At 29.0% G+C, this 230,686-nt stretch carries 226 protein-coding genes, 5 tRNA genes, 1 rRNA gene, 1 other RNA gene and 1 riboswitch (2 of these 234 cut by a window edge); of the genes, 104 read left to right on the top strand and 129 right to left on the bottom strand.

All coding sequences use genetic code 11. The features are described 5' to 3' along the window. The 3 genes in view from ACTTA4_RS05740 to ACTTA4_RS05730 are tightly spaced (each overlapping or abutting the next) and all read left to right on the top strand, a layout consistent with a single transcriptional unit that may run on beyond the window. Positions 1-504, top strand: partial view of a Gfo/Idh/MocA family protein gene (locus ACTTA4_RS05740; RefSeq protein ID WP_440633911.1) — the end only. The gene continues 507 nt to the left of window position 1, outside the view; 504 of the gene's 1,011 nt are visible here — the last part of the coding sequence; its start codon lies beyond the left edge, outside the window; its stop codon occupies positions 502-504. After that, positions 501-1,580, top strand: a complete 1,080-nt coding sequence (locus tag ACTTA4_RS05735; RefSeq protein ID WP_440633910.1) for a Gfo/Idh/MocA family protein — start codon at positions 501-503, stop codon at positions 1,578-1,580. Before ACTTA4_RS05740 ends, ACTTA4_RS05735 begins: the two co-directional genes overlap by 4 nt. Further along, positions 1,577-2,404 carry a phytanoyl-CoA dioxygenase family protein gene (locus ACTTA4_RS05730; RefSeq protein WP_440633909.1) on the top strand — a complete coding sequence of 276 codons (828 nt, stop codon included), beginning with the start codon at positions 1,577-1,579 and terminating at the stop codon, positions 2,402-2,404. Before ACTTA4_RS05735 ends, ACTTA4_RS05730 begins: the two co-directional genes overlap by 4 nt. Here the strand turns inward: ACTTA4_RS05730 and ACTTA4_RS05725 are convergent. Beyond that, positions 2,397-2,867, bottom strand: a complete 471-nt coding sequence (locus tag ACTTA4_RS05725) for a GFA family protein (protein ID WP_440633908.1) — start codon at positions 2,865-2,867, stop codon at positions 2,397-2,399. The genes ACTTA4_RS05730 and ACTTA4_RS05725 overlap by 8 nt on opposite strands. Positions 2,868-2,964: 97 nt before the next feature. On the opposite strand from ACTTA4_RS05725, the gene ACTTA4_RS05720 reads away from it, so the two are divergent. Beyond that, a complete protein-coding gene (locus ACTTA4_RS05720) occupies positions 2,965-4,074 on the top strand; it encodes an alpha/beta hydrolase family protein (RefSeq protein ID WP_440633907.1) in 1,110 nt (369 codons plus the stop codon). A gap of 33 nt (positions 4,075-4,107) precedes the next feature. Beyond that, positions 4,108-4,335, top strand: coding sequence for a hypothetical protein (locus ACTTA4_RS05715; RefSeq protein ID WP_440633906.1), 228 nt, complete (start codon positions 4,108-4,110; stop codon positions 4,333-4,335). Here ACTTA4_RS05715 and ACTTA4_RS05710 read toward each other — a convergent pair. From ACTTA4_RS05710 to mobA, 6 genes are read right to left on the bottom strand one after another with little or no spacing between them, the layout of a single operon-like run. Continuing rightward, entirely contained in the window at positions 4,328-5,377 is a 1,050-nt protein-coding gene (locus tag ACTTA4_RS05710) for a threonine aldolase family protein (RefSeq protein WP_440633905.1), read from the bottom strand. The genes ACTTA4_RS05715 and ACTTA4_RS05710 overlap by 8 nt on opposite strands. Positions 5,378-5,379: 2 nt before the next feature. Beyond that, the gene (locus ACTTA4_RS05705; protein ID WP_440633904.1) at positions 5,380-6,495 is read right to left on the bottom strand and encodes a serine/threonine protein kinase; all 1,116 of its coding nucleotides are present in this window, start codon (positions 6,493-6,495) and stop codon (positions 5,380-5,382) included. Positions 6,496-6,500: 5 nt separating this feature from the next. After that, positions 6,501-7,718 (bottom strand): aminopeptidase P family protein, encoded by a 1,218-nt coding sequence (locus ACTTA4_RS05700; RefSeq protein ID WP_440633903.1) that lies wholly within the window; start codon positions 7,716-7,718, stop codon positions 6,501-6,503. A gap of 6 nt (positions 7,719-7,724) precedes the next feature. Continuing rightward, complete coding sequence (locus tag ACTTA4_RS05695; protein ID WP_262589588.1) at positions 7,725-8,630, bottom strand: DMT family transporter; 906 nt, start codon at positions 8,628-8,630, stop codon at positions 7,725-7,727. A 49-nt stretch (positions 8,631-8,679) separates the two neighbouring features. Further along, on the bottom strand, positions 8,680-9,933 hold the full coding sequence (locus tag ACTTA4_RS05690) for a molybdopterin molybdotransferase MoeA (RefSeq protein ID WP_440633902.1): 1,254 nt from the start codon (positions 9,931-9,933) through the stop codon (positions 8,680-8,682). Further along, entirely contained in the window at positions 9,930-10,553 is a 624-nt protein-coding gene (mobA, locus tag ACTTA4_RS05685; RefSeq protein ID WP_440633901.1) for a molybdenum cofactor guanylyltransferase, read from the bottom strand. The genes ACTTA4_RS05690 and mobA overlap by 4 nt, the downstream gene beginning before the upstream one ends. A gap of 24 nt (positions 10,554-10,577) precedes the next feature. On the opposite strand from mobA, the gene ACTTA4_RS05680 reads away from it, so the two are divergent. The 6 genes from ACTTA4_RS05680 to ACTTA4_RS05655 are packed head-to-tail and all read left to right on the top strand — an operon-like array spanning position 10,578 to position 18,187. Continuing rightward, positions 10,578-10,976, top strand: coding sequence for an iron-sulfur cluster assembly scaffold protein (locus tag ACTTA4_RS05680; protein WP_440613951.1), 399 nt, complete (start codon positions 10,578-10,580; stop codon positions 10,974-10,976). Beyond that, positions 10,977-11,453, top strand: coding sequence for an HPP family protein (locus ACTTA4_RS05675; protein WP_440633900.1), 477 nt, complete (start codon positions 10,977-10,979; stop codon positions 11,451-11,453). A gap of 3 nt (positions 11,454-11,456) precedes the next feature. After that, positions 11,457-12,296 carry a formate dehydrogenase accessory sulfurtransferase FdhD gene (gene fdhD / locus ACTTA4_RS05670; protein ID WP_440633899.1) on the top strand — a complete coding sequence of 280 codons (840 nt, stop codon included), beginning with the start codon at positions 11,457-11,459 and terminating at the stop codon, positions 12,294-12,296. A 16-nt stretch (positions 12,297-12,312) separates the two neighbouring features. Further along, positions 12,313-13,968: an NADH-ubiquinone oxidoreductase-F iron-sulfur binding region domain-containing protein gene (locus ACTTA4_RS05665; protein ID WP_440633898.1), complete on the top strand. Its 1,656-nt coding sequence runs from the start codon at positions 12,313-12,315 to the stop codon at positions 13,966-13,968. Then, complete coding sequence (gene fdhF / locus ACTTA4_RS05660) at positions 13,968-16,736, top strand: formate dehydrogenase subunit alpha (RefSeq protein WP_440633897.1); 2,769 nt, start codon at positions 13,968-13,970, stop codon at positions 16,734-16,736. The genes ACTTA4_RS05665 and fdhF overlap by 1 nt, the downstream gene beginning before the upstream one ends. A 5-nt stretch (positions 16,737-16,741) precedes the next feature. After that, on the top strand, positions 16,742-18,187 hold the full coding sequence (locus ACTTA4_RS05655) for a protein adenylyltransferase SelO (RefSeq protein ID WP_440633896.1): 1,446 nt from the start codon (positions 16,742-16,744) through the stop codon (positions 18,185-18,187). On the opposite strand, the gene ACTTA4_RS05650 is transcribed toward ACTTA4_RS05655, so the two are convergent. Beyond that, a complete protein-coding gene (locus ACTTA4_RS05650; RefSeq protein WP_440633895.1) occupies positions 18,188-19,291 on the bottom strand; it encodes an NAD(P)/FAD-dependent oxidoreductase in 1,104 nt (367 codons plus the stop codon). A gap of 2 nt (positions 19,292-19,293) precedes the next feature. Then, the gene (locus ACTTA4_RS05645; RefSeq protein WP_440633894.1) at positions 19,294-19,761 is read right to left on the bottom strand and encodes a TspO/MBR family protein; all 468 of its coding nucleotides are present in this window, start codon (positions 19,759-19,761) and stop codon (positions 19,294-19,296) included. A 21-nt stretch (positions 19,762-19,782) separates the two neighbouring features. On the opposite strand from ACTTA4_RS05645, the gene ACTTA4_RS05640 reads away from it, so the two are divergent. Continuing rightward, positions 19,783-20,541, top strand: a complete 759-nt coding sequence (locus tag ACTTA4_RS05640) for an SDR family NAD(P)-dependent oxidoreductase (protein WP_440633893.1) — start codon at positions 19,783-19,785, stop codon at positions 20,539-20,541. Here the strand turns inward: ACTTA4_RS05640 and ACTTA4_RS05635 are convergent, their stop codons facing one another. From ACTTA4_RS05635 to ACTTA4_RS05590, 10 genes are all read right to left on the bottom strand, one after another. Further along, a complete protein-coding gene (locus ACTTA4_RS05635) occupies positions 20,542-21,081 on the bottom strand; it encodes a DUF3833 domain-containing protein (protein WP_440613940.1) in 540 nt (179 codons plus the stop codon). Positions 21,082-21,091: 10 nt separating this feature from the next. Beyond that, positions 21,092-22,270, bottom strand: a complete 1,179-nt coding sequence (locus tag ACTTA4_RS05630; protein WP_440633892.1) for a class I SAM-dependent methyltransferase — start codon at positions 22,268-22,270, stop codon at positions 21,092-21,094. Beyond that, entirely contained in the window at positions 22,270-23,034 is a 765-nt protein-coding gene (locus tag ACTTA4_RS05625; protein ID WP_440633891.1) for a DUF1365 domain-containing protein, read from the bottom strand. The genes ACTTA4_RS05630 and ACTTA4_RS05625 overlap by 1 nt, the downstream gene beginning before the upstream one ends. Continuing rightward, positions 23,027-24,265 carry an NAD(P)/FAD-dependent oxidoreductase gene (locus tag ACTTA4_RS05620; protein WP_440633890.1) on the bottom strand — a complete coding sequence of 413 codons (1,239 nt, stop codon included), beginning with the start codon at positions 24,263-24,265 and terminating at the stop codon, positions 23,027-23,029. The genes ACTTA4_RS05625 and ACTTA4_RS05620 overlap by 8 nt, the downstream gene beginning before the upstream one ends. A 6-nt stretch (positions 24,266-24,271) precedes the next feature. Next, complete coding sequence (gcvP, locus tag ACTTA4_RS05615) at positions 24,272-27,142, bottom strand: aminomethyl-transferring glycine dehydrogenase (protein WP_440618717.1); 2,871 nt, start codon at positions 27,140-27,142, stop codon at positions 24,272-24,274. Further along, on the bottom strand, positions 27,142-27,522 hold the full coding sequence (gcvH, locus tag ACTTA4_RS05610; protein WP_262589607.1) for a glycine cleavage system protein GcvH: 381 nt from the start codon (positions 27,520-27,522) through the stop codon (positions 27,142-27,144). Before gcvH ends, gcvP begins: the two co-directional genes overlap by 1 nt. Further along, the gene (gene gcvT, locus ACTTA4_RS05605) at positions 27,519-28,622 is read right to left on the bottom strand and encodes a glycine cleavage system aminomethyltransferase GcvT (RefSeq protein WP_440633889.1); all 1,104 of its coding nucleotides are present in this window, start codon (positions 28,620-28,622) and stop codon (positions 27,519-27,521) included. Before gcvT ends, gcvH begins: the two co-directional genes overlap by 4 nt. Before the next feature lie 78 nt (positions 28,623-28,700). Beyond that, positions 28,701-28,790, bottom strand: a riboswitch (glycine riboswitch). A 31-nt stretch (positions 28,791-28,821) separates the two neighbouring features. Beyond that, entirely contained in the window at positions 28,822-29,694 is an 873-nt protein-coding gene (locus ACTTA4_RS05600) for a DMT family transporter (RefSeq protein WP_440633888.1), read from the bottom strand. Further along, positions 29,694-30,635: a biotin-dependent carboxyltransferase family protein gene (locus ACTTA4_RS05595; protein WP_440633887.1), complete on the bottom strand. Its 942-nt coding sequence runs from the start codon at positions 30,633-30,635 to the stop codon at positions 29,694-29,696. Before ACTTA4_RS05595 ends, ACTTA4_RS05600 begins: the two co-directional genes overlap by 1 nt. Further along, the gene (locus ACTTA4_RS05590) at positions 30,625-31,302 is read right to left on the bottom strand and encodes an allophanate hydrolase subunit 1 (protein ID WP_440633886.1); all 678 of its coding nucleotides are present in this window, start codon (positions 31,300-31,302) and stop codon (positions 30,625-30,627) included. The genes ACTTA4_RS05595 and ACTTA4_RS05590 overlap by 11 nt, the downstream gene beginning before the upstream one ends. 28 nt (positions 31,303-31,330) lie before the next feature. Between ACTTA4_RS05590 and ACTTA4_RS05585 the strand changes: the two genes are divergently transcribed. The 3 genes from ACTTA4_RS05585 to ACTTA4_RS05575 are packed head-to-tail and all read left to right on the top strand — an operon-like array spanning position 31,331 to position 33,376. Beyond that, the gene (locus ACTTA4_RS05585; RefSeq protein WP_440634181.1) at positions 31,331-32,104 is read left to right on the top strand and encodes a 5-oxoprolinase subunit PxpA; all 774 of its coding nucleotides are present in this window, start codon (positions 31,331-31,333) and stop codon (positions 32,102-32,104) included. Continuing rightward, a complete protein-coding gene (locus ACTTA4_RS05580) occupies positions 32,104-32,586 on the top strand; it encodes a tetratricopeptide repeat protein (protein ID WP_440633885.1) in 483 nt (160 codons plus the stop codon). Before ACTTA4_RS05585 ends, ACTTA4_RS05580 begins: the two co-directional genes overlap by 1 nt. A gap of 4 nt (positions 32,587-32,590) precedes the next feature. Further along, on the top strand, positions 32,591-33,376 hold the full coding sequence (locus ACTTA4_RS05575; RefSeq protein WP_440633884.1) for a putative hydro-lyase: 786 nt from the start codon (positions 32,591-32,593) through the stop codon (positions 33,374-33,376). Here ACTTA4_RS05575 and ACTTA4_RS05570 read toward each other — a convergent pair whose 3' ends face one another. The 4 genes from ACTTA4_RS05570 to ACTTA4_RS05555 are packed head-to-tail and all read right to left on the bottom strand — an operon-like array spanning position 33,377 to position 36,672. Further along, on the bottom strand, positions 33,377-34,084 hold the full coding sequence (locus tag ACTTA4_RS05570) for an ABC transporter ATP-binding protein (RefSeq protein ID WP_440633883.1): 708 nt from the start codon (positions 34,082-34,084) through the stop codon (positions 33,377-33,379). After that, positions 34,074-34,796: an ABC transporter ATP-binding protein gene (locus tag ACTTA4_RS05565; RefSeq protein WP_440633882.1), complete on the bottom strand. Its 723-nt coding sequence runs from the start codon at positions 34,794-34,796 to the stop codon at positions 34,074-34,076. Before ACTTA4_RS05565 ends, ACTTA4_RS05570 begins: the two co-directional genes overlap by 11 nt. After that, positions 34,793-35,806 (bottom strand): branched-chain amino acid ABC transporter permease, encoded by a 1,014-nt coding sequence (locus ACTTA4_RS05560; protein ID WP_440633881.1) that lies wholly within the window; start codon positions 35,804-35,806, stop codon positions 34,793-34,795. Before ACTTA4_RS05560 ends, ACTTA4_RS05565 begins: the two co-directional genes overlap by 4 nt. Next, entirely contained in the window at positions 35,806-36,672 is an 867-nt protein-coding gene (locus tag ACTTA4_RS05555; RefSeq protein ID WP_262589618.1) for a branched-chain amino acid ABC transporter permease, read from the bottom strand. Before ACTTA4_RS05555 ends, ACTTA4_RS05560 begins: the two co-directional genes overlap by 1 nt. Before the next feature lie 147 nt (positions 36,673-36,819). Between ACTTA4_RS05555 and ACTTA4_RS05550 the strand changes: the two genes are divergently transcribed. Both ACTTA4_RS05550 and ACTTA4_RS05545 read left to right on the top strand, forming a co-directional pair. Then, entirely contained in the window at positions 36,820-38,076 is a 1,257-nt protein-coding gene (locus ACTTA4_RS05550; RefSeq protein ID WP_440633880.1) for an ABC transporter substrate-binding protein, read from the top strand. Between the two features lie 102 nt (positions 38,077-38,178). Then, positions 38,179-38,790 (top strand): YjbE family putative metal transport protein, encoded by a 612-nt coding sequence (locus ACTTA4_RS05545; protein WP_440633879.1) that lies wholly within the window; start codon positions 38,179-38,181, stop codon positions 38,788-38,790. Here the strand turns inward: ACTTA4_RS05545 and panB are convergent. Genes panB through ACTTA4_RS05500 form a run of 9 tightly spaced genes read right to left on the bottom strand, consistent with a single transcriptional unit; the run spans position 38,787 to position 46,076 of the window. Further along, complete coding sequence (gene panB, locus ACTTA4_RS05540) at positions 38,787-39,563, bottom strand: 3-methyl-2-oxobutanoate hydroxymethyltransferase (protein ID WP_440633878.1); 777 nt, start codon at positions 39,561-39,563, stop codon at positions 38,787-38,789. The two genes, ACTTA4_RS05545 and panB, sit on opposite strands and share 4 nt — an antisense overlap. A 4-nt stretch (positions 39,564-39,567) precedes the next feature. Continuing rightward, positions 39,568-39,987, bottom strand: a complete 420-nt coding sequence (locus ACTTA4_RS05535; protein ID WP_440633877.1) for a VOC family protein — start codon at positions 39,985-39,987, stop codon at positions 39,568-39,570. A gap of 21 nt (positions 39,988-40,008) precedes the next feature. Continuing rightward, positions 40,009-41,571 (bottom strand): glutamine-hydrolyzing GMP synthase, encoded by a 1,563-nt coding sequence (guaA, locus tag ACTTA4_RS05530; RefSeq protein ID WP_440633876.1) that lies wholly within the window; start codon positions 41,569-41,571, stop codon positions 40,009-40,011. Next, positions 41,561-41,998, bottom strand: a complete 438-nt coding sequence (locus ACTTA4_RS05525) for a tetratricopeptide repeat protein (protein WP_440633875.1) — start codon at positions 41,996-41,998, stop codon at positions 41,561-41,563. The genes guaA and ACTTA4_RS05525 overlap by 11 nt, the downstream gene beginning before the upstream one ends. Next, positions 41,998-43,074: an IMP dehydrogenase gene (gene guaB / locus ACTTA4_RS05520; protein WP_440633874.1), complete on the bottom strand. Its 1,077-nt coding sequence runs from the start codon at positions 43,072-43,074 to the stop codon at positions 41,998-42,000. The genes ACTTA4_RS05525 and guaB overlap by 1 nt, the downstream gene beginning before the upstream one ends. A 37-nt stretch (positions 43,075-43,111) precedes the next feature. Beyond that, positions 43,112-43,723: an RlmE family RNA methyltransferase gene (locus tag ACTTA4_RS05515; protein ID WP_440633873.1), complete on the bottom strand. Its 612-nt coding sequence runs from the start codon at positions 43,721-43,723 to the stop codon at positions 43,112-43,114. Next, positions 43,724-44,623 (bottom strand): glycosyltransferase, encoded by a 900-nt coding sequence (locus tag ACTTA4_RS05510; protein ID WP_440633872.1) that lies wholly within the window; start codon positions 44,621-44,623, stop codon positions 43,724-43,726. After that, on the bottom strand, positions 44,623-45,426 hold the full coding sequence (pssA, locus tag ACTTA4_RS05505; protein ID WP_440633871.1) for a CDP-diacylglycerol--serine O-phosphatidyltransferase: 804 nt from the start codon (positions 45,424-45,426) through the stop codon (positions 44,623-44,625). The genes ACTTA4_RS05510 and pssA overlap by 1 nt, the downstream gene beginning before the upstream one ends. Positions 45,427-45,428: 2 nt before the next feature. Then, a complete protein-coding gene (locus ACTTA4_RS05500) occupies positions 45,429-46,076 on the bottom strand; it encodes a phosphatidylserine decarboxylase (protein WP_428080758.1) in 648 nt (215 codons plus the stop codon). Between the two features lie 76 nt (positions 46,077-46,152). On the opposite strand from ACTTA4_RS05500, the gene ACTTA4_RS05495 reads away from it, so the two are divergent. After that, a complete protein-coding gene (locus ACTTA4_RS05495; protein WP_440633870.1) occupies positions 46,153-47,367 on the top strand; it encodes an NADP-dependent isocitrate dehydrogenase in 1,215 nt (404 codons plus the stop codon). Here the strand turns inward: ACTTA4_RS05495 and alaS are convergent. The 6 genes from alaS to ACTTA4_RS05465 all read right to left on the bottom strand — a co-directional run bounded on the left by alaS (position 47,359) and on the right by ACTTA4_RS05465 (position 54,370). Continuing rightward, a complete protein-coding gene (gene alaS, locus ACTTA4_RS05490) occupies positions 47,359-50,025 on the bottom strand; it encodes an alanine--tRNA ligase (RefSeq protein ID WP_440633869.1) in 2,667 nt (888 codons plus the stop codon). The genes ACTTA4_RS05495 and alaS overlap by 9 nt on opposite strands. 94 nt (positions 50,026-50,119) lie before the next feature. Further along, positions 50,120-51,271: a recombinase RecA gene (gene recA / locus ACTTA4_RS05485; protein ID WP_440633868.1), complete on the bottom strand. Its 1,152-nt coding sequence runs from the start codon at positions 51,269-51,271 to the stop codon at positions 50,120-50,122. A gap of 107 nt (positions 51,272-51,378) precedes the next feature. Further along, complete coding sequence (locus ACTTA4_RS05480; RefSeq protein WP_440633867.1) at positions 51,379-52,677, bottom strand: TolC family protein; 1,299 nt, start codon at positions 52,675-52,677, stop codon at positions 51,379-51,381. Beyond that, complete coding sequence (locus ACTTA4_RS05475) at positions 52,674-53,642, bottom strand: uridine kinase (RefSeq protein ID WP_440633866.1); 969 nt, start codon at positions 53,640-53,642, stop codon at positions 52,674-52,676. Before ACTTA4_RS05475 ends, ACTTA4_RS05480 begins: the two co-directional genes overlap by 4 nt. Next, positions 53,608-53,973 carry a GFA family protein gene (locus tag ACTTA4_RS05470; RefSeq protein ID WP_440633865.1) on the bottom strand — a complete coding sequence of 122 codons (366 nt, stop codon included), beginning with the start codon at positions 53,971-53,973 and terminating at the stop codon, positions 53,608-53,610. The genes ACTTA4_RS05475 and ACTTA4_RS05470 overlap by 35 nt, the downstream gene beginning before the upstream one ends. Positions 53,974-53,986: 13 nt before the next feature. After that, the gene (locus ACTTA4_RS05465; RefSeq protein ID WP_440633864.1) at positions 53,987-54,370 is read right to left on the bottom strand and encodes a VOC family protein; all 384 of its coding nucleotides are present in this window, start codon (positions 54,368-54,370) and stop codon (positions 53,987-53,989) included. A gap of 188 nt (positions 54,371-54,558) precedes the next feature. Between ACTTA4_RS05465 and ACTTA4_RS05460 the strand changes: the two genes are divergently transcribed. Then, the gene (locus ACTTA4_RS05460) at positions 54,559-54,954 is read left to right on the top strand and encodes a LexA family protein (RefSeq protein ID WP_075506508.1); all 396 of its coding nucleotides are present in this window, start codon (positions 54,559-54,561) and stop codon (positions 54,952-54,954) included. Then, on the top strand, positions 54,932-56,209 hold the full coding sequence (locus ACTTA4_RS05455) for a Y-family DNA polymerase (RefSeq protein WP_440633863.1): 1,278 nt from the start codon (positions 54,932-54,934) through the stop codon (positions 56,207-56,209). Before ACTTA4_RS05460 ends, ACTTA4_RS05455 begins: the two co-directional genes overlap by 23 nt. Here ACTTA4_RS05455 and ACTTA4_RS05450 read toward each other — a convergent pair. The 6 genes from ACTTA4_RS05450 to ACTTA4_RS05425 all read right to left on the bottom strand — a co-directional run bounded on the left by ACTTA4_RS05450 (position 56,206) and on the right by ACTTA4_RS05425 (position 63,124). Next, on the bottom strand, positions 56,206-57,231 hold the full coding sequence (locus tag ACTTA4_RS05450; protein ID WP_440633862.1) for a hypothetical protein: 1,026 nt from the start codon (positions 57,229-57,231) through the stop codon (positions 56,206-56,208). The genes ACTTA4_RS05455 and ACTTA4_RS05450 overlap by 4 nt on opposite strands. Beyond that, entirely contained in the window at positions 57,212-58,246 is a 1,035-nt protein-coding gene (locus tag ACTTA4_RS05445) for a GMP reductase (protein WP_440633861.1), read from the bottom strand. Before ACTTA4_RS05445 ends, ACTTA4_RS05450 begins: the two co-directional genes overlap by 20 nt. 68 nt (positions 58,247-58,314) lie before the next feature. After that, complete coding sequence (locus ACTTA4_RS05440) at positions 58,315-59,487, bottom strand: DUF1501 domain-containing protein (protein WP_440633860.1); 1,173 nt, start codon at positions 59,485-59,487, stop codon at positions 58,315-58,317. Then, positions 59,484-60,929: a DUF1800 family protein gene (locus ACTTA4_RS05435; RefSeq protein WP_440633859.1), complete on the bottom strand. Its 1,446-nt coding sequence runs from the start codon at positions 60,927-60,929 to the stop codon at positions 59,484-59,486. The genes ACTTA4_RS05440 and ACTTA4_RS05435 overlap by 4 nt, the downstream gene beginning before the upstream one ends. A 2-nt stretch (positions 60,930-60,931) precedes the next feature. Next, on the bottom strand, positions 60,932-61,801 hold the full coding sequence (locus ACTTA4_RS05430) for a glycosyltransferase (protein WP_440633858.1): 870 nt from the start codon (positions 61,799-61,801) through the stop codon (positions 60,932-60,934). A gap of 3 nt (positions 61,802-61,804) precedes the next feature. Beyond that, positions 61,805-63,124: a glycosyltransferase family 39 protein gene (locus ACTTA4_RS05425; protein ID WP_440633857.1), complete on the bottom strand. Its 1,320-nt coding sequence runs from the start codon at positions 63,122-63,124 to the stop codon at positions 61,805-61,807. 79 nt (positions 63,125-63,203) lie between these two features. On the opposite strand from ACTTA4_RS05425, the gene ACTTA4_RS05420 reads away from it, so the two are divergent. After that, a complete protein-coding gene (locus ACTTA4_RS05420; protein WP_440633856.1) occupies positions 63,204-63,719 on the top strand; it encodes a TraR/DksA family transcriptional regulator in 516 nt (171 codons plus the stop codon). On the opposite strand, the gene ACTTA4_RS05415 is transcribed toward ACTTA4_RS05420, so the two are convergent. From ACTTA4_RS05415 to ACTTA4_RS05395, 5 genes are all read right to left on the bottom strand, one after another. Continuing rightward, on the bottom strand, positions 63,720-64,346 hold the full coding sequence (locus ACTTA4_RS05415) for a glutathione S-transferase family protein (protein WP_440633855.1): 627 nt from the start codon (positions 64,344-64,346) through the stop codon (positions 63,720-63,722). Beyond that, on the bottom strand, positions 64,343-65,359 hold the full coding sequence (locus tag ACTTA4_RS05410) for an NAD(P)/FAD-dependent oxidoreductase (protein WP_440633854.1): 1,017 nt from the start codon (positions 65,357-65,359) through the stop codon (positions 64,343-64,345). Before ACTTA4_RS05410 ends, ACTTA4_RS05415 begins: the two co-directional genes overlap by 4 nt. After that, positions 65,360-65,680, bottom strand: a complete 321-nt coding sequence (locus ACTTA4_RS05405; RefSeq protein WP_440633853.1) for a 2Fe-2S iron-sulfur cluster-binding protein — start codon at positions 65,678-65,680, stop codon at positions 65,360-65,362. A 60-nt stretch (positions 65,681-65,740) separates the two neighbouring features. Next, positions 65,741-66,742, bottom strand: a complete 1,002-nt coding sequence (locus tag ACTTA4_RS05400; protein WP_440633852.1) for a fatty acid desaturase — start codon at positions 66,740-66,742, stop codon at positions 65,741-65,743. Positions 66,743-66,845: 103 nt separating this feature from the next. Continuing rightward, the gene (locus ACTTA4_RS05395; RefSeq protein ID WP_440613895.1) at positions 66,846-67,613 is read right to left on the bottom strand and encodes a bacteriorhodopsin-like; all 768 of its coding nucleotides are present in this window, start codon (positions 67,611-67,613) and stop codon (positions 66,846-66,848) included. Positions 67,614-67,826: 213 nt separating this feature from the next. Here ACTTA4_RS05395 and ACTTA4_RS05390 point away from each other — a divergent pair, with 213 nt between their 5' ends. Together ACTTA4_RS05390 and ACTTA4_RS05385 are read left to right on the top strand one after the other, a co-directional pair. Then, positions 67,827-69,728, top strand: a complete 1,902-nt coding sequence (locus ACTTA4_RS05390; protein WP_440633851.1) for a propionyl-CoA synthetase — start codon at positions 67,827-67,829, stop codon at positions 69,726-69,728. Further along, on the top strand, positions 69,721-70,053 hold the full coding sequence (locus ACTTA4_RS05385; protein ID WP_440633850.1) for a DMT family transporter: 333 nt from the start codon (positions 69,721-69,723) through the stop codon (positions 70,051-70,053). The genes ACTTA4_RS05390 and ACTTA4_RS05385 overlap by 8 nt, the downstream gene beginning before the upstream one ends. On the opposite strand, the gene ACTTA4_RS05380 is transcribed toward ACTTA4_RS05385, so the two are convergent. Beyond that, positions 70,046-71,353: a dihydroorotase gene (locus tag ACTTA4_RS05380; RefSeq protein WP_440633849.1), complete on the bottom strand. Its 1,308-nt coding sequence runs from the start codon at positions 71,351-71,353 to the stop codon at positions 70,046-70,048. The genes ACTTA4_RS05385 and ACTTA4_RS05380 overlap by 8 nt on opposite strands. Before the next feature lie 43 nt (positions 71,354-71,396). On the opposite strand from ACTTA4_RS05380, the gene ygfZ reads away from it, so the two are divergent. Next, complete coding sequence (gene ygfZ / locus ACTTA4_RS05375) at positions 71,397-72,284, top strand: CAF17-like 4Fe-4S cluster assembly/insertion protein YgfZ (RefSeq protein ID WP_440633848.1); 888 nt, start codon at positions 71,397-71,399, stop codon at positions 72,282-72,284. Between the two features lie 10 nt (positions 72,285-72,294). On the opposite strand, the gene ACTTA4_RS05370 is transcribed toward ygfZ, so the two are convergent. Then, a tRNA-Leu gene (locus ACTTA4_RS05370) sits at positions 72,295-72,380 on the bottom strand. A gap of 55 nt (positions 72,381-72,435) precedes the next feature. Between ACTTA4_RS05370 and nadA the strand changes: the two genes are divergently transcribed. Both nadA and nadC read left to right on the top strand, forming a co-directional pair. Further along, complete coding sequence (nadA, locus tag ACTTA4_RS05365) at positions 72,436-73,425, top strand: quinolinate synthase NadA (protein ID WP_440633847.1); 990 nt, start codon at positions 72,436-72,438, stop codon at positions 73,423-73,425. A 4-nt stretch (positions 73,426-73,429) separates the two neighbouring features. After that, positions 73,430-74,263 (top strand): carboxylating nicotinate-nucleotide diphosphorylase, encoded by an 834-nt coding sequence (gene nadC, locus ACTTA4_RS05360; protein WP_440633846.1) that lies wholly within the window; start codon positions 73,430-73,432, stop codon positions 74,261-74,263. Here nadC and ACTTA4_RS05355 read toward each other — a convergent pair. Next, the gene (locus tag ACTTA4_RS05355) at positions 74,260-74,631 is read right to left on the bottom strand and encodes a phosphoribosyl-ATP diphosphatase (RefSeq protein ID WP_440633845.1); all 372 of its coding nucleotides are present in this window, start codon (positions 74,629-74,631) and stop codon (positions 74,260-74,262) included. The genes nadC and ACTTA4_RS05355 overlap by 4 nt on opposite strands. Before the next feature lie 66 nt (positions 74,632-74,697). On the opposite strand from ACTTA4_RS05355, the gene fumC reads away from it, so the two are divergent. Continuing rightward, positions 74,698-76,086: a class II fumarate hydratase gene (fumC, locus tag ACTTA4_RS05350; RefSeq protein ID WP_440633844.1), complete on the top strand. Its 1,389-nt coding sequence runs from the start codon at positions 74,698-74,700 to the stop codon at positions 76,084-76,086. Here fumC and ACTTA4_RS05345 read toward each other — a convergent pair. Further along, positions 76,074-77,564 (bottom strand): AsmA family protein, encoded by a 1,491-nt coding sequence (locus ACTTA4_RS05345; RefSeq protein WP_440633843.1) that lies wholly within the window; start codon positions 77,562-77,564, stop codon positions 76,074-76,076. The genes fumC and ACTTA4_RS05345 overlap by 13 nt on opposite strands. 33 nt (positions 77,565-77,597) lie before the next feature. Between ACTTA4_RS05345 and ACTTA4_RS05340 the strand changes: the two genes are divergently transcribed. Together ACTTA4_RS05340 and ACTTA4_RS05335 are read left to right on the top strand one after the other, a co-directional pair. After that, entirely contained in the window at positions 77,598-79,634 is a 2,037-nt protein-coding gene (locus tag ACTTA4_RS05340; protein ID WP_440633842.1) for an ATP-dependent helicase, read from the top strand. Continuing rightward, positions 79,631-81,325 carry a M24 family metallopeptidase gene (locus ACTTA4_RS05335; protein WP_440633841.1) on the top strand — a complete coding sequence of 565 codons (1,695 nt, stop codon included), beginning with the start codon at positions 79,631-79,633 and terminating at the stop codon, positions 81,323-81,325. The genes ACTTA4_RS05340 and ACTTA4_RS05335 overlap by 4 nt, the downstream gene beginning before the upstream one ends. Here the strand turns inward: ACTTA4_RS05335 and ligA are convergent. From ligA to ACTTA4_RS05235, 20 genes are all read right to left on the bottom strand, one after another. Further along, a complete protein-coding gene (gene ligA, locus ACTTA4_RS05330) occupies positions 81,308-83,338 on the bottom strand; it encodes an NAD-dependent DNA ligase LigA (protein WP_440633840.1) in 2,031 nt (676 codons plus the stop codon). The genes ACTTA4_RS05335 and ligA overlap by 18 nt on opposite strands. A gap of 1 nt (position 83,339) precedes the next feature. Then, positions 83,340-84,185: an outer membrane protein assembly factor BamD gene (locus ACTTA4_RS05325; protein ID WP_440633839.1), complete on the bottom strand. Its 846-nt coding sequence runs from the start codon at positions 84,183-84,185 to the stop codon at positions 83,340-83,342. Positions 84,186-84,232: 47 nt separating this feature from the next. Next, a complete protein-coding gene (gene lpxC / locus ACTTA4_RS05320) occupies positions 84,233-85,153 on the bottom strand; it encodes a UDP-3-O-acyl-N-acetylglucosamine deacetylase (RefSeq protein WP_440633838.1) in 921 nt (306 codons plus the stop codon). A 64-nt stretch (positions 85,154-85,217) separates the two neighbouring features. Beyond that, positions 85,218-85,922, bottom strand: a complete 705-nt coding sequence (locus ACTTA4_RS05315; protein WP_440633837.1) for a hypothetical protein — start codon at positions 85,920-85,922, stop codon at positions 85,218-85,220. After that, positions 85,915-86,589: a cell division protein FtsQ/DivIB gene (locus ACTTA4_RS05310; RefSeq protein WP_440633836.1), complete on the bottom strand. Its 675-nt coding sequence runs from the start codon at positions 86,587-86,589 to the stop codon at positions 85,915-85,917. Before ACTTA4_RS05310 ends, ACTTA4_RS05315 begins: the two co-directional genes overlap by 8 nt. Further along, positions 86,570-87,484 (bottom strand): D-alanine--D-alanine ligase, encoded by a 915-nt coding sequence (locus ACTTA4_RS05305; RefSeq protein WP_440633835.1) that lies wholly within the window; start codon positions 87,482-87,484, stop codon positions 86,570-86,572. The genes ACTTA4_RS05310 and ACTTA4_RS05305 overlap by 20 nt, the downstream gene beginning before the upstream one ends. Position 87,485: 1 nt before the next feature. Next, a complete protein-coding gene (gene murB, locus ACTTA4_RS05300) occupies positions 87,486-88,391 on the bottom strand; it encodes a UDP-N-acetylmuramate dehydrogenase (RefSeq protein ID WP_440633834.1) in 906 nt (301 codons plus the stop codon). Further along, the gene (gene murC, locus ACTTA4_RS05295) at positions 88,391-89,785 is read right to left on the bottom strand and encodes a UDP-N-acetylmuramate--L-alanine ligase (RefSeq protein WP_440633833.1); all 1,395 of its coding nucleotides are present in this window, start codon (positions 89,783-89,785) and stop codon (positions 88,391-88,393) included. Before murC ends, murB begins: the two co-directional genes overlap by 1 nt. Beyond that, positions 89,775-90,842, bottom strand: coding sequence for a UDP-N-acetylglucosamine--N-acetylmuramyl-(pentapeptide) pyrophosphoryl-undecaprenol N-acetylglucosamine transferase (locus tag ACTTA4_RS05290; RefSeq protein ID WP_440633832.1), 1,068 nt, complete (start codon positions 90,840-90,842; stop codon positions 89,775-89,777). Before ACTTA4_RS05290 ends, murC begins: the two co-directional genes overlap by 11 nt. A 3-nt stretch (positions 90,843-90,845) precedes the next feature. After that, entirely contained in the window at positions 90,846-91,964 is a 1,119-nt protein-coding gene (locus ACTTA4_RS05285; protein WP_440633831.1) for an FtsW/RodA/SpoVE family cell cycle protein, read from the bottom strand. Beyond that, a complete protein-coding gene (gene murD, locus ACTTA4_RS05280) occupies positions 91,954-93,237 on the bottom strand; it encodes a UDP-N-acetylmuramoyl-L-alanine--D-glutamate ligase (protein ID WP_440633830.1) in 1,284 nt (427 codons plus the stop codon). The genes ACTTA4_RS05285 and murD overlap by 11 nt, the downstream gene beginning before the upstream one ends. Next, complete coding sequence (gene mraY, locus ACTTA4_RS05275; protein WP_440633829.1) at positions 93,237-94,322, bottom strand: phospho-N-acetylmuramoyl-pentapeptide-transferase; 1,086 nt, start codon at positions 94,320-94,322, stop codon at positions 93,237-93,239. Before mraY ends, murD begins: the two co-directional genes overlap by 1 nt. Beyond that, the gene (locus ACTTA4_RS05270) at positions 94,323-97,166 is read right to left on the bottom strand and encodes a UDP-N-acetylmuramoyl-L-alanyl-D-glutamate--2,6-diaminopimelate ligase (protein ID WP_440633828.1); all 2,844 of its coding nucleotides are present in this window, start codon (positions 97,164-97,166) and stop codon (positions 94,323-94,325) included. 2 nt (positions 97,167-97,168) lie between these two features. Further along, positions 97,169-98,860: a peptidoglycan D,D-transpeptidase FtsI family protein gene (locus ACTTA4_RS05265; RefSeq protein WP_440633827.1), complete on the bottom strand. Its 1,692-nt coding sequence runs from the start codon at positions 98,858-98,860 to the stop codon at positions 97,169-97,171. After that, positions 98,857-99,165, bottom strand: coding sequence for a cell division protein FtsL (locus ACTTA4_RS05260; protein WP_440633826.1), 309 nt, complete (start codon positions 99,163-99,165; stop codon positions 98,857-98,859). Before ACTTA4_RS05260 ends, ACTTA4_RS05265 begins: the two co-directional genes overlap by 4 nt. Further along, a complete protein-coding gene (rsmH, locus tag ACTTA4_RS05255; RefSeq protein WP_440633825.1) occupies positions 99,162-100,172 on the bottom strand; it encodes a 16S rRNA (cytosine(1402)-N(4))-methyltransferase RsmH in 1,011 nt (336 codons plus the stop codon). Before rsmH ends, ACTTA4_RS05260 begins: the two co-directional genes overlap by 4 nt. An 18-nt stretch (positions 100,173-100,190) precedes the next feature. Beyond that, a complete protein-coding gene (gene ftsZ / locus ACTTA4_RS05250) occupies positions 100,191-101,660 on the bottom strand; it encodes a cell division protein FtsZ (protein WP_440633824.1) in 1,470 nt (489 codons plus the stop codon). Position 101,661: 1 nt separating this feature from the next. Next, the gene (mraZ, locus tag ACTTA4_RS05245; protein WP_440633823.1) at positions 101,662-102,129 is read right to left on the bottom strand and encodes a division/cell wall cluster transcriptional repressor MraZ; all 468 of its coding nucleotides are present in this window, start codon (positions 102,127-102,129) and stop codon (positions 101,662-101,664) included. A 264-nt stretch (positions 102,130-102,393) separates the two neighbouring features. Beyond that, positions 102,394-102,750: RNase P RNA component class A (gene rnpB, locus ACTTA4_RS05240), an RNA gene on the bottom strand. 41 nt (positions 102,751-102,791) lie between these two features. Beyond that, on the bottom strand, positions 102,792-103,523 hold the full coding sequence (locus ACTTA4_RS05235) for an N-acetylmuramoyl-L-alanine amidase (RefSeq protein ID WP_440633822.1): 732 nt from the start codon (positions 103,521-103,523) through the stop codon (positions 102,792-102,794). Between the two features lie 101 nt (positions 103,524-103,624). Between ACTTA4_RS05235 and ACTTA4_RS05230 the strand changes: the two genes are divergently transcribed. From ACTTA4_RS05230 to ACTTA4_RS05220, 3 genes are read left to right on the top strand one after another with little or no spacing between them, the layout of a single operon-like run. After that, on the top strand, positions 103,625-104,431 hold the full coding sequence (locus tag ACTTA4_RS05230; RefSeq protein WP_440633821.1) for an MlaA family lipoprotein: 807 nt from the start codon (positions 103,625-103,627) through the stop codon (positions 104,429-104,431). 13 nt (positions 104,432-104,444) lie between these two features. Next, complete coding sequence (locus ACTTA4_RS05225; RefSeq protein WP_440633820.1) at positions 104,445-105,029, top strand: MlaC/ttg2D family ABC transporter substrate-binding protein; 585 nt, start codon at positions 104,445-104,447, stop codon at positions 105,027-105,029. A 5-nt stretch (positions 105,030-105,034) separates the two neighbouring features. Then, complete coding sequence (locus tag ACTTA4_RS05220) at positions 105,035-105,505, top strand: hypothetical protein (protein ID WP_440633819.1); 471 nt, start codon at positions 105,035-105,037, stop codon at positions 105,503-105,505. A gap of 3 nt (positions 105,506-105,508) precedes the next feature. Here ACTTA4_RS05220 and ACTTA4_RS05215 read toward each other — a convergent pair. From ACTTA4_RS05215 to ACTTA4_RS05195, 5 genes are all read right to left on the bottom strand, one after another. Continuing rightward, positions 105,509-105,585: transfer RNA gene (locus ACTTA4_RS05215), tRNA-Ile, on the bottom strand. Between the two features lie 58 nt (positions 105,586-105,643). Then, a tRNA-Val gene (locus ACTTA4_RS05210) sits at positions 105,644-105,718 on the bottom strand. 3 nt (positions 105,719-105,721) lie between these two features. Then, the gene (rpoD, locus tag ACTTA4_RS05205) at positions 105,722-107,545 is read right to left on the bottom strand and encodes an RNA polymerase sigma factor RpoD (RefSeq protein WP_440633818.1); all 1,824 of its coding nucleotides are present in this window, start codon (positions 107,543-107,545) and stop codon (positions 105,722-105,724) included. 65 nt (positions 107,546-107,610) lie between these two features. Further along, positions 107,611-109,386, bottom strand: a complete 1,776-nt coding sequence (dnaG, locus tag ACTTA4_RS05200; protein ID WP_440633817.1) for a DNA primase — start codon at positions 109,384-109,386, stop codon at positions 107,611-107,613. Beyond that, positions 109,386-109,847: a GatB/YqeY domain-containing protein gene (locus ACTTA4_RS05195; RefSeq protein WP_440633816.1), complete on the bottom strand. Its 462-nt coding sequence runs from the start codon at positions 109,845-109,847 to the stop codon at positions 109,386-109,388. Before ACTTA4_RS05195 ends, dnaG begins: the two co-directional genes overlap by 1 nt. 127 nt (positions 109,848-109,974) lie before the next feature. Between ACTTA4_RS05195 and carA the strand changes: the two genes are divergently transcribed. The 5 genes from carA to ACTTA4_RS05170 all read left to right on the top strand — a co-directional run bounded on the left by carA (position 109,975) and on the right by ACTTA4_RS05170 (position 115,459). Beyond that, a complete protein-coding gene (gene carA, locus ACTTA4_RS05190; RefSeq protein WP_440633815.1) occupies positions 109,975-111,171 on the top strand; it encodes a glutamine-hydrolyzing carbamoyl-phosphate synthase small subunit in 1,197 nt (398 codons plus the stop codon). Beyond that, positions 111,149-114,367 (top strand): carbamoyl-phosphate synthase large subunit, encoded by a 3,219-nt coding sequence (gene carB, locus ACTTA4_RS05185; protein ID WP_440633814.1) that lies wholly within the window; start codon positions 111,149-111,151, stop codon positions 114,365-114,367. The genes carA and carB overlap by 23 nt, the downstream gene beginning before the upstream one ends. 87 nt (positions 114,368-114,454) lie before the next feature. Then, positions 114,455-114,841: a hypothetical protein gene (locus ACTTA4_RS05180; RefSeq protein WP_440633813.1), complete on the top strand. Its 387-nt coding sequence runs from the start codon at positions 114,455-114,457 to the stop codon at positions 114,839-114,841. A 3-nt stretch (positions 114,842-114,844) separates the two neighbouring features. Further along, positions 114,845-115,057, top strand: coding sequence for a hypothetical protein (locus tag ACTTA4_RS05175; RefSeq protein ID WP_440633812.1), 213 nt, complete (start codon positions 114,845-114,847; stop codon positions 115,055-115,057). A gap of 99 nt (positions 115,058-115,156) precedes the next feature. Continuing rightward, positions 115,157-115,459, top strand: a complete 303-nt coding sequence (locus tag ACTTA4_RS05170) for an STAS domain-containing protein (RefSeq protein WP_440633811.1) — start codon at positions 115,157-115,159, stop codon at positions 115,457-115,459. A 33-nt stretch (positions 115,460-115,492) separates the two neighbouring features. Here ACTTA4_RS05170 and ACTTA4_RS05165 read toward each other — a convergent pair whose 3' ends face one another. Together ACTTA4_RS05165 and ACTTA4_RS05160 are read right to left on the bottom strand one after the other, a co-directional pair. Beyond that, positions 115,493-115,828 carry a diacylglycerol kinase gene (locus ACTTA4_RS05165; RefSeq protein ID WP_440633810.1) on the bottom strand — a complete coding sequence of 112 codons (336 nt, stop codon included), beginning with the start codon at positions 115,826-115,828 and terminating at the stop codon, positions 115,493-115,495. A gap of 115 nt (positions 115,829-115,943) precedes the next feature. Further along, a complete protein-coding gene (locus ACTTA4_RS05160) occupies positions 115,944-116,726 on the bottom strand; it encodes a hypothetical protein (protein WP_440633809.1) in 783 nt (260 codons plus the stop codon). Positions 116,727-116,860: 134 nt separating this feature from the next. On the opposite strand from ACTTA4_RS05160, the gene ACTTA4_RS05155 reads away from it, so the two are divergent. Further along, complete coding sequence (locus tag ACTTA4_RS05155) at positions 116,861-118,420, top strand: sulfatase-like hydrolase/transferase (RefSeq protein ID WP_440633808.1); 1,560 nt, start codon at positions 116,861-116,863, stop codon at positions 118,418-118,420. Between the two features lie 19 nt (positions 118,421-118,439). Here the strand turns inward: ACTTA4_RS05155 and ACTTA4_RS05150 are convergent, their stop codons facing one another. The 7 genes from ACTTA4_RS05150 to ACTTA4_RS05120 form a co-directional block, all read right to left on the bottom strand. Next, the gene (locus tag ACTTA4_RS05150) at positions 118,440-120,368 is read right to left on the bottom strand and encodes a transglutaminase family protein (RefSeq protein WP_440633807.1); all 1,929 of its coding nucleotides are present in this window, start codon (positions 120,366-120,368) and stop codon (positions 118,440-118,442) included. Next, entirely contained in the window at positions 120,361-121,287 is a 927-nt protein-coding gene (locus ACTTA4_RS05145; protein WP_440633806.1) for a hypothetical protein, read from the bottom strand. Before ACTTA4_RS05145 ends, ACTTA4_RS05150 begins: the two co-directional genes overlap by 8 nt. After that, positions 121,277-122,161 carry an AAA family ATPase gene (locus ACTTA4_RS05140; protein WP_440633805.1) on the bottom strand — a complete coding sequence of 295 codons (885 nt, stop codon included), beginning with the start codon at positions 122,159-122,161 and terminating at the stop codon, positions 121,277-121,279. Before ACTTA4_RS05140 ends, ACTTA4_RS05145 begins: the two co-directional genes overlap by 11 nt. Before the next feature lie 32 nt (positions 122,162-122,193). Beyond that, positions 122,194-122,700: an rRNA adenine N-6-methyltransferase family protein gene (locus ACTTA4_RS05135; RefSeq protein WP_440633804.1), complete on the bottom strand. Its 507-nt coding sequence runs from the start codon at positions 122,698-122,700 to the stop codon at positions 122,194-122,196. After that, the gene (locus tag ACTTA4_RS05130; protein ID WP_440633803.1) at positions 122,697-123,545 is read right to left on the bottom strand and encodes a hypothetical protein; all 849 of its coding nucleotides are present in this window, start codon (positions 123,543-123,545) and stop codon (positions 122,697-122,699) included. The genes ACTTA4_RS05135 and ACTTA4_RS05130 overlap by 4 nt, the downstream gene beginning before the upstream one ends. An 87-nt stretch (positions 123,546-123,632) precedes the next feature. After that, positions 123,633-124,235, bottom strand: a complete 603-nt coding sequence (locus ACTTA4_RS05125; protein ID WP_440633802.1) for a type IV pilin protein — start codon at positions 124,233-124,235, stop codon at positions 123,633-123,635. A 170-nt stretch (positions 124,236-124,405) separates the two neighbouring features. Then, positions 124,406-126,031 (bottom strand): hypothetical protein, encoded by a 1,626-nt coding sequence (locus tag ACTTA4_RS05120; protein ID WP_440633801.1) that lies wholly within the window; start codon positions 126,029-126,031, stop codon positions 124,406-124,408. Positions 126,032-126,098: 67 nt separating this feature from the next. Between ACTTA4_RS05120 and ACTTA4_RS05115 the strand changes: the two genes are divergently transcribed. Continuing rightward, positions 126,099-126,776 carry a hypothetical protein gene (locus ACTTA4_RS05115; RefSeq protein ID WP_440633800.1) on the top strand — a complete coding sequence of 226 codons (678 nt, stop codon included), beginning with the start codon at positions 126,099-126,101 and terminating at the stop codon, positions 126,774-126,776. 10 nt (positions 126,777-126,786) lie between these two features. Here the strand turns inward: ACTTA4_RS05115 and ACTTA4_RS05110 are convergent, their stop codons facing one another. Then, the gene (locus tag ACTTA4_RS05110) at positions 126,787-127,554 is read right to left on the bottom strand and encodes a hypothetical protein (protein WP_440633799.1); all 768 of its coding nucleotides are present in this window, start codon (positions 127,552-127,554) and stop codon (positions 126,787-126,789) included. Between the two features lie 38 nt (positions 127,555-127,592). Here ACTTA4_RS05110 and ACTTA4_RS05105 point away from each other — a divergent pair, with 38 nt between their 5' ends. From ACTTA4_RS05105 to ACTTA4_RS05095, 3 genes are read left to right on the top strand one after another with little or no spacing between them, the layout of a single operon-like run. Further along, positions 127,593-128,105 carry an STAS domain-containing protein gene (locus ACTTA4_RS05105; RefSeq protein ID WP_440633798.1) on the top strand — a complete coding sequence of 171 codons (513 nt, stop codon included), beginning with the start codon at positions 127,593-127,595 and terminating at the stop codon, positions 128,103-128,105. After that, positions 128,106-128,861 carry a prepilin peptidase gene (locus tag ACTTA4_RS05100; protein ID WP_440633797.1) on the top strand — a complete coding sequence of 252 codons (756 nt, stop codon included), beginning with the start codon at positions 128,106-128,108 and terminating at the stop codon, positions 128,859-128,861. Between the two features lie 34 nt (positions 128,862-128,895). Continuing rightward, positions 128,896-130,593 (top strand): tetratricopeptide repeat protein, encoded by a 1,698-nt coding sequence (locus tag ACTTA4_RS05095; RefSeq protein ID WP_440633796.1) that lies wholly within the window; start codon positions 128,896-128,898, stop codon positions 130,591-130,593. Here the strand turns inward: ACTTA4_RS05095 and ACTTA4_RS05090 are convergent. Both ACTTA4_RS05090 and ACTTA4_RS05085 read right to left on the bottom strand, forming a co-directional pair. Next, a complete protein-coding gene (locus tag ACTTA4_RS05090) occupies positions 130,590-131,648 on the bottom strand; it encodes a putative zinc-binding metallopeptidase (protein WP_440633795.1) in 1,059 nt (352 codons plus the stop codon). The two genes, ACTTA4_RS05095 and ACTTA4_RS05090, sit on opposite strands and share 4 nt — an antisense overlap. Then, positions 131,648-132,280: a hypothetical protein gene (locus ACTTA4_RS05085; RefSeq protein ID WP_440633794.1), complete on the bottom strand. Its 633-nt coding sequence runs from the start codon at positions 132,278-132,280 to the stop codon at positions 131,648-131,650. Before ACTTA4_RS05085 ends, ACTTA4_RS05090 begins: the two co-directional genes overlap by 1 nt. 45 nt (positions 132,281-132,325) lie before the next feature. Between ACTTA4_RS05085 and ACTTA4_RS05080 the strand changes: the two genes are divergently transcribed. The 7 genes from ACTTA4_RS05080 to ACTTA4_RS05050 all read left to right on the top strand — a co-directional run bounded on the left by ACTTA4_RS05080 (position 132,326) and on the right by ACTTA4_RS05050 (position 143,452). After that, the gene (locus ACTTA4_RS05080) at positions 132,326-133,162 is read left to right on the top strand and encodes an AAA family ATPase (RefSeq protein ID WP_440633793.1); all 837 of its coding nucleotides are present in this window, start codon (positions 132,326-132,328) and stop codon (positions 133,160-133,162) included. 99 nt (positions 133,163-133,261) lie between these two features. Next, on the top strand, positions 133,262-134,209 hold the full coding sequence (locus ACTTA4_RS05075) for a LysR family transcriptional regulator (RefSeq protein WP_440633792.1): 948 nt from the start codon (positions 133,262-133,264) through the stop codon (positions 134,207-134,209). Continuing rightward, the gene (locus tag ACTTA4_RS05070) at positions 134,200-136,233 is read left to right on the top strand and encodes a CHASE2 domain-containing protein (protein ID WP_440633791.1); all 2,034 of its coding nucleotides are present in this window, start codon (positions 134,200-134,202) and stop codon (positions 136,231-136,233) included. Before ACTTA4_RS05075 ends, ACTTA4_RS05070 begins: the two co-directional genes overlap by 10 nt. After that, positions 136,226-137,848: a hypothetical protein gene (locus ACTTA4_RS05065; RefSeq protein ID WP_440633790.1), complete on the top strand. Its 1,623-nt coding sequence runs from the start codon at positions 136,226-136,228 to the stop codon at positions 137,846-137,848. The genes ACTTA4_RS05070 and ACTTA4_RS05065 overlap by 8 nt, the downstream gene beginning before the upstream one ends. Continuing rightward, positions 137,845-139,326, top strand: a complete 1,482-nt coding sequence (locus ACTTA4_RS05060; RefSeq protein ID WP_440633789.1) for a FecR domain-containing protein — start codon at positions 137,845-137,847, stop codon at positions 139,324-139,326. Before ACTTA4_RS05065 ends, ACTTA4_RS05060 begins: the two co-directional genes overlap by 4 nt. A 110-nt stretch (positions 139,327-139,436) precedes the next feature. Continuing rightward, positions 139,437-140,801 carry a hypothetical protein gene (locus tag ACTTA4_RS05055; protein ID WP_440633788.1) on the top strand — a complete coding sequence of 455 codons (1,365 nt, stop codon included), beginning with the start codon at positions 139,437-139,439 and terminating at the stop codon, positions 140,799-140,801. Beyond that, complete coding sequence (locus ACTTA4_RS05050) at positions 140,801-143,452, top strand: FecR domain-containing protein (RefSeq protein ID WP_440633787.1); 2,652 nt, start codon at positions 140,801-140,803, stop codon at positions 143,450-143,452. The genes ACTTA4_RS05055 and ACTTA4_RS05050 overlap by 1 nt, the downstream gene beginning before the upstream one ends. Positions 143,453-143,457: 5 nt before the next feature. Here the strand turns inward: ACTTA4_RS05050 and ACTTA4_RS05045 are convergent, their stop codons facing one another. From ACTTA4_RS05045 to ACTTA4_RS05005, 9 genes are read right to left on the bottom strand one after another with little or no spacing between them, the layout of a single operon-like run. Beyond that, a complete protein-coding gene (locus tag ACTTA4_RS05045; RefSeq protein ID WP_440633786.1) occupies positions 143,458-149,145 on the bottom strand; it encodes a LamG-like jellyroll fold domain-containing protein in 5,688 nt (1,895 codons plus the stop codon). After that, on the bottom strand, positions 149,145-152,813 hold the full coding sequence (locus ACTTA4_RS05040) for a PilW family protein (RefSeq protein WP_440633785.1): 3,669 nt from the start codon (positions 152,811-152,813) through the stop codon (positions 149,145-149,147). Before ACTTA4_RS05040 ends, ACTTA4_RS05045 begins: the two co-directional genes overlap by 1 nt. A gap of 1 nt (position 152,814) precedes the next feature. Beyond that, positions 152,815-153,630, bottom strand: coding sequence for a type IV pilus modification PilV family protein (locus ACTTA4_RS05035; protein WP_440633784.1), 816 nt, complete (start codon positions 153,628-153,630; stop codon positions 152,815-152,817). After that, entirely contained in the window at positions 153,630-154,205 is a 576-nt protein-coding gene (locus tag ACTTA4_RS05030) for a pilus assembly FimT family protein (protein WP_440633783.1), read from the bottom strand. Before ACTTA4_RS05030 ends, ACTTA4_RS05035 begins: the two co-directional genes overlap by 1 nt. Positions 154,206-154,211: 6 nt before the next feature. Beyond that, positions 154,212-155,501 carry a type II secretion system F family protein gene (locus ACTTA4_RS05025; RefSeq protein WP_440633782.1) on the bottom strand — a complete coding sequence of 430 codons (1,290 nt, stop codon included), beginning with the start codon at positions 155,499-155,501 and terminating at the stop codon, positions 154,212-154,214. A gap of 3 nt (positions 155,502-155,504) precedes the next feature. Beyond that, positions 155,505-157,256 (bottom strand): GspE/PulE family protein, encoded by a 1,752-nt coding sequence (locus tag ACTTA4_RS05020; RefSeq protein ID WP_440633781.1) that lies wholly within the window; start codon positions 157,254-157,256, stop codon positions 155,505-155,507. A gap of 28 nt (positions 157,257-157,284) precedes the next feature. Further along, on the bottom strand, positions 157,285-158,901 hold the full coding sequence (locus ACTTA4_RS05015; RefSeq protein WP_440633780.1) for a secretin N-terminal domain-containing protein: 1,617 nt from the start codon (positions 158,899-158,901) through the stop codon (positions 157,285-157,287). Continuing rightward, on the bottom strand, positions 158,901-160,121 hold the full coding sequence (locus tag ACTTA4_RS05010; protein ID WP_440633779.1) for a LysM peptidoglycan-binding domain-containing protein: 1,221 nt from the start codon (positions 160,119-160,121) through the stop codon (positions 158,901-158,903). The genes ACTTA4_RS05015 and ACTTA4_RS05010 overlap by 1 nt, the downstream gene beginning before the upstream one ends. After that, positions 160,121-161,887, bottom strand: a complete 1,767-nt coding sequence (locus tag ACTTA4_RS05005) for a PilN domain-containing protein (RefSeq protein ID WP_440633778.1) — start codon at positions 161,885-161,887, stop codon at positions 160,121-160,123. The genes ACTTA4_RS05010 and ACTTA4_RS05005 overlap by 1 nt, the downstream gene beginning before the upstream one ends. Positions 161,888-162,022: 135 nt before the next feature. Between ACTTA4_RS05005 and ACTTA4_RS05000 the strand changes: the two genes are divergently transcribed. Then, a complete protein-coding gene (locus ACTTA4_RS05000; RefSeq protein ID WP_440633777.1) occupies positions 162,023-163,015 on the top strand; it encodes a type IV pilus twitching motility protein PilT in 993 nt (330 codons plus the stop codon). Between the two features lies 1 nt (position 163,016). On the opposite strand, the gene ACTTA4_RS04995 is transcribed toward ACTTA4_RS05000, so the two are convergent. Further along, positions 163,017-163,328, bottom strand: a complete 312-nt coding sequence (locus tag ACTTA4_RS04995) for a hypothetical protein (RefSeq protein ID WP_440633776.1) — start codon at positions 163,326-163,328, stop codon at positions 163,017-163,019. A gap of 160 nt (positions 163,329-163,488) precedes the next feature. Here ACTTA4_RS04995 and ACTTA4_RS04990 point away from each other — a divergent pair, with 160 nt between their 5' ends. Then, positions 163,489-163,659 carry a hypothetical protein gene (locus ACTTA4_RS04990; protein WP_440633775.1) on the top strand — a complete coding sequence of 57 codons (171 nt, stop codon included), beginning with the start codon at positions 163,489-163,491 and terminating at the stop codon, positions 163,657-163,659. Here the strand turns inward: ACTTA4_RS04990 and ACTTA4_RS04985 are convergent, their stop codons facing one another. After that, positions 163,660-164,049: an ATP-binding protein gene (locus ACTTA4_RS04985; protein ID WP_440633774.1), complete on the bottom strand. Its 390-nt coding sequence runs from the start codon at positions 164,047-164,049 to the stop codon at positions 163,660-163,662. Positions 164,050-164,117: 68 nt separating this feature from the next. On the opposite strand from ACTTA4_RS04985, the gene ACTTA4_RS04980 reads away from it, so the two are divergent. Further along, a complete protein-coding gene (locus ACTTA4_RS04980) occupies positions 164,118-164,456 on the top strand; it encodes a heavy-metal-associated domain-containing protein (RefSeq protein WP_262589738.1) in 339 nt (112 codons plus the stop codon). Here the strand turns inward: ACTTA4_RS04980 and ACTTA4_RS04975 are convergent. Together ACTTA4_RS04975 and ACTTA4_RS04970 are read right to left on the bottom strand one after the other, a co-directional pair. Beyond that, positions 164,453-165,118 carry a hypothetical protein gene (locus ACTTA4_RS04975; protein ID WP_440633773.1) on the bottom strand — a complete coding sequence of 222 codons (666 nt, stop codon included), beginning with the start codon at positions 165,116-165,118 and terminating at the stop codon, positions 164,453-164,455. The two genes, ACTTA4_RS04980 and ACTTA4_RS04975, sit on opposite strands and share 4 nt — an antisense overlap. Continuing rightward, positions 165,118-166,062 carry a mitochondrial fission ELM1 family protein gene (locus ACTTA4_RS04970; protein ID WP_440633772.1) on the bottom strand — a complete coding sequence of 315 codons (945 nt, stop codon included), beginning with the start codon at positions 166,060-166,062 and terminating at the stop codon, positions 165,118-165,120. Before ACTTA4_RS04970 ends, ACTTA4_RS04975 begins: the two co-directional genes overlap by 1 nt. 21 nt (positions 166,063-166,083) lie before the next feature. Between ACTTA4_RS04970 and trxB the strand changes: the two genes are divergently transcribed. From trxB to ACTTA4_RS04955, 3 genes are read left to right on the top strand one after another with little or no spacing between them, the layout of a single operon-like run. After that, entirely contained in the window at positions 166,084-167,028 is a 945-nt protein-coding gene (trxB, locus tag ACTTA4_RS04965) for a thioredoxin-disulfide reductase (RefSeq protein WP_075506369.1), read from the top strand. A 41-nt stretch (positions 167,029-167,069) separates the two neighbouring features. Next, positions 167,070-168,092: an NAD-dependent epimerase/dehydratase family protein gene (locus tag ACTTA4_RS04960; RefSeq protein ID WP_440633771.1), complete on the top strand. Its 1,023-nt coding sequence runs from the start codon at positions 167,070-167,072 to the stop codon at positions 168,090-168,092. Between the two features lie 49 nt (positions 168,093-168,141). Next, complete coding sequence (locus ACTTA4_RS04955; RefSeq protein WP_440633770.1) at positions 168,142-168,774, top strand: hypothetical protein; 633 nt, start codon at positions 168,142-168,144, stop codon at positions 168,772-168,774. 2 nt (positions 168,775-168,776) lie between these two features. Here ACTTA4_RS04955 and ACTTA4_RS04950 read toward each other — a convergent pair whose 3' ends face one another. Continuing rightward, on the bottom strand, positions 168,777-169,430 hold the full coding sequence (locus tag ACTTA4_RS04950; RefSeq protein ID WP_440633769.1) for an NAD(P)H-binding protein: 654 nt from the start codon (positions 169,428-169,430) through the stop codon (positions 168,777-168,779). 3 nt (positions 169,431-169,433) lie between these two features. Next, on the bottom strand, positions 169,434-170,621 hold the full coding sequence (locus ACTTA4_RS04945; protein ID WP_440633768.1) for a pyridoxal phosphate-dependent aminotransferase: 1,188 nt from the start codon (positions 170,619-170,621) through the stop codon (positions 169,434-169,436). Between the two features lie 36 nt (positions 170,622-170,657). Here ACTTA4_RS04945 and uvrB point away from each other — a divergent pair, with 36 nt between their 5' ends. The 6 genes from uvrB to pgsA are packed head-to-tail and all read left to right on the top strand — an operon-like array spanning position 170,658 to position 177,354. After that, positions 170,658-172,832 carry an excinuclease ABC subunit UvrB gene (gene uvrB, locus ACTTA4_RS04940; RefSeq protein ID WP_440633767.1) on the top strand — a complete coding sequence of 725 codons (2,175 nt, stop codon included), beginning with the start codon at positions 170,658-170,660 and terminating at the stop codon, positions 172,830-172,832. After that, positions 172,814-173,566: an SDR family oxidoreductase gene (locus ACTTA4_RS04935; RefSeq protein ID WP_440633766.1), complete on the top strand. Its 753-nt coding sequence runs from the start codon at positions 172,814-172,816 to the stop codon at positions 173,564-173,566. Before uvrB ends, ACTTA4_RS04935 begins: the two co-directional genes overlap by 19 nt. Beyond that, positions 173,563-174,519, top strand: coding sequence for an alpha/beta hydrolase family protein (locus tag ACTTA4_RS04930; RefSeq protein ID WP_440633765.1), 957 nt, complete (start codon positions 173,563-173,565; stop codon positions 174,517-174,519). Before ACTTA4_RS04935 ends, ACTTA4_RS04930 begins: the two co-directional genes overlap by 4 nt. Next, positions 174,520-174,945: a dihydroneopterin aldolase gene (locus ACTTA4_RS04925; RefSeq protein ID WP_440633764.1), complete on the top strand. Its 426-nt coding sequence runs from the start codon at positions 174,520-174,522 to the stop codon at positions 174,943-174,945. Beyond that, positions 174,932-176,767 carry an excinuclease ABC subunit UvrC gene (gene uvrC, locus ACTTA4_RS04920; RefSeq protein WP_440633763.1) on the top strand — a complete coding sequence of 612 codons (1,836 nt, stop codon included), beginning with the start codon at positions 174,932-174,934 and terminating at the stop codon, positions 176,765-176,767. The genes ACTTA4_RS04925 and uvrC overlap by 14 nt, the downstream gene beginning before the upstream one ends. A gap of 2 nt (positions 176,768-176,769) precedes the next feature. Continuing rightward, positions 176,770-177,354, top strand: coding sequence for a CDP-diacylglycerol--glycerol-3-phosphate 3-phosphatidyltransferase (gene pgsA / locus ACTTA4_RS04915; protein ID WP_440613807.1), 585 nt, complete (start codon positions 176,770-176,772; stop codon positions 177,352-177,354). On the opposite strand, the gene ACTTA4_RS04910 is transcribed toward pgsA, so the two are convergent. Further along, complete coding sequence (locus ACTTA4_RS04910; protein WP_440633762.1) at positions 177,351-178,232, bottom strand: branched-chain amino acid aminotransferase; 882 nt, start codon at positions 178,230-178,232, stop codon at positions 177,351-177,353. The two genes, pgsA and ACTTA4_RS04910, sit on opposite strands and share 4 nt — an antisense overlap. A gap of 72 nt (positions 178,233-178,304) precedes the next feature. Between ACTTA4_RS04910 and ACTTA4_RS04905 the strand changes: the two genes are divergently transcribed. Genes ACTTA4_RS04905 through ACTTA4_RS04895 form a run of 3 tightly spaced genes read left to right on the top strand, consistent with a single transcriptional unit; the run spans position 178,305 to position 180,712 of the window. Beyond that, complete coding sequence (locus ACTTA4_RS04905; protein ID WP_440633761.1) at positions 178,305-178,742, top strand: MarR family winged helix-turn-helix transcriptional regulator; 438 nt, start codon at positions 178,305-178,307, stop codon at positions 178,740-178,742. Next, complete coding sequence (locus ACTTA4_RS04900; protein WP_440633760.1) at positions 178,735-179,412, top strand: response regulator; 678 nt, start codon at positions 178,735-178,737, stop codon at positions 179,410-179,412. Before ACTTA4_RS04905 ends, ACTTA4_RS04900 begins: the two co-directional genes overlap by 8 nt. After that, positions 179,393-180,712: an ATP-binding protein gene (locus ACTTA4_RS04895; RefSeq protein WP_440633759.1), complete on the top strand. Its 1,320-nt coding sequence runs from the start codon at positions 179,393-179,395 to the stop codon at positions 180,710-180,712. Before ACTTA4_RS04900 ends, ACTTA4_RS04895 begins: the two co-directional genes overlap by 20 nt. On the opposite strand, the gene ACTTA4_RS04890 is transcribed toward ACTTA4_RS04895, so the two are convergent. Next, positions 180,690-180,941 carry a hypothetical protein gene (locus tag ACTTA4_RS04890; protein WP_262589755.1) on the bottom strand — a complete coding sequence of 84 codons (252 nt, stop codon included), beginning with the start codon at positions 180,939-180,941 and terminating at the stop codon, positions 180,690-180,692. The two genes, ACTTA4_RS04895 and ACTTA4_RS04890, sit on opposite strands and share 23 nt — an antisense overlap. 32 nt (positions 180,942-180,973) lie before the next feature. On the opposite strand from ACTTA4_RS04890, the gene lgt reads away from it, so the two are divergent. Genes lgt through ychF form a run of 7 tightly spaced genes read left to right on the top strand, consistent with a single transcriptional unit; the run spans position 180,974 to position 186,898 of the window. Then, entirely contained in the window at positions 180,974-181,753 is a 780-nt protein-coding gene (gene lgt, locus ACTTA4_RS04885) for a prolipoprotein diacylglyceryl transferase (protein ID WP_440633758.1), read from the top strand. Between the two features lie 58 nt (positions 181,754-181,811). Further along, on the top strand, positions 181,812-182,786 hold the full coding sequence (locus tag ACTTA4_RS04880; RefSeq protein WP_440633757.1) for an SAM-dependent methyltransferase: 975 nt from the start codon (positions 181,812-181,814) through the stop codon (positions 182,784-182,786). After that, positions 182,779-183,537, top strand: a complete 759-nt coding sequence (pgeF, locus tag ACTTA4_RS04875; RefSeq protein ID WP_440633756.1) for a peptidoglycan editing factor PgeF — start codon at positions 182,779-182,781, stop codon at positions 183,535-183,537. Before ACTTA4_RS04880 ends, pgeF begins: the two co-directional genes overlap by 8 nt. Before the next feature lie 7 nt (positions 183,538-183,544). Next, positions 183,545-184,477, top strand: a complete 933-nt coding sequence (locus ACTTA4_RS04870; RefSeq protein ID WP_440633755.1) for a ribose-phosphate pyrophosphokinase — start codon at positions 183,545-183,547, stop codon at positions 184,475-184,477. Positions 184,478-184,522: 45 nt separating this feature from the next. Then, positions 184,523-185,224 carry a 50S ribosomal protein L25/general stress protein Ctc gene (locus ACTTA4_RS04865; RefSeq protein WP_440633754.1) on the top strand — a complete coding sequence of 234 codons (702 nt, stop codon included), beginning with the start codon at positions 184,523-184,525 and terminating at the stop codon, positions 185,222-185,224. Between the two features lie 40 nt (positions 185,225-185,264). Continuing rightward, positions 185,265-185,825 (top strand): aminoacyl-tRNA hydrolase, encoded by a 561-nt coding sequence (pth, locus tag ACTTA4_RS04860; protein ID WP_440633753.1) that lies wholly within the window; start codon positions 185,265-185,267, stop codon positions 185,823-185,825. Next, positions 185,825-186,898, top strand: a complete 1,074-nt coding sequence (gene ychF, locus ACTTA4_RS04855; protein ID WP_440633752.1) for a redox-regulated ATPase YchF — start codon at positions 185,825-185,827, stop codon at positions 186,896-186,898. The genes pth and ychF overlap by 1 nt, the downstream gene beginning before the upstream one ends. Here the strand turns inward: ychF and ACTTA4_RS04850 are convergent. Genes ACTTA4_RS04850 through petA form a run of 3 tightly spaced genes read right to left on the bottom strand, consistent with a single transcriptional unit; the run spans position 186,875 to position 189,438 of the window. Continuing rightward, a complete protein-coding gene (locus ACTTA4_RS04850) occupies positions 186,875-187,633 on the bottom strand; it encodes a cytochrome c1 (RefSeq protein ID WP_440634180.1) in 759 nt (252 codons plus the stop codon). The genes ychF and ACTTA4_RS04850 overlap by 24 nt on opposite strands. A 22-nt stretch (positions 187,634-187,655) precedes the next feature. After that, positions 187,656-188,918, bottom strand: a complete 1,263-nt coding sequence (locus ACTTA4_RS04845) for a cytochrome b (RefSeq protein ID WP_440633751.1) — start codon at positions 188,916-188,918, stop codon at positions 187,656-187,658. A 7-nt stretch (positions 188,919-188,925) separates the two neighbouring features. Beyond that, a complete protein-coding gene (gene petA, locus ACTTA4_RS04840; protein WP_075506393.1) occupies positions 188,926-189,438 on the bottom strand; it encodes a ubiquinol-cytochrome c reductase iron-sulfur subunit in 513 nt (170 codons plus the stop codon). Positions 189,439-189,529: 91 nt separating this feature from the next. Between petA and ACTTA4_RS04835 the strand changes: the two genes are divergently transcribed. From ACTTA4_RS04835 to greA, 3 genes are read left to right on the top strand one after another with little or no spacing between them, the layout of a single operon-like run. Further along, complete coding sequence (locus tag ACTTA4_RS04835; RefSeq protein WP_440633750.1) at positions 189,530-189,988, top strand: tRNA (cytidine(34)-2'-O)-methyltransferase; 459 nt, start codon at positions 189,530-189,532, stop codon at positions 189,986-189,988. A gap of 1 nt (position 189,989) precedes the next feature. Next, on the top strand, positions 189,990-190,817 hold the full coding sequence (gene hemF, locus ACTTA4_RS04830; protein ID WP_440633749.1) for an oxygen-dependent coproporphyrinogen oxidase: 828 nt from the start codon (positions 189,990-189,992) through the stop codon (positions 190,815-190,817). Between the two features lie 3 nt (positions 190,818-190,820). Continuing rightward, positions 190,821-191,297, top strand: a complete 477-nt coding sequence (gene greA, locus ACTTA4_RS04825; protein WP_440633748.1) for a transcription elongation factor GreA — start codon at positions 190,821-190,823, stop codon at positions 191,295-191,297. On the opposite strand, the gene ACTTA4_RS04820 is transcribed toward greA, so the two are convergent. From ACTTA4_RS04820 to ACTTA4_RS04805, 4 genes are all read right to left on the bottom strand, one after another. Beyond that, positions 191,294-192,568 (bottom strand): CCA tRNA nucleotidyltransferase, encoded by a 1,275-nt coding sequence (locus ACTTA4_RS04820; protein ID WP_440633747.1) that lies wholly within the window; start codon positions 192,566-192,568, stop codon positions 191,294-191,296. The two genes, greA and ACTTA4_RS04820, sit on opposite strands and share 4 nt — an antisense overlap. Positions 192,569-192,573: 5 nt before the next feature. Next, positions 192,574-192,647 (bottom strand) — tRNA-Gln (locus ACTTA4_RS04815). A gap of 34 nt (positions 192,648-192,681) precedes the next feature. After that, the gene (locus ACTTA4_RS04810) at positions 192,682-193,524 is read right to left on the bottom strand and encodes a 4-(cytidine 5'-diphospho)-2-C-methyl-D-erythritol kinase (protein ID WP_440633746.1); all 843 of its coding nucleotides are present in this window, start codon (positions 193,522-193,524) and stop codon (positions 192,682-192,684) included. Next, on the bottom strand, positions 193,521-195,209 hold the full coding sequence (locus ACTTA4_RS04805; protein WP_440633745.1) for a tetratricopeptide repeat protein: 1,689 nt from the start codon (positions 195,207-195,209) through the stop codon (positions 193,521-193,523). Before ACTTA4_RS04805 ends, ACTTA4_RS04810 begins: the two co-directional genes overlap by 4 nt. Positions 195,210-195,223: 14 nt before the next feature. Between ACTTA4_RS04805 and ACTTA4_RS04800 the strand changes: the two genes are divergently transcribed. From ACTTA4_RS04800 to ACTTA4_RS04790, 3 genes are all read left to right on the top strand, one after another. Beyond that, positions 195,224-195,940, top strand: a complete 717-nt coding sequence (locus ACTTA4_RS04800) for a uracil-DNA glycosylase (protein ID WP_440633744.1) — start codon at positions 195,224-195,226, stop codon at positions 195,938-195,940. Then, complete coding sequence (locus tag ACTTA4_RS04795; RefSeq protein WP_440633743.1) at positions 195,940-196,500, top strand: ribonuclease HII; 561 nt, start codon at positions 195,940-195,942, stop codon at positions 196,498-196,500. The genes ACTTA4_RS04800 and ACTTA4_RS04795 overlap by 1 nt, the downstream gene beginning before the upstream one ends. A 104-nt stretch (positions 196,501-196,604) precedes the next feature. Beyond that, complete coding sequence (locus tag ACTTA4_RS04790) at positions 196,605-197,675, top strand: site-specific DNA-methyltransferase (RefSeq protein WP_440633742.1); 1,071 nt, start codon at positions 196,605-196,607, stop codon at positions 197,673-197,675. Here ACTTA4_RS04790 and ACTTA4_RS04785 read toward each other — a convergent pair. Both ACTTA4_RS04785 and ACTTA4_RS04780 read right to left on the bottom strand, forming a co-directional pair. After that, a complete protein-coding gene (locus tag ACTTA4_RS04785) occupies positions 197,672-198,817 on the bottom strand; it encodes a salicylate 1-monooxygenase (protein ID WP_440633741.1) in 1,146 nt (381 codons plus the stop codon). The two genes, ACTTA4_RS04790 and ACTTA4_RS04785, sit on opposite strands and share 4 nt — an antisense overlap. Then, the gene (locus ACTTA4_RS04780) at positions 198,814-198,951 is read right to left on the bottom strand and encodes a hypothetical protein (RefSeq protein WP_440633740.1); all 138 of its coding nucleotides are present in this window, start codon (positions 198,949-198,951) and stop codon (positions 198,814-198,816) included. The genes ACTTA4_RS04785 and ACTTA4_RS04780 overlap by 4 nt, the downstream gene beginning before the upstream one ends. A 66-nt stretch (positions 198,952-199,017) precedes the next feature. On the opposite strand from ACTTA4_RS04780, the gene ACTTA4_RS04775 reads away from it, so the two are divergent. The 8 genes from ACTTA4_RS04775 to ACTTA4_RS04740 all read left to right on the top strand — a co-directional run bounded on the left by ACTTA4_RS04775 (position 199,018) and on the right by ACTTA4_RS04740 (position 204,144). Further along, positions 199,018-200,196 carry an O-antigen ligase family protein gene (locus tag ACTTA4_RS04775; protein WP_440634179.1) on the top strand — a complete coding sequence of 393 codons (1,179 nt, stop codon included), beginning with the start codon at positions 199,018-199,020 and terminating at the stop codon, positions 200,194-200,196. A gap of 53 nt (positions 200,197-200,249) precedes the next feature. Further along, a 5S ribosomal RNA gene (gene rrf / locus ACTTA4_RS04770) occupies positions 200,250-200,364 on the top strand. A 14-nt stretch (positions 200,365-200,378) separates the two neighbouring features. After that, positions 200,379-200,504 (top strand): type B 50S ribosomal protein L36, encoded by a 126-nt coding sequence (gene ykgO / locus ACTTA4_RS04765; RefSeq protein WP_075501769.1) that lies wholly within the window; start codon positions 200,379-200,381, stop codon positions 200,502-200,504. Between the two features lie 5 nt (positions 200,505-200,509). Continuing rightward, positions 200,510-200,620 (top strand): aa3-type cytochrome c oxidase subunit IV, encoded by a 111-nt coding sequence (locus ACTTA4_RS04760; RefSeq protein ID WP_440633739.1) that lies wholly within the window; start codon positions 200,510-200,512, stop codon positions 200,618-200,620. A 17-nt stretch (positions 200,621-200,637) separates the two neighbouring features. Then, positions 200,638-201,726: a Re/Si-specific NAD(P)(+) transhydrogenase subunit alpha gene (locus ACTTA4_RS04755; RefSeq protein WP_440633738.1), complete on the top strand. Its 1,089-nt coding sequence runs from the start codon at positions 200,638-200,640 to the stop codon at positions 201,724-201,726. A gap of 6 nt (positions 201,727-201,732) precedes the next feature. Next, on the top strand, positions 201,733-202,041 hold the full coding sequence (locus ACTTA4_RS04750; RefSeq protein WP_440633737.1) for a proton-translocating transhydrogenase family protein: 309 nt from the start codon (positions 201,733-201,735) through the stop codon (positions 202,039-202,041). A gap of 3 nt (positions 202,042-202,044) precedes the next feature. Then, positions 202,045-203,439 carry an NAD(P)(+) transhydrogenase (Re/Si-specific) subunit beta gene (locus ACTTA4_RS04745; RefSeq protein ID WP_440633736.1) on the top strand — a complete coding sequence of 465 codons (1,395 nt, stop codon included), beginning with the start codon at positions 202,045-202,047 and terminating at the stop codon, positions 203,437-203,439. 3 nt (positions 203,440-203,442) lie between these two features. Next, positions 203,443-204,144: a transaldolase family protein gene (locus tag ACTTA4_RS04740; protein ID WP_440633735.1), complete on the top strand. Its 702-nt coding sequence runs from the start codon at positions 203,443-203,445 to the stop codon at positions 204,142-204,144. A 4-nt stretch (positions 204,145-204,148) separates the two neighbouring features. Here the strand turns inward: ACTTA4_RS04740 and ACTTA4_RS04735 are convergent, their stop codons facing one another. After that, complete coding sequence (locus ACTTA4_RS04735) at positions 204,149-205,240, bottom strand: hypothetical protein (protein ID WP_440633734.1); 1,092 nt, start codon at positions 205,238-205,240, stop codon at positions 204,149-204,151. 317 nt (positions 205,241-205,557) lie between these two features. Here ACTTA4_RS04735 and ACTTA4_RS04730 point away from each other — a divergent pair, with 317 nt between their 5' ends. Continuing rightward, a complete protein-coding gene (locus ACTTA4_RS04730; protein ID WP_440633733.1) occupies positions 205,558-206,250 on the top strand; it encodes a glycosyltransferase family 2 protein in 693 nt (230 codons plus the stop codon). Positions 206,251-206,255: 5 nt separating this feature from the next. Then, positions 206,256-207,287 carry a radical SAM protein gene (locus ACTTA4_RS04725; protein ID WP_440633732.1) on the top strand — a complete coding sequence of 344 codons (1,032 nt, stop codon included), beginning with the start codon at positions 206,256-206,258 and terminating at the stop codon, positions 207,285-207,287. 19 nt (positions 207,288-207,306) lie between these two features. Here ACTTA4_RS04725 and ACTTA4_RS04720 read toward each other — a convergent pair. From ACTTA4_RS04720 to tkt, 12 genes are all read right to left on the bottom strand, one after another. Beyond that, a tRNA-Met gene (locus tag ACTTA4_RS04720) sits at positions 207,307-207,383 on the bottom strand. 5 nt (positions 207,384-207,388) lie between these two features. Further along, positions 207,389-207,583: a 30S ribosomal protein S21 gene (rpsU, locus tag ACTTA4_RS04715; protein WP_440634178.1), complete on the bottom strand. Its 195-nt coding sequence runs from the start codon at positions 207,581-207,583 to the stop codon at positions 207,389-207,391. A gap of 63 nt (positions 207,584-207,646) precedes the next feature. Continuing rightward, entirely contained in the window at positions 207,647-208,228 is a 582-nt protein-coding gene (locus ACTTA4_RS04710; protein ID WP_440633731.1) for a cell cycle transcriptional regulator TrcR, read from the bottom strand. Beyond that, a complete protein-coding gene (gene rpmE / locus ACTTA4_RS04705; protein WP_440633730.1) occupies positions 208,225-208,458 on the bottom strand; it encodes a 50S ribosomal protein L31 in 234 nt (77 codons plus the stop codon). Before rpmE ends, ACTTA4_RS04710 begins: the two co-directional genes overlap by 4 nt. Before the next feature lie 166 nt (positions 208,459-208,624). Beyond that, positions 208,625-209,611 (bottom strand): hypothetical protein, encoded by a 987-nt coding sequence (locus tag ACTTA4_RS04700; protein WP_440633729.1) that lies wholly within the window; start codon positions 209,609-209,611, stop codon positions 208,625-208,627. Between the two features lie 37 nt (positions 209,612-209,648). After that, on the bottom strand, positions 209,649-210,389 hold the full coding sequence (locus ACTTA4_RS04695; RefSeq protein ID WP_440633728.1) for an inositol monophosphatase family protein: 741 nt from the start codon (positions 210,387-210,389) through the stop codon (positions 209,649-209,651). 5 nt (positions 210,390-210,394) lie between these two features. Then, positions 210,395-210,955, bottom strand: coding sequence for an elongation factor P (gene efp / locus ACTTA4_RS04690; RefSeq protein WP_440633727.1), 561 nt, complete (start codon positions 210,953-210,955; stop codon positions 210,395-210,397). Continuing rightward, the gene (gene thiE, locus ACTTA4_RS04685; protein ID WP_440633726.1) at positions 210,952-211,566 is read right to left on the bottom strand and encodes a thiamine phosphate synthase; all 615 of its coding nucleotides are present in this window, start codon (positions 211,564-211,566) and stop codon (positions 210,952-210,954) included. Before thiE ends, efp begins: the two co-directional genes overlap by 4 nt. Next, positions 211,553-212,563, bottom strand: a complete 1,011-nt coding sequence (locus ACTTA4_RS04680) for a class I fructose-bisphosphate aldolase (protein WP_440633725.1) — start codon at positions 212,561-212,563, stop codon at positions 211,553-211,555. Before ACTTA4_RS04680 ends, thiE begins: the two co-directional genes overlap by 14 nt. 1 nt (position 212,564) lies before the next feature. Continuing rightward, positions 212,565-213,740 carry a phosphoglycerate kinase gene (locus tag ACTTA4_RS04675; protein WP_440633724.1) on the bottom strand — a complete coding sequence of 392 codons (1,176 nt, stop codon included), beginning with the start codon at positions 213,738-213,740 and terminating at the stop codon, positions 212,565-212,567. Next, positions 213,737-214,747 (bottom strand): type I glyceraldehyde-3-phosphate dehydrogenase, encoded by a 1,011-nt coding sequence (gene gap, locus ACTTA4_RS04670; protein WP_440633723.1) that lies wholly within the window; start codon positions 214,745-214,747, stop codon positions 213,737-213,739. The genes ACTTA4_RS04675 and gap overlap by 4 nt, the downstream gene beginning before the upstream one ends. A gap of 2 nt (positions 214,748-214,749) precedes the next feature. Further along, the gene (gene tkt, locus ACTTA4_RS04665) at positions 214,750-216,711 is read right to left on the bottom strand and encodes a transketolase (protein ID WP_440633722.1); all 1,962 of its coding nucleotides are present in this window, start codon (positions 216,709-216,711) and stop codon (positions 214,750-214,752) included. A 53-nt stretch (positions 216,712-216,764) separates the two neighbouring features. On the opposite strand from tkt, the gene ACTTA4_RS04660 reads away from it, so the two are divergent. From ACTTA4_RS04660 to thiD, 17 genes are all read left to right on the top strand, one after another. Beyond that, positions 216,765-217,088, top strand: a complete 324-nt coding sequence (locus ACTTA4_RS04660) for a 5-formyltetrahydrofolate cyclo-ligase (RefSeq protein WP_075506051.1) — start codon at positions 216,765-216,767, stop codon at positions 217,086-217,088. Next, positions 217,076-217,522, top strand: coding sequence for a cell division protein ZapA (gene zapA, locus ACTTA4_RS04655; RefSeq protein ID WP_440633721.1), 447 nt, complete (start codon positions 217,076-217,078; stop codon positions 217,520-217,522). The genes ACTTA4_RS04660 and zapA overlap by 13 nt, the downstream gene beginning before the upstream one ends. A 4-nt stretch (positions 217,523-217,526) precedes the next feature. Beyond that, complete coding sequence (locus ACTTA4_RS04650) at positions 217,527-218,072, top strand: 5-formyltetrahydrofolate cyclo-ligase (protein ID WP_440633720.1); 546 nt, start codon at positions 217,527-217,529, stop codon at positions 218,070-218,072. Next, entirely contained in the window at positions 218,069-218,872 is an 804-nt protein-coding gene (locus tag ACTTA4_RS04645; RefSeq protein WP_440633719.1) for a TIGR00282 family metallophosphoesterase, read from the top strand. Before ACTTA4_RS04650 ends, ACTTA4_RS04645 begins: the two co-directional genes overlap by 4 nt. A gap of 7 nt (positions 218,873-218,879) precedes the next feature. After that, entirely contained in the window at positions 218,880-219,605 is a 726-nt protein-coding gene (locus ACTTA4_RS04640; protein WP_075506055.1) for a YebC/PmpR family DNA-binding transcriptional regulator, read from the top strand. Continuing rightward, complete coding sequence (locus ACTTA4_RS04635) at positions 219,605-220,096, top strand: crossover junction endodeoxyribonuclease (protein WP_075506056.1); 492 nt, start codon at positions 219,605-219,607, stop codon at positions 220,094-220,096. Before ACTTA4_RS04640 ends, ACTTA4_RS04635 begins: the two co-directional genes overlap by 1 nt. 53 nt (positions 220,097-220,149) lie before the next feature. Further along, complete coding sequence (gene tolQ / locus ACTTA4_RS04630; RefSeq protein WP_075506057.1) at positions 220,150-220,824, top strand: protein TolQ; 675 nt, start codon at positions 220,150-220,152, stop codon at positions 220,822-220,824. Continuing rightward, complete coding sequence (gene tolR / locus ACTTA4_RS04625; RefSeq protein ID WP_075506058.1) at positions 220,825-221,241, top strand: protein TolR; 417 nt, start codon at positions 220,825-220,827, stop codon at positions 221,239-221,241. It abuts the gene before it with no gap. Positions 221,242-221,246: 5 nt separating this feature from the next. Next, the gene (locus ACTTA4_RS04620) at positions 221,247-222,110 is read left to right on the top strand and encodes an energy transducer TonB (protein WP_075506059.1); all 864 of its coding nucleotides are present in this window, start codon (positions 221,247-221,249) and stop codon (positions 222,108-222,110) included. Positions 222,111-222,122: 12 nt separating this feature from the next. Beyond that, the gene (gene tolB / locus ACTTA4_RS04615; RefSeq protein WP_075506060.1) at positions 222,123-223,463 is read left to right on the top strand and encodes a Tol-Pal system beta propeller repeat protein TolB; all 1,341 of its coding nucleotides are present in this window, start codon (positions 222,123-222,125) and stop codon (positions 223,461-223,463) included. Between the two features lie 106 nt (positions 223,464-223,569). After that, entirely contained in the window at positions 223,570-224,109 is a 540-nt protein-coding gene (pal, locus tag ACTTA4_RS04610; protein ID WP_440614677.1) for a peptidoglycan-associated lipoprotein Pal, read from the top strand. Between the two features lie 78 nt (positions 224,110-224,187). Beyond that, positions 224,188-225,192: a tol-pal system protein YbgF gene (gene ybgF, locus ACTTA4_RS04605; protein WP_262590284.1), complete on the top strand. Its 1,005-nt coding sequence runs from the start codon at positions 224,188-224,190 to the stop codon at positions 225,190-225,192. Then, a complete protein-coding gene (tilS, locus tag ACTTA4_RS04600) occupies positions 225,152-226,174 on the top strand; it encodes a tRNA lysidine(34) synthetase TilS (RefSeq protein ID WP_440633718.1) in 1,023 nt (340 codons plus the stop codon). The genes ybgF and tilS overlap by 41 nt, the downstream gene beginning before the upstream one ends. Before the next feature lie 63 nt (positions 226,175-226,237). Next, entirely contained in the window at positions 226,238-228,145 is a 1,908-nt protein-coding gene (gene ftsH / locus ACTTA4_RS04595; RefSeq protein WP_262590286.1) for an ATP-dependent zinc metalloprotease FtsH, read from the top strand. Between the two features lie 6 nt (positions 228,146-228,151). Next, positions 228,152-229,204, top strand: a complete 1,053-nt coding sequence (gene folP / locus ACTTA4_RS04590; RefSeq protein WP_440613999.1) for a dihydropteroate synthase — start codon at positions 228,152-228,154, stop codon at positions 229,202-229,204. After that, on the top strand, positions 229,204-230,535 hold the full coding sequence (glmM, locus tag ACTTA4_RS04585; protein ID WP_262590288.1) for a phosphoglucosamine mutase: 1,332 nt from the start codon (positions 229,204-229,206) through the stop codon (positions 230,533-230,535). Before folP ends, glmM begins: the two co-directional genes overlap by 1 nt. Before the next feature lies 1 nt (position 230,536). Continuing rightward, a protein-coding gene (gene thiD / locus ACTTA4_RS04580; RefSeq protein ID WP_440633717.1) for a bifunctional hydroxymethylpyrimidine kinase/phosphomethylpyrimidine kinase crosses the window boundary here: on the top strand, positions 230,537-230,686 show its 5' end (the start). 663 nt of this gene lie beyond the right edge of the window; only the first 150 of its 813 coding nucleotides appear in the window; it begins with the start codon at positions 230,537-230,539; the stop codon falls past the right edge of the window.

Genomic DNA, 230,686 nt, shown 5'->3' with positions numbered 1-230,686 from the left:
TATGATCGAGAAAGTTATGGTGGTATAATCACTGATATAGGCTCACATCAAATTCATCAATTTTTAGTATTTACAAATTCAAATGAAGCGAAAATTAATCATGCACTTGTAGAAAACACAACCAAAAAGGAAAAACCTGGTTTTCAAGATTTTGGAGAAGTTAACCTAACTGGTAATGGTGGACATGGCTATATTAGACTGGATTGGTTTACTCCAGATGCGCTTCCGATATGGGGAGATGGAAGATTATTAATCCTTGGGGATAAAGGCTATATAGAAATAAGAAAATATACAGATTTAGCAAAATCAGAAAAAGGTAATCATTTATACTTAGCTAATAATGAAGAAGTTAAATACATCGATTGCTCTGATGTTAAGCTTGCCTACTTTAGAAATTTAATTAATGATGTAATCAACAGAACTGAAACTGCTTGTGCTCAGGAATTAACTTATCTTTCAATGGAACTTGCAATAAAAGCACAATTAAAAGCTGAAACAAAATGAAGAAATATCAAGTAGCAATTATTGGAACTAACATAGGTGCTAAGCACTATGAAGATTTTCAAAAAGTTAAAGAAAGATTTAATGTTCACACTTTATGTGGGCTTACAAGAGAAGCAATTGATAACATTTTATCAAATGAAACTGAAACAAAGGTATCACTTAATTTTGATGAAGTATTAAAAGTAAAAGAAATAGATATTATTGATATATGTCTTCCACCACACTTACATTTTTCAGCTTGTAAAAAATCTATGAAAGCTGGAAAACATGTAATTTGTGAAAAGCCATTAGTATCAAGTCTTAAAGAAGTCGATGAATTAGAAAAGATCAGTAAAGAAACGGGTAAAATTATTTTTCCTGTTTTCCAATATCGATATGGTCTAGGATTTTCAAAATTAAAAGCATTAATAAAATCTGGTTTAGCTGGAAAACCTTTGGTTGCTTCATTAGAAACTCATTGGAATAGAGGAAAAGATTATTATTCAAAACCTTGGAGAGGAACTTGGGAAGGTGAACAAGGTGGAGCTATATTAAGCCATTCAATTCATATTCATGATTTAATCAGCATGATTTTAGGTCCCGTTTCAAATGTATTTGCTAAATTATCAACTAGAGTAAATGATATTGAAGTTGAAGATTGTGCGGCTTTATCAATTGAAATGGAAAATGGAACTTTAGTTACAAGCTCAATTACACTTGGTGCTGCAAACGATACCAGCAGACTTCGATTTTGCTTTGAAGGATTAACAGTAGAGTCTGGTGCATCACCAGATAAACCTTACAGTCCAGCGGATGATGAGTGGCATTTCTTACCAAGATCCCCGGTTACTCAAGCCCAAATTGATGAAGTGTTAGCAAAAGTAGAAGAGCCTCCATCTTGGTATGCAGGTATGTTTGATGAAATTGCAAATAAATTAGATGGATCTACTAGTGATGAGGTAACTTTATCAGATGCTAGAAAATCTTTAGAATTTGTTACCGCTGTCTACGACTCTTCAAGACAAAATAAAAATATTAAACTTCCTATAGATAAAGACAATCCACTTTATGATTCATGGTTACCAATTAATTCATGATTAACTTTGAACTTTCTGAGAATTTAATTGAAGAATTTAACAATAATGGTTTTTTGATTTTAGATAACTTTTTAGATTTAAATTACATAGATGATCTTAGAAATAAATTTGAGCCTTTATTTAAAGGTAATTTTGAAACAGGAATTGAGCCAGATGAGTGGAATTGGAAGTTTGGTAAAGATCCTGAGGATGTTACTCGTCAAATCTGTAATGCTTGGAAGGCAGATCATTTAATAAAAAAAGTAGTTTGTCATAAAATAATTGGTGAAGTTTGCTCTCTTTTAATGAACTGGCAAGGTGCAAGATTAGTTCAGGATAATGTTTTATGGAAACCTCCAGGAGGAAAAACCTTAGGCTTTCATCAAGACGCTGCTTATGATGATTGGCTTATCCCACAAACAATGATGACTTGTTGGATGTCATTAGATGATACCTCAAAAGAAACTGGAACATTAGAGTATATTAAAGGCTCTCATAAATGGGGGCTTCAACCACCCAAAGGAGAATTTCACTCACCAGAAGATTATAAAAAAGAATTAAACATTTTTGCTGAAAAAAATAACAAACAAATAGAAGTTTCTTATGTAGAAGTACCTGCTGGTGGTGTTTCATTTCATCATGGCTTCACCTGGCATGGATCGGGAATAAATACTTCAAGTAACAATCGACGAGCAATTGTTTCTCATTGTGTTCCAAGTAATGCTAGGTTTCATCCAACAAATGAAGGTGGAACAGCTAGAACTTATAAAAAATACAAAAAAGAAAATAGTGATTTACTAGATGAAGAATATTTTCCTCTTTTATGGGAAAATAATTTTATTTAGATCCATCAAACCTATCCTCATCCTGTTTAGTTGGATTGTAAGTAGGTGATGTTTCAAATTGTTCTTCACATTTAATGTCAATATAAGGTGCTTTTGATCTTGTAAAAATCTCACCTGATATACCAAACCAAAAACTTGGTGGATCAAATGTTGCAGCTGCAATTGCTGTTAAACCTTTTAAAGCAGGTGCTGATATTGTCCAGTAAACACTAGTTCCACATTTTTTACAAAAGTTTGTTTCAAAAGTGTTTCCACTCTCAGTTACAAATTTATATTGATTATAATTTTGTGAATTGTGCTTTACATTTTCTTCTTTAAACCAAGCACCAACACCGAAAGGACTACCTGATCTTAGTTGGCAATATCTACAGTGACAAACTCTAGCTCGTTCTGGATTGCCAGTTGTTTCATATCTATTTTCTCCACAAGCACAGCCACCTTGGTGAATTTTTTTATCTGACATTCTTAAAGGTTATATATTAAAAAAAAATTATATCAGAGACTAGATTATTTAAAGAAATAAAATGGTTAATTATTATAATTTTTGTTATTATTTTTTTATGAAAATCCTTTTTGGAATCATACTTTTGTGTTTGATATGCTTAAATGTAACATTTGCAGAAGATAAAATTAAACCAAAAAAAACACCTTTAAATAAGCTCTCAAAACAACTTGGTAATGGTGAGTTAGTTAAAATTCAATCATATCAAGTAGCCAGTTATAAAGCTATTAAAGAAGGATGGTACAAAGAAACACCAATTAAGATAGAAGCATTATTAACCTTTCCTGATGGAGAAGGACCATTTCCAGTTTTACTTTTAGCTCATAGTAGTGGTGGAGCAAAAGAATTTACAGAAGATTATTTGGAATTTATGAGAGATCAACAAAAACCATTATTAGATATGGGAATAGCTACTATGTATTTAGATAATTTTTCTGCAAGAGGTGTAAAAAATACTTATAGAGATCAATCTAAAGCAAGTATCTGGTCTAATTATGTTGATGCATTTATGGCATTGGAATATTTATCAAGAAATCCAAAGGTCAATAAGAGTAAAATTGGGATCTCAGGCATGTCTAGAGGAGGAAACATTTCAATGATGGCAGGAGAAAAAAGATTAAGGGATGCTTTAGTCAGTAAAGATTTATATTTTGTTGCTGCACAACCCAGGTCACCAGAATGCGGTGTTGCAGGTATGTTTAGAAACCCACAACCTATAAAAGAAACTAAAATTTGGTATGTACATGGTAAGGCTGACGATTTTACTTCATATAAGCAGTGTGTCGAGTTGGCAAAAAAAATAAACACTAATGGAGGTGATGTTAAAATAGACATTAGATCTGGTTGGCATCATATGTTTACAGGTGGTTTTGAACCAAAATTTTTTAAATCTTTTCAAACTTTTAGTAAATGCCCACCATGGTATACAGAGGATGATGGTAGTGTGAACAAGGAATGGCTAAATACTCATATAAGCCATGGCGTTTTTAAATCAAAGGAAGAATTTGATAAAATTTTAAGAGAAAATCCTAAAAAGGCATTTAAAAAAATGATGAAAGGACTAAAACTTGAAAAATGTATTGTAAAAGGTGCTCATATAGGTGGTAACAAAGGAAAAGTGTTTATGAGCGAATATTTAGACTTTTGGAAAAAAAATTTGATTAACTAAGCAAAATAAACAAATCAAAAAGCTTTTAGTATCATGAATAAAGATAACGCAAGTAAACTATGGAAAATTATTCAGGAAGCTGGCGATTATTTGGTGGGGCAATTACCTGACCACCCAAATCACCCAAAAGGAAGAAACCCCTATGCTCATGTTGCGATTTGTGTGAAAAGCAAATTCAATGCAAGTTACAAGGATATTCCTGACGAACAATTTGATGAAGTAATAAAGTATATTGAGTTTTTAAAAGAAAATCCTAGTTAGGTTTAATTGTATTTAACAATTCATCAACGTCACTATCTTTAGTATTCCAAGCAGCAACTAATCTCACAGCTTTACCGTCTAACTCTTCTTCATTCATTTTGTAACCATTTAAATTAAGATGTTCTATTTTTTCTCTTGGAAATTTTGCAAAAACTTCATTTGCTTCAGTTGGATAAGCAATTTCAATATCATTATGTTTGCTTAAGCCATCACTTAACTTTTTACCCATTGCATTAGCATGTTTCGCATTTCTCAACCAAACATCATTTGAAATATACGCATCTAATTGAGCAGATACAAAACGCATTTTAGATAACAAGTGCCCTGCTCTTTTCATTAAAAAAGCGATATCCCCTACTAATTCCTTCTTAAAAAATATAATTGCTTCAGCAGCTAAACATCCATTTTTAGTTGCTCCAAATGACAATACATCAACCCCTGACTTCCAAGTCATTTCTGCAGGAGTTACATCTAAAGATACCAATGCATTAGCAAATCTAGCGCCATCCATATGTAAATTGAGATTATGTTTGTGAGTTATCTCTGCAATTTTTTTGATTTCATCTAATTGATAAACTTCGCCTGTTTCACACACCTGAGTAATGCTAACTGATGAAGGTTGGGTGTGATGCACAATTCCTTTTCCACCTATCGATTGGTGTAATTCTTTTGCAGTTATTTTTCCCATTATTCCAGTTAAAGGAATTAATTTTCCACCTCCTGTATAAAATTCAGGGGCACCACATTCATCGGTATTGATATGAGACATCTTATGACAATAAATATTTCCATATGATGGTGTCATCGTAGATAAAGCTAAAGCATTTGCAGCTGTTCCTGAAGCAGTTGGAAAAACAATTACCTCTTTTTCAAATATTTCTGAAAACTTATCTTGTAACTCTGTTGATAAAGGATCATTTCCATAAGGAGTACTATCTCCTTCATTTGCTTTTATAATTGCCTCTAATACTTCGGGACAAGCACCCGCAACATTATCGGAAGCGAATTTAACTCGCTCTCTTTTTGTTTTTATTTTTGCCATCGTTATTGTTTTGGAAAATAATCTTTTAAAGTACCTTCTCTATATACATCTGCTGTACAACAATGAAGTCCTCCACCAAATGCATAAGCATCTCTTAATTCTACTGGTACTACTTCCATTCCTAATTTATCTAGTTGCTCAGCTTGATAGATTTCACTTTTCTCTACACAAACTGTTTTAGGATCTAAAACCAAAACATTCATTGATAACCATGTTGAAGAATAACATAGTGGTGGTGGTTCGTTATGAGCTGGTTGAGCACTATCAACAATTTCCCAACCATTATCTTCAAAAAGCTTTCTTTGTTCTTTTGGCAATCTTCTTTGAGGATTATTAATAATTAAACCTTCTTTTATTGGGGTGAAGGTTGCATCAATGTGAATAGGATATGGATCTCCTGGAAAATTTACTGCATGTACTCTATGATCTTTATAATGTCTCTTTAGCCAATCAATTCCTTTTAAATTAGTTGTAAATCCATGTTGAACAACCAAATCTTTTCCAAATCTCAATACATCTGCTGCATCAAACAATGGCTCTTCTTCAGTAGTTACAAAATATTTTTTCTCAGTCCACTCTAATCTTTTTTGAACACCAATTTTATCTGATAGATAATCTTTTCTATAATCTGCATCTGTTAGTCTTGGTTTTGGAGCAGACTCGTGTCTCATGTTAGTATCTTGATTGTAGTAGTCTTTAAGTAATGGTCGGTAACATAAATATTCAAACCAACGACACCTGTAACTCATTGTTGCTTCTAAAATTTCATTACCCACAGTTAACAAGACATCTCTTGGAGGCATACAACCAAACATAGTTTCTGCTTCCCAATCTGGTGTGGATGTTTTTTGATTAAAATCAATTGGTGTTGGTCGATCAACTTTAATGCCTCTTTTTTGAAGCATGTTAGAAAAGTTATCTAATAATTCATTTGCTTTATCGACAGTATCTTTGGTTCTTGGACCAAACTGTCCTCGCATATCGCTGTCTTCTGGAACTTTTGCATCTAATGCTGGCTCTGGTGCGGGTATACAAGTGCCATCCGCTCTTCCAACAATAACGTGTTTTAACGGATCCCACTCGTTCCAACTATTAACAATAGTTTTATTCTCGCTCATAAAGATTAGTTTTTTATAATATTATGCTCAGGCCCGAAAGGAAATTTTGTAATATTTTCTGCTCTATCTTTACCAATCACTAATATATCGTGCTCTCTATATCCCCCCGCACCAGGATTACCTTCTGGGATCATTATCATTGGCTCCATAGAAACGACCATATTTTCCTCAAGAACAGTATCAATATCTTCTCTTAATTCTAAACCAGCTTCTCTTCCATAAAAGTGTGAAAGCATACCAAATGAATGACCGTAACCAAATGTTCGGTACTGAAGGTAACCAAGTTCAGCAAACAATTCATTTAGCTCATGACAAATATCTGAACATTTTACACCTGGTTTGATTAATTCTAATCCACGCTTATGCACTTTAACATTTGCTTCCCAAGCTTTAAGTGATGCATCATCTGCATGATCTAAAAACAAAGTTCGTTCCAATGCAGTGTAGTAACCTGAGATCATTGGGAAAGTATTTAAAGATAAAATATCTCCTTTAACTAATTTTCTATTAGTCTTTGGATTGTGAGCTCCATCGGTATTGATACCAGATTGAAACCATACCCAGGTGTCCATGTACTCTGCACCTGGATAACTTTTAACAATCTCCCTTTCCATTCTATCTCTTGCTGCTATTGCTACTTCGATCTCCGTGTTATCTTCTCTAATATTTTTAGCTATTTCTTCACCACCAATGTCAGCAATCCTTGCACCATTTCGAATGATCTCAATTTCTTCATCAGATTTAATCATTCTAAGTTTCATTAGATCTTTTGAAACATCACTAAACACAGAGAAAGTAAATATAGATCCTATTTTTTCTCTCATATCTAAAGTGACATGATCATTTTCAATTCCAATATTTTTTGGAGGCTCATCTCTTCCAATAATTGATACAATTGCTCTTAAAAAATTATCTCTCTTCCAATCAGTATAAATAACATTATCACAATGTGATCTACGCCATGGTTGGCTTGCATCAATATTAGCTGAAATTGTTGAAATTTTATCTTGAGTAATCACACATCCGTACGGTCTTCCAAAAGAACAATAAATAAAACCTGTGTAATACGCAACGTTATGCATGGAGGTTAAAATAATCATATCTAAATTATTTTTATCCATCACTGATCTAAGTTTACTTACTCGATCGTTATACTCTTTATCTGTAAATGGTAATTTTACTTTTTCACCATTTTTAAGTTCAAAAAAATCTGGTCGTTCCATAATAATTTAATTTAATGCTATGTAGCGTTTATTCCATCTCATAATTAAACTGTAGTAGAATAAAGATACAAACAGGAAAAAACCTCCAATAATTGTATTTGTTGATGGCACTTCATTAATTCCTAAAATTGGTAACCAAACCCAAAATATTCCACCCACAACTTCTGTTAAAGATAACAATGTTAACTCAGCAGCTGGAATAGCTTTTGAACCAATTGAATATAAAATTAATCCTGAACAAACTAAAAATCCATGTAGTGAAAATAATGAACTATTATAACTCGTAGCAAAGAATGCTTGTCCAGTAGATAAAATCATAATTGATGCAAACACAAAACAAAAGAAACCAGCAAAAGCAACTGTTGTAAACTTAGGAGTTTCTTTTCTCCATCTTAGTGAAACTGAAAATACGGAAAAACCTATCGATGATGTTAGTCCAAACACAAAACCAATTAAAGATTTCTCACCAGTATTACCAATTGCCATGATTAATATGCCAGCTGAAGCAATTATAATTGATATCCAAACATTGAGTGAAATTCGTTCTCTAAGAAATAAAAATGCTAAAAGTGCAGTAAAGAAAGGCATTGCAGCTAAACAAAGTAAAGTAACAGCGGCACTAGTATTTGTTATCGAATAAATAAACGTGATCATTGCAACTCCAAGACCAGAGCCACCAACAATTCCTGATAATCCTATTTTATAGTAATTTTTGTAGAAGTTTTTTCCCTCTTCAAAATATAAATAAAGATTAAGTAGAATAAAAATAGTTAAACCTCTTCCAAATATATACTGCCAAGGAACAAGATTGGGACTATCCATATACCTTACAACCAAAGGTCCAAATGACCATAAAATACCCGCAAACAGTACAATTGGGACAGCAAGTTTTGGATTTCTTAACTCTAACATTTGTAGAAATCTAATTCTAAAAAGATTTTTCTACAACAAAAATACGTTTCTAAATCAAAGATTGATTAGAGTGGTTGGGGAAAAAACAATCTAAGATGTCTCCTTTTTTAAATTTTGATTTCCCTGCTGGCAACAAAGACCAAATGTTAGATTTAACAAAAGATTTTACTCTAAAAGACTCTTGCCCTTGTAAAATCTCAACTTCTATTTTTCCATTTTTAGTTGTGCTTAATTTGCTTTTTGCAAACCTTGTAAAATTCTGTTTTTTAGAAAAACTATTTTTTAAAGTGGCTCTGATAGGCTGTTCTTCACTTAGCCCTAAAATGTTTTCCATAAAAGGAATAACAAAAAATCTAAAGCAAGCAGATGATGACATTGGATTTCCTGGAAGACCAAATATTGCTTTTTGTTTTCCTTTAATTTTAGCAAATAAAATTGGTTTTCCTGGTCGGATTGCTACACTTTTAAAATAATTGGATAATTTAAATGTCTTAACAACACTTGGAATATAGTCATATTTTCCCGCAGAAACAGCGCCTGAAGTTATCAATATATCAGTATCAGTACTTATAAGTTTTTTAATTTGTGATTTATAAATATTTTGATGGTTGTCTCTAAGTATGCCACCATTTTTAAAATTGAATAAAAAGTTTTCTTTAAGATTTTTTATATAATGACTATTAGAATTTCTAACTTTCCAGTTTGGGATATTGTCTTGGTCAGTAATTTCGTTTCCTGTTGAAAAAAATAAAATATTAATCTTCTTTTTAACTTTAATTTTTTTTATACCCAAAGTTTTAAAAGCTAAAATATGATTTGGTTGTATAATTGTATTTTTTTTGACAACCATCTCACCTTTCTTAAAATCTGAACCTGCAAACCTCACATGGTTATACTTTTTAATTTTTTGATTAACTAAAATATATTTTTTATTATTTTTATTTGGATAAAAATTAATCTGTTCTATTGGAATAATAGTATCAAAACCTTTAGGAATTATTCCACCTGTCATTATTTCAACAGCATCATATTTTTTAATTTTTTTATTTAATGATTTTGTACCTGCTGCGATGGATCCAATTATTTTAAATTGTTTTGGTGAATTTTTATTAATTCCATTTGTATCTTTTGATTTAACAGCAAATCCATCAAATGCAGCGTTATCTCCTGCTGGATAATTGATCTTTGAATAAATGTTATCTGAAATCACTCTGTTAAGAGAGTTTTCACTTAATATAGTTTCATCTTTAATTTTAATTTTTGCTTTTTTTAAAATTTTCTTAGATTGATCGTAACTAATCATTTTTTTAATAATTCTTTAGCTTGTTCTAAATCTTCTTTTGTATTGATATTAAAGAAAGGATCTTGATTTGGAAACTCCATATTAATTGTTTTAACTCCAACACTATTAGCCCACAATTCAACTTTTCTAGCTCCTTTTTCCAGATCATCTTCTAATTGATCTAATAAATTCATCGACCATAAACCAAAGATGTTATGCCTAGTATTGTTTGATTTTATAAAAAATAAACTACTTTCATTTTCATCAATTTGATTAATGAATTGCTCTAAAATTTCTTTTTTAAAAAAAGGAGTATCTACTGGAAAAGTTGCTATCCATTGATAGTTTTTATTGTGATCTTTGACCCATTTCATTGCTGACAGAACTCCGCCTAGAGGACCAAGATCTTTTTTAATATCTCCAATTAGTGAAATTTTATCTGAATTAGTAAACTTAATTGAATTATTAGATACTATTAATACTTCTTTAAATTCATCAATTATTTCTGCCAAAATGTAATCAATTAATATTTTATCAGCTAGCAATATCTGAGATTTGTCTTCACCAAACCTTTGTGACTTCCCGCCTGCTAGCACTGTTCCTAAAATATTGTTATGTTCCATGAATAAAATATAAAACATTCAAAGTTGAATTAAAGAAATTAAATGGATTTAAGAATTTTAGAAATCGCGTCTCACACAGAAAATAATAAAGTTTTAGAAAACTTTACTCACAAATCAAAAAACAAAAATCCTATTTGTGGAGATGAAATGGAAATAAGCTTAATTGTCAAAGATGACGTTGTAAAAGATATGGGTTATCAGTGTAAATCTTGCATTTATTGCCAAGCATCTGTCAGCTTATTATCTAGAAAAATTAAGGATAAAAACTTAAAGGAAATAAAAGATTTTGTTACAGCTGGTGAAAAATTGTTTGAAGATGTTAAAGTAAGTCTAGAAAAACACTGGAAAGATTTTAAAGAAATTTTAGATAAAAAAAATCTTTCAAGGAAAGAATGTTTGCTTTTACCTTTAAGAACAATTGTTAAAGCATTAAAAATTTAAATGATCAAAATCACAAAACCATTATTACAAAAAGCATTGATTGCAGGTTTTTTTTCAACAATCACTATAGGAGTACTTACAGTATTAACTTACAAGAGCACACTTGGATATTTTATTGCGGCATCATTTGGTTCATCAATGGTTTTATTATTTGGATTTCCTGAAAGTCCTTTTGCTCAACCAAAAAATGTTTTCTTTGGACATTTATTAACAGCATCAGTTGGTGTGTTATTTGTTAATTTTATACCACTTCCAATTTATATGAGCATTGCATTTGCAGTAGGTATTGGAGTGTTCTTAATGATTTTATTAAATGTTGTTCACCCTCCTGCAGGAGGAAACCCAATAATTGTTATTATTGGGAGTGCTTCTTATGATTATTTAATTAATCCAATTATATTTGGATGTATCATAATTTTGTTACTCGCAATCATAATCAATAAATATTTATTGCAAAAAAACTATCCCTTAAAATAATTTATGAATTCAAAATATAAAGTTTTAAAGTATTCATCTAATAATTTTAAAGATGTTGAAGATTTAGTTTCAATTGAAGAACCATTAGAGATTTCTTTAAAGTATAAAGAAAAAGACAATTGGATTGAACAAACTTTATCTATTACGATGAGAACTCCTGGTAATGATGGAGATCTTGTAAGAGGATTTTTATTTAATGAACAAATTGTAAAAAGTTTAAATGATATTGATAGTATTGAAAGTTATGGAGACAAAGTTGGTCAATATAAAATTCAAAATAAAATACTAGCAACACTCAATAATTCAGAAAATGTAAATATATCAAAAATTAAAAGAGATTTTTTAACCAACTCTTCTTGTGGTGTTTGTGGGAAATCTTCATTGGATGCACTAGAGATAATTAAAACTACAAAGACAAATGCCTCTGAACCTAAAATTTCAAAAGATGTAATTATTCAATCACCTGATATTTTAAGAGAAGGTCAGTCTGAATTCAGCAAAACTGGTGGTATTCATGCAAGTGGTCTTTTTAACAGTGATGGAAAATTGATAGCTCTAAGAGAAGATGTTGGAAGACATAACGCTTTAGACAAACTTATCGGCAGTGCTTTGGAGAAAAAGCAATTTAATCCAAAAAATCAATTTATTACTTGTTCTGGGAGACTTAATTTTGAGCTAGTTCAGAAGGTTTTAATGACAGATATTGGGATTATGATTGGGGTTGGTGCGCCAACAAGTCTTGCTATCGATTTAGCTAATAAGTTTGACATTACCCTCATAGGTTTCGTAAAGAGGGACAGTTTTAATATTTACACAAATAACAAAAAAGTTAAGGTGGAATAATAAAAAAAGGGAAATTGTGTCAAAAAATATAAGTAATTTATCTGGAAGAATAGGCTTAAAAGACAACCTATTTAAGCAAATTTCAGAGAACACCTTAAGTGAAAACCCTCAAGATATTAAAGAAATTGCAAAAAAACATAACCTTGGAGTTTCAACACTTCACGGTGCTGAATCTTTTTATGAATTTTTAAGACCTTCACATAGAGAAAAAAAAGCTTTCGTATGTAACGGAAGTGCATGCATGTGTGCAGGTACTCAAGATAAACTAAAAGATAAATTAAAAGAAAAATTAGGTGATGACAAAGTTGGAGAAATGTTTTGTCTAGGTCATTGTTATGAAAACCATGCATTTCACTATGACGGTGAAAATTATGCTGGAAAAGATATTGAAAAAATTGATCAAATTTTAAAAGGTGAAGAAATTAAACAAGAAAAGTTTTTCTCTAAAAGTTATGCAACAACAAGTTTTTTAATGGATGATAAATTATCATCAACAGATCAATTTAAAGAACAGTTAAGTAAATTTTTAAAAACAGATAAAAAAGAAATAGTAAAATCATTATTAGACTCAAACCTTACAGGAAGAGGTGGCGCAGGTTTTCCAACAGGAATGAAATGGGATTTCTGTAGTAAAGCAAAAGGTGATAAGAAATATGTTATCTGTAATGCGGATGAAGGTGACTCAGGGGCTTTTTCAGATAGATATTTATTAGAAGACCAACCATTAAAAGTTATTTTTGGAATGGTGCTGTGTGGATTTGTAATTGGAAGTGATGAAGGAGTTTTATATATTAGAGGTGAGTATCCAAAATCTATTGAAGCGATCAATGGATGTATCAATGAACTTAAAAAATTAAATTTATTAGGTGAAAATATTTTAGGAACAGATTTTTCTTTTGATCTTGGAATTTGCATCGGTCAAGGTGCATATATTTGTGGAGAAGAAACAGCTTTGATAGCTTCTATTGAGGGAAGAAGAGCTGAAGTAGATGTAAGACCTCCCTTCCCTGTAACAGAAGGGTTATATAAAAAACCAACTGTAGTTAACAATGTTGAAACTTTAGCTGCTGCAACTGGAATTTTATTAAATGGATCAGAAAAATTTTCTTCGGTTGGAAATAAAAAGTCAGCTGGAACAAAATTAGTTTGCTTAGATAGTTTCTTTAATAATCCTGGTGTTTATGAAATTGATATGGGAACACCAATGAAAAAAATATTTAATGAAATTGGTGGTGGATACAAAGAACCTGTTAAAGCTTTTCAAATAGGTGGTCCTTTAGGTGGGGTTGTTCCTTTAAGTGAAATAGAAAATTTAAATTTAGATTTTCAAGAGTTTACTGCAAAAGGTTTTATGTTAGGTCACGCAAGTGTAGTTAGTATTCCTAAAGATTTTCCAATGGCTGAATACATTCATCATTTATTTGAATTTTCTGCAGAAGAATCTTGTGGAAAATGTTTTCCTGGAAGACTTGGATCTTACAGAGGAAAAGAAATGTTTGATCAAGCTAAGAAGAAAACAGCTAAAATTCCTTTAAAATTACTAGAAGAGTTGTTGGTTACTATGCAAAAAGGCTGCTTATGTGCTCTATGTGGAGCGATCCCAACTCCTATTCAAAACATCCTAAAATACTTTGGCGATGAAATGAAAAATGATATGGTGAAAGATAATTAATGAGCTCAGAGAAAAGAAAAATTGCTTATATTGATGGAAAACCTTACGAAATAGGTCCTAATCATACATCTATTTTAAAATTCGTAAAAAGCTATGTTGGTGAAAAAAAGGTGCCAACTTTATGTGACGATCCTAACTTAGCACCCTATGGAGCTTGTAGAGTTTGTTCAGTTGAGGTTGCTTTAGAAAAAGATGGTCCAACTAGAGTAGTTGCATCTTGTCATACACCTGTTGCAGAAAACCAGCATATATTTACTTCAAACGAAGCATTAACAAGCCTTAGAAAAAATATTGTTGAGTTAGTTTTAACTGATCACCCAATGGAATGTGATACTTGTGAAGTAAACAATAACTGTGAACTTCAAACAGTTGCAAATGATTTAGGTGTTACTGATCATAGATACAATAGTCCTAAGCAACATAAAGGAATTCCAAGAGATACTTCTCATGATTACATGAGAATGAATTTAGATAACTGTATTAACTGCGGAAGATGTGTCAGAGCATGTGATGAAATTCAAGGATCATTTGTTTTAACAATGAGTGGTAGAGGATTTGAGTCTAGAATTACAACAGACAACGATATGATGTTTGGAGATAGTTCTTGTGTGTCATGTGGAGCTTGTGCTCACACATGTCCAACGGATGCAATTTCAGATGTATTCCAATCTAAATCTGCAGCTGTAGATAAAAAAGTTAGAACGACTTGTTCGTACTGTGGTGTTGGTTGTAACTTAGAAGCATCTATCAAAGATGACAAGGTAGTTGCAATAGACACTCCTAAGCAAACAGAAGTAAACGCTGGTCACACTTGTATTAAAGGAAGATACGCATTTAGTTTTTATGAACACCCTGACAGATTAAAAACTCCATTAATCAAAAGAAATGGAAAGTTTGAAGAAGCAAGTTGGGATGAAGCGTATGACTTTATCAAAAAAGAAATGAATAGAATTACAAAAGAAAACGGGCCAGATGCTTTTGCTGGAATTTCTTCTGCAAGATGTACAAACGAAGAAAACTATGTTTTCCAAAAAATGATTAGAGCGGCTGTTGGAACTAACAGTGTAGATTGTTGTGCAAGAATTTGTCATTCACCTACCGCATGGGGTATGCAGCAAACATTTGGAACAGGTGCTGCAACTAACTCAACAGAAGATATTTATCATGCAGATTTATTTTTAGTGATTGGTGCAAACCCAACTAATGCTCACCCGGTAACTGGTGCAAAAATTAAACAGCAAGTAATGAAAGGTAAAAAATTAATTGTCCTTGATCCAGTAACAACTGAATTAGCTAAACTTGCAGATTATCACATCAAACTTAGACCTGGAACTAACGTTGCGGTTCTAAATATGATGTTACACTTTATTATTAAATCTAAACTTTATAATGCTGACTTTGTAAGAGATAGAACAGAAGGTTTTGATAATTTCTTAAAAGAAATTGAAAGACAGGATGTTGATCAATTAGCAAAAGTTGCTGGCGTTGATAAACAACTAGTTAAAGAAGCTGCAATTGCTTACGCAACAGCTAGAAATTCAATGGAGTTCCATGGATTAGGAGTTACTGAACACGAACAAGGTTCTAAAACTGTGATGTTGATTGCTGATTTAGCAATGATTACAGGAAATATTGGAAGAAAAGGAGTTGGTGTAAATCCGCTTAGAGGTCAAAATAATGTTCAAGGTGCAGCAGATATGGGTTGTCAACCTCATCAAGGAGCAGGTTATTTTCCTGTCGATAAAGAGGAAAACCAAAAATTTTATACTGAAAAATATGGTGTAACTCACCCTACAAAAGCTGGTTTAAAAATACCTCAAATGTTTGAGGCTGCAATTAATAAAGAATTAAAAGGTTTGTGGATTATTGGTGAAGATATTGTTCAAACAGATCCTAATAGTGCTCACGTTATTGAAGCAATGAATTCATTAGAACTATTAGTTGTTCAAGAAATATTTATGAGTGAGACTGCAAAACTTGCAACGGTAGTTTTACCTGGAACAACTTTCTTAGAAAAAGATGGAACTTTTACAAATACCGAGAGAAGAATTCAAAGAGTTAATAGAGCAGTTCCTCCATTACCAGGTACAAAACCTGATGGATTGATTGTGACTGAGATGATGCAAAAATTAGGTTTTGATCAACCATCATATGATGCTGATCAGGTTTTAGAAGAAATTGCTGATATCGTTCCTTTCTTCAAAGGAGTTACAAGAGAGAGACTTGGAAAATTTGGTTTACAATGGCCAGTTAAAGAAGATGGAACAGACACACAAATTCTACACACAGAAACATTTAAACTTGGAAAAGGAAGATTAAAAAACTTTGATTGGAAAGAGTCTAGTGAGATAGAAGCTAATCAAAAAGATTATCCATTGATTTTAACAACAAGTAGAGTTTTACAACACTATAATGCAGCAACAATGACAAGAAGAACAAAAAACATAAATATTGTTGATGAAGATGTTTTATTAATTCATCCTAAAGATGCAGCTTATAGAGATTTAAATACAGGTGATATTGGAAGATTATATTCTGGAAGAGGAGAAGTTGCTTTAAAAGTTGAAGTAACAGATAAAGTGAAGGAAGGAATTGTATTTACAACATTTCACTTCCCTGAACACATGGTCAATATGGTAACTGGTCATGGAAAAGATGAGGAAACAATGTGTGCTGAATACAAAGTTTCATCAGTTGAAGTTCAAAAAATTTCTAATCAATTTAAAACAGAAGTTAAGCCAAAAGAACATCAAGCTGAAGTTAGTTAATTAAAATGACCATTGGTTGGCATTTTGATAATTCATATTCAAAACTATCAAAAACATTTAAAGAAGACATCAATCCTACTCCAGTTCATGAGCCTGAGCTTGTTATTTTAAATGAAGAACTTGCTAAAAATTTAAATTTAAACTTTTCGGGAATAGATAAAAAAAAATTAGCTGAAATATTCTCTGGAAATAGTTTGCCTGATGGAACTAATTCAATTGCACAAGCATATGCTGGTCATCAATTTGGTCATTTCACGATGCTTGGAGATGGTAGAGCTGTTCTATTAGGAGAACATATAGATAATAAAAATCAACGTTTCGATATACAATTTAAAGGTTCAGGAAGAACCTCTTTTTCTAGAGGTGGAGATGGAAGAGCTGCTCTAGGTCCAATGTTAAGAGAATACATAATTAGTGAAGCAATTAACGCTTTAAATATTCCAACAACAAGAAGTCTTGCGGTTGTTAAAACTGGAGAAAAAGTTGTTAGAGAAAATTTGTTAAATGGAGCAATTTTAACAAGAGTTGCATCCAGCCATATTAGAGTTGGCACTTTTCAATATATTGCAGCTACTCAAAATCTAGAGGATCTTAATACATTAGTTGATTACACAATTGATAGACACTATCCAGAAATTAAGTCCTCTAAAAACAAAGCTTTAGATTTATTAAGTCTTGTAATGGAAAGACAATGTCAGTTAGTGATTAATTGGATGAGAGTTGGATTTATTCATGGAGTGATGAACACTGATAATATGGCTATTTCTGGCGAAACAATTGATTATGGTCCATGTGCTTTTATGGATCAATATGATCCAAAAACTGTATTTAGCTCTATAGATAAATTTGGAAGATATGCTTTTTCAAATCAACCACCAATTACAAAATGGAATTTAGCAAGATTTGCAGAATGTCTGATACCACTTATTGATAAAGATGAAGATACAGCAATTAAAATTGCAACAGAGTTAATTGATAATTTTCAAAATATTTATGAAGAAAAATGGTTAAATATGATGAGAGATAAACTTGGTTTATTTGGTGAAGATAAAAATGATCTAACATTAATTAATAAACTTTTAGATTGGATGAAAAATAATAATGCAGATTATACAAATACCTTCTGTCATTTAATGGGTGTTGAGATTGATAATGAAGTTTATAAAAATGATGATTTTAAAAATTGGACTAATGAATGGGAGAAAAGATTAAAACTAAATAATTCATCTGACAAATGCTTAGAACTGATGAAAAAAACTAATCCTATAGTTATACCAAGAAATCAAAAAGTAGAGGATGCTCTAGCTGATGCGGACAAAGGAAATCTAGAAACAATGAATAAACTTTTAAAAGTTTTAAGTAATCCTTATTCTGATCAAGAAAATATTATTGAATTTCAAAAACCTACACCAACAGGTAATGAAAAATATCAAACTTTTTGTGGAACTTAATTATAAAACGTAAGGTTCTCTTCTTGCAGTTTTGCCCAACACTCTTTCAACAGCAAAATCACTTATATCAATTGTTTGGTATGAACCAGTTGTGATCAATTCAGTTAACGCTCTTCCAATACCCGGAGCTTGCATTAATCCTCTTCCAGTAAAACCAGTAGCCATATAAACATTGTCGTACTTAGGATGTTTCCCAACAACAGCATTATTATCTAATCTGTTACAATCATAATAACCTGCCCAGCCTCCAGTTAATTTTAATTCTTCAAAAGCTGGTATTCTTTTTGCTAGTGCTGGCCAAACTAATTCTTCAAAATCATTCCATGCTGGCTCTAAATCGTCTGCACCAAATACTGACAATGGTGATCCTGCTAAATACTCTCCACCCTCAGGTCTCCAATAAACACCCGTAGTTAAATCACCAGTTAGAGGCATTTCTTTTATATATGTTGGACATTTTACTCTGAACACTGTGTGTTTTTGAGGTTCAACAGGAATGTCTTCTAATAATTCTTTAGTCCAGCAACCAGCTGCAGAAACAATTGTTTTAGCATTTATCTCTGAAAGACTTTTAACCTCTCCTTTTATAAATTCTGCTCCAAGTTCTATTGCCTTACTTTTCAGTGCACTATGAAACATAAAAGGATCAATCCAACCTTCACTTTGATTATCTGTGTAAGTAGCAGTCTCAACACCTTCATCATTTATATATGGAAATACTTTCGATAGCTCTGAGCCTTTAATATTTTTTGTACCTGCATCACATTCCTTATGATTTTCTAAAGCTTTATATTGTTCTTCAGCATGTTCGGGACCAAACATCAAAAGGTAGCCATTGGTTACCATACTTGCTGTTGGATTAGGATTTTTTTCAGTTTTCAATAATTCTGGTATTTGAAAAATAAATTCTCTTGCAAATTTACCAAGTAAGATATTTTCTTTTTGAAAAAATTGTCTTCTAAAACCTCCTAAAGACAAAGGAAATGAAGCTGTTTTGTATGTTGGATCTCTTTCAATAACTTTAACTTTTCTTCCTTCTTTTGAGAGAAAATAAGCAGTTGCTGCCCCAATTATTCCACCGCCAACTACAACAACATCATCCATAATTAATTCAATATAATCAAACTAGTATTTAAAATTAGAGCAAAGCAACACCAAAGTAAATATGGAATCATCAAATACGAGCTCATCATTGTGACGCGTCTATATCTTATGATTAAATTAATAATGAATGCAATTAACACGACTAATACTAATAAAGCTAAAACCATGTTGTGAAATACAAAGAAAACTATACTCCAAGTTGCATTGAAAACTAAATGAATAAAATAAATATAAACTGTATTCATCTCTTTATTTTTGGAATGCCAATACATCCAAATGGAAATTGTCATCAATAAATATAAAATTGTCCATACTGGACCAAACACCCAGTCTGGTGGATTAAAAACAGGTTTATTTAATAGAGAATACCAAGGCTCTTTGAAAGTAACTGTAGCTAATCCTCCAATTAATGAGGCTGAAAATGTAATGATAAGAAATAATATAAATGTTACAATTTTATTTTTTAACATAATGTTTATACATAACAAAAAATGAGCAAAAAAACTATTTGGATAACTGGTGGTAGCACAGGGATTGGTAAAGCTTTGGCAATTAAATTTGCAAACAAAGGATGGAATGTTGCGGTATCTGCAAGAAGAGTTGAGCTCCTAGATGAACTTTCAAAAAATTATGAAAATATTTCATCATTTCCCTTAGATGTTACTGATAAAACAAAATGTATAGAAGTTTTCAACCAGATTAAAACTAAGTTTGAAAATATTGATATATGTTTTTTTTCAACTGGTACATGGAATCCAAAAAAAGAAAAAGAAATCGATGTTGAACAAATGGAAGATGTCTTTAAAGTAAATTTTTTTGGAACAGTGAACTCCATTAAAGCAGTGGAACAATATTATAGAGAAAGAAAAAATGGTATAATTACAATAGTTTCATCTATTGCTGGTTATAGAGGATTGCCTAATTCAACTGGTTATGGACCATCAAAATCTGCACTAAATAATTTAGCAGAAAGTTTATTTTTTGATTTTAAAAGGTACAATGTTCGAGTTTGTTTAGTTTCTCCTGGTTTTATTAAAACACCTATGACTGATAAAAACGATTTCAAAATGCCATTTCTAAAAACACCTGAATTTGCTGCTGATCAAATCTATGATGGCTTAATTAATAAAAACGTTTTTGAGATACATTTTCCAAAAGCGCTTACTTTAACTTTAAAGTTCTTTAGTTTTCTTCCAAGTAAACTTTACTTTAAATTAGTAGGAAAGATGACTAAGCATCAAAAGAAATAATTAATCTTTAACGAATACAACAGTCAGCTCTGCTACTTTAAATCCAAACTTAGTCATTGTAGCTCTGTTGATTGCAACTCTTTCATCTTGTTTAAAGATCCAATCATCAAAAGTAATTTTTAATTCTTTTCCTTTAACTGGAACTAACAAAACATACTCAAATTTAAATGCAGGACCGTAAGAATATCCTATTGCTTTTCCAACAACGTCCCCTGCTGTACCTTCATAATTATGTTCATCTATTTTAGTAATTGTCCACTCTCGGTCTTGAACCTCACCATCGTCCCAATTAAATTTTTCTTTTAAAATTAGTTGTTTGCCATCCCATGTTCCGTCTAAATCGGCTGAGAATTGTCTTGTAACTTTTCCTGATCGATTTTGCAAAACACCCCAAGCTTTAACGTTTCCTGTAAGGTATTCTTCAATAATTAACCTAGGTTCTTTATTTTTAAAATCTTCTGGTTTCATGGCACTATTATTTGAGCAACTTGTAATTAAGAAAGCCAGAATTATCAACGAAATTGATTTAATTATTTTCATATTATTGGTGTTATTTATTCTGCATTGAAAATTGAATCAAATCAATATTTTTAGATTTAAATCCAGCTTCACAATAAGATAGGTAAAATTCCCACATTCTTTTAAAAGTCAGATCAAATCCTTGATTTTTAATTTGATCCCATTTTCTCAAAAACTCTTCTCTCCAGATAGCTAACGTTTCTGCATAATGATCTGCATAAGAAATGTACGAATTAATTGTTAAGCCGTTATCTGAAACGTATCTATTAATGCTATTTTTATTAGGAAGAAATCCTCCTGGGAAAATGTATTTTTGAATAAAATCCTGTTTATTTTTGTATCTATCAAACAAACTATCATCAATTGTTATTGCTTGAATTGCAGCCTTTCCGCCATTTGATAAATTATCTTTTATTGTTTTAAAATAACTCTCTAAATAATTTTGCCCAACCGCTTCAATCATTTCAATTGAAGCGATCGAATTATATTTTCCTTGAAGATCTCGGTAATCTTTAATCTCAATATTTACTTTTTCATTTAGACCACATTTATGAATTCTCTCTTTTGCGTATTCGAATTGTTTTTTAGAAATAGTAATACAGTCTAATTTCACATCATATTTCTTACCTAAATATTCTGCAAAACCACCCCAACCACAACCAATTTCTAAAACTTTATCACCAGAACTAGGTTTGATTAGATCAATTAATTTTTGGTATTTATTATTTTGTGCAACACTTAAATTTTTTGAACTATCATCAAAGATTGCACTTGAATAAGTTAAAGTATCATCTAGCCACAATGAAAAGAAATCATTTCCAAGATCATAATGTTTTGCAATATTTTCCTTACTTCGACTTTTTGTATTTTTGATTATTTTATTTTTTATGAAATTGATTACAGGCAGATCAAGCAAACCTGAGAATTTATATATCACTTGAATATTTCTAGCTGTTAACTCAATTAGATCTGAAAGATTATCAGTTTCAAATTCACCTCTCATATAACTTTCAGCAAAACCAATGCTTCCACCTCTAATTAAATTATAATTAAAATTTGGATTTTTTATCTTAATATTTGCCTTTAAAGATTGATCAGGGTTACCAAACTTTAATATCTCACCTTCATAGGTAGTTATTTCAAGGTATCCATTTTTAATTTTACTTAAAAATTTAAAAACCAATTTATCTGCAGCTCTATTTAATAACATTAATTTTCAACCGTTAAATTGTTTCTTATTTTTATTTTTTTTTTAATTATCTTAATTCCTTTCATCCATAATTTAAAGGCCTCAAAATGGATTGCTGATATTATTTTTATAGTCATCAGTGGGTGCTTTAAATATGATTTTAATAATTGACTGCTATTTAAGTTTGTTCTTTTTCCATCTTGAGATGCAAATAAAATTTTTCCTTCTTGATCGTATTGATCAATGATTACAGAAAGTTTTTTATCAGGATTAAGAATTCTAAAGAAATACTTACAATTCATTTCTATAAAAGGTGAAACATGAAATTTTTTAGAACAATTATTCTGAATTAATTTATTTTCACTATCTACTCTAAAAACATAAGTATGTTGCTCACCAAATGTATTTTTCACCTCATATAATATAGATATTAATTTATCATTTTGATTGTAAACGAAAAAGATACTTAAAGGATTAAAAACATAACCAAAAATTCTTGGATAACAGAGAAGCTTAATTTTAATATCTGTGGTGTCTATTTTATTTTGTTCTAAATTTTTCTTTACCCACTCTTCAAGAGAAGATCCGTCGCGTTCACCATGATCCTTTTCATGAAAACTGATTAAATTGAACTTATTCAACGAAAAGAAGCTTATCTCTTGATCTATTTTTCTTAACTCAGATAAATCAATTAAAAGCGAGAAAACACTATACTTAAAATAGTGTTCTTTAGGTTTGAAACGTTTATGGATTACTTTTCCGTTATATATACATGAATTAGTCATTTAGGTATTTTAGCATTTCAATAGATGATTTTATTCCATCTTCATGAAAACCGTAACCAAAATAACTCCCGCAAAAAAGTAAATCTTTTTTATTTTGTAAACTAGACAGTTCAGATTGAGCATCTAATGCTTTTTGATCGTAGTAAGGATGAGTAAATTTAACTATTTTAAGTATTTTACTCTCATCAATTTCAAAATAAGGATTAAGAGTTAAAAAAATGTCCTCATCACATTTAAGGTTTTGTAAAAGGTTTAACCAATAAGTAATAGAATTTTTTTCTAAATCCTTGTCATTGATTGATGAATTCCATGAGGACCATGCCTTTTTATTTTTTGGCATCGCTCTTTTGTCTGTATGAATATATGCAATATTTTCCTTGTAACTAAAATTAGATAAAATTTTTGTCTCTTCATTAGTAGGATTATCAATCAACTTTAAAGCTTCATCAGCGTGAGCTGCTATTACAACTTTATCATAATCAAAAAATTCACTTTCACCACCATAATATAAATCTAACCCTTTTGATTTTCTTATAATTTTTTTTATTTTATAATTTTTAAAGTATTCACCACTTACCTTTGAAATTACTTTATTTACATAAGTTCTGCTTCTATTGGTTACGGTATACCACTGAGGTCTATTTTTTAATTTAAAGAGCCCATGATTTTGAAAAAATTTTAAAAAGAATGTTATTGGCATCTTGCTAGCTTCATAAGGTGGCATAGACCAGATTGCAGATACCATTGGAATGATATGGTAATCAATAAACGTTTTTGATAGTTTGTTGTTTTCTAAATATTCACCTAAAGTAAGTTTTTGATCTGTAACATTTATTTGATCGCTATTTTTATAAAATTTAATGATTTCAAAAAACATTTTTAAAAAATTAGGATTAAACAAATTAGATCTATTGGAAAAAATTCCATTTAAACCTTTTCCACAATATTCAAAGTTTGTATTTTCTACTGATACAGAAAATGACATGTCACTTTTTTCAATCTGAACATCATTTTCTTTAAAGAAATTAATTAAATTTGGATAGGTTTGAAAATTAAATACAATAAAACCAATATCTACAGATACTTTCTTTTCATCAAAAATTAAATCTATTGTATGAGAATGACCACCAAAATGATCTTCTTTCTCAAAAAGATCTACATGATGTTTTTTTGATAAATAATAAGCAGCACTTAAGCCTGATATACCAGAACCAACTACAGCAATTTTCATTAATGATTATGCTGCGTCTTCTTTAAACTCATCCATACTTGGACAAGTACAAAAAATATTCTTATCTCCATAAACATTGTCCACTCTTGCAACTGGTGGCCAAAATTTATTTGTTTTTAAGAACTTAGCAGGATAAGCAGCTTGTTCTCTTGAATATTTATGATCCCATTCATCTGATGCAAGTTCTATATCTGTATGAGGAGCGTTCTTAATAGGATTGTCTACTTTATCAAACTCACCAGAATTGATCTTATCTATTTCAGATTTGATATTAATTAAAGTATCACAAAATCTATCAAGCTCAGATAAACTCTCACTCTCTGTTGGCTCTATCATCATAGTTCCCGCAACTGGCCAAGACATTGTTGGTGCGTGGAAACCATAATCGATCAATCTTTTAGCGATATCTTCCTCAGTGATACCTGTCTCACTCTTAATTGATCGAATATCTATAATACATTCATGAGCAACATTGCCATTTGAACCTTTGTACAAAATTGGGAAATGATCTTTAAGTCTATGGGCTATATAATTTGCGTTTAATATAGCAACTTGCGTAGCTAGTTTTAAACCTTCAGAACCCATCATTTTAATATACATCCAAGAAATTGATAAAATACTTGAGCTTCCCCAAGGGGCTGCTGAAACTGCTCCTATTCCTGTAGCAGGTCCACAATCTTTAACAACTGGATGATTAGGTAAATAAACTTGCAAATGTCTTTTACATGCAATTGGTCCCATTCCTGGTCCTCCACCACCATGTGGAATGCAGAATGTTTTGTGTAAGTTTATATGACAAACATCTGGACCAAAATTTCCAGGTCTTGCTATTCCAACAAGTGCATTTAGATTTGCACCATCCATATAAACTTGACCACCATGTTTATGTATCAGTTCACAAATGTCTGTAATTTTTTCTTCAAATACACCGTGAGTAGACGGATATGTAACCATTAATGCTCCAAGATTTTCAGAATGTGCTTCTGCTTTTTTCTTCAAATCTTCAAAATCAACATTTCCTTCTTTATCACAATCAACAACTACAACTTTCATTCCAACCATTTGTGCACTAGCAGGATTTGTTCCATGTGCTGAACTTGGAATTAAACATATATTTCTATTTTCTTCGCCTCTATCTAAATGGTATTTTCTAATTACCATTAAGCCAGCATATTCTCCTTGAGCACCTGCATTCGGTTGAAGTGAAACACCAGAAAAACCTGTAATTGATCTTAACCAATTTTTAAGATCAGTGAATAAAGCTCTATACCCTTCCATCTGCTCTACTGGTACAAACGGATGAGGCTCAGCTAACTCTCTCCATGAAATTGGTATCATTTCTGCAGTTGCATTTAATTTCATAGTACATGAGCCAAGTGCAATCATAGTTCTATTAAGAGCTATGTCTTTATCTTCTAATTTTTTTAAATATCTAAGCATCTCTGTTTCTGAATGATATGAATTGAAAACAGGATGTTCTAAATATTTGGAAGTTCTTAATAAATTTTTTGGTAAATTAGGTAAACTCACTGTTGGATCTTCTTTTTTAATCGACTCAGCTGCATTAAAAATTTTCAATAATTGATTTACTCTATAAACATTTTTCTTTTCATCAAAAGAAACAGCCAACATTTCAGAATTTACTCTTCTAATGTTTACTTTTTGATCTAAAGCATTTTTATAGATTTGATCAGTTTTATCTTTTGTTACAATTGTAACTGTATCAAAGAAATGATCTGAATAAATTTCATATCCAGATTGTTTTAATTTATCTGCAAAATTTTTTGCTAATTGAGAAACTCTTTCTGCAATAGTTTTTATTCCATCTGGTCCGTGGTAAATAGCGTATGCAGCTGAAACAATTGCTAACAATGCTTGAGCAGTACAAATATTACTTGTCGCTTTATCTCTTCTAATATGTTGCTCTCTTGTTTGAAGTGATAATCTGTAAGCTTTATTTCCATGTCTATCTACTGACACTCCAATAATTCTTCCTGGCATTGATCTTTTAAACTCATCTTTAGTTGCAAAGAAAGCTGCATGAGGTCCGCCATAACCCATTGGTATTCCAAACCTTTGTGAACTTCCAACTGCAATATCAGCACCTAATTCTCTTGGTGTTTTAAGTAGCGCTAAAGCTAATAAATCAGAAACTAATACGGCTTTTCCATTTTTTTTATGGATTTTACTAATGGCTTCACTTGGATCTTTAATGTCTCCTAAAGTTCCAGGGTATTGAAGAATTCCACAAACTAAATCTTCTTTAAGTTGATCCAATACTTTATCTTCATTACCAACAAGTACTTTTAATCCCATTGGTTCTGCTCTTGTTTGAATTACATCAATTGTTTGAGGATGACAATTTTCAGAAACAAAAACTAAATTACTATCCTTTTTATTTAATCTATGACTTAATCCCATAGCTTCTGCAGCTGCTGTTCCTTCATCAAGCAACGATGCATTTGCAATGTCCATGCCTGTGAAATCAACAATCATTTGTTGGAAGTTTAGAAGCATTTCCAATCTTCCTTGTGCTACTTCAGGCTGATAAGGAGTATAAGATGTGTACCAACCTGGATTTTCTAAAATATTTCTTAAAATTACATATGGAGTGTAAGTTCCATAGTAACCCATACCAATAAAATTTGAATAAATTTGATTTTTTTTTGAAATCGCTTTCAGTTTTCTTAATGCTTCATACTCAGAATTAGACTCTCCTATATTTAATCCATCTTTCAATTGTATCTTTTCTGGAACTGTACTTTTAATTAAATCGTCTAATGAATTATAATTAAGCTCCTTCAGCATCTTATTTTGATCTTCTTCTGAAGGGCCAATGTGTCTTTTTAAAAAGTCTTTTTGTGAATTATGTAACATTAGCTAGCACTCTCCTTTGCAAATTTATCATATTCTTCTTTGTTCATTAAGCTGTCCATTTCTGAACTATCTTTTAATTTAAGTTTAAAAAACCAAGCTGATCCCTCAGGGTCTTCGTTAATCTTAGCAGGATCATCTACTATGGCTTGGTTGGTATCTACTACTTCACCACTTACTGGAGTATAAACATCACTTGCAGCTTTAGTTGACTCAACAACTCCTGCTGTTCCGTCTTTTTCAACGCTTGAACCTTTTTCAGGTAACTCAGCAAAAACAATATCTCCTAACATTTCTGTTGCATGTTTTGTAATTCCAATGGTAGCAACATCGCCTTCCACTGTAATCCACTCGTGCTCTTTTGAAAATTTAACTTCACTCATTTGTTTGCTCCTTTCACGTAACTTTTTTTATAAAATGGTAACCCACAAACACTTGCAGGATGTTTTTTTCCTCTTACTTCAAGTAAAATTTTTGTATCGACTTTAGAAAACTCTTTATCAATGTAGCCCATTGCTATTGGGCCATTTACACTCGGACCAAAAGTTCCACTGGTAACCTCGCCAATAAGTTTTTCTGACTCATCAAAGATTTTAGTTTTTTCTCTAGCAATCAATCTTCCTTCTGGCTTAATCCCAATTCTAATTTTAGAGGTACCTTCTTGTATTTCTTTCATAATTTTATCAGAACCAACAAATCCACCATTTGAAACTCTCTCTTTAGAAATCGCCCACTTTAAGTTTGCTTCAATTGGTGTTTTTTCAGTATCAAGTTCATGTCCATATAAGCACAATCCAGCCTCTAATCTCAAGGTATCTCTTGCCCCAAGTCCTATAAGTTGTGCTCCTTTTTCCATCAAATTCTGAGTAAATCCTTCAGCTAAATCGTTATTAATAGATACTTCAAAACCATCCTCTCCAGTATAACCAGACCTTGTAACAAAAGCTTTTTGATCTTTATAATCAAACCAGTTCCCTGTCATAAAATTAAGTTTTTCAACACCTTCTATTATGTCATTTAAAATCTCAACTGACTTTGGACCTTGAATTGCAATTAATGATCGTTGATCATCAAGAACCATTTCATATTTGTTTTTTAGTAAATTTGATAAAATTTTAAAATCATTATCTTTGCATGCTGCGTTTAAAATAATTAAATATCCTTTTTCAATTTTAGTGATTATCAAATCATCATGAATTCCAGCACTATCGTTCATTAAAAAACTATATTTAGAACAGTTTTGTTTCAAATTTTTTAAATCAAGTGGAAAAATTTTTTCAAGATCAGCAGTTAAGTCCTCTCCACCATGAATAAATAATTGACCCATATGAGACACATCAAAAATACCTGCATTTGATCTTGTGAATTTATGCTCTTCAACAATCCCTTTACTGTATTGTATGGGCATTTCATATCCAGCAAATTCCACAAATTTAGCTTGGTTATCTTGATGAAGTTTGTTTAAAGATGTTTTTTTTCCCATACTAACTCTGTCGTACCCATCTGTATTTTTGCCTGAGAGTTTTACTCCTTCGGCGAGAACTCAATCTCTTTCCAGAGTTAATATAATACGGTCCTTTTACCTGAGAGTTTCCTGGGCGGTTGCTCCTTCGGTGTCACAAAGTTTGTGATCTCTCCCGTTAACAAATATTCTAATAAATACGGTTTAATGTCAAATGTTATTAGATCGCTTTTTTTTCTGAGGTATATAAATTGTAAAATTGAAGTAAAACTGCAAAAATAACTATTGATCCTCCAATTATAACAATGAAAGGTGGTTGTTCATTTATAAACATCCATGCCCATAAAGGACCTAGTACAGCTTCTGTTAGCATTATGATTCCAACCATTGCTGATGGCGTTCGTTGAGCACCAATAGTAATAAATATAAAACCTAATCCTAATTGTAAAAACCCAGCTAAAAATCCTAAAAAAATATCATTAGGAGATATCATTATTTTTTCTGACATTAGGAAACCTATTAACAACGCAAAAACACCTGCAACAAATTGAGCAGGAACCATATCAACAGTTGGATATTTTCTTACTACCAAAATTAATGTAGCAAAGGATATTGGCATTATGAAAGCTGCAATATTTCCAGACATTTGACCTGGAGATAAAGAACTTCCAACCATTAAAAGTATTCCTGAAATTGCAAGAATTATTGAAGTAAGAGTAATTGTTGAAATTTTTTCTTTTAAAAAAAAGTAACCAAATATTGCTAAAAAAATTGTTTGTGTTTGAATAATAAAATTAGCATTAGCAACTGTTGTGTTATACATCGCGAACACATAACCACTAAAACCAAGTGATAAAATAAATCCACCAAAGAAACCAGGAAATCCTAAATTATAAAAGGATCTAAATACTTGTTTCTTATAAGTTAAAGTTAAATACAAGCTAATAACAATTAGGAAGAATACTGTTCTCCAAAATAATATTTGCCAAAGAGTTGCTCCTTCAAATGACTTAACAATCAAACCTCCAAAACTAAGACTACATGCACCTAGAAATACTAAGAAGGGTCCAGGAAGTTTTCTAATAATATTCATTATATTTGATTAAGTAAGTTCAGAGTGTCCATCTCATATAATTTAAACAAAGTTTCAGCATTAGATAAATTTATCTCTTTAAATTTGATTTTTGAGCCAGGTGATATTTGTACTAAACGATCATAATCAACACTAGCTACTACACCAATTTTTGGATACCCTCCTATGGTTCCGTGGTCTGAAAGCATGATAATTGGGTTTCCATCTGCTGGTACCTGAATGACCCCTTTTAACAAACCTTCTGATTTAATATTGGTATTTACAATATTTTCAATTTTTGGACCTTCTAACCTCATTCCCATTCTGTCTGAAAGTTTTGATACAGAAAATTCTTTTTCAAAAAATATCTTTTTTCCTTCCTCAGAAAAATAATCAAAGTTTGGTCCTTTTATTACTCTAATATTTTCAACTTTAGAATTTATATAATTAGTCTTTTTTTTACTTTGGTCTGAATTAATATTTAAGATATTTACTTTTTGACCGTTCTCTAATTTTTTTCCATTATTTGATCCAATATTTGCCTTGGTATTTATCGAACAACTATTCCATTGAAATTTTAAATCTAATTCTCCACCAAATGCTAAATATCCATAAACTGATTTATTTGTTGAGATTAGATTAATCTCATCTCCACTTTCAATTTGATAACTCTCATAACAATTACCATCAATTTCTGTGCCATTTTTAATAATTTTAAAAACAATATCACCTGTAACTGCTATATTAATTTTTTCTCCTAAATATTTTATATGTGGTCCTTGGTATGCAAATTCTATAATTGGAGAATTTAATTTATTACCTACCAGCTTGTTAGCTAAACTATAATTTCTATTATCCATTGCTCCGCTAAATGGAATTCCTATATGATATAAATTATTTCTTCCTTGGTCCTGAAAGGTTGTATTTACTCCAGCTCTTATAATTTCAAAATTATTTGTCATTGTAGCTATTATATTTTTCAAGATTTATTTGTTTAAAAACTACTATATCGCCAGGATTTATTAAATTTGGCTCTTCCTCTTTTGAATTATCAAAAACATCTACAGGTGTATTACCAAGTATGTTCCATCCACCAGGGCTTTCAAATGTATAAATATTTGCAAATTGTTCAGTTAAAGCAACTGATCCTTTGGGGACTTTTACTCTTGGTGTTTCTAATCTTGGTACTCTCATATTTTCATCCAAATCACCTAAAAATGGCATACCAGCGATAAATCCTGTCATATAACAAAAATATTCCTTACTAAAAAAATTTTCTAAAATTTTATCTCGACTGATATTTAATTTTTCTTCTAATCTTTTTATATCAAGAGAAAATTGATCATCACAACAAACTGGAATTTCTATTTTAGTGCTGTTGTTATCTTGAGTTTCATTAACATTTAAATTTTCAATTAATTTTTTAACTTCTTTAAAATTTGTTTTTCTAAGGTCGTAAGAAACTATTAATTTATTATAAGAAGGAGTAAGATTATTTATACTTTCAACGTTCTCCTTTTTTAAAGCTTTAAAATATTTTATTACTTCAGAGTTAACTGATTTATTTACCTCTACACCAAAATCGCAATAAACAGCTGCGTCACCAAGATTTGATATATTTTTTATCATGGCATGTTATACTTCAACAATTAGAACTATGGAAATTAATATAAATTGTGATTTAGGTGAAAAATCAAAACACCATTCAAATAAATATGATCCAGACTTACTTGATATAGTAAATTCTGCTAATGTTGCATGTGGATTTCATGCTGGTGATGAGGAATCTATGAACCAAGTGGTTCAAATATCGAAAAAAAATGGTGTAAGCATTGGTGCTCATCCATCATTCAATGACCCAGAAAATTTTGGAAGACAAAGAATGAACCTTGCACCTGAAGAAGTTAGAAAATTAATTATTGATCAATATGAAATTTTACAAAAGATTGCTCAAGATCATGGAGAAAATGTTACCCATATAAAACCACATGGAGCATTAAATAATATGGCGTGTGAGGATATTGATCTAGCGACCACTTTGGCAAAAGCTATTAACGAAATAAGCAAAGATATAATCTATTTAGTTCCAACAGGTTCTAAAATGGAACAAGCAGCTAAAAAATTAGATATGAAAATTGCCTGTGAAATTTTTGCAGATAGAACCTATGAAGATGATGGAAATTTAGTTTCTAGAAAAAAACCACATGCATTAATTACTAATCCTGAAGAAGCTAAAAAACATGTATTAAGCATGGTAAAAAATCAGGCACTGAATTGTCACAGTGGAAAGCAAATACCTTGTGAAATCGACTCTGTCTGCATACATGGTGATAATGAAAGTTCACTTGCTACAGCAAGATCAATTAGACAAAATTTAATTGAAAATGGACTTAATTTAAAACCTTTAAGCCAAATGGAGAAATTTTTGTAATGATAAAAAAAATATTCTTAATAATTGTAATAACATTATTCTCAACAAACCTAATAGCTGCAGGCACAGATAGTACAAGTAAAGTGAAATCTGATTATGATAAGGCTGTAACACACATCAAAGTTGCAAAAAAATATGAAAAAAAAGGTAAACTAGAAAAAGCCAAAAAAAGATATGAAAAGGCTCTACCTTTGCTTATTAAATCAAATAAGAAGAAACCACTTCAAGCGGATACCTTAAACTATTTAGGATTTACAACTAGAAAACTAGGTGATTATGAAAATGGAGAAAAATATTATCTTTTAGGTCTAGAAATTGAACCAGACCATATTGGAATAAATGAGTATCTAGGTGAATTATATGTTGTCACAAATAGAATGGATTTAGCTAAAGAAAGACTTAAAGTATTGGAAACTTGTAATTGTGAAGAATATAACGAGTTAAAAGAAATAATCGAAGGAACTAAGAAATCAAAATACTAATTTAATGCTAGATATTCAAGATCCATTAGAAGCTAGAAAAGTTATAAGAGAAAATAATTACAAAGAACAAACAGCTGGTGCTGCTAATAAGTATGTTCAAGGAAATCTTTGTATCTTACCAAGCAAATATGCAATGGACTTTGCTTCTTTCTGTCAAAAAAACCCAAAACCTTGTCCATTAATTGGATTTGGTACAAAAGGAGATCCATCATTAAAAGATCTTGGTGATATTGATATTAGAACTGACGTTCCTCAATATAGAGTATGGGAAAAAGGAAAATTAATTGACGAACCATATGATATTAAAAAATATTGGAATGAGGATCTAACAACTTTTGTTCTAGGGTGTTCAATGTCTTTTGAGCTACCTTTAATTGAAGCAGGAATTCCAATTCAACATATAGAAAACAATACTATTGTTCCAATGTATAAAACTTCAATAGATTGTGAACCTGCTGGACAATTTTCAGGAAAACTAGTTGTGTCTATGAGACCATTAAGTTCAAAAGATACAATTAGATCAATTCAAATTAGTTCCAGATTTCCAGCTGTGCATGGTGCACCTGTGCATGTTGGTAATCCTGATGAAATTGGAGTTAAAGATATAATGAAACCCGAATATGGTGATCCACCTAGAGCAATAAAGAACAATGAAATTCCAGTATTTTGGGCATGTGGTGTTACTCCTCAATCTGTTTTAGAAAATTCAAAACCTGATTTTTGTATCACTCACAGTCCAGGTAAAATGCTTATTACTGATAAACTAAATAATGATCTTGCTGCTTTTTAGTTAATTTCCTAAAAAAACTTTAGTTACTTTCTCATTATCAATTAGTTCTTCTGATTTGCCATCAATGACTAGTCTGCCACTTTCTAAAACATAGCCTCTGTCCGCCATACTCAGAGCTAATCTTACATTTTGCTCTACAAATAAAATTGAAATACCTTCTGCAACAATATTTTTAAATATCTTAATTAGGTCTTTCATAACCATTGGCGACAAACCTAAAAAAGGTTCATCAACCATTAAAAGTTTAGGCAAACCCATCATTCCTCTTGCTATAGCTAACATTTGTTGCTCACCACCAGACATAGTTTTTGCTAATTGATCTGATCTAGTTTCTAGCTTTGGAAATATCTTATAAACTTTGTTTAATGAATTTGTTAACTCTTCTTTTGCTTTTGGATGCCAAGCACCCAATAAAAGATTTTGTTTAACAGTAAGATGAGGAAATACTCTTCTTCTTTCTAGCACATGTGAGATACCTAATTCGGTTCTTTTGTAAGTTGGAATATTTGAAATTAAAATGTTGTCAAAAGTGATAGATCCCTTTTTATGCCCAACTAAATTACTTATAGTATTTAAAACTGTACTTTTACCAGACCCGTTTGGTCCTAAAAGTGCAACCATTTCTGCTTTATTAACATTAATTGAAACGTCCCAGATAACTTGGAAATCATCATATAAAACATCAATATTTTTTACATCAAGCAGCATCAAATGTTCCTAAGTAAGCATCTATTACTTTTTTATTATTTTGAATTTCTTTTGGTTCACCAAATGCAATTCGTTTTCCTTGATCTAATGCAAGAACATTGTCAGAAATTTCCATAATTATATTTATATTATGTTCTATTGTAATAATCGTTACACCAGTCTTTTTTAATTTTTTAACAAGTTCAACAAGTCCAGGAATAGTTTTTTGGTCCACACCTCCTGTTACTTCATCCATCAAAAGTAATTTAGGATCAATAGCCATAGCTCTAGCCATTTCTAATCTTTTTCTTTGTCCAGTTGATAACTCTTTTGCAAAGTGATGTCTTTTTTCAATCAGATCTACAAAGTCAATAATTTCTAAAGCTCTATCTCTTGCTCTTTTAATATCTTTCTCTTTAACAAACGCTCCTATCATAACATTTTCAAGTAATGTTTGATCTGCAAATGGTTTTAGTTTTTGAAAAGTTCTACCTACTCCAAGGTTACTTATTTTATCAGGGCTAATTCCAAAAATATTTTTATCAAAAAATTTAACTTTTCCAGTGTCTGGTTTTGTAAAACCAGTAATCAAATCAAATAAAGTAGATTTACCAGCACCATTAGGTCCTATCACTCCTAAAATTGATCCCTCTTCAACGTCAAAAGAAATATCTGTATTTGCATGTATTCCACCAAAAGATTTACTTAGATTTTCAACTGTTAATATTTTCATCTTTGTTTTTTTCTTTCTAAAATATCTTTAGGAATAAATGAGATCAGACCATTTGGTCTAAAAATACAAATAATCATTAAAATCAAACCATAAAAAATTAAATCAACAGCACCACCTGTGCCTCCTAAATAAATTCTTGAATATTCTGAAATTGGCACAAGTATTGCAGCTCCTATAATTGGACCCCAAACATTTCCAATTCCACCTAGTACTGTGATTAATAGAACTATAATTGATATCTCAATATTAAAAACTCTATCTGGATCAATAATTAAAATATACTGAGCAAATAAACTACCCATCGGAGCCATAATCATTGCTGAAATCACATAAGCTATAATTTTATAATTTGAAACATTGATACATAAACTTAATGCTGCTTGTGGATCATCTCTAACTGCTCTTAATCTGTAACCTAGTTTTGATCTACTTAATAACCAAACTAAAAAAAATATGATTAAAAAGAATATTAAAAAAACATAATAATAGGGAGCTTTACTGCTGTGAAACTGCAATGCAGACCATGAGTCTTCTGGTGTCATTGTGACCCATAATCCTGATGCAGCTCCTACTAGATCCCATCTTTGAAAAACTACTTGAAAACTTATCCCAATTAATAAAGTGGCAATTGCAAAGTAGTGACCACTTAATCTCAGCATTGGTATGCCAATTAAGATTGCAAAAATTGCTGAAACTAACATACCAAAAAATATACTGATCCATGGTGTTATTCCGTACTCCATATAAAAAAATGAAGTTGCATAGGCACCTATTCCAAAAAACGCTCCATGACCTAAACTAATTTGACCAGAAAAACCTGCAATTACATTCCAAGACTGAGCCATAACTGCATGCATAAAAATCATAATAAATAAATGCAGATAAAATGAATTCATCCCAAAAAGTGGAAGAGCAAATAAAAGTATAACTAAGCCAGTAATAATTGATATTACTCTATTATTCGTATTCCAAATCGGTTCTGATTTTGCAATTGCTAACTTACTATCCATTAATACCTACCAAACAGACCTTGAGGTTTGTAAATCACAACTAAAAGATAAATTGCAAATACATATAAAAGTTTAAATGACGGATCGATCAGTAATCCACCTAAAGATTCTACTAATCCAATAATTATACCAGCATATAAACACCCAATAATGCTTCCAAAACCTCCTAATGCTACTGCAACGAAAGCAAATAACGCAAAGTTAATACCAACATCAGTAAAAATAAAAAAATAGTTTGCCATCATTCCACCTGCAACTCCAACACAACCAAGTCCAATCGCCCAACCTATTGCAAACATTTTGTTTGATGGAATTCCTAAAATTTCAGCAGCGTGTCTATCTTGAGCTGTTGCTTGAAGAGCTAATCCAGTTTCTGTTTTTGTCACAAACCAATACAAACCAAAAAAAGCAACTAGACAAACAAGACTAGCATATAATTGAGGTTGACCAATAAATACAGATCCAATTTCAATACGCCCCTCTAATAAAGGCTTATCAACGTTTCTAAAATCTGGTGTCCACAATAATTGAGCAATCGATCTAATAAAAATAGATAATCCAAATGTTGCACAAATTTGGATAAGCATTTTTGCTTTTAAAATATATCTTATTAAAAAATAATGTGTGATGATCCCACAAAAAGCTAACAAAAGGATAGTAATTGGAATTGAAAACAATGGATCTAAACCAAATAAAGACCAAAGCCAAAATGATGAAAACATAGACAACATCAAATGCTCTCCATGAGCAAAGTTTACAATTTCCATTAATCCAAAAATTAAACTTAAGCCTGCTGCGATTAATGCATAGATTAATCCCATCATTAAGCCTGTGACTATAGCTTGAATTATAATTTCAGAAGTCATTTGGTTTATTATTAAAGTATATATAAAGAATGTATATATTAAACAAATACTTCTTAAGTATTAGTAAAATAAAAAAACTAAATCATTGAATTGATCAATTGAATAGTATTAAGTTAGTTATTTAAAAATTAAACAAGAGGGAAAAAAATGAGAAAATTAATTCTTACAGTATTTACTTTTTTTTCATTGGTATCTGCGCCAGTAATTAGTTACGCAGAGGATGTAAAAATTGGAGTACTTTATCCACTTACAGGACCTGTTGCTCAGGTTGGTAAAGATGCTGTTGCAGCAGTTAAGACAGCTTTAGATATCATTAATAACAGTCATAACATTCCAGGTATGCCACTTGCAAAAGATGCAGGATTAAAAGGATTAGGCGGCGGTAAAATATCTATCGTTGTAGGAGACCATGGTGGAAAACCAGATATCGGTGTTGGTGAGACTGAGAAAATGTTAAATTCTGACAAAGTTCATGCAATGTTTGGAGCTTACTACTCATCAGTAACTGGTGCTGCTAGTCAAGTATCTGAGAGAGCAGGAATACCTTGGGTAAACGGTGAGTCTACTTCTCCAAAATTAACAACAAGAGGATTTAAATACTTCTTCAGAGTTACTCCACACGATGGTGAGTTTACTCAGCTTATGTTTGAGTTCATGAACGACTTTAACAAAAAGAATAGTAATAAGTTAAAGACATTAGGTATTATTCATGAAGATACATTGTGGGGTGCTGACAGTGGTGGAACTCAAGACAAAATGGCTAAAGAACAAGGTTATGATGTTATAGAGAAAATTAGCTACAAAGCTAAAACAACAACTTTAAGTTCTGAAGTACAAAGATTGAAAGCAAAAAACCCAGATGTTTTATTGCCTTCATCTTATACAGCTGATGCATATTTATTTTTAAATACTGCAAAAGAACTTGATTATAATCCTAAACTTTTAGTTGCTCAAAATGCTGGTTATACAGATCCTAAATTCATAGACACAATGGGAAGCAAAGCAGAAGGTGTGATTACAAGATCACCTTTTAATACTGACTTAGCAAAAACTATTCCTATGATTGGAACTGTAAACGACTTGTTTAAAACACACTCTGGTGGAAGAGATTTGTCAGATGTGCCTGCAAGAGCATTTACAGGTTTTATGGCTTTAGCTAATGCAATTAATAATGCTGGATCAACAGATCCTGAGAAAATCAGACAAGCTCTAGTAAATCTAGATATGTCATCTGAGTCTTTAATTGTTCCTTACAGAGGAATTAAATTTGGTGCAGATGGTCAAAACGAAAAGACTAGAGGTATTTTAATGCAAGTTCAAAATGGAAAATACTGCACAGTATATCCATTTGAATTAGCAGCTTGTGAGTTAAAATATCCTATGCCTACTTGGTCTGAAAGATAATTTAATAAAAATACAATTATTAAGGCGGTCAAATTTTTTTTGACCGCCTTTTTTTACTCTTTTGATTGCAATCTTCTTAAATTAAAATAATAATTAGACATCTTGATTGAAGAGCTCATAATTCTAACCCAAATTATTTTTATTACTATTATCTTAACTGCAGATAACGCTGTGATAGTTGGATCTATTGCATCAAATTTTGTGCCTAAAAATAGAAAACAAATTATTTTATGGGGTGTAATTGGAGCATTTGTTTTTAAAATATTTTTTGCAATCTTTGCTACTTTTTTATTTGAATTTTATTTTATAAAAATTTTAGGTGGGTTGTTGTTGGTATGGATAGTTAATGATTTAAGAAAAGATCTTGTTGATATTAAAAATATAAAAACTTCAGTTAAAAAAACAAAGCAACCGTCATATATAAATAGTATAGGTAAAGTTCTGTTTGCTGATCTTATGATTAGTTTTGATAATGTAATTGGTGTTGTTGCTGCAGCACAAGGATATTTTGGCTATATGATTTTTGGTCTTGTACTATCGGTTGTTCTTACGGGTGCATTAGCTACTTATATGGCTAACTATATTCAAAAACACATTTGGATAGCTTACATTGGTTTAATATTTATTTTAGTTGTTGGTCTACAATTAATTATAGGTGGTTTGGTAGATCTTGAGATACTAAATATTAACGAGGAATTTAAAAAATACTTTTAATTAAAAGAGTATTTTTTTGAGGGGAATTTTCTTGTTTTAACCTCACTTGCGTATTTAGAAACTGCTTTTGATATTTCTGTCTTGATATTTGCATATTTCTTAACAAATCTAAATTTAATTGGATTTAAACCTATTAAATCATCAAATACCAAAATCTGACCATCGCAATTATTAGATGCGCCTATCCCAATTGTTGGAACACTAACACTTTTAGTTACTTGTTTTGCTAATGATGTTTGAACACACTCTAAAACCATGCAAAATGAGCCAGCTTCTTCAACTAACCTTGCGTCTTTCATAATATTTTCTTTTTCACTTTGTTTCTTACCTTTAAATTTAAATGTTTTATCTGATTGAGGCAAAACCCCTATGTGGCCCATTACAGGAATATTATTTTTAACTAAAGTTTTAATAGTATTTATAATTTTCTTTCCACCTTCTAATTTGACACCATCACATTTAGTTTTTTTCATAATTAATTTTGCATTTTTTAATGCTTCTTTAGGATTTCGATAAGTGTTATGAGGCATATCAACAATCATTAAACTTTTTTTAATACCCATACGAACACTCTTGGAATGTTCAATCATTGTATTCAAAGTTACTTCTCTGGTAGATTTATAATTATATAAAACTGATCCAAGTGAATCTCCTACTAAAATTAGATCACAATAATTATCTAAAACTGAAGCAATATTTTTAGAGTAAGCAGTTAAGGTTACTAATTTAGTTTTATTTTTTTTCTTAATAAAATCTGAAATCTTTTTATTCATCGACTTACCAAGAGCCGGTATTTTCCATCGAAGCCCAAGGCTCTTTAGGCTCTAAGTTTCCTTCTTGTAGTATTTCTATTGAAATTTTATCAGGTGATCTAACAAATGCCATATGACCATCTCGTGGTGGTCTGTTTATAGTGTAGCCCATATCCATTAATCTTTGGCATGTTTCATAAATATTATCTACTCTATATGCAAGATGACCAAAATTTCTTGAACCTTCACCTAGATCATCTCCATCCCAATTATATGTTAACTCAATTTCTGCTTTGTCATCATTAGGAGCGGCAAGAAAAATTAAAGTGAATCTTCCTTTTTCATTTTCCATTCTTCTTGTTTCTTTTAGACCAAGACCTTCGCAGAAAAATCTTAAAGATTCATCTACGTCTTTAATTCTGATCATTGTATGTAAATATTTCATAAGATGTTTTTATAATTAAAATTACTCTAATTCAATAGTACTTGGAGGCTTAGAAGTAATATCATACACAACTCTATTAATTCCTCTTATACTATTCACAATTTTGTTAGAAATGGTTTGCATAAATGATTTTTTAAACTCATAAAAATCTGCAGTCATTCCATCTTCAGAAGTAATTGCTCTTAATAAACATAAATATTCATATGTTCTATTGTCACCCATAACTCCAACTGTTTTAACTGGAAGTAATGCTGCATATGCTTGCCAAATTTTGTGGTAGAGCCCATGATCTCTTAAAGCCTGAATAAAATAATGATCAGCTTCTTTTAAAATTTTAATTTTTTCATTTGTTATAATACCAGGCATTCTGATTGCTAAACCTGGGCCAGGAAATGGATGTCTTGAAATTATTTCATGACTTAAATTTAACTCTAAACCTAATTTTCTAACTTCATCTTTAAATAGAAATTTTAATGGCTCTACTAACTTTAAGTTCATTTTTTTAGGTAAACCACCCACATTATGGTGAGACTTTATTTTAGAAGTTTGACTCCCTGTAACAGACTTGCTTTCGATTAAATCTGGGTACAACGTTCCTTGTGCTAAAAATTTTACATTTTTTATTTTCTTTGCATACCTTTCAAAAATTTTGATGAATAGATTTCCTATTATTTTTCTTTTTCTCTCTGGATCAGATACATTTTTTAATTTACTTAAAAATTCCTTTTCAGCATTCACGTAGATTAAATTCATTTTTAATCTTTTTTTAAAAGTTTGAACAACCTGTACTTCTTCGTTTTTTCTGAGCAATCCAGTATTTACAAAAATACAATATAGTTTTTTACCTATTGCTTTATTCAATAATTGAGCAACCACACTACTATCTACGCCACCTGATAATGCACAAATTACTTTATTATCTCCAACTTGTGACCTTACATCTTTAATTAATTGTCTCTTTTGATCTTTTGATGACCAATTTTTCTTAATTTTACAAATAAGAAAAATAAAATTACTAATGAGTTTTTTTCCGTTTTCTGTGTGAGTTACCTCTGGATGAAACTGGACACCATAATAATTTTTAATTTTATTTTCTACAATTGCAAATTTTGAATTTGAGCTTGAAGCAATTACTTTAAAATTTTTAGGTAATTTAGATACTTGATCAGCATGGCTCATCCATACCACTTTAGATTTTTTTGTACCAAAAAAATTATTAGTTAAGAGACTTTTATTTTTTTTAATTACATTTGCTAAACCAAATTCACGATGCTTTGATTGCTTAACTCTTCCACCATTAAGTTTAGATAATATTTGATGTCCAAAACAAATACCAAGAACAGGAATATTTAAATCTAAAATTTTCTTATCAAATGAGTATTTATTAATTTGATAAACATTCAGAGGACCTCCTGATAAAATTATACCTTTTACACTTTGATTAATTTGATTAAGTTTGATTTTTTTATGACTTACAATATCAGAGAAAACTCCAAGTTCTCTAATTCTCCTTGCTATTAATTGAGTAAATTGTGAGCCAAAATCTACAATTAAGATTTTGTTAAGGCTATTATCAAGACTCATTACTTGGTTCTAGGTTTTTTAAAGACTCTAAAATTTCATTATTTTCATCACATAATGACTTACATACTTGAACAAATGTTTCAGATAATTCTTTAACTTTATCGTAATTAGATTTTTCAAGTGCAATTTTCATTAGCATTAAAATAGCTTCTTCATTTTGAGGATCAATTAATAGAGTGGTTTCTAAGTTATATTCTTCTTTCCTTTGATCTTCCTCGTGATTATAAATTTTTGCTAAGTACAAATATGAATTTGCATCCTTTGGATTAAAAACAATATTTCTCTCAAATAAAAATCTCGCATCCTCATATTTTTCTTTTTCATATAATTTAATCGCTTCGTTAAAAAAACTTTCCTTTGAAAAAGAATTAGATTGAAACGTAAAAATTAAAACAACCAGTAAAATTAATTTTAAAATTTTATTCATTAATATTTGCTATCATTTTTGATTACGTCTACATTATGAACCATACTTTCATAAAATCCTGCTTTAGTAATTTTAACAAATTGTGGTTTATTTCTCAATTTCACAATTTCTTTTGAACCAAGATAACCCATAGATGATTTAAGGCCACCAATTAATTTAAATATAATGCTTCCTACATCTCCTTTGTATTTTACAAAACCTTCTACTCCTTCTGGAACATACTTAGATGTGTCTTTTTGTTTAGTTTGAAAATATCTATCAGCTGAACCTTTGTTCATTGCGCCTACTGATCCCATCCCTCTAAAACTTTTAAATAATTTTCCATTTTTTTTAATTAGTTTACCAGGTGTTTCATCTGTTCCTGCAAATAAAGAACCTATCATTACAGCATCTGCACCTGCTGCAAAAGCTTTTGCCAAATCACCAGAATATTTTATTCCGCCATCTGAAATTATTTTTACATTTTTGTTTTTAAGTCCATTTCTTACAGATAAAATTGCACTTAACTGTGGAACACCTATTCCAGCAACTAACCTTGTTGTACAGATTGATCCTGGTCCAATCCCAACTTTAATAATATCTACTCCTAATTTAATCAAAAATTTTGCTGCTTCAGGAGTTGCAATGTTTCCTGCACATAAGGCGATATTCTTACCTTTAATTTTTTTTATATATTTAACTATTTCTCCTACTTTTTTGGTATGGCCGTGTGCTGTATCCACTACGATTAAATCAACACCTTCTTTAAGAATGGCTTTTGCTCTATCGAATTCAGCAATCGATGCTCCAACAGCTGCACCAACTAATAATTTTTGTTTTTTAACTTTTTTAATTTCTAAGATTTGTTTTTGAATATCTAAATTTCTGTGAATAACTCCTATTCCTCCAGCTTTACCAATTGCTATAGCCATATTACTTTCTGTGACAGTGTCCATAGCAGAAGATAAAAGAGGAATTTTAAGCTTTAAGTTTTTTGTTAAATTTACAGATGTATTTACTTCAGATGGCAAAATTTCTGAATACTTCGGGGCTAATGTAACATCGTCAAAGGTAAGTGCTTCTTTTATAGGAACCATGATCTTTTATATACGATTCCTTTTAATTTTAAAGTCTCTATCTAAGTTTTTTACAAATTATAAAACTTTCTTTTGAGTCCTTCCTACTTGATTTAGGTTTAAAAACCTTAACTTCTTTAAAATGTTTTTTACCTTCTGCGACTATTTCGTTGAAAGTTCCACCCATAAAGATTTTAGAAATAAAATAACCATTTTCATTTAATAAGTCTTTTGCAAATACCATTGCCTCTTTACAAAGTTCTCCTGTTTGAATTGAATCGATATTTTTAATTCCTGTGGTATTTACAGCCATATCTGACATTACAACATCCACTTTAGAAGTTGTGTTATTTTTAATTTCTCTCTGAACATCCTCTTCAGTGAAATCACCTTGTATTTGAAGACTCGAACCAATTGGTTCCATCTTTTTTAAATCAATTGAAATTAATTTTCCGTTCTTAGCTGCTTTATTTGCATATTGTGACCAACTACCAGGAGCAGCTCCTATATCAATAACTGTTAATCCACCTTTAAAAATCTTAAATTTTTCGTCAATTTCTTTAAGTTTATAGGCAGATCTGGCTCTATAACCATCAACTTTTGATTGCCTGACGTAAATGTCTCTTCGTTGTTTGTTAACCCAATTTTTAGATATTTTATTTTTTTTCAATTATTTTAAAAACCTAAGTTTTTTTTCAATGACATCTCCATCTAAAGTTTTAATTTTGGAAATGAAATTTTTATCGTTTCTAATTTGATCATTGTTTTTTCCTGCAAAATGAAGAATGCCTATTTCATGATTTGGTAAATAAGGTTCTACAAAAGTTTTTCTTTCATTATCATATTTCATTCCGTCTATAAGAGTCCAATTGCAATATGCAGGTAAAATTTCAACTGGGAGATTGTTTGAATATATTGTTATATTCATAGCAATTTGTTCAGATCCCCAAATTTTTCCAGATGAAAGTGCTTTTTTTAAATTACTTTGCCAAACTTCCCAGTGTGTAGCGTTTGCTTCTAGTGCGAAGACACCAATATTCAAATGAGGTTTTAAGGCCACCTCCCTAGCAATTTTTTCAGAAAAACCTGAAGACTTTGCATGTTTATAATTTTGAGATTTAATTCGTGCAAAACTTCTAAACACCCATTCGGCTCTTAAAACTCTTCCATAAGCTCTATCAGCAGATGTTGCTATTGAGAGTTTATTATTTTCACATCCTTTAAAATATAAATCAATTGCTTCCCAAGAATTGACCCATGCATCTGCATCAATCCACATATATTTACTATATCCAGGAAAATAATTTTTTAAAAAAGCTCTTGATACTTGACTTTTTAGCCATTCTTTTCCTTTAACTTTAAATGCAGGTACCTCAATATCCCAATCTGCTTTTTTAATTTCGTCTACTTTGTTTGATAACGCAATTTTTTGACTCTCTTCTAATCCAGCATCTAAAATGCAAATTGCAGTGTTTTCACTCTCATTAAATCTCTTAATGGAGTTTACTAATTCATCTAATAAGTCAAAATAATTTGCATCCGCTAAAGAAATAATTACATTTTTTTTCATTAAAGAATATCTTCTTGGTCTTCGTCATCTATATGACTAACATCCTCGTTTTCTTTTTTAAGTTTTTGATAATGTAAAAAACTAATAGGTAATAAAGTTAGATAGATCATTGCACTAATCGAAATTACGTTAAATGGATAGATTAATAATAATCCAAAAAATAAAACGATTCCAAATAATAAAAATATTGTAGCTTTTCTTTGAATTACAATTTTTTTAAATGAATAAGTTGGAAATTTACTAATCAATAAAAACGATGTAACAATAAAAAATATTGGCACAATAATTGCATAATCTATTTTGAATAATTCAATACTAGATATACTAAATATTAGTGGCGTTAGTACTAAAATCCCACCAGCTGGAGATGGGACACCCTCAAAAAAATTATCTCTCCAAGAAGGCTCTCCCCCAGTATTTACATTGAAACGGGCTAATCTTAATGCAACACAAATTACATAAATTAAACAAATTAACCATCCAAACCTTCCAAGTTCATTTAATTTCCAAAAATACATTATGAAGGCTGGAGCAACTCCAAAACTAATCATGTCAGTCAAAGAATCTAATTCTTTTCCAACTTTTGAAGTGCCTTTGATTAATCTTGCTATTCTTCCGTCCAATCCATCAATGACTGCTGCAATAATTATTGCAATGATTGCAAACTCATATCTTCCGTCTAGAGCAAATCTTATAGAAGTAAGACCAATACAAACACCTATAAGGGTAAGCATATTAGGTAAAATTACTCTAGCACTCCTTTTTTCAGGAACTATTTTAAAATTTTTTTTAGGTTGTTGCATATCTATCTTTTGGCTAATAGAGTTTCCCCTGAAATAGCTGTTTGACCAATTTTTACTAATGGTTCATAATTTTCATAGTAAACATCCGCTCTACTTCCAAATCTTATCATTCCAATTCGATCCCCTTGATTTAGTGTTTGATCTTTATTAGTCTCACAAACAATTCTTCTTGCAACCAAACCTGCTATTTGGACTACAACAATGTCATTCCCATGATTATCTTTTAATTTATAATAGTTTCTTTCATTATCCTCACTCGCTTTATCTAATGAGGCATTTAAAAACTTTCCTGGTTTATACAAAATATCTTCAACTTGTCCTGAACAAGGAGTTCTATTTACATGACAATCAAATACGTTCATGAAGATACTAATCTTTTTAAATTTCTTGTTTTCTAAATTTAATTCTTTTGGTCCATCTACATCTTCTACTTTAATTACTTCGCCATCCGCTGGGCTTACTAGATAATTATCATCACCAATGATTGTTCTTTCTGGATCTCTAAAAAAATAATAAACCCATATAGTTAATAGCAATCCAATTAATCCTAAAAATCCATTTACTAGTAATAAGATTATTGTAATGAAACCTGCAATTACAATAAACTTGTAACCCTCTGTGTGTATCTTTGGAAAAATTTTGGTAAACATATTCTTCTATTTGCTAATTTTCGATTAATATGTATATAAACCAATCAAATTCAATTAATAAGATAAATTTAATTTAATGAGCAAAATCAAGGTAAATAACCCTGTTGTCGAGTTAGATGGTGATGAAATGACTCGAATTATTTGGGAGTTTATTAAAAACAAATTAATCCTTCCTTATATCGATCTTGGTATTGAATATTACGATCTAGGAATGAAAAGCAGAGACAATACTGATGATCAGATCACAATTGACTCAGCAAATGCTATCAAAAAAATTGGTGTTGGAATTAAATGTGCAACAATCACTCCTGATGAAGCAAGAGTTGAAGAATTTGATTTAAAAAAAATGTGGAGATCTCCAAATGGAACGATCAGAAACATTATTGGCGGAACAGTTTTTAGAGAACCTATAATTTGTAAAAATATTCCAAAGTTAGTTCCTTCATGGACAGATCCTGTAATTATTGGAAGACATGCTTTTGGTGATCAATATAGAGCTACAGATTTTAAAGTGCCTGGAAAAGGTAAAATGGAAGTTAAGTGGACATCAGAGGATGGAAAAGAAGAAATTAAATACGAAGTATTTAATTTTACAGGTCCAGGAGTAGCTCTATCAATGTATAATTTAGATAAATCAATTCAAGACTTTGCAAGATCGTGTTTTAGCTATGGCTTAATTAAAAAGTGGCCAGTTTATATGTCTACAAAAAATACAATTTTAAAACAATACGATGGAAGATTTAAAGATATTTTCCAAGAAGTATTCGATAATGAATATAAAGTAGAATTTGAAAAACATGATCTCACTTATGAACATAGATTAATCGACGACATGGTTGCATGCGCAATGAAATGGAGTGGAAAATATATTTGGGCTTGCAAAAATTATGATGGCGATGTTCAGTCTGATACTATGGCTCAAGGTTATGGATCATTAGGATTAATGACAAGTACTCTGTTAACTCCTGATGGAAAAGTGATGGAAGCTGAGGCTGCTCATGGAACTGTTACTAGACACTATAGAATGCATCAACAAGGAAAAGAGACTTCTACAAATCCTATTGCATCTATATTTGCATGGACAAGAGGATTGGCACACAGAGGAAAATTAGACAATAATCAAGAATTAATTAAATTTGCTCAGACATTAGAAGCTGTATGTATTGAGTGTGTTGAAAATGGATCTATGACAAAAGATTTAGCAATTCTAGTTGGACCGAACAGTAAGTTTTTAACTACTAATCAGTTTTTAGATGAAATTGATGGTAATCTTAAAAAGAAACTAAATTAGAGATTTAATTTTTTCAAAAGCATCATTTATTTTGGATTGGTCTTGACCACCTGCTTGAGCAAAGTCTTTTCTTCCACCACCTCCTTTGCCTCCGATTACTTCTGAACCTGCTTTCACAAATTGTACTGCATCAAATTTTTCAGTTAGTTTTTCTGTGACACCTACAGCTATACCAACTTTGTCGTCTTTGCTTGCAAAAACAATTACAATACCTTCGCCCAATTCTTTTTTGCCTTTATCTACAAGTTTTCTTAATTCTTTAGGTGGAAGATCTTCAACATTTTGAAATCTTACTTTGACCCCATTAACATCTAGATCGTTAATTTTATTTTTGGATTGATCTTGTAATATCGAATTAACAGATAATGTTTCTAACTGTTTGTTTAAATTTTTAATTAAAACTTTCTTATCAGTTTCATCTAAGTTAGGTTTTCCACCTAACTCAGAAATTTGCTTACTTAATTCATTTATTTGTTCATCATCTTTTTCAGATGATAAATTTAACATTTTCTCTTTATTTTTAAGGTAATCCTCTAGTTGCTTATCTCTTAAAGCCTCTACTCTTCTAACCCCTGCAGCAATTGAGGATTGGCTAATAATCTTAAATTTACCAATATCACCAGTGTTTTTTACATGGGTTCCACCGCATAATTCAGTTGAAAAATATTTTTCTCCTTCATCCCCCATTGATAACACTCTTACTTCATCTCCATATTTCTCACCAAATAATGCTAAAGCTCCATTATCAACTGCCTCTTTAGGTGTCATAATTCTTGTGGTTACAACAGATTGTTTAGAAATCATATCATTTACATGACTTTCTATTTTTACCATCTCATCATCTGAAATTGGCTTCATGTGGCTAAAATCAAATCTTAACCTTTCTGGCTCAACTAGAGATCCTTTTTGAGTAACATGCGGACCTAAAACTCTTCTCAAAGACTCGTGTAATAAATGAGTTGCTGAATGATATGCTCTTGTATCATTTCTTTTACCAATATTGATTTTCATTTCAACATCTTGCTCTAATTTTATTGAACCTTTTTTCACCTTTCCGTAATGAACAAATATATCCCCCAATTTTTTTTGAACATCAGTTACTTCAAATTCAAATTCATCCTTAATAATCATTCCTGTGTCCCCAACTTGACCCCCAGATTCAGCGTAGAATGGGGTTTGATTAACAACAATGATACCTTCATCTCCAGCATTTAAAGTATCAACCTCTTTATGATTTTTAAGAAGTGATTTTATTACTCCTTGTGCTTGATCATTTTCATATCCTAAAAATTCTGTAGCTCCATGTTTTTCTTTAACTCCATACCAAACCTGCTCAACTGCACTATCTCCAGATCCTTTCCAATTTTTTCTTGCAAGCTCAATACTCTCTCTCATCAGCTCACCAAATCTTTCTTTATCAAACTTTAAAGATTTTGATTTTAAAATATCTTCTGTAAGATCAATTGGAAATCCATAAGTTTCATAAAGTTTAAAAGCAATGTCACCTGGTAGTACTTTATCTATCTTTGAAATTTCATCATTTAAAATTTTAATTCCTCTATCTAGTAGAACTAAAAATTTCTCTTCTTCCATTTTTAAAGTTTCTTTTATTAAAGACTCTGCTCTTTTTAGTTCAGGATAATTTCCTGACATTTCATTTAATAACGTATCAAACAATTTTGAAAATACTGGATCCTTGGCTCCTAATAAATGAGAATGTCTCATACCTCTTCTCATTATTCTTCGAAGCACATACCCTCTTCCTTCATTAGATGGCAATACTCCTTCAGCAATTAAAAATGAACTTGCTCTTAAGTGATCTGCAATAACTCTAAAACTAGATAGATTAGATTTATCAGATTTAATTTTAATTATATCTGAGGCTGAATTAATTATTTTTTTAAAGTGATCCGTTTCATAATTATCATGAGTGCCTTGCAATAATGCAGCAATTCTTTCTAAGCCCATTCCAGTATCAACAGAGGGTTTTGGAAGATTTATTCTTTTATCTTTTGTAACTTGTTCAAATTGCATAAAGACCAAATTCCATATTTCGATAAATCTATCTCCGTCTTCATCTTTGGTACCAGGTAATCCTCCATGCAAATGATCACCATGATCAAAGAATATTTCTGAACAAGGTCCACATGGTCCTGTTTCTCCCATTGACCAAAAGTTATCTGATGTTGCTATTCTAATTATTCTATCATCGCTAAAACCTGCTATTTTCTTCCAAAAATTGAAGGCTTCATCATCTTCATGAAATACAGTTACATAAAGTCTATTTTTATCTATTCCAAAATCTTTGGTAATTAAATTCCAAGCATAATGAATTGCTTGTTCTTTAAAATAATCTCCAAATGAAAAATTTCCTAACATCTCAAAGAAAGTATGGTGTCGAGGTGTGTAACCTACATTTTCTAAATCATTATGTTTACCACCAGCTCTTACACATTTTTGTGAAGTAGTTGCTCTTACATAATCTCTTTTTTCTAAACCTGTGAACACGTTCTTAAATTGAACCATTCCAGAATTAGCAAACATCAATGTTGGATCATTATTTGGAACCAAATTACTAGATTCCACAATCTGATGATCGTTCTTTTCAAAATACTTTAGGAAAGTATTTCTAATTTCATTGAGAGTTTTGTCTGCCATATTTTTAAAATACAGCTTTTTTATTTTATGTCTAGATACAGTACGGGAAAAAAGGCGCTTAAATTAAGCGCCTTTTATTAATAAAGATGACCTATTAATTCTTTTTAGATGGAGGAGTAGCTTCAGCTTTTGCTTCTTCTTTTTCAGCTACTTTCTTTTCTTTTTCCAATTTTTCAGGATCTATCGGGTTTCCTTCTATTTTTTTAGAAATAACACCAGCTTTTTCCCTAATTGCCATTTCTATTTCTGCAGCAACTTTAGGATTTTGAGCTAGATAAGTCTTGGCATTCTCTCTACCTTGACCAATCTTCTCTCCCTTATAAGCATACCATGCTCCTGATTTTTCAATAATATCTGCTTTGGAACCAAGATCGACTAACTCACCCATCTTGCTAATTCCTCTTCCGTACATCAAATCAAATTCAACTACTTTAAATGGTGGAGCTACTTTATTTTTAACTACCTTCACTCTTGTAGAGTTACCAATAATTTCATCTTTGTCTTTGATGGCACCTATTCTTCTAATATCCATTCTAACTGATGAATAAAACTTAAGTGCATTACCACCTGATGTAGTTTCTGGACTTCCAAACATAACTCCAATTTTCATTCTGATTTGGTTGATGAAAATCATCATTGTATTTGTATTTGAAATTGAACTTGTTAATTTTCTTAAAGCCTGACTCATTAATCTTGATTGAAGACCAACATGATGATCTCCCATTTCTCCCTCAATCTCAGCTTTTGGAGTTAAAGCTGCAACAGAGTCGATTACAATAACTGAAATAGAGCCTGATTTTACTAGCGTATCAGCAATTTCTAATGCTTGTTCACCAGCATCTGGCTGTGAAATTAAAAGTTCTTCAGTATTTACACCTAATTTTTTTGCATAAACTGGATCTAAAGCATGCTCTGCATCAACGAATGCACAAATTCCACCTGCTTTTTGAGCTTCAGCAACAACTTGTAATGCTAATGTTGTTTTTCCAGATGATTCTGGTCCATAAACTTCAATAATTCTTCCTTTTGGTAATCCACCAATACCTAAAGCTAAATCAAGACTTAAAGAACCTGTTGAAACAGACTCAATATCCATAGCTCTCTTTTGGCCAAGCTTCATTACAGAGCCTTTTCCAAAATTATCTGTAATTTGAGCTATTGCAGCATCTAATGCTTTGTTCTTTTCTTTAATATCCATTTCTTGATCTTTAGTAGATTTAACTACTTTTAGGTTACTTTTCGTCATTTTTTGCCTCTTTTTTTACGTTTTTTAACAGTCGAATCATGATTTAAATGTACACATTTTGTTCTCATTAGCAAGATCTTTGTTTTTACTGGGTAAAAAAGATTGAATTACTTAAGATTTAAATAGTCGCTATTTAAAAGTCCTACTGATTTTAAAACTCTGTATTGAGCTAACAAATAACTTCTTTCAGCTTCAGCAAGATTAATTTTTGCATTTATCAAGTTTGATCTAGATTGAAGGACATCAAAAGTAGATCTTCCAGATCCACTTTCATATTCAAAGCTAATTCCTTCAGTCGCAACTTCTGAAGCTTTAACTTGTGATTGCACAGCTTGCAAAAAACTTCTTGAAGACTGCAAAGTTGACCAAGAAGAGGTCACTGACTGGGTATTATTTTTTTGTGCATTCTCCAATAATAATCTTTTCATACCTTTAGCTTGAAGATTTTTTGTTACGTTAGATTTATTTTTTCCACCAAATTGAAAAGGCCAAGATACTGTTGCTTGTAAGACATCTTTTTCTCTTTCATCATAAGTTGAACTTAAATCATCAGTATAAGTTCTCTCTAATGAGATTTTTGCTGTTGGTGAAAGATCAGATCTTGCAATTTTTACATCAAGTTCTGATTGACCGTATTCAATCTCTGCAATAATTAACTCTGGACTTTTTTCTAAAGATATTTTTTTAGCTTCATTTAAATTTTTAGGGATTGTAACTTGAGCGTTATATATTTTTTTCAATTTATCTTCTTCAGCAATAGCACCAATTACATTTTCATAATTTAATCTGCTCGTTACTATATTATTTTGGGCTTCAATATATCCTGCTTGTGCGCCAGCAAGAGAAGATTGTGATTGTGCTAAATCAGAAGCTGTAATTTGCCCCCTACTTAATCTTGCATTATCTAATTCAAATTGTCTTTGGAGTAAGTTTACATTTTCTTCATTAATATTTAATTTTTCATAAGCTAAAATTAATCCTGTGTATGCTTCAATAGCTCTTAAGAATATTTCTTGTTCTTTTTGTATTAATTTTGCTTCTGATAGGTTTAATCCTAACTTACTTTTCTCATATTCCGTTTTTCTTCCGCTTCCATCAAGTAATGTTTGTTCAAGTTTAATTGAAGCTGATCCTGTGTTTACATCTGTAACTGATGCATCTGCACCAGACTGTGTAGTAATTTCATTTGTTTCCTCAAAATTTTTTTTACCAGTAAGAGTTAAGTTAGGCAATAAATCACTTCTAGACATATTAATTACCTCTTGTTGGATCTCTAAATTTTTTCTCTCTGCTTGAAGCTCCAGGTTATTATCAAAAGTTTGTTTTAGTGCTTCTTTTAAAGTTGCTGAAAATGCACTCAACGGAAAAACTAATGCACAAAAGATAATTATTAAAAACTTTTTCATTTATTATATTTTATTGTCTTAATTTGATGGTTGCTATTTAAATTTAAGATAATTGTAGAATATTTTGGTGCAAATTTAAACATGTTCTGTGTAATTCTTTGGTAAGTTTGCATAAAGTTTATAACATCTCCTTTGCTCATTATTTTGTGACTAGATTTATTTTTAGTATTTAACCACAACTTATGCTCTTGTTTTAGTCTCCATTTTTGAAGCAAACTAAAATTTTTTGCTTTTAAATAAATCAGACAATTTAACTGAGAATATAGTTTTTTGTATTTCGTCTTTAATTGCTCATTTACATATTTTCTCCAAATAAATTTTTGATCTTTAGTTCTTTCAAGTGAATTAATTGGTTTTTTAAGAGTTTTGTTTATTTCCGCTCTTGCACCAACACACCAACCCTCAAATATAATTACATCTGGCTGCTCTTTAATATTGTACCAATTTTTTTTAGGCGACCTATCGTCTACTGCCTTATTAAAACTTGGTAACTTTATTGATTTAAAGTTTTTGTTTTTTGATTTTTTAAAGAAATCCAACATAATTTTTACATCATGTGTTCCAGGCACTCCTCTTGTCATCAACATAGGATGAACTTTATTAGATAAAATAAATCTCTCTTTTCTAGTTTTATAAAAATCATCAATAGAAATTTTGAATACTTTTAATTTAAAATATTTTTCTAAAATAATTTTTATAATTGAACTTATTGTTGTCTTACCAGTCCCCTGTCCTCCAGCTAAGCCAACAAAGTAAGGTTTTTTATTATTTGCTTTTTTTGCAATCCAAAAACACACTGGTATTAGAAAAGATTTTAACATCTTATCTTTGTTGCTAAATTTTTCTTTTGAGGTTTCTTGTGATTTAATAAATTTTAGACAATCACTTTTAACTTTTTTAAAACACTCAGCAGTTGATTGCATTAAACTTTTATTTTTCTTGATCCATTGGATGGTTGAGACCATCAAATTGAGCTATCTCTTTTATATCTTCAGCTTTAACTTCATCGACACAACCTAAATTAAATCCAGTCATAGCTGGTGCACTTCTTGGATTATGATGAGTGTAAATTCCACATTCAGTGCAAAAATAATGTTTAGCAACTTTTGTATGGTATTGATAAAGTTTTATTTTATCTTCACCTTTGGTAAGTTTAAAATCTTCATTTTTAACCATACCCATTGTTGCATTTTTTCTTTTGCAAATTGAACAATTACATCTAACTATTTTTGCTAATTCATTAACTGTAGAATTAATTTCAGCTTCTACAGATCCACAATGACAACTTAATTTCATATATCTCCTTAATTTAAATTAAAATACATTTGGCTGCAATCTTATTTCCCTCTAAATCTCGAACGTATGCATAATAATTTCCATCTTTTCTAACACCTGGTCCACCTTCATCTATCGCTCCTTTTGAAATTGCAACTTCATAAAATTTATCCACTGCTTCTTTAGTGTCTGCCAACAAAGTAGTTTGTGAACCATTTCCAAAAGTTGCGGGCTTACCATTTACAGGATGAGTTACATAAAATTGAACTTTATCTGGATCACTTGAATGAGCATAACCCAAATACTTTTCTGTTTTTAAAATTCTTTTTAATTTTAAAGGTTCAAAAACAGCATCATAAAAGTCACCTGATTTTTGATGATCATTAGAACCAACCATGACAAAATCTAAAACATTCATAATCAAACTCAGAATTTATATATTTAAATAACCAACTTAAACTATCTATGGTTGAAGTTATCCACAAGTCCACAATATGTGGATTGGATGTTCACGTTTTGATTCACTTTTGATTCAGTTACAGACTCAAAATACAACCTATTGAGTGTATTCCATAAATAGTCTATAAAGTAGAACAAAACAAGAACATGAAACTAACAATCCCATATTATCTACATAAAGCAGGCGCTGGTTTTCCTTCTCCTGCAACAGATTATATCGAAGAAGATATCGATCTAAACATGCATTTAATAAGAAATGTTCCAGCAACTTTCATAATCAGAGTTCAAGGTAAATCCATGGTTGATGTTGGCATTAATGATGGAGATTTATTGGTCGTTGATAAAAGTTTAAAACCAAAAAACTTTTCAACTGTGATTGCAAATGTTCATGATGAGCTTGTGGTTAAAACTTTAGTTCAAGAAAGAGATAAAAAATTTTTAACCTCTGGCTCTAAAGAATTTTCTGACAGAATTTTAATTAATGAAGAGCAAGATGTTTTTATTTGGGGAGTAGTTACTTATGTCATCCACTCAGTATACTAAAAAAATAGCACTCGTTGATTGTAATTCTTTTTATGTTTCTTGTGAAAGATTATTCAATCCCAAAATAAGAAAAAAACCTGTTGTTGTTTTATCTAATAATGATGGCTGTATCATTTCAAGATCGAATGAAGCAAAAGCTTTAGGAATTAAAATGGGCGAACCTTACTTTAAAGCAAAAGATATTATTGTTAAAAATAATGTAAATGTTTTTTCATCAAACTATTCTTTGTATGGAGATTTATCTAGAAGGGTGATGCGAACTCTTAAAAGATTTAATTCTGAAATAGAAGTGTATTCAATTGATGAGGCTTTTTTAGATTTATCAAATTTTAAAGATCAGGATGTAGAAAAAGTTGGAAAAGAAATTAGAGAAACAGTTTTACAATGGACTGGTATTCCAACAAGTATTGGGATCGCAAAAACAAAAACATTAAGTAAAATTGCAAATCATATTGCAAAGAAAAAACAATCTGGAGTAACAAGTTTAATTGGAATAGATAATTTAGATCCTATTTTAGAAAAAGTTGAAATTAATGATGTCTGGGGTGTTGGTAGACAACTTACTAAATTTTATCAAAAGCATGGAATTTATAATGCGAAGCAACTTAAAAATAAATCTAATACATGGATAAAGAAAAGTTCCAATGTTTTAAGCTCAAGAACAGCAATGGAGCTTAGAGGAATTCCTTGTATTGATTTAGAAACAACTGCTACCAAAAGAAAGAGTTGTGTAGTTTCAAGATCATTTGGAAAAAGAATTGAAACTTTTCAAGAATTAAAAGAAGCAGTTGCAAACTATTGTTTAAATGCATCTGAAAAAATCAGATCAGAATCTTTAGTTGCAAAAGCAATTACTGTATTTGTGAGAACAAGCCCTTTTCATAGAAACTTTGGTTATTATTCAAATGCTAAGACAGTTGATTTTCCTATTGCAACAAACAATAGTATTGAAACAGTTAAAACAGCAGTTTCAATCCTTGAGAGCATATTTAAAAATGGTTATCGTTATCAAAAAGCAGGTGTGATGCTTACAGGATTATCGAATGCTAGTGATAAAACAAATTTATTTACTTCTGAAAAAGATGAAAAGATAAATAGCTTAATGAGATCAATTGATAATACTAATCATCGATATGGAAGATCTACTTTAAGTGTTGCGAGCGCTGGGGTTCACAAAAAATGGAATATGAGAAGGCAGTATTCTTCTAAAATTGATACTGCTGATTTTTATTGTTTACCAACGATTAGGGCTTAATTTAGATTGAGAGTCTTTTTGGATCCATTAGCATAAGAAAACTCTACTTGATCATTTGAAAGAGATTTAATTGATGTAAAACCATCGTATTCAGCGATAAATTCATTTAATTTTTTTCTATTTTTTTTACTAATTTTTGCTCCTGGAGCATTCACACCAACATCAATAATAATTTCTGCCCCATTTAAAAAGGCATTTACCCAAGCTTTTATGGGAGGACCACAAGTCATTGCTTCTGTTAACCAAATAGGTTTGTCAACATCGACACTTTTTAATAGTTCAGCAAACTCATCTACCCAAAGCTCTTTATCACATTGTCCGTCTGGACCACTTATGTGATGGATATTTGCTATATCAAAATGATCTTTTATTTCTGGCAAAACTGATTTCCAATATTTTTTATTTTTTGGAAACATTCCTGCGGCTCCAGCCATAACGATAACTGCATCTGGTTGTTTTTCTTTAATTACTTTTGATGAGAAGTTGAAGATTTCAATAAAATCTTCCTTACTACCTTTAAAGAACATTTTAAACTCTGGCTCATTCATCACATCCCAATATTTTATTGGTTTAGTTAATCCAGGCATATCATTTGAGCCATCACCATCATAACGATCAACTAATTTTGTTAGAAAATTTTTATAATCATCCATTGAACAAGGTTTACTTAAATATTTAGTAAAACGTTTTCCAAAAGGGCTTTTTGCTTTTTTTCTTTTGCAAGATTTTTGATCCCAATTGGCATGAGGCCAAATGGTTGCTAAAATTGTTTGATTATGATCTTGTGCATAAACAACGTATTGATCAGCGTCTTCCCAAAAGAACTTTCCTTTTTCACTTTCAATGTGGTTCCAAATAAAAGGTCCTGGATGTGGTCTTACCCATTGACCATCTTTACCTCTCATTTTTTCATCACGCATTTCGGTTAATTCACCAAATCTAGATTCGGAATTTGCAAAGTTAGTTAAAAATAAAAATGATAATAAAATTACTAATAATTTTTTATTTAACAAAAGTATCATTAAATTGACTAGAAACTCTGACAAAAGTTGTACATTTGCTTAATTGTTTCAGTGATGGCGCTCCTACATAAGTACAGCTACTTCTAACACCACCTAGAATATTTAAAACAGTATCATTTATTTTACCTCTATACTTAACTCTAACTTTTCTTCCTTCACTACTTCTGTAGTCTGCTAATCCACCATAATGTTTTTTATTAGCAACTTCTGAACTGGATCCATAAAACTCAATGTATTTAGAGCCATTTACTTTTACTATTTTTCCTTTTCCTTCATCATGACCCGCTAACATTCCACCTAACATTACAAAATCTGCACCACCTCCAAAACCTTTTGCAACATCACCTGGACATGTGCATCCTCCATCAGCAATGACATGCGCGCCAAGACCGTGAGCTGCATCAGCACATTCAATTACTGCGCTTAATTGTGGATACCCTACTCCAGTTTGAATTCTAGTTGTACAAACACTTCCGGGTCCTATTCCAACTTTTACAATATCTGCACCACTTAGAACTAATTCTTGTGTCATATCTGCTGTTACAACATTTCCTGCAATAATAGTTTTAGTTGGGTATTTTTCTCTTACTGATTTGATAAAATTTGTGAAATGCTCTGAGTAACCATTTGCAACATCAATACAAATAAATTTGAAAAAACTAAATTCCTTTAAAACCTTATCTAAGTTTTGAAAGTCTTCTTTTTTAATACCAACGCTAAGTGCAATATTAGGATAGATTTTTTTAATATTTTTGTTTTGTTTTATTTTTTTTACATCATGTTGTTTTGTTAAACATGTAATCATTTGATGATCATTTAATTTTTCTGCAATACTTAGTTCACCAACACCATCCATGTTGGCTGCCATAATAGGAATTCCTGACCATTCATTTTTGCTGTATTTAAATCTGTATGTTCTAAGTAGATTAACGTCTTTACGGCTTTTTAATGTACTTCTCTTAGGTCTAAACAAGACATCAGAGTAATCTAGTTTAAGCTCTTCTTCTATTCTCATTAATTAAAATGCTATTATTTCTAAAATACTATTTCAATTCAAATTGTAGCCTGTGGATAAGTTTTTAATTAAGCTTTAAAAAGCTTATCAGATAAGTTGTCCAGCTTATCACCCCAAAAAACATCTTTTTGAATTCTTTCAAATTCTAAATCAAAAACTGATGACATAGCAGAAGCATAAATAGATCGGGCATCAATTGTAACATTTAAATCTCTACCATCAAAAAGCTCTTTTCTTTTCAATCCTGGCCAATCAGCGTGAACTTGGCTTTTCTTAATTAATCCACCAGCCATAAATATTGCGGTTCCATAACCATGCTCCGTTCCATTGCCACCATTTTGTTTAATCGTTCTTCCAAATTCAGTGACTGTTAATATTAAAGTATCTTTGTAGGCATCTTTAAGCTCAGTTTTTAAATTTTTAATAATGTCATCCATTTCAACTAGACATTTTGTGTGAGTACCGTTCACTCCACCTTGTGCTGCATGTGTATCAAAACCATTAACCTCAAATACAGCCACTCTTGGTCCATTTGGTTTTCTTAAATAAGCGGCAGCTTGTTTTGAAAGATTATTATTTTTTCTTTTATCCCAGCCTCTTGAATACCCTGACATCATGTCTTCATTTTTTCGTTTTTTTATGAAATTCATCATGTCCATTAACTCTTCTTCAGAACTATCTGCGTATACTGATTTTAATAAATCTAACGTTTCTTCTCTTGGTAGGCTTCCATCTGATGGAAAATAATTATTATTTTTAGGAACCCCTCTTAAAAGAAGAGGCATAGGCAACGATAGCGCCAAACCATCGCCTTGTAATTTAGCAAGTTTCATGGCTCTACCAACCCATCCAGTTTTTTCTTGGTAAGGAACTTTACCTCCAGACTCCATCAAATTTTGACCTTCAAAATGTGATCTTGCTGTGTATGGAATACTTGTTGCATGTACAATTGCTCCAGTATTTTCTTTCCAACATTGGTAAAAAGCGTTTAACTTTGGATGGAGTGCAAAATCTGAATCTAATTTAATAGGATTTTCAATTAATATTTTTTTTCTTCTTTTTTCGAAATTTTTATCTCCTATTACCGGTACTGCACAAAGTCCATCCATTCCACCTCTCAACATGATAACAACTAGATTTTTTTTTCTAGATGAAGATGCCAACACAGGCAGATTAAAACCTGCTAAAAACAAAGTAGTTGCTGCTGAACCTTTTAAAAAATCTCTTCTTGAAATCTTCATGCTTTTAATACCTCCGGTAAATTAAATAATATCATATGTTTTTCTTCGTTTGTTCTAGCCTTTGAAACAATTTTTAAAATTTTATCAGGATTATCAAAATTAGTACGAATAATTCTTTCGTGTATAGTATCATCAATTTGATCTTTTATTTTATACTGATGGAAAGCTTTTTTAGCGTACATTAATCTTCTGATCACTAACTCTGTAGATAGCCAATCTTTTTCTAAATCTGAATATCCATTTGGTTGTTTTTGTCTATAAGGGTGACATCCTATATCTTCTAATAACCAACTTGGAAATCTCATGTCATTCACTGGTTTAAAACCAAACACGAATTGGTTCATTATGTATTCACTAACAGGATATTTATCTGTTGAGCCAGACATATTAATTGTCGTTAGCCACCAATTTTCTGGGTTTTGAAATTTCCGATACTTGTCATTATATTCAAAAGCAACTTTAATAGCAGCTTTGTGAACTTCAGGAAGAAAACCATCTGATTGTTCCCATGCTTTTATAACTGGAGCAATCATTTCAGGTGTAGGGTAGTCAGTAATTAAGTATCTACAAAGCTTTGTTGCAATAAATTTTCTACAAGCTGGGTGGTTTGCTAAGTCTTTAATTGCAATCTTTAAACTCTTTGGTCCTTTTTTATATTCTTTACCTAAAACTAATTTTTTTCCTGGTTCATGTCTTTCTGGATCAAATCTGACATCACTTCCATTATCTTTTTTTTTGCTCCACTTAGGACGCCATCCTGTCATTATTTTTGCAAGTTCAATTACATCTTCTTGTGTATATCCTCCATCTGGAGAAATAGTATGGAGCTCCATTAATTCTCTTGCATGATTTTCATTTAATGTTGCTGGTTCTTTTTCTCTTCTTCTCCATTCTTGCTTTGCGCTTTCTGACTTGGGGCCAACATTTTCTTTATTATCAAGATGCATAATCATTGGCCATGCAAGTGTTGCCTCTGTAACCATTGTCTCAAATGTTTTATCCATATTAGCTCTTAGAAAGTCTCTTTGATAAGAACCAGTCGAAAAAGACGACAAAGTTTGAGTGTCACTAATTGTAAAATGATTACCCCAAAAATACCAAAGTTTTGCTAAAACTGGGTTTTTACTTCTTAGAGCTTCGGCATGTCTAATACAAATTTCATTGTTTGGCCAAAAATCTTTTCCTACATCGTTTTCTAATTGATGCTCAGCTTTTCTTAAACCCTCAGGATCATTTTTGTATTTTTTTCTTAAAGTAGTGTTTTCCTCAACTCTAAAAGTAATCCAATACTTTCTCATCTCCTTTTCAGAGTATATATGCTTACCCTTCCAATTATATTCTGGAATAGTTTCCACTTGTTTTTGAGCCCAAGTCAGTGGATCTGATGGCTCTTTTTCATCGGGCTTTAAACCAAATGCAACTTTTCTAAAAAAGTTTTTCATTATTATTTTATTTTATCAATATCATGGATATTTGTTAAGGAATTATTAAACTCTTCAATATTTTCTCTTAAAGCTAAACTGGAAATTGAATAAATCATTATTAATAACAAAACTAAAGGTAATGAGGTAACAATTGACGCATTACTTTTAATTAACAAAATATAAAAAACAATAAATAAAGCTGAACGAATTAAAACTGTTTTTCTAAAAACACTTATTATTGAAAGAGAATGTTTTAATAGTTTAAAGAAACTCATTTGAGATGGACCAAAATATCTTTTGCCCCTAATTGATGGAGAAGAAATTAAATCTTTTTCAATTTTTTTTAATGATCCTGAAAAACTATTCCAAGTTGATTTTTCATCTAACATTTTTTTAACAGTTACTTTTGAAAGACATGTAAAATTACCAAATTTAATAGATTGCCCAGTAAAAGCTAAAGTTAAAAATTTATGAAATTGGTAACATAGTTTAAAGAGCATACTTTCTGATCTTTTAACCCTTTCACCAACTATAGATCTGTCTCCAACTTCCTTTGATAATTCAATAAAATTTTTAATTTCTTCAGGTCTATCCTCGCCATCTCCATCCATAGGAATTACATAATCAAACTCCTTTTTTTCATAGATATATTTCAAACCAGAAGCAATACATCTTGCATGACCTCTGTTTTCTTTCATGTGTATAATTTCAATTGAGTTAAAGTTTTCAATATATGGATATTCATCAATGATTTGTTGTGAAGAGGCATCATTAATTACGATTAATGATATTTCAGAATTTAAATCTTTTATCTCATGGTTAATATTTTCAATTAACAACTTCAAAGACTCGCGATCATTATAAACAGGAACTAAAATTACATATTTCATAAATTATCTTGATCCAACACAGATACTATCAAGACACATATAATCTTTCAATTGATCAAGTTTCTCTCTTTGAACTACACCCTCCCAAACTGGCCTAGATTTAAGGTGATAAGATAAATTGCCTGCATTCCATTCATTTCCTAGAACAACATTGATCTTAGAGTTAAATTGTTGGTCCCAAGCATATTGAGTTTTCATAGCAATTTCTTTTCCTGGATAATCTGTTCTTTTATCATCTTTCAATACTGAAACATAAGCGTATAGAACAGGTGATAAAAAGAAAAAGAATAGAAATCCAACCATAAAAAGTTTTAGTTTTTTTAAATTTATTTGAGATTGAAACAAATAAACAACCAATGTTCCGAAGAACAAATAGTATGGTGTCATCCACATTGTTCGAATTTTTGATCCTGTTATCAATGAAGTTAAAAACATCAGTGCAATTGGCAAGATATTTATTGCTAACAAAAATAATAAATTTTTATCTTTGAAATTTAATTTGAATTTAAGTTTTTTGATCAATAACAATGTTAAAATTATAAATGGAATTAATATACCAATTTGTTTTCCTAAAAAAATTAATGGAAATTTGATGTGATCAATAAAACTTGATTCTTCTAAACCAGTTCTTGCAAGTCCATAAGTAATTGTAATAAATTCATTATTATTTAACCAAATTAAGTGAGGAACTAAGGCAACTATAAAAACTTCTATTGTAATTAAATATTTAAAATCAAACTTTCTTTCTTTTTTAATAATTAAATAAATGAATAAAAAAGCAATAGAAACTAATAAGTAAACGAATAAATATTTTGATAAAAATCCAAATGCTGCAAATAAACCTAACAAAAAGCAGTCCCAAAATTTAATATTTTTTTCACTATAAATTTTCCAAGAATAATATGCTGTTAAAGACCAAAAAGGTAACTGGCATACATTTACGTTAAACTCAGGTGTAGTAAAATTATAAAAATAAATCGTTTCAATAAATAAAACTGAAATTAAACCAAGAAATTTATTTTTAAAAATTTCGGTAGAAAGTTTAAATATAAAATAAAATGAAATAATTACAAAAATTTGACTTAACAAATAATAAGCCCAGTCCTGTGAACCAAATATTTTAAAAAAAACTTCTGGAAAAAAAGCACTCATAGGAGGATGCTTATTAAAACCCCAATCTAAATTGCTTCCCCAAGCTAAAGCCTCAATTGTATCTAAAGGTAAATTGTGATTTGTTAGAGTTGGAATCAAAGTCCAAAAGATTAAATGGGATGTTACAAAAATATAAAAAAGATTATCTATATTTTTGTTATTAATGCTCATTATATAAATATTTATAACAATTCAGCTTGCTTGACACCCATATTTTGCTGAATATACTCCGACCATTCAAAATTACGCTATGCCAAAGACTGCTAAAGCAAAAAAAAAAGTTTCTAAACCAAAAGCTAAAGTTGCAACTAAGTCAAAGAAAACTACGACCTCACCAGCTAAAAAAGCCCCTATAAAAATTTCAAAAACTTACGTTCCAAAAGAAACTGAAAAATATATGTGCGAAAAACATAAAGTATTTTTTAGAATGAGATTAAATGAATGGAAGAAAGAATTAATTAAAGCAAACAATGAGGCTCTTTACAATGGAAGTATGGATGACAATAATATTTCTGCTGATCTTGTGGATCAGGCAAGTTCATACATCGATAAAAATGTAGAGATGAAAGCAATTAATAGACAAATTAAATTAATTTCTGAAATCGACAAAGCTTTAAGAAGAATTATGGACGATACTTATGGGTATTGTTTAGATACAGCTGAACCGATTGGATTAAAAAGATTAATGGCAAGACCTGTTGCTAAATACACAATCGCTGCACAAGAAAAGCATGAAAAAGATGAAAAAGTTCATGCAGATGACTAATTAAGGTTGTGGAATTTTTGCCTCTTTATCCATAAAAGCATATCCTTTTATAACAGCCTCACGTTCAGAAATTTCTTGATACCATCTAGATAAGTTTTTATAATTTTTTAATCCAATATCATGCCACTCATGTCTTGCTAACCATGGCCATGTTGCAATATCAGCAATGGTATAATTATCTCCAGCTAAAAATTTAGAATTTTTTAATCTAGTATCTAATTCCCCATAAATTCTTTTAGCAATTTTGAAATATCTTTGTTCACCAAATTCACTTTTTCCAGGATTATAATGATGAAATTGATGATGCTGACCAATCATTGGACCAATAGTTCCCATTTGAGCCATCAACCATTGATTAATCACTAATCGATCTTTTTCATTATAAAACTTTCCACTTTTGTCACCTAAGTAAATCAATATTGCACCAGATTCGAAAATACTTTTATTGTTTTCATTATCAATAATTACAGGAATTTTACCAAATGGACTTATCTTTAAAAAATCTGGATTAAATTGTTCGTCGTTTCCTATATCAATCTTAGTTACTTTATATTCATAACCAATTTCTTCTAGCATAATACTAATTTTCCAACCATTTGGAGTATTAGCAGAAAATAATTCTATCATTTTTTTACACCAAGTCTCTCTTGAGCAGCTTTTGATGTAGTAGAGAATTCAAATCTTAACTTTTCATCTGGTCTTGCATACTTAAAGCAACCTCTTGCAGCAAGAGCTCCTTCGTGAAAACCTGAAAGAATTAATTTTAATTTACCTGGGTAAGAACAAATATCACCTATAGCAAATATACTATCAACATTTGTTTCAAAATTTTCTGTATTTACTTCGACAGTTTTTTTATTGATATTCAATCCCCAATTTAAAATAGGTCCAAGCTGCATAATTAAACCAAAAAAACCAAGAACATAATCGGATTGTAATTCATTAATTTCTCCTTCATCATGTTTTATTTTCACAGTGCTAATTTGATTATCTCCACTAACAGAATCCATTTGATATTTTGTGTACAAATTTAATTTTCCCTGATCGTTTAATTCTTTTACTTTTTGAACACTAGATTCAGCTCCACTAAATCCATCACGTCTATGAATTAAATTTACTTTTGAATTATTTGATAATTCGATTGCCCAATCTAGAGCAGAGTCTCCTCCACCAAAAATTGAGATAGTTTTATCTTTAAAAATTGTTTTATCTTTAATTGAATAAAATAATGAGGACCCTTCAAATTTTTCACATTCTTTTACTGGAAATTTTCTGGGCTCAAAAGAGCCAACTCCACCTGCAATAATAATTGCTGCTACATCGAACTTTTGGTTTCCACTTGTTTTGACATGCCAACGATTTTCAACTTTTTTTAGTTCCTCAACTCTTTCATTTAGATGAAATTTAATATTAAACGGTTTTATCTGCTGAAGAAGATTATTTGTTAATTCTTCACCGGTACATTCTGGGACAGCCGGAATATCATAAATAGGTTTATCAGGATAAAGTTCTATACACTGGCCACCTGCTTTATCGAGATTGTCTACTATTTCACATTGAAGTCCTATAATTCCAAGTTGATGAGCACAGAATAAACCAGTTGGTCCTGCTCCAATAATTAACACATCTGTTTTATTCATCTAAGCTTGCTTTTCTGGAATAGTAACTTCTAATCCATCTAATTCATTTGAAACTATTAATTGACAACTTAGTCTACTATTTTGTTTTGGTTCATATGCCATATCCAACATATCTTCTTCACCGTCTTCTTTAGTTGGAAGTTTATTTAACCAATCTTCTTTTACATACACATGGCAAGTAGCACATGCCATGCCACCTCCACAGTCAGCGTCAATTCCTGGAATATCATTTTGAACTGCACCTTCCATTACGGTTAATCCATTTTGAACATCAATGGTGTGAGTTTTGCTGTCGTGGGTGTGGTAAGTAATTTTTGCCATGCGTTATATATAGGTTTTTATCTAAAATGAGCAAGTAAGTAAAAACATACTTAGCAATATTTATGCGTTCTGAGGTTCTGGTACTTCCTTTTTAAAAAAGTAGCTAGTGTCTTCAGTTTGTTTTATTATAGCTGGTAAAATTTCTTTATAAGCATCAATCAAGCCATCATTTGTTCTTGGTAATTGATCTTTAATGTGATGATGAAGTTTATCTAAGTTATAAGATGGAACTGTTGGAAACATGTGATGTGTTACATGATATTCCATTTTCCAATATAAAAAACTTAAAATAGGATTTAAATACATTTCTCTTGTTGTGTATCTGTGATCTTTAATATTTCTAGCTAAACCTGCATGTTGAGTAAAAGAAACAAGTTTGTGTAAAGTTCTTCCATAAAATTTTGGTAATAAAAAAAACAAAACTGGTAACCAAGATGATGCAATTAAAGACCACAAAATAATTGCAATCCAAATTCCAACAAAAATTCTAGAATTAAAAATTACTTTTGATTGTGCATTTTCAGGAATACAGTCTTGCATAACTTTTGTTTTTACACCAAATGCATGTTGAATAATTTCATAAGCAATACTTTTTTTAAAATAAACAAGTTCCATAAAAGGAATTAAATTCATTATTAAATTTTTTGGAGTTTCTTTTAAATTATTTCCATATTCAATTTCATGATCAAACGGATTTTCTGTTGAATATGTATTTCCATGATGAACAAAGTGTGTGTATCTCCATCTTAATGGTTCAAAATTAGAAAGATAAGAAGAGATGTAGTAAAAGAATTCATTTAAAGATTTCGATTTAAACGCAGTTTTATGACCTGTCTCATGCCACAATGGATTTGAAAAACCATAAATGTTTCCATAAACTAAAAACCAAAAAGCAGACCACCAAGTACCCCAAGTTACGTAGGCCATAATTCCTGTTACTAATAATAACCCAAAAAAAACTGAAACATGTTGAAGACCTTTGATATCAGATTTTTTTGAAAGCTCTTTAAGAACCTCAATATCAACTTGGCATTTGTGCCATTTTTCTAATTTTACATCCATAATAAAAAATATGTATAATAACTATACATAATTTTACATAAGGCAAAAAAAAAGGGCAAGTACAAAATTGTACCTGCCCTTTTTTAAATTTTAAGTAAAACTACTACTTAGCTCTACCAGGTTGTTGCATAGCTGCTGCCCAAATGATCAGACCGAAAGCGATCTTGTTCAAGAAGTCAGCTGCGTTGTAAATCACGTTTAGTGAGTTAGCATCTACACCACCTGTTAGGTAACCAAAAATGTAACCTAATGGGTAGATCGCCCAACCTACAGTAACGATCATTCTCATTGCACCAAAAGCAGTTACAAGTGCTTTGTTACCACTTTTTGCTGCTCTCTTACCTGCTTCACCAGAGAATACTTCATATAAGATGTATACCCAACCAGCCATACCGATTATGAAACCAAGTGTAGCGTTGATGTATCCAGCTTCTCCTAAGTATCCACCTACTAGCATTACTAATGTACCAATCATTAGTCTCCAGAAAATTCCAGAGTCTGATTTGTTTACTGCTGATAGAACAAAATAGAATTCTAACATCAATAGTGGCACTGTAATTAACCAGTCAATGTATCTGTATACAGTTGGTGAGTCACCAGTAGCGATCCATACATCTCTCATGTACATGTAGTGTACGAATGCAATACCAGTTACTAGACCAGCAACTGTCATTGAAACTCTCCATCCAGCTGGAACTGAACTTCTTTCTAAGAAAAAGAATACAGTAGCAGCTAAACAAGCCATAGATACTAACCAAAACGAGATACCTACGAAATCGTCTTGAGCCAGCATAGCTGTTTCAGCGTTTGCAACACCAGTTACGCCCATAAGAGCAACAACTGTAAGAGCAAACAATTTAAGTTTTTTCATAAAAAACTCCCTCTTCGTTAGTTTTTATTTATTTAGTTTATATAAACTAGACTTAAGTAACCCTAAGCCAAAGTTGGGGTTAAATAGCAAATTAAATTAGTTTTATGAAGACTTAATTGTCATTAATTTGCATTGATTTTACTGAATTTTTAAAATTAAATACAATTTATAAGTTAAAAACCAAAAAAATAACAAAAATCGAATCAAATTAACATGTCAGAAAAATTTCAAAGTATTTACGAAAATTCCATAAAAAATCCTGAAAAATTTTGGCAAGAAGCAAGTGAAGATATCTTTTGGTTTAAAAAACCAACAAAAATTTTAAACAAATCCAATCCTCCTTTCTATAAATGGTTCGAAGATGGTGTTACTAACACTTGTTATAATGCTTTGGACGTTCATATTGATCAAGGAAGAGGACAAAAAACAGCTTTAATCTACGATAGTCCTATTACAGGCAACAAATCGAAGTTCACTTATGAGGAACTTAGAGCAAAAGTATCAAGATTTGCAGGTGCTTTAAAACAACAAGGTGTAATTAAAGGAGACAGGGTAATTATTTACATGCCAATGATCCCTGAGGCAGTGATTGCTATGCTTGCTTGTGCAAGAATTGGAGCCATACACTCAGTTGTTTTTGGTGGGTTTGCCTCAAATGAACTTGCAAGCAGAATAGATGATAGTAAAGCAAAGTTATTAGTAACTGCTTCATGTGGTTTTGAACCTGGAAGAACAGTTGAATACAAGCCTCTAGTAGATGAGGCTATAAAAATAGCTAATCATAAAATTGAAAAGATGATTTTGTTTCAAAGACCAGGAAATGAAGTCAAGCTAAATGCTCCAACAGAGATTAGTTGGGAAGAAGCAGTCTCAAATCCAAAAGATGCTGATTGTGTTGAGATGAATTCAAATGAGTTTGCGTACATTCTTTACACATCTGGAACAACTGGAACGCCAAAAGGAATTGTAAGAGATACGGGTGGCCATATCGTTGCTCTAAAATGGACCATGAAGAATATCTATAATATTGATACTGATGATATTTGGTGGTCGGCTAGTGATATTGGTTGGATTGTCGGGCACTCTTATATTGTTTATGCTCCTCTGTTCAAAGGATGCACCACAGTATTATTTGAAGGGAAGCCTGTTGGAACTCCAGATGCTGGTGCTTTTTGGAAAATCATTTCAGATTATAAAGTAAAATCATTATTCACTGCGCCAACTGCATTTAGAGCTATTAAAAAAGAAGATCCAGAGGGTAAATTTTTCTCAAAATATGATTTGTCTAGTTTTGAAAGTTTATTCCTTGCTGGAGAAAGAGCAGATCCAGATACTATCAAGTGGGCAGAGAATTTATTAAAGGTTCCAGTAATTGACCACTGGTGGCAAACTGAGACTAGTTGGGCAATCAGTTCAAATTGTACTGGAATTGAAATGATGGAGACCAAATATGGCTCAGCTTGCAAAGCTGTTCCTGGATATGACGTTAAAATTATTAAACCAGATCAATCATTAGCTAAGCCAAATGAAATGGGAGATATTGTTGTAAAATTACCTTTGCCTCCTGGAACATTTCCTACTCTTTGGAATGCTGATCAAAGATACAAAGAAAACTATATGACCAATTATGAAGGTTATTATCAAACATATGATGCAGGTCACATTGATGATGATGGATACATTTGGATCATGTCTAGAACTGATGACATTATCAATGTTGCTGGTCACAGATTATCAACTGGTGCAATTGAAGAAGTTTTATCTGAACATCAATCAGTAGCTGAATGTGCTGTACTTGGAATTGCAGACAAATTAAAAGGTCAATTACCAATAGGTTTAGTAGTTTTAAAATCAGGTGTTGAAAAAGATAATGAAACTATCTCAAAAGAATGTGTGCAAATGGTTAGAGATAAAATTGGCCCTGTTGCTGCATTTAAGACGGTTATAGTTATAAAAAGATTACCAAAAACAAGATCAGGAAAAATTTTAAGAGGAACAATAAGAAAAATTGCGGATGGTGTTGATTATAAAATTCCACCAACAATCGATGATCCAGCAATACTAAACGAAATTAAAGAAGATTTAGTAAGTCATAAAATTTTAAATAATGATTAAAACTTATATATTTTTAATTGCTGCAATTTTTTGTGAAGTTGCTGGAACAATGTTACTACCAGTTTCTCAAAACTTTACCAAAGTTATACCTACAGTTGCTTTATCAATTTTTTATCTTTGTGCATTTTATTTATTAACTTTTGTTGTAAACAAACTTCCAATTGCAATTGTTTATGCAACATGGAGTGGTTTGGGAATTTTTACAATTGCCATACTAGGGTATATATTTTTTAAACAAACCTTAGCTTGGCAAGCAACATTAGGATTATTTTTAATTGTAGTAGGAGTAATTCTAGTAAATAGTTTTACTGTTAAGCTTAACTAAATTGTAAAGGAGCCCCTTCTGGGTCTCCTAAAATTTTCCCATCTTGCATTTTAATTTTTCCTGCAATGATAGTATGGGTGGGTGTTCCTTTAAATTTAAATCCATCAAATGGAGACCATTTACATTTGCTCTCAATATTTTCATTTTTGATTTCGATTGTTTTGTTCATATCAACAATTGTAAAATCAGCATCATACCCTTCTTTAATAAAACCTTTATTTTTAATTCCAAAAATTTTAACTGGATTTTCACAAACGAAGTTCATCAATTGATTTAAACTAAGCTTTCCATCATTAATGTGATTTAACATTACTGGCATTAAAGTTTGAACACCTGGCATCCCTGATGGAGTATTTGGGTAAACTTTATCTTTATTTTCTTTTAAATGAGGCGCATGATCTGATCCAATGGTATCATTGAAGTTGTTTCTGACCCCGTACCACAATCTATCATAATGAGATTTATTCCTTAATGGTGGATTCATTTGAGCATATGTTCCAAGTTTGTCATAACAATCTGGAGCATAAAGAGTTAAATGCTGAGGAGTTATCTCAAAAGTAATGTTTCCCTTATGCTGAGATAGAAAATCAATTTCTTCTTTGGTTGTTATATGAAGAACATGTGCTTTTTTATTATGTTTTTCTGCAATTCTTACAATTCTTCTTGTGGATGCTATTGCGCACTCTGCACTTCTCCATATTGGATGTGTGTGAACATCTCCATCTTTAATTAATTTTTTATTAATTTTTAATATCGCTTCATCTTCAGAATGAACTGCAACAACTTTTGAAGCGTTTTGAAAAACTTTATCTATATCGTCTTCTTCGGCAACCAATAAATTTCCTGTGGAAGATCCTGCAAATAACTTAATTCCACAACAACCCTCCAAATCTTTTAAGCTAGCTAAATCATCTGCATTATCGGCAGTTGCGCCAAAGTAAAAAGCGTAATTGCAATACATTCTATTTTTAGCGAGATCTAGTTTTCTTTGAAACTCTTTCATGTTTGAAGTTGGAGGATTAGTGTTTGGCATCTCAAATACACTAGTTATCCCCCCTGCTATTGCTGCCCTACTCCCTGAATGAAGATCTTCAGTATCAATTGATCCAGGTTCTCTAAAATGTGTTTGGGTATCTATACAACCAGGTAAAACTGTTTGACCTTCAGCATTGATTGTCTCTTTTGCTTGATCTGAAATTTGACCAATCTTTTGAATTTTTCTATCTTTTATTGCAACATCAATACCTTTTAATTCACCATCGATGTAACATTGTCCGTTTTTAATTATAAGATCTAACATTTTGAGAAATTGTTATTATATTACAATCAATAATTAATCAATTATGAATATAAAAAACGTTTACATTTTAGAAGATAGAGCAATTCTTTATATTAACGGAGAAGATGCAAAAGAGTTTCTTCAAAATCTTATTAGTAACGATATAAACAAAGTAAGCGATGTAAATAGTTGTTTTAGTTCTTTACTTACACCCCAAGGGAAATTTTTATACGAATTTATAATCGTAAAACACAAGTCTGGATATATTTTGGATTGCGAAAAACCACAGGCAGAAGAATTATTCAAACAATTATCCCTATATAAGTTAAGATCGAAAGTTGAAATTCTTAATTTAAGTAATGAATTTGTTGTAGCAGCATTTTCTCATGAAAAATTCTTAACTTTTGATGGAGTAAAAGATCAACCTGGATGCACAATTAAATATAGAGAAGATCCAATATTTTTAGATCCAAGAAATAAGAATTTGGGTGCTAGATTAATTATTAATTTAGAAAAACTATATTTATCTTTAAAAAAACTAGATCTTCATGATGCTAATATTGGGGAATATTATTCATTAAGTCATAGTCTTGGAATAGTTCCAAAAGATTTGAACAAATTACAGGATAAATTATTTGGTATTGAATGTAATTTTGAAGAATTGAATGGAATTGATTTCAAAAAAGGCTGTTATGTTGGCCAAGAAAATACAGCTAGAATCAAATTAAAAAATAAACTTTCGAAAAGATTGATGCCTATCAAGATTATTGAAGGAAAATTAAATGAAGGAGAAAGTATTTTTAATAATGAAAATGAAATAGGTAAAGTGTTAATAGATAATGATTACCCCTTTGCTTTAATTAAATTTTTAGATGAAAACTTTGATGAAAAACTTGAATTTAAAACTAAAGAAGCTTCAATAAGTATAAAAAAACCTGAATGGATTAGTTAAAATTGAAATTTGGTGCGGTCGGAGAGACTCGAACTCTCATGGACTTAGTCCACACGGCCCTCAACCGTGCCTGTCTACCAATTTCAGCACGACCGCGATATGTCTCATAATAAATGAATGACAAGTATGTTTCAAATTGGTAAAAAACTTCATGGAATTTACACAAGAAGTACGTAAAGCAACAGATCCAATTTACCAAAAGATTTCAAAGGTCATGCCTGAAATAGAGTGGTCAGTGCACGCACCGTACATACATAAAATTAATAAATTAAAAAAAGAAAAGAACGCAGTTATTTTAGCTCACAACTATCAAACACCAGAAATTTATCATGGTGTTGCTGATTTCTCTGCAGACTCACTTGCGCTAGCTATAGAAGCATCAAAAACTTCAGCAGACATAATTCTAATGGCAGGAGTTCACTTTATGGCTGAAACAGCAAAATTAATGAGCCCTAATAAAAAAGTAATTTTACCTGATATGGAAGCGGGATGTTCTTTATCATCCTCAATTACTGGTAAGGATGTGAGATTACTAAAAGAGAAATACCCAGGTGTTCCAGTAGTATCATACGTAAATACTTCAGCTGAAGTAAAAGCTGAAACAGATGTTTGTTGTACATCAGCAAATGCAGTAAAAATTGTTAAATCTCTTGGAGTAAAAAAAGTTATATTTTTACCTGACGATTACCTTGCAAAGTACGTTGCATCTCAAACTGATGTAGAAATTATATCCTGGAAAGGAATTTGTATAGTACACGACCAATTTAATAAAAAAGAAATTGAAGATATTAGAAAAAACAACCCTGGAATAAAAATTATTGCTCATCCAGAGTGTCCACCAGATGTAATCGAAGCTAGTGATTTTGCAGGATCCACTTCTGGAATGATTAAATATGTAAAAGACAATCAACCAAAAAAAGTAATGATGGTTACTGAATGTTCAATGAGTGACAACATTCAAATAGAAAATCCAAATGTAGATTTTGTTAAACCATGCAATATGTGTCCACATATGAAAAAAATTACTTTACCTAAAATTTTAGATTGTTTGGAAAATGAAACTGGCGAAATTATTATGGACAAAGAAACAATAGAAAAAGCGAGAATATCTGTAGAGAGAATGGCAGCTATTGGCAGATAATTAAGTGTCAAAAATTAAATTAAGCAAAGAATTTATCAAAAGTACTGTTAAGTTAGCTCTAAACGAAGATCTGTATCCCTCAGGAGATATCACTTCAGCATTAATTAATAACGATAAAGTTGTAACCGTTAAATTAATATCAAATCAAAATGCAGTTGTTGCTGGATTATTATTTGTTAAACAAACTTTTTGCTTAATTGATAATAAAATAAAATTCATTGTCAAAAAAAAAGACGGATCGAAAATTAAAAAAGGTTCTATAATCGCTTTGATAAAAGGTAAGGCAAAAAATATTTTGATTGCAGAAAGAGTTGCTCTAAACTTTTTGTCACATATTTCTGGAATAGCAACAAAGACAAATGAATTTGTTAGATTAGCTGGAAAAAAAACTAAAATTTGCTGTACAAGAAAAACAATTCCAAACCTTAGGGTGATCCAAAAATATGCCGTTAAGTTAGGAGGAGGGACAAACCATAGATTTAATTTAAGTGATGAATATTTAATAAAAGACAACCACATCGCAAGTTCAGATTTAAAAACTTTAGTTATTAAGGCAATTAAAAATAAAAAAGGAAAAAAAATCACAGTAGAGGTTGATACAATTAATCAACTTAGATCAATTTTAGGATTAAAGTTTAATACTATTCTTCTAGACAATATGAGTATAAAAAATTTAAAAATTGCAGTTAAAATTGCTAAAAAGTATTATGAAACAGAAGCCTCTGGAAATGTTAATTTGAGAACCGTTAAAGCAATTGCTTCAACAGGAGTTAACAGAATTTCTGTAGGAAGCATTACTCATAGTGCTGCTGCAGTTGATTTTAAATTGGAAATTTAATTTACAAACTTAGAGAGATCCGGCTTAAAATAGTTAGGACCTTTCATAACTTTTCCTGCTTGATTATAAATTGGCTTTCCATTTTCATCTAATTTGCTCATATTTGAATTTTGAACTTCATCAAAACATTTATCTAAATCAATTCCAAAAGCATGTCCTGCTCCGTAAGTTACATATAGAATATCAGTTAAAGCATCAGCAACTTCAATTAAATCTTTATTATTCATAGCTTCTGTAAGCTCTTCCAATTCCTCTTTAATTAGATCTATTCTTAATTTATTTATCTTATCAGTGCTAAAAGATGGCTTAGTTTTAACATCTTGACCAAAGGTTTTCATAAAAATTCCAACTTTACTAAAATTCGACATATTGCTCCTGTAAGTTTTTTAAAATTTATTGTATTAATATAATTATTTGTACTTAAAAATTAATCAATGAAATTAAGAAAAGAATTTGACAGTATTGGAAGTATAAATGTACCCAATGACAAGTACTGGGGTGCATCAACTCAAAGATCAAAAAAATTTTTTAACATTGGAAAAATTTTAGTTAATATTTCTATAATAAAATCTATTGCTATTATTAAAAGATCAGCAGCAATAGTTCATGCTAAAGATAAATTAATTAGTGGCAAGATCTCAAAAGCAATTATCAAAGCTTCAGATGAAGTGATAAAAGGAAAATTAGATGAAAATTTTCCTTTGAAAGTTTGGCAAACAGGCTCTGGAACTCAAACAAACATGAATGTGAACGAGGTAATTGCCAATAGAGCTATTGAAATTTTAGGGGGAAAGAAAGGAACTAAAAAACCTGTACATCCAAATGATCATGTAAACAAATCTCAATCTACCAATGATGTTTTTCCAACTGCAATGCATATTTCTGTAGCTACACAATCTTTAACTAAAATGTTGCCAAGTTTAAAAATCTTAGAAAAAGAATTACAGAAAAAATCTATAGAATTTAAAAAAATAGTTAAAATTGGAAGAACTCATCTTCAAGATGCAACTCCATTATCTCTTGGTCAAGAATTTTCTGGATATCATGCTCAATTAAAAAAATGTATTGAAAGAATCGAATATGCTTTGAAAGAAATTCTATTTTTAGCTCAGGGTGGAACAGCTGTTGGAACAGGAATAAATTCAAAAAAAAACTTTGATAAAAAAATTATTAAAGAAATCTCAAAATTTACTAAAATAAAATTTAAAACTGCACCAAATAAATTTGCTGAACTTGCAGCACACGATGCAATAGTAAATTTTTCTGGAACATTGAATACATGTGCTGTTGCGCTAATGAAAATTTCAAATGATATAAGATTTCTGGGATCTGGACCTCGTGCTGGATATGGAGAATTAATACTACCTGAAAATGAACCTGGATCATCAATAATGCCTGGAAAAGTAAATCCAACTCAGTGTGAAGCAGTTACGATGGTATGTGCAAACGTCATTGGAAATCACAATGGAATTACAATGGCGGGAACACATGGTCATTTTGAATTGAATGTATTTAAGCCATTAATTGCCCATAACATTTTACAATCTGTTGACTTATTAGCTGACAGTACAAAAAATTTTGCGCTTTATTGTGTTAAAGGAATTAAAGCTAACAAAAAGAGAATAAAAGAGCATTTAGATAATTCTTTAATGTTAGTAACAGCTTTAGCTCCACATATTGGTTATGATAACGCTGCAAAAATTGCGAAGACAGCTTTGAAGAACAACACAACACTTAAACATGAAACATTAAAAACAGGATTAATAAGTGAAAAAGACTATGAGAGAATTGTTGATCCTAAGAAAATGATTTATCCTACATAATTTTTTATTACTTCATTCAATAGATTTTTGAGATAAATTTTATTTTGCAAGTTGTTATCTTTTAGTAAAATATCATCAGAAGTATAATCAGATTTTTCAAGTGTTTTTCCGTCTACCTTGATATTCTTTACTTTGATATTTTTTTCATCAAATAAATAGGTAAAGTTAATATTAACTTTACTAATCTTTTTTCTCAAATTTTTTGGAGTAAGTAAGAATTTGTAAAGTTCATCAGCATTATTTATATTAATTTCAACGTTAGAATCTAAAATTAATTTTCCTTCTTTCACAAATATTAAGCTATCTAAAAATTCAAAATCAATATTATTTTTCCATGTCATTTTGGATTGATCAATATCTACTAAACCTTCTTGAATTTTTGATTTTATTAAAACATTTTTGAAATCAGCAAATTGTTTAATGCTGTTCCCAGAAATAATTAAATAAAAATCAATATTTTTATTGTTTAAAATTTCGGTTTTTAGAAGCTCTTTAATAATCGCATTTGACGAAAACAAAGAGGAAAGATGTAGTTTATTCGTATTACCTGTTATATTTGCATAAAACGGCTTTAAATTAAATCTACCTGTATAAGAAAACTCAGGATTTTGTTTTTTATCAAAAAATTTAAACTCAAACAAATCATTTTTATATTGATACTCAAACAAGTTTTTTGAGTTTAGTAAATTTATTTCTGAAAAACCTAAATAATTTGTATCATCATATGAAGTTTGATTGTCTATTTCCAATCTTAAACTTTCTATATTTATTTTAGAGTGTATTGTTTTTTCAATTTTATTATCAAAAACTTTGATTGAATAAGGTAAATTAAATATTTCATTATTTGCATAAAGCATATTTTTAATTTCTTTAGGATCGAAAAAATATTTTGCGTTTTTGATATTATTAATAAATAAAACTTCATTTTCTAAACTTCTAAAAAAAACATTACTTTTTAATATTTCAAATTTAAAATCATTAAAATTACCATTTAATAAATTATAAAAAAAATTATTATTTTCTTTGTTTAAGTTAAAATTTCCTTCTTCTAAGATGACATGATTTAATTTTATATTTTTTAAAGAAAATAGATTTTCTAAAGAGACATATACTTTAAGTTTTTTTATTTCTGCAATTTTATCTTTTTCAGAATTAATTGAGGAATTATTTGTAGTAAAATGAGGTCTTGGTAAAAATTTATAATCTAAATCTTCTTGAAAATTAAACTCTAGGTTTAATTTGTTTTTTAAATTTTTTTTAATTTCTAAAGCTACTTCCTCTTTGTTATGAATGTTTGGGAATGAAAGATATGATAAAAATAAAATAATTAGTGCGACAATAGATAAAAATATTTTATTGTTAATTAATAAATTTTTAAAGTTATCAACATTTAACTTGTTTAAATTTTTCTCTAATAGATTATTAATAAATTTACTGAATTTTTTATTAAAATTGGCAATTAATTTAAGATTATTCATTTTAAGTAGTAATCTTATAAAACATTATTTTGAATGACAAATAGAGAATATTTAAATGGTTTAAATGAAGCTCAAAAGGATGCTGTAATGCATCTAGATGGTCCTCTTTTAATAGTAGCTGGCGCAGGTTCAGGAAAAACTAAAGTTCTAACATCAAGAATAGCAAATATAATTAAGGAAAAAAAAGCTTTTCCTAATCAAATTCTTGCAGTCACTTTTACAAATAAAGCTGCTAAAGAAATGCAAAATAGAGTTAGTAAAATTTTAGGATCTGCTGCTGTTGGTCTTTCTTGGTTAGGAACTTTTCATTCAATTTGTGCGAAATTATTAAGAAAACATGCTTCAGCTGCACAATTAAACTCAAATTTCACTATTATAGATACTGACGATCAGATTAGATTAATAAAAAATATATGCAAAGCAGAAAATATCGATATCAAACAATTATCTCCAAGATTTATACTGGCAATAATAGATAGATGGAAGAATAAAGGTTTTTATCCTGGCGAAGTAATTATAAATAAAAAAGACATTTATGAGAAAACTGTTCTTCCACTATACAAAATATATCAACAAAAATTAACTGATTTAAATTCCTGCGATTTTGGAGATTTGATTTTACATACAGTAAAAATTTTAGAATTTAATCCTGATATTAGAGAAATATATTCTAAAAATTTTAAATACATTTTAGTTGACGAATATCAAGATACAAATTTTATTCAAAGTAAATGGCTTAATCTTCTATCTGAAAAAAATAAAAATATTTGCTGTGTTGGTGATGACGATCAATCAATATATAGCTGGAGAGGTGCTGAGATTAAAAACTTTTTAGAATTTGATCAAGTTTATGAGAATACAAAAGTAATAAGATTAGAACAAAATTATAGATCCTCACAGAATATTTTATCAGTTGCTTCAAACCTTATTTCGAATAATCAAAATAGAGTTGGAAAAACATTGATTACTACAATGGAAGAAGGTGATTTAGTTCAATTAAACTGTTTTAAAAATGGTAAAGATGAAGCAGTTGGAGTTTCAGATGAAATTGAAAAAAAAATAAAAAAAAAATATTCTTATAATAACATTGCAATTTTAGTTAGAGCCATTTTTCAAACACGTGAATTTGAAGAGCGATTTCTGAAAATTGGTATGCCCTACAGAATATTAGGTGGTACAAAATTTTATGAAAGAGCTGAGATTAAAGATTGTGTTGCATACTTAAGATTAATTCATCAAGAGAAAGATGACTTAGCTTTTGAAAGAATTGTTAACAATCCAAAAAGATCAATAGGTGATAGTACCTTAAAAAACATTCACGAGTTTGCTAAGGAAAATAATTTAAATTTAGAAAGAGCATCAATAAAAATGCTTGAGCAAAATTTAATTAAGCCAAAAGCTAAAATTGGACTTAGCTTGTTTATTAATTCTCTAAACAAATGGAGAAATGACTTAAGCATAAAGAAATCAAATCACATAAAGCTATTACAGATTGTTTTAGATGAGTCTGGTTATTCGGCAATGCTTAAAAATAAAAAAGATTTAGATAATGAAAATAGATTAGAAAATATCAAAGAGTTGTTAAGTGCTATGAAAGAATTTGATAATTTAGAGAGTTTTTTAGAACATGTATCTTTAGCAACCTCAGTTGATCAAGAATGGGATGGTGAAAAAATTAACATGATGACCATGCATGCAGCAAAAGGTTTGGAATTTGATGTTGTATTTTTACCTGGATGGGAAGAAGGATTATTTCCTCATCAAAAATCTATTGAAGAAAAAGGTCAAAATGGTCTAGAAGAAGAAAGACGGCTAGCGTATGTGGGAATTACAAGAGCAAAGAAAAAAGCTATAATTTCTTTCTCAATGAATAGATTTTACCAAGGGGATTGGATAGACAGTATGGCTTCACGTTTCATTGATGAATTGCCAGAAAAGCATTTAGAAAAAAATTCTTTCTTTGATGAAGACATTAACAATGATGATGATTTTGAGTTTAATCAGGATTTTGAAATTGGAGAAGAAACAAGAAGTCCCGGGTGGATAAGATATCAAAAGAGAATTAAATGAGGAAACATATAAAATTATTAAGAAGTAAATTTAAAAAATATGAAATTGATGGCTATATAATTCCAAAAAATGATGATTTTTTTACAGAATATTCAAAATTAAATAGATTAGAAGTTATTTCGAATTTTAGTGGATCTGCTGGTCTAGCTGTAATTCTTAAAAATAAAAATTATTTGTTTACTGATGGAAGATACACAATTCAGAGTAAAATTGAGAGTGGGAAAAATTTTAAAATTTATGGATTTGAAAAATTAATAAATTGTGGTTTATTCAAAAATCTTACACTTGGTATAGATCCAAAGTTATTTACCAATACTCAAATTAAAAATTATTTTTTAAAACACAACAAAATCAAATTTGTTGAAAAAAATCTAATTGATGAGATTAAAAATCAAAAAAAACATACCTCTAAACCATTTTTTTCTTTAGATAAAAATATTGTAGGTGAAAGTATTAATTCAAAATTAAATAAAATAACTAAATACTTAAAAAAAAATAAATCTGATTATATATTTATTAGTGCGCCTGAAAATGTTGCGTGGACTTTAAATATAAGAGGTGGAGATGGCCCCAACAGTCCAGTCCCCAATTCAAGATTGATAGTAAGTAAATCAAAAAAAATTCTACTAATAAGTAATCTTAAAAAATGTAAGCAATTATTAAAAAATAAAATTATTAATAAAGATGAATTTTTAGATATAAATGCTCTACCGAGTAAAATACAACATCTTAAGGGAAAAAACTTTATTATTGATGATAAATCTTGTTCAATATTTTATGAAAATTTAATTAAGTCTAAATTTAAGATCATAAAAAGAGAAGATCCAATTTATCTTTTAAAGGCAATCAAAAATAAAGCTGAGATTAAAAATATGATTAATTCTCATATCTTGGATGGAGTAGCATTAACTAAATTTTTATTTTGGATAAAAAAAATTAATAAAAAAAAAATTACAGAAGTAGAAGCAGCTGAGAAATTAGAAAATTTCAGAAAATTAAATAAAAACTTTCTCTATCCTAGTTTTGATACAATAGCAGGCTCTGGCAAAAATGGTGCCATTGTCCATTATCGTGCAAAGAAAAAAAATTGCCGTGTTATAAATAAGGAAGATATTTTCCTTTGTGATTCTGGAGGTCAATATAAATATGGAACAACTGATGTAACTAGGACAATTTGTTTTTCAAAACAAAAACAAAACATCAAAGATGTTTTTACCAAAGTTTTAAAAGGTCATATTGCTGTAGCTACGACTGATATTAATAAATATGATACTGGTAAAAAAATTGATAAAAGAGCGAGAAAATTTCTAAATAAAAGCAATTTAGATTATGCGCATGGTACAGGGCACGGTGTTGGCTTTTTTCTTAATGTTCATGAAGGTCCTCAATCTATCACAAAAATAAATACAGTAAAAATAAGAGAAGGTATGATTTTAAGTAATGAACCTGGTTATTATAAAACCAATGAATATGGAATTAGGATTGAAAATTTAGTTTATGTTAAAAAAAAAAATAACAATTTGTTATTTCATAATTTAACACTGGCACCTATAGAGAAAGATTTAATAAATTTTGATTTATTAACAATTAATGAAAAAAACTATCTATTTAAATATCATTTAGAAGTTTATTCAAAGATATCAAAATATTTAAATCCAACTGAGAGAAAGTGGTTAGCTAGTTTTATTTAGCATTTTTAAAAATTCAACTTGATCAATGACTTTTATTTTTAACTCTTTTGCATAATCTACTTTCTTTTTAGTAGGTTTTTCTCCAATAATTAAGAAATTTAGTTTTTTAGATACACTGCTAATTGTTTTTCCAGAATTTTCTTCTATTAAAGATTTAACTTCTGCTCTACTAATTCCATTTAATTTTCCAGTAACTAAAAAAGTCATATTTTTTAATATACCATCCTCTGAATTTTGAATAGCATCTTTGATTAACAAAGCTTTTTCTAATTCATTTAAAACTTGTTTGTTAGTTTCATTTGAAAAAAAATTCTTTATTGAATTGACTTGTGTTTCACCAATTCCATCTATGTTAAACATTTCTTCATAATCATTTTGTTTAGATAACTTTTTAAATTCTGAAAATGATATAAAATGTTTAGACAATAATTTTGCATTTTCTAGACCTATATGCCTTATACCAAGAGAATATATAAATCTTTCTAAAGAAATAGTTTTTTTTTGATATATTGAATACTTTAGATTTTGAACAGAAAGCTTACCCCAGCCATCTAAATTTTCAATTTTTGAAAAATCTAAATTAAAAATATCTTGAGGAAATTTAATGAATTTTAATTTCCAAAAATTTTCAACTATTTTTTTACCAAAACCATCTATATTAAAAGCTTCTTTTGAAACAAAATGTTTTAATTTTTCAATTGATACTTTATCACAATAATAACCCTCGCTAGAACATCTCCTTACAGCGTCAACTTTTTTTGTAACATTATTAAATTCTTTAATTGTTTCTGATCCACATGATGGGCAATTTTTTGGAAAAATAAATTTTTTTGAATTTTTTGATCTTTTTTGTTTATCCACTGAAAGTATATGTGGTATTACATCGCCAGCTCTCTCTATAACTGCTGTATCACCTACTCTAATATCTTTTCGATTAATTTCATCTTCATTATGTAATGTTGCATTTGAAACTATAACCCCACCAATATTTATTGGTTTAATTTTTGCAACTGGTGTTAAGGCACCAGTCCTACCTATCTGAATCTCTATATCTAAAATTTTAGATACTGCCTTGTTAGATGAAAATTTATGTGCAATAGCCCATCTTGGAGCATTAGCAACATTACCTAATCTTCTTTGCATAGCAAAATCGTTCACTTTGTAAACTATTCCATCTATATCAAAATCTATGTTTGTTCTTTTTTTTTCAATTTCATTATAATTTTCCATTAAATTTTTAATACCTGTTGCTAACTTATTTAGTGGATTTGTTTTAAATCCCCACTCACTCAATTTTTTAAGAAAATCAGATTGGTTATTAATTTTTAATCCACTCTCATATCCAAATGTATAAGCGATAAATTTTAAGGGTATTTTTTTTGTTTCTTCTGGATTTTTTTGTCTAAGAGAACCAGATGCTGCATTTCTAGGGTTGGCAAACTTTTCATTTAAACTCTTAAAATCACTGTTTTGTATGAATACCTCACCCCTAATTTCAATTTCTTTTGGAAAATCTTTGTGAGAAATTTGTTTGGGAATATCTTTTATTGTTTTAAGGTTTTCAGTTATATCTTCACCTTCTTTTCCATCTCCTCTAGAGAGACCTTTGTGAAATTTGCCATTTTTAAAAGTCAATGAAGCAGATATTCCATCAATTTTAGGCTCAGCACTATATGAAATTTTAAAATCATTTCTTAAAGATAAATAATTTTGAATTTTTTTTTCAAAATTAATTAAATCTTCTTCAGAAAAAGCATTTCCTAAAGATAACATTGGTATTTTATGTAATGATTTTTTAAAATTTTTAGAAGGCTTAAATCCTACACTTTGAGAGGGGGAATACTTAGAAACAAGATAACTAAAATTTTTTTCTAAGTCTAATACCTCTTTTTTAATTTCATCATATTCTTTATCTGAAACTATTGACTTATTTTTATCAAAGTAACTTTCATTATATTTTTTTAATAAATTTACTTTTGAGCTATAAAGTTTTTTGATTTCCTTTTTATCCATTTCATTCAAAGAGCGATTTGAATTTTTTTAATAAACTATTTTGTTTTCTTTTTTTAATTTCATTTTCTTTTTTATTCAGTTCATACATTTTATCAAAAATAGCATATGATTTTTCATACCATTGAGAGGATTGATAATTGTATCCTAAGAGAAATGCATATTTTTTACTTTCTTCCTCAAGACCAAGTAAATAATAAATTTCAACTAATCTATGAAGTGATTCCTCAGCGTAAATTGTTTCATCATATTCATCTACAACAGTCCTAAATCTATTAATTGCAGGAATCCATTTTTTTCTATCAACATAGTATCTGCCTAGATAAACTTCTTTAGAAGCTAAAATATCATTTATTAAATCAATTTTAAATTCAGCATCTATTGCGTATTCAGTACTTGGAAAATTTTCAATTAATGTTTGAAATATTTTTTTTGATTTTAAAATTGATTGTAAATCTTTTTTTTCATCTACTATCTGCTCATAATAAGAAATCCCAAGCAAATAGTAAGCATAAGATAAATTTTTATGGTTAGGATAAATTCTTAAAAACCTTTCTATTTCAGCAATAGTATCCTGATAATAATCTTGTTTATAATATGAATAAGCTGCCATTAATGCAGATTTAGGAGCCCATTCTGATTGTGGAAATAAAATTTCAGCTTCATTGAATTTTTTTGCTGCAAAAAGAACATCGTTCGAATTGAGAGCTTTCATTCCCTCTTCGTAAGCCTCTAGTACTTGCATTTCAAGACTTTCCTCTAATATTACATCTTCTTTAATATTTTTTTTAGAACAAGAAATTAACAAAATCGATACACTTAAAATTAAAAAAATATTTTTAACCCACATGATAAATTTATACTTACTTAAAATAAGTTTTAAAAGAAATGATTAATTTATGCTATCGATCTTAAAAAGTTTCTATTTATTAATGTGTGTGGAAGGTTTTTTTCTTTAATTTCTACTATAGAAAAATTTTCTTTGTTCTCAAAAACCTTTCTTAAAAGTTGATTTGTAAGATAATGGCCGCCTTGTGAACACTTTATGCTAGCAATCATTCTATATCCACATGTATATAAATCACCTATACAATCTAATATCTTGTGGTTAACAAATTCTTTTTTATTTCTTAAACCTTCTGGATTTAAAATTTCTTTATCCTTAACTACTACTGCATTATCTAGACTTCCACCTTTTGCAAGACCATTTTTTTTAATTAACTCAATATCTTCAAACAAACAAAAAGTTCTTGAATTATAAACTTCAGATAAATCATCTTCATAAATTTTGAATTTATTTCGTTGATTTCCAATAATTGGATTTTTATATTTTAATTCAAAATCAATATCTAAACTTAAAGTTGATGGTTTAATATTTATGTATCGGTCACCATCAGAAAAGTTTACTTCCTTATTTATCTTTATTATCTTTATTGGTGATTCAGAGATTTCAATTCCTGCTGAAATAATTTTTTCTATAAAGATTTTTGCAGATCCATCTAGTATAGGAACTTCTTCATTATCAATCTCAATTAATGCGTTATCTATACCCATACCAAATAATGCACACATTAAGTGTTCAATTGTTGAAACCTTTACTCCAAATTCATTTTCAATAGTTGTATTTAAAGATGTGTTGGTGACATTCATAAAATTTGGATAAACCAAATTATTACTTTTTAAGTCCATTCTCTTAAAAACTATACCATTGTTGGGAGATGCTGGTTTAATGCAAACATTGACATCCAGACCACTATGGAGAGAAATTCCACTAAATGAAATGTTATTTTTAATTGTTTTTTGAGTTAAATAAGACACATGATGCTTTTAATTTGAATGTTGGATTAATTAAAAACAACTATTGTTACGAGAAAAAACAAAATTAACTAAATAATTGAAAAAATTTTTCAAAAAAACCAAGTTTTTTTGAGGATTTAGAGATAATTTGAATTTCGTTCTTATTCATACCAACTTTCAAATTATGTGCCATTTGAGAAATATTTAATTGTTTATCAAAGATAAAATCTTTTACATATCCTTTGTCTAAATAATTATTTACTTGAATTTGGTATTTTTTTAAAATGTTTTCAATTTCAAGTATTAATAAATTTGGTATTGAAATAAGTTTAATTTCTAAACAAATTTCATCATTACTAATTTTATCTTGCAAAGAAGAATAACTGACACCATCAATTATATATTTATCAATAATCATATGTATGAGTTTATATTGATTGTAGTTTTCTTTAAATAAATCTTTAACATCTGTAAGCATACTTTCCAAAATTATGTCCGTAATTTCTCCAGTATAATTTTTTTTCTTTATACCTATATTGGAGGTAAGAATTGATTTATTTTCAATTACTATATTTATATTGTTTACAAAATTTCCTGCTAGTTTTTCAATTTTAAAAATATTGTTTTCTAAAAAATCATTTAAAAGATTAAAATCTAATTTTTCTGAAACGCCTCTAAATTTAAATTCTTTTTGATAAATATTTTTATAATTTTTATTATCTAATAAAAATATTTCAAAATTTCCATAAGAAATAATTAAATAAATTTCAAAATCAATTTCTTTATTCATCTAAAATTATAATTTGATTTTTTATTCTAGCATCTACAATTTCTTTATTTTCTAATTTAATATTATTTAAAAAAATTGATATTTTATCTAATGTTTCTTTTTCAATTTTCTCAGGTAATTTAATTACAATATTTGTAGTTAATTCTAGATCCCATCTTTTTGATTTAAAATAATATAGAGATTTTATTTGTGAATAATCAATATTTGACTGATCAATAATTTTTTTTAATTCTAATACCTCTTCTATTTCTGGATTTCCAAATATATACGGCAATTCTATTCCCGAATTATTATTATTTGATAATTTGCCGTTGTTTCCAACTAATAAAAACTTTCCATTTTTATTAATCTTAGCAATAAAATTTGTTTTTTTTATATTTATATCAATTGAATAAGGATATTTTTTTATAATATTGTAATCTTCAACCAATGAATTATTTTCAATAATATTTTGAATGCTTTTTTTATTAATAAAAAAAATATTTTTTAAATCTAAATTATTTAAACTATCAAGTAAAATTTTTTGGTCATTTTCATCTAATCCAAAAATATTAATTTTTTTTACTTTTTCTAATCTTAGATTATTTATTGAATTATTATTTATCGAACCCACTAAAATTAATAAAAAAAAGTAAATTAAGATTTTTTTACTTTTTCTTTGATGCATCTTTTAAAATCCATTCAATTAATTTTAAAAAGTTTATTCCCTTATAAGAGGCTATTTCGGGGACGAGAGATAATTTAGTCATACCTGGTTGAGTGTTAATTTCTAATAGATAAAATTTACCCCTATTATATTTAAAATCCGAACGTGTAACACCAGAACAACCGATGATTTTATGGGCTTTGAGTGCAATATTCATTACGTCATTTAATTTTTTTTTAGACAAATTAACGGGAATTATGTGCTCAGTTTTTGCATTTGTGTTGTACTTTGCTTGATAATCATAAAAAGCTCTTTTGGGTTTTAATTCAATTGCTCCAAGTTTTTTATTACCCATAATTGCTACTTGAATTTCTCTTCCTCCAATAAATTCCTCAATCATAATTTTTTTGTAATCTTTTAATGATTTAACTTTTTGCGTTAGATTAGATTTGTTGCATATAAAAACATTAACACTTGAACCCTCATTTAAAGGTTTTATGACAACAGGAAATTTTAATTTTGACTGAATTTTTTTTATTAAGGTAGATGATTTATAACCATAATTATAAACAAAAAATTTTGGTGTATTAATTTTATTTTTTATAAAAATTTTTTTTGAAATTTCTTTATCCATAGCTAAAGATGAAGCAAAAACACCAGAATGGGTATATGGAATTTTAAATTTCTCTAAAATACTTTGTATATATCCGTCCTCTCCAAATTGACCATGCAATGCATTAAAAATTATATCAGGTTTAAATTTTTTGATATTTAAAGATAAAGATCTATCTGGTTCAGAAATCTGAATTTTATAACCATTTTTTTTCAGTTCTTTGGCAACCTGTTTACCTGTATCAAGACTTATTAATCTCTCCTTTGATATTCCACCTGAAAGTATTAGTATTTTTTTTTTCAATTTATTCTAAAATTTTAATTTCAGTTTCTAACTTCACACCTGTTTTCTCAAAAACATTTTTTGACACATATTCAATCAAACTCTTCATATCTTTAAATTTAGCATTACCTTTATTTACAAAAAAATTACAGTGTTTTTCTGAAATATATGCATCACCAAAAGAAATATCCAATGGAACAGACTCTTTTATTAGTTCCCAAACCTTTTTTTCAGATTGATCTAAAGGGTTTTTAAAAGTGCTTCCGCTGGTTTTAATTCTTGTTGGTTGTGCTTTTTCTTTTTTTTCTTTTAAAAAATTCATTTCATTTTGGATTAATTCTTTTTCTTTCTTAAACCCTTTAAAGGAGGCGCTTAAAAAAATAAGGTCGTCAGATAAACCGCTATCTCTGTATTTAAAATTTATATCTTTTGCAGGTATAGTTACTACCTGGCCAGATTTAGTAACTGCTTGTATCGAAATTAGAATATCTTTAAATTCTCTATTAAAACAACCAGCATTCATTTTAATTCCACCGCCAACTGTACCTGGTATACAAGATAAAAATTCAAAACCACCTAGACTATTTTCTAATGCAAATTCTGATAATGATTTGTCACTAACAATACTTCCTGCAATAATTATATCATCTGACAGAACTGATAAATTTTTAAAATTATTTGCAAGCTTGATTACTACACCGTCATATTTGTCGTCAGTTATTAATGTGTTGGACCCTCCACCTAAGACAAAGATATTTTCTTTATTTTCTATAATTTTTAAAAATTTGATTAAATCTTTTAAATTATCTGCTTTAAAATAAATTTTAGCTTTACCACCAATATTAAACCAATTTTTTTTTTTTAAATCACAGTCTAGTTTTAGGTTTTGACCAAACTCTTCTGACAGTTCTTTCAAATTAGTTATCATTATAAATATTTGGGTAATTCTCTCATCCAGCTTGAAATTGAACCAGCACCCATACCAATTACAATTTTTTTTCCATAAATATTACTTTTTACATATTTTGCTAATTGCAATTGATCCTCGATCATCAATAATTCAACCCTCGAATTTTTAATAATTTGTTTTGCAAAACTAAGATAACTAAATCCGAGTTTCATTTTTTCGCCGGCATTATAAATTGGAAATAAAATTACTTTATCAGCATCTCTAAAAGCGTAACTAAACTCTTTTTTTAAATCTTTTACTCTTGATATTCTATGGGGTTGAAAAATACATATCTTCTCATAACCTTTATATACTTTCATTACCCCATTAAGTACTTCTCTTATCTCAGTTGGATGATGTGCATAGTCATCAAAAAAATCAACATTATTAAAAGAAAAAATCTTATTAAATCTTCTTTGAACACCTTTAAAATTTTTAAGTCCTTTTTTTATATCAAATATTGATATTCCAACAGTCAACGACACTGCAAGAGCCGCAACTGCATTTTTAATATTATGATTTCCTAAAAGGGGAACTATTATATTTTTTAAGAAACGATTTTTTTTGTTTGGTAATTTTATTAATAAATCAAATTTTGAAAATTCTTTATATTGATTTATATTTTTTATAGAAAAGTTTGATTTAGGATCTTCACCATATGTATAAAAATTTTTCTTTTTAATATTTTTAATTAAATTTTTATTATTCTTGTCATCTAAACAGATAAATGATTTTCCAAAAGATGGAACCTTCTCAACAAAATCAATAAAATATTTATTTAATTTTTTCATCGAATTATAAAAATCCATGTGCTCTCTATCAATGTTAGTTATGATAGAATAAGTTGGTGGAATAAATATAAAGCTACCATCAGACTCATCTGCCTCCAAAATAGACCAATCACTTTTACCTAATTTTGCTGTATTATTGATTGAATTTATAACTCCTCCATTAATAATCGTCGGGTCTATTTTTGTATTTTGAAAAATTGATGCAATTAAAGAAGTAGTTGTTGTTTTGCCGTGAGAGCCGACAACTACAATATTTTTAGAAAGAGACACAATGTTTGCTAACATTTCGCCTCTTTTGTATATTGGTAGACCTTTTGATTTTGCTTCAATTAATTCTGGGTTATTTTGTTTAATTGCTGAAGAAACAACCAAAATTGTAGCCTTACTTATATTCTGTTTTTTATGTCCAAGGTAAACTTTGATTTTTTCATTTCTAATCCTATTAATATTTTTATTATTTGAAATATCACTTCCTTGAACTTTAAAACCTTTTCTCTTCATTATCATTGAAAGGCCACTCATCCCTATCCCACCTATACCAACAAAATGAATAACTTCTGATTTAGCTAATTCAATTTTCATTTAAAATTCCCAATAAATTTTGATTAACATTATTCCAAGTATTTTGATAATTTAATTTTTTTAGATTTTCTTTTTTTGCGACATAATCTTCGTCTTTCTTTAATATTTTTATCAATAATTCTTCAAATTTCTTTTTATCAAATTTTTTTTGATCAATTATCCAGCAACAATCTTTATCATAATAATATTTAGCATTTTCATATTGATGATTATCCTTAGAACTAGGAAGTGGTATGGCGATAAAAGGAACATTCATTAATGACATTTCAGCCAAGCTTGAAGCGCCTGACCTTGATATACATAAATCAGACTGTTTCATAAGTTCATTTAAATTTTGATCAAAACTAAAAACATTGCTTTCTATATTATTAATTTTATAAAAATTTTTTAAATAGTTTATGTTTTTTTCACTAGTTTGATGAATTACATTAATTAAGTAAGAATTTGAGACACTCAAAATTGATTCATTAATAAGTGTATCAAAAATTTTAGCTCCTTGACTACCTCCAATAATCATAATGGTAAATAAATTTACATCTTTTTTATGTAAATTTGCCTCATAATATTTTTTTCTTATAAAAGGCTTTGAAATTGTTTTCTGATTTTCAAATTTTTTTGGATAATTTTTTAAGTTTATTGAATAACAAATTAATTTTTTAGAAAAATTTAAAAAAAATTTATTCGCTCTTCCTAAAACCATATTTGGTTCAATTAAAAAAATTTTAATATTTAGAATTTTTGCAGCTAAACATAAAGGTAAAGACATGTACCCACCCGTTGAAATTAAGTAAGAAATTTTTTCTTTTTTTAATATTTTTAGAGAATTAATTGTTAATATTAAGACTTTAAATAATGAAAAAGGAAAAAGTATTAAGCTATTAAACTTTGGTGTATCAATTAAAATAGATCTATAATTATTTTTTTCTAAATATTTTAATCCTCTAGAATCTGTTGAGATTATTGTATCATATTTTTCTTTTAAATGGTCATGAATTGTAATTGCAGGAATGACATGTCCTCCTGAACCTCCAGTGGAAATTAATACTTTTTCTCTCACCTATTATATTTTTCTTTTTGTTAAATTTAAAATTATACCTGTCAATATTGAGGTACTTACAATTGAAGAGCCACCATAACTCAAAAAAGGTAATGTCATTCCAGTTGTTGGAAATAATCTTATATTAACTCCAATATGAATTGTGGCCTGCATAAGAATTAAACTTACTGATCCGATTAGAATAAGTTTATTTTGCTCCTCAGTTTCAAAACTTATTTTTCTAAAAACCATATAAATTAAGACTAAAAACAAAATTAAGATTAAAATTATGGCAATCACACCAAACTCTTCAGAAATTACTGAAATAATATAATCAGTATGCGCTTCTGGTACTCTATTTTTAAGTGTTCCTTCTCCAATCCCTTTTCCAAAAAAACCACCGCTTGTTATTGACTCTATTGCTTTATCTGATTGAAAATTATGAGTGCCTGTTTCTTTATCAAAAAATGAAAAAATTCTAGCTTTAATATAACTAAATTTTGGTATGTAAATAATCATATAAGATAACAAAATTAATCCAGTAGAAGAGATTGCGAGCAAAAAATATAAATTAATACCTGAGCAAAATATCAAAACAGCCCATAAAAATACTACTAATAATGTTTGGCCAATATCTGGCTGAATGATCAGTAGCAAAGAAACTAAAGTCATTAAAATTGTTGATGCTAAATATTTGAATAAAATATTGGTTTCATTTTTACATAAAATAATTGCAAAAATTACAATCAAAAAAGGTTTAACTATTTCTATGGGTTGAAATCTTGGTAAAAAAAATAAATCGATCCATCTCCTTGACCCCTTAACTTCTATGCCAATTATAGGTACTAAAAACAAAGAAAGTAATGAAATAAAAAAGAGAATTATTGAAAATTTATACAATTTATCTTGATTTAAAGATGAAAAAATAAAAATTAAAATTACTCCGATAATTACATAGATTAAATGTTTAAAAAAAAAGAAATAATTGTTGGTATCTAATTTGTCTGAAGCTATGAGTGATGTTGACACTAAAGAGAAAAAAAGTCCAATAGTGAATAAAAAGCTAACTAAAAATAATATAGGTTTGTCTATATTTTTCCACCACTGGTAATAAAATTTATAAATTATGCTATTACTTTGCATATATCATTTTTTTAACTATTTTATTAAAGTAATCTCCTCTATCTTCAAAATTTTTAAAACTATCAAATGATGCACCAGCAGGACTAAAAAAAATTATATTTTTTTTAATTTCTTGATCTTTTATCTCTAGTAAAATTGAACGTAAGGTTTCATTTAAAGTTTTATATTTTTTTACCTTTAATTTATTTCTCAAAACTTTATGAAACTTATTTCGATATGAACCAAAAATGAACGCTTTTATATTTTTACATTTTATTTTAGATAATTTGAACTTATCATTTTTTTTTGGTATTCCTCCCAAAATCCAATAAACATCATTCAAATTATTTAATATATTTTCTGAAGAAGCGAAGCTTGTTGATTTAGAATCGTTAATTATTGTTAAATTTTTTTTATCAAAAATAATTTGTTGTCTATAATTAAGACCTTTAAAATTATTTATTGTTTGGATTAATCTATTTTTTGAAAGTTTCAATTTAGGTGCAATTTCAAAAATAAATGAAAGATTTTCTCTATTGCCGTCAGAAGCAAAGTATTTATTACTAATCTTATCAATTATATTTTTCAAATTTGAGATATCAACTTTATAAATTTTTGACTTAAATTTATTTTTTTTAATTTTTTTTGAAATTAATGAATCATTTTTTTTAACGTACGCAAAATTTCCCTTAACTTGTGACTCGATTAATTTAAATTTTGCATTGACATAATTTTTCAGGTTCTTGTGTCTCTCAATATGATCTGCTGAAATGTTTAAAATTAAGCTATATTTTGAACTGAAAATCTTTGAATAATCTAGCTGATACGAGGAGGCTTCGATCACAAAAATCGTTTTTTTTGTTATTTTTTTCTCTGCAAGTGCTGGGTTTCCTATATTCCCAATTAATCGAGCATCTTTTTTTTGATCAACCAAAGCATTTTGAAGTATTTTTGCTGTAGTTGATTTTCCATTAGTACCTGTGATTGTTATGCTCAAATTATCATAAAAAGAGTACAAAACATCAAGATCTGTATAAATTTTTCGTGAATTTTTTTTCAAGAATGTCGATAATTTACATTTTGAAATATCTATTCCTGGACTAATAATTATTACATCAAAACTTATTTTTGAAAATTCACTTAAACTTAATATTTTTTTATTTATTTTTGGATTATCATCAAAAAGATAAACATCTGCCTTTTTTTTTAAAAATTTATATGAAGATATTCCACTTTTGCCTAGTCCATATATTAATATTTTTTTTCTTAAAAAAATATTTTTTTTATTTTTCATTATCTTAATTTTAACGTAGCAAGTCCTATCATTGCTAAAATTATTGAGATAATCCAAAATCTAATAACTACAGTGGACTCTGGCCAACCTTTTTTCTCAAAATGATGATGTATGGGAGCCATTCTAAAAATTCTTTTTCCTGTAAGTTTAAATGAAATTACCTGAACCATCACAGAGACTGCTTCTAAAACGAAAAGACCTCCCGTTATTGCTAGAACAATCTCGTGTTTTGTTATTATACCTACAGCTCCTAGTGAACCACCTAAAGATAAAGAGCCTGTGTCTCCCATAAAAATTTTAGCTGGAGGAGCATTAAACCATAAAAAACCCAAGCAAGCCCCAATAATCGCACCACAAAAAATTGCAACTTCACCTGTTCCTTCAATATAAGGGATTTGTAAATAATTTGAAAAAACAATATTTCCAGTTACATAGCTTATAAATGCAAAACAAGCTGCTACCAATATTACTGGTACTGTTGCCAAACCATCTAGACCATCTGTTAGATTTACAGCATTAGAGGAACCTATTATTACAAATACAGCAAAAGGAATAAAAAACCATCCAAGATTAATTATTAAATTTTTAAAAAAAGGAAAATATAAATTATTTAAATCTTGATAATCATTCAAATAAACAAACAGACCTACACCTAGTAAAGCTAAAATAATTTGTACAGTTATTTTAAACTTTGATGAAATTCCAGAGGAATTACTTTGCTTAATTTTTTTATAATCATCAAATGCACCAAGTAATCCAAATGAAAGAGCAATGTATAAACAAAATAAAATATTATTATTTGATAAATCTGCCCATAAAATAACTGAAATAATTAGTCCAAGTAAAATAATAATTCCACCCATTGTTGGAGTTCCAATTTTTTTTACTATGTGATCTTCAGGTCCATCATCTCTAATTGGATTAAAAATTTTTTGATTTGAAAAAAATTTTATAAAAGGACCTCCAATAAACAAAACTATTACTAATGAAGTAAAAAAAGATAAACCTGTTCTAAAAGTTAAATATTTAAAGACGTTTAAAAAGCCAAAATTATCAACAAAATTTAATAGAAACTGGTATAGCATTTAATTTAAACCTTTTATTTCATTAACTATCTTATTGAAACCTGTCGCAAGTGAGGCTTTAATCATTAAATAATCATTGTTTTTAATGTCATTTCTAATCAAATCATCTATCTCAGATTTGTTACGTAATATTTTACCTTTTTTACTATTAGATATTTTTTTATATATCAAAGAAGCCATTTTTCCATTTACAAAAACCTTATCAATTTTGGTTTGATTTATTAATGGAGCAATAGATTCATGAAGTTTTTTAGAATAACTACCAAGCTCCAACATGTCGCCAAGCAGCAAATATTTTTTAGACCTATTTGACTTTATTTTATCAAAATTTTTAATAGCAGAACTTAATGATAGTGGGTTTGAGTTATAACTTTGATCAATTAAATTTATTTTTTTATTATATATTTTTATTGTTGAATGGTCCCCTCTTCCATTAGGAATTTTAAAATTTAAAAAAATGTTTTTATTTAAATTAAATATATTTAAATTCACACTAATAACAGCTAATGCAGATAAAATATTATAAATATTGTTTTGATAGTCGTTAGAGATTATAAAATATTTAATTTTATTCATAATTCTAATTTTAATTTTAAAATTTTTTCTAAACGATATAATATCTATTAACTTAACATCTGCTCTATTACTTTTAATACCAAATGAAATTAATTTAAGATTTCTCTTTTTGGCAATTTCTTCATGAAGCTTAAAAAATTTATCATCTGCATTTAAGATGATAGAACCATTTGATTTGATATTATTTATAATCTCTGATTTTGCTAAAGCAATTTGTTTTATATTTTTAAAATTTTTTGCATGGGCATAATTTATATTTGTAATAACTCCAATATTTGGCTGAATTATTTTTGTTAGATAATCAATTTCACCCTTTTTATCCATTCCTACTTCTAAAACTCCATATTGATCATTTTCTTTAATATTAAGAAGACTTAAAGGAACCCCAAATTTATTGTTATAAGACTTCGGTGATATACTTGTAATTGAAATTTTTCCCAAAACACTTCCTAATAATTCTTTGAGTGTAGTCTTCCCACAACTACCTGTTATAGCTATAATATTAGTGCTTATATTTTTTCTGTATACGTTTGAAACATTTGTTAAAAATTTTAAGGTGTTTTTAACTTTTATCTGCCGTTTAATATTAAGATTATTTTGAATCTTATTTACAATTGCTAATGATGCTTTTTTCTTAAATGATTGTGAAACAAATTTATTTCCATCATTTACTTTTCCTTTAATAGCAAAAAAAACATCATTTTTTCTTACTTCATTAGAATTAATACTCACGTTATTTATAGAAATAGACTTTGGTAATTTTTGAGTGTTAGAAAGTTCTTTTATTATATTTATTTTTAATTGATTGGATAAATTTTTGTTTTTTTTATCGATTTCTTTTAGAATTTTTATTCTATCGGAAAATTTGATTTTCTTTTTGCCAATTTCCTGTGTGTTTTCGTGCCCTTTTCCTGCAACTAATAAAATATCCCCACTTTTTAAATTTTTAATAGCCTTAGATATTGCCATTGCTCTATTAGAAATTTCTATAATTTTCTTAGCATTGATGCCCTTTTTAATATCTTTTCTTATATTTACTGGGTTTTCATAACGAGGGTTATCATCAGTCAGATAGATATTATCTGAATAAATACTTGCTATTTTACCCATTTTCATTCTTTTGTTTTGGTCTCTATTACCCCCACAGCCAAATAAAAGGTTTAACTTTTTATCGGGAAATTGCTCCTTAATATTTAAGAGACAAACTTTTAAAGCATCAGGCGTATGTGCATAATCAAGAATAACAACTGAATTATTTTTAATTTTACCAATTTTTTCTAACCTACCTTCAACTGGTTTTAATTTTGGTAAGACTTCTAAAATATTTTCAAAATTTAAATTACTTTTTTTTGCTGCCATTGCAGCCATCAAAATATTCTTTATTTGAATTTTACCTATTAAATTTAAATTAATTTCCTTAATTAAATTTTTATGTTTAAATTTGATTCTTTGATTTTCATTATCATATCTATGAGATAATATTTCAAAATTATTTTTCTTTTCATTTATTGCTGATAATTTTAATTTTTTCTTTAAAGAGATTTTCTTGATTGTTTTATATTGAGGTATATTTTTATCTGTAATTATATTTCCCTTTTTTTCTATTAGATTCTTAAACAAATAAAGTTTTGCTTTTAAATAATTTTTTAAATTTTTATGATAATCAAGATGATCTTGTGATAAATTTGTAAAAATTCCTGATTTAAACTTTAACCCATCTAATCTATTTTGTTTTAATCCATGGCTGGAAGCTTCCATGATAACATGTTCAACTTTTTCTTTTTTTAATTTTTGTAAGATCTGTCCTAATTTAATTGGATCAGTAGTTGTATTAAATAAATTTAAATTAATATTCTTTGATTTAACCCCTAGTGTGCCAATTGAAGCAACTTTTTTTTTATTTAATTTCATTATTTGAAGATAAAATTCAGCAACTGAAGATTTTCCATTAGTTCCAGTAACGGCTACTAAATTTTTTGGGATTTTATTGTAAATTTTAAATGCGACTTCTGCTAATAATTTTCTTATATTTTTTGTTCTTATAATCAAAATTCCATTACGAAAATTTTTTATTTTTTGTTCTGTTACAATTATTTTAGAGCCTTTTTCTATAGCTTTAGAAATAAATTTATTTCCATCTGTACTGTTTCCCTTAATTGCAAAGAAAATATTATTTTTTTTTAACGATCTAGTATTAAAAGAGATACCTGAAAAAAATAATTTTTTATAATTTTTGTGGATACCATCAAAATAATTTCCAAGTAACATTATTAGTCAACCTGTATATATTTTGTGGCTAAAATAGGCCCAATTTTATCAATTACTTTGCCTGCTACCTCTACTGATGTCCACCCAGCTGTATTATAAAGTGTTCCCTTCCATCCACCTTTTCTATGCCTATACTTATAATAGTAATCTTTTGATTTTTTGGGTGTATCTAGCATTACAACAAATACAAATTGTGGATTTGAAGTTGGAAATACCGAACTAAAAGTATTTATTTTTGCCTCTGAATATTTTCCTCCTTCTGGTTGGTCTGCTGTGCCTGTTTTGCCTCCAATTTCATAATTTTTAACATCTGCAAATCTAGCAGTGCCTTCCTCTGTGTTAACAATTTTTCTTAAAGCATTAACAACTTGTTCTGAAATTCCTTTATTAATTATTCTTTTGTTGTTATTTTTTTTATTATTTTCTTTAAAAACCAATGTTGGATTTACATCGTAGCCACCATTAGCTAGAATAGCATATCCTTTTGCTAGTTGAAGAATGGTTGTGGTCACTCCATGACCAAAAGAGGCTGTTGCTAATCTACATTTTCCAAAATCATAATCAATTTGAGGTGCCACTTCTTCAATGTCAAAATTAATCTGAGTTAATATTCCAATATTTTTCAAAAAAGATTTGAATTTTTCTGGACCAACCATTTGTGCAATTCTTACAGATCCTATGTTTCCAGATCTAACTAAGATTTGCTCAGCAGTTAAATCTGAAGGAATTTCATTATCATATTCTCCAATTCTGTATCTGTCACACTTAATTGATTTTGGTAAATCTAAAAATTTAGTATCTGGTTCAATTAATTTTTCATTTAAAGCGCTTGCAAAAGTAAAAACTTTAAAGACCGAACCAAGTTCATAAGTTCCTTTTGTTACTCTATTAATATAATTGACATCCGATATATTTTTTCTCTCATTTGGATTAAAATCAGGTAATGAAACTAAAGAGAGTATGTTGCCATTATTAACATCCATTAAAATTGCTGCACTTCCCTTGCTTTTAAAAATTTCCTGATATTTTAATAATTCTTTTCTAATTAAAAATTGAATATCTTTATCAACAGTTAATTTAATAGGGTCTCTAGATGATGTAAGATTTTCATTTAACGACTTTTCTAATCCTGAAATACCATTATTGTCATTATCTATTTGTCCTAAAATATGACTAAAAAGATTTTTCTGTGGATACATTCTAAGCACTTTTTCTTCAGGGATAAGAGATTTATCTCCCAACTTCATAATTTGCTCATATTTTTCTTCTGAAATTTTTTTCTCTAAATAAAAAAACTTTTTGTTTTCTATTTTTTTTTCAATTTCATTAAAATCTTTGTCTGGGAAAATAATCTTTAGACTTAACAGTAATTTTTCTTTACTAATTATGTCTGAAGTTTTAAGACCAATATCGATTGATTTAACCGTTTTTGCTAAATAATTTCCATTAATATCTAAAATATCTGCTCTATAAAGATCATTACTTAAAGGAAGTGTAATGCTTGTATTTTCAATTTTTGCCTCTCGAGAGCCTAAATGAATTAAATGTATTATGTATATTGAATAAATAATAAAAAAGACAAAAAATATAAATGCAACTCGATTGAATTGAATATTTAATCCAGTATTGTTTTTTTTATAAACAAAATCAGTTTTGTGATCTTCAATTGTTAATCTTTCTTTGAAATTGCTCATTTTTCCTTAGTTATTTTATAATCCTCTAATTTATTTATATTTTCTGAAATATTATAAATTTTAATATCTTCTATTTTTTTTTGAACTAATTGATCTTCAAAATATAAAGATTGATATTCCAATAATTTTTCAGCAGAACTTAGATAATCATATTCCAACTGAATATTTTCTAATTCTGACTTTAAAAGTCTTGCGCTTTCTTTGTAAGCAAATATTTTATCTTCTATTTTTTTTGTAGTATTTTTGATAATTGCTGTAGTTAAAACTAAAATTATAATTGTTAATGCGAGTAATAATTTTTTCAAAGTTTATCTCCAAACTTTTCAATTTCTAAGAAATATTTAAATTTTTCCTCTATATCTGTGTCAAAATTAAAGAAATCACTTTTCTTAATTGCATATCTTAATTTTGCAGATCTAGAAGGTGGATTTTCTTTTATCTCAAGATCAGATGGAACAATTGGTTTTTTTTGACTTAAATTAAAAAGAGTTTCTTTTTGTTCAGTTTGAGGTGTGTATCTTGAAATACTTTTATTTTGAGAAAGGCTTTTTAAAAAATATTTTACAATTTTATCTTCCAAAGAGTGAAACGTAACAACTGCTAAAACACCTCCCTTTTTTAGTACTTTTGTAGCATTTATCAGTCCATAAATTAATTCACTAATTTCTTTATTTACAAAAATTCTAAGTGCTTGAAAAACTTTAGTTGAATTATGTACTTTAAAATTTTTTCTTATTTTTGATTTATCAACAATTTTAATTAAACCCTGTGTATCAATTTTCTTATTTAATCTTTCTTTTACAATATTTTTAGAAATATATTTTGCATCTTTTTCATCTCCAAAGTATTTAAAAATTTTTTCCAACTCTTTTGCATCAAGTTTATTTATAGCATCAGCAGCTGAATACTTATTTAAACCCAATTGCATATTTAAATCTGTCATTGAGTTGAATGATAATCCTTTTTTTGGATCTTTCATTTGTGTTAATGAATATCCTAGATCAAAAATAACGCCTTTGATATTTTCATTTTTAATTTTTAAATTTGTTAATTGACTAAATTTTAAATTTTTGAAAATGAATCTATCTTCAAAATTTTCTAAAATTGAATTTGCAACTTTTTGACTTTCAATATCCCTATCAAGTCCTATAACGTTTGTGTTTTCAAACTCTAATATTTTTTTTGAATATCCACCTTGACCAAATGTACAGTCTATAAATGTGCCACCATGTTGAGGGGTGATAACGCTAATAATTTCTTCTAGCAGTACTGGATAATGTTTTTGTACATCCGGTACTATGGTGGCTTCCATTTATTTCTTTGAAGACCATTAATTTTTTTGTCTTCTTAGGAAAGCAGGAATTTCAAGATCATCTTCATCTTCTTGATCTTCAGAATTCAACAAATCTGATGGCGAAGAGTTTTCACTTTCTGAACTAAATAAATCTGGTGAATCTGAATCTACGCCAAACTCCTTGAGATCATTTGATGGTTCTTCTTGAACATTTTCATCATGATTTTTTTCTTCAAATGTTTCTACTGCTTCTTGAGTAAATGATTTTTCCATTTCATTTACAGTGCTGTCTTCGACAATGTTTTCTGTTATTGCACTGTTTTCTGAAGCGAAGTTTTCGTTCATCATATTGTTTTCAATACTTACTTGTTCTTGAACTATCTCATTCTCAACCTTAAGAGCGTTAGCACCATGAGTAATTGGGCTTGATGTGTTTGAAAAATTAAATGCTGGAGACCCCATATTTGAAAAATCAGAATAACCTGGATTACGATTTTGTATTCTATGCACCATATTTACCACTGATTTAGATTCAGGTTGTTGTCCATCTAATGAAGTTGCAACAATTGAAACTCTCATTTTTCCGTCTAAGTCAGCATCAGTTATTGCTCCAATAATTAACTCAGCTTCTGGATCAACCTCTGCTCTTACTTTGTTAACTGCTTCGTCAACTTCAAAAAGTTTTAAGTCTTTACCACCAGTAATATTTACTAGTAACCCTTTAGCACCCTTCAAAGTGTAATCGTCAATTAATGGGTTGCTAATCGCCATCTCTGCAGCTTTAAGTGCCCTACCCTCACCTTCAGCTTCTCCGGTTCCCATCATTGCTTTGCCCATTGAAGCCATTACAGTTTCAACATCTGCAAAATCTAAATTAATTAATCCAGGTCTTACCATTAAATCTGTAATACTCTGAACTCCATGCATCAAAACATTATTTGAAAGATTAAAAGACTCTTCAAAAGTTGTTTGTTCATTTGCAATTTTAAATAGGTTTTGGTTTGGAATTACTATAATAGTATCCACATGTTTTCTTAATTCTTCCAATCCTTGTTGTGCTCTTCGCATTCTAGAGGGGCCTTCATATAAAAATGGAAGAGTCACAACACCTACAGTTAATATATTTAATTCTTTAGCAGCTCTAGCGATGACATGAGCAGCACCAGTGCCCGTTCCACCACCCATACCAGCTGCAATAAAAACCATATTTGCACCTTGAAGTGTATTTACAATTTCATTTAGAGATTCATCAGCAGCCGCTTGTCCTATATCTAATTTTGCACCTGCACCTAAACCCTTAGTTAAATTTAAACCAATTTGAATTCTAGTTTTTGCTTTACTTAACTTTAAATCTTGAGCATCTGTATTTACAGCAATAAACTCTACTCCCTGAAGTTTATTATCAATCATTTCATTTATTGCGTTTCCTCCAGCTCCACCTACTCCTAAAACTAAAAGTCGTGGCTGAAGTTCTTTTATCTCTGGTGCTTTAAAGTTAATTGTCATCTTATTTCCCCTCGTTGTTGTTTAAATGTTTTTCCCATTTAAGACTTGCTCGATTTAAATTTGCTTTTTTTCTTGCTGATGTCTTAAATTTTTCAAAAGCTGTTGGTTCCCAAATTTGAAAGGTTTGACCTTGACCAACAAACAACATGCTATTTTTTATTTTTGCATGTTTTAATAATTTTGATGAAAGAGAAATTCTACCTTCACTATCAAACTGTAAATTAGTGCTTTCGGCTAATATTGATGTTGCAAAATAATCTCTTTTTTCCTCAAAAGGATTTAAAGAGTCTATCGCAGAGGAAATTTTTTCAATTCTGTCTTGAGAACATGCTTCTATAGAGGAATTGTTGAAAGATGGATAGCAAATTACTCCATTATAACCTAAATTGGACAAGTGAGATCTGAAGCTAGCAGGCACAGATACTCTCCCCTTTTTGTCTAATTTGTTCTCGTAAGTAGATAAAAACATATATTTTTAATTTTATAAATTCCATAAATGGGAATATATGGGAATATATGGGTATTTAAAATGATAGTCAAATATTGATTCTGTGCTCAATTAAAGTCATTTTTTCAGGAAAAATTTAAAATAATGGTTTGAAATTGACGAGCCCTATCATTTATTTGTTTGCTGAGATAATAAGGATGCTTATTCAAGCTCAATTTACATTTATGCCTATAGCTATAAAGATAATTCTATTGATATTTTATTTTTTCGTTTTTTAAACTGTGAAGTGCCAGATAAACTATAAGCCGGGTTCTGTCATTTAAACCTATCATTTGTCTAGGCTTAAGATCACTCTTAAGCTCAAGCAACTAACCCTGATGACTAGCCAAGGACGGCTTTTAGTTTTGCAACAATGTCATCTCTACTTAGTCTTGCTCCCAGTGGGGTTTTCCAGCGTTCATTGTTACCAATAGAACCGGTGTGCTCTTACCACACCTTTTCACCCTTGCCATGTTATGGCGGTTTATTTTCTGTGGCACTCTCCCTAGGGTTTCCCCCGCCAGGCATTACCTGGCACTGTGTCCTTGTAGAGCCCGGACTTTCCTCTTTAAAAAAATTTAAAGCGATAAGTCATTTATCTGGCCTCATAAACTTATTATTAAACTTTAAAATTACAAGATAAATTAATTAAGCTTTTTTATTAAGTTTTCGCTTATTAATAAACATTCTTTATCAATTTTGCCATTTACTAGTTCTTGTCTAAATCTCCTCTGAAATGCAAATGTGATAATTTTATTATATTTATTTTCATTTATTTTTAAACTTCTGGGATAACCAATTTTGAAAAGATTGTTTGTAAATTTTGATTTCAATGGATTTGAAATATTTAATCCTCTTTCTTTTTTTATGTTGTTTTGTTTCAAATCATGCCAAATTCCAATTTTATTTTTTGATAAAAATTCCCATGGAAATTTCTCACCAGGGTCCGTCTTTCTCTCAGGTGCTATATCTGAATGACCTAATATTGATTTTGAATTAATTTTATACTTTTTAACTAAATACTTTGTCAGCTTTATTAATGAGGAAATTTGTTTTTTTGAAAATTCTTTGTATTTAAATTCATGACCAGGATTGGTTATTTCTATTCCAATAGAATTTTTGTTTAAAGATTTATATTTTTTCCAACTAGAGATTCCTGCATGCCAAGCCTGATAATTTTCAGGTACCATTTTTATAATATCTCCATTATTTTTAATTAAATAATGACAACTAACTTTAGAGTTTTGATCTAATAATTTGTCTATTGCTTTTTTTTCAGATTTCATTCCAGTGTAGTGAAAAACTATGAATTTTATCTCACTTATTTTTCTTCTTTTAGGATCAAAATTTGGAGAATAATTTAGTATTATTTTCATACTCAATTTGGGTACAAATTTAGGCTATTTATTAACAATTTATCGTCACTTTTGAAATTTAATTCTACTTTAATATTAAATTTTATATAATATAAATTCGCATGTTAAAAAAACTGAACATCATACTATTTTCTCTATTCTTAATTGCATTTAATGCTAATGCAGGTTCTGATGGTGAGCTAACTTTAAATAACAATAAATCTGAAACTCAAGATACAAAAGATTGTTTTGAGAAGCTTAATAGAGCAACATTTTCATTTAACCAAGGTCTTGATAAGGCAGTAATTAAACCGATAGCCAAAGGGTATAGAAAATTGCCAGATAAAGTTCAAAAAGGAACTAGCAACGCTGTAAAAAATTTATCTAACTTAGTAACTATACCGAATAATGTTTTGCAAGGTGATATTAAAACTGCGATTATAAATACCGCTCGATTAGCAGTTAATACAACTGTTGGATTATTAGGAACCATCGATGTAGCAAACAAGATGGGTTTTCCTAAATATGAAAAAGAGGATTATGGGCAAACTCTTGGTAAATGGGGCTTCGGCCCAGGTTGTTATTTAGTGCTTCCAGTTCTGGGTCCCTCTACTGTTAGAGACACGACAGGATCTTTTGCAAATATAATGGGTGGAGATCCTTGGTACAATGCCTCAGTACATGGAAACAATGAGTTTTTAAGTGAGGGAGCTTATATTGCTTCAAAAGCAATCACTGGAATTGAATTTAGAGCAAACAATATTGAATCTTTTGAAAACCTTGAAAAAAATTCTATAGATTTTTATGCATCTGTCAGAAGTTTATACTTACAGGATAGGGAAAATAAAATTAACAACGTTCAACGAGGAAACGTAGAAGTCATATATGAAGATGATGATGACTGGGAAGAAATTGAAACAAATAAATAACTAATCTAAAAATATGAAGAAAATAATTATCTTATTATTGTTATTAAACTTTAATATTACAAACTCTTTATCTATGGAGGCAGATGTTTTTGTGCAGTCGACGGTAAATAGAGCTGCTGAAACTCTTGGTGGTGGCCTAACAAAAGAAGAAAGAATGGATGAATTAAAAAAAATTGCATTAGAGACTGTTGATATTAGAGGTATAGGTTTTTATTCATTAGGGTCACACAGAAAAAACGCATCTGATGATCAAAAAATTGAGTATGAAATAGCATTTAGAGAATATTTTTTACAAAGTTTTTCAAGTAGATTGGCTGAATATTCTAATCCAATAATAAATGTTGATTCAAAAAATAAAATTAATGAAAACTATACAATAGTTTCAAGTACACTCGCTGCTACAGATAAAAGACCTGCTGTTAAAATAGATTGGAGAGTGTACACTAAAAACAAAGATCAACCTTTAATTAGAGATCTAATTATTGAAGGTCTGAGTTTGGCTAGAACCCAAAAAGAAGAATTCAACTCTATTATCCTGAGTGCGGATGGTGATATCAATGCATTAATTTTAAAACTAAAAGAGTTTTCAAATAGTTAATTGGTTTGAAAATTACAACCAAATCAATATTATTAATTTCAGCGTTAACCTCTTCGGCTTTTTTAATTTATGCTTTGTATAAAGGTATAATTTTATACTTTGTTAATGAAGCATTAGAAGATACTTTTGTAGGTGGTAGCACCTCTAATATTTCAATTATTTTGTGGTTTATAATTTCAGGAATTTTAATGCTTATAACTTCCATGTTTCTTTTTTTTTTAAAAATAAAAGATTTAAAAAGTCAAAAAATTATTGTTATAGGTCTAATATTCTTTTGGTTTACAGTCTCTTTTTTTTCAATATTCATCACTTTTTCAAATTTCTTGATTACATTACTTACATCTTCAATTGGAATTATTTCATTTTTAGCTTCAAAAAATCTTAAAAAAGAAATTATTGCTGAATTAAATAAAAAGGGCTTAACTGAAAAAGAAATATATCTTTTGCAAAAACTTGCTGGAATATCAAAAAAATAAATTTGGTGGGCCCGCCAGGACTCGAACCTGGGACCAATACATTATGAGTGTACTGCTCTAACCAACTGAGCTACAGGCCCAAAACATTTGTTAGTTATATCATTTTTATCAAGTTATCAATTAAAGATAACTCAATAATGGTGGGCCGTGTTGGTTACGCTCCAACTACCCCTGCAATGTCAATGCAGTACTCTACTATTGAGCTAACGGCCCAATCTAACTTTCTAAGAAACTTTTTAGTTGTTTAGATCTACTTGGGTGCTTTAATTTTCTAAGAGCCTTTGCCTCGATCTGCCTAATTCTTTCTCTTGTTACAGAAAACTGCAAACCTACTTCCTCTAAAGTATGATCGGTATTCATACCTACACCAAATCTCATTCTTAATACTCTTTCCTCTCTTGGAGTTAAGGTAGATAAAATTTTTGTAGTTGCCTCTCCAAGGTTAGATTTAATTGCTTGCTCTAATGGAGCTAAAGCTTTTGTATCTTCGATAAAGTCTCCTAAACTACTATCTTCTTCGTCACCAACTGGTTTCTCAAGAGAAACTGGTTCTTTAGAAATTTTTAATACTTTTCTAACTTTGTCTAACGGCATTCTTAATTTTTGTGCCAACTCTTCTGGAGTTGCTTCTCTTCCAAACTCACTAAGTATTAATCTCTGAGTTCTTACAATTTTATTTATAGTTTCAATCATATGAACAGGTATACGGATTGTTCTTGCTTGGTCTGCAATTGATCTAGTAATTGCTTGTCTGATCCACCAAGTTGCATATGTAGAAAATTTATACCCTCTTCTATACTCAAATTTATCAACTGCTTTCATTAATCCAATATTACCCTCTTGAATCAAATCTAAAAATTGTAATCCTCTATTTGTATATTTTTTTGCTATTGAAATTACCAATCTAAGATTAGCTTCAACCATTTCTTTTTTTGCTATTCTAGATTCTTTTTCACCTTTTTGAATTCTACTTACTAATTTTTTAAAATCGGTCACTGAAATTCCAAGTTTGTGACTAATTTCAATAAGTCTTTCTCTGATATTTTTAAATTCGTCTTTATTTTTTGCAAAAAATTGCTTCCAAACTAAATTTGTATCTAAAAATTTTTTAAGATTTGGATTTATTTCATTGCCAACATAAAATTTAATAAATTCATTTCTTGGTATTTTTTGATCCATTGCAAGTCTTAAAAGATTTCCTTCTAAAGAAATAATTTTTTTATTCTCAACATAATGTTTTTGAACGAGTTCTTCTAAAACAGACGGAGAAAGCTGAAGTGATTTAATATTTTCTAAAATATCATTTACAATTTTTTCGTAGCCTTTTTCCTTTGCAGGTGTAAAGTTTTGAGAGTTTAAAACACAATCTAACTTTTCTTTCTGATACTTAATTAGTTTTGTATATTCTTTAGTTAATGTATTTACTGTTTTTAGTACTTTAGGTTTAATTTCTGTCTCCATTGCTGCAAGAGTAGGATTGAAATCGTCATCTTCATCTGAAGAACCGTCTTCTTTATCTGTTTCACCAGCATTTTTTTGTTTAGCGCTTGGTCCTGTTGACTCATCTTCCATATAGTTTGTATCGATATCTATAATTTCTCTAACTAATATTTCATCTTTTTGAAGTTTTTCATTCCACTCAAAAAATTGTTGTGCTGTTATCGGACTTTGTGATAATGCAATTAACATTACATCTTTTCCAGCCTCTATTCTTTTTGCAATTGCAATTTCACCTTCTCTTGAAAGTAACTCAACACCTCCCATTTCTCGAAGATACATTCTGATAGGGTCGTCACTTTTCTCGATTGTTTTGCCTTCTTCCTTATTTGAATTTTCTTTTTTTCTTAGTACTTTAAAATCTGATTTTTTTTCAACTAATGAAATATTTTCATCTAAGATATGGATAAAAGCTTGAGCAAGATTTTCGTCTGATAAATTTCTTTTACCTAAAGATTTGCTTAATTCTTCGTAAGTTATAAAGCCTCTATGGGTTCCACGACCCATTAATCTAGCAAATGATTTTGTAATAATTCTTTCCACAGCGATAAAGTTGAAAGTCTTATATAATGTCAAATCTGTAAAAATCCATTACAAATTTGTCCAGATTAATTAAGATTCTGCTTTTTTTTGAGCTCTTTTAGCTCATTAAATGTGCTCTCGCTCATATCTACTGAGAACTTCGATTCTAATTCTTGAATTCTAAACTCAAGATCATAATTCATTAAATCTCGTGAAATATCTTCAAGTAATTCAATAATTTTATTTTCATCTTCAGAATTATTTTTTAAAATATATTTTATCGGTGCAAATTTGTTTATTTTTTCAATTATCTGACCATCCAAATTTAAGTCCTGAACAGCTATTTGATTTTTAGATTTTAAAACTTCAATTATTTCTTTAAAGATTTTTTTATTAAATTCAGTAAATAATTTAATATTTTCAATTAAATGAATATTTGATTGCATTAAATTCAAATTATTAATTACCAAGTAAATTAAGGAAAATTCTTTAAGCTCAACTCCAGATAAAGATTGGCTTTCGTTATAATACTTCTTTGTAGCATCTAAAGATTTAGTTGGTTTTTTGTAATTTTTTTTATTTTTTTGATTTGAATGAGGTGTTAATTCTGCAATTTTCTCTAAAAAATATTCTAATACATATTTTTTTATATAATCATCCTTAATAGTATTTGCTACATCTCTTAATCTTTTTTCGAAAATAGCCATAGAAGAAGGGTTGTTTTCAGTTTGTTTTTTGTAGTGACTAAAAATAAATTGATGAATTGACAATTTAGATTGTTTGGTAAATTCTATGAAATTAGCTTTTCCATTTTTATTCACATAACTGTCAGGGTCTTCTTTATTTGGTAAAAATAAAAATGAAATTTGTTTTTCAGGTTTTAATTCTTTAATTGAATTTTCCGCTGCTCTTAAAGCTGCTTTATAACCACTTTCATCACCATCAAAACAAATGATGATGTCATCAAAAAATTGGTTAAGAATTTGAATTTGTTTATCAGTTAGTGAAGTACCAAGATTTGCAACAGCATTATCAATTCCATTTTTACTTAACCCAACAACATCCATATAACCTTCAACCAAATAAATGTGATCTAATTTATTTGATAATTTTCTAGCTATATCTAGATTATATAAATTTGATCCTTTTTTAAAAAATAAAGTTTCAGGTGAGTTAATATATTTAGCAAGATAATCTAGGTTTTCTATTATTCTTCCACCTAAAGCAATTGGTTGACCAGTTATATTGTTAATTGGAAAAATTAATCTTCCTCTAAATCTTTCGACATAAATTTTCTTTTTTTCATCTAAATAAAATAATCCCGTTTCAACTAAGATTTGTTCACTATATTTATTTTTTAATTGTTCAAAAATATTTGGATTTTTTTCCACATATCCCATTTTGAATTTTTTTACGTCTTCTTTACTTAAAGATCGATTTTTTAAATATTCTCTAGCATTTGAATATTGTTCATTTTTAATTAATTCATTATGATAAAAATCAACATATTCATTAAAGATTAATTTATATTCATTCCACTTTTTTTCTCTTTCTTCATCTTTTTTTGAAAACAAATATGGTTGCATACCTGCTAATTGAGCTAAATGTTTAACTGCTTCACCAAATTTTAAATTTTGGGTTTTCATAATAAAATCAAAAATATTTCCATGTTCTGAGGTAGCAAAACAATGATAAAATTCTTTTTCATCATTAACTGTAAATGAAGGTGTTTTTTCGTTTTTAAATGGAGATAGTCCTACAAATTCTTTACCTCTTTTTTTTAATGAAACTGTTTTTGAAACAACCGTTGATACTTTCAACCGTGTCTTAATTTCATCTAAATACTCTTTGGGGTATTTCATTAAGTATTTAATAATTCCTTGATTATTGATCCAGCTTTAGAAAAATCAATTTCATCAGAATGAGATTTCTTTAACTCACCCATTATTTTGCCCATATCTTTAATAGAACTAGCACCCAACTTGGCTATTAATTCAGCGCATAATTTTTTAGTGTCTTCTTCACTCATTTGCTTAGGCAAGAAACTAGTTAAAATTTCATATTCATTCTGCTCAACTTCTAATAAATCCGTTCTGTTATTTTTTTCATAAATCTCAATAGATTCGGCTCTTTGTTTAACCATTTTTTTAAGCAGCTTTTTTATATCCTCATCATCTGTGTCTTTTTTGTTGGGACCAGAACGGTTGGCAATGTCTAAATCTTTAATAGAAGATAAAATTAACCTGTAGGTTGATATTTTATTTTTATCTTTTGATTTTAGAGCATTTTTATATTCGTTTTCTATAGTGTTCTTTAATGACATAATTTTTTTAATCTACTTCAAAGAAAAAATTGTTCAAAAGAAAAATTGTTTTTTTACAATTTTATAATACATCTCTGTTGCGATAATAAAGCAATTATTGTATTAACCTTTAACTCATGAGTTGTAATTGATCAAAAATTCAAAAAAAATAAACTCAAAAAATAATCATCAAATTAATACAGGCGTTTTAGTTCTTGAAAATAAGAAGGTATTTAAAGGAATAGGTATTGGCTACGAAGGAGAGGCAACTGGAGAAGTGTGCTTTAATACTTCTTTAACAGGTTATCAGGAAATAGTCTCAGATCCTTCTTATGCAGGGCAAATTATTAATTTTACATTTCCCCACATTGGGAATGTAGGCACTAACAAAGAAGATGTAGAGTCTGATAAAATATGGACTAAGGGAGTAATTTTTAATTCAGAAATAACTGATCCATCAAACTATAGAGCTTTTTTGCATCTAGATGCATGGCTTAAGAAAAATAAAATTGTTGGTTTAACTGGTCTCGATACTAGAAGTTTAACTAATTTTATTAGAGACAAAGGAGCACCAAAAGGAACGATTGCTTTCTCAAAAAAACAAAAATTCAATCTAAGCAAATTAACAAATACTACTTTAAAATGGAGTGGATTAAAAAATCTAGATCTTGCTAAAGAAGTATCAACTCCAAAAAATTATATTTGGAAAGGTTTTAAAACTTGGAAAAAGAAAGATGGATTTGTAAAAAATAAAAAAAATCAATTTCATGTTGTTGCAATAGATTATGGAATCAAAAAAAATATTTTAAGATATTTTTCTGATTTTAATTGCAAAGTGACGGTTGTACATTGCAAAACATCTGCTGAAAAAATTTTAAGTCTTAAACCAAATGGAATATTTTTATCAAACGGTCCTGGAGATCCAGCTGCTACAGGAAAGTATGCAATAAATATAATTAAAAACCTTATTAAAAAAAATATTCCAATATTTGGCATTTGTTTGGGTCACCAGATTCTTGCTTTAGCACTTGGTGGTAAAACAAAAAAAATGAAGTTAGGTCATAGAGGTGCAAATCATCCTGTAAAAAATTTAATTCATGACAATGTAGAGATTACTAGTCAAAACCATGGCTTTGAAGTTGTTAAAGAAACTTTACCGAAAAATATTGAAGTCACTCATAAATCATTATTTGATAATAGCATTGAGGGTATTAAGTTAAAAAATAAACCAGTATTTTCAGTTCAATATCACCCAGAGTCTAACCCTGGACCACAAGATAGTGTCTATTTATTTAAAGAATTTATTAACAATATGAAAAAAAATGCCAAAAAGAAAAGATCTTAAAAAAATATTAGTAGTAGGTGCTGGTCCAATTATTATTGGCCAAGCATGTGAGTTTGATTATTCAGGAACACAAGCTTGTAAAGCTTTAAAAGATGAAGGTTATAAAGTTGTTTTAATTAATTCTAACCCTGCAACAATTATGACTGATCCTGATGTTGCAGATAAAACTTACATAGAGCCTATCACATTAGAAGTTCTAGAGAAAATTCTTATAAAAGAAAAACCAGATGCAGTTCTTCCAACAATGGGAGGCCAAACTGCTCTTAATCTTGCAATGGAGGCAGAGAAAAAAGGGATATTAAAAAAATACAAAATAGAGCTTATTGGTGCAAATTCTAAAGCAATTTCTAATGCTGAAGATCGAAAGAAATTTAGAAAAAATATGATTGATATTGGTTTAGATTTACCAAAATCTGAAATTGTTAATAATATCAATCAAGCTTCTAAAGTTCTTAATAAAATTGGTTTGCCTGCAATCATAAGACCTGCATTTACCCTAGGTGGTCTAGGTGGTGGAATAGCAAAGAATAAAAAAGAATATCTTAAAATTATAAAAAATGGATTACACGAGTCGCCAGTTAGCCAGGTTCTTGTAGAAGAGTGTTTAGAGGGTTGGAAAGAATTTGAGATGGAAGTTGTAAGAGATAAAAAAGACAACTGTATCATCATTTGCTCAATAGAAAATATTGATCCAATGGGAATTCACACAGGAGACTCTGTAACTGTTGCTCCAGCTTTAACTCTTACTGATAAAGAATATCAAGTTATGAGAAATGCCTCTATCGCATGTTTAAGAAAAATTGGAGTTGAGACAGGTGGATCCAATGTTCAATTTGCTATCAATCCAAAAAATGGACGGATGGTTGTTATTGAAATGAATCCAAGAGTATCTAGATCATCAGCACTTGCATCTAAAGCAACTGGTTTCCCAATCGCTAAAGTTGCTGCCAAACTTGCTGTTGGCTACACTTTAGACGAACTTAAAAATGAGATTACAAAAGTAACACCTGCTTCTTTTGAACCAAGTATTGATTATGTAGTAACTAAAATACCAAGGTTTACTTTTGAAAAATTTTCTACCTCGCCAGCAACTTTAGGTACTTCAATGAAATCTGTTGGAGAAGCAATGGCTATTGGAAGAAACTTCAAGGAGTCTGTGCAAAAAGCATTGGTGTCTTTAGAAACTGGTTTTTCTGGTTTAGATCAAATATTTAATCTAAATAAAAAACAAATCGAAAAAAAACTTAAAGAACATATTCCAAATAAAATGCTTCTTGTTGCTGAGGCCTTTAGAAAAAAAATCAATTTAAAAAGAGTTTACAGATTATCTAAAATTGATCCTTGGTTCTTAGGACAAATTAAAGAGATTGTTGATAACGAGTTAGTTATTAAAAAAAGAGGTCTTCCAAAAGATTATAATGAATTTAATAGAATTAAATCTATTGGTTTTTCAGACAAAAAATTAGCAGAGCTTACTAATTCCTCAGAAGATACAGTAAGAAGAAAAAGAACCGCTCTAAAAGTGCTTCCTGTATATAAAAAAGTTGATACCTGTGCTGCTGAATTTAAATCATTTACGCCTTATATGTACTCAACTTATCAAAGAAATTTTTCAATAAGTACTGAGTGTGAGGCAGATCCTTCAAATAAAAAGAAAATAATAATTTTAGGTGGTGGACCTAATAGAATAGGCCAAGGAATTGAGTTTGATTATTGCTGTTGTCAGGCAAGTTTTTCATTAAAAGATGCAGGTTTTGAAACCATCATGGTTAATTGCAACCCTGAAACTGTATCTACTGATTATGATACGAGTGATCGGTTATATTTTGAACCTTTGAAAGAAGAGTATGTATTTAACATTATTAAAAAAGAGCAAGAAAAAGGAAATCTAATAGGTGTAATTGCTCAATTTGGTGGACAAACTCCGATTAAGCTTGCTAAATTTTTAAATGATAACAAACTTCCAATTTTAGGGACACAATATAACTCAATAGATTTAGCAGAAGATAGAGATCAATTTAGAAATTTATTAATTAAATTAAATTTAAAACAAGCAGATAGTGGAATTGCAAAAACATTTAAAGAGGCAATTAAGATATCTGAAAAAATTGGTTTACCACTAGTGGTAAGACCTTCATATGTTTTAGGTGGAAGAGCAATGGAAATTGTTCATGAAAAAAGTCAATTAAAAAACTTTGTTGAAGAAGCATTTAAAGCTGCGGAAGAAAATCCAATTCTAATAGATAAATTTCTAGATCACGCAATGGAAGTTGATGTGGATGCTATTTCTGATGGTAATGATGTTTATGTAGCTGGTATAATGCAACATATTGAAGAGGCAGGAATTCATTCTGGGGACTCAGCATGTAGTTTGCCACCAGTATCTATTAAACCATATCTAATTAAAGAAATTGAAAACCAAACAAAAAAACTTGCATTAGCACTTAAAGTTAAAGGCTTTATGAATATTCAATATGCAATCAAGAAAGATGAAATTTACATTATTGAAGTAAATCCTCGTGCTAGTCGAACTGTTCCTTTTGTATCAAAAGCAAGAGGAGTTCCACTTGCAAAAATAGCATCAAGAATAATGGCAGGAGAAAAACTTTCTAAATTTAATCTTAAAGATAAATCAAAAGGAATGTATGCAGTAAAAGAGGCTGTATTTCCTTTTAATAAATTTCCAAATAGCGATTTACTCTTAGGACCTGAAATGAAGTCTACAGGTGAAGTAATGGGATTTGATAAAGATTTTGGAATGGCTTTTGCTAAAAGTCAGATTGCTGCAGCCAACTCACTTCCAAAAGAAGGTCTTGCATTTATATCTTTAAAAGACTCTCATAAAGATGAAGGTATTGATCTTGCTCAAGAACTGATAAAGCTTAACTTCAAATTATGTGCAACAAAAGGTACTGCAGAATATATACAAAAACATGGTATGAAATGTGAAATTATAAACAAAGTAAGCAGTGGTAGTCCTCACATTGTAGATGTATTAGATTCAAATAAAATTGCACTTGTTATTAATACAGGTGGTGGAAACAGTGAACACAGATTAAATGATGCTATTGCATTAAGAAGAGCAACTCTTAAAAATAAAGTTCCATATTGTACAAACATGTCCACTGCTTTAGCATGTTTAGAAGCAATTAAATCTTTAAAAACTAAAAAGCTAGAAGTTCAAGCTATTCAATAAATAGCTATAGAAAAATTATATATTAAGCTTAGATAATAATATAAATTTTATTTTAAATAAAACCCAATTTGGGTAAAAGATCATCTCATGCATTTACAAAATTACAAAATAATCGAAGATTTAGTAGCTTCAATATATACAAAAGATATATCCGACTTTGGTGACAGATCTTATTATCCTCAAATATTAAAATTAGTAAGCAGAATTAATTTAAAAAATTTCACAAATGAAAACTTAATTTGTGAAGATATGGTGTTTTGTTCTACTTCAAATGGAGCAAGTATTAATTTAATTTCAAGAAGTCTTGGGCTTCCAAGGGAAACTGTTAGAAGAAAAGTTTCAGAATTAATCAAATTAAATTGGTTAATTAGAGACAATTCAAAAATTTATGTTTCTCAAGAATGGAGAAAAAAAAATTTAGAAAATAATGAGATTATTCTCAAAGAATTAATTGAGCTTTCTAGAAAAATTTAAATTATGAATAATATTCAACATATAATTTTAAAAAATAAAAAAATAAATGATGTAGTAGTGCCTAAAGCTTATTTAGAGAATAATGAATATAACGCTAAGTTAAGTTATGAAGAAATGATTAATAAGATTAATGGGGAAAAGAAGAAAAAGAAAAAACTAATCTATTTTGTATCGACTGTTTCTGCAATCGCATTAATTGCTGCAAGCTACTCTTAGGCTTAATTATTTAAATTAAATTCAATATTTATCATCAGCAATAACATTTAAGTTTAATGATTTTGTTGACTACTTGTTTACTCTGATTATATTAAAATCATGAGTTATCCAGAAAAAACTGAAAATGACGTGCTGATAATTACAGTCAGCGGTGAAATAGATCTAGAAAATTCAGGAAACTTAAGACAACAAGTGCATGGAGCTTTAGATGATAATAAAGCTGTGTCAGTTGATATGAGCGCTGTAAATTACATTGATAGTTCAGGAATTGCAGTATTGATTGAAAGCAAACAAAGAGCTGGTGAAGGAAGTAAAGAATTTAAATTAGTCAAACCTAGCGAAGCTGTAGTTTCAGTTTTAAAACTTGCTAAACTAACAAGTTTTTTTGATATTGAAAATTAATTTTTAACTAATATCTAAAATTTACCTATAGATTCAGAATAAAGTTGCAACGATTAAAGCAAGTAAAGTAATTAATATAATAAATACCGCTGCACTTCCCAAATCTTTAATTTTTTTAATATCAGCATCATATTGTTTTGTTATTTTATTGCATAATATCTCTATAGCAGAATTAATAATTTCTAATGCCAATAAAGTTACATAAGTAACAAAAATTATTAATTTAAATAAAATTTCAATATCTATAAAAACAAGGTATGGTATTAAAAATAACCCTAAAATTAATTCAAGAATAAAAGAATTTTCCTTACAAGCGACATTTAATCCATTAATTGAATTTTTAAGATTAAAGAAAAGTTTTTTTACCATTTCATAAATGACACTATCATATTTTAAATATATTTGTCTTTATTGTTAATTTGTAGATCTGCCTCTAATTGAACTTAAGAAATTTTAATAAATTTAAATAAATTTTTTTTAAAGTTTAGCAATTTTTTGCGCGAGAAATATGACTTAAATAACTTCTAAATTTTATATTATTGGTTCCTAAATCATTAGTGTTTTCACTTTTTTTTTTATTAATAATTTCCAAAAAGATAGTACCATAAAGAGGCCAGGATTTTTTAATTTCTTTACCGTTCTCATCCAAAGGATTTAATTCATGGTACCAATATTTCCTATTAACATTATATAAAGTTTTTATGCCTAAAAATTCATCTTCAATAATTTTTCTTTCAACTACAGAATTTTTTGATGAATAATTTTTAAAATACGAAACCCATTCATCAAAAATTTTTGGATTTTTACCAAAAAGATTAGCTTTTAGATCTGATGATATGTAGTAATCTAATACAGAATTATTGCAGCTATTAAACATTAATTCAATTTCATCTGTTAAAGGATCTCCGTTAATATCTAGAAATTCATATTTGACACCTTTACACAAAACTTGAATATTTTTTTCATTTTTATACCTAGAGATATCATCACTCACAGTATCAACCTTAATTTTCCCCTTTATCTCCATTTTTTCACCGTATAGTACCGAACATTCATTTTTTAAATTCGTTAATAAATACTCAAAGGTGTCTGCTACTTTTGAACCAATATACATATTTAAATTTGATAATGGTTTATATCCTGCAAAAATTGCTATTGCCTCATCGTCTGCAGCTTTTTTAGCTTCAGATTTTTCTTGTGTGAAAATAATAAAAAATGAAAATAAGATTAAAATACCTAAAGTTGAAAAAACAAAAATTTTTTTCATTAGAGTGTACTATAATATAAAACAAACATATTATGCTTACTAACTAATCTATCTTTTACTTTCAATAGAAATTATATATTTTTGAACAAAATAGATTGCAGATTTAAAATTTAAATATAAACAAACAAATTATAATGAATTTAACTAAAAAAGATATTGTCAGTTTGCTGATATTGTTTTTAAGCTTTTTTATAATTACGCTCACATTTTGGATTACTAAAACTTTTGGTAAAAATGTTTATTATGTAGAAATTTTATACAATATTCATATCGGATATGAAGGTTTTAAAAACTCACCAAATAAATATAAAATAGAGTTTGCCTTATACACATTTTTACCAGCTATTATTATAGCTTTTATAACTTTACTATTTAATAAAAAATTAAATATTTTATTGAAAATTAATGAAGAACAAAAAAATTTATGGATTAATAAATATAAAAATTTTATTAAAAAAATTTTTTTTAATAAATTTTTAAAAATATCATTATTCAATTCTTATATACTTTTGTTTTACTGTTCGTTATTTTTTGTTCTTCAATTTGGATTTTTCGAATATTTTGAAAAAAGTGCTCGTTATGAAGATTATCCAAATCTTTACAAAAACCCTTATACAATCAAATACAATGAACCAAAAAAAAAGAAAAATTTAATATTATTTTATGTTGAGTCGCTTGAATATAATATTAGCAAATTGTCTAATAATAATAAATCTGATCCTCTTAAGCCCTTCAACGAGATTAAGGGAAAAAATGTTTATGATTTTAAGCATGCACCTTCTACAAATTTTAGTATTGCAGGGGTTGTGGCTAGTCAATGCTCAGTCCCTTTTGTTGTAGTGGTAAATACTAACATGGAAAAACTTCCTAAAGAAAAATTATATTGTTTGAGTGATGTATTGGCCAAACAGAATTATGAACAAGTGTTTTATATCTCTGTTGATCAACAATTCCAGAGTTTTGGACCTTTTAAAGAAAGACACGGTTTTAAAGTTAATGATGCTAACATAATCAAAAAGGATTTTAGAACAATTGAAAAACCCTCAAACAAAATGGCTTGGGGAGGAGGTGTTTATGATAGCACCTTATTAAATCATGCAAAAAAAGAAATAATTAAAACTTACAATTCAGGAAAAAATTTTAATTTTACAATCATTAATACCGACACTCACCATCCATTTGGTTATTCTCCTGAGTGTATAATAGGAGATATAAGTTCAGAAAGCTTACAAGCATACGAAGCTTATAAATGTTCCGGAACTTTAATTAAAAAATTTTTTGATGACTTGGATAGTTTGGGTATATTGGATGAAACTTTAGTTGTTATTTTAGGGGATCATTTAGCTTTTAGAGACCTTATTGGATACTTAAGTAAAGAGGATGAGAGAAATATTTATTTTAAGACTAATTCAAACAAGAAAATTAACAGAGATAAAATCAATCATTTTGATATAGCGCCTACTATTTTAGACGGCCTAGGGATTTTACCAAAAAATAACAAGCAGTTTGGTTTTGGTGTGTCATTATTTGAGGATAAAAAAAATTTTGATTATGATCAGCATTACAATTTAGTAATGAGACCAGATATTCTAAGTAATTTTTATATGAGACGTCTATTGAAATTTGTACCACCCGCAAGGACAGATGGTCAAGATCCTGGTCCAAACGCCACAATGATATTAACAATTGATTAATAATAAATTTAATTAAAAATTAAACAATATTTAAGTAAAACTTTATTATCTTATAATTTTCTTTAAAGAAAGTTTTGTAACTAATCTTATAATTTTTCGCAAAGTTTATTTTTTCGTAAACATTAAAAACTTCATTTAATTTAATTTTGTCTTCATCAGAAAGTAACTTAAAAAGTTCTTGATGGGTAAGAGTTTTATTGTAAATTTTTTTTTTATTTTTTATTTTTTTAAACAAAGTTGAATAAAATAATTTTTTATTTAACAAAATTTGAATAGGTTTTATCAATAGCAAAGTGCAAATGAAAATAAATAGATAAAATGAGTTAAACTTCACATTCTCTAAAGTATTTTTTATCAATTCATTTCTAGATTGTTGATTATATTCTTGGAATTTATTTGTCCAAATATAATCAAAGTAATCGTAATATAACTTAATCATATTTGATTTAAAAAAATCATTTTCTTTAACTAAATTTTGAGATTGTGAACTATTTGAGGATACGTTGTTAAAGCTAATAATATTAATTTGAGGAATAACTTGTGTAGGATCATATCTAATCCAGCCCTTCTCTTCAATGTAACTTTCAACCCATGTATGCGCATCAGATTGTTTAAAAGTATAAAAATTTCCTAATTCGTTATAAGTTCCCCCCATATAACCACTTACCAATCTTGTAGGAATATTCTGCAATCTTGCAAGAATAGCAAACATGCCAGCATAATATTCACAGTAACCTGTTTTAGTATCAAAGAAAAATTTCTCATAATTATTTGAATTATCTATATTCGGACTTAATGAATAAAAATATTCACCATTAGAAAAATGTTCCATTAGTTTATTTAAATATTCTTCATCAGAAGAAGAGCTATTTTTAATATTTAAAGACCAATCAAATAGTTTTTCAGAAAATGTATTTGGCAGTTTTCTATAAAAATCTTGAAGGTCATCATTTAAATTAATTTGAAAATTAGTAGGTTTTATAAAATAAGGAGTTTTTTTATCAATTTTTTCAGATGTGTTAGCTGTTCCATTTAAGAAATTGTTTTTTACTAATTTGTTATCAAAATAAAAATTATTCAATATAGGTAGCCAAGTTTTGTCATTAGGATAAACAATTAATTTTGAATTTATACTTTCTGAACTAAGTTTTTTTATAATTGAAAAGCTATCTTTGTAATTGTTGTTAAACACTTCATTTGGAGCTGGGACCCAAGATCTCTCCAGGTTCAATAAATCAAATACTTTTACTCTAAAATATATAAGTTTATCAGCTTTATCTTCTAGAGTGTCGTAGATAAAAACCTTATCATTATTGTTGGATATTTGGCTAAAAGAACCTAGCTCGATTTGATCTGGAATTCCTAAATTATTTTTTGCAGTTTCAAATAATTTAATTTTTATTTCGTAACGAGGAAATATAAAATAAGTGATACCAATTATTGATAATGCAATAATACCAATTAATAAATACTTTCCTATGTATTTTAAATTAAGTTGAATTGCTCTTTGTTGATTTATTGAATAAAGATGAAAAATTGATAGCAGCATTAATAAAATTGAATTAGCTGAACTTAAGAAATCTTGACCATAGATTAGTGAGGTTACTGATAAAAAAATTATTGTAAAATTAAAGAAATAATAATCGTTTTTATTTTTAGCTTCAGAAAATTTAATAAATATTAACAATAAAACTGTATTTAAAAAAAATTCTTTCGACAGTGTCTGATCATTTAATTTAAATTGGATATAAATAGCTAACAATCCAACTATGTAAGAAAAAAAATTCTTAAACTTGTACTGATAAAAATTTTGAAATATTGAAAAACCTAAAACTAATATAAATAAAATTTGATTATAAAAATTCACATTAAACAAAAGTGTGGTAATAGAAAACACTAAAAGCAAATATGAGTTAATTTTAGGGTTTAGAAGATTAAATCTAGACATTAGTAATAAATTTTAGCAACTCATTTTTATGTGTTAAAGATTTAGAATAATTAGATGTAAAATTTTTATATTTTAAAGCAAATTTTTTTTTTTGATTATAGAAATATTCTATTAAGTAAGAAGCATACGAAAGAGACAATTCAAAATTTGAACTTTCAAGCTTCTCTATATCAATCAAAATTTGGTCATTATTATCAATTCTTAAAAATTTTTTTATAAATAGTTTTTTCATAGTTGAATAATGCCTCCATGAAATCCTAGATAAATTTTCAGTTTCTTTTTGCTCCTCTATAGTTTCAAATTCATAATCAATATCATTTTTTAAATTTTGTTTTTCTAATCTGCTAATTAGGAAACTAGGTGGTTTAATAGGCTCTGGATAAATAAATAGTTTTTGTTTAAGTTTTACAGTACCAAATGCCTTAATGATCCCAAATGGAAATACTGATTCTAATTTAATTTGAGGCATGTCTTGAACACCTCTTTTTTTAAAAAAATATTTTATATTAATCTCCTTGCCGCTACTTAAATCAAAATTTTGTAATTTTTCTTTATCTAAAAGAAAATTAAGATTTAATCTGTCTTTTTTGTTCAGCGTTTGAATAAAGAAACTTAAATACACATTTTTGTTATTTGGGACTAAGTAATTTATTGGATCAATCCTGATTGAAACTAAATTTTGATAAGAAATAATAATAGAAATAAAATAAATTATGAAAAGAATAATTGAAATTAAAAGTCCAACATTATTTTGATAAAATATTGAAGAAGCAAAGGCAAAAAATATAAATACTGCCAGTTTAAATCCATTAAGATTTGGAAAAATATATAAGTTTTTTTTAGTTAATAAATTTTTATGAAATTCAGAATTTTTTTCTAATTTTTTTTTTATAAACTTTTTCCACTTTTCAAAAATCATCAGAAATATTTATTTTTTTTAATATCTCTTGATCTATAAAATTAACAACATACTTTTTCTCTATAGTATTAATTCTATGTTTCAATACATATGGAATAATATCTTTAACATCTTGTATGGTTACATAATCTTTTTCATTCAATATTGCTAATGATTTTGAAATCGCAACTATTTGTTTCAAGCACCTTGATGATATATGAACTTCTGAAAAATTTGAGTTAAGAAATTGTTTAACTTCTTGAATATATTTATAAACATTATCATTGATGTTTATTTCTTGAAGAGAGCTTAAATCCTTAAAATCAAATTGATTATTTCTTTTTATATCTAAATTATTTTCATTTTTTAAAAGAGTAAGTTGTTGCTGATCAGATAATTCATCTAAGGAAAAAGAGATCATAAATCTGTCTAATTGAGACTCAGGCAGCAAAGATGTACCTGATAAATCTGAAGGATTTTGCGTTGCAATTACAATAAACGGATCGGGTAAAGTAAATGTTTCTCTATCTATTGTGACCGACTTTTCTTCCATGGCCTCTAGAAAAGCACTTTGTGTTTTTGGGCTAGCCCTATTTAATTCATCGGCTAAAACTATGTTTGTAAAAATTGGTCCCTTCTTAACTTCAAATTTATCATTTTTTAAAAAATTAAAACCTAAAATATCACTTGGTAAGAGATCTGATGTAAATTGTATTCTTTTAAAATCTAAATTAAGTGCAGCGGTAATAGATTTTGCAAAAGTAGTTTTTCCAGTTCCGGGAAGATCTTCAATTAATATATGCCCACCAGATAATATTGCTGCTAATGAAATTTTAATATTTTGATCATTTCCAACAATATCCTTTTTAATACTTTTAATAATTTCTTTAAACATAAAACTTATTTATAAAAAAATTTCATCCTAAATTAATAGTAATGCCAAATAAAGGCAGGCGGCAAATTTTTGAGCACAAAATGTCTGTCATGATTCTTAAAATTAACTTTTTTAAATTGATCGAAAAATTTATAGCCCAATATAATAAACCAATCTAGTTGACCATTTTTAATATGTTCATTAATTAAATTAGTTAAGTCAATTGTTGTTTGATTTTTTATAAGTGGTATTGAAGTGAATAATCCATATTTATCTCTATAATTTTTAAGAAAATCTATTCCACAGCTATTTACAATATTGGAGCTAGGGTACGTATTTCTTAATAATTTAACAAAATCTATATCTCTCTCAACTATTGTTAAATCTTTATTTTGTATAAATCTTGATAAACTTCCGGTGCCACCCCCTATCTCTACAACATTTTTTATCTTAGTTTTATTTATAATATTAGAAATTTTCTTTGCAGAATTTTCAGAAGATTCCACAATAGCTCCAATATTTCTTGGATCTTTTAAAAATTTCTTAAATATTAAATTCATTTAATATATGAACTTTTCTCAAATTCATGTCTGTACAAAAGAATTATAAAATTTTTAATTGAACTAAACTTAAATGGTACTGTTAAAGTATCATCTTTTTTTTCAATTATATAAAATCCTGATTCTTCCAATCCTTCGCCTACATTCATCGCATCTATAAAACTGTGGTGAGAAATTACTTTATTATGAGCAGATAAAATTATATTTTTATTCTTTTTTATTTCTAAATCTAAAACAGCTTCTTTTAATTTTTCTCCAATTTTGTTCCTATCTAGAGGATGAAATGCTGTATAATGCAAAAGACCAGAGAATATTTTATCTATTTTATTAAATGCAAACAATGCTGTTTCAACAGCTCTACACGAGGGACTGCTAATAACTTCACTTATTTCAATATTGGCATGTGAAAAAGCTTCATTAATTAATTTAGACTCCTCAATACCTTTTTGTGTTAAACAAGTTGCCTTATCCCAAGAAAAATTTCTAGCGTTATACTTATTAAACAATTCATAAGCATCAAAACCTTCAACTGAATTATTCCATTTTTCTCTTTCGGAATGCCTAAATAGAAGAATTAAACCTCCCTCTTTAACTCTTTCTGTCCAATAAATTTTCTCTAAAGTATCTTTATCTAAATCAGTACTTATATTTTTTGATTTAAGAAAGTTAAGAATTTCGTTCGAAATTTTGTATGAAGTATCACTACCGTTGGTTTTATTGACACTAATTTTTACTATAGAATAATTATTTCTAAATTCTTGAAGAACAACATAAGTCAAGGAAGTGCTCACTAATAAAACTAAGAATATTAGAATAACTTTCGTTTTATTTAATTTATGAACCATTTATAATTTCTCTGATATGGTATTCTGTAAAAAAAAACCCCTTCATTTAATTTTAATAAAGGGGTTTTTAAAACTTTAAAAATTAAATTATTTTAATTCAAATAATTTTCCTTTTTCATCTCCAGATGTACCCTCTGTATCATCTGCAGTTGCGTAAGTTATAATAAAGTGACCTTTTGTTTCTGATGCCGTTGTTGCTTTTGCAGAAGTAAGCTCTGTCGCTGTAAGTCCTGCTCGAGAACCGGCTGTAAAAAAGGCGATGTTAATGTGTCCTTTTTCAAGAGCTGATGCGTTTTTATTATATACTACTTGACTTGCTCCAGCAGGATCGTACGGGTTTTTGAATACATTTCCATATCCTGAAGTATCAAAATAGCAAACAGCACCATTAAGGAATTTACCAATATTTTTATCAGAAGCTTCACTATCGTATTTAGTAGTGGAGCCTGCACAGTTAGTAGAAAAGCTATTAATTGCACCTGAAACAGTTTGAATATTATTATTTAATAATGTTAACTCTGTTTCCATAAATCTTTTAACTGAATTGAAATTAGCAATGGCTACTCTCTCTTTTGCTGAATCTGTGTAACTTTGATAGCCTACAACACCAACTCCAGCTAATACACCGATAATTGCTACAACAACAAGTAATTCAACTAGTGAAAAACCTTTTTGTAATGTTTTTTTCATTTATATACCTTTTTTTCTTTAATTATTTAAATAATATTTGAACTAGGTATATTAATTTTTTATTTTTAAGTCAAAGAAAGAATTATCTACATACTTTTGATATATAATATTTCTATATATATTGCTATAATTACACAAAAAACCTATAGTTTTTTTTAATATTTCGCAAGTTACTCATTAAGCAATTTTTTTGCTACATTTTCTATAGAACTTTCATTTTCCTTAATCCAATCTCTGGATTTTTTTGTCACTATTCCTTTTACGTATTTTTTTGCGTCAAAAAGATTGCTAAATTTTTTTATAGGTTTTTTTGCTTCCTTACTTATGTTGGTAGATTGAATTTTATCTAAAATACTTTTAATTTCATAATTTGAAAGTTGATCTTTTAAAAGCTTAAACTGTTTTTCTATTTCATTTTGGATATTTGGATAAAGTTCCTCCTTCATCTGATCTTGAATTAATTTTAATGTTTCATCCTTTGTTTCATGATCTTGATTTCTTTGTTTCATATTATTTTGCAATATAGAATGACTATTTTGTAATTCTGATGAATGATACATTTGAAGCATTCTCATATTTTGCAAATCTATAACCTTGGAAATTTGATCAAACTTTTCCTGAAGTTTTTCAGATTCACTTTTATTTTTTTGTTTTTCTTCTATTTGATTTATTATTTCAGGCTCAAGATTTTGAATTTTTTGATTTATTTGATCTATTTTTTCAGCTGCTTCGTTTCTATAAGTCGATAAATTATCTAAAGTCTCTTCAATTTTATTTTGAAGATTATTTAATGTATTTTCAATCTTTAAATTATAATCTTTTAAATCTTTTATTTTTTCATCAAGTTGTTTTTCAATATTTAAATTTTCAGTGATTTTTTGCGGGTTATTTAATTGATTGACATTATCATCTATTTTGTTTGAAATTGAGCTGATATTATTTTGAATGTCATCAAACTGATTATTTAATTTACCAATTTGATCCTCTAAATTCGCAAAATTTTTGTTTGCTTCATCTTCGTATTTTTCAAACTCTTGATGATAATTATCATTAATATTGTTAAGTTTATTCTCTAAATTTTCTTCAGATCTAGTAAGCGCTTCAGTTAATTTTAAGTCAAGCTCGTCATTAAATTTTTCAGAAAAAATATTTTTTTGATTTAATAACTCATCTAATTTCTCTGAAAGCTCAGAACTATTTAAATCTAAATCATTTATTTTAGCGTTTAACATTTCTAATTGCTCGTTAGAAAATGTCTGAAGATTTGTAATTTCTTCTTTGACCACTTCATCATTTAATGTTTTTTCATAATTATTATCTTGATTACTTGTAACACTTTCAGCCACTTCTTTTGTTAGATTGACTATGTCATCTACTTCCTCAATCAAATCAATTATTTTTTGATCATTAGTGTTTGAAACTTCATCTTTAAGTTCAATTATACCGTCGTCAAGATTGCCAAAGTTAGACAAATCATTATTAGCTTCATCAATGTCACTTAAATTTTGTTCAACAACTTCGTTGTTTAGGAAGATTATTTTATTATTGCTATTTGCTTGTCTTGATTTTGATTGAAAAGATGTTTCCTTAGAAGAAGAAATAACAACGGTTTTATCAGTACCTGTAGACGACATTTTTGTTTCTATGTCATCTTTGAGATCAATTACCTGCTCATTGAAAATTTTCTTAAGCTTTTGAACATAAAGTTGTTTAGATAGTTTAAGTTTTTTATCTTTTAATAATTCGAGCCTAATTTCATCAAGAGTTTTTTTGATGTAAATTGGGGTTTTTTTCATATAATAAATTTTAAGAACGAATCATTTGCAGTTTATCAAATCTATAAATGATAGTAAAAAATTTATAATGTTTGGATTGGGAAAAAATAAATCAAAAGTTATTGAAGACGAATCAATTAAAGATAAATCAAAATTTGTTGTAGTAGGTTTTACTGTAATGCTTTTTGCCTTATTGGCATTTTTAATTGCCGAAATTTATACTTCAATTCAACTTTCAAAACAAAATAAACTTTTAGCTAATACCGGAAATATCCAACAAGAGTCTGACAATATTATTATTAAAATGGCCAAAATTGGAAAAGAAGTAAATGAAAGTGAGTATGAATATATTAAGGAGATAATGAAATTTATGTCTCCAACTGAATTTCAAAATTTCAAAAATTCAATTTCGGGAATGGCGAGTGAATTTAATGTGCAAATTAATAGTTTAAATGAAAGTGAGAGTGATAAACTGGGAAAAAATTATTCAATTAATTACATTGAGTACCAATTCTTAAGTACTTATCAAAACTTAACATATTTTAAAAATAAAATTGCAGAGAGTGATTTTAAAATAAATATTATTGATGAAAATATTTCTAGAGAAAATGCTAACTCTGAAAAAATAATAGCTCAAGGAAAAATTGGGGTCTATGTTTTTCCTGGTAAAGAAAAATTACTGAAAGATAAATCAAAAATTATAGAAAAATTCAAAGCAGAAGAGGAAAAATTAGCTACAAAAAGCAACGCTGAGATTGAAAATTAATATTAGATTTTTATTTTAATCCCAAAGGCTCCCTGATGTAATCATACATTGGTTTTAAAAATTCTAAATAGTCTTCCATAAATGGAAATGCCATTCCTACTTGATCTCTAAATGGAACTATTAAAATAGAAAAAACAATTAATAATAGTATAAGCAAATAAAAGAGTAATCTGGCTCTCCTTCCATCACTTTGTTTTTGCTGATCTTGCTGTTGCTGTTCTTTTTCTATAGATTTTTTTGCCTCTAAGATTCTATCTTTTTTAAATAATTTTTGAAAGAAATTTAGATTTTTGTCTCTCTCAATTTTATATTCATCCATATTTTTATCCATCTCTTCTTTCGATGGAGGATCATTTGTATCTTCATCTGTAAATATTTTAAAATTTGATATTCCTTCTGGATTTTCTTTGTTAATGTCCTCTAAATTTTCATTTCTAATTTCTTCCTCTGGCAAATTCTCTTCGTGAGTAAATAATAAATCTTCTGAATCATCTAAGCTGGTAGTTTGATTTATACTTTCATCTTCTTGTACTTGAGCTTGTGTTGTTGCGGCGAAATCCTTAATTTCCACATCTTCCTCAATATTATTTTCATTTTCTGGCAAAGAATTTTGATCTTCTTTAAGAGTTTTATCTTGATTGATTGGATTATTTCCTTGATCCGGGTGATAAAACCATACTTCAGAACATGAGCCACATCTAACTTTTGAGCCTTGTTCTGGCATTACTCCATCAGCTAATTTAAATTTTTTTTTCCCGCAAATACAATCGATAATCATATGTTGTAATTTAAAACTAATAATATAAAAAAATACATATGTCTATTGAACAAAAAATTGATGGAAATATAGGAAAATTGTTCGTTGATGGTGAAGTTGATTTAGATAGCTCTCCAGAACTAAGAGATAATATAAAAGACTTAATTGATAATGTGAAGACGATTGAGGTGCAACTCTCAAAAGTGAGCTATATTGATTCTTCTGGTATAGCTGCATTAGTAGAAGGTATGCAACTTTCAAAAAGTAAATCTAAAGAATTTTTTCTAACAGACGTTAGTAATGAAGTGATTAAAGTTATCAAATTAGCTCACTTAGATAAAATTTTTCAAATTAAAAATGTAACAGGTACAAACGCAGCTGAAGTAAGTTCAGAGCCAGAAACAATTCAAGAACCTGAGCCACAAGCAAGTGAAAATGTTGACATTGCTCCTAGTGAAGAACCTCAGCAACAATATGATAATGAAGAAACAGAAAACAAGGAAACTGAGGAAACAAATCCTAGCATCAAAAGAGATGATGACGATGGAGATAAAATAAAATTTAAAAGATAAGTGCTTTCCTTATCACTGTTTATTATCGGATCTATTTTTGGTAGTTTTTATAATGTATGTATATATAGACTTCCTAATGATTTAGATGTCATTTCAAAACGATCATTTTGTACTACTTGTAAATATAAAATACCTTTTTATTTAAATGTTCCAATCATTTCTTACATCATAAATCTCGGTAAATGTAAAAATTGCAAAAGCAAAATTAATATCAGCTATCTTGTAGTCGAAATTTTAACAGCAATTTTATTTGTTTATGCTTACAGTTTGTACGGACTAAATGTTAAAACTTTAGCGTACATTATTTTTTATTCAGGATTATTAATAATTTTTTTTACTGACTTAAAATATTATTTAATACTTGATAAAATTACCATTCCATTATCAGTTCTTGGTCTGATTTTTACTTATTTTAAGCACAATCCTTTTGATGTGAGTATATATAGCTCTATAATTGGAGGATTAATCGGTTATTTTATAATTTATATTATTAGATTTTTATTCTTAAAAGTGAGAAAAGTAGAAGGTATGGGTTTAGGAGATGCGAAATTATTTCTTATGGTTGGTATTTGGCTTGGAGTAAAATCAATTTACTTAATCTTAGCAAGCTCAGCAATCACTGGAGCAATAATTGGTTCATTGATTATTTATTTTTACAAAAAAGACAAAGATTTTCAAATTCCTTATGGATGCTTTATAGTCATAGCTTCTGCTTTGTATCCATATCTAGGATCGGTCTTTTATAATTTGATTTAAAGATATATTATTAGGTAACTGATTCGTTTTAAAAATGAATAAATCTCTAGTAGCTCAAAATATTAAAAAAAATTATCAATTATTAGATAATAGACAATATGGTCTTGCTGAGCAAAATGCATGCAATCTTTTAAAACACGATCCTAACAATCATGAAATATATAATTTAATTGGAGATATTCATTATAAACAAAATAACTTTGATAAATCAATTTGGTATTATTTTTCTTCACTAGATAGAAATTTTGATCGTAAAGCACTAAATAGATTGGGTACAAATATTTTTTTATTAAATAATAACTCTGCTGCAGAAAAAATTTTAACAAATCTTTTAGCTCATGACCCTACTTATGTAGATGGTTATTTAAGTTTAGGGCTAGTCTATGAACAAAGTAAAAACTTAGAAAAAGCGATTGAGTGTTACAAAGCTGCCATTAAAATAGAACCCCAAGAAATAAAGGCATACTTAAGTCTTTCAACTTTATACAAACAAGAACAAAAATACGATGAAGCCATAAAAATTTATCAACAAGGTCTGATAAACAATCCAAGCAATCATTTTATTCTAAGTAACCTTGGAAACTTATTCTATCTACAGCATAAATATGAAGATGCAATAATCTGTCACCAAAGAGCAATTAAAGCTAAACCAGATTCACATGTAGTGCATTTTAATTTTGCAAATACATTACTAAATGCTGGAAAATATTCTGAAGCAATTGAAATGTATAGAAAAACAATTGAGCTCAATCCAAACTTTAATAAATCAAAAATTAATTTAGGTACTACTCTTTTATCAATGTCAAATTTTGAAGAAGGTTTCAAAGAATATAATCACAGAATATATGAAGATAAAAATTTTAAATCAGTACTTCATAAAAAAAGTTTAATTTGGAATGGTCAAAATATTGAGAATAAAAAAATTCTAATTATTGCTGAAAGTGGGTTGGGTAATACTTTGCAATTTTCAAGATACCTTGAAACATTGAGTCAGCTTAATTGTAAAATTATATTTCAGTGTCAGGAAGAACTGCATCATTTCTTTGAGGATATGGTTTTTATAGAAGAAATTATTAGTAGTGAAAGTGAATGTGATGATTATGATTATTGGATACCATTACAAAATTTAATTTATTTACTTACACCGGATCTTAATAGCAATTGTCCTTTTCCATCATCCATTAAAATTAATGACAACAAACTTCTAGAATGGGAAACGCTGATAGAAGTTAATAATAATGTAAAAATTGGTTTAAACTGGCAAGGTAGTAGTTTAAATCCTAGAGTTGCTAATAATTCAGTTTCTCTTAACAATTTTAAAAACATTGTAAAAAATCCATCAGCTACATTCATAAATCTTCAAAAAGGTACAGCTGTATCTGAAATTGAAAAATTTAATTTGGAGGAAAATATTGTTAATTATGATTTGCTGATGGATGGTGGTTCAAAAAAATTCATCGATACTGCTGCGATAATAAAATATTTAGATCTCGTTATAACAACTGATACTTCAATTGCTCATTTAGCAGGAACACTTGGTACTCAAACTTGGTTATTGCTTCCCAAAATTTCTGATTGGAGATGGTTAAATTCTAAAGATGAAACTATATGGTACGATAATTTTAGAATTTACAGACAAAAAGTCCAAGGAGACTGGTCAGATGTCTTTTCAAAAGTTGAAAAAGATTGTCAAGAATTAATTAAAAATATTAGCGAATTAAGAAAAACTTAATTTAAATTTTTCCAAAAATTTTTATTTATTTCTTTTGAAATGCTTTTTAGCCTAGAGATCATTAATTTTGATTTCTTTAACAATATTTCGTCTTTGGCTATAGCTCTTTTAAATTCTTTATGTTGAGCAATCATGAATGCATATAATTCTGCTTTATCTTCTGCAGAATTATTTCTTGCATAACCTGAGATAAATCCTTCTACCGAGGTATCTATTCCAATACCCCCTGTTATTAAATCATTAGAATAATCCACTTTATTTATTTTTTCCCAAGTTTCATCTAATTGCATTAATGATAATTTTGAATCTACAATGTGATAGAATTCGTGATGGAACAAAAGTCTAATATAATTTTTTTTTGCTTTTAAGTCTTTAATTTCATTAACGACTGACAAATTTAAATAAAAAACTCCTGGCGATTGATCAACATGTCCTGGCGCCAAACCACCTGGTTCAAATCCTAATGATTTGTCAGTTATTTTTTCACAAATCATTACATATTTTAAACCTGAGTTTTGTAAAAAAGATTCTGGATAAATACTTATTTCTTTTATTAGATTATTGGTAATATCCTCATAATTAGACTTTACTTGTCCACAAAAAAAATCTTTTTTGTTTTTAAAATTTTCTGTACTAATCAAAAAATCTATTCCTTTTGAAGAATAAACTTTTTTTGATTTAATATACTCACCTAAAACCTTTAAGCTCAATTTTGAGTTAATATATTTTGCATATCTGTTATATTTTAAATTTTTCTCTAGTGTTCTAAATCGAACTAGGCAATCAATTCCACCGTCTTTTTTGCAACTTTCTAATGCTTGTTTGTCTAATTGATTTTGAGGTAAAGATCCCCACATCGTATATAATCTACCTGAAACGGACTCAACTACACTGCCTCTAAATTTTTTATTGGTTTTTCTATTTTCTTCTATCGTAGAAATGTATTTTTTTACAAATTCTACTCTTTCCTTATAAGCTTTTTTTACATCCGCGGTTATGCTTCCGGCATATAGATTATTTGGAAATAATAAAAAAAATATAACCCAAAATCTCATTAAACATTTTTGAAAAACTTTATACTAAAACTTGATTTAATATCTCTAAATTTTTCAGAATAACAAGATGCAAATATTTCTAAACTATTTTTTTGAGGGGCATCTGTTAAAACAAAGTTTAACGAATTATCATTAGGTTCCTTTTCTGTTAAATCAAAACTATTAAAATAATCTTTCCATAAAGAAATTTTATCTTTGCAACTATTTAAGTCTCCTTGTTTTTCATTATTAAAAACAATTATTGAATAAACTTGATTTTGAGAATTCGTATAAAAAAAATAATTGTTAAAATGATTTGATAATTTTTTTGGCTCTACTACAAAACAATTACCATCTACTAAACTTTTTTCACACTCTCCAATTATTTTTAGTTGATCTTTATTGAGTTCCGCTAAAAAAAATTGATTAAATATTTGATCTAGACGGTTTTTTGGAAGTAAAACGTCAGTATTTTTTGGTTTTAATAATTCTGTAAGACTTGAGACATCCAAACCTTCTTGCTCTTCAGTTTTTTTATCAAACATATCTTCTGGTTTATTTTCTTCTTGTCCAGGTAAATCACCTGACTCACCTGAAATTGCATTAAAATTAATTAAAAATAGCAATAAAAATATTTGAATAAATAGTTTCATTTATTTAAGAGTGTATAATAATTAACTATTATTAAACATAAATCAATGAGTGAAGTAAATCTATCAACTATTCAAGAAATTAATAAACTTCCAGGTTTAAAAAAAGTAAAAGATGAGGTCAAAAAACTTGTTGCTTACCTTCAAAGTTCTAAAGAAAGAAAAGAAAAAGGACTTGAAGGAGGTCCATCTTTAACTCTTCATTTAATTTTTTCTGGAAACCCCGGAACTGGTAAAACAACAGTTGCTAGATTTCTTGCAGAAATTTACAGAGAACTAGGATTATTACATGGCGGTAAACTAATTGAAGTTACAAGAAGCGATTTAGTTGTTGCAGAAAAAGGAAAAACAGCCCAAAGAGCTGCAGATAAATTCAACCAAGCAATAGATAATGTGTTGTTTATTGATGAAGCTTATACCCTGATCAACAAGAAAGATCCAAATGATTATGGTCAAGAAGCTATAGATGAATTGCTAAAATACATGGAAGATTATAGGGATAGACTGATAGTAATTGTTGCCGGTTATAAAAAAAATATGCAAAATTTTATAAATAGTAATGCTGGTTTAGTATCAAGATTTAAAAGAGAAATAATTTTTGATGACTATAATGAATTAGAGCTTTATCAAATTTTTTACAAAATGTGTAGAGAGAACAGCTATGTAGTAGCAAACGATGCAAGCAATTCAATTAAAAACGCTTGTAAAAAAATAATTGAGGTTACTGGTGAGAGATATTCAAATGCGAGAGATTTAAGAAGATTTTTTGAAGACTGTATTCAAAATCAATCAGTTAGACTAGCTGAAAAAAATAATAAAACAAAATTAGATTTAATGATGATTAAAAAAGAAGACATAGAAAATACAATTGAAGACTTTAAATAGGAAAAAGGACTATTTTAAATATTTATAAAAAAAATCACTGTTAAAATTAAAATAATTATATATTAAAGTAATTTTTATATATAAAAATTATATAATATTATGTCCAATCAAGATTTTTTAAACCCTAAATTTTTAAAGTACTTTATAACAGTATCTGACAAAGGTAGCATTCTATCTGCTAGCACAGAGTTAAATGTTGCTCAACCATCTATAACAAGAGCGATAAAAATTATAGAAAATAGATTAAAAAAAAAATTATTTACTAGAACAAAAAAAGGCGTCTTATTAACTAAAGAAGGAGAAATTTTTTATCTAAATGCAAAGTCAATACTATCTTTTAATGATAAAATCATAGAAAATATAAAATCATTAGAAATTGAGGAAAAAACTAAAATAGTAAATCAAATTACTTTTGGAATCCCTGCTACCTTATCACACTCACATAAAGAAAATATTCTTTGGTTATTAAAAAAAAATAATTCAAATATTAGAATTAAAGTTGTTGAGGATGATAGTTTTGAAATGATTAACTTAATAAAACAAAATAAAATTGACTTTGCTATTACTTGTATAGATACACAAGATAAAAACATTTTAAAATCAAATCTTTATTCTGATCCATTCTGTGTAGCATTTTATAAAGGTCATAAGTTTCAAAACCTAAAAGAAATAAATATTGAAATGATAAGAAAAGAGAAAAATTATATATTTCGAAATACATGTGAATTCTTTTTTTATGACTATTTAGGAAGAAAGGGTGTGGTTCCAGGTTATTCCGAGGTTCAAAAAAATATTAAGATTAGGAAAGAAAATAGTAATGATAGAGATATCATATTTACAAATAGTGATACTACAGCTTCAGCATGTGTAAAAAGTGGATTAGGGGTAGCTATAATTCCTGAAAGTGTTGCAATAGATCACAAATTACTTTTTAAAAAAATAAGCAAACCCTCAATTAATAGGGAAATTTTTTTCATACAAAACAAACAAAACAAAAATACAATCAACACTTCTGATGAAGCTCTTAAAAATGCTTTATGGTTATAAATAAAATTTTCAGTTCAATTTCAAATTTAAAAAAATATTTAGGATTAATTATATTAGTTCTTTTAGTTTCCTTTAAAATTCAAGACAGTAGCTTTGTCAAAAGAGTTGAGAATATTTCTTATGATATTTACCAATCTATATTTCATGAAGAAACAGAATTTAACGATGTGCTAATAGTTGATGTTGATGAAAAAAGTATAAACGATATAGGTCAGTTTCCTTGGAGAAGAGATGTTTTTGCAAATTTAGTTTATAAATTAAACGATCTTAATGCATCAGTTATTTCGTTTGACTTCTTTTTTAGTGAAGCAGACAAACAAAATCCTATTCGAGTTTTTGAAGAGTTCAATATTGAGAAAGATAATATTTTAGATTCTGATAAATTATTTATAGAAGCAATCAAAAGCTCAAATATAATTCTTCCAGTTTTGGGGGATATTTCCAAGATTAATAAATTAAACAACTCTAAACCAAAAATGAACTTGATAACTAGAGGAATGGATCCCGAACAATATCTTTATAAGTTTAAAAACAAAATTACCTCATTAGAACATATGAACAATGAAGCTAAAGGTATTGGAAACATTTCATACTTAGACAATGATGATGGAGTTTTGAGATCTTTGCCAATGTTATTAAAAATCAATAATGATGTATGGCCATCGTTAAGCTTAGAAACTTTAAGGCTTTTTCATAATCATAAAAGCATTTTGGTTAAATCAAGCAATAACGGCATAGAACAAATAAAAACTAGAAAATACTCAATAAATACAGATCCAAACTCAATAGTTTTTATAAATTACAAAAAATTTAATAAAAATAATTATGTTTCTGCAGTTGATGTACTAAATGATAAAATTTCTAAAGATAAAATAAAAAATAAAATAATTTTAATTGGAAGTTCAGCACAAGGTTTATTTGATTTTGTTAAAATACCAAATGGCAAAGTAATACCTGGGGTAGAAACTCATGCACATGCAATAGAAAATATAGTAAACGATGATTTTATAATAAAAAATTTATTAACTGATATAATTGAAAATATTGTTTTACTAACTTCTTTGATTTTAGTTTTAATAATTCCGAGAAAAGTTAATCCAAAATTTAGTATACTATTTTTTATAGGGGTTGTTTTAACTCTTATGTCAACAAGCTTAATATTATATCAATTTAATTATTTTGTAGATGTCCTTTATACAATAATGGGTTCTAGTTTGTTGTTTCTTTTAACCCTATATTTTAGATATCTTCAAGAAAATGAAATTGCGATAGCTAACGAAAAAAAACAAATAATTTTAAAGAAGGAGAGAGAAATAGCTGGAGAAGTTCAGAAAAAATTATTTCCCAATACATTTGAGAATCAAAATATTCTTTGTGCAAAAAATGTCCCTGCAAGAGACGTCTCTGGAGATTATTACGATTATATCAAAATTTCAGATAATGAGTTTTACTTTACTTTAGCAGATGTCTCTGGAAAAGGTGTGAAGGCAGGGATATTAATGGCAAGTGCAGCAGCAGTATTTAGATCCATGGCAAAACTTGAAAAATCTGTTTCAACAATAGCAAGATACGTAAATAACCAAGTTGCTGAGTCTTCATATCAAGGAATGTTTATTACTGCAGTGATAGGAAAATATAAAATAAATGAAAAAAAAATTGAATATATAAATCTAGGTCATGAACCAATAATGATCTATGATAACAATTTTAATTTTGAGTATTACAAATCTACTCTCCCTCCTCTTGGAATTATGAAAATGGACAATGATGATTTTTTTCAAACTAGTGAAATAGATTTGAATAATAAAAACTTATTAATCTATACAGATGGTGTTACTGAAGGATACTTGGAAAATAATAAAGAGCTACAGGCAAAAGGAGTTGAAAATGAAATTGTTAACAATAAATTTAGATCGCCATCAAAAATTATTAACCATTTAAGCAGTATATTGACTAAAAGAAGCGAGCCTTTAAGAGATGATATTACGTGTTTAATAATTTCTGGATTTTCTAAACATGACTAAAAAAATATTTTCTATCCTAATTTTAATTTTTTCAGCAACAAACGTATATGCTGAATTATTTTTAAGTGAAATTTTAAACAAACCAAGTGACCTAAAACAAGCATTAAAATTTGTTGATCAAGAGCGGGATAGAAAAATTAATGAGGCTATTTATGTTTTAGAAATATTAAATGAAAATTATACTAAAGAATTAGAAATCAAGATTAGACTATATTACCTTTATGAAAAAAATAATGACGAATTATCCGCAAAAAAAATACTCGATGAACTCAAAAAATTTAAAAATATACCTCAAGATATCCAAGATAAAATAAATAAAATTTATACTGTAGAGAGTAAATCTGAAACAACAGATCAAATAGTTATGGCTAACGACAAATCGGGTGGCATAAAGTATTCTGAAATACTTAATAACCCAACAGATTTAAAATTAAATTTAAAATTTGCAAAGCAACAAGAAAATTTAGGAAACTACAAGACTGTTATTGCTACCTTAGAGAGATTATCTGATCTTTACTCTGAAAATATCGATCTAAAATTATATTTGTTATCAATATCATTAAAAATAGACTCAAAAGAAAGGACAAAAGCAATTATTGAAGATATTCAAAAAAGTGAAAAATTAACTGCTGATATTAGAGAAAAATTAAATTCATTAATTAAATCCTTAGAAAATCAAAAAAAACCAAAAAATGAAAATGAATGGGTTAAATATGTTGATTTTGGTTTCAACCTTTTTGAAGAAGACAACGTGAATACTGTTTCAAACTCAAAAACTTTATTCATTAGTGATACTATTAGTAATTATGCTGCAAATACAATATACGATGACACATATAATGAGTTTTTTGTAAGAAGCGGAGCATTTAAAAAACTTTCTGATACTGCAAATTTAAGTTTAAGCTTAAGCAAAAATATAACTGAACAAAACAAAGATAAAAATAAAGAAAATGATCTAGATAGTTTGTTTGTCAATTATAATAAACAATTTAAAAGAAACTATACTTCAGGGTATTTCTCAATAAATAACAATAAATTTGTTAATGATGCTGAGAATGTCATTTACAATATGACATTAGAAAATAGATACTTAACTAAACCAAATCAAAATTTTTTAATATCCTCTAACCTGGGTGTTACAGATTATAGGACTGACACAACATTCGCTTCTGCTGATAATAAAAATAATTCATATTTTGGAATATCGACAGGTTACGAATATTTTTTTGAAGATAAAAGTAATATTAAATTTAAGTTAGGTTTTAATGAATATAATGCTAGGCTAGATTCTTATGGATATGAAAATAACTATTATAAAATCTCTACCTCGGGTGAAATTGGATTTTTAAATTATACAGTATCACATTCTAAAAACTCAAATAAATATGATAAAGCAGACACTTTTGTGAAAAGTGACCAAATTAGAGATGATGAAATAACAACAAACAGTTTGGTTCTTAATGGAAATTTAGAAAAATTTTTAAATTATGATTATTTGAATAATGTTTATTATAATATTTCTTATTCTGATATAAGTTCACAATCAAATATTTTAAATTATGATTATGACAAGGAAATAATCAAATTTGGATTGACTAAAAGGCAAATGTTTTGAAAAAAATTTTTATTATTTTTGTTACTCTATTTTTAGCAAATAATTTATTTGCTGAGGAAAAAGTTATAGGAGCAATTTCACTTTCAATTGGAAAAATAACAAATCAAAAAGGACAAATCCTTCAAGCAGGAGACAAAGTATATTTTGGTGATGAAATTATATCTGATGGTAAATCAAAATCACAAATAATTTTTTTAGATGAAACAGTTTTAACTATAGGTGAAAGTACCTCAATTACAATTGATGAATTTGTATTTGACCCTAATACATTAGATGGAAATTTTTTAACTACTTTAAATAAAGGAAGTGTTAAAGTTTTAAGTGGTTTAATTAACCAAAAAAATCCAGAAAACTTAGAAGTAAAAACTGCTGCAGGAACTATTGGTTCTAGAGGAACTGAATTTCAAACCATAGTTGATGAGGAAGAAAATGCTCAAGTTCTACTTATTGGACCAGGTGAGGATAATACTTTGGGATTAAGACCAGGTGCAGTTGAGGTCTTTAATGAGCTTGGAAGTGTAATACTTGATACTCCTTTTTCTTTTACAGAATTAACTTTTAATCAAATTCCAACGCCACCTGTAGAAATTACACAAAAGCAACTTCAGCAATTTCAAGACGCTATTGATATACAAGCAAATTTAGATGCTCAAAGTTTTGAAAATGCTATTAAAGAAGGATTGTTTGACGACCAACAAATAACAGGAAATGAAATAATAGGAGAGCTGATAACAGATGCTCTAAACTTAAGTGATGGAGGATTAACATTTGATCAAATAGCTGACGTATTAGGTGTGGACATTACTCAACTTGTCGGTGAAGATTTGCAAGCAGAATTTGAAAATGAAACTACAGAAAATCAGATTGCAATGGCAAACGCTGAAGGAGGTGACGGCCTTGCTTATATTTTACGTTATGGTGGTACAAATTTAGGTGATACAAATTATGGAGACTTTCAAGGTATCACTTCAGGAACTTATACCTACACTGGAAACAATATCAATATGGCGGCAACAAAAGGAACCGGTTCAGGAACTTTTAGTGGTACAACAACGGTTAATTTTGCATCACAAACAATCAATAATACATATTCAGGAACTCTAAGTTTAGATGGAAATGCAAATGTAGATTTTAGTTATTCTTTTACAACTGATTATTCAAATGGGACGGCTACAACATCTATGTGGGGAACAAATAACGGAATATTTAGTATTGATAATTCAAATGGCACCACAGCCTCTACAACTAAATCAGGTGAGATAGGTTTTGATCCATCAAATTTTACTTCTGCAGCAGGAAATTATTATGCTGATGCTGCGACAGACTTTTTTAATGTTCAAATGAATGGATCACCAAACCCTTCAACAGGTTCTGTCGCTACAATTGCTCTTAATGTTACAGACTACAATGACGATGCAAGTGATACAGAAAATACAATAGATGGTCAAAGGACTGGAATTATGCCATCTAGGAATTAATATATAATAAAAAGTATATTTAAATTTAATTAATAAAAATTAAGGTCTGTATTTTGAACTTTGTGTTTATCATAAAAAAAAAAATTTTAAAATTTATAATTATACTTTTTGTGTCTTTGTTTGCTCATAATGTTAAAGCAGAAGTTGAGTATAAAGAAATTTTAAACAATCCTACTGATTTAAAATTAAATTTAAAATATGCAAGAGAACAGGAAAAACTTGGAAATTTTAAAAATGTAATTGCAACTTTAGAAAGATTAACTGCTTTATATCCAGAAAATATTGATCTTAAATTATATCTCTTATCAATTGCGGTTAAGACAGACAGTACAGAAAAAGTTTTGAGACTGGTAAATGAAATAAGACAATCTGATGAAATAGATGAAAATACAAAAAGAAGAGTAACTCAAGTTTTTGATGATATTAATAAAAAGAAAATTAATGAAACAAAAAAAGAAGCAATGCAACAAGCTAGAGATGTTGTAAACAAAGCTGAGCAAAAAAGAAAAGATCAAGCTCAAATTTCAGAATCAAATTGGATTTTTTATCAAGATTTTGGATGGAAAACAGCACTACATACTAATGTAGGAAGTATTTCTAATTCCCAAACAAAATATTCTTCTGGAGCAATTGTAGATATGACTGGAGTCAAAGGTGATAATATTGAAACAATAAATTATTTGTTAGGTGCAACTTATCAAATAAATAATAACTCAAATTTAAACCTATCTATTGGAACTTCAAGCTCAGAACAAAATAGAGGTACTTCAGACGAAAATGATACAAATTCATTTTCAGCTAGTTACAGTAATTTTTCTGAAAAAAATATATTCAATGGATCTCTTTCTCTTACAGATACTAATACAAGAAGAGCTGCTGACAGTATTTCAAGAAATTTTAGTTTGAATAACAATTATAATATTTATGGTAACCATAAAATTCTTTCTGGTTTAGTTTTGACTGAGACAAGAGGAAATCAAAATCCTTCAAATGCATCTAAAAGACAGTCGAATACATTTAAAGCAGGTTTGAACGTTGGATATCAATATCTTTTTAGTGATAGACAATCTTTAACTTTAAAATATGCGTTTAATGAAACTGAAGCAATTGCCGATTACAACGGACTAACAGATGACTCTTTAACAATTTCTTACTCAAATAACTTTCCAATTGGAAGTTTTGGAATAAGTTATTCAAAAACTGACAAAGAATACAATCAAATAGATAGTTTCATTCATCCATCAATTATTAGAAATGACAATGTAGAAAACTATTCTATTTCTTTGAATGGGAGTTTGGGTCAACTTTTTAATTCAACTAAATTTATTAAAACTTCTCAAAAAATAAAAGAAAATTTAAATTCATTCAGTTATAGTTTGTCTTTGTCTGAAACTAACAACAATAGTAACTGGCTTCAAAACGATTATGAAAAGAAAACTTTTAATTTTGGTCTAACAAAAAGAATATATTTTTAATGAAAAAAACATATAAAATCTTTTCAATGAAGTTAATTTTATCTATCACCTTATCAATTTTATTTAGTATTTCTTCATCCTTAGCTAAAGAAATTGGAATTATTGGTTTTGTGGTTGGTGATGCATTTAATCAAGATGGAAAAAAATTAAATGTTGGAGACTCTGTTTATTTTGGAGACACTTTAGTCACTAAAAATGGAGGAAAATCTCAAATTTTATTCATAGATCAAACTGTGATGACTATTGGGTCTGGAACTGAGTTGACTATTGATGAATTTATTTTCGATCCAGAAACTACCGACGGTAAACTACTTTCAACAATAAAATCAGGTAGTGTAAAAATATTAACTGGAAAAATTACTGAAAAAAACCCTGAAAATTTAATAGTTGAAACCCCAGCAGGGACAATAGGATCTAGAGGAACTGAATTCAAAGCTTCAGTAGATGCAAATACCTCAAAAAGTAAAATACTACTAATTGGACCAGGACCTAAAAATTCACTTGGATTAAGACCTGGAGCTGTTGAAGTTTCTAATGCTGCTGGAACAGTTCTTTTAGATAAACCTTATTTATTTACGGAAGTAAATCAAAATACTCCTCCAAGACAACCAGTAATAGTTTCACAAAATGAATTAAAAAAATTCCAAGAGCTTGAAATAGAGCCAGAAATAGAAGTAACAGAAAATGAAAATACAGAGGAAGTTTTAGTTGCACAAAACGAAGATGAACAAAATGAAGAAGTTAAACAAATTATTCAAGATGAAATTTTTGGAGAAGATGAAGAGTTAAGTGATCTTGTTGTAGACACTTTAGTCACAGCATTGTCTAAAGATGATGGAGGTATCACCGCTCAATTACTTGGAAAATCTTTTTTGAATAGCGGAAAAAATATACCAAGATCCCTGATTCCAGAAGATGTAAAAAATCAGTTACCAGAGGGTCTGGATATTAATTCTCCAGAGGCAGATGATTTTTTTGCAAACGAATTACAAAATGAACTTGAGAAAGTCATGCTAATTTCAGCAAGGATAGAAAATGTAGATTTTGTTCCAACTGAATTAAATCAATTTAGCGCAAGACTAAATGACATTAAAGTACCCATCGTTAATGACCAGACTGGTGATGTTGTATTTTTAGAAATGGGAGATATTGACTTGAAACCTCAGTTTGCAAACATTGCTAATAATGGAGGTATTGTTGAAAATTTTATACCTGAGCAAATAATCTTAAGAGGTCAAAACGAAATAGCAATTGATCTTGAAAGAGGTCAAATTTTTGAACAGCAAATTGATCCTCAAATGGAGGAATTAAATCAAAGGTTTGAGACAGCACTAATATCTGGTGCCTCTCCAGAGGAATTAGATCAAATTATTTTTGAAATGGATAATGTAATATCTGAAGTTAATCAATCTGCAGAAGTATTTAGTTTAGCATCAATTGAAAGCCAATTATCAAATGAAATTAGATTAGATGTTTTTACTAATGAAGAATTTAATCAGACAAAAGAAAGTTTTATATTTAATACAGACGATTATGCACAAAATTGGACAAACGCAGCTGATGAAGGATTGGTTCCAATTTTTCAATTAGATGGAAGTGTAACTTTTGTTGAAGAAGATCAAGCAGATATTGCTTGGCAGGAAGTGGATCAACAATATGAACAACAGTTTGCTGAACAATTTCCTGAAATTTATGAAGCAGAAAAAAAAGCAGAGGAATTAGTGCAAAAAGCTGATCAAGAAGCAAATTTATTATATTCAAGAGTAGATCAGGCTATTGAAGATGGGGCTTCAGAAGAAGAAATAAATCAACTTTATTCAGAGATTGATAGTCAGTTAAATGAGATATATTCAGAAGTAGATGCTGCTTTTCAAGAAGTTGCACTAGCTGAAATAAAAACTGAAGTTATTGAAATTGGTGCAAATGAAATTATAGCTGAAAGTAGAGTTGAAGAAGATCTGTTGGCAGAGGAGAAAACAGAAGAAACCGAGACTATCTTTGATCTATCTTTAAGAGGTTATCTAGATCTTGCTTATGGAGACGAAATTGAACTCTTCGATACATCTATAATTGAAACTGACAGTTATAGTATAGGCACAACAACTTATTCTGACTTAAACACTAAATCTAGTGGTACAGAAACATTTACTGGAACAAGTACTACACTTTATGTAGATACTGCAGGAGGAGACGCGGCAAGCGCTGTAGATAGTCCTGGTGATACTGCTGGATCATTTGTTCCTACTCACACAATTAATTATAGCTCAAGGACTATAAATCAAGGTATTGTTGCTAGTGATGTCCAAATAGGAAGTGCGGCAGCTAGAGATTTTACTATTGATAAAGATATCACTTATAACTCTACCTCTTCAGGAAATGCTACACCAGCCTCATCTTTTGAAGTAGATATGAGCGGTAATGTTTCTGATATAAATTCTTCCTTGACGGGTGATATAAGCAAAACCTTACCTGCAAGTGGTTATGATGATGGTGGTAGTGTAAATTATTTTGTAACTGTTGAATCTAATTTTGAAAATTTATCAGGAAAATCTTTTGCAGACTCGGTTTCAACTACTGTAACTGTTAAAACAAAAGATGCTGATGGAACTACAAATCAAATATCTGGATCTTCAACAACTGGAAGAGATTAGATTAGTTATCTATTGTTCCAAGATATTGGTGTAACAGTTACAGCGTTTCTACTTCCAATTGCTTTCACAACTCCAATTTCCTGATTAAGAGTTGTATCGTTATAAACTAATTTGATTTTAATTTTTCTGTTTCCAGGTGTGAAATCGCTTGTATCAGTATTTTGATAGTACACTTTCTCCAATTCGTCTCTCCATTCTGCTATCGTTGGAGCCTCACCTGAAGGTGGTGTTATTTTTAATGGAGTATTGCCTGATCCATCAAACTCTGCAGTCCTGCTCCATCCAGTTGAAAGTGATATGTCGCCTGATGTATCAATTTTGACTGTATCTTCATCATCGATAAAAATACTATTATCCGTTCCATCATCATAAAAAGAAACTTCAGCTCTAACAGGACCTAATAATACATTAATATTATTGTCATCTTCTTCTATAGTTGCCCCTATGAAATCACCTACACTTCCACCAAATCTGACTATGTATCCTTCAACATCTGAGTTAGCTGCTCCGTCTCTTGTTAATATACCAGTGGTAGCTGAGTTCGTAGTTTGCTGGAAGGCAAGATAATCATTTGTATTTGCAGCTGGGTGACTACTAACCCAATTACTTGAGTTAAACGGCCCAACACGAACACTGTTTTGTGATGATCTTAAACTATTAACATTACAACTTGCTTCATTCTCAATATTATTCAATTGAGTATTACTAAAATTTATTCTCAACCTCCAAAATTCTTTATCTTTCCAGGGCCCTGATGTATATCTCCAAAAACCTGGTCTATAGATTCCTCCCTGACATTCATCTGTACCGTTTACCCAAGCTTGTTTATCATTAGAAACTCCAAGAGCCTTTATTGCATCCAAATCAGCAGATGTTGTAACATTCGCAAGATAACCTTGAATACCACATAAGTTTTTATAACTAGATTGAAAATTTGCTTGATTATAACTTAGCTGAGTATCATTTAATTGATAGTAATGTTCAGCTCCTGTTGGTTTTTGAACATCTCCCAACAAAACTTCAATTTCTCTTGTGCCTGCTGTGGATGCATTGTGTTCAAAATGCATAGATTTAACTAAATCTAAATAGTTTTGACATAGACCATCACCTGAAATAGTTACAGTTGATGTTTCGTTATTAGTTGCAGTTAAACTAAACTCAGACAATTCGTCTGCACCTACCACTAATTTATCACCTGATTGAGATCCTGATTTAATTTTTATTACTGCTTTAGTTACTCTTCTATCATATAAATTAATAGTTCTTTTTGTTGCTATTCTTACAACTGGGTCTCCAACATTTTCCAGTCCTCCATATTCTAAAACTAAACCTCTTATTGAATAATCAGAATAAGAATCATCAGGTCCATTATTCCAATTATGAAGATCATTCCATGTCAACTCTGCGCTATCTGGGAAATGAGTTCCTAATAAATGGATACCATGTTCTGAACGTTTAACATCATTAGGTTCTCCTGTTCCATTCCAATTTCTAAAAGGCATTCCATCAACAAATACCTCACCAACCTGTTGTCCTGTAGGTGCACTTCTTGTCCAAGTACCATTATTTGCAGAAGGAGAATTAGAAGCTTTTCTGGTTGGAGCAAAAGCAAGTCCTCTATTATTATATATAAATTGTTCTGGCCCAGTCATCCATCTCCATATTGAACAATCACTATGTGATCTGTCGTCAGCCTTGAAAAATCCATCATCAAAATAATTTTTTGTTCTAGTTCCTGAACTATATTCAACATCACTTCCGCTACCCTCAACACCTTTACCATTAGCTAAGGCAATTTTAGGATCTTTGTAGATTAATCTCATGCCACTCTGACTTTGAGGATTTGAATTAGCAGATGAAACATTAGAGGTGTTTGTGTTTCTGTAGAATTCATTTTGAATTCCTTCAAGTTCCCACATTTCACCATCTCCACTATAACCATTAAAAAAAGTATTGCCGTTAATAGGCTCTCTTGTGTCTAAATGAACTAAATCAAAATTGTTATCATTGACAACGACGACTCTATAAAATCCAGTATTATCGTAACTAGTTCCATCAAGTTGCATTTGATCACTATCTGTTGCACCAGAATCTATGTCATTAATTCTAATTATATCGTCATGATCTAAACCATGGCTGGTCACAGTAAGTCTAGCTGGTGTAGCAGTAGAAATTGCTGTAATTGATTTTGAAGTTGGTGGCGAGCTACTGCTTGTATATTTTTCAACAACATTCCTCAAATATTTATCAGTGGTATTAATTGCCTGACCACCTCTATAAAATTTAATTGTATCAAATTTTTTTAAGGCTAAAAAATCATCAGAAGAATCTGATAAATTTTCACTACTAAATCCTCCACATTTATTTAAATCACCAGGTGTAGTTTGATTTGCAGATTGAGTTAAACCTCCCATCCATCCATTGCCTACTGCTTTTTCAGTTACAATATCATTTTCAGACTCACTAGTTATCGTTGCTAAATAAGCAGATTTTCCAAAATACTCTAACTGTCTTGCTAATGAAAAGGCCTCGTTCATTCTTCGATTTCTATCATTGAAAATATCATTATTTGAATTTCCGCTTGCTCTTCTGGGAAATTCATAGAATTCGTAAAAATGATTATAACCATCTCTATGTTCCTCAACGTGTAAAGGACCTAAAGAAAATAAAATTGTACGTTCTCCCAATGAAGGCAATGAATCATCATCTTCTGATAACTCAGTTCCATCAGTTCCATCAGTCCCCTCATTTGCATATGGATTTTCTCCCTCTTCTGCCTCTACAACTTTGTTATTAAAATAATAAATAGATTCAAAAGCTTGGTCCCAAACATCAATATCAGCACAAGGTGCGTTTGACTCGTTTCCTGTAAACAAAGTCCAAACTTCAGGATTATATATCGTTGGAGTTTTACTAATATCTAAAGATGATCCTCCTGTGATACTTTCTTCTGCTTGCCAAACTCTATTATTATACCAAACAAAGTCATCCTCAGAATAATCGCTTGCAGGATCCCAATCAGAAGGCTTATCATCATGCACCAAAGTTAATACACCTGTTTCAAGGTTCCATCCTGGCCAATCATCACTAGTGTCACTATCAGAGTCTGATGAGGTATCGGCTGAAATTGCTGAAGGAGCATCTTCTGAGGTAGTAACATATTTTAAAAAATCTTCTGTTTCGTTATCATCATCATAATCTCCATCAGAATTTAAATCTGACGGCCCAACATATTTATCCTTTTCTATAGTAGCTCTGGCTAAACAAAATTTTGTATCACTATCAACATCATCATTTTCATCATCAGGATCGTCATGATTTAACCTGAAGTAATCAAAGCCACCATATTCAACAACATAACCTGTGATGCAGTCTAACCCTCCTGAAGTGCAATTAGGAAATCTTCTAAGATCATTCCAGTTACCGTTTACCCTGCCAGATCTATTTATTTCCATATCAGCGTATGGTTCTGCAGCATTATTAGGTTCTCCTGATTGCCAAGGAACAGTAAAAGAACTATTTAATTCAGAGGTTAGTATTCCCATATTAGGACCAGATTCTGACCTCATATTGGTTGCATTAGCAGTTGGAGACCTCCAATCGGAATTAGAAAGCCATATGAAATGTTGATCACTCGATGAGTCTAGTCTTGTACCATAATAATTTTCTCTTGTTTCACCTGCTGCTACATGAAAAGGAGTAACACCTGTGCATCCTGAGTCTGTACTGTTGTTACACATTACTGCATCTTTTATGAATTCATTTTCATCTGCACTTTCAATAGAAACTAGGTAACCTCTCATTCCACCACAAGTAGACGCTTCTGCTCTTCTTTTGGCTTCCCACCAATCTATAGAATTTCCCCTGTAACCTATCTCACTTCCAGTCACATTTGGTGCAGTTGAAAAATATTTATAATAATGTCCATAACTAGGATCATCATCTGCAGAGGGTATAAATTGAACACCATCACATCCACTTCCCAAAACCTCTACCCAATCATCTTCTAAAAAATCCGTGCCAGATGATTTGCCAAGGTCGTTTTCTAAATAATACAATACATCCTCAAATTCAGCACAATCTCCTTCGTTGTAAGATGACGCTGCACTAAAGGTAGTAAAATCATCCAAGTTATTGCATTGCTCCATGGCTCTCTTAAAAACAGGAATATTAGTATTATCTATACCTGAATTATCGATATTTATTTCACCCGTAACTCCTTCTTGTCCTATGTAAGTATTTAAAGAAATTTTTAACGGTGTTCCCTCCTGACCTGTAAGATCATTTAAATCTTCTTCGGTTAAAGCTATCTTTCCAGTTCCTACATCTCCTTTTTGTACTGGTGCAGAAACTATTAATTCAAGAGGAACTATTTGGCCTTGAGGTCCATTACCACAAGATAAAATTTTGTAATAAACAACATCTTCTCCTGGTGGAACATTTATTGATGGTTCGTCATCGGTTGTTGACGTTACTGGATATTTTAATATTTCTGTTTTCCACAACGTTCCTTTGTTTCCAATCCCATAGATCGTTGCATCATTTTTTCTATCAGCTGCTCTTGATGTATTAAAATCTTTAGCAGTATTACCTGATCCTTCATTAAATTTATAATATGAAACAAGACCTGGTTCAGAACCTGTTAATCTTCTTCGATTATTGTTTGCAATATCAGTTTCAGACCTAGAAACATTCCATATTCTCATCTCCGCAATATTACCAAGCCAAGGAACACTTTGAATAATTGGTTTTCCAGTTAAATAACTGTTAGTATTGAAACCTTGAAGACCTTCTCCTATTGCTAATGGCCAATGGTCATCTCCTGGTAGTGTCTCAGGTGTGTTAGTATAGCCATAAGCTGATCTTGCGCCAATGTCAGCATCATAAGTACCAACCAGTTCACCATTCTGATAGATTCTAACATTATCTGTATCTGTACTACCTGGAGTTCCTCCATCCCATACCCAAGCAATATGAACCCACTCACCTTTAACTGGTGTTCCTACAGATCCATCTCCAGCTAGCACTACCTCTCCCAATCTTGGAGACCAATCATTATTTTTAATTTTAAATACAAGATCCCATAGCCTCCCGTATTCAAAAGCATGCATGTTATAAGTGTTATCGCTATCTTCCTGCATGTTCTTAATCCACATCTCGATAGTAAATTGATCAGAAGGAAAATCCTTAAACCTTTCTACTAAAGCAAATGATCTGTCAGTATAAACTGCATCTCTTCCGTTATTATTTGTATCACCCTGTTCTGAAAAATATATAGATCTAACTACATCCGCATGTCTTTGAACAAAGACCTCGTAAGACATGTCCTCAAATTTAGGATCATCCACTCCAAGATTAGCACTAATTTTTTTTGCATAATAAACATCTTCACTTGAATTAGTAAAACCATGTCTATTCAAACATTTATTATCTGAGTCATCTACATACAGAGTGTTTTGAATATCGACTAAAGTAAAACTATTTGAGTTAAGTTGATCAGTGATCCATTTTTGACCTTCTTGCAAGCCTGTTTCAGCAGCAAGATTTACTTGTTGCATCACAGAATTTCTCGAGACACTTTTTAAGTCATTGTCATAATAAAAAAACATTGCTCCAGTCATAATTGACAGTGCTGAAACTACAGCAATTACAAATACAAGAACAAAACCTCTTTGATTTTTTTTATTATTCATTATGAATTGCTCCAGAGTTGTTGTCTATCAATGAAATTATGGGTTTGCTTACATCTGTTTGATAACATTCCAATAACCACATCCTCCCCGCCAACAGTCACTGTTTTTTCAGAAATTTTTACAGATGGTTGAACTGATCTTTCTGGAAAATCAAATGTAATTAGAGCCTCATCCAATTCACTAGTCAAAGGAACAGTTTGTCGTCTAAATACTTTTTCCCCTTCTCGTCCTTGAATATAACCTTCAATAGTCATTGCAGCTTTTGTTTTATATACAGTTATATTTTCCATTGCTGTTTCAGAGCAATCAACTCTATCTACATATACTTTTTCTGTAGTAGCTAATTGATTCCCTCTTAAATCTGTGGCAACAATTCTGACAGAAAAATATTTTTTATTTGAAGGTAAATTAGACCATCTAATATCAGAGCTATCATTTAAAACTAAATAATACTTATCATCCTTTTGATCAATTCTGAACCTCGTACCATGATCTACATCTTTGTCCGCATCATCGTTAGGAACTTCACCAAGATTAAATCTCACAAAATCATTTGTATCTGGTTCTTGTGTACTTGTTGTGTAAATTTCACCTACTATAAAATCTTTACTATCATCTTCTGCAATATCAAAATTATTATTGTCTGTAATTGCTGTGCCGTTAGCTTCTTTGAAAGAAACCCCTGTTGGTGTTGTATTTTCTATATTGAAACCAATATAAACCTTCTTAATATCTGAAATTCTATTATTGGAAGTATCTTCTGACTGAACGGCATAATAAAAAGAATCAAATTTTGGAGTTCCGTCATTAAATCCATCTGCATAAGCTTGGTATCTAAAAGAACCATCGGCAAAGACATAAACAGTATTACCAGCTGTTGTTGTTACAGATGCTCTGGCGCCGCTATATGAATTTTTGTCTTGAGTATCATACATTTCACCAATGTTGGGAAGTTCAGTGTTATTTGCCCAAACAGCAGTTGTCGCTCTCCAATCCCCACTTAACCTACAATTCATTGACCTATTAGAACCATCTACATTTTGAGCTTTAAAACTACCAGTTTCGGCTGTTCCTCTACTGCCAACTTGAATACAAACGTCTGTAGTAGTAGATTGAACTAATACCTCAACATGCTCTCCGAAGGGATCATAAGATTTACTCAACAATCCATATATTCTATTGATGGTAAAATAATCGTCATCCATATAATAATATAAGTTTTGAGCTTTAGGCATTGGTTTATTTGAATCTGTTTTATTTGGTATAAACCTTGGAAGTCTTGCGATTTGAATATTTGAATACCTATTGTCTGGTTGTGAAAAAGAAACTATAGCAACCGAACCTTTTTGAAACCTTTGAAACCCATCGCCTGTTAAATCTTCTGTATCATCATCACCATCAGGTAAATTTACTTCTGTAGGTGTTGTATCTTCATTAAATGGCCAAGTTGATAATGTATGATCAAATAAATCTCCATCACTATCAAATCTATAATCAAAAGCTGTAAATCTTTGACTATTGGCGCTTGAAACATGAGGCTTATTATCTATGTTAGCTCTAAATTTATTTGGATGGTATGTTAAAGTTACAGTATTTTTAACACCAGTATTACGACCATGGCCACAATTCCATTTATGAGATGCACCAGGATTATAACTTATTCGAGAGAATGATCTTCCTCTACCTCCACAGTTTCTAAAACCAGTATTTGTTGGTCTAGTATTATCAAACCTTGCAAAAAGTCTGTTATACCCATTCTCATTAAAATCGGACATCTTAGATGAATTTGGAGTTGACCATCCTGTAAGCCTACTCATATCAGCATGTGATAAATAAGATCCCTCGTTGTAACCACAATTTCTGGTGTGATCAAACTCATAACCTTTAAAATGATGAAGATGTATAGCCGATCTGTTACCCTGAGCACCCCACCAAGACCATAAATACATATCATAAACCATATCCGCTGGTTCTCCCCACCAATCATTTTTTTCAGATGCAGACAAACCATCCCAATCTGTTTTATCATTGCTTCTTAATGAATTTCTTAATCTAGATGCACTAAATCCAGATGTACCATTTAAACTTTCATAATCTATTCCAGCACAAGCTCTAATTCTTCCATCAGGCCAAGTTTTTTGAACAACACTTGGTCTTTGATATCCTGCGGCAAATCCTAACATATCATCATCCATCCATGCGTTCATATTGTGATTACAATCTGGATAACCACCAGAACAAATCATTCCTTTTAAAACAAAAGAATCATATTCTTCTGTAGATGCTAAAAAAGATGGTGATGCTAAATTTTGTTGTATGTAGAATGACCTTCCATCATCAGTTAAATCATAATTAGGTCCACCATTGTAACTTGAGGTACCTTTTCTTTCATAATTTGCATTTCCATAAGTAAACCCCTTTGCTTCCCAGGTATGCAAATTTACATCCGAAAATTGAGGTGCATCATACTTCATTACTCTAACTGTATAGTCTTTATATGCCTCGTTTTGATTTACCCATGGCTGACTATCACAACTTGTATCCAAATCTGCTTTCAATCTAATCGTAAAGTCTTGGTAACCATCAGAATTAAAAGTATAATTGTCATCTAAATTTTCTAAAGTACCTTCAAGTTTTAAAGAACCATCCCACTCCCCATCGTCTCCAGAACTATTATTATTGATATCATCATATCCAGAAGTAACAGTGAGACCTGGTGGTAAATTAGCAGCAGAGGTAGTTGTCACTAATTTCAATCTCATTTCATCATGACTCACACTTGGAATTCCAGTGATGGCAGGAGGTTTTTCGCTATTAAACACTATTGCATCATGTGTTTTTCTTAGACTGGTACCTCCGACTGTTTCTCCTTGATGGAGTATAATTATGTCATCTGAGGTTACAAAGTTAGCAAGCTGAATATCTCTTGTTAAATTATTAGCACATTGAACTTTAAGACTGCCAGTAAAAGGAATAACTGGAGTTCTGCTTTCATGTAGATCTTCTTCATCATAAACATAATAGGTTTTGCCACCGAAGTTAAGATTTCTCATGTAAGAAGAAGCTGTATATTTTTCTGTCACCTTTTCATCTTTGGAAACTAGAGTGATTTCAAAATCAATGTGTTTGCTTCTAATTCTAATTCCAATTTCATCAAAAAATTGAGCCACAGGCATCCAATCAACGTCAACTGTGGTATTAACAGCATCGTCCTCATCACAATTAGTAGTATTCCAAACTTTTTTCTTTAATACTGTTTTGTCAGTAATTGGAGAATAAGGAGCTTTTAACTCATATTTAATTAATTTTCTTTGAATGTTACCGCTATTGTCTTCGGTATCAAAACAAAAGGATACTATTTCTCCATATTCGGTATCATCCGAAACTTCTGTGCCATCTGTATTTAAAACTCTTACAGGTACCTGAACCTCACCATCTGTGCTATCAGGATGTTTATAACCTGCCATTTTGCTATCGTGTTGTAAAACATGTAATGCAAATCTTGCCTCTTGTTTCATGTTATTATGATTTATTTGTCTTACAAAAGTTCCCTGAAAATTACTATAAATTGTGTAAGTAGCACCCATTACGATTGTGGAAACAACAACGGCAACGAGTGCCTCTGTAAGCGATAATCCTTTTTGGGTTATAAATTTTTTTAAATTCATTTTAAGTTCCAGCTAAAAATAATCTTCTAAATTTTTCCTGAATCTTGTCTTGTTTAATAATTATGGTTACTTGTTTTTTTTTAACAGTTTCATAAACATCAACACCATCTACTTGATCTGTGACTCCATCATTATCTTTGTCAACCGGAACATCTCTCTCGATATCTTCAACTTCTATTAATCTTTTGTCTCCAGTTCTTGCGGGACCCAGATGTTTTTTTAAAAGTGCCCCCCAATTATCTAAATCTGCTCTTACCTTTAAGTTTGTTTTTTCGGCAATATAAACTGGATCCTCAAATTTTGTCATATCCAAATCATTATATGGATCTAAACTACCTTCAGCATTAGAAATAAATGTAATTGGAGAATTTGCTGTAGCATCTGATGCCATATTTTTATTTGGCGTATCATCAGGAACATCTGATCTTTCTAATGATAAAGTAGTATTATTATCATCATCAAAATCAGTAGAGTCAGTAATCTCATACTTTCCTCCAACCCCTTCAATTATAATTTGATCACCATCACCTGGTAATTGGGCTAATCCCTTTACTTTTAAAGAAGCACCTGCGGTGGTATCTTCAAATACTTGAGGATTTCCATATTGGGCAGCTACTGGATTATAAACAGCTGCCAGTTCTTCAAACATTAATTCTACTGCATATGCAGCTTTGTCAAATTTTCTTAAGTTTGCAAAATCTCTTTCCTGATAAGACTGTAGTGTCATAAAAACAGTTATGGCTATACCTAAAACACCAGCTGCTGTCATCCCCTCAACTAAAGAAACTCCTCTCTGAAATTTATACTTTAAATTCATCACATTCGTTTACCGTTATTAAAAAAACCTGTTTTGTAAGTATGTAAATAATCTTTTTTTCCCCCGGCATTTTCAGAAGCTTTAATCTCCCCCCTAGCATTTTCAGGTGCAGAACCGTCAGGTAGAAAACAAAAAAAATTATTAGACGAAGAAACTTTTGTGCAGTTTCCTGTAGTGGATGAACACCTGCTAATTGTCATATGCTCAAGTTTTTTTGTTAAATTTTCAAGCTTAGTCCCTTTATCATCTGTGCCATCAAAATCAGAACACTTAGTTGCAGTAGATTTATGATATTCAACATTATATCTGTTTAATCCTTGAGCCTGCCAAACTTCTAGATCTGCAGTATTGTCGGTAGTATTATTTAAAATTCTAATTGTATAAGCGTTCCCATCTTCTAATGAAAGCTGTCTTACATAATTTATTTGACCACGAATTGTTGCAAGATCAGTCTCATAATTTTCTTGATCACCGAAATTATCAATAGCTGGAAATCCCACAGCACCTATAATAGCCAGAATACCAATGGTAGTCATAAGCTCTAAAAGGCTAAAACCCTTTTCTTTAATTAGCATATATTTTTAACCTACTGCGTTTCCAATACTGAAGATTGGTAAGTATAAAGCAACCATAAGAACTCCAATAATTGCACCTATTAAAACAATCATTAAAGGTTCAATGATCGACGACAAAGCTGCAACCACGCCATCAAATTCTTCCTCATAATATGTTGCAATTGATTGAAACATTTCTTCCATATTTCCAGTTCGTTCACCAACAGCTGTTAATTGTGAAAGTGCAGGTGGAAATATATGTTCTTCTTTTTGAAGTAAAGCAGATAGAGTTTGACCAGTTACTATTTGTTTACCAATTCTTTCAAGAGCATAAATAAAAACAAGATTAGTAGTAACAGATTTTGAAATTTTGATTGTATCAATGATGCTAACACCTGCTCGTGTTAGATTGGCCATAATCATACACATCCTTGACACGGTTGCCTTGACAATTAAATCTCCAAATAATGGAAACTTTAAAAACCTTTTGTGCATGACATGTCTAAAACCTTCAATGTTTTTATACATAAAATTATATGAAACTCTTATCATGATAACTATTCCAACTATTTTCATTAAATTAGTTGGATCAGCAATAAATCTACTTGCATTGACAATCACTAAGGTTGCTCCAGGAAGCTGAACACCCATAGATGCATACATTTTTTCAAAAACAGGAACAACTTTCCACAACATAAAAATTGTAATCACTGTTGCAACTGTCAAAAGCATTACAGGATAAAATAATGCACTTTTTATTCCTGATCTAATTTTTGCGTTTTTCTCTAATAACTCTACTAATTTAATTAAAAACTCATCCAACTTACCACTAGCCTCACCTGCAGAAATCATATTTAAATAAATATTATCGAATATTTTTGGATGTTTGGCAAAAGCGTCTGTTAAATTCATACCACCATTTAGATCTTTGACTATCGAATGAGCTGTCATTTTCATTTTCATATGAACAGTTTGATCTCTAATCATCATTATAGACTCTAAGATGGGTAAGCCTGCTTTGATCATTGTTGATACTTTTTTAGTGAACTGTAATAATTCTTTTGGTGGAACTTTAGCCCAAGGTCCAAAATTTAAATAAATATTTCCTTTTGCAAAAATAATAGGTGCGTTACTTAAGGGAATATCATCGAGAGATGGAGGTCCTTTAGTTTCTGACTTACCATTTCCTTTTTTAATTGAGGTAACAATAATTTTCTTTTTTCTAAGTTCTGCCGCAGCTGATTGTGGATTTGAAGCAGAAATTACACCTGAAATTTTTTTTCCCGCTTGTACTCCCGAGTACTGAAATGATGCCATATATTAAACTACTAGAATTCTTGAATACTCTTCAAAAGATAATATACCTTTTTTTATAAAATTTCTTCCAATAACTTGCATAGTTTTAAAACCATCCTTAATTGCTACTTCAAGCATCTCATCTCCTCTGGCATCTCTTAAAATTGCAGCCTCTAAGTTAGGAGTTTTTTTTAAAACTTCATAAATACCTTGTCTGCCTTTGTATCCAGTATTATTGCATTCTGCGCATCCAGCACCCATTTTGGGTTTAAATGTATTTAATTCATCATCTTTGAAACCGATTTGTAATAAGCTTTCTTTTGTAGATTTTTCGTCATCAACCGTGCATGAGGGACAATTTTTTCTAGCAAGCCTTTGCGCAACAATCAAACTTAATGCTGATGCAACCATAAAACTTGGAACACCCATGTTGACTAACCTTACTACAGTAGAAACTGCATCGTTTGTGTGAAGGGTACTTAATAACAAGTGTCCAGTTAATGCTGCTTTAATTGCAATATCTACAGTCGATTTATCTCTTATCTCTCCAACCAAAATTACTTCAGGGTCTTGTCTTAAAAAGGATTTTAATATTGCTTCAAAAGTTAAACCAATTTCATTATTGGCTTGGATTTGTCCAACACCTTTTAAATAAAATTCTACTGGATCTTCAGCTGTCATTATATTTGTTCCAGGACTATTTATTTTTTTTATACATCCATAAAGAGTAGTACTTTTACCACTTCCTGTTGGTCCAGTAACTAAAACCATTCCTTGAGGAGCTGTAATTGCTGTAACTAAATTATCATAATCTTCTTTATCAAGACCTATTTGCTCTAAACCAAGATCAGGTCCAGCAGCTAGCAAACGCATCACAACTCTTTCACCTTCTTTTGCAGGTATAACAGAAAATCTAACATCTATGTCTACATCATCTTCATTTTTTGGTTGTGGATTTTTAAATTGAAGCTTACCATCCTGAGGTAGTCTTTTTTCTGAAATGTCACAACCTGACATAATTTTTAATCTAGTAATTACCGCATTGTAATTCTCCATCAAAAATTGTTTGAATTGTAATTGTTCTTGTAGAACCCCATCCTTTCTAAATCTTATTCTTGCCTCACCTCTTCTAAAAATTTCAATATGAATATCACTTGTTCCGCTAAAAAAAGACTCGTTTAAAACTTTATCAACAAACTCCACGACTGCATTTTCACCTCCAGAACTTTTGGAATTAGGAACCTTAACATTTAAATTTGGTCTAGAAATTGAAGAAGTTTTTTGTTGAACTGTTGTAGAACTTTTTGCCTCTTGAGTTGCTTCAATTACGGATTTAAATTTTAAAGCTTGATCTAAATTGGATGGTTTAGCAACATACAATTCAACATTACATCCAGTCATGCTTTTAATCTTGCCTGCCAATGTAGATTTAGTTGGATCAAATAAAGCAATTTTCAAAATTCTTCCATTTAATTCAAATGGGAGCATTTCATTTTCAATTATAAAATCCTTTGGAAGTTTTTTTACTGCATCTTTTTTAATGCTTTGTTCGGTTAAAATAATTTTACGTAAAGCATAATTTCTAGAAACAGCTGAAACTATATCATCTTCGCTAACTAAATTATCATTAATTAGATACTCCAAAAGACCTAAGGGTGCCTTCCCATTACTCTCGTATTTTTTTTTAGCATCATTAAAGTTGGCCTCAGACAATTTTCCACTGGTTTTTAAAAGATTTGAAATTTTTAAACTTATTTCAGGATTTAATGAAGGCATATATAAAAATTATAAGTAAAATTATAATTTATACAATATTTGCACTTAAAAATATCAAGAGCTGTGTCTTGTTGTCTTGTTCAGTTTTTTGTTTAAAAAACATACCCAAAATTGGGATTTTTGAGAAAAAAGGAACATAATTTTTTGTATCAATTCTAGTATTTTTATAAACACCACCAAGAACAGCAACATCACCAGCTGTTATTTGAACAATTGATGTAATTGATTCTTCGTTTGTAGTTACACTTCCATCGTCTTTTTCATCACCAGGATTATCGTTTGAAAGTTTTAAGTTAAGTTTTATTTTATCACCAATTATTTCAGGAGTTACTGTGATTGATAAATTTTGTGGGATTTCTTCGGTACTACCTGCTGCATCTCCTGATGCTGGTATTACCTTAACTAAAGTTGTACCTTGTGTAAGTTTTGCTTGTTCCCCATCCATTGCAAATAATTTTGGATTTGAAACTGTTTCTGTATTAGCGTCGTTTACTGAACTATTGATGACAGCTTTCATTTTCGTCATTCCTATATTCCCAAATAATAGAGCACCACCTGCAACATTTACCGCATCTGAATTTAAACCTGTATTAGATAATGCGGCTGTTGAAGTGTTAGTTGGAGTGAATTCAGTTGCTGCACCAGGATTAGAGTCTATAGCTGTGTAAGTAATTCTATTTCTGCCCTCTTGTACATTTGTAACATTTTGCGCAATTAAATTAGCGTTAAAATTTTTATTAAATCCATCTGTAGCATTAACAATATAAGCCTCTATCATTACTTGTTTTTTTTCTAAATCGATTTTGTTTAATATATTTTCTGCTTTATTTAATTGTGCGTAAGTTCCTGTGATCACAATTTGATTATTTTTTTCGTCATCAATCATTGTCAAACCTTCAGCCTCACCCATAATTTCTCCTAAAGGCTCGATTAAATCTGATGAATCTTGATAAAAAACTTTAAATATCTCTGTTATTAATATTGGATTTTCTTCTCCATCATCACTTATTGAACTACCAATTTCCAAAGATGCCAAATTATTATTAGTCTCAATTGTGTTATCTATTTTAGATTTTTCCAAGTCTGCGTAGAACTCTTTAGTATGTACTCTCAATAAGCCAGATTCTTTATCAACTGTCATTATAAGACCATTTATATCAAGTATAGCGTATACAGCAGATCCCCAGTTTATATTTTCAAAATCAATTGTTATTTCTCCATTAACCTCTTCACCAATAATTATATTTCTGTCTACTAAGCTAGCAAATAATTTTAAAGCTGATCGAACATTCATATTATTCAATTTTAGACTTACTTCTTTATCTTCTAATTTTTTAATCATTAAATTTCTGTCAATTAATTTAAGAGATTTTTTTTCAGGCTCTTTATTTTCAGTTAAGGAAATTCTTCTTACCAGTTTTTTTTCTTTTTTATTTTTATTTAATATATCTCTAGTATCTTCAGTAAATTGTTCTGACGTTTCTCTAAAATTTTCAGCACTTGCTTTAACATTAAATGATTCAATATCTTGGATAGCTCCTTTATCGTTCTGATCATAAGCCATTTTGGGTCTATCTGAATTGCTGCAATTAGATAAAAAAAGAACAATTAAGATTGATAAAATTAATTTATAAAAAATTTTCATTAATTAAATAAATCCTCAACATTTGTTACTGTATCGTCATCGTCATTATTATCATTGTTATCTGTTTGTAATTCATCAACAATTTCATTATTTTCTTGATCATTTATATCGCTATCAACCAAATCATCAGATACAGATTGAGGTAATGATGCAATTGCCATACCCACTATTGGAGTGTTGATTAAAAACTCATATTCTATGTTGTCTTCCAGCACAATCATTTTAGTCTTTTCGATGGAAACAATTAAACCATCTTTATTACCAATTCGATCTCCTTCCCTAACCAGAAATTCACTTCCACTTATTTCTATAATTGCTAGATTTTTTCTATCAATCTTATAGTCAGTAATACTTTTTTTATCTAAATTTTCGTAAAGAATATTTGTATTTATATAAATTGGAATTTTAACTAATTGATTTTCATTTAAAATTACTGTGTTTTTTTCAAAAACATTAAATTCGATTAATTCATTTATTTCTCTTTCATATCTTTTGGCTATTTCAGCTATAGTTTCACTCTCATTTGTTACATGAATAAAGAAAGGCAATAATAATTTTTTTCCAATTAAAATAATATCTTCATCCTCTAAATTATTAAATGATGCAAGTTGTGTTGCACTTAGATTATATCTCTCAGAAATGGAATTTAAATTTTCTCCTTCTTTCACAATGTGAAATCTATTTGGTATTACTACTTTGTCACCAACAACTAGTTTTCTAGTTCCTGGATAAATTGCATTTGCAACTTCTATTTCTTTTAGTGAAAAACCATATCTAAACGCAATTTTTTCGATAGTATCATTTTCAGTTATGGTATGAGTTGTAGGAGTACTAGCTATATCTATTTTTTTTATTTTTGCTCTTTGAAATTTATGATTAGAATCTTTGCTTAACGCAACACCTTTTAATAAATACTCTTTCAAAGAATAAGCAACGATGGGATCAATATTTAAAACTCTTAGAGTTTCTGTGCTTTCGGGTTCAGCCTCTACAACTTCGATTACTTCTTCAGAATTATCAAACAATTCCTCAGCCAATTCTTTTTCACTAATTTCTTCATTTTCTAATGCCAAATCTGTTTCTGGTTCAGTTGTTTCTTCAATTTCTACTTTTATAACTTCTGGCTCTTTAACAATTCCAATTTCATTCGTGAATGGATCGCTGTAAGAATTGCTATGAAATAATATTAACAAAAATGATAGTATAAATTTTAATAACATTATTTTTTACCAGCCTTTAATAGTTTTGAAACTACAGTTTCATCATCAAAAACCTCATTCGTGACAGGCTTTAGAGATAATCTTGAGTTAAATTTTTTAGTTATTTTTTCTTTAGGCAAATCTTCTACTTTAGGTACTGGCTGTCCTTCAATGGTATATAATGCCAGTCGATCTTGTTTAGAAAATTCTACCAATGCCTCGATCTTTGAGTCATTTACCACTTCATTTTGTGAAAAATTATTCATCATTCCAACAATAGCTTGGTCATTCATTGCAACCCCAGAAAATAAAATGTTGTTTTTTTCCTCTATACCAAAACTTGTTAGTCTTACATCTTTTGGGACTATTTGATTTAAACTAGCATAAAGATTTGCAGTTGTTTTTAAATTTGATCCAAATGAGGCAGCTGTTTTAGTATCTGCTTTTATTTTCTTAATTTTAGCATTGTATCCATTTAACAGACTTTTTTTACTTTCTAGATCTTCTCCTAAAATTTTCACTGCATTTAATTTAGAAGAATTATCGATTAATTTAAAAATCTTAAACGGCACTACATGCCCTATAAAACCTAAAACAAAAATCATTGAGATCATTAAACAAAAATTACCCAAAGATTTTGATCTCCTATTAATTTTTAATTGATTAAAATTAGACAACAAATTCACTGACATTATTTCGCTAGTTTCAAGATTAAAAGAATTTAATTTTCTTGATGCAATACCAATTGCTTCTGAGGTGAGTGATTTATTACTCAAAGAGTCGATATATTTTTTTGCACCATCAGAAATTTCAGCGGAGTCTTCGGGATTATAAATTTTTACAACAACATCTCCTAATTGTCTCTCAATTCCTTTTGATACATTTTTAATTTTTGATTTATCTGAAATTACTGTAACAATATTGATAGGATCAAATTCATACTTTGTTTCATACTCAACTAAATACTGTTTTATTTGAGAACCTAGTCTTTCAAAAATTTCATCCCAAAATTCTGTTTCTATACTTTCGACTTCTTCAACTGTATCAAGTAACACTTGGTCTGCTTCAATAATATTTAATTCTGAATATTGAAAACCTTTGTTGGAACAAATAGTAATGCTCTTCTCTTCTTTAGTATAATTTAAAACCACATTTGGAGTTTCGAAACCTTCTTTTCCAAGGAGAATTCCTTGAGTATTAATATGCGCGAATGGTGCAAGATCAATAACTACTGGGTTATAGCCTGCAAGTCTAAATATATTCGAATAAGTTTCTACGAATTTAATCTCCATAGCAACTAAAACTACATCCATTACACCAAGCTCTTCATTTACATTAACTACGGAGTAACTTGTTTCAAATTCATCTAAACTTTCTGGAGTTTCGTCAAACTGATCCCAAAATCCTCCTAAAGAAGTTGCTTCTTTTAAACTTTCTTCATCCATTATTGGAATTTGTAAATTATAAATTTGCGCTTTGGACGTGTCTAAAGAAATTGCAACATCTTTTGTTTTGGTTTTAATTGAATCTAAAGCATTTTTTACTTGATCACTTAAATATGTTGTTGCTGATAAAAAGTCTTGATCATCTCCAATTCCTGCTATTTGCTGGTTAGAAAAATTATCAACTTTACAAATACCTTTTTTAAATGAAATTTCTGCAGCTTGAATAAATTTATCTCTAAAAACTACGCCTATTACTCTTTCTTTTTTTGAGTGACTTTTTCCTATTAATTTTATGATAGGAGCAAATACTTTTGCAATAGGAGGACCAATTTTATCAATCATAATTTTTAAAAAACTGAATAAAATCACAATAATAAATACCGAATCGGTACACAAGCATTAGTTGTGTTACTTTATATATGTATCAACATTAAAAAAAACTTGAAAAGCAACAACTTTTAGAGCATCAAAACATTTATGAGTCTTCAAGATAAATTAAAATCATACCCAAAAGAATATGATTTATCAGATATTCATATCAGATCGAATCAACCATTTGCAATCAGAGAGAATGGAGAGATTAAAGTTTTTAGTGAAGATATTATATCAAGACAAGATATAGAAACTTTCTGGAAGCAATCTTTAGATAAAGCTCAATATGATTATTTAATCAGCAACGGTGACTTAGATTTTGCTGTTGTTGTTGATGGACAGAGATTTAGAGCAAACGGTTATTATTCTTCATATGGACCAAGTATGGTTCTTAGAAAAATTATAAGTGAAATACCTAATATAGAAAAACTAGGTTTACCACCTGCAGCACATGAAGCGATTACTCATAAAACAGGTTTGGTGCTTGTTACAGGTCAAACTGGTTCTGGTAAATCTACATCACTTGCTGCAATGATAGATCAAATTAATTCCCATAGAGCAGAAAATATAATTACAATTGAAGATCCTATTGAGTTTGTTCATCCTGCTAAAAAAAGTATTATTTCTCAAAGGGAAGTTGGAAAAGATACTGGTAGTTTTGCAAAAGCATTGAAGTCCGCATTAAGACAAGATCCTGATGTAATTTTAGTTGGTGAGATGCGAGATCTAGAAACCATTTCATTAGCATTAACTGCTGCAGAAACTGGTCACTTAGTTTTTGGAACCCTACATGCAAGTAGTGCTTCTTCAACAATTACAAGAATTTTAGATGTCTTTCCACCAGCACAAAAAGAACAAGCACAAACAATGTTGGCTGGATCAATCAGATTGGTAATGTCTCAACAATTATTAAAAAAGAAAGGTGGAGGAAGAATTGGGTGTCATGAAGTAATGACAGGGACACCAGCAATAAGAAATTTAATTAGAGAAGGTAAAACAGAGCAAATTCAATCTACTCTTCAAACATCTGCTAAAGATGGAATGTTTACAATGGAAAAATGTCTTGAAGGTTTAAAGCTCAAAAAATTAGTTGAGTAGATTAATTTGAACTTTCAGTAAATCTTTGTTGCGGAACTATTGCGGAAAAAGTTCCAGTTCCAGTGCAATTACTTTCAGTTTGTTCACCTAAGCCTCTGTTTACACTTGATGGATTTGGATTGTTTGCTCCTTCACATTTTAAGTTAAAATCTACATTACCTTTTAACTCAACTTCGACTTCTAAAAACTTTACATTGTTAGCTGTGGATTTTGTTATGATATTATTATAAAGATAGTTAGCTGTTAAAAATGCAAAAAAAGCTAAAAAGAATATTTTGATGTTATTTAAATTTTTTTTAAAATTTACTTTCATTGTTATTGTTATAGCTTTTATTCCCAAAAATTCTAATGCAAATATATATGAATTAAATTGTAAAAATAAAAAAAATAGAACTATTTGGGTTTATTCAAATAAAAGAAAACAAATCATTTTAACAAAAATCAACAGTTCAAAAACAAAGGTAAATTTCAAGATGGATAGACAAACCCCATCATCTTTTACATCAAACGGTTCAATTGGGGGATTGCAGACTATTGTAACTTACAGTCAAAATTCTAACGAATTAGCAATGTTGCAAAAATCTTTAAGAGGTTCCAACCAATTTTATAAGTGCTCAAAACCAAAACTCATTAAAGAAGAATAGTTAAAAAATTAAAGTTAAAGTTGTACCTGGGCCCACTTCATTGTGTTTGTACTCGCAAAATTTAGAAGTTTTCTTTATAAAGTATACCCCCAGACCTCCAGGTCTGACTTTATCTAAATCTCTTGGTTTAATAATTTCTAAAGGTACTTGTTCACCGTAGTCAGTTATTATTACTTTAAGCTCATTGTTGTTTATAATTTCTAAATTTAAATCAATTTTTTGATCTTTTTTCATTTTATACGAGTAACGAATTACATTTTGCAAAGCCTCATCAATTGCTAAAGTTACGCTTGCTAATTCGATGTTTGGTAGATTTGATTTACAAAAATCCTCTATTTTCGATCTTGTATCTTTTAACTCTGAGGGATTTGATAGCATTGTAATATTCATAAATAAATTTCAATAGTATTACCCAATATGGGTATATTAAATTAAAAAAAATAGTTTATAAAAGAATTATGAAAAAAATCTTACTAGTTTTATTTACATCATTAATATTTTTTCAAAACATAGTCAAAGCAGAAGTTGCTATGATTGGAGTTGTAGATGGAATGGTATGTATGGCATGCCAAGCAAAAGTTGAAAAAGAACTTAAAGCTGCAACAGGTGAAGGTAATGTTGAAGTTTCATGGCCAGAGGGAGTTGCGTTTATAAACTTTGAAAATACTCCAAATTTTTCTGAAGAAGACTTTAAAAAAGTAATTGAGAACGCTGGTTTTGCAGTTGGTAAAGTTGCTACCTTAAATGAAAAAATTATTGATCCAAAATCTGGATTAATTTCATTAAATAAATTTTAATTTTTTACTTTCCAGTCAGTTTCGAAAGTCACATAGTTTACTTGTAAACATCGTCTTTCCTTAAGAATACTCTTTTTTTCCATTCCATGCCAAGTATTTGGTCCGCTGGTAAAAAGATAACCGTAGTTATTTCTGTAAGGCAATGTTTTAACTTTCTCTAATTTTTCATTATAAAAATCAGTCCCTAAATCCTCAGACTCATTAGTTTTATTTACAAAAATTAATCCTGACATTAATTTTTCTTTAATATCACAGTGTGGTTTTAGCCAAAAACCCTCTCTATCACAAATCACCTCTACCCTGACGTATGAGTTTGATAAATCTTTATTGATCATTTTAGATATTGTCTCGAATGTTTCTTTTGATTGTAGTTCATTTATAAATTTAACAAGATTTGGAAATTGCAAACTATTTTCTTTTGTTACAAAACATCTAAATTTTATTGCTTTACCGCCAGAGGAAATACCTTCTCTGAATTCTGCTGCCCCTCCATCAATTGCTCTTGTCCCATCATAATTCAAATTATGCTCACTTAAATCTGGAATATCTGCTTTAACAATTTCTTCAATTGCTTCTTCAGATAGAGCATTGCTATATTCCCAATGGTCAAATGGTATTTCATATTTTTTTGAATTATTTTTTATGGAATTTAAAAATGACATTAAGATTGAATTTTTTCTTTAATAATTTTTGCTACTCTATTCGTTTCATCTAGTTTTTCATAGTTCCAATTTTCAATTTCCTCACCTAAGTTTCTAGTGATATTTAGTTCTCTAAATAAATTTCTAAATCTTTGGAATCTTTTGTCATTCTTTTTTGGTAAAATATTAGCAACATAGATTGGTTTACCTGTCAAAGCAGCTTCAGAGATCATAGAACTCGAGTCACATGTAACAACTATATTTTCAGATAAAGCTAAAGCAGATAAATATGCTTTTTTATCTACATCCATAATCACTGTGTGATTTTCTCCAAAAAACTCTTTTGCATAATGAATAGTATTTATTGGGGTTCTCATTGATGGGATTACAACTAATTGAAAATCATGTTTCTTCATTAATTTATAAAACATTGAGAAAATATGTTTCATATTTTTAGTTGAATAATCGTAATATTTTGTTGGCCCTCCCATAATTAAGCACCAAATTTTTCTCTCATCTTGATTGATAAAAGATTTTAAATAATCTTTATTTTCTTCAATTTCTTTCTCCGAAAGATAATGAATAGCTCCCTTTGTGCTAATAACATTCTCTCCATTAATTTCATCATGCTCAGGTGCAACAATAAAATCGAAATGATTAAAATCTATTTTTGGATCTTGGATATGAATATTAAAAATTTTTTTTTTAGAAATGCTTTTTAAGTGAATAGATGGAATTACACTCTTTCTTCCACATGAGATTATTAAATCAAAATCATTATCTTCAATCTTTTTATAAACACTTTGAGAAATTGGAGTAAATTTAGGTGGAACAAGTTTCCAAATACTTTTTAGTTCAACCTTGTGGTGAGTAAAATCAATATCAAGTGCTTTAGCAAGTCCCTCGACCTGACTAATCATTCCGTGCATCCCTTGAGATAATAATAAACCTTTTAATTTAGACATTAATCACTATATAGCTTTCATATGAGTCAAAATCCAACTAAACACACAAAAGTGTTAATAATTGGATCTGGTCCTGCCGGATACACAGCAGCTGTTTATGCTGCACGAGCAATGTTAAATCCTATCCTTGTTCATGGTGCTCAACCAGGCGGACAATTAACAACTACAACTGATGTGGAAAATTTTCCAGGGTTCGCAGAAGTAATTCAAGGACCATGGCTAATGGATCAAATGAGAGATCAAGCAAAAGCTGTTGGAACAGAAATGATAGAAGACCATATCGGATCAGTGAATTTAAAATCTACACCGTTTGAGGCTGTTGGAGATAGTGGTCAAAAATATACAGCAGATAGTATAATTATTTCAACTGGTGCACAAGCAAGATGGTTAAACATTAAATCTGAACAAGAATTTAGAGGATTTGGAGTTTCAGCATGTGCTACATGTGATGGTTTCTTTTTTAAAGATAAAGAAGTTGCTGTAGTTGGAGGTGGTAATGCTGCAGTAGAAGAGGCAATGTTTCTTACAAAATTTGCATCAAAAGTAAAATTAATTCATAGACGAGATAGTTTAAGAGCTGAAAAAATGTTGCAAAAAAAATTGATGGAAAATAAAAAAATTGAAATTGTTTGGGACTCTGTAGTTGAGGATGTCTTGGGTGATAGTGAACCCAAAAATGTTAAAGGTATAAAAATTAAAAATTTGAAAACTGAAAAAACAGAGGAAGTAAAATTAGATGGATTGTTTATTGCTATTGGTCATGATCCTGCAACTCAACTTTTCAAAGATCAATTAGAAATGGATAAAGAAGGTTACTTAATTACAAAACCAGATTCTACGGAAACAAATATTCCTGGAGTTTATGCTGCGGGTGATGTTAAGGATAAAACTTTTCGACAAGCAGTTACAGCAGCAGGAATGGGTTGTATGGCTGCATTAGAAGCAGAAAAATTCTTATCTCATTAATTTGAGATTACAATTACTAACTAATTAAAGGAAGAGGTGTCATGGCTGATAAAGTATTGTTAACTGGAATAAGTGGATGGATTGCTAAACATACTGCAATAGAATTATTAAATTCAGGCTATGAAGTTTTAGGTACTGTTAGAAGTGATGATGTAATTTCTCAGACAAAAGAAACGATTAGTAAATATGCTTCTATAGATAAATTATCTTTTACAAAACTTGATCTTTTAAATGATGAAGGTTGGGAAGAAGCTGCAAAAGGATGCAAATATATAATTCATATGGCTTCCCCCTTTCCGATGAAAGTCTCAAAAAATAGAGAAAATTTAATACCAGTTGCAAAAGATGGAACTTTAAGAGTTTTAAACGCTGGTATCAAAGCAAATGCAGAGCAATTTGTAGTTACATCTTCAATAGCAGCAATGTTTAGAAAGCCAAATAGATCAAATCCTTATTCATTTAGTGAAAATGATTGGACTGATGAAAATTGGGTTGAAGGAGTTAATGATTATTTTCTATCTAAAACAGTTGCTGAAAAAGCAGCTTGGACATTGATGGAGAGTAAAGGGATTAAAAGTAAACTTACTTGCATAAATCCTGGCGGTGTATTTGGAGATGCTTTGGATACCAAAAGTGGTACTTCAATTGAATATGTTAGGCAATTTTTAAAAGGTAAATTTCCAGCAACCCCTAAATGGGGAATACTAATATCTGATGTTAAAGATGTTGCAAAATCTCATGTAGCTTGTTTAGGAAATTCAAAAGTTGGTGGCAGAAGATTAATTATTGGAAAAGAAGTTAAAACATTACTTGAGACATCAAAAATATTAGCAGAAGCGTTGCCAGAGTATGCAAAAAAACTACCTAAAAAAACTTTACCAAATTTTATGGTGAAATTTATTAGCATCTTAGACTCAAGTGCAAAAACTATGATACCCGATCTTGAATTAGAGATGAAACCAGTGACAAAATATGCTGAAGATTTGATTGGTTTTGAATTTAAACCAGCAAGTGGAGCTTTAATTGATGCTGGAAAATCAGTGGTAAGATTAGGCTTAGTATAAAAATTTTGTATAACCTCATCTTTTAATTTCGGGTATATAATTAATAAAAATGAACAGAAGAAAATTTATAAAAACTGTAAGTCAAATTATGATTGCTTGGGGATTAAGCCCAAATCTCGCATTTGCCTCCGAATCTAATAAAATATTATCAGGAAAATTTTTCATAGATGGCAAGGAAGCAGAATTAAATTTTCAAGATTTAAATAGTACTACGATTGAAACTAAAGATGAAAAATCAATAATTAAATTTAAAGATGATTTTTATTTGATAAGACCTGAAACAAAACTTCAATTTGTATCAAAGAACTTGTTAAAAGTTATCAAAGGTTCTGTTCATGCAGTCTTTGGAAAAAGACAAGATGAATTAAATGTTGAAATTCCTCACGGCACAATTGGAATAAGAGGAACCTCTATTTTCATTGATATTGAGCCTAAGCAGAACAGAAGTTATTTTTGTAATTGTTATGGAGAAACAGTTCTCTATGATAAAAATGGAAACTTATTAGAAACAGTGGTTTCATATGGGCACGAGTCTGGTGCACTTACAGAAGATGGAAAATTTAAACGTTATGGAATTAATTATTTAAAAAATATTTATGCTTTAAGACACCCAAAAATATTTGACGAAGAAATGGAAAAAGTTGGGTGCATCGTAGAAAACAGTCATTGTACCTTAAAATAAATTTATTTTACTAAATCTGAAATTTGATCTGACTCAAAGATTTTTTGATCAATACTACTATTCGCAAGTTTAATCATTGCTTTTGCAATTGTTTCTGAATGAATTGATCTCATTTTCTTTAGTGGTCCAATAAATAAAGGATTGAGAAGCTTAAAAATAATTATTCCTATTTTCTCTCCTAGTCTGAATTCTTTTCTGTTACCCAATATAAATGAGGGTCTCATAATTCCTATTTTGGAAAAACCTAAACTTAAAATCTCTTCTTCTACTAAGCCCTTATATTTTAAATAATCTCCTGAACTTTTAGAATTTGCGTATCCTGAAGATACAAAAAAATAGGATTTAACATTATTAGATTTTGCAATTTGGGCCACTTGTTTTGGGATATCTAATTCAATTCTTTGATATTCGTTTTTATCAGGAGAATTTTTTTTTGTTGTCCCAATACAAAAATAACATTCATCTCCCACGATCTGTTCTTTATGCTTTTCTAAATTATTAAAATCAGTTTGAATTACTTGAATTTTTGAGTTGTTTATTTGAATTGGAGAACGAACAAACATTTTAATTTTAGAGTAATTATCATTCTGAATAAGTTGATTTAGAACATGACCTCCAACTAATCCAGTTGAACCAAATAGTAATGCTGTTTTCACTTCTTAAGAAAGGCTTTCGCAAAAGGATTTTATTCTATCCATTGCTTTCTTCAAATTTTGCATTGAAGTAGCATAAGAAATTCTAAAGTATCCATCTAAACCAAATGCAGATCCTTGAACAACTGCAACATTAGATTGCTCAAGTAGTTTTTGAACAAACTCGGTATCAGTTTTCAATTTAGTTTTTTTATTTAACAATTCCTTACAACTTGGAAATACATAAAATGCCCCATTAGGTGTTAAACAATTTATACCATTAATGCTGTTTAAACTTTTTACTACAAAATCTCTTCTTTCTTTGAAAGCTTTTGATCTTTTTTTTATAAAACCTTGATTTCCATTTAAAGCTTCAACTGCAGCAGCTTGGCTGATTGATGATGGATTAGATGTAGATTGAGATTGAATTTTACCAATTGCTTTAATGATATCTTTTGGTCCTGCGGCATACCCTATTCTCCAACCTGTCATTGCATACGATTTACTAACCCCATTCATAGTCAAAGTTCTATCTTTTAATTTAGAATTTTGGGCAATCGTATAAAAATTAAAATTATCGTATGCTATATGTTCATATATATCGTCACTCAAAATATGAACTCTTTTATTTCTAATTAAAACTTTAGCTAAATCTTCAATTTCTTTTTTTGAATAACCCGCTCCAGTTGGATTGGAAGGTGAATTTAAAATCACCCATTTTGTTTTTTTAGTAATAGCTTTTTTTAATTTACTTGCAGTAAGTTTAAATCCTTCTTCCTCTGTGCACTTAACTATCTTTGGTTTTCCACCAGCTAATAAAACCATATCAGGATAAGAAACCCAGAAAGGTGCTGGAATAATAACCTCATCACCTTTGTTTAAAGTTGCCATGAAAGCATTATAAAGAACTTGTTTTCCACCAGTTCCAACAGTGATTTGATCTGTAGTGTAATTAATTTTGTTTTCTCTTTTAAACTTATCTACAATTGCTTTTTTTAAAGCAGGCGTTCCATCTACTGCTGTATATTTTGTGTCTCCACTTTTGATAGCTTTAATTGCAGCATTTTTAATATTATCTGGTGTATCGAAATCTGGTTCTCCAGCCCCAAGTCCAATTACATCTTTTCCTGCAGCTCTAAGTTCTCTTGCTTTTTGAGTAACTGCAATAGTTGGTGATGGTTTAATTCGTTTTAAACTGTCTGATATTATGCTCATTGAAATATAAATAAATTCTAATACGCTGTTTAATATATGGAAAATACTTATCAAGATATAATTACAGATATTCAGAGTAAAAATCCTAAAATTGGTGGAAAACTCGAAGGTGGAAAAAAATTCAAAATTAAATCTGATTTTAAACCTGCAGGTGATCAACCAGAAGCTATTAAGAAATTAGTAAATGGTGCAAATAAAGATCAATTTAATCAAGTATTACTTGGAGTTACAGGATCTGGAAAAACTTTTACAATGGCAAAAGTAATCGAGGCTACTAATAGACCAGCATTGATACTTGCTCCAAACAAAACACTTGCAGCACAACTCTATGGAGAAATGAAAACATTTTTTCCAGATAATGCAGTTGAGTACTTTGTCTCTTATTATGACTATTATACACCGGAGGCTTATGTTCCAAGATCTGACACTTATATAGAAAAAGAGGCATCGATTAATGAACAAATTGATCGAATGAGACACTCTGCAACCAGATCTCTTTTGGAAAGAGATGATGTTTTAATTGTAGCAAGTGTTTCATGTATTTATGGATTAGGTTCTGTTGAGGCGTACAGTAAAATGACGCTAACTCTTCAAAAAAATTATGATTACAACAGAGAAGAAATAATTAAATCATTAGTAGCTTTACAATACAAAAGAAATGATCAAAATTTTTATAGAGGAACATTTAGAGCTAGAGGAGAATATTTAGAAATCTTTCCCTCCCATCTAGAAGATAGAGCTTGGAGGCTTTGTCTATTTGGAGATAAATTAGAGCAAATTGAAGAGTTTGATCCTTTAACAGGAGATAAAGTTAGAGAGCTAAGTTTAGTAAAAGTCTATGCGAATAGTCATTACATAACTCCTAAGCCTACAATTGAACAAGCAGTTATTAATATTAAAAAAGAATTAGAAATAACTTTAAAAAAACATAGAGCAGAAAATAAATTATTAGAGGCTCAAAGGTTAGAAGAAAGAACTAAGTTTGATTTAGAAATGATTGAAGCAACTGGTTCTTGTGCTGGAATTGAAAACTATTCAAGATTTTTATCTGGAAGAAAACCTGGAGAACCTCCTCCTACTCTATTTGAATATTTTCCAGATAACACATTGATATTTGTTGATGAATGTCATGTAACTGTTCCACAACTTAATGGAATGTACAAAGGAGATAGATCAAGAAAAAGTACTCTTGCAGAATATGGTTTTAGACTACCATCGTGTATGGATAATAGACCATTAAAGTTTGAAGAGTGGGATTTAATGAGAACTCAAACTGTATTTGTATCTGCAACACCAGGACCGTGGGAACTAGAACAAACAAAAGGAAAATTTATTGATCAAGTTATCAGACCAACTGGACTAATTGATCCTGTAGTTGAAATTAGACCTGCAAAAAATCAGGTAGATGATTTGATGCACGAATGCAAAAGAGTGATTGAAAACAATCATCGAGTTTTAGTCACAACTCTTACTAAGAAAATGGCAGAAGATTTAACTGAATATCTTCATGAAAATGGAATTAAAGTTAGGTACCTTCACTCAGATATCGATACTTTAGAGAGAATTGAAATAATGAGAGATTTAAGAATGGGTGTATTCGATGTTTTAGTTGGTATCAACTTATTAAGAGAAGGTCTTGATATTCCTGAATGTGCGCTAGTTGGAATTTTAGATGCGGACAAAGAAGGTTTTCTAAGATCAGAAACTTCTCTTATTCAAACAATAGGAAGAGCAGCGAGAAATGTAGATGGAAAAGTTATTTTGTATGCTGATAAGGAGACTAAAAGTATAAAAAAGGCAGTTGCTGAAACTGATAGAAGAAGAAATATTCAAATAGCTTATAATAAAAAACACAAAATTAGCGCAACATCAGTTAAAAAAGAAATTAGCGATATTTTAGAGAGTGTTTATGAGAAAGATTATGTAAAAATAAGCGAGGGTTCTAATGTTGGTGGAAACTTAAAGAAACATCTTAAAGCACTAGATAAAAAGATGAAAGAAGCTGCATCCAATCTTGAATTTGAAGAAGCTGCTAAAATTAGAGACGAAATAAGAAAGTTGGAAAGTAGCGAATTAGAAATTACATTAAATCCAAAAATAAGGCAGTATGATGTAAAAAATAAACTTTATCCTAAAGGTCGATCAACAATGGGAATGCCTGGTACAAAAGTTACAAAAAAAAGAGATAAAAAATGGAAGCACGGAAAATAATTATAACTGGTGGTGCAACAAGAATTGGTGCTGCAATTGCAAAAAAATTATCAGGTCCCAATAAAGAAATTTTAATTCATTTTAATAAATCAAAATTAAAAGCTGAGAAGTTAAAAAAAGAACTATCAAATAATGGTACTAAGGTTTACTTAGTTAAAGGTGATTTAAGTAAAGAAAATGATGTAAATAAAATTGTAAAATATGCAAAATCAAAACTTAAGTATTTTGATTGTCTAATTAATAATGCCTCTTTGTTTGAAAATGATAAATTAGAAAATTTTACAACAGATAGTTGGGGGCAACATTTAAGAACAAATTTAAGAACACCTGCACTGTTATCAAAAGAATTTTCAAAAAATGTTAAAGGAACAAATAACAATATAATTAACATTATTGATCAAAGAGTTTTCAAACTAACTCCATATTTTTTTTCCTACACAATTAGTAAAACTGGACTTTATACTTTGACCAAGACTAGTGCTATGAGTTTAGCCCCAAAAATTAGAGTAAACGGTATTGCACCTGGACCGACTATTAAAAATCAAAGACAATCTGAAAAACATTTTAGAAAACAATACCTTGCAACTCCGTTGAAAAGACAGGTGGATGTGGAACAAATATGTAATGCTGTTGACTTTTTTATAAAAAATACATCTATTACCGGACAAGTTTTAGCAATAGATAGTGGGCAAAGTTTAAACTGGCAAACACCAGATATAATGGGGAAAGAATGAAAAAATTTTTAATACTAATTATTTTTTCTTTATTATTCAGCAATATTGTTCATGCAAATTCAAAAGAAAAAATAAAAAAGGATGGTTTTGTAATACCAACTATCAAATGGAAAGATAAAATTAAAATTGATGAAATTTTTGAAGTAAGTAATCCTAAAGATAAAATAATAATAATATACAACCATGGATCTGATGGAGCAGATGTTAAATTAAAAGATTGCTTCTGGAGATCAGAACTCAGAAATTGGGCTCAATTAGCTGGTGATAAAATAAATGATAAAGAAATTATGGTCTATATACACTGCCAAGGTCAACTTGAAGGTGATTTAGGTGCTAAATTAGGAAGAATAGGAATGTGGACTAAAAACTGGGAAGGACCTTACCCGGGAATATCAAAAATGGATAGGAGAGTTCAGGGTAACTTAGATGTTGTAAAAAAATTTGTGAAGTTGGGTGTGCCAAAAAAACAAATTTTCATATCAGGTCACTCTTGTGGAGGATGGGCAACTCTAAGATTTACAGCAGAATATATGGATGAAGTAGGCGGAGGTGTTTCATTGATGCCCGCATGTTTTTGGACTTTATCAAAAAAATTTAAAGTAAAAAAAGTTGGCTATGAAAAAGCTATGGAAAAGCTTCATAAAAAAAAACCTGGGTGGGCTCAGTGGAGAGAAGACCAAATTAAATTAATAAAAGATGGAAATGCGCCAATTTTAATTTTTACACACCCCATGGATCCATATGAGGGATTAATATCTGATTGGATGGATGATGTTCCTAACTTTAAGAGAATAGTAGTGTCTGAAAATAAAAAAATTAATGGGAAAAAATGTAAATTAGCTGGATCAAATTGGGAAGAACCATTAAAAAACGCTCATCTTATAGATTTTGCTGATTGTTTTATGCATTATCATCCACTAATTAAAGAATATATTTCTTCAAGAATAAAATAAATGAAAAGAAATAATCTTAAAATTGTTAAAATAAATAAAAACAAAAGTCTTTTTAATTACGAAAAGAAAATTCTAATTAATGAACTAATTTTAAATTTAAAACTTGGCTACTATGACTTTGAAAAGAAAAAGCCTCAAAAAGTTAAATTTAGCCTAGAAATTGATTACGAGGATAAAAAGCCATCAAGTGATAAAGATATAAGATCGATTGTTAATTATGGAACAATTGTAAAATTAATTACAAAACTCGTTAAAAAAAAACATTACAACTTTCTTGAAACATTAGCTGAAGCCGTATTTGATGAATTATTCAAAGATCAAAGGATTGCTAAAATAATGTTGAAAATTGAGAAATTAGAAATTCTTAAGCAATGTTCATCTGTTGGTATTCAAATTACCAAAAAAAGAAGTCATGATAAGCTCTGAAATAGGAAAAGAAGTAATTAAAAAAGAGCTATCGCTAGTCCCTAAACTTCCTGGTGTCTACAGGATGCTAAATGAAAAAAATGAAATCCTTTATGTGGGAAAAGCAAAAAATCTTCCTAATAGACTTAAAAGCTATGTATCTGAAAAAAATCATATAATTAGAACAGAGAGAATGTTATCTCAAACTAGAAAATTAGAGATAACAACTACTTCAAATGAAAGTGAAGCTCTACTCCTAGAAGCAAACCTAATTAAAAAATTTAAACCAAAATTCAATATTTTATTAAGAGATGATAAGTCATTTCCATTCATCTTTATTAGTAACAAAGATAAATGGCCGCAAATTAAAAGACATAGAGGAAAAAAGACAAAAGAAGGATTTTATTTTGGACCTTTTGCATCAGCAGGTTCAGCTAACTGGACTATAAAGATGATCCAAAAAATTTTTCATCTAAGAGTTTGTGATGATACTGTTTTTAAAAATAGAGAAAGACCTTGTATCCTTTATCAAATAAAAAGATGTTCCGGACCATGTGTTGGTTATGTTGAAAAAAATGATTATCAACAAACAGTTGATGATGCCATTGAGTTTGTGTCTGGGAAATCAAGGAAAATTCAAAAAAATCTTTCAAGTCAAATGGAAAAAGCAAGTGAGGAATTAGATTTTGAAAAAGCAGTAATTTTAAGGGACAGAATTAAAGCTTTAAATATTATTCAATCTTCTCAAAGAATTAATGAGGCAAACTTAGTAGAGGCAGATGTTATAGCTGGATACAAAGAATCTGGCAAAACTTGTATTCAAGTATTTTTTTATCGTTCAAAACAAAATTGGGGTAACCAAGCTTTTTTTCCAAAACATGACCCAGATGAAAAATTAGGAGATATTTTAAATTCATTTGTTTCACAATTTTATGAAAACAAAAGTGTGCCTTCTGCAATAATTTTATCTGAGGAAATAAAAGAAAAAGTTTTAATTGAAAAAACTTTAACTCAAAAAGAGGGAAAACAAATTAACATTAGTGTTGCTAAAAAAGGCTCAAAATTAAAAGTAGTTAATCAAGCAATAAAAAATGCAAAAGATAGTTTGAATAGAAAACTTTATGAAAGTCAGAATAATCGAGAACTTTTTGATGAAGTTGCAAAGAAATTCAATCTCGAGACAAATATAAATTTAATTGAGGTTTATGATAACAGCCATATCCAAGGAACAAATAGTGTTGGAGCTTTAATTGCATATGGTGATGAGGGATTTATTAAAAAGAGATATCGAAAGTTCAATATCAAGCACAAAAAAAATGAGCAAGACGATTACGGCATGATGAGAGAAGTATTAAACAGAAGATTTAAACGTGCCGTTCAGGAAAAAGATAATTACCTCACTTTTCCTGATTTAGTATTAGTTGATGGAGGAAAAGGACAATATTCAGTAGCTAGAGAAAGTTTAAATGAATTGGGACTTCACGACATTCCAATTATTGCAATAGCAAAGGGTAAATTTCGTAATAGTGGAAATGAAACATTTTTTCACAATGGCAAAGAATATAAATTCTCAAAAAATGACCCCACTCTATTCTTCCTTCAAAGGATAAGAGATGAATCTCATAGATTTGCAATCAGTGCCCATAGAGCAAAGAGAAAAAAAGGAATTAGTAAATCTTTACTGGACCAAATTGAAGGTATTGGAGCAATTAGAAAAAGGGCGCTTCTAAACCATTTTGGGTCAGCAAGATCTGTTGAGTCTGCTAGTTTGGATGAAATTAAATCTGTTGAAGGTGTTGAAGAAAAAGTAGCAAAAAAGATATATAACTTCTTTCACGAATAATTATGTTAAAAAAAATTCCAAATATTCTGACAATAGGAAGAATAATAATTGTACCCTTCTTTGTTTTAGCATTTTATCTTCCAGGTTTTTATGGTGATTTAACTGCTTTAATTTTATTTATAATTGCTTCATTTACAGATTTTTTAGATGGCATGTTAGCTAGAATGTTAGGACAAGAGTCTAAATTGGGAGAACTATTAGATCCAATTGCAGATAAAATTATAGTCGCTACAGCTCTAATTTTACTGGTGATGGATGGAACAATCAGAAATTATGAGGTTATTGCAGCTATAATAATTTTAACTAGAGAAATTTTAATTTCTGGATTACGTGAATTTTTAGCAAAAGGTCAGATTAAACTTCCAGTTTCAAATCTTGCTAAACTCAAAACAGTGTTACAAATGGTTGCTATTGGTCTTCTGCTTTCAGGAGATACTGGAAACAAAATAATCAATTTTGAAAATTATAATGCTCAAACTATTGGGATTATTCTTTTATGGTTATCAGCTGCGCTTACTTTATTTACAGGTTATGATTATTTACGAAAGGGTATTGATCACGCAATATCAGAAGATAACAAAGATTAAGCTGCTTTTTTCTTTCTCACCAGCGCTTGATAGCTTTCATTAAGATCGATAATGGTATCACAAACTTTGAATTGATTTTCTGCAATACAAGATACAGGTGTAACTTCAGCAGCAGTTCCTGTTAAAAAGCATCCTACAAAGTTAGGAAGTTCTGTTGGACTAATTTTTCTTTCATGTACTTTTATATTTTTTGATTTTGCAATTCCAATTACAGTTCTTCTTGTAATTCCATCTAAGAATGAATCTGGAATTGGTGTGTGAATTTCTCCATTTTTATCTTTAAAAAATACATTGGCCCCTGTTGCTTCAGCAATATTTCCTTCGTGATCCAACATTAAAGAATCAGTGTAACCTTGTTTTTCAGCTTCATGTTTTGATAATGTGCAAATCATATACAAACCTGATGCTTTAGTATCCCAAGGTATAGTATTAGGAGCTGGTCTTCTCCAGTTTGAAATATTTAATTTAATGCCTTCAACTTTTAGTTTTGGATCAAAGTAAGATCCCCACTCCCAAGTTGCAATTGCAACATGAATTTTTGTTTGTTGTGCTGATATAGCCATCATTTCAGTGCCTCTCCAAGCTACCGGTCTTACATATCCGTTTTCTACATTTTGAGTTGCAATAATTTTATTTGAAGCAGTATTTATTTGCTCTTCAGTATAAGGAATTTCGAAACCCATTCTTCTGGCAGAATGAAAAAATCTAGAGGTATGTTCCTCTAATTTAAATATAGAACCATCATAAACTCTTTCACCTTCAAAAACACAACTAGCATAATGTAAACCATGACTTAAAATATGGAGCTTTACATCTCCCCAGTCAACAAGTTCATCGTTGTACCAAATTTTTCCAGATCTTTTATCGTACGGTATCATTAGTGAAAATATTTTAAAATATCAGTGAAAAATATCTTTGTATCTTTGATATGTCAATATAACTTACCCATTATGAAAGAACTTTTATATCTTAAAGACGATCAACTTAAGGGTTTAATTGAAAAATTATTTGTTAGTTACAGAGAGACATTTTCTGACTCTAAAAAAATTTTAGATAAATATTCAATTGGTGTAGCTCATCATAAGGTTATTCACCTAATTTCATCTTATGAAGGTATCTCTATTTCAGATCTTCTAAAAAAATTAAAAGTAACAAAGCAGAGCCTTAACAGAGTTTTAAAAGATTTAATAAAGTTAGATATCGTCATATTTAAAAAAAACGATCAAGATACAAGGGTTAAACATGTGTTTTTAAACGAAAAAGGAAAGAAAATATTTGAAGAAATTTTTAATTTACAAAAAAAAAGAATTTATTCTGCTCTTTTAAATTCAAGTTCAGAAGAAGTTGTTAATTTTGACAATGTATTGAATAAAATAATTAATGGATAATTTTTTAGCTCATATTTTAGTAGTTGATGACGATGATGGTATTAGATCATTGGTCAAAAAATTTTTAAACGAAAATAATTATTTAGTAACCACAGCTGATAGTGCTGAAGATGCCTCTGACAAAATAAAAATAATAAAGTTTGATTTAATTGTGCTCGATATAATGATGCCTGGAAAGAATGGATTAGAATTTATAGAAGAAAATAAAAAAAATCTAGATACTCCAATTATACTTCTTACAGCAAAAGGAGAAGCCAAGGAAAGAATAGAAGGTCTCGAGGTTGGGGCAGATGATTATTTACCCAAACCATTTGAACCTAAAGAATTAATTCTAAGAATTAAAAATATTTTAGATAAAACAAAAAAAACTGAGCAAAAAAGAATAATTGAATTTGAAAATGTCAAAATCGACTTAAATAAACTTTTAATTATTAGAGATCAAAAAGAATTTAAAATTAATAATACTGAAAAGACAATTTTAGAAAAAATGATTAATAGTCCTGGAAAAACATTTTCAAGAGAAGATATAGGAAAATTGATTAATCTTGATAAAGAAAGATCTATTGATGTTATTATTACTAGATTGAGAAAAAAAATTGAAATAGATCAAAAAAGTCCTAAGTTTTTGCAAACAATTAGAGGTGCAGGATATGTTCTCTGGATTGAGTAATTATTTCAAAAAAGTTTTACCAAAAAGATTATTTTATAGAGCGCTCTTAATTGTTGCGGTCCCTGTAATTACTATCCAACTAATAATCACCATTGTTTTCTTTGATAGTTTGTGGATTAAAACTAATAAAGGTATGACCAGAACTCTGGTTAATGAGATTAGTGCTTTTATAGAAGCTTATCAAAATGAGGAAAATGATAAGCAAGAAGTGAATAATCTTTTTTCATTGTTTCTAGATTTAAATATTGAATTGGTAGTTAATGAAAAACTAAGTGATCAAAATAAAGAAAGATGGTTTAGTCCAATTGATCGAACTTTAAGAAGAGAATTGAAGTCTAAATTTTCTCCTGAAATTTTCTGGTTTAATACTACAAACTATAAAGAACTAGTTGATTTAAGAATAAAATATGAAGATGGATATTTTAAATTTTTAGTTCCAAAAGATCGAGTCACTAGTACCTCTGCAAGAATATTTGCATTATGGATTACAGTTCCTGCAATTATAATGGTTATTATTTCACTAATATTTTTAAAGAACCAAACGAGGCCAATTACAAATTTAGCTCGCGCTGCTGAAAGATTTGGAAAAGGAGAAGACATAGAAGAATTTAAACCCTCTGGAGCACTCGAGATACGTCAAGCAGGTCATGAATTTGACAAAATGAGAAAGAGAATTGAAAGACATCTTAATCAGAGAACTGAAATGTTATCAGGTATTAGTCATGATTTAAGAACTCCTTTAACAAGAATGAAGCTACAATTAGCTTTTCTTAAAGATAAAGATGCAGTTGATAAGTTAACAGATGATATCAACGAAATGGAAAAAATGCTTAATGAGTATCTGCAATTTACAAGTTCATCATATGTTGAAAAAGATGAAATGTTCAATCTTTCCGAGCTAATAGAAGAGATAATAAAAAAATATAATAATAAAAACATTTCTCACAATTTAATTCCTAGAATTTACGTTAATGGTAGAAAGAATCTTATCAATAGATCTTTAAATAACTTGATAGATAACGGATTAAAATATGCAAACAAAGTTGAAATAAACCTAACTAAAAAAAATTCAAATCTATTTATAATTATTGATGATGACGGTCCAGGGATACCTAAAAAAGAATATGAAAACGTATTTAAACCTTTTTATAAGATGGACAAAGGAAGAAATGATTCAAAATCTAGTGTTGGATTAGGACTATCAATTGCTTCTGATATTATCAAATCCCATGGCGGAAACATTATGTTGGAAAAATCAAAATTTAATGGGCTAAGAGTTAAGATCTTTTTGCCAGTCTAGTTTTCTTCTTTTTTTTTGTTTCTAATTTTGAAATTTTATTTTCTAAATTTTCTACTCTCTTTGAAAGAATATCAAATTCATCCTTACTAGTAAGTTTCATTTTAAAAACAAATTCATCTCTCTTTGATTTAAATATATTTAAGATTTCAGATGATAAATCTTTTGAAGTTATTAACCCCTGTTCTAGTAGTTTTGCAAATTTATCAATTATAAATTTAGAATTTTTCATATTTGAGATATACAATATAGATATAATTTAAAATGTTCATCAATAATTTTGACCCAGTTGCAATAGAAATATTTTCTTTAGAAATTAGATGGTATTCGCTAGCTTATATTGCTGGTATTTTATTTGGATGGTTAGTAGCAAAAAAACTATTCTTAAAGAATTCTGAAATAAATAAAAACTTTGATGACTATATAACTTACTTAATTATTGGAATTATTTTAGGAGGAAGAATTGGTTATGTATTATTTTATAATTTTGAATTCTATATCAATAATCTATTAGATATTTTAAAAGTATGGGAAGGTGGCATGTCTTTTCATGGAGGAGTAATTGGTATTGTTATCGCAACTATATTGTTTGCAAAAAAAAATAATCAAGATGCGTTTTTATATTTAGACGTCGTCGCTATAGTTGCGCCTATTGGAATATTTTTTGGAAGAATTGCAAATTTTATAAATTCTGAACTTTATGGAACTATAACTAATTTACCTTGGGCAGTTACATTCATACAAATAGATAATCAACCAAGACATCCCTCACAAATTTATGAGGCATTATTAGAAGGTTTAATTCTATTTTTAATTTTACTTTATTTTAGAAGTAGAGGAAATTTTGAAAAAGCTGGATTGATTTCTGGATTGTTTTTAATTTTCTATTCAATCTTTAGATTTATTGTTGAATTTTTTAGAGTTCCAGATGATCAATTGGGATACCTAATATTCAATTTAACTATGGGTCAGTTAATAAGTTTTATCTTTTTAATAATTGGATTAATTATTTTCTTTTTGAAAAAAAATGAACAAGTTGACTAATTTACCTCTAGATCAATTTATAAATCACGCTCTTTACGATAAGGAAAATGGTTATTATATGAAAAAAAATCCCTTTGGAAAAGAAGGTGATTTTATTACGTCTCCCAACATAACAAGACTATTTTCAGAAATAATTGCGATTTGGGTAATAACTTTTTGGAAAAGCATCGGTTCACCTAAAAATTTTAACTTAATTGAACTTGGCGCTGGTAATGGAGAAATGATGAAAGTTGTGTCTGAAACATTAAAGAATTTTCCAGATTGTTTTAACTCCTGTAATTTAATGATTCATGAAAAAAGCTCATATTTAATTGATGAACAAAAAAAAAATTTAAATTCTGAAAAAATAATCTGGGTAAATGAAGTTGAAATCGACAACACATTTCCTTGCATTTATCTTGCAAACGAATTTTTTGATGCACTTCCAATAAAGCAATTTTTTAAAAAGGAGAATAATTGGTTTGAAAGGTATGTTAATTTAAAAACTTACAAAAGGGCTGAGTTCAATGATAAAGAAGTTGATATTAAAACAATAGAGCAAGAACTTAAATTTGAAATATCTAAGGACCAAGATATTATTGAATACTCTCCAGAAGCGTTTAAATATCTAGAGAAAATTTGTAAAATTATTGAGAAAAGAAATGGCGGACTTTTAATAATTGATTATGGATATTTAGATCTGAAAATAAAAAATACTATTCAAGCAATAAAGGATCATAAATTTTCAAACATATTAGAAGATATTGGCGACTCTGATATCACATACAATTTAAATTTTAATTTATATTCTAATTATATTAATCAATTTGAAAAACTAGATCATCTAATTACTAATCAAAAAAAATTCTTAACAAGTATGGGAATTTTGCAGAGAGCAGAGATTGTAAGTAATAATATAGCCTTCTCACAAAAAACAGATCTATTTTATAGAATTAGACGTTTAATTGATGAGAAACAAATGGGAGAGTTGTTTAAGGTAATGTTGATTAAAATTAAAAACAATAAATTTAAAACAGGTTTTCAAATTGATTAAATCTAAAAAGCTTTCAAAAAATAAAGCTATTAAACATGGTTTTTTTAATAGCATCGGTGGTGTATCAAAAAATATTTATAAAAGTTTAAATTGTGGTCCAGGTTCAAATGACAATAGTGCAAATGTAAAAAAAAATTTAAATATTGTTAAAAATAAAATTTCCAAGAAATCAAAAAATATTTTTTTACTTAATCAAATTCATAGTAATAAATTCGTATTTATTGACAAAAAGCATAAATCAAAAATAAAACCTAAGGCTGATGCAATTATTACTGATCAAGTAAATTTACCTATTGCAGTTTTGACTGCAGATTGTGTACCAATACTTGTTTTTGACAATCAGAGAAAAATGATAGCTGCAATTCATTCAGGGTGGAAGGGTGCTTTTAAGGGAATTATATCAAAAGTGATTAAATTTATGGTTAAGAGAGGGTCTAAAACAAAAAATATTACAGCAGTTATAGGTCCATCAATATCAGTTAAAAATTATGAAGTTCAAAAAGATTTTTATAAAAAATTTATAAGAAAAGACAAAACTAATCATAAATTTTTTAAAATTGGTAAAGAAAAGTTATATTTCAATTTATCTAGTTACGTTAAAGCGTTAATTCTTAAGTCTGGGGTGAAAAAAATAGAAAAAATTGACGTTGATACATTCGATGCTAAAAATAAATTTTTTAGTGCTAGAAGATCAAAAAATTTAAATCATGCTGATTATGGTAGAAATATTTCAATAATTATGCTTAATTAGGTTTTTCATGAAATTATTATCAGGAAATAGCAATAAACCACTTAGTAAGAATATTGCTAAATATTTAAAATCTAAATTAGTCAATTCAAGTATTAGAAATTTTTCTGATGGTGAAATTTATGTTGAGATTAATGAAAACATAAGAGGAAATAGTATTTTTATTATTCAGTCTGTTTCTTCACCAGCGAATGATAATTTAATGGAACTTTTATTATGTATAGATGCTTTAAAAAGATCATCTGCCAAAAATATAACTGCTGTAATTCCATATTTTGGTTATGCAAGACAAGATAGAAAAGTTGTCCCAAGAACTTCAATTTCAGCAAAATTAGTATCAAACTTAATTACAAAAGCAGGAGCAGATCGTGTTGTAACAGTAGATTTGCATGCAGGTCAAATTCAAGGATTTTTTGATATTCCTGTAGATAACTTATTTGCTACTCCTATTTTTGCAAGACACGTAAAGAAAAAAATTAAAAGTAAAAATATGATTTGTGTGGCTCCAGATGTGGGTGGTACTGAAAGAGCAAGATCTCTTGGAAAACTTTTAAATGTTGGTCTAGCCATAGTAGACAAAAGAAGACCTAAGCCAGGACAATCTCAGGTTATGAATGTAATTGGGGATGTAAAAGGTAAGACATGTATAATTGTGGACGATATTATCGACTCAGGTGGAACAATTGTAAATGCAGCTAAAGCTTTAAAAGATAGAGGTGCAAAAGAAGTTTACGTTTATATTACTCACGGTGTACTTAGTGGTGAAGCGGTCAAAAAAATTAAAAATTCTGTTATCAAAAATTTAGTAATTACAGACACAATTGATAATAGTGACAAAATAAAAGGTACAAAAAACATTGAAGTTTTATCTATTTCAGGGCTAATGGGTGAAGCAATTAAAAGAATATCAAATTCTACTTCTGTATCTGATTTATTTAAATAATTACCTTGTGTTATTAAGGATCTTGAGCTAAAAACCCTTGTTTTTATGAATACTTTAGAAGCTAACATCAGAGATACTAAAACAAAAGGCGAGCTTAACTCACTAAGAGATAATGGAGAAGTTCCGGCTATAATTTACGGCGGAGAAGCTCAAAATGAAAAAGTTTCTATATCTAAGAAACTGCTAAAGTCGATGTTAGAAGACTCAAATTTTTTATCTACAATTCTTACATTAAATGTAAATGGTAATCCACAAAATGTGCTTCCAAGAGAAGTAAAATATCACATTTTGTCAGACGAACCTATACACGTTGATTTTTTAAGAGTTGTGCCTGGTCTTAAAATTAGAATTGAGGTTCCAGTCAAATTTATTAATCATGAAAAATCACCTGGATTAAAAAAAGGTGGCGTATTGAATATTGTAAGAAGAAAAGTTGAATTAAAATGTCCAAGCGAAAAAATACCTGACCATCTTTTAATTGATTTAGATGGTATTGATATTGGAGTAAGTTTTAAAATTTCATCAATTAATCTAGATCCTGAAGTTTTACCAACTATTCAAGGTAGGGATTTCGTTATTGCAACACTTGCGGCTCCAACTGTTATGAAAGAACCAGAAAAACCAGCTGAAGCTGAAGCTGCCGAAGGAGAAGCGGGTGCAGAAGGTGCAGCAGCTGAAGGAGACAAGCCAGCAGCAGAGAGTGATAAAAAAGAAGGCGAAGATAAGCCTGCTGAAGAAAAAAAATAAATTATTTAAACTAAAGTTTGTTTTCCATTAAAAAATTCTCATGCTTTTATTTGTAGGACTAGGTAACCCAACGCCAGATAGTGAAAATAATAGACATAATGTAGGTTTTAAAATTATAGACTCGATAAATAAAAAATTTGGTCTATCAAAACAAAAACCAAAATTTAAAGGTTTGCTTACAACAGGAAATGTTGGAGACAAAAAAATATATGCAATTAAACCTTTAACTTTCATGAATAATTCAGGAATCTGTATAAGAGAATTAATAGAATATTTTAAAATTGATACCGAGGATGTCATAGTTTTTCATGATGATTTGGATGTAGAATTTGGAAAAATTAAAGCTAAGTTTGGCGGATCTAGTGCAGGTCATAATGGTATAGCTTCAATAGATAAATTTATTGGTAAGGATTATTCTAGAGTAAGAATTGGTATTGGAAAACCAAAAGACAATATGGAAGTAAGTGATTTTGTACTTCAAAATTTTGATGAAGATGAAATGGTTGGATTAGAAAAAATTACAGATAATATTACTGAGTCAATTTCAATATTAATTGAAAAAAAATTAGATCTATTTTCAAGCACAGTTAATAATAAATAATGAGTTTTAAATGTGGAATTGTTGGTTTGCCAAATGTTGGTAAGTCTACGCTTTTTAATGCACTAACAAATTCTAGTAAAGCACAAGCAGCTAATTTTCCATTTTGTACAATTGATCCAAATGTTGGGGTAGTTCCCGTACCTGATGAAAGATTGTCTAAATTATCAAAAGTCTCTAACTCTAAAAAGATAATTAATACTACAATTTCATTCGTTGATATTGCTGGTCTTGTAAAAGGAGCTTCAAAAGGAGAAGGATTAGGAAATAAATTTCTTTCTCATATCAGGGAAGTTGATGCGGTAATTCATATGATTAGATGTTTTGACTCAGATGATATCCAAAATGTTAATCCTGATGTAAATCCAGTCAGAGATTTAGAAATTATTGAAACTGAAATGATGCTTGCAGATCTTGAAAGTATTCAAAAAAGATTGGAAAAAAATAACAAGAAAAATGTAGATGAAGAGCAACTTAAAATTTTAGAAATTGCTCTGGATTGCATAAATAATGATAAAGATATTTCAATTCTAAAAACACAATTTGATACCAAGCAATTAAATCAAAGTGGTTTATTATCAATTAAGCCAAAAATATATGTTTGTAATGTTGATGAACAAAGTGTTCAGAATGGCAACAAATATACAAATGATTTCATAGAAAAATTTGGAAATGAAAATACTCTAATCGTATCTGCTGACATAGAAAATCAAATTAATGAGCTACCTGCTGAAGAGAAAAAAAATTATATGGAAATGATAGGTTTAAAAGAAACTGGATTAAATATGTTAATTCAAAAAGGTTACAATATACTAGAACTAGACACTTATTTTACATCGGGTCCTGAAGAAACAAGAGCATGGACAATTAAAAAAAATTGTACAGCTCCTAAGGCAGCTGGTGAAATACATACTGATTTTGAAAAAGGCTTTATACGAGCTGAAACTATTTCTTATGAAGATTTTATAGCAAATGATGGCTGGGTAAATTCTAAAGCAAATGGGAAAATGAGATTAGAAGGAAAAGATTATATTGTTAAAGATGGAGATGTGTTAAACTTCAGATTCAACACGTGACCAGATTTTCTTCATACTAAAGTAAACTAAAATAGTTAAAATAATCAAATATACTATAGCTTTAAATCCCATTTGGTGTCTTGCTTCTAAGTGAGGCTCCGCAGCCCACATTAAAAATGTTGTTACATCTTTTGACATCTGTTCAACTGATGCATTGGTACCATCCCCGTACTCTACAATTCCATCTGATAATGGTGCTGCCATTCTGATCTTATTACCATACATATATTTGTTGTAATAAACTCCATCATCCAAAGTTACTCCACTTGGTGGATCTTCATAACCTTGAAGTAAAGAATAAATATAATCAACTCCACCGCCTCTAGCTTTAACTAAAACAGACATGTCTGGTGGATACGCTCCTCCATTAGCTGCTTGTGCGGCTTTTACATTGTCATATGGCATCACAAATTTATCTGAAAGTTTTCCAGGTCTAGTAAACATTTCGCCATCAGCGTTAGGTCCATCTGTAACCTCAAAAGAAGCAGCTATTGCTTTTGCAGCTGCCTCTGAAAACTCTGGTCCGCCCTCTTCTGATAAATTTCTATAGCTCAAATATTTCATTGAATGGCAAGAAGCACAAACTTCAGTATAAACTTGATACCCTCTTTGAAGAGCTGCCCTATCAAATTTTCCAAAAAGACCTTTAAAACTCCAATCTGTTTTAAGATAATCTACTTTTTCTGCAGCAAATGTTTGGACACTATTTAGAGAAAAAAATGAAAGTATTAAAATTAATTTAAATAACTTTTTCACTTTATTTTATCTTACTTTCTCTGTGTTTTGCTGCTGCTAAGTTAGGTGATCCACCTAAAATAGGTTCCGTTATACTTAGTGGAACAGGTAATGTTCTCTCTTTAAATCCAAGCACAGGGAGGATAACCAAGAAATGTAAGAAATAATAGGCAGTTGCTACTCTTGCAATTAATAAATAAAGACCTTCTGCAGGCATTGCCCCCATGTAACCAAGAATTAAAACGTCTGCTACTAAAATCCAGTAAAACTGTTTGTACAAAGGTCTAAATACTGCTGATCTAATTTTTGAAGTATCTAACCAAGGTAAAGCTGCAAGTATTAAGATAGCAGATAGCATTGCAATTACTCCAAGTAGTTTATCTGGTACCGATCTTAATATCGCATAAAAAGGTAACAAATACCATTCTGGAACTATATGAGCTGGAGTTACCATAGGATTTGCCTCTATGTAATTATCTGCGTGACCCAAAATATTTGGCGTATAAAAAACAAAAAATGCAAAAACAATCATAAACATTAATAATGCGAAACCATCCTTAATTACAATGTATGGATGGAATGGGACAGTGTCCTTTGAAGGTTTTTTGATATCAATACCAACTGGATTGTTATTTCCAGGTACATGCAGAGCCCATATATGTAAAATTACAAGTCCTGCTATTAAAAATGGAATTAAGTAATGTAGAGTGAAAAATCTTGTTAAAGTTGGATTATCAACTGAGTATCCACCCCATAACCATGTTACAATTCCCTCACCTACTAATGGGATTGCACTAAATAAATTTGTAATAACAGTTGCTCCCCAGAAACTCATTTGTCCCCAAGGTAAAACGTAGCCCATGAATGCAGCTGCCATCATTAACAAGTAGATTACTATTCCAATAATCCAAATTATTTCTCTTGGTGCTTTGTAAGAACCATAAAATAACGATCTAAAGATATGAATATATACAGCAAGAAAAAACATTGATGCTCCATTTGCATGAATGTATCTAATTAACCATCCATAGTTCACATCTCTCATGATATGCTCAACACTCTCAAATGCCATGTCAGCATGAGCAATGTAGTGCATTGCCAAAGTTAATCCTGTTATAATTTGTGTGATTAAGCAAAAAGTTAAAATTCCTCCAAATGTCCACCAGTAATTTAAGTTTTTTGGAGTAGGATAATCCGTTAAATGATTTGCAAGAGTAAGTAACGGTAATCTATCATTAAACCACTGACCAACTTTTGATTTAGGTCTATAATCGTGATCACTCATTAATATACTATCCTATTTTAATTGTGTTTGCGTTAACGAATTCATACTTTGGAACTTCCATATTCCAAGGAGCTGGTCCTTTTCTAATTCTTCCAGATGTATCATAGTGAGAACCGTGACAAGGACAAAACCATCCATTATAATCACCTTTGTCATTCAAAGGCACACATCCTAAATGAGTACAAACTCCAAGCATGACTAACCATTCAGGATTTTTTGCTCTATCCTCATCTTTTTCTGGATGAATTAATTCTTCCATTTTAACAGATCTTGCTTCGTCGATCTCTTCTTGTGTTCTTCTTCTGATGAAAACTGGTTTTCCTCTCCATAGAACTGTAATTGTGTTTCCAGGTTTGACTGAACTTACATCTACCTCGGTACTTGCTAATGCTTTAACTGAAGCATCTGGATTCATTTGATCTACCATGGGCCACACTACTGCTGCAGCTCCAACTGCACCTACTGCTGTGGTCGCTGTAAATAAAAAATCTCTTCTTTTTTTTGGCTTTTTATCTGACATTTTAAATAGTTTTTTGTTAAAAAATTAACTTAATATACGATTTCTTATAAGATAACAGCAATTTTTCTACTGAAAGAATGACACATTACGGATGAAGCCAAGACCTAAAATTTCACTATACGAACCAGATATTCCACAGAATACAGCTGCAATTATACGAACATGTGCCTGTTTAGGAGCGGAATTAGAAATTATTGAGCCTTGTGGATTTTTATTATCTGACAAAAGGTTCAAAAGAGTTGTCATGGACTACATGGACTATGATAAAATTAAATTTTACCAAAGTGCAGAACATTTTTTTGAAGAAAAAAAGAATCAAAGAATTGTTTTAATGACAACAAAGGGTTCTATAAATTATACTAAATTTAATTTTAAAGCTGATGATACAATATTATTTGGAAGAGAGAGCGCTGGTGTTCCAGAGAAGGTTCATAAGCTGATTGGTGATCGTCTAAAAATTCCAATGAATGAAAATGCGAGATCTCTAAATATAGCATCCTCAGTTGCAATAGTTTTGGCTGAAAGTTTAAGGCAAAATAATTTAATTTAATATGGACAATTCAATTAAAAAAGACCTAGCTAGCAATTGGTTCAAATTATTACAAAATGCAATTTGCAATGACATACTTGAATTAGAAAACAACAAAATAAAATTTCAATCAACTTCTTGGAAAAGAAACTCTAAAAAAGATGAAGGTGGTGGTGAATATAGAATTTTAAAAAATGGAAAAATTTTTGAAAAAGTTGGAGTAAATTTCTCAAAGGTATATGGAAAATTTCCAAAAAAATTTCAAAAAAATATACCAGGAGCTGAGAAAGATCCTAGATTTTGGGCCTCAGGAATTTCAATAGTTATGCATATGCAAAATCCACACATTCCAGCTATGCATTTTAATACAAGATATATCAGCACTCAAAAAAATTGGTTTGGCGGAGGAATGGATGTAACTCCAGCTATAAAAGATGATAATGAAAAAAATAAATTTCATAAAACTTTGAAGTTAATGTGTGATCAACATAATAAAAATTATTATAAAAAATATAAAAAATGGTGTGATGAATATTTTTATTTACCCCACAGAAAAGAAGCTAGAGGAATTGGGGGAATTTTTTTTGATTATAAAGATGATAATTTCGAAAAAGATTTTAAATTTGTAAGAGATGTTGGTATTACTTTTCAAATGATCTTTAATGAAATTATTAGAAAAAAAATTAAGAAAAAATGGTCTTTAAAAGAAAAAGAGAAGCAGTATATTAAAAGAGGTCGTTACGCAGAATTTAATTTACTGTATGACAGAGGAACTAAATTTGGATTACAAACTGGTGGTAATGTAGAAGGAATTTTAATGTCATTACCTCCCTTAGCAAAGTGGAAATAAAAAATGGAAAAAGAACCTATAACTTCAAATGGTCTTAAAAAATTAGAGGAAGAACTCATTTTTTTAAAAGAAAAGAAAAGACCTGAAATAGTTGCTGCAATTGCTGAAGCAAGATCGCATGGAGATCTCAAAGAAAATGCAGAATATCATGCTGCAAAGGAAGAACAGTCTCACAATGAGGGAAGGATTACTGAAATAAACGACATAATAGCTAGAGCTAATGTAATTGATGTAACTAAATTAAATAATGAGGGCAAAGTAATTTTCGGATCAACTGTATATTTAGAAGACTTAGATAGTGGAGAAAAAATAAATTATAAAATTGTTGGAAAAGATGAGGCTGACTTAAAACAAAAATTAATTTTCTTTCAGTCACCAATTGGAAAAGGATTAATAGGTAAGAATAAAAGTGATCTTGTGGAAATAAACACCCCCTCTGGCACAAAGAATTTTGAAATTAAAGACGTTAAATATATTTAATTTTTTACAATTTTTTCAACTTGTTTATCTGAAATTTGAAATCCATTTTGAACCCAGGTTTCTTCAATAAGTTTTAATTTATTACCTAAAATTTTACCCTCAGGAATTTTATACTTAGACATTAAAATATTTGCTCCAATTTTTAATTCAGGCAATGTTTTATTTTCATAAATTTTAAGTAATTTTAATAATTTATTTTCTACCTTACTTGAAAAGAACAATTTAAAATTAATTATATCAATTACAGTTTGTCTGCCATTATAGTAAAATATTTTATTAAAGTTTTTTTCTGTAAAACTTTTAATATTCACATTTTCTTTGAAAAAATAATGAATTAATTTGAGCCTCTTTTGATCTTTTTTTGAGGTTTTAAATTTGTAAATAAAATAATCAGTATTGTCTGTTTCATCAATGATCAATAATGCAATTATAAAAATAAAATCAAAGTTGCTAATAACTTTAGAAATAAATGAATTTAGCTTCTTAAAATGATTAATATTTTTAAATTGTGGAAATACTATTTCTAATATTTCTAAACTTTGTTGATCTTGAAATAATTTGAGAAAATTTTTTGATTTAACTATTTTTTTAAATTCATCTAATAATCTTTCTGCAGATAAGTTTGAAATACCTTTGATATTTTTTTTAAATATTTTAATTATCTCTGTTTTATGATTTTCGTTTGAGTAATTAATATGAAAACGAAAGTATCTTAATATTCTTAAATAATCCTCTTGAATTCTTTTCTCTGGATCTCCAATAAATTTTAAAACACCTTTATTTAAATCTAGCTTACCATTTTGTGGATCAAATAAATTTCCTAAACTATCTGAGTAAATAGCATTAATAGTGAAATCTCTTCTTTTTGAGTCTTCTTTCCAATCAGAGGTAAATTCAACTTTCGCATGTCTTCCGTCTGTAGCAACGTCTTTTCTAAGTGAAGTAATTTCATAGTTTTTTTCATTTATTACTGCAGTTATTGTGCCGTGTTCTTTACCTGACTCAAAAAATTTAATTTGGTGTTTATTTAATGCATCACAAACTTCATCTGGAGTAATGTTAGATGCTAAATCAATGTCATCTACTTCTTCTCGATTTATAATTTTTCTAATACATCCTCCAACAAATCTTAATTCACTATTTTCAGAATAATTGTTGATTGCTTCAAAAATTTTTTTTGCAGGAGTGTTGTGGGATATATTTTTTATATTTTTGCTAATATAATTAAGATTTTTGGACCTAAAAAAAATTTTATCTAAAAATTTATCCATATATATGGCTGGGGCGCTAGGATTCGAACCTAGGATGCAGGTACCAAAAACCCGTGCCTTACCGCTTGGCTACGCCCCAATATTATAGTTCCTATAACACAAAAAAAATAAATTTATATAGTTTTTGATACATACAACCAACAATTTTTAAATTTCCTCTTAAATTGAACTTTTGCTACATTACAGTCTTTGACTGATTTATAGTACGCAATAACTGTAGATCCAGACCCAGTCATTCTTACAAACTCAGGATTATTAGTCTTTTCTAAAAATAACTTAATCTTTTTTATTTGTGGGTATTTTGAAATTGCAACATCTTCTAAGGTATTACTTTGATTTTTTAAAAATTTGTAACCAAACATATTTTTTTTTGGATTGTTAAATTTTGGTTTTGTAAAATTTGTAACATTGGAATAAATTTTTTTTGTCGCACAACCAAAATTAGGCTTTATTAAAAGCATATTTAAAATTGGGCAATTTAAAAATTTTTTAATTTTATTGTTTGAAAGTAAAACTGAGCTAGACGGATCTATACCTAAAATAACATCAGACCCTATTTCAGAGCAAATCTCCAAAATTTTTTTTTTACTAATTTTAATTTCCTTTTTTTTATTTAAAAAATTTAAAATACTCGCAGCATTTATAGAACCACCACCAAGTCCTGCTTTTTGAGGAATATTCTTTGTTATAGAAACTCTAAATTTTTGATTTATTAATAATTTTTCTCGATCTAATATTTGAAAGAGTTTTTGAACAGTATTTTTTTTTCCAATACCTTTCGCAAATTTCCCATGAAAAGAAATATTATGTTTTTCACCTCCTGTTTTTTTTATTGAAATAACATCATACAAATCAATAAAACTAATGATACTTTCAATTTTATGTAATGATTTATTTTTTCCAGTTACATTGAGTGCTAAATTGATTTTAGCATGAGACTTTAAATTTAATTTCATTGAACAGATTTTAAGCCAGTAATCAATTTTTTGTTTATATTTTCTCTCATATCATCTTCAGTGTCATCAAAGCTCAACACACTATTCCAAAAATATCTCGCCTGAATTTTTTGATCTAGATTCCACAATATATCTCCGTAATGATCATTTACGATTGGGTCATCAGGCATTAATTCTACAGCTCTTTTTAAATATTTTTCTGCTTCTTTATATTCGTCTATCAAGAAATAAGCCCAACCAATTGAGTCTATAATATAGGGATCATTACTTTTTAAATCATATGCTATTTTTAACATTTCCATCGCTTCATCTATTTTGTAATCACGTTCTAACCAGGAATAAGCAAGATAATTTAGGACGTATGCATCATTAGGTCTTATTCTCAAAGCATGAAGTAAATCTTCATCTGACTTCTCATAATTACCTAATCTTTCGTAACTCCCACCTCTTCGATATAAAATATCTGATTTAATTACAGATGTATCATCTAGTGAGGAGATTAATCTTGAATAATTATCAATTGCAAGTTCATAATTTTTAGAGTTTTTGTAAAAATTCGCTAAATCAAAAATCATCTTTGGATTAGGTTTTTCAATATTTTTAAATTTAGACTCGATATAGCTTGTGCCCTTTTCATAATTTTGTTCTTTCACTATTATTTGCGCTTCTTTTTTAACTCTAAACCAATAATAAAACTCATCAGTCTCTTTAAATTTTCTTACTATTTTTTTTACCTTGTTGTATTCACCATCTGCAAAGAAATTTTCTGCAACAAGAGATAAATTAAATTCAAATTTAGGATTTAAGTATATTGATAAATTTAAATAAAAATTTGATTTTTCAAAATTATCTTGTGATGAATAAAGATTTGATATCAAAAATAAAAATTCACTAATTATATCATTGTGGTTTCCACATGAGAAAATTTTTTCAAAACTTTTAAACTTATTATTGTCTATCCAGCTTTTGGTTTGAGTTAATAAAAGTGTTGAGCCAATATAATCAATTTGATCAATTACTGACTTTGCCTGATCAAACTCCTTATTCTGAATAAGATAATTTATATAAAAAAATATATATCTTGAATAATCACCTTGTTGACTATTAATTAAATTTAAAAAGAAAGAGCTGGTTCTTTGATCATTATAATGACATCTTTGAAATGCCTCAGCTATTAATGATAAGTTTCCAAAATTTTTCTTATTAGGTAAAAGTTTTTTATTTTTAAAAGTGTAAATGTACTGCTTTAAAGTCTCAAAAATTACTAGATTAATTCTATTTTCTTCCTGAAATCTCAAACTTTGATTTAAGTAAATATCAGCTTTATCAAAATCATTTTTTTTCAAACTATCAATTATTAATAAAACATATGCATCAAAAAAATCGGAGTTACTTTTTTTTGAGTTATTTTTTATAACATTAATTGCTTGCGCTACTTTATTTTCCAATACAAGAGAATTAACGTATCTTTTTAAATAATTGTCATGACTGTTTAGTAAAACTTTACTTAAATTGAAATATTTTAAAGCTTCTGAATTATCTCTATTTTCATAAGCTATAATACCTGAAAAATAATTAGATAAATCTCTTGAGTTGAAATCATTAAAACTTGTACTTTTAGAATAAACGGGTGTCTGATAGGATAACACTAATAATAATATGATTTTAAATATTTTAGATATCATTTAATCCTTGTAAGGTGAAAAAATTGATAAATCAAAACGACAAATTAAACGAAGAATTAATAAATACAATAGAATCCAATTTTGTATTTGATAAAAAACCTATCAATAGGTTTTCTGAGGTCAAAAAAGAAAGTGATATCAATCAAAGAAATAAACAAGATTTATTAGAAAATCTAAAGAAACAATTAAATTCAATTGAAAATTGCAAACTAAGAGATAATTCCAAAAATATTGTTCTTGGAGAAGGAAATATCGATAGTCCTATAATGTTAATCGGAGAAGCTCCAGGTGAAATTGAAGACAAAGTTGGAAACCCTTTTAAAGGAGAAAGTGGAGAGCTTTTAGACAAAATGTTAATAGCAATAAATATTAAAAGAGAAAATATTTATACAAGTTATGCAATAAATTTTAGACCACCAGAGGATAGAAAACCAACTTCACAAGAAATTAAACGTTACTCAAACTTTTTAAAAGAACATATATCTATTATTGATCCCAAAATTATAATATTAATGGGTAGCACAGCTATGGAAGCTGTTACTGGGATTAATGAAAAAATATCTTCAGAAAGAGGTAAATGGAAGGAAATAATTTTAAATAATAATACTTATCCTTTAATGATAACTTTTAATCCTTCTTATTTAATTAGATATCCAGATAACAAAAAATATTCTTGGGAAGATTTAAAAAAAATAAGAGAAAAAGTAAAAGAGTTAAAATTAACAATTTAATGAAATTAATAGCTGGTGTTGATGAGGTCGGCAGAGGTAGTTTAATAGGTCCTGTTTATGCTGCTGCTGTCATTCTAAAAAAATCTGTGGATCCAAAAATTTTAAAAGACTCAAAAGTGTTGAGTAAAAAAAAGAGAGAATACCTTTTTAATTATATAAAAAAAAATTCAATTTGGTCATTAGGCAAAGCTTCTGTTAGTGAGATTGAAAAACTCAATATACTAAATGCAAGTTTACTAGCTATGAAAAGAGCTATATTAAAATTAACAAAAAAACCAACTCTTGTACTAATAGATGGAAACAAAATTCCAAAATTAAAAAATTATAAATTAAAATCGATCATAAAGGGTGATAAAAAAATTCCCTCAATCTCAGCAGCCTCTATAATAGCAAAGGTATCAAGAGATAGATTAGTTGCTACTCTATCAAAAAAAAACAAAGGTTATCATTGGGATAAAAATTTTGGATATGGAACCAAACAACACTTACAAGCATTAAAGAAACTAGGCATAACCAAACATCATAGAAAAACTTTCTCTCCTATATCTAGATTAACTTAATACTACATCTAGTTATCATTAAAATTCGATACACAAATCGAATCCAATTTTTTCAATCACAGGTTGACCGAAGAATCCATTTGGAGTCTAATTAATTTTTACAAATGAAATCTGATTTTAAAAATAAAATAATTAACGGAGACAGTCTCGAAGAATTAAAAAAAATTCCACGTGAAACTTTTGATTTAATTTTTGCTGACCCTCCATATAATTTACAATTGAAAGGTGAATTGACTAGACCAGATAGATCTAAAGTCAGCGCTGTAAACGACAAGTGGGATCAATTTGAAAATTTTAAAAAATACGATGAGTTCACGTATGAATGGCTTAATGAATGCAAAAGGATTTTGAAAAAAGATGGAGCTATTTGGGTTATAGGTAGTTACCATAATATTTTTAGAGTAGGAACTGCAATACAAAATCTAGGTTTCTGGATACTAAATGATGTCATCTGGAATAAAAATAATCCAATGCCTAACTTTAGAGGCACAAGATTTACAAATGCTCATGAGACTTTAATTTGGGCTTCGAAGAGTGAAAAATCAAAATACACATTCAATTATCAGTCTTTGAAATGTTTAAATGATGATCTTCAGATGAGATCTAATTGGAGTCTTCCTATTTGTAGTGGTTCTGAACGACTTAAAAAAAATGGAAAAAAAATTCACTCTACTCAAAAACCAGAAACACTTTTACATAGAATTTTATTAGCTACATCAAATAAAAATGATCTAGTTCTTGATCCTTTTTTAGGTTCTGGAACTTCTGCTGCAGTTGCAAAAAAACTAGGGAGAAATTATTTTGGTATAGAAAAAGAAAAGAATTATTTTAAAGCTGCTGAGGAACGTTTGAAGGCTACCAAACCAATTGAAGATGATTTGTTGGATACACTTAAAAATAACAGATCAAAACCAAGAATTCCATTTGGATCGCTGGTAGAGCTTGGAATAATTAAGCCTGGAACAAATATTTTTGATAATAAGAAAAAAATAACAGCAAGAATAATGGCTGATGGTAGCATCAAGCACAATCAAGCGGAAGGTTCTATTCATAAAGTTGCAGCTACTATTTTGGGAGCTGAAAGCTGCAATGGTTGGACATTTTGGCATTGTGATATTAATGGACGAACCTACCCAATCGATTACTTGAGACAAAGATTAATTTCTAAAAATTAATCTTTATAAATTTTACCTAAATAACTTTGCAGAAATTTTTTATTTTTTGTCAAAAGCTTTAAAAAAATATTTCTAAAAAAGATCATAATCGGATTTGATAAATGAAAAGCAAATTGATTAAAATCAGATCTTCTATTAATCATTTTCACTCTCTTTAATCTAGAATTATAAAAATCATTTTTTTGGTTAATTATAACTTCATGTAATTGATTAGCTCCTTCTATTGATTGTGAGGCTCCCTGAGCAAAAGAAGGAGAGAATGCAAAAAAAGCATCTCCAACTAAATAAATATTTTTAGGAGGAATAAATGGATTTTTACTTACAAACACTGGAAACAATTTAATATCTTCAAGGCTCTGAAATACTTTTGATGAAATTTTTTCGGATAATTTTTGTTTAATGCTCTCAATAAATGTACTTTCATTACAAAGATTGTGGTTTTTTTGCTGATCGGAATTTAACTTATTCTTCAATATACCAATAAAATTAAAATTTTTATCATTACTAAGTGGATATAATACATAATGAAAATCTGATCCTAAAAATAAAGAAATATTCTCCTCGTTTATATTATCAAGACTTTCTTTGGATACACTGGCTCTAACAGCGATAGTGTTATTGTAAATTGGTTCTGAATTATTATTTGAAATTAGTGACTTTCCTTTTGAAAATACACCATCTGAAATAACTAAATGATCACAAGTTATTTTTTCTTTATCAAAAGTTAAATTTATTGAATCATTACTGTATTCTATCTTGTCTAAACTGCAGTTAAACTGGATTGTATTGTTATCCAGTCGATTTATTAGGAACTGAAGTAATTTTGATCTTTTCAATGTTGTATACTTACAATCATCAGAATTAAATTCAGAAATATCTAAATCACAAATTTTCTTTAAATTTTTAATTTGATAAAAGTCAATTTTTTTTGGATTAAATTTCTCTTTGTCCGACAAGGAAGAGAAGCCTAATTTGTTTAATAACTTTACGCTATTAACAGATAATTGAATGCCATAACCTTCTCCTATTTCTAATGAAGTTTTTTTTTCATAAATTGTGACTTGATAATCTTTATTTCCTCTAAATAAGTTAGCTATAAATAGACCCGAAATACCTGCGCCAATAATTGCTATTTTTTTCATTTTTGACTTTCTAAGAATTTTATTATCTTTTTGGTAAATGTTGGAAGTACATAATTTTCAAGCTTTGCAGGATTTATCCAATTAATATTTTTGTCAAAGTTATGTTTCTTTTTATATTCAATTTTAATATTCATATTCATATTAGATATTTTAAAATTTAAATCTTTATCAAAATTTTTAGGATTATTTAATTATATTTAATTTATTGTCTTAAAAAAAAAAATTACTCATATTTCAATAATAAACATTTTTATTTTTTTTTATTTTTCTGGATTTATTTAATAATTAATACATTAATTAATAACTTTAATTTAGACAGTTTAAAGATTTCTTTTTTTTATTTTAGATATGGAGTTTTTGTCATTGCAATAATTGCTTTTTTAAATGAAGACGATAGATTTATAAAATATTTTTTTTATTGTATATTTATCTGCTTTTTTGCATTAACTTTAGATGGAATTTATCAATATTTTAATACAGAAAATATTTTTGGATGGAAAAGTTCAAGCAGAACATCAAGTTTCTTTGGTGAAGAAAAAATTTTAGGTAGCTATCTCAGTAGATTATGGCCAATTTTTTTTGGCTTATCTATATTAATTTTAAATCAAAGAGATAAAATTTTTTACTTATCAATTTTATTATTTATTTTAACAGAAGTAATAATATTCCTAAGTGGAGATCGTACAGCATTTTTTTATTTAAATTTATCAGCAATTTTCATTATTATATTTTCTAAAAAATTATACAAACTAAGACTTTTTACCTTAATTATAAGTATAATACTTTTAGTATTAATAAGTCTTATCAAACCAACTGCAAAAGAAAGAGTAATTGATAGGACTTTGAAAGAGATGAATTTAAATTCAATATTTCAAGATACAAATTCATCAACAAATAAAAATCAAAATCAAAATCAAAATCAAAATCAAATTTATATTTTCACTAAACAGCATACAACTTACTATTTAACTGCCTATAAAATGTATTTAGACAATAAATTTTTAGGAGTGGGAGTTAAAAATTATAGAAATTTTTGTAATAATAAAAATTATGCTTCTGGTAAAGCACCATGTTCTAATCATCCTCATAATACGTATGTTCAAATATTAAGTGAAACAGGTTTAATCGGTTTCTCATTTTTATTTTTTTTACTTATTTATTTTATTAAGTATGTTTTAAAACATGCATTTCTTAAATTTAGTAAGAGATACTATTTCAATGATTTTGAGATATGCTTGCTTTCAGGAATAGCAATATATTTATGGCCTCTTGCACCTACTGGAAATGTTTTTAGCAATTGGTTGAATATTTTATTGATTCTATATTTACCTTTTATAGTTTGGAGTAGAAATCCAGTTAAAATAACAAAAAAACTTTAATAATTAATAATTTTAATCTTTACTATTTAATTTATTTTAAGTAAAAGGCTCTGCCTGGTGATTATTGCGAAAGTGTAATACCCGATCCCATACCGAACTCGGAAGTCAAGCCTTTCAGCGCCGATGGTACTTTGTCTTAAGACATGGAAGAGTAGGACATTGCCAGGCTAAGATATTAAGTTATGAAAATAAAAAGCTCATTAAAATCAATAAAAAAAAGAGATTTGAATTCTAAATTAGTTAGAAGACGAGGGAGAGTTTACATAATAAATAAAACTAACCCAAAGTTTAAAGCAAGACAAAAGTAAACTTTATGGATAATGAAAACCATAAAAATACTTGGAATAATTTTACAAAGTTTGTTACTTGGGGCACTGCTGCAGTTGTACTAGTTTTAGTTTTAATGGCAGTATTTCTTTTATAATATAAAAGCATAAATTCATGAACATAGGATCAATTATAGAAGATAGAGCAATTGAAAAAAGAATAGCTATCACTCCAGAAATTGCAAAAAAATATACCGATTTAGGATTTAATTTAATACTGCCAAAAAATTATGGAACACATTTAGGTTTTAGTGACCAAGATTATGAAAATGTAAATGTTAGGTTTCTAGGTAATGATCAAGAAATAATTAAAAATTCTGATATTATTATTCAATTAGTATTGCCATCAGATGAAAAATTATCATTTCTTCAAGAAAATCAAACTTTGATTGGTTCATTAAATGCTTTTTTAAATAAAAAAAAATTAGAAGATTTAAAGTCTAAGAAAATAAATTGTTTTTCATTAGAGTTGTTACCAAGGATTACAAGAGCACAATCAATGGATATTTTATCTTCTCAAGCTAACCTTGCTGGGTACAAAGCGGTGGTGGAAGCTTTTCAAATATATGAAAGAGCTATTCCGATGATGATGACTGCAGCTGGAACAATTCCAGCGGCAAAAGTATTAGTAGTCGGAGCAGGTGTTGCAGGATTACAAGCAATTGCAACTGCCAAAAGAATGGGGGCGGTGGTTTTTGCAACAGATGTGAGAATGGCTTCGAAAGAACAAGTCGAAAGCTTAGGAGGTAAGTTTCTTACAGTTGAAGGTTCTGAGAATTTAGAAACTGAGGGTGGATATGCAAAAGAAGCATCGGATGAATTTAAAAAAAAGCAAGAAGAGCTACTTTCTGAAACATTAAAAAAGATAGATATTATTATTTGTACAGCATTAATTCCAGGTCGAGAAGCTCCAAAAATTATTAAAGAAGATATGTTTAAAAATTTACAACCAGGTTCTGTTATTTATGATTTAGCGGCAGTCCAAGGAGGTAATACAGTGTTTACTAAAGTCGATGAGGTTGTTGAGAAAGAAGGTGTTAAAATTTTAGGTGAGGCCAATATATTAAATAAATTACCTATATCTGCCTCAAATTTGTATGCAAAAAATGTATTTAATTTTATCTCTAATTTATATGATAAAAAAAATAATAAATTGAATGTTAATTTAGAGGATGAAATAATAGATAAAACAATTATTAAATAGTATTTTATGGAAATAGATCCTTTTATATTCAGATTAAGCATATTTATATTATCTATATTTGTTGGTTATTATGTTGTATGGAGTGTAACACCTTCATTACATACCCCTTTAATGTCAGTTACAAATGCAATTTCCTCTGTAATAATAGTAGGTGCAATAATTGCAGCGTTATCTGGAAAAGACGGAGTAATTTTCTCATCATCTAGTATTTTTGGATTTTTAGCAATTATTTTAGCAGCTGTTAACATTTTTGGCGGATTTTTAGTCACCCAAAGAATGCTTGCTATGTATAAAAAAAAGAAAAAGAATAAATAAGCAATGTCCGCAAATCTATCAGCAATTTTATATTTGATATCTGGGGTACTATTCATCTTAGCTTTAAGAGGTTTATCTTCTCCTGAAACTTCAAGGCAAGGAAATTTTTTTGGAATAATTGGTATGGTAATAGCTGTAGCCGTTACTTTTCTTTCGGTTAATAATTTTAGTTCTGGATTTATTTATGTTTTAATATTTTTAGCAATTGGAGGAAGCATTGGTGCTTTTATAGCTTATCGAATACCAATGACAGCAATGCCAGAATTAGTTGCAGGCTTTCATAGTTTAGTTGGGTTAGCAGCAGTATTTGTTGCAATATCAGCATTTATTAATCCTGCTGCATTTAATCTTGGTACACCTAGCAATATTAAGCTTGCAAGTTTAATTGAAATGGCAATAGGAGCGGCAGTAGGTGCAATTACTTTTTCTGGATCAGTTATAGCATTCTTAAAATTACAAGGAATAATGTCTGGTGCACCTATCACCTTTAAAGGTCAGCATTTGTTAAATGCAATATTATTAATATTAATTGTAGTATTAACTATTTTTCTTTGTTCAACACAATCATCAAATTTATTTTGGTTATTAATTGCAGTTTCTTTTTTAATAGGATTTTTAATTATCATTCCTATTGGTGGTGCTGACATGCCAGTTGTAATTTCAATGTTGAATTCTTATTCTGGTTGGGCCGCAGCTGGAATTGGATTTACTTTAGAAAATACAGCCCTTATTATTACAGGTGCATTAGTTGGGTCATCTGGAGCTATACTTTCTTATATTATGTGTAAGGGGATGAATAGATCATTCTTTAACGTAATATTAGGTGGCTTTGGCGCTACTGACCAAACGATTGGAAGTCAAAGTAAGGAGCAAAGACCTGTAAAAAGTGGTAATGCCGATGATGCAGCTTTTTTAATGAAAAATGCGTCTTCTGTTATAATTGTTCCTGGTTATGGGATGGCAGTAGCACAAGCACAGCATGCTTTAAGAGAAATGGTAGATACGTTAAAGAAAAATGATATTAAGGTTTCTTATGCTATCCATCCGGTAGCAGGACGTATGCCTGGTCATATGAATGTATTGTTAGCAGAGGCAAATGTACCATACGATGAAGTATTTGAATTAGAGGAAATTAATAATGATTTTGCAAATGCAGATGTTGCTTTTGTTATAGGAGCAAATGATGTTACGAATCCTGTTGCAAAAACAGATCCACAAAGTCCAATCTATGGAATGCCAGTTTTAGATGTAGAAAAATGTAAGTCAGTATTATTTGTAAAGAGGAGTTTATCCCCTGGATACGCGGGAATTGATAATGATTTGTTTTATAAAGAAAACACCTTGATGTTGTTTGCAGATGCAAAAAAAATGACTGAAGATATAACTAAAAATTTATAGTCTATGAGCACTAAAATATTTTGCGATATCGCAGAACTAACTCAAATTAAAAAATTTAACAAAAAAAAAATTGTAAAAGGATTCACAACAAACCCCACTTTGATGAGAAGAGCTGGAGCCAAAGATTACAAATCATATTCAAAACAAATTTTGAAAATTTGTAATAATAAACCAGTATCTCTTGAAGTGTTTGCGGACGAGTATGAAGAGATGAAAGTTCAAGCAAAAGCGATAAGTAAATGGGCCAAAAATGTTTATGTAAAAATTCCTGTAGTTAACTCTAAAGGAAAATTTATGGGTAAAATTATCAATGAACTAAGCAACCAAAATATTAAACTTAATATAACAGCTATTTACAGTGCTAAACAAACTGAAAAAATTTTGAAATTAATCAATAAAAAAACAAAAGTGATTATATCAATTTTCGCAGGCAGAGCAGGGGATGCTGGAAAAGATCCATTACCTGAATTTATTAAAAGTATCAAATTAGCTAAAGGATTTAAAAATGTTGAAATATTGTGGGCTAGTGTTCGTGAACCATATAACTATCTTCAAGCAAAGCAATTAGGTTGTCATATAATTACTGTGCCTCCTGAGATAATTGAAAAGATAGAAGATTTTGGAAAATCATTTGATCAATTAACAAAAGAAACAGTCAAATCTTTTTTAATTGATAGCAAAAAATCAAAGTTTAAATTGACTTAAATATTTATTTAAATTTATAAAATTTTTCTTTTAAATTAGTCAAGCCATCAAAACCAACACCTGCTAAAATAAAAAATAAAGGAGTAATGTAAAGAGAGAATCTGCTATCCCAATCAGCAAAAGTAAACCCAGCAGTAAAAGTAAAAAATATAATAAGCAAATATAAAAGAATTATTCCTAGTGATTTTTTTGATTTTAGTTTGATGAAACCATAAATAGCTAATGGGTAATAAATAATATTAAAAATAATTAGATATAAATTGTGAAAATCAGAGTAGTGGGGTCTAATTCTAAGTAAAAAATACCATATTTTTTTCAAAAATGAATTTACAAAAACATATGCATTATTTTTTAAAAATATTAATAAAGAATATAAATCACCATTACTTTTGTCAGACATTTTAAACTCTAAACCACTATTTAACTCTTTATATCCCCACAATATTCCAGCGTTTGCAATCTGATATTCAATATTTTGATCAGCTATATATAGGTTTAATATTAAAAATGTTGGGTATGATAAAATACATATTGTTAATATTGAAAACCAAAAAAGTTTTAAATTATTTCTCAAATAGATCCAAATGACAAAAGCCATGAAAAAACTTAAAATTAAAATTATTCCATGAGGTCTAATAGATACAGTAAATATAAATAGAAAAATTATTATAGGTATATATTTTTTTTGAAAAAAAATTAAAAAAAATAATAAAAAAATAATCGAACAAATGAACAATGTTTCGGTCAATATATAAAAATTCCAAACTTGAATAGGGAAATAAAATAAGTAAAGAGATAAACAAAAAATTCCACCTACTCTAGACGATAATTTTATTGAAATTTTATAAATACATATAGATGATAAAAAGGTTAAGAAGATTTGAGAGTAGACTACGTATGTTAAATTCAAATTAAAGAATTTAAAAAAAGCAATATATAGCATATAACCTAAGTAGCTCTTTCTATCGGGAAATTCTAAATTTAATATTTTTTCTGAACCAATTATATATCTTTTACTGTCTCCACCTGTAAGGTATCCAAATTCCATTTCTCGTACAAAAAAAAAATAATTTGAACCAAAGTAACAAACAAACATAAATAGGAAATAAATAAAAAAAATTATATAGATTATGTTTTTTTCTAAAAAATTTAGTGCTTTTTCAAATATCATCTACATGACCTTTTTTATATTTTATATGTTAAAAATCTAGAATATAATTACTATTAGGCTATTAAATTGAACTGCACTTTAAGAGTATTTATTCTGAGTACTCACAAAAGAATAATCATATAGACTTTTAAAAAATACAATCATTAGATTTTATTTTAATATTTCTATGATTAATAATATTTCACTTAATTTGCATGGAAATTATTATAAAAAAGTATTAAATAGTTTTCGTACATTATAATATGAATATATCAGTTATTATCCCAGTATATAATGAAGAAAATTATATTAACGAAATAATAAAAAAAGTTAATAATATAAAAATTAATAAAGAAATTATAGTTATAAATGATGGGTCTACTGATTCAACTAAGCAAAAATTAAAACAGATAAATGTAGATAAAATAAAAATAATTAACAATGAAGTTAACAATGGGAAGGGATATGCAATTAAATGTGCATTAAAATATGTTAAAAATGATATTGTAATTATTCAGGATGCAGATTTGGAATATGATCCATCAGATTACCCAAAACTTATTAAACCTTTTATCAAAAGAAATGTTTCAGTTGTTTATGGAAGCAGGTTTTTGGAAAAGAAAGTTTTTGATGTAAAAAAAGGATTTAATTATAATTTTAGATATATTATTAATAGGGGCTTAACACTATTGTTCAATATTTTAAATAATCAAAAATTAACAGATACTCTTACGTGCTATAAAGTATTTCGTAGTGAAATTATAAAAGATTTAAATCTAGTTGAGAGAGGGTTTAGCTTTGATCCGGAATTTTCAACTAAAGTTGTTAAGTTGGGATATGAGATATATGAAGTTCCAATTTACTATAAACCTAGGTCAAAGTTAGAAGGAAAAAAAATTGCATTTAGTGACGGTTTTTCTGTTATTAGAACACTATTTAAGTATAAATTTTTTTAGTAATCATGAAGTTATCAACAATCCTTAGTATTATTTATATCAATATTATAATTTGGTTTAAAAAATTATTTGGACTTAAAATTTTACCTTATAAAATTCTTTTAAATCTGACAGATTTATGCAATTCACGTTGCAGCTTTTGTGATATTTGGAAAATTAAACCTTCAAACGAAATTAATTTGACTGAGATAGAAAATATTTTTAAATCATTAAACACCAGTTTATATTGGTTAGCTTTAAGTGGAGGTGAAGTTACATTAGTTAAATATTATAAGGAAATGATAGATTCACTTGTACTTAATTGTAAAAATATAAAAATATTAGCTTTTACTACTAATGCTTTAGCAGTTAATAGAGCAATAGAATACGCAAATTATGCAAAGCAAAAAGGTCTTGACGTGTTAGTTACAATTAGTTTGGACGGCGATGAAAATGTTCATGATAAAATTAGAGGTATAGAGGGTAATTATAAAAAGTGTATTGATTTATACTATAAATTAAAAAGTAATAATATTAATTGTAATTTTGGAATCACAGTGAGTGACCTAAACACAGATTTTATTAAAGAAAAATATGTTAAATATAATAATATAATTAAAGCAGTAACATTTGTTCATAATCATGGGATTTATGGAATCAATAAAGAATTACAGGATGAAGAAATTTTTAAAGCTTTAAAACATATTTATAAAAATTATCCAATTACTAAATTGGAACACTTAATTGAGAAATTTCATATAAAAATTGCTATCTTATTTTTAAAAGAAAAAAGAAAGAAAAATATTATAAACTGTGACGTCATAAATTCATCTTTACATCTAATGCCCAATGGAGATGTTAAACCATGCATGTTTATGAACAAATTGGGAAATATTCGAAAAAAAAATATAAATGAAATTTTAGAGGATAAAAATACTATTAAGATTAAAAATGAAATAAAAAAAAATCTTTGTCCAAAGTGCTGGATGAATTGTTATTCACCACACTCAATAATGCAGCATCCATTTAAAACGTTTTTCAAATTTTTATTTGGGTAAATTTACTTGTTTTTAGAATTGGTTGCGGGGGACGGATTTGAACCGCCGACCTTCAGGTTATGAGCCTGACGAGCTACCAGACTGCTCCACCCCGCGTTATATTAAATTCTATTCCTAAGTTTGTTTAACTTTTTAACTCTTTTAATATTTTCTTGAAGAATTCTTTTTTTCTTTTCAGAAGGTTTTTCGTAAGTATTTTTCAATTTAATAACTTTAAAAAAACCGTCTCTTTGCAGTTTTCTTTTTAATACTCTTAATGCTTGTTCAACATTATTATCTTTAACTTCTATTTTAATAACTACCTCCGAAAAAAATGTTTGTTATCATTTTTATTAATTTATGTCTATTAGTTTTGATTGTCATGCGCTTGCTTGATTAATTTTGTTTTTTCTCTCCTTTTCCTTTTTTTCTCTCTCAATTCTTCTTTCAGCTTTTCCTATTGCCTCTACAAGGTCTTTTTGAGAGAATAAATTTAAGGCCACGGGATCTTTAGGGTTAAGATTATTGTAATTCCAATAACTTTTATTTCTTATTAAAGTTACAGAATTTTTTGTAATTCCTACCAATTTAGCTATTTGTGAATCTTTCAAAATATTGTGTTGTCTAATAAGCCATAAAGCAGAATCAGGCTTATCCTGTCTTTTTGAAAGAGGAATATACTTCTTTATTTTTTTTTCGTTATTTGAAATTTCAATGTCACTACTTTTAATTTTTAAAGGTCTATTTTCATCTTTGGATGATAATTCTATTTCTTCCCTAGAAAGTTGTCCTGAGATAATAGGATTATAAGCTTTAATTCCTTTGGCTACTTCGCCATCAGCTATACCTTGTATTTCTACTTCATGAAGTTGACAAAAATCTGCTATCTGCTTGAATGTTAAGGTTGTGTTTTCAACTAACCAAACAGCAGTAGCCATTGGCATTAGTGGGGCATTTGTCATTTAACTTTATTTTCTGATTTAAAATTCTGAAATTTTTTATTGAATTTACTTATTCTGCCTTTGTCCATTAACTTTTGTTTTCCACCCGTCCAAGCAGAGTGTGATTTTGGATCAATTTCAAGTTTAAGTAATTCACCTTCAGTGCCCCAAGTTGATTTTGTTTCAAACTGAGTTCCGTCAGTCATTTCTACTTTTATAGTATGATAGCTAGGGTGTATTTTTTTTTTCATGAGCTGCCTTATAGCAAAAGGATTTATTAAAACAATTAAAAAATTTTTTAAATTTTCAGAATTTTTCCTTAAAATAGTAAATTTATTAGACTTTTATCTAATTTGATAACCCTTAAATCTCAAATTTATAAATTATTTTAAAGTATATTTTGATAGACTTTAGTCGTTATTTTCTAAGTTTTGACAAAAATATAACGTAAGTGAGTCCTAAAAATAAACTTAATATAAATACAGAAAAAGTACTTATAAAAATATTTACGTTTTCCTTTATTATATTTTTATATTTAGTTGAATTCACATTTATAGTTGATGCAAAAAATAAATCAGAATTATTTATTGGTGTAGATAAAAATTTGTCTTGCAATCTGTCAAAAGCTTCATTTTCTTGAATATAAATAAAAAATTTATCAAAATAGACTTTAAGTTTATCATTTTTTATTGTTTCTTTTAATAAAATTTGTACATCTTTAGCTAGATAATTTTTAAAAAGTTTTTGAGTTGTGATTGAAATTTCAAATTCATCAATCAAATATTGCCTGATCTCATTATTTGCAGTTTTCTCAATAAATTTTAAAAATTCCTCATATTTTTTTTTGTCTTTGATAGTTGAGGATATTGTCCAATTTTTATTAACACCCTCATTATCTTCATAAAATTTGAACAGATTTACAGTTTGTTCTACTTTATTTTCATATTCTTCATTGCTGGTAAATTCATCCTTGTTTACATAATTACTTCTCCTAATTGCATTATTTAAAAAATTTTTTTCACTTATTTTTTCTAAAAATAAAGATTGAAGATCTGATTTTAGAATTTTTTTAAATTTGCTATAATCAATTTTTTTCACATTGTTAAGCATATTAAATATTATAAGGTCATCGCCTGTTAATGGGCTAACATATTCTACTCTAAATTTTGTAGTTATATAACTATTGTATTCACTATACTGAGCCTCCTGAAATGTTGACATTGGAATAATTGTTGTAACAGCTTTAAATATTTTCTCTGCAGGAGGTTTAGAATTTAAATAGAAAAAAACCAAAATAGCAGGAAGAAAACTTATAAATAAAAATTGAAATTTATTTCTTTTAATTAAATTAATTACTTCTATTAAATCTATTTCAACATCTTTAGTTACTTTTTTTAAAGGCATATTTAAAACTATTATATTTTATTATTAATTCAAGAAGTTAAAAATTTTTTAAATTTTTTATCATTTCATCATTTATTGATAAGCTTGATGCTCTAATATTTATATTATTTTTTTTAAATTTATTTATATCATTTACTACACCTCCAGCTTCTTCAACTATTATCTTGCCAGCTGCAACATCCCATAAATTAATATTGTTATGAAAAAAACCATCTAATCTTCCTGAAGCAACATAAGCTAAATCTAGAGCTGCACAACCAGAGTATCTCATATTAAGATTGCTGAACTTTACACCTTCATGATTGCTTGAAAATAAACAATCCTCAATTGAATTTTTATTTGAAACTTTCAATCTAGAATTATTTAAATAGGCACCTTTATTTTTTTCTGCAAAAAACATTTCATCTTTTATTGGATCAAAAATTAGTCCACTTACTATTTCTGATCTAGATTCTAATGCTATGCAAATAGCAAAATGAGGAATTCCATGAAGGAAGTTTGTTGTCCCATCTATTGGGTCAATGATCCAAATATTTTCATTATCTTTATTTATAATTGATCCACTTTCTTCAGTCAGAAAAGAATAATTTTTTTTTGTTTTACTTAGTTGATCAATTATTATTTTTTCTACATTTATATCAGTTTTTGTTACAAAATCTCTAGGTCCTTTTTTTTTAACCTGCAGTTTTTCAACTTCACCAAAATCTCTAATTAGAGATTTAGAAGCCTTTTCTGCTGCTTTAATCATAATGTTAAGGTTCGATGATATAGATATCATTAAAATTATATTTTTTTTATGTATTCTAAATTTCTAGTATCAACAATTATTTTATCACCTGTTTCAATGAAAGGTGGAACTTGAATATTTAAACCATTATCGAGAGTTGCTGGTTTGTAAGAGGAAGATACAGTTTGACCTTTTAATGCTGCATCAGTAGTTTCTACTTTACATTGTACCTGATTTGGTAATTCAACTGAAATTGGATTTTCATTATAAAAGCATACAGATACTTCTAGATTTTCAGTTAATAATTTACCTTGTGTTCCAATAATTTCTTTTTTGATTTCAATTTGTTCAAAAGTTTTTGGTTCCATAAAAAAATAATTAGCATCATCTTCATACATATAATTGTATTTATTTTCATCTAATGATGCTTTTTCTACTGTTTCGCTAGATCTAAATCTTTCATTTATTTTGGTATTCTTGCCAACACTTTTCATTTCTACTTGAGCGAATGCACCACCTTTTCCAGGTTTTACATGTTGTGTTTTTAAAACTTGCCAAAGATCATCTTTATATTCTAAAAGCATCCCAACTCTAATTTCACTTGCATTTATTTTCATTTTAAACTTTCTATAGCTTCTGTAGGTTTGTATTTTTTATTATTCCAAATGTAGCCTGAGATAGCCAAAAAATTTGCATTGTTCAATAAAAGTTTTTTATAGTTCTCATTTGTTATTCCACCAATAGATACTATGGGAATCTTTGTTAATTTCTTTACTTTATTTAAAGTTTTTATATTAGCGCTGTATTTAGCTTTCTTTGTTTTTGTTGGAAAAAAAGCGCCAAGTGCAATGTAATTAGCCTTATTTTTAATTGCCTCTTTTGCAAGTTTAATTGAGTTGTGACATGTTATTCCAATAATTTTATTTCCAACTATTTTTTTGGCCTCTTTAATATTTATATCCTTTTGCCCCAAATGACATCCATCTGCGTTTAATTTTTTTGCAAGAATTGGGTCATCATTAACGATAAATTTTACTCTATTATTTTTACATAGTTGTCTAATTTTTTTTCCTATCAAAATTTTTTTCTTAAAAGAGTATTTTTTAAACCTCATTTGAAAAAAACTAATTTTATTTAATTTTAATACTTTGTTTAGATTTTGGTAAAAATCCTTCTTAATTTTATTTGGAGAGATAAGATAGATAAATTTTTTTTTATTTATTCTCAAGATCCCTTGTCCATTTGCCTTGAGCAGCTAAAGTACACATTCTTGCTCTATGGTTAAACACATCCTGTGTTTCGGTGATTTTAGTTGTATCTTTAGACCAAAATTTAAGAGCACTTTGTTGTAAAGCTCTACCATAGGAATAGGTCATTATAAAATTTGTACTATTGTTTTTGCTAATTAAATTTAGATTTTCTGTTGCTTCTATTTCGGATTGACCTCCAGACAAGAAAGCAATTCCTGGTACTTCTGTAGGTACTGAATTTTTAAGACATTCAAGTGTTTTGTCTGAAACTTCTTCATTAGAGATTTTGTTTTTTGAATTACTTCCGGCTAAAATCATATTCGGTTTTAATATGATCCCTGATAAATCAATTTTATGCATAATTAATTCCTCAAAACATTTTTTTATAACTTCTGAAGTTTTTTCCAAACATTCATCGGCTGAATGATCACCATCCATTAAAACTTCTGGTTCCACTATAGGAACCATTTCACATTCTTGAACTAAAGCGGCATATCTTGCAAGTGCATGAGCATTAGAATGAATTGCAAGTTTGCTAGGATAGTTATTGCTTATCGAATAAACACCTCTCCATTTTGTAAATCTTGCACCAAGCTCATAGTATTTTTTTAATCTTTCTCTTAGCCCGTCTAGCCCTTCTGTAATTTTTTCCTCTGGAGAGTTTGCTAAATTTTTTGCACCTGTATCCACTTTAATTCCAGTTACTGCTCCACAAGCAGAGATTAATTCAGGAATCGATTTACCTAAATTTGAAATTTGGTTTATTGTTTCTTCGTATAAGATTACACCACCGATACAATCTTTCATACTTTCTGAACTAAAAAGAGTTTCTCTAAAAGCGAGTCTGTTTTTTGGTGTAGATTCAACATTAACAGCATCAAGTCTTTTTGTCATAGTTCCGTTACTTTCATCTGCAGCAAGTATTCCTTTTCCATTTGAAAGTATTTTAAGTGCTATTTTATTTAGCTCTGACATATCAATTTAAAGCGCTTATACCAGGAAGTTCTTTTCCTTCAAGATATTCCAAAAATGCTCCACCTGCAGTTGAAACAAAATTAAAGTCTTTAACAGTATTTAAAGAATTAATTAATGAAACGGTATCTCCACCACCTACTACAGAGTAAATTTTATCTTCTTTATTTTTTTCAACTATTTTTTTTGCAATTGCAGTGCTTCCATTAGCAAAATTAGGATTTTCAAAATATCCAGCAGGACCGTTCCATAAAATGGTGTTTGTATTATCAATAATATTACATATGCTTTCAACAGTTTTTGGACCTATATCCAAAATCATTTCATCTAATTTAATTTGACTCAATTCTTTAATTTTAGGATGACCATTTAAATCATTTGCCACTATTACATCCTCTGGAAAAATTATATTACAATTTTTTTCTTTTGAATATGAGAGTATGTCATTAACTATAGAATTAACATTTTCTTCTTTAAGAGATTTTCCAATATTGTATCCATTGTGTTCAATTAAGTTATTCGCCATTGCACCTACAATTATTATATTGTCAAATTTTGAAATTAAGTTTTTTATAATATTAATTTTAGTAGAAATTTTAGATCCTCCTATTATGCAAGTAACAGGTTTAGTTATGCTAGATGTAATTTTTTTTAATGCATTAATCTCTAAATCTAATTGCAACCCTGAAAAAGATGGTAAAAATTTTGAAATTTCACAAACAGATGCGTGCGATCTATGTGAACATGAAAAAGCATCATTTACATAAATATCACCTAAGCTTGCTAAATGTTTTGCAAAATTAGTATCATTTTTTTCCTCATCTGGATAAAATCTAATATTTTCAATTAATAAAATTTTTTCATTAAAATTATCAAACATATCTTTTTTTATCTCATAAATATTTTTTTCAATAAGTTTTATTTTTTCATTTAATTTTTTTTCCATATCTTTTTGGATTGGTTTTAACGAAAGATCTTTAATTACTTTTCCTTTAGGTCGACCAACGTGAGATAAGATAACTATTTTTGAATTTTGCTCTAATAAAAATTCGATTGTTGGAAGAACTTTATCAATTCTCGTTGTATCAGTTATCTCACCATTCTTGAGAGGGACATTTAAATCCAGTCTTAAAATAACTTTTTTACCTGCTAGGTCAGTTAGTTCAGAAATACTTTTCATTGAGAATTTTGATGAATAAATTCTGCAATATCGCACATACGATTTGAAAAACCCCATTCATTATCATACCAGGCTGAAATTTTACCCATATTGTCTCCAACAACATTGGTAAGGGATCCATCAACAATCGCAGATGCAGGGTTGTGATTAAAATCTATTGATACCAACTTTTCATGAGTGATTTCTAATACATTTTTTAAATTATTTTTAGATGCTAATTCAAATGATTTATTTATATTTTCTTTATTGATATTTTTTTTTGTACAGAAAACTAATTCTACAAGTGAAACATTTGGGGTAGGTACTCTCATTGCAACTCCCTCTAATTTACCTTTCAAGCTAGGAATTATTTCACCAATTGCTTTTGATGCACCAGTCGATGTTGGGACAATTGATTGACTTGCTGATCTTGCTCTTCTTGGGTCTTTATGGGAATTATCTAGAATTCTCTGATCACTTGTAAATGCATGGATAGTTGTCATAAACCCTTTTTCAATTTCAAAATTTTCATTTAGTATGTGTACAACTGGAGCCAAACAGTTTGTGGTGCATGATGCAGCTGAAATTATTTGGTCCTTAATGGTTATATCTTTTTCATTTACACCAAATACAATTGTTTTATCTGCATTTTTACATGGCGCAGATACTATTACTTTTTTTGCTCCATTTTTTATATGAGCTAAAAGTTTTTCTTTAGAATTAAATTTTCCTGTACATTCAAAAACATAATCAACATCAAATTTTTTCCAGTCTATGTTTTCAATATTAGACTCCTGTGAAAATGTAATTTTTTCATTATTTATTATTAAGTGATTTTCATCAAAATCTAAATCAGCATCAAATCTACCATGAATTGAGTCATATTTTATTAATGTACAAGTAGTCTCAGGATTTGATCTATTGTTTATGTGTTGTATTTTTATTTTTTTATCTTGGCTTTCTATAATTGATCGAACTACCATACGACCAATTCTACCCATTCCATTAATTCCAACTTTAATCGTCATAATTAAATTTTAATTAAATTTTTTGATTTGTTAGTTATATTCTCTTTTGTTAGCCCAAAATATTTATATATTTCTTTAAATGGCGCACTTTTACCATATTCATTAATTCCAAAATTTTTTCCATTTTCTCCAACATACTTTTTCCAACAATCACTTGAACCAGCTTCTATAGAGATTTTATTTTTGGTTTCATTTAGTATTATATTTTTATAAGTTTTACTTTGTTTATCAAAAAGCTCCATACAAGGTACTGAAATAACTTTAGAATAAATTTTATCTTTGGCAAGTTTATGACTTGCTTCGATTGCAAGATTTACTTCTGAACCACTTGCAAAAATTGTTAATTTAATTTTCTTATTTGTTCTATGCACCTCATAAGCACCAAGTGAACATTTATTATTTGAGGAATATTTTTTTCTTATTGGATCTAAATTTTGTCTTGTTAGAGACAACACACTTGGAGTCTTTGTGCTTTTTAAAGCATGCTCCCAGCATTCAATTGTTTCAATTCTGTCTGCAGGTCTAAAAACATTTAGGTTTGGAATTGATCTTAAACCAGACAATTGTTCAATTGGTTGATGTGTTGGTCCATCTTCACCTAAGCCAATTGAATCATGCGTCATTACATAAATAACTCTTTGTTGCATTAGAGCTGACAATCTTATCGATGGTTTGCAGTAATCAGAAAAAATTAAAAAAGTTCCACCATAAGGAATAAAATTGCTATGGAGTGCGATTCCATTCATTATCCCACTCATTGCATGCTCCCTAACGCCATAGTGAATATAATTTCCCTCAAAATTTCCTGGTGTAATAATTTTATGTTTTTTTGTTTTTGTATTGTTAGATCCTGCCAAATCTGCAGAACCACCAATAAGATTATTATTTGAATTGGTTAATGCGCTTAAAGTTAACTCAGAACATTTTCTTGTTGCTAAGCTTTTTGGTTCTTTGATTGCAAGTTTCTTTTCTGAATTTAAAATATTTTTAAAGTTATTATTATTTTTGATTAGATTTAATTTTTTACTTTGTTTTTTTATTAATTTGTTCCATTTTTTTTCAATTAACTGACCCTTGCTTCCTATAGCTCTCCATTCTTTCAATAACTTATTTGGAACTTCAAAAGGTTTATATTCCCACTTAAGTACTTTTCTTACTAATTTAATTTCATCTAATCCCAAAGGACTACCATGTGAAGACGACTTGCCAGATTTATTTGGAGATCCATATCCAATTTTTGTTTTACAAGAAATTACTGTTGGTTTTTTTGCATTTTGAACTCTTTTTAAAGCTCTATAAATTTGATTTTCATTGTGACCATCAACTAATATGTAATCCCATCCATAGCTTTCAAATCTTTTTTTGAAATTGTCTGATACAGCTAGACTTGTTGGACCATCTATTGAAATATTATTATTATCGAAAAGCATCACCAAATTTTTTAATTTTAAGTGGCCAGCTAAACTCATTGCTTCGTGACTAATGCCTTCCATCAAGCAACCGTCACCAGCTAGAACATAAGTTTTGTGATTAATTAAATTTTTACCTAATTTTTTTTTGAGGACTTCTTCAGCTATTGCGAATCCAACTGCATTTGCTATTCCCTGTCCAAGTGGACCAGTGGTTGTTTCAATTCCAGTTTTTGGATGATACTCTGGGTGACCTGCACAAATAGAGTTTAGTTGTCTAAACTTTTTAATCGAATTTAACGATATACTTTTATAACCAGTTAAGTACAACAAAGAATAAAGAAGCATTGAGCCATGCCCAGCTGATAAAACAAATCTATCTCTATTTATCCAATTTGGATTTTGTGGATTGAATTTTAAAAAATACCTAAAAAGTACTGTCGCAACGTCTGCCATACCCATTGGCATTCCTGGGTGGCCAGAATTAGCTTTTTGAACTGCATCAATAGATAAAAATCTAATACAATTTGCTAAATCGTTATGTATTTTACTCAAAATTATCCTGACTAGACTAAGAAGATTCTATTTAATATTATAAGTATATATATATGAATTCTATAAACGAAAAAGAAAAAAAACTTAATCAAGCTTTAGAAGAATTAAAAAATTTAGATCTAACTAATCCAGATTTGAAAAATAATATTCAAAATCTTAATTTGCAAAAAAATCAATTAGAGATTGAAAAAAATGAGCTAGAAAAAAAATATAAAGAGCTATCAGATCAGAACGAAATTTTGTCAAAAAGATTAGATGAGTTCAGAAGCAAAGAAAAGGCTGAAGAAAGAAAACAAATAGAGTTTTCTGAGAAAATTGATGAATTAAATCAAGAAACAGATACTTTGTTGGAAGAGATTGATAAATGGCAAATGTAAGTATTAAATTTAATAACAAAGAGTTTTTACTATCTTGTGATGATGGGCAAGAGGAACATCTAGAAGAATTGTTAATACAAATAAACCAAAAATTTAATCATTTAAAAAATGATCTTGGCAATTTGGGAGAAAATAAACTCTTATTAATTACGGCAGTTAAAATAATGGATGAATACTACGAAACAAAAAAGAAAGTTGATCAAAAGAAACAAGAATTAAAAGATTTATCAAATAAATTTAAGGAATTAAAAACTCTAATTTATGAATATAAAGATAAAAAAGAAGAAGAAATAAAACAGTTAAATTTAAATCATGATAAATTAAAAATCGAGATTGAAACTAATCAAAAAAAATATGAAGATTTAATTGATACTGCTGCAGAGAAAATTTCAAGTTTTGTGGAAAAAGCAAAACAAGAAAATTTACCTCAATAAATTTGTGAATAAATCTAAATTAAGAAGAAAGATAACATCACTTAGAAAAAAAAATTTTCAAGAAAATTTGAAAATCAATTCTTTAAAATTAATTAAATTCCTAAGTGATAATAAGCTTAAAACAAGAATTGTTGGAGGATATTATCCATGCAATCATGAAATAGATGACTTAGAAGTTTTAAATTTATTTAGTAAACATAAAAAAACTACCTCATTACCTATCATCAAGAAAAATAACCAAATGGACTTTTATGAATGGTCCAAAGATAATCCATTAAATATAAACAAATATGGGATTATTGAACCATTATCTCAAAAGAAAGTTTATCCAGATATATTATTAGTTCCACTATTAGCTTTTGATAAGCAATTTAACCGTTTAGGTTATGGTGGTGGTTTTTATGATCGTTATATTGAAAAAATTGAAATTAAAAAAAAGGTCTTTAAAGTTGGATTTGCTTTTTCTTTCCAAGAATTAAAAGAAGTACCAATTAATAATTATGATAAGAAGCTTGATTTAATAATTACTGAAAGAGGTTTAATATTTTGAGAATTTTATTTTTAGGCGATGTTGTTGGTATTTCGGGGTGTTCTAAACTTACGAGTAGCTTGCTTATTGAAATTAAATCAAAAAAAATTGATTTTGTTATTGCTAATGGTGAAAATGCTGCAGCCCAAGGGGTGGGTTTGACAGAAGAAATTTGCAAAGATTTTTATAACTGTGGTGTTAACGTAATCACAACTGGCAATCATGTTTGGGATCAAAAAGAAATCATGAAGTACATAGAAAAAGAAGAAAGATTGTTACGTCCTAAAAATCTTTTTGAGCCTGCCCCTGGTCGAGGTTTTCAAATTTTCAAAACAGATAAAAATATAAGAGTTGGGGTACTTAACCTCATGGGTAATGTTTTTATGAAAAAGTGTGATGATGTTTTTGAAACTTCAAAAAAATTTTTAAGTGAGTATAAATTAAAAGATGACTACGATTTATTAGTGGTTGATTTTCATGGTGAAATTACTAGTGAGAAAAATGCTATAGGTCACTTTTTTGATGGTCATGCAACGTTAGTTGTTGGAACTCACACTCATATTCCAACTAACGATGCAAGAATACTAAACAATGGTACTGGATACCAAACAGACGCTGGTATGTGTGGAGATTACGACTCTGTAATTGGAATGGATAAAGAGAATTCATTAAACAGATTTTTAAAAAAAGACTCGGTCAAACATTTTCCTGCAGTTGGGGAAGGGACTTTATCTGGTGTTATTGTTGATTGTGATATAAATACTGGTTTAGCTAAAAACATTAATAGTTATATATTTGGAGATAAACTAAAAAATATTTAATTTATATATGGCAGGTCATTCTCATTGGGCAGGTATTAAACATAAAAAAGGAAAAGCTGATAAGCAACGTTCAAAAATTTTCTCGAAGTTATCTAAAGAAATCACAGTAGCTGCAAAGCTCGGAGACAAAGATCCTGCAATGAATCCAAGATTAAGATCAGCAGTACAGGCTGCTAGATCAGCAAATATGCCAAAAGATAATATTGAAAGAGCTATAGATAAATCTTCTGCTGCATCTGGTGCAAATTTTGAAAATTTGAGATATGAGGGATTTGGTCCAAAGAAAATTGCTGTAATTGTAGAAACTTTAACTGATAATAAAAATAGAACAGCTTCCAATGTGAGAACAATTTTTCAGAAATCTGGTGGAAGTCTAGGTACGCAAGGATCGGCATCTCATAACTTTAAACAACTTGGGATAATAAAGATTGATAAAAATGAAATATCAGATGATAAAATTTTTGAGTTGGCAATAGAAGCCGGTGCAGAGGAATGCATCTCTCACGAAGAATTTCATGAAGTTCAATGTGTTTCAAATGAAATATATAATGTTAAAAAAAATTTAGAAAATACAATAGCGAATTTTATTTCAACAGAAATTGAGTGGGTGCCTATAAATAGTGTTAATATTCAAAATGATGAGAAAGAAAGTGTGATTGAGTTTTTAGAAAATCTCGAAGATGATGATGATGTTCAGAACGTTTTTTCAAACGTAAATTTAGGAAATATTTAATGTTAATAATCGGAATTGATCCAGGTATATCAGGATCTATTTGTTTTTTAGAAGATGGAATAATCAAAGATGTGATTGAAATGCCAACAATGATCGAAGGAAAAAAAAATAAAAAACAAGTAAATGGATCTCAGATATTTAATGAAATTTCTTCAAGAATAAAAACATATGAAAAAAAAAATATTAAAGTTGTTGTAGAACAAGTTTCAGCCATGCCAGGTCAAGGTGTAACTAGTATGTTTAATTTTGGTCAATCTTTTGGAATTTTAAAAGGTATTTGCAGTGCAATGCAATTACCAATTTATTTTGTAAGACCTGCAAAATGGAAAAAATATTTTAATTTAATTAATTCAGAAAAGGATGCTAGCAGGACAAGAGCTATTGAAATATTTCCTTATTTTTCGTCAAATTTATCTAAAAAAAAAGATTCCAATAAAGCTGATGCAATTCTGATAGCTAGTTATTTTCATGAAACATACAAAAATGACTAATCTTTAAAATTATATAGTCAAATTCATGACACAATTAAGTGTGATGAGTGATTATGGAAGCAGACATAGCCGCAAATGCATTAGACTTAGGAACAAATACAGATTTTTCACTTCTAAGTTTATTTTTAAAAGCAGACATAATTGTTAAAGCAGTAATGATTAGCTTAATACTTTGCTCAGTATACTCATGGGCGGTGATTATAGAAAAATATAGACTTTTTAAAAAAATAAATAAATCTTCAGAAGAATTTGAAGAAAAATTTTGGAACTCTAAATCTGCTGAAAATTTTTATAACAGTTTACCAAATAATTTAGAAGACCCAATGTCTTTGGTATTCCAAAATGCTATGGAAAACTTACTTAAGAAAAAATCAAAAACAAATATAAGTGAAAGAATGACTGCGTTCCTTGAGGGAGGAATAGAAAAGGAAATGTCAAAAATTGAAAAGGGATTTACATTTTTAGCAACCGTAGGTTCAACTGCTCCATTTATTGGATTATTTGGGACTGTTTGGGGTATTATGAATTCTTTTCAATCAATTGCAATTTCAAGAAATACTAGTCTTGCAATAGTTGCACCTGGTATTGCAGAAGCATTATTCGCAACTGCATTAGGACTGTTAGCTGCGATACCTGCTGTAGTTGCTTACAATAAATTTAATACAGACGCAAAAAAATATTCAGAAAAATTAGAGAATTTTTCAAAAAGATTTTTAACAATAATTTAAATGGCTTTTAAATTAAATCGCTCATCAAAAGAACCAATGAGTGAGATTAACGTAACACCTTTTGTTGATGTGATGTTGGTTCTATTAATTATATTCATGGTCACTGCACCGCTTTTAACAGTAGGTGTTCAGGTTGATCTACCTGAGAGTTCAGCAGATTCTTTGCCTGAGGAAACAGAACCTTTAACACTTTCTATTAATGCGAAAGGTGAAATTTTTATTCAAGAATCAAAAGTAGAGTATGACAATATAATTGCTAAAGTTTTAGCTGTTTCAAAAAATAGAACTGACACAAGAATTTATGTAAGAGGTGATAAAACAATAAACTATGGAAGAGTTTTAGAGATAATGGGTTTATTATCTGGATCTGGTTTTACAAAGGTTGCGCTAATCTCTGAGCCCCTTAAACAAAGGTAGTTACAGTGAAGAGTAGTAGTATCGCTATATCCTCAGCTTTACATATATCATTAGTTGTTCTTACAGCTTTAAGTTTGCCTTTTCTCTCAAAAAAACCCATTGATATTCCACCCATAGTCTCTGTTGAATTAATTCAAATAACAGAAGAAACAAATATTCCTTTTGCGCCTAAAGCAAAAAAAATTATTGAAAAAGTAAAAGAAAAAGAAAAAAAACTGGTTTCAGAACAAGCTCCACCGAAAAAAGTAAAAAAAACCAAAACTAAGACTGTTGTCTCAGAGAAAAAAAACAAAACGATAGAAAAACAAAATCCTGAAGCTGTCCCTTTGCCAGATAAAGAGGTAAAAAAATTAAAGACCAAAGAGGAAAAAAAACAAAATCCAGAAAAAGTGGATAATGAAGTAAAGCAAGTATCTGAGTTTGAAAAAAAAGATTTATTTGATCCAAACAATATTGCAGCATTAATAGATAAATCAAAAGAAGAAACAGCAGAAAAAGTGAAAACCAATAATGATGTTACTCAAGATCAAGTGAGAAACATTGAAAACTCTAAACTAACTTTAAGTGAGGAAGATGCTTTAAAGGCCCAAATATTTGGTTGTTGGAGCATACCTTTAGGTTTGCCTTATGATGAAAATTTACTAGTTAGAATAAAGTTAAAGCTTAAACCAGATGGTTCAGTCACCAAAACTGAGATTTTAGATCATGCTAGAATGAATAAACCTGGACAAGGTTTTTATAAAGTCTTAGCAGAAAGTGCCTTAAGAGCAGTAAGATTATGTCAACCTTTGAGAGTTCCAGCTTCTGGTTACGAGAGATGGAAAGAATTACAATTAAATTTTGATGCAAGAGAGATGTTAGGAGGTTAGTATAAAGAATTTATGATTAAAAAATTTATAATTTTCATTTTTGTTTTTTTTCCATTAAAAGCTTTAGCGTTAATTGAAGTTGATATTACAAGGGGAAATTTAAACCCTCTTCCACTTGCAGTCTCACCATTATCAATAGATGAAACGTCTAGAAAAAATTTTGAGCAAATTTTAGATAAAGAGAACATTGGATCTGAAATATCATTAATTGTTGAAAATAATTTAAGAACTTCAGGTTTATTTAATCCTTTGGATAAAAAAGCATTTTTACAAGCTCCAGATATAGCAAATTTAAAACCAAGATTTGAGGATTGGAATTTAATTAAAGCTCAAGCTCTTATCACCGGTAAAGTAAATTTTATTAATGATAAATTAAGAGTTGAGTTTAGACTTTGGGATGTGCTTGCTGCAAAAGAGATGATGGCTTTAGCATTTACAACTGTACCAACAAATTGGAGAAGAGTTGGGCACATAATATCAGATAAAGTATATGAGAGGTTAACAGGAGAAAAAGGGTATTTTGATACAAGAATAATTTATGTAGCTGAAGAAGGACCAAAAACACAAAGAATAAAAAAATTAGCTATCATGGATCAAGATGGTGCAAATAACAAATTTCTAACTTTAGGAAATGAGCTTGTACTTACTCCACGATTTAACCCTGCTAGCCAAATGGTTACTTATCTATCTTATTTTAAAAATATGCCACGTGTTTATCTTTTAGATATTGAAACCGGAACACAGGAAGTAGTTGGAGATTTTCCTGGAATGACATTTGCTCCTAGATTTTCACCTGATGGTAAAAAAATAATCATGAGTTTCGCAAAAGATGGAAAATCAGATATTTATACAATGAATTTAGAAACTCGATTAGTAGAGAGAATAACAAATCATCCTTCAATTGATACATCACCTTCTTATTCTCCAGATGGAAAATATATAACTTTTAACTCTGACAGAAGTGGTTACCAACAAATTTATGTCATGAAAAATGATGGAAGTGACGTGAAAAGAATTTCTTTTGGTAATGGTTTGTACGGAACACCAGTTTGGTCTCCTAGAGGTGATTTAATTGCATTTACAAAATTACATAAAGGAAAATTTTATATTGGAGTGATGAGAACGGATGGAACTGGTGAAAGATTGTTAACAGAAAACTATTATCAAGAGGCCCCATCTTGGTCACCCAATGGAAGAGTTTTGATATTTTATAGAGAAACAAAAACTAATTCTAAAGGCGAAGGTTTTTCTGCTAAATTATGGTCTATTGATTTAACTGGTTATAATGAAAGATTGATAACAACTGAGACGGACGCATCTGACCCATCTTGGTCGTCTTTATTAAGTAATTAATATCATTTTATCTTTAAATACGATGAAATTTCTTGATTTTTTGGGTTGAAACATCTAATTAGTTGTGAAAAAAATAGTATTTGAAAAAGCAGCAAGGAGCAAATTAATGAGATTAAACAAAATTTTCAAAAACACGTTATTAGTTATTTCAGCTGGAATAATCTTAACAGCGTGTGCAACAAAAAAAGAGGTAGCTGTAGAGGCGCCAAAAGAAGAAACTAAAAAAGAAGAAGTAACTAAAATTGAAAAAATCGCAGGTCAAATGCAAGGAGACGTTTACGTTGGAACAGATAGCGTAAAATATTTAGCAGATGGTGTTGCTGATAGAGTGTTCTTTGCAACTAACGAATCTATATTAACTACAGCTTCAAGAGAAACTTTAAGAGCTCAAGCTGCTTGGTTAAGAGAAAATTCTAACATCACTGTAGTTTTAGAAGGTCATGCAGATGAAAGAGGAACAAGAGAATATAACTTAGCACTTGGAGAAAGAAGAGCTAACGCTGCAAAAGATTATCTAATGACTTATGGTGTTTCATCAGACAGAATTACTGTAATCAGTTATGGTAAAGAAAGACCTGTTGACTCAGGATCAAATCCTTTAGCATGGTCTAAAAACAGAAGATCAGTTACTGTTAAAGCAAACTAAAGAATTTTTAAAAAAGACCCTAAAATTAAAAACTTTTAGGGTCTTTTTTTTGCCTTTTTATAATCATATAAAAATTTAATGAGATCACTTTTTAGATCAACATTATTTAATTTAATAATAATATTAAATTTCTTTTTTTCGGGAATTGCTTACTCAGATAACCATAATATTTATGAAATTTTAGATTTAATTAAAAAAGATTTAAAAACTCTTGAAAGAGCCGTTTACTCAGGATCAATAGAAATAGAAAGTACAACAAATAATCAATCAGTATCAAGTCTTGATAATAATTCTGAGGATGTCTTAACTAGACATTTGTTAAAGTTATCAGAGGTGGAGGAGCAGTTTAGAGAACTTACTAATAAATTTGAGGAAATTAATTTTAAGCTTGATAAACTTTCGAACAGAGTATCCAAGCTACAGTCTGATAATCAGATAAGGTTTCAAGATATAGAAAATGATTTAAGTTCTGTTAATGTAATTGATAGCAGTCAACAACTCAGTTCTGCGCCTAAAATTGAGAAGCAAATTCTTCCTGGAAGCTCGCAGCCTCAGGACTTAGGTACAATTTCTTATAAAGATATGGAAACTTCAGAGGAGAATCAACAGATTCAATCGGTTGATACTACAGCTTCTATTGTAGAAGAAACTTTTCAAGCTGAAGATAAAATTTTACCAATAGATTTAACTCCAAAAGAACAATATGAATTTGCAACAAGTTTCTTAAAAGTTGGAGATTACAGTACAGCAGAAAGAGCTTTTAGAGAATTTGTGTTATCAAATCCTGAAGATGAATTAGCAGGTAGTGCTCAATATTGGTATGCAGAAACTTTCAGAATAAGACAACTTTATACTGATGCTGCTTCAGCTTATCTCGAAGGATATCAAAAATATCCAAAAGGAAAGAAAGCTCCAATAAATTTATTAAAACTTGGAGTTTCAATGGTTCAAATTGGTGAAAAAGATCAAGGCTGTAAGATGATTAATGGTGTAGAGTTGCAGTATCCAAACGCAAATCAGTCTGTAATACAAAAAGCAAAATATGAGTCTAAAAAATTTGAATGCGTCAAGCAAGATTCATAAACAACTTCTTAATAAGCTAAGAGATAAAAGAATTTATAAAATCTATAATAAATTTGAAAATAATTTAAATTTAAATAATGATTTTACAGTTGCTGTGTCAGGTGGCCCTGATAGTCTTGCTTTAGCTTTTTTTTCAAAAATTTATTCAATTAAAAAATCTTTAAAAATTAAATACTTTCTAGTTGACCATAAATTGAGAAATAATTCATCTGTAGAAGCTTTATTTGTAAAAAATCTTTTGAAGGATTTTTCTATAGATTTAGATATTTTAAAATGGAATGGTAAAAAACCCAAAAATAATATCCAATCTCTTGCAAGAAAAAAAAGATATAATCTCTTAATTAACCAATCAAAAAAATTTAAAATTAATCATATTTTATTTGGTCATCATGAAGATGATGTTTATGAAAATTTTTTAATTAGGCTTTTAAGAGGTAGTGGTTTAAAGGGTATCGTATCTTTAGACAAAACGACTTTAATTAATAATGCAAATATCTTAAGACCTTTAATAAACGTTGAAAAAAAAGATTTAATCTACATCTCAAAAAAGGTGTTTAATAAATATGTAGAAGACCCTTCGAATGAAGATGAAATTTTTACAAGAGTGAGAGTAAGAAATTTAATTAAAAATCTTGAAAGTGAAGGTTTGGATAAAAGTAAATTCAAATTATCAATTAGTAATTTAAAAAGTGTAGACCAATCAATCCAGTTTTTTTGTGAAAAAAATTTAAAAGAAAATTCGATTATTTCTCAAAATAAAGTTGTATTAAAAGAAGAATTTTTTAATTTTCCTCAAGAAGTTTTGTTCAGGTCATTTTCAAAGATCTTACAGTTAGTTGGGAAAAAGTATTTTCCGCCCAGAGGTAAAAAAATTACCAATATTTTAGAAAATCTACAGAGTAAAATTAATTTTAAGTCTACACTTGGGAATTGTGTAATTAAAAAAATCAAGAAAACTGTAATTGTATATAAAGAGCGTTAATATCACTAAATTTATAGTTATTTTGTCACTTGTTTAATTTGCAATAATTCTTATCTTTACACTATGAATTTTAAAAATCTGGCTATGTGGGGAATAATAGTTTTTTTAACTATTGGTCTTTATAACATGTTTAAAAATCCTCAATCAAATATTAGAGGAGGAAATCAAATAATTTTTTCAGATTTTTTAACTTCAGTTGAAAATGGAGAAGTTTTAAAAGTTGAGATACAGGGAAACAACATAAAGGGTGTTTACTCAAATGGAAATTCATTTTCAACTTATGCTCCAAACGATCCAAATTTAATTGAAAAATTATCAGACAAAGGAGTAAGTATTTCAGCAGCTCCGTTAGAAGAAAAAATGCCATCTTTATTTGGCGTACTACTTTCTTGGTTCCCAATGCTTTTATTAATTGCTGTTTGGATATTTTTTATGCGACAGATGCAAGGTGGAAAAGGTGGAGCAATGGGATTTGGCAAGTCAAAAGCTAAGATGATGAATGAACTTAAAGGCAAAGTAACATTTAATGATGTTGCTGGAGTAGAAGAGGCAAAAGAAGAAGTAGAAGAAATTGTAGAATTTTTAAAAGACCCTAAAAAATTTAGTAGACTTGGTGGAAAGATACCTAGAGGTGCTTTATTGGTTGGACCTCCAGGAACGGGAAAAACTTTGTTAGCAAGAGCTATTGCAGGTGAAGCAGGAGTTCCTTTCTTTACTATCTCTGGTTCAGATTTTGTTGAAATGTTTGTTGGTGTTGGAGCATCAAGAGTAAGAGATATGTTTGAACAAGGTAAAAAAAATTCTCCGTGCATAATATTCATTGATGAAATAGATGCAGTTGGAAGAAGTAGAGGTGCAGGTTTAGGTGGAGGTAATGATGAAAGAGAGCAAACTTTAAACCAATTATTAGTAGAGATGGATGGGTTTGATACTAATGAGGGAGTTATCATAATTGCAGCAACAAATAGACCTGATGTTCTTGATCCAGCACTATTAAGACCTGGAAGATTTGACAGACAAGTAGTTGTTTCGAACCCAGATATTATTGGAAGAGAAAAAATTTTAAAAGTCCATGTGAAAAAAATTAAGATGGCACCCGATGTAAATTTAAGAACTATTGCAAGAGGGACCCCCGGTTTTTCAGGAGCAGATTTAGCTAACTTAGTCAATGAAGCTGCTTTATTAGCAGCTAGAAAAAATAAAAGAATTGTAACTTTATTAGAATTTGAAGAGGCAAAAGATAAAGTATTAATGGGTGCTGAAAGAAGATCAATGGTAATGACTGAGGATGAAAAAAAACTTACCGCATATCACGAAGGTGGCCATGCTTTAGTCTCGTTTAATATGCCTAGTTATGATCCAATTCACAAAGCCACTATCATTCCAAGAGGAAGAGCTTTGGGAATGGTTATGAATTTACCAGAAAGAGATAAACATGGATATTCAATCAAATATTTAAAAGCTAGACTAGCAGTTTGTTTTGGAGGAAGAGTTGCAGAAGAATTAATTTTTGGAAAAGATAACATTTCTACAGGAGCAGGTGGAGGAAGTGGTTCAGATATTAATCAAGCTACTCAACTTGCAAGAGCGATGGTAACTAAATATGGTATGAGTGAGGAAATGGGTCCAGTTGAGTATGGAGAAAATCAAGAGGAAGTTTTCTTAGGTAGATCTGTTACTCAAACACAATCAGTTTCTGAAGAAGTTGCTCAAAAAATTGATAAGGAAATTAGGAAACTAGTCGACGAAGGATATAATCAAGCAAAGAAAATTTTGACTGAGAAAATTGACGATCTACATAAAATTGCTAAAGCATTAATTACTTACGAAACCTTAACAGGTGAAGAGATTGAGAACATAATTAACAAAAACTTATATCCAAAAGATAAAATTTTAGAAAATCAAGACTCAAAAGATGATCATGACTCGGCTTTAGGAGCCATGGGTCTAAAACCAAAAATTGTTCATTAATTTATAATGCAAAGATATTACACAAGAGCGTGTAATTTCTATTATGGTAATCAATCAAAAATTTTAGTAAGTAAAAAAAAAGCCATACCATTACATCAAATTAAGGAAATATCGTTTGATCATATTGAAATAATAACTAGAAAATCAAAGAAAAAAATTTCAATTAATCAAATAAAATATTTACCAAATGATTTAAAGAAAAAAGTTAATTTAGATTTAAAAAAAATTAAAACTAAAAAAAAAAATTTTTCTAACTTAGAATTTAAAAAAGTTCCAAATATACTAGGTGTCTTAAATCTTACCCCAGATAGTTTTTCTGATGGAGGAAAATTTAATACAAAACAAAGAGGAATAAGTCATGCTTTTAAACTATATAACGATGGCGCTGATTTAATCGATGTTGGAGGAGAGTCAACAAGACCAGGTTCAAAGACAGTAAATAAAGAAGATGAATGGAAAAGAATTAATGAAATCTTAAAATCTATTGTAAAAAAAATTCCGATTTCTTTGGATACTAGAAAATCTGATATAATGAAAAATGGAATTAAATTAGGTGTAAAACTAATTAATGATGTTTCAGGCTTAAGTTTTGATACAGAAACAATAAACGTATTAAAAAAAAATAAAGTTCCATTTGTCATTCAGCACACGCTTGGAACACCAGAAAATATGCAAAAAAATCCAAAATATAATAATGAATTACTAGATATTTATGATTTTTTTGAGGAGAAAATAAAACTTCTAAGGTCTAAAGGTATTAAACATAACAATATAATTTTAGACCCTGGAATAGGGTTTGGAAAAAAACTGAAACATAATATGAATTTAATCAGAAGTGTTTCTATTTTTCATTCTTTAGGATTTCCTATACTTGTAGGAAATTCTAGAAAAAGATTTATTAGAGATATTTCCAAAAAAAATGATAGCTTTACTAGAATTGGAGGAACAATATCGTCATCATTATATTTGATGACACAAGGAGTTCAGATTTTAAGAATTCATGATGTTAATGAAGTTATGCAAGCAATTAAAGTTTTTAAAGAGATAACAAACAAATAATGGCAAAAAAATATTTTGGAACAGATGGAATAAGAGGAGCTATTAATAGTAAAAATATTAATGGAGATATGTTTTTTAAGTTTGGACTAGCTAGTGGTACATATTTTAAATCCCAAAAGAAAAAAAAACAAACAGCAATAATAGCAAAAGATACAAGATTGTCAGGATATACACTTGAACCTGCGCTTGTTTCTGGTTTGGCTTCTGCTGGCATGCATGTTTACACATTGGGTCCTTTACCAACCAATGGATTAGCTATGCTTACAAAAGAAATGAAGGCTAATATGGGTATTATGATTACAGCTTCTCATAATCCTCATTATGACAATGGATTAAAATTATTTGGTCCTGATGGAATGAAATTATCAGATAAAATAGAAAAAAAAATAGAAGCTCTTATAGATAAAAAAATATCAAATAACCTTTCCAGTCCTGAAAAGTTAGGAAGAGTTAAAAGATTAGAAACAGGTACTAAACAATATATTAAAATATTAAAAAAAAATTTCACAAAAGAGTTCAATTTAAGAGGATTAAGAATTGTTATAGATTGTGCCAATGGTGCTGGTTATAAAGCAGGGCCTGAGTTATTAAAATCATTAGGCGCTAAAGTTATAGCAATAGGTGTAAACCCAAATGGTTTAAACATTAATAAAGATTGTGGCTCAACTTTTCCAAGAAAAATTAGAACAGCTGTAAAAAAATATAAAGCTCATATTGGCATTTCTTTAGATGGAGATGCTGATAGAATTATAATGTGCGATGAAAAAGGTAACATTGTAGATGGTGATCAAATAATAGCTGCTTTAGCTGCAAGATGGAAAAATAAAAAAATGCTAAAAGGTGGTGTTGTTGGAACTCTAATGTCGAATTATGGATTGGAAAAATATTTAAAATCTAAAAGAATAAAATTTTTAAGAGCTAATGTAGGCGATAGATATGTTAAAGAAAAAATGCAAAAATATAAATTTAATTTAGGTGGTGAACAATCAGGACATATTATTTTAGGTAAATTTGCAACAACTGGAGACGGGTTGCTTGTAGCTTTAGAAGTTCTTTTTGCTCTGAGAAAAGGTAAAAAAACGAGTGAATTTTTTCAGAGTTTTAAGAAAACTCCTCAATTATTAGAAAATATAACTGTTAAAGATAAAAATATTATTAATAAACCTGAAATAAAAAAAGTTATAAAACTCGCAGAAAAATTAATTCATGGTAAGGGAAGAGTTTTAGTTAGAAAATCGGGAACAGAAGCTAAAATTAGAGTGATGGCAGAAAGTGATAATAAAATACTTTTATCCAGATGTGTAAACATGATATCCAAAAAAATAAAATAAATTGAAACCAAATTCGAAAATTTTAATTATTGCGGGTTCAGATTCATCTGGTGGGGCTGGTATACAAGCTGATATTAAAACTGTTACAGCTCTAGGTTCTTATGCGATGACAGCTATAACTGCAGTTACAATTCAAAATACTACAGGTGTG

The sequence above is a fragment of the Candidatus Pelagibacter sp. HIMB1485 genome (assembly GCF_052048055.1).
Classification (GTDB): domain Bacteria; phylum Pseudomonadota; class Alphaproteobacteria; order Pelagibacterales; family Pelagibacteraceae; genus Pelagibacter.
The sequence above is the reverse complement of the archived record's forward strand: the minus strand, read 5'-3'. Positions and strand labels throughout refer to the sequence as shown.

Excerpts from the sequence above, each read along its gene's own strand:
- ACTTA4_RS05735 (WP_440633910.1), top strand. The coding sequence starts at position 501 with ATGAAGAAATATCAAGTAGCAATTATTGGAACTAACATAGGTGCTAAG.
- ACTTA4_RS05730 (WP_440633909.1), top strand. The coding sequence starts at position 1,577 with ATGATTAACTTTGAACTTTCTGAGAATTTAATTGAAGAATTTAACAAT.
- ACTTA4_RS05725 (WP_440633908.1), bottom strand. The coding sequence starts at position 2,867 with ATGTCAGATAAAAAAATTCACCAAGGTGGCTGTGCTTGTGGAGAAAAT.
- ACTTA4_RS05720 (WP_440633907.1), top strand. The coding sequence starts at position 2,965 with ATGAAAATCCTTTTTGGAATCATACTTTTGTGTTTGATATGCTTAAAT.
- ACTTA4_RS05715 (WP_440633906.1), top strand. The coding sequence starts at position 4,108 with ATGAATAAAGATAACGCAAGTAAACTATGGAAAATTATTCAGGAAGCT.
- ACTTA4_RS05710 (WP_440633905.1), bottom strand. The coding sequence starts at position 5,377 with ATGGCAAAAATAAAAACAAAAAGAGAGCGAGTTAAATTCGCTTCCGAT.
- ACTTA4_RS05705 (WP_440633904.1), bottom strand. The coding sequence starts at position 6,495 with ATGAGCGAGAATAAAACTATTGTTAATAGTTGGAACGAGTGGGATCCG.
- ACTTA4_RS05700 (WP_440633903.1), bottom strand. The coding sequence starts at position 7,718 with ATGGAACGACCAGATTTTTTTGAACTTAAAAATGGTGAAAAAGTAAAA.
- ACTTA4_RS05695 (WP_262589588.1), bottom strand. The coding sequence starts at position 8,630 with ATGTTAGAGTTAAGAAATCCAAAACTTGCTGTCCCAATTGTACTGTTT.
- ACTTA4_RS05690 (WP_440633902.1), bottom strand. The coding sequence starts at position 9,933 with ATGATTAGTTACGATCAATCTAAGAAAATTTTAAAAAAAGCAAAAATT.
- mobA (WP_440633901.1), bottom strand. The coding sequence starts at position 10,553 with ATGTTTTATATTTTATTCATGGAACATAACAATATTTTAGGAACAGTG.
- ACTTA4_RS05680 (WP_440613951.1), top strand. The coding sequence starts at position 10,578 with ATGGATTTAAGAATTTTAGAAATCGCGTCTCACACAGAAAATAATAAA.
- ACTTA4_RS05675 (WP_440633900.1), top strand. The coding sequence starts at position 10,977 with ATGATCAAAATCACAAAACCATTATTACAAAAAGCATTGATTGCAGGT.
- fdhD (WP_440633899.1), top strand. The coding sequence starts at position 11,457 with ATGAATTCAAAATATAAAGTTTTAAAGTATTCATCTAATAATTTTAAA.
- fdhF (WP_440633897.1), top strand. The coding sequence starts at position 13,968 with ATGAGCTCAGAGAAAAGAAAAATTGCTTATATTGATGGAAAACCTTAC.
- ACTTA4_RS05655 (WP_440633896.1), top strand. The coding sequence starts at position 16,742 with ATGACCATTGGTTGGCATTTTGATAATTCATATTCAAAACTATCAAAA.
- ACTTA4_RS05650 (WP_440633895.1), bottom strand. The coding sequence starts at position 19,291 with ATGGATGATGTTGTTGTAGTTGGCGGTGGAATAATTGGGGCAGCAACT.
- ACTTA4_RS05645 (WP_440633894.1), bottom strand. The coding sequence starts at position 19,761 with ATGTTAAAAAATAAAATTGTAACATTTATATTATTTCTTATCATTACA.
- ACTTA4_RS05640 (WP_440633893.1), top strand. The coding sequence starts at position 19,783 with ATGAGCAAAAAAACTATTTGGATAACTGGTGGTAGCACAGGGATTGGT.
- ACTTA4_RS05635 (WP_440613940.1), bottom strand. The coding sequence starts at position 21,081 with ATGAAAATAATTAAATCAATTTCGTTGATAATTCTGGCTTTCTTAATT.
- ACTTA4_RS05630 (WP_440633892.1), bottom strand. The coding sequence starts at position 22,270 with ATGTTATTAAATAGAGCTGCAGATAAATTGGTTTTTAAATTTTTAAGT.
- ACTTA4_RS05625 (WP_440633891.1), bottom strand. The coding sequence starts at position 23,034 with ATGACTAATTCATGTATATATAACGGAAAAGTAATCCATAAACGTTTC.
- ACTTA4_RS05620 (WP_440633890.1), bottom strand. The coding sequence starts at position 24,265 with ATGAAAATTGCTGTAGTTGGTTCTGGTATATCAGGCTTAAGTGCTGCT.
- gcvP (WP_440618717.1), bottom strand. The coding sequence starts at position 27,142 with ATGTTACATAATTCACAAAAAGACTTTTTAAAAAGACACATTGGCCCT.
- gcvH (WP_262589607.1), bottom strand. The coding sequence starts at position 27,522 with ATGAGTGAAGTTAAATTTTCAAAAGAGCACGAGTGGATTACAGTGGAA.
- gcvT (WP_440633889.1), bottom strand. The coding sequence starts at position 28,622 with ATGGGAAAAAAAACATCTTTAAACAAACTTCATCAAGATAACCAAGCT.
- ACTTA4_RS05600 (WP_440633888.1), bottom strand. The coding sequence starts at position 29,694 with ATGAATATTATTAGAAAACTTCCTGGACCCTTCTTAGTATTTCTAGGT.
- ACTTA4_RS05595 (WP_440633887.1), bottom strand. The coding sequence starts at position 30,635 with ATGACAAATAATTTTGAAATTATAAGAGCTGGAGTAAATACAACCTTT.
- ACTTA4_RS05590 (WP_440633886.1), bottom strand. The coding sequence starts at position 31,302 with ATGATAAAAAATATATCAAATCTTGGTGACGCAGCTGTTTATTGCGAT.
- ACTTA4_RS05585 (WP_440634181.1), top strand. The coding sequence starts at position 31,331 with ATGGAAATTAATATAAATTGTGATTTAGGTGAAAAATCAAAACACCAT.
- ACTTA4_RS05580 (WP_440633885.1), top strand. The coding sequence starts at position 32,104 with ATGATAAAAAAAATATTCTTAATAATTGTAATAACATTATTCTCAACA.
- ACTTA4_RS05575 (WP_440633884.1), top strand. The coding sequence starts at position 32,591 with ATGCTAGATATTCAAGATCCATTAGAAGCTAGAAAAGTTATAAGAGAA.
- ACTTA4_RS05570 (WP_440633883.1), bottom strand. The coding sequence starts at position 34,084 with ATGCTGCTTGATGTAAAAAATATTGATGTTTTATATGATGATTTCCAA.
- ACTTA4_RS05565 (WP_440633882.1), bottom strand. The coding sequence starts at position 34,796 with ATGAAAATATTAACAGTTGAAAATCTAAGTAAATCTTTTGGTGGAATA.
- ACTTA4_RS05560 (WP_440633881.1), bottom strand. The coding sequence starts at position 35,806 with ATGGATAGTAAGTTAGCAATTGCAAAATCAGAACCGATTTGGAATACG.
- ACTTA4_RS05555 (WP_262589618.1), bottom strand. The coding sequence starts at position 36,672 with ATGACTTCTGAAATTATAATTCAAGCTATAGTCACAGGCTTAATGATG.
- ACTTA4_RS05550 (WP_440633880.1), top strand. The coding sequence starts at position 36,820 with ATGAGAAAATTAATTCTTACAGTATTTACTTTTTTTTCATTGGTATCT.
- panB (WP_440633878.1), bottom strand. The coding sequence starts at position 39,563 with ATGAATAAAAAGATTTCAGATTTTATTAAGAAAAAAAATAAAACTAAA.
- ACTTA4_RS05535 (WP_440633877.1), bottom strand. The coding sequence starts at position 39,987 with ATGAAATATTTACATACAATGATCAGAATTAAAGACGTAGATGAATCT.
- guaA (WP_440633876.1), bottom strand. The coding sequence starts at position 41,571 with ATGAGTCTTGATAATAGCCTTAACAAAATCTTAATTGTAGATTTTGGC.
- ACTTA4_RS05525 (WP_440633875.1), bottom strand. The coding sequence starts at position 41,998 with ATGAATAAAATTTTAAAATTAATTTTACTGGTTGTTTTAATTTTTACG.
- guaB (WP_440633874.1), bottom strand. The coding sequence starts at position 43,074 with ATGGTTCCTATAAAAGAAGCACTTACCTTTGACGATGTTACATTAGCC.
- ACTTA4_RS05510 (WP_440633872.1), bottom strand. The coding sequence starts at position 44,623 with ATGAAAAAAAATGTAATTATTTCTTTAGCGGATGCAAATTATTTTGAC.
- pssA (WP_440633871.1), bottom strand. The coding sequence starts at position 45,426 with ATGCAACAACCTAAAAAAAATTTTAAAATAGTTCCTGAAAAAAGGAGT.
- ACTTA4_RS05500 (WP_428080758.1), bottom strand. The coding sequence starts at position 46,076 with ATGTTTACCAAAATTTTTCCAAAGATACACACAGAGGGTTACAAGTTT.
- ACTTA4_RS05495 (WP_440633870.1), top strand. The coding sequence starts at position 46,153 with ATGAGCAAAATCAAGGTAAATAACCCTGTTGTCGAGTTAGATGGTGAT.
- alaS (WP_440633869.1), bottom strand. The coding sequence starts at position 50,025 with ATGGCAGACAAAACTCTCAATGAAATTAGAAATACTTTCCTAAAGTAT.
- recA (WP_440633868.1), bottom strand. The coding sequence starts at position 51,271 with ATGACGAAAAGTAACCTAAAAGTAGTTAAATCTACTAAAGATCAAGAA.
- ACTTA4_RS05480 (WP_440633867.1), bottom strand. The coding sequence starts at position 52,677 with ATGAAAAAGTTTTTAATAATTATCTTTTGTGCATTAGTTTTTCCGTTG.
- ACTTA4_RS05475 (WP_440633866.1), bottom strand. The coding sequence starts at position 53,642 with ATGGTCTCAACCATCCAATGGATCAAGAAAAATAAAAGTTTAATGCAA.
- ACTTA4_RS05470 (WP_440633865.1), bottom strand. The coding sequence starts at position 53,973 with ATGAAATTAAGTTGTCATTGTGGATCTGTAGAAGCTGAAATTAATTCT.
- ACTTA4_RS05465 (WP_440633864.1), bottom strand. The coding sequence starts at position 54,370 with ATGAATGTTTTAGATTTTGTCATGGTTGGTTCTAATGATCATCAAAAA.
- ACTTA4_RS05460 (WP_075506508.1), top strand. The coding sequence starts at position 54,559 with ATGAAACTAACAATCCCATATTATCTACATAAAGCAGGCGCTGGTTTT.
- ACTTA4_RS05455 (WP_440633863.1), top strand. The coding sequence starts at position 54,932 with ATGTCATCCACTCAGTATACTAAAAAAATAGCACTCGTTGATTGTAAT.
- ACTTA4_RS05450 (WP_440633862.1), bottom strand. The coding sequence starts at position 57,231 with ATGATACTTTTGTTAAATAAAAAATTATTAGTAATTTTATTATCATTT.
- ACTTA4_RS05445 (WP_440633861.1), bottom strand. The coding sequence starts at position 58,246 with ATGAGAATAGAAGAAGAGCTTAAACTAGATTACTCTGATGTCTTGTTT.
- ACTTA4_RS05440 (WP_440633860.1), bottom strand. The coding sequence starts at position 59,487 with ATGAAGATTTCAAGAAGAGATTTTTTAAAAGGTTCAGCAGCAACTACT.
- ACTTA4_RS05435 (WP_440633859.1), bottom strand. The coding sequence starts at position 60,929 with ATGAAAAACTTTTTTAGAAAAGTTGCATTTGGTTTAAAGCCCGATGAA.
- ACTTA4_RS05430 (WP_440633858.1), bottom strand. The coding sequence starts at position 61,801 with ATGAAATATGTAATTTTAGTTCCTGTTTATAATGATCGCGAGTCTTTG.
- ACTTA4_RS05425 (WP_440633857.1), bottom strand. The coding sequence starts at position 63,124 with ATGAGCATTAATAACAAAAATATAGATAATCTTTTTTATATTTTTGTA.
- ACTTA4_RS05420 (WP_440633856.1), top strand. The coding sequence starts at position 63,204 with ATGCCAAAGACTGCTAAAGCAAAAAAAAAAGTTTCTAAACCAAAAGCT.
- ACTTA4_RS05415 (WP_440633855.1), bottom strand. The coding sequence starts at position 64,346 with ATGATAGAATTATTTTCTGCTAATACTCCAAATGGTTGGAAAATTAGT.
- ACTTA4_RS05410 (WP_440633854.1), bottom strand. The coding sequence starts at position 65,359 with ATGAATAAAACAGATGTGTTAATTATTGGAGCAGGACCAACTGGTTTA.
- ACTTA4_RS05405 (WP_440633853.1), bottom strand. The coding sequence starts at position 65,680 with ATGGCAAAAATTACTTACCACACCCACGACAGCAAAACTCACACCATT.
- ACTTA4_RS05400 (WP_440633852.1), bottom strand. The coding sequence starts at position 66,742 with ATGGATGTAAAATTAGAAAAATGGCACAAATGCCAAGTTGATATTGAG.
- ACTTA4_RS05395 (WP_440613895.1), bottom strand. The coding sequence starts at position 67,613 with ATGAAAAAACTTAAATTGTTTGCTCTTACAGTTGTTGCTCTTATGGGC.
- ACTTA4_RS05390 (WP_440633851.1), top strand. The coding sequence starts at position 67,827 with ATGTCAGAAAAATTTCAAAGTATTTACGAAAATTCCATAAAAAATCCT.
- ACTTA4_RS05385 (WP_440633850.1), top strand. The coding sequence starts at position 69,721 with ATGATTAAAACTTATATATTTTTAATTGCTGCAATTTTTTGTGAAGTT.
- ACTTA4_RS05380 (WP_440633849.1), bottom strand. The coding sequence starts at position 71,353 with ATGTTAGATCTTATAATTAAAAACGGACAATGTTACATCGATGGTGAA.
- ygfZ (WP_440633848.1), top strand. The coding sequence starts at position 71,397 with ATGAATATAAAAAACGTTTACATTTTAGAAGATAGAGCAATTCTTTAT.
- nadA (WP_440633847.1), top strand. The coding sequence starts at position 72,436 with ATGGAATTTACACAAGAAGTACGTAAAGCAACAGATCCAATTTACCAA.
- ACTTA4_RS05355 (WP_440633845.1), bottom strand. The coding sequence starts at position 74,631 with ATGTCGAATTTTAGTAAAGTTGGAATTTTTATGAAAACCTTTGGTCAA.
- fumC (WP_440633844.1), top strand. The coding sequence starts at position 74,698 with ATGAAATTAAGAAAAGAATTTGACAGTATTGGAAGTATAAATGTACCC.
- ACTTA4_RS05345 (WP_440633843.1), bottom strand. The coding sequence starts at position 77,564 with ATGAATAATCTTAAATTAATTGCCAATTTTAATAAAAAATTCAGTAAA.
- ACTTA4_RS05340 (WP_440633842.1), top strand. The coding sequence starts at position 77,598 with ATGACAAATAGAGAATATTTAAATGGTTTAAATGAAGCTCAAAAGGAT.
- ACTTA4_RS05335 (WP_440633841.1), top strand. The coding sequence starts at position 79,631 with ATGAGGAAACATATAAAATTATTAAGAAGTAAATTTAAAAAATATGAA.
- ligA (WP_440633840.1), bottom strand. The coding sequence starts at position 83,338 with ATGGATAAAAAGGAAATCAAAAAACTTTATAGCTCAAAAGTAAATTTA.
- ACTTA4_RS05325 (WP_440633839.1), bottom strand. The coding sequence starts at position 84,185 with ATGTGGGTTAAAAATATTTTTTTAATTTTAAGTGTATCGATTTTGTTA.
- ACTTA4_RS05315 (WP_440633837.1), bottom strand. The coding sequence starts at position 85,922 with ATGAATAAAGAAATTGATTTTGAAATTTATTTAATTATTTCTTATGGA.
- ACTTA4_RS05310 (WP_440633836.1), bottom strand. The coding sequence starts at position 86,589 with ATGCATCAAAGAAAAAGTAAAAAAATCTTAATTTACTTTTTTTTATTA.
- murB (WP_440633834.1), bottom strand. The coding sequence starts at position 88,391 with ATGATAACTAATTTGAAAGAACTGTCAGAAGAGTTTGGTCAAAACCTA.
- murC (WP_440633833.1), bottom strand. The coding sequence starts at position 89,785 with ATGAAAATTGAATTAGCTAAATCAGAAGTTATTCATTTTGTTGGTATA.
- ACTTA4_RS05285 (WP_440633831.1), bottom strand. The coding sequence starts at position 91,964 with ATGCAAAGTAATAGCATAATTTATAAATTTTATTACCAGTGGTGGAAA.
- murD (WP_440633830.1), bottom strand. The coding sequence starts at position 93,237 with ATGAAAAATAAAAAAAATATTTTTTTAAGAAAAAAAATATTAATATAT.
- mraY (WP_440633829.1), bottom strand. The coding sequence starts at position 94,322 with ATGCTATACCAGTTTCTATTAAATTTTGTTGATAATTTTGGCTTTTTA.
- ACTTA4_RS05270 (WP_440633828.1), bottom strand. The coding sequence starts at position 97,166 with ATGTTACTTGGAAATTATTTTGATGGTATCCACAAAAATTATAAAAAA.
- ACTTA4_RS05265 (WP_440633827.1), bottom strand. The coding sequence starts at position 98,860 with ATGAGCAATTTCAAAGAAAGATTAACAATTGAAGATCACAAAACTGAT.
- rsmH (WP_440633825.1), bottom strand. The coding sequence starts at position 100,172 with ATGGAAGCCACCATAGTACCGGATGTACAAAAACATTATCCAGTACTG.
- ftsZ (WP_440633824.1), bottom strand. The coding sequence starts at position 101,660 with ATGACAATTAACTTTAAAGCACCAGAGATAAAAGAACTTCAGCCACGA.
- mraZ (WP_440633823.1), bottom strand. The coding sequence starts at position 102,129 with ATGTTTTTATCTACTTACGAGAACAAATTAGACAAAAAGGGGAGAGTA.
- ACTTA4_RS05235 (WP_440633822.1), bottom strand. The coding sequence starts at position 103,523 with ATGAAAATAATACTAAATTATTCTCCAAATTTTGATCCTAAAAGAAGA.
- ACTTA4_RS05230 (WP_440633821.1), top strand. The coding sequence starts at position 103,625 with ATGTTAAAAAAACTGAACATCATACTATTTTCTCTATTCTTAATTGCA.
- ACTTA4_RS05225 (WP_440633820.1), top strand. The coding sequence starts at position 104,445 with ATGAAGAAAATAATTATCTTATTATTGTTATTAAACTTTAATATTACA.
- dnaG (WP_440633817.1), bottom strand. The coding sequence starts at position 109,386 with ATGAAATACCCCAAAGAGTATTTAGATGAAATTAAGACACGGTTGAAA.
- ACTTA4_RS05195 (WP_440633816.1), bottom strand. The coding sequence starts at position 109,847 with ATGTCATTAAAGAACACTATAGAAAACGAATATAAAAATGCTCTAAAA.
- carB (WP_440633814.1), top strand. The coding sequence starts at position 111,149 with ATGCCAAAAAGAAAAGATCTTAAAAAAATATTAGTAGTAGGTGCTGGT.
- ACTTA4_RS05180 (WP_440633813.1), top strand. The coding sequence starts at position 114,455 with ATGCATTTACAAAATTACAAAATAATCGAAGATTTAGTAGCTTCAATA.
- ACTTA4_RS05175 (WP_440633812.1), top strand. The coding sequence starts at position 114,845 with ATGAATAATATTCAACATATAATTTTAAAAAATAAAAAAATAAATGAT.
- ACTTA4_RS05170 (WP_440633811.1), top strand. The coding sequence starts at position 115,157 with ATGAGTTATCCAGAAAAAACTGAAAATGACGTGCTGATAATTACAGTC.
- ACTTA4_RS05165 (WP_440633810.1), bottom strand. The coding sequence starts at position 115,828 with ATGGTAAAAAAACTTTTCTTTAATCTTAAAAATTCAATTAATGGATTA.
- ACTTA4_RS05160 (WP_440633809.1), bottom strand. The coding sequence starts at position 116,726 with ATGAAAAAAATTTTTGTTTTTTCAACTTTAGGTATTTTAATCTTATTT.
- ACTTA4_RS05155 (WP_440633808.1), top strand. The coding sequence starts at position 116,861 with ATGAATTTAACTAAAAAAGATATTGTCAGTTTGCTGATATTGTTTTTA.
- ACTTA4_RS05150 (WP_440633807.1), bottom strand. The coding sequence starts at position 120,368 with ATGTCTAGATTTAATCTTCTAAACCCTAAAATTAACTCATATTTGCTT.
- ACTTA4_RS05145 (WP_440633806.1), bottom strand. The coding sequence starts at position 121,287 with ATGATTTTTGAAAAGTGGAAAAAGTTTATAAAAAAAAAATTAGAAAAA.
- ACTTA4_RS05140 (WP_440633805.1), bottom strand. The coding sequence starts at position 122,161 with ATGTTTAAAGAAATTATTAAAAGTATTAAAAAGGATATTGTTGGAAAT.
- ACTTA4_RS05135 (WP_440633804.1), bottom strand. The coding sequence starts at position 122,700 with ATGAATTTAATATTTAAGAAATTTTTAAAAGATCCAAGAAATATTGGA.
- ACTTA4_RS05130 (WP_440633803.1), bottom strand. The coding sequence starts at position 123,545 with ATGGTTCATAAATTAAATAAAACGAAAGTTATTCTAATATTCTTAGTT.
- ACTTA4_RS05125 (WP_440633802.1), bottom strand. The coding sequence starts at position 124,235 with ATGAAAAAAACATTACAAAAAGGTTTTTCACTAGTTGAATTACTTGTT.
- ACTTA4_RS05120 (WP_440633801.1), bottom strand. The coding sequence starts at position 126,031 with ATGAAAAAAACCCCAATTTACATCAAAAAAACTCTTGATGAAATTAGG.
- ACTTA4_RS05115 (WP_440633800.1), top strand. The coding sequence starts at position 126,099 with ATGTTTGGATTGGGAAAAAATAAATCAAAAGTTATTGAAGACGAATCA.
- ACTTA4_RS05110 (WP_440633799.1), bottom strand. The coding sequence starts at position 127,554 with ATGATTATCGATTGTATTTGCGGGAAAAAAAAATTTAAATTAGCTGAT.
- ACTTA4_RS05105 (WP_440633798.1), top strand. The coding sequence starts at position 127,593 with ATGTCTATTGAACAAAAAATTGATGGAAATATAGGAAAATTGTTCGTT.
- ACTTA4_RS05095 (WP_440633796.1), top strand. The coding sequence starts at position 128,896 with ATGAATAAATCTCTAGTAGCTCAAAATATTAAAAAAAATTATCAATTA.
- ACTTA4_RS05090 (WP_440633795.1), bottom strand. The coding sequence starts at position 131,648 with ATGAGATTTTGGGTTATATTTTTTTTATTATTTCCAAATAATCTATAT.
- ACTTA4_RS05085 (WP_440633794.1), bottom strand. The coding sequence starts at position 132,280 with ATGAAACTATTTATTCAAATATTTTTATTGCTATTTTTAATTAATTTT.
- ACTTA4_RS05080 (WP_440633793.1), top strand. The coding sequence starts at position 132,326 with ATGAGTGAAGTAAATCTATCAACTATTCAAGAAATTAATAAACTTCCA.
- ACTTA4_RS05075 (WP_440633792.1), top strand. The coding sequence starts at position 133,262 with ATGTCCAATCAAGATTTTTTAAACCCTAAATTTTTAAAGTACTTTATA.
- ACTTA4_RS05070 (WP_440633791.1), top strand. The coding sequence starts at position 134,200 with ATGGTTATAAATAAAATTTTCAGTTCAATTTCAAATTTAAAAAAATAT.
- ACTTA4_RS05065 (WP_440633790.1), top strand. The coding sequence starts at position 136,226 with ATGACTAAAAAAATATTTTCTATCCTAATTTTAATTTTTTCAGCAACA.
- ACTTA4_RS05050 (WP_440633787.1), top strand. The coding sequence starts at position 140,801 with ATGAAAAAAACATATAAAATCTTTTCAATGAAGTTAATTTTATCTATC.
- ACTTA4_RS05045 (WP_440633786.1), bottom strand. The coding sequence starts at position 149,145 with ATGAATAATAAAAAAAATCAAAGAGGTTTTGTTCTTGTATTTGTAATT.
- ACTTA4_RS05040 (WP_440633785.1), bottom strand. The coding sequence starts at position 152,813 with ATGAATTTAAAAAAATTTATAACCCAAAAAGGATTATCGCTTACAGAG.
- ACTTA4_RS05035 (WP_440633784.1), bottom strand. The coding sequence starts at position 153,630 with ATGAATTTAAAGTATAAATTTCAGAGAGGAGTTTCTTTAGTTGAGGGG.
- ACTTA4_RS05030 (WP_440633783.1), bottom strand. The coding sequence starts at position 154,205 with ATGCTAATTAAAGAAAAGGGTTTTAGCCTTTTAGAGCTTATGACTACC.
- ACTTA4_RS05025 (WP_440633782.1), bottom strand. The coding sequence starts at position 155,501 with ATGGCATCATTTCAGTACTCGGGAGTACAAGCGGGAAAAAAAATTTCA.
- ACTTA4_RS05020 (WP_440633781.1), bottom strand. The coding sequence starts at position 157,256 with ATGCCTTCATTAAATCCTGAAATAAGTTTAAAAATTTCAAATCTTTTA.
- ACTTA4_RS05015 (WP_440633780.1), bottom strand. The coding sequence starts at position 158,901 with ATGAAAATTTTTTATAAATTAATTTTATCAATCTTAATTGTTCTTTTT.
- ACTTA4_RS05010 (WP_440633779.1), bottom strand. The coding sequence starts at position 160,121 with ATGTTATTAAAATTTATACTATCATTTTTGTTAATATTATTTCATAGC.
- ACTTA4_RS05005 (WP_440633778.1), bottom strand. The coding sequence starts at position 161,887 with ATGATTGATAAAATTGGTCCTCCTATTGCAAAAGTATTTGCTCCTATC.
- ACTTA4_RS05000 (WP_440633777.1), top strand. The coding sequence starts at position 162,023 with ATGAGTCTTCAAGATAAATTAAAATCATACCCAAAAGAATATGATTTA.
- ACTTA4_RS04995 (WP_440633776.1), bottom strand. The coding sequence starts at position 163,328 with ATGAAAGTAAATTTTAAAAAAAATTTAAATAACATCAAAATATTCTTT.
- ACTTA4_RS04990 (WP_440633775.1), top strand. The coding sequence starts at position 163,489 with ATGGATAGACAAACCCCATCATCTTTTACATCAAACGGTTCAATTGGG.
- ACTTA4_RS04985 (WP_440633774.1), bottom strand. The coding sequence starts at position 164,049 with ATGAATATTACAATGCTATCAAATCCCTCAGAGTTAAAAGATACAAGA.
- ACTTA4_RS04980 (WP_262589738.1), top strand. The coding sequence starts at position 164,118 with ATGAAAAAAATCTTACTAGTTTTATTTACATCATTAATATTTTTTCAA.
- ACTTA4_RS04975 (WP_440633773.1), bottom strand. The coding sequence starts at position 165,118 with ATGTCATTTTTAAATTCCATAAAAAATAATTCAAAAAAATATGAAATA.
- ACTTA4_RS04970 (WP_440633772.1), bottom strand. The coding sequence starts at position 166,062 with ATGTCTAAATTAAAAGGTTTATTATTATCTCAAGGGATGCACGGAATG.
- trxB (WP_075506369.1), top strand. The coding sequence starts at position 166,084 with ATGAGTCAAAATCCAACTAAACACACAAAAGTGTTAATAATTGGATCT.
- ACTTA4_RS04960 (WP_440633771.1), top strand. The coding sequence starts at position 167,070 with ATGGCTGATAAAGTATTGTTAACTGGAATAAGTGGATGGATTGCTAAA.
- ACTTA4_RS04955 (WP_440633770.1), top strand. The coding sequence starts at position 168,142 with ATGAACAGAAGAAAATTTATAAAAACTGTAAGTCAAATTATGATTGCT.
- ACTTA4_RS04945 (WP_440633768.1), bottom strand. The coding sequence starts at position 170,621 with ATGAGCATAATATCAGACAGTTTAAAACGAATTAAACCATCACCAACT.
- uvrB (WP_440633767.1), top strand. The coding sequence starts at position 170,658 with ATGGAAAATACTTATCAAGATATAATTACAGATATTCAGAGTAAAAAT.
- ACTTA4_RS04935 (WP_440633766.1), top strand. The coding sequence starts at position 172,814 with ATGGAAGCACGGAAAATAATTATAACTGGTGGTGCAACAAGAATTGGT.
- ACTTA4_RS04930 (WP_440633765.1), top strand. The coding sequence starts at position 173,563 with ATGAAAAAATTTTTAATACTAATTATTTTTTCTTTATTATTCAGCAAT.
- ACTTA4_RS04925 (WP_440633764.1), top strand. The coding sequence starts at position 174,520 with ATGAAAAGAAATAATCTTAAAATTGTTAAAATAAATAAAAACAAAAGT.
- uvrC (WP_440633763.1), top strand. The coding sequence starts at position 174,932 with ATGATAAGCTCTGAAATAGGAAAAGAAGTAATTAAAAAAGAGCTATCG.
- pgsA (WP_440613807.1), top strand. The coding sequence starts at position 176,770 with ATGTTAAAAAAAATTCCAAATATTCTGACAATAGGAAGAATAATAATT.
- ACTTA4_RS04910 (WP_440633762.1), bottom strand. The coding sequence starts at position 178,232 with ATGATACCGTACGATAAAAGATCTGGAAAAATTTGGTACAACGATGAA.
- ACTTA4_RS04905 (WP_440633761.1), top strand. The coding sequence starts at position 178,305 with ATGAAAGAACTTTTATATCTTAAAGACGATCAACTTAAGGGTTTAATT.
- ACTTA4_RS04900 (WP_440633760.1), top strand. The coding sequence starts at position 178,735 with ATGGATAATTTTTTAGCTCATATTTTAGTAGTTGATGACGATGATGGT.
- ACTTA4_RS04895 (WP_440633759.1), top strand. The coding sequence starts at position 179,393 with ATGTTCTCTGGATTGAGTAATTATTTCAAAAAAGTTTTACCAAAAAGA.
- ACTTA4_RS04890 (WP_262589755.1), bottom strand. The coding sequence starts at position 180,941 with ATGAAAAATTCTAAATTTATAATTGATAAATTTGCAAAACTACTAGAA.
- lgt (WP_440633758.1), top strand. The coding sequence starts at position 180,974 with ATGTTCATCAATAATTTTGACCCAGTTGCAATAGAAATATTTTCTTTA.
- ACTTA4_RS04880 (WP_440633757.1), top strand. The coding sequence starts at position 181,812 with ATGAAAAAAAATCCCTTTGGAAAAGAAGGTGATTTTATTACGTCTCCC.
- ACTTA4_RS04870 (WP_440633755.1), top strand. The coding sequence starts at position 183,545 with ATGAAATTATTATCAGGAAATAGCAATAAACCACTTAGTAAGAATATT.
- ACTTA4_RS04865 (WP_440633754.1), top strand. The coding sequence starts at position 184,523 with ATGAATACTTTAGAAGCTAACATCAGAGATACTAAAACAAAAGGCGAG.
- pth (WP_440633753.1), top strand. The coding sequence starts at position 185,265 with ATGCTTTTATTTGTAGGACTAGGTAACCCAACGCCAGATAGTGAAAAT.
- ychF (WP_440633752.1), top strand. The coding sequence starts at position 185,825 with ATGAGTTTTAAATGTGGAATTGTTGGTTTGCCAAATGTTGGTAAGTCT.
- ACTTA4_RS04845 (WP_440633751.1), bottom strand. The coding sequence starts at position 188,918 with ATGAGTGATCACGATTATAGACCTAAATCAAAAGTTGGTCAGTGGTTT.
- petA (WP_075506393.1), bottom strand. The coding sequence starts at position 189,438 with ATGTCAGATAAAAAGCCAAAAAAAAGAAGAGATTTTTTATTTACAGCG.
- ACTTA4_RS04835 (WP_440633750.1), top strand. The coding sequence starts at position 189,530 with ATGAAGCCAAGACCTAAAATTTCACTATACGAACCAGATATTCCACAG.
- hemF (WP_440633749.1), top strand. The coding sequence starts at position 189,990 with ATGGACAATTCAATTAAAAAAGACCTAGCTAGCAATTGGTTCAAATTA.
- greA (WP_440633748.1), top strand. The coding sequence starts at position 190,821 with ATGGAAAAAGAACCTATAACTTCAAATGGTCTTAAAAAATTAGAGGAA.
- ACTTA4_RS04820 (WP_440633747.1), bottom strand. The coding sequence starts at position 192,568 with ATGGATAAATTTTTAGATAAAATTTTTTTTAGGTCCAAAAATCTTAAT.
- ACTTA4_RS04810 (WP_440633746.1), bottom strand. The coding sequence starts at position 193,524 with ATGAAATTAAATTTAAAGTCTCATGCTAAAATCAATTTAGCACTCAAT.
- ACTTA4_RS04805 (WP_440633745.1), bottom strand. The coding sequence starts at position 195,209 with ATGATATCTAAAATATTTAAAATCATATTATTATTAGTGTTATCCTAT.
- ACTTA4_RS04795 (WP_440633743.1), top strand. The coding sequence starts at position 195,940 with ATGAAATTAATAGCTGGTGTTGATGAGGTCGGCAGAGGTAGTTTAATA.
- ACTTA4_RS04790 (WP_440633742.1), top strand. The coding sequence starts at position 196,605 with ATGAAATCTGATTTTAAAAATAAAATAATTAACGGAGACAGTCTCGAA.
- ACTTA4_RS04785 (WP_440633741.1), bottom strand. The coding sequence starts at position 198,817 with ATGAAAAAAATAGCAATTATTGGCGCAGGTATTTCGGGTCTATTTATA.
- ACTTA4_RS04780 (WP_440633740.1), bottom strand. The coding sequence starts at position 198,951 with ATGAATATTAAAATTGAATATAAAAAGAAACATAACTTTGACAAAAAT.
- ykgO (WP_075501769.1), top strand. The coding sequence starts at position 200,379 with ATGAAAATAAAAAGCTCATTAAAATCAATAAAAAAAAGAGATTTGAAT.
- ACTTA4_RS04760 (WP_440633739.1), top strand. The coding sequence starts at position 200,510 with ATGGATAATGAAAACCATAAAAATACTTGGAATAATTTTACAAAGTTT.
- ACTTA4_RS04755 (WP_440633738.1), top strand. The coding sequence starts at position 200,638 with ATGAACATAGGATCAATTATAGAAGATAGAGCAATTGAAAAAAGAATA.
- ACTTA4_RS04750 (WP_440633737.1), top strand. The coding sequence starts at position 201,733 with ATGGAAATAGATCCTTTTATATTCAGATTAAGCATATTTATATTATCT.
- ACTTA4_RS04745 (WP_440633736.1), top strand. The coding sequence starts at position 202,045 with ATGTCCGCAAATCTATCAGCAATTTTATATTTGATATCTGGGGTACTA.
- ACTTA4_RS04740 (WP_440633735.1), top strand. The coding sequence starts at position 203,443 with ATGAGCACTAAAATATTTTGCGATATCGCAGAACTAACTCAAATTAAA.
- ACTTA4_RS04735 (WP_440633734.1), bottom strand. The coding sequence starts at position 205,240 with ATGTTTGTTTGTTACTTTGGTTCAAATTATTTTTTTTTTGTACGAGAA.
- ACTTA4_RS04730 (WP_440633733.1), top strand. The coding sequence starts at position 205,558 with ATGAATATATCAGTTATTATCCCAGTATATAATGAAGAAAATTATATT.
- ACTTA4_RS04725 (WP_440633732.1), top strand. The coding sequence starts at position 206,256 with ATGAAGTTATCAACAATCCTTAGTATTATTTATATCAATATTATAATT.
- ACTTA4_RS04710 (WP_440633731.1), bottom strand. The coding sequence starts at position 208,228 with ATGACAAATGCCCCACTAATGCCAATGGCTACTGCTGTTTGGTTAGTT.
- rpmE (WP_440633730.1), bottom strand. The coding sequence starts at position 208,458 with ATGAAAAAAAAAATACACCCTAGCTATCATACTATAAAAGTAGAAATG.
- ACTTA4_RS04700 (WP_440633729.1), bottom strand. The coding sequence starts at position 209,611 with ATGCCTTTAAAAAAAGTAACTAAAGATGTTGAAATAGATTTAATAGAA.
- ACTTA4_RS04695 (WP_440633728.1), bottom strand. The coding sequence starts at position 210,389 with ATGATATCTATATCATCGAACCTTAACATTATGATTAAAGCAGCAGAA.
- efp (WP_440633727.1), bottom strand. The coding sequence starts at position 210,955 with ATGAAAATAAATGCAAGTGAAATTAGAGTTGGGATGCTTTTAGAATAT.
- ACTTA4_RS04680 (WP_440633725.1), bottom strand. The coding sequence starts at position 212,563 with ATGTCAGAGCTAAATAAAATAGCACTTAAAATACTTTCAAATGGAAAA.
- ACTTA4_RS04675 (WP_440633724.1), bottom strand. The coding sequence starts at position 213,740 with ATGAAAAGTATTTCTGAACTAACTGACCTAGCAGGTAAAAAAGTTATT.
- gap (WP_440633723.1), bottom strand. The coding sequence starts at position 214,747 with ATGACGATTAAAGTTGGAATTAATGGAATGGGTAGAATTGGTCGTATG.
- ACTTA4_RS04660 (WP_075506051.1), top strand. The coding sequence starts at position 216,765 with ATGAATTCTATAAACGAAAAAGAAAAAAAACTTAATCAAGCTTTAGAA.
- zapA (WP_440633721.1), top strand. The coding sequence starts at position 217,076 with ATGGCAAATGTAAGTATTAAATTTAATAACAAAGAGTTTTTACTATCT.
- ACTTA4_RS04640 (WP_075506055.1), top strand. The coding sequence starts at position 218,880 with ATGGCAGGTCATTCTCATTGGGCAGGTATTAAACATAAAAAAGGAAAA.
- ACTTA4_RS04635 (WP_075506056.1), top strand. The coding sequence starts at position 219,605 with ATGTTAATAATCGGAATTGATCCAGGTATATCAGGATCTATTTGTTTT.
- tolQ (WP_075506057.1), top strand. The coding sequence starts at position 220,150 with ATGGAAGCAGACATAGCCGCAAATGCATTAGACTTAGGAACAAATACA.
- tolR (WP_075506058.1), top strand. The coding sequence starts at position 220,825 with ATGGCTTTTAAATTAAATCGCTCATCAAAAGAACCAATGAGTGAGATT.
- tolB (WP_075506060.1), top strand. The coding sequence starts at position 222,123 with ATGATTAAAAAATTTATAATTTTCATTTTTGTTTTTTTTCCATTAAAA.
- pal (WP_440614677.1), top strand. The coding sequence starts at position 223,570 with ATGAGATTAAACAAAATTTTCAAAAACACGTTATTAGTTATTTCAGCT.
- ybgF (WP_262590284.1), top strand. The coding sequence starts at position 224,188 with ATGAGATCACTTTTTAGATCAACATTATTTAATTTAATAATAATATTA.
- tilS (WP_440633718.1), top strand. The coding sequence starts at position 225,152 with ATGAGTCTAAAAAATTTGAATGCGTCAAGCAAGATTCATAAACAACTT.
- ftsH (WP_262590286.1), top strand. The coding sequence starts at position 226,238 with ATGAATTTTAAAAATCTGGCTATGTGGGGAATAATAGTTTTTTTAACT.
- folP (WP_440613999.1), top strand. The coding sequence starts at position 228,152 with ATGCAAAGATATTACACAAGAGCGTGTAATTTCTATTATGGTAATCAA.
- glmM (WP_262590288.1), top strand. The coding sequence starts at position 229,204 with ATGGCAAAAAAATATTTTGGAACAGATGGAATAAGAGGAGCTATTAAT.